Consider the following 165,210-nt stretch of genomic DNA (forward strand, 5'->3'; position numbering starts at 1 on the left):
GGAGCTGCTCGGTCGGCTTGGCGGCCGGCGGCGCGGACCGGCCGAAGACGAAATAGGCGATGACGGCGACCGCGAGAACCACGACGACGATACTGATGATCAGGCCGCGGCGCGAGCGCGGTGCCGGTTCGCCTGGCAGCGCGAGGACTTCTTCATTGCCGATCGTCCGCGTTTCATACTGCATCTGCGTCACATCCCCGACCCCTGGCCCGACCCTGGGCTCTCGTCCGCGACTGGCGACCGCTGGTCGTCAGGCGCTTTTCCGCCACTGTGTTATCGAAATAAACCACCGACCTCAAGGGTCGAATAGGTGTGGCACCATCAATGCCGAGATTCTCGCAGTCTCGCAACAACATCGCGGCCGATTCGGGGTTATCGCGATTTGAGCCGGGCGCGGCACGCAAGCCGGTCGTGCCATTTGGGTAGCAAAGCCGTTGCAATCGCTCCGACGCGTCGCGACTTTGCCGCGCGGCATGCCGGAAAAGCGGCCGCGCATCGGGAGGCGGATGGTGGATCGAACGATGGTCGGTTGGCTTCTGGTCGGGCTGGTCGCGGGCGTGCTGGGCAACATGGTCCTGCCGGGCAAAGAACCCGGCGGTTTGGTCGTCACCATCCTGATCGGCATTGCGGGCGCGGTGCTCGCGGGCTTTGTCGCACGCGCGTTCGACCTCACGTCGGTCGGCGGCTGGCAGACCTATGCTGCGGCAACCGCGGGGTCGGTGGTGCTGCTGGCGGCCTATCGCTTCGTGCTGTCGCGTCGAATCCGCTGAGCAGGATTGTTCATCGCCGGTTGGATCGGTCGCTGTCATAAGCTGCCGCTCGGGCCGATCGGCCCTCAACACCGGGAGTTTCCATCATGCGTTCGACTGCCCTTCTTCTCTCCTCCGCGCTGCTGCTCGGCGCCGCCGTGTCGCCGGTTACGGCGCAAACCCTCCCCGCACCGGTCCTGCCCGACGGAACGCTGCTCGAGGTTTCGGCCCAGGGGCAGACCGCGCGGGTTCCCGATGTCGCGACGATCCGCGCGGGGGTGGTGACGCAAGGGCAGACCGCCGCCGCGGCGCTCGCCGACAATGCGGCGCGGATGGGGCGCGTTCTCGCGGCGCTCAAGAAAGCGGGCATCGCGGCGCGCGACGTGCGCACGGCCAACGTCTCGCTCAGCCCGCAATATCGCTATACCGATGGCCAGCCGCCCGCGGTGACCGGCTATCAGGCGAGCAACAGTGTTGCGATCCGCTTCCGCGACGTGGCCAAGTCCGGCCCAATTCTCGATGCGCTGGTGGCGGAAGGCTCGAACCAGATCGACGGGCCGACGCTGTCGCTCGACAAGCCCGAGGTCGCGCTCGACGAAGCCCGCGCGGCGGCGGTCAAGATCGCGACGGCGCGGGCGCAGCTTTACGCCAAGGCCGCGGGGTTGAGCGTCGTGCGGATCGTCTCGATCACCGAAAGCGGTGCGAATGACGGTGGCGCGCAACCGCAAGTGATGTTCATGGCGCGCGCCAAGGCCGCACCGGCGACCGAAATCGCGGCCGGCGAGACCGAGGTGTCGGTGACGCTGTCAGTGCGCTTCCTGCTCAAGTGACACGCAAACGGGCCGCAGGGATGTCTCCCGGCGGCCCGCTGCTAATCGTTGCGTTGGTTTAGCGGACAGTACCGCGACGCACGAGATTGACGATCGCGAGCAAGATGATTGCGCCGATCAGAGAATAGATGAAGGTCGGGATAGTGATGACCTGATTGATGCCACCGCCAAACAGGAACGATGCAATTACCGAGCCGACGATACCGACGATGACATTCAGGATGATACCCTGCTGTCCATCGGTACGCATGACCATGCTTGCGAGCCAACCAACAACGCCACCGACGATCAGCCAAATAATGATATTCATCTTTCCCTCCATTGACCCCATGAACCGGGTGCAGACAGGAAAGACTCACGAAGCGGGAAATTTGTTCCGCAGGTGAACCGGTGATGCGATCAATACTTTTGCTGGCGCTCATACAGCGATTTGTAGTGCTGGATCCGCGTCACGCGCAGCCCGGGCATGCCCGAACGATCGATCGCGCGCTGCCATCCGGCAAACTCTTCGACCGTCAGGCCATAGCGCTCGCAGACTTCGTCAACCGAAAGCAGCCCGCCATTGACGGCCGCGACGACCTCGGCCTTGCGGCGCACGACCCAGCGCGTCGTCTCGGGCGGCGGAAGCGAGTCGAGCGTCAGCGGCTCTCCGAGCGGTCCGATCACCTTGGCTGGGCGGATCTTCTGGTTTTCGATCATTGTAAAACCTCGTGTCGGGGCGGGGGGTCCCCATCTCAGTAACGGCAATACGCCGGCGGACTTGAACGCCGGCTAAAGCGGCTCGGTAAACAGTGCCTTCATATCTGTCGCTCCGGGCGCGTTGCCGGCGCCAGCATCCGGGCGACGGCGAGATTGAAACAGCCATGGAGCGGTGCGAACCAGTCGGGTGCGCTATGCGGCGACGGCAGGCTCGCCTGCGCGATCGCGGTCGGGCTCGCCGCCTGCCGCGCGGCGATCCCCACCATCAGCACCGCCAGATCCGGCGGGAGCGCAACGACGGTGGCGTCGGCTTCAAAACGGGAAAAACTGAGGTCCACGCATACACTTCCGAATGGCGAGTCGAAGTGGCGGTGTAGCGGCAAGGTCCTAAAGGCCGGGTAAAGCCCGGACAAAACTTTTGCGTATTTTTGCATCGCACGGCGCGAGCGCCTATCTGCGCCCCGATGAACGATGGCGAATTCCAATTGGGTCCCGATCTGGCGGGCAAGCGTATCGTCGTCGCCATGTCGGGCGGGGTCGACAGCTCGGTCGTCGCCGCTCTCGCCGCGCGCACCGGCGCCGAGACGATCGGCATCACGCTCCAGCTCTACGATCATGGCGAAGCGGTCGGGCGCGCCGGCTCGTGCTGCGCCGGGCGCGATATCCGAGACGCGCGCGCCGTGTGCGACCGACTTGGCATCGCGCACTATGTGTTCGACCATGAATCGCGCTTCCGCGACCAGGTGATCGACCGCTTTGCCGATGATTACCTCGCGGGGCGCACGCCGATCCCATGCATCCAGTGCAACATGGGGCCGAAATTCACCGATCTGCTCGCCGCTGCGCGTGATCTCGGCGCGGATTGCCTCGCGACCGGGCATTATGTCCGGCGTGTCGAGGGGCCGGCGGGCGCCGAACTCCACCGCGCCGCCGATCCCGCGCGCGACCAGAGCTATTTCCTGTTCGCGACGACGCAGACGCAGCTCGATTATCTGCGCTTTCCTCTCGGTGGCCTTCCCAAGCCGCGCGTGCGTGAACTGGCGGCCGAGCTGGGTTTGGGCGTCGCGGGCAAGCCCGACAGCCAAGACATCTGCTTCGTGCCCGACGGCGACTATGCGTCGCTCGTCAAGAAACTGCGACCCTATGCCGACACCAGCGGCGAGATCGTCGACGAGACCGGTCGCGTGCTCGGCAAGCATCGCGGGCTGATCCACTTCACCGTCGGCCAGCGCCGCGGGCTCGAGATCGGCGGGACGCCCGAGCCGCTCTATGTCATCCGGCTCGATGCCGCGGCGAAGCGCGTCGTGGTGGGGCCGAAGGCCGCGCTCGGCGTGCGCGCAGCGCGGCTGAGCGGGGTCAACTGGCTTGCGGGAGACTATCGCGGGCCGATGACCGCCAAGGTGCGCTCGCTCGCCAAGCCGGTGGCGGCGCATTTCGATGGCGACCGCGTGGTGTTCGACGCGCCCGAATACGGCGTCGCGCCGGGGCAGGCAACGGTGCTCTATGCCGGCGACCGCGTGCTCGGCGGCGGCTGGATCGAGGAAACCGAGAGCGCGCTGCTGGCGGCGTGAGCGCGCCTACGGGGGCGGGAGTAGCAGGGCGGCGGTTCGATCGTTGCGCCGCGTCTGACTCCGGTTCGCCTTCAAGGCTGTAACAGCGTTCCCAAACGCCGCCGCGACCGTCAGATCGGATCGTCCCAGATGTCGGGTGCCAACCCGAACAGGCGGGTCAACGTGTCCCGACCGAGCGGAGTCACGATCACTGCGCGCGACCCTGCGATCGGGCGGAGCCATAGCGTGTCGATCGAATGCGCGAGCAGGGCTTTTCCGATCGCTCCGGCAATGTGCGGGCGACGCTCGCTCCAGTCGAGGCAAGGCCGACAAAAGGCTCGACCGCCACGCCGGCCATCGGCCCGGGGAATTTCGATGCCGAGGCTTTGCAACAGGTCCGTGCCCCGCTCGGTGACTTCGCCACCGTCTGCGCCCAACCTGATCTCGCCGCGCGTGATCATCCGGTCGGCGATCCCAACCGCCACGCGCCCGGCCAGATGATCGTAGCACGTCCTGGCCCGCCACATCATGACATCCCTCGGTCCGGTCCGGAGCGGGCGATGTCGCGCGATCGTCCCGGTCGCGGCGACCGCCATCATCGATTCGATCATCTGCGCGATCGCAGGCGTCGCAACGCGGTGGTACCGGTGGCGGCCCTGGCGCTCGACCGCAAGCAGCTCCCCCGCGACCAGCTTGGCGAGGTGACTGCTCGCCGTCTGTGGAGTCACGCCGGCGACAGCGGCAAGCTCGGTCGCGGTGAGCGCCCTCCCATCCATCAGTGCGACCAGCATGCTGGCGCGCGCCGGATCGCCGACCAGCGCGCCGATGCCTGCGAAGGCGTTGGTCGTGAGCATGCGGCACTCCCCTCGAGATAAGCCGGGGTACCACGTTCCCGACATGCATGCTTTGATCGTGCTCGAAGCGTTCAGGCCGCGCGGGACGCTAGATCGCGGTGGCCGACAGGAGACACGACGATGCTGACATGCTTCATACGATACGAAATCGACCCGTACCGCGTCGACGCCTTCGAGCATTACGCTCGTACTTGGGGCGAAGCCATCCCACGCTGCGGTGCGGATCTGATCGGGTATTTCGCGCCGGCGGAAGGGTCCGCCACCACCGCTTACGGTGTCTACTCGGTGGCCGATCTGGCGGCGTACGAAGCGTATCGCGCCCGATTGCGAGACGATCCGCTTGGTCGCGAGAATTACGCTTTCGCCAAGCGCGAGCGTTTCATCACGCGCGAGGACCGCATCTTTTTGCGACTTGCCTCAACGCCCCATGCGCCGCTGGTGACGGGATGATCGCGGTCATTTTTGAGGTCGTCCCCGCAGAAGGCCGCAAGGCGCAGTATCTCGATCTCGCTGCGGCGCTGGCAAAGGACCTCAAGGCTGTCGACGGCTTCATTTCGGTCGAGCGGTTCCAGAGTCTGGGCGATCCGCGCAAAATGCTGTCGCTTTCGTTCTTTCGGGACGAGCAGGCCGTCGCGCAATGGCGCAACACCGCGACGCACCGCGCCACCCAAGCGCAGGGGCGAACCGACGTGTTCGCCGACTATCGGCTCCGCGTCGCCGAAGTGGCGCGCGATTACGGCATGTTCGAGCGTGCCGAGGTGCCATCTGACAGCCGGCGCGTGCATCAGGCTGTACCTTAGCGTGAAGTGCCCAAGTGCGTCGCCGCTACACCGCTACGCCCCCCACCGTGCGGGCGGCACCGCTCAGCACTTGAGGCCACAATCCGTACAGCGTGCCTCGCGCGCCTCCCACGCGCGGTCGGCGTAGCGGTCCGCGCGGTTGTATCCATGGCTTTCGAGCTCGCGGCGCGTGCGGCGATCTCGCGCTTGAGCGAATAGTCGATGTCGTATTGCGGTATCATGGCAGGCCCTCGGCTCTGCATGCGTGGACATAAGCGCCCCCCTGTCACCGGGCCGCTCGCGGCATGATCGGTGATGATGCGGCCCTACAGCACGGATCGCCGCCTCAACCGAGGAAGAACGTCCCCTCCATCACGGTGACGCACGATCCGCCGAGCACGACGCGCTCGCCATCGAGCCGGCAGGTCAAATGCCCACCCCGCGCGCTCGCCTGATAGGCGGTGAAGCGATCGCGGCCGAGCCGCGCGGTCCAATAGGGCGTCATCACCGCATGCGCCGAGCCCGTCACCGGATCCTCGTCGATCCCAGCGCCGGGCGCGAAGACGCGGCTGATCACGTCGGTGTCGTCGCCGGGCGCGGTGACGATCGTCAGCACGTCGACCTCGGCATCGGCGCCGCTCGCGGGATCGGCGCCCGACGGGCGGCCGAGCAGCCGGAAATCGGGATCGAGCGCGCGGATCTGGTCGGCATGCTCGAGCACGATCAGCGCGTAGCGATGCGGGTGCCACAGCGTCTCGACTGCCGACTCTAGCCCGAGCCCGGCGACGATATGCGGCAGCGGCTTGGGCGACGGCGCCCAGGCGGGTAGCGCCAGCTCATAGCTGTCACCGGCGCGCGTCACGGTCAGGATCCCGGCTTTCCGCGTGCGGAAGGTGACCGCGTCGCGCTCGGGATCGCTCGACAGCACGAAGTGGCCGCTGGCGAGCGTGGCGTGGCCGCACAGCACGACCTCGTTGGTCGGCGTGAACCAGCGCAGTTCGAAATCGGCGTCGCCGCTCGCATCGGGCAGGATGAAGGCGGTTTCGCTGAGATTGTTCTCGGCGGCGATCGCCTGCAGCATCGCATCCTCGAGCCACGCGGCAAGCGGCATCACCGCCGCTGGATTGCCCTCGAAGGCTTCGCTTGCGAAGGCGTCGATTTGGACGATCGGCAGTCTCATGCGCGTTTCCCGAACCAGTGAGGGGTGACGTCGGCTTCTACCAAGGGATTGTCGGTGTCGACATGGCCTTCGGGGTCGAGATGGATCAGCAGTTCGACCTTCGGGAACGCCTTGCGCAAGGCGCGCTCGACGCCTTCGACCACGACATGCGCATCTGCCACGGTGATGTCGCGCGCGACTTCCATGTGGAACTGCGCGAAATCGTGCGCGCCCGAATGGCGCGTGCGGAAATCGTGGATGCCCTTGATGCCGGGCTGGCGCGCGGCGACCTCGATGAAGTCGCGGCGCATGTCCTCTGGCCATTCCTTATCCATCAGCTGGTCGATCGCGCTCGACGAAGCGCGGAACGCCCCGAACGCGAGCCACAGCGCGATGATGATGCCGAAGATCGGATCGGCCTGATGCCAGCCGAGATACTGGTCGAGGATCAGCGCGACGATCACCGAACCGTTGAGCAGCACGTCTGACTGGTAATGGACATTGTCGGCGACGATCGCGACCGATCCGGTGCGGCGGATGACGCTGCGCTGATAGGCGAGCAGCACCAGCGTCGCGACGATCGCGATCACCGACACGCCGATGCCGAATTCGGCGCCCTGCGTCGCCTCGTTGCTGCCGAGCGCAATCACCGCACGCCACGCGATCCCCGCGGCCGAGGCGGTGATCAGCATGACCTGGAACAAGGCGGCGAGCGCCTCGGCCTTGCCGTGTCCGAAGCGGTGGTCGTGATCGGCCGGCTGCGCGGCGAGGCGCACGCCGTACAGCGTCACCAGGCTCGCGAGCAGGTCGAGCCCCGAATCGGCGAGGCTGCCGAGCATCGCGACCGATCCGGTCGACCAGGCGGCATAGGTCTTGAGCGCGATCAGCCCGCACGCCATCGCCACGCTGGCAAGTGCGGCGCGGACGGTATGCGGGATGGCGCGGCGCTGGTCTTCGGTCACGGGTAGAGCAATCCTTCGGTCCAACCATCTGGCGTGCGCGTGAAAACGCGGCGCTCGTGCAAACGATGCGCGCGGTCCTGCCAGAATTCGATCACCGACGGGGTGACGCGGTATCCGCCCCAGAAGGGCGGGCGCGGCACGTCCTGACCGTCGAACTTGGCCTGCATCTCGGCGAAGCGCGCTTCGAAGGTGGCGCGATCCTCGAGCGGGCGCGACTGCTCCGAGGCCCAGGCGCCGAGCTGCGAATCGCGGCCGCGGCTGGCGAAATAGGCGTCCGATTCGGCGTCGGTCGCGCGGGCTACGGTACCCTCGATGCGGATCTGGCGGCGCTGCGATTTCCAGTGGAACAGCAGCGCGACGTGGCGGTTCGCGTCGAGCTCGCCCGCCTTGCGGCTGCCGCGGTTGGTGTAGAAGACGAAGCCGTCGGCGCCGTGGCCCTTCAGCAGCACCATGCGCGACGACGGGCGCCCCTCGGCATCGGCGGTGGCGAGCGCCATCGCGTTGGAATCGTTGATCTCGCTCGCGCGCGCTTCGGCGTACCACGTATCGAACAGCTGGAAGGGGTCATCGGCCATGGCCCGCCTTTACGATTCCGCAGGCGTGCTGTCGAGAAACGGAACGACTCCCGCGCTGAAGGATTGTTGCGCTATCGAATCGGCTTCGAAACGAAGGATCCAACTGCATGGCCGCACGCGCATATTGGCAGGGGCAGATCCGGCTCGCTCTGGTCTCGATTCCGGTCGAGATCTATTCGGCAACCAAATCGGGCGCGGCGGTGAGCTTCAAGCAGATCCACGAGCCGACCGGCAAGCCGATCCATTACGAGAAGGTCGTGACGGGAGTCGGCCCGGTCGACGTCGACGAGATCATGAAGGGCTTCGAGTTCGAGAAGGGCGAATATGTCCTGCTCGAACAGGACGAGATCGATGCGGTGAAGCTCGAATCGAAGAAGACGCTCGAGCTGACGCAGTTCGTCGACGCGAGCGAGATCGACGTGCTGTATTACGAGAAGCCCTATTTCGTCGTGCCGGCGGATGACCTGGCGGAAGAGGCGTTCATCGTGCTGCGCGAGGCGCTCAAGCGGACCAAGAAGGTGGGGCTCGGGCAGTTGGCGATGCGCGGGCGCGAATATGTCGTGAGCCTCAAGCCGTGCGGGCGTGGGATGGTGCTCGAGACGCTGCGTTATGCCGACGAGGTCCACAAGGCGCAGGGCTATTTCCGCGACATCGCCGACGCGACGCCGGATGCCGACCTGATGGATCTGGCCGAGGCGCTGATCGAGAAGAAGTCGGGCGCGTTCCATCCGCAGGATTTCCACGATCGCTATGTCGATGCGTTGAAGGATCTGGTCGAGCGCAAGCGCAAGGCGAAGGGCGGCAAGATCATCGAGGAGAAGGATGACGGCAAGCCGGTCAAGGGCTCCAACGTCGTCGATTTGATGGCGGCGCTGCGCAAGTCGATGGGGACCGCGACGCCGGCCAAGGCGGCGGAGAAGCCCGCGGCGGCGAAGAAGGCGCCGGCCAAGAAGGCGCCCGCGAAAAGCGCACCCGCCAAGAGCGCGCCGGCGAAGAAGCGTGCCTGACGCTCTTCTTCCCCCCTCCCGCTTGCGGGAGGGGTCGGGGGAGGGCACGCCCGCACCGCGTAACCACCTCTCGATCGCGCGTTCCCTCCCCCAGCTCCTCCCGCAAGCGGGAGGGGAGGAATGAGCGCCGACCCGCTCGCCAAATATAATGCCAAGCGCGATTTCGCGAAGACCGCGGAGCCCGCCGGCACGCTCGAGCCCGGCCACGGCAACCGCTTCATCGTGCAGAAGCACGACGCCTCGCGCCTCCACTGGGATTTCCGCCTCGAAGTCGATGGCGTCCTCAAGAGCTGGGCCGTCACGCGCGGGCCGAGCATCGACCCCGACCAGAAGCGCCTCTCGGTGCGGACCGAGGACCATCCGCTGTCCTATGCCGATTTCGAAGGCACCATCCCGCAGGGCGAATATGGCGGCGGCACGGTGATGCTGTGGGACAGCGGCACCTGGGCACCGATCGCGGGCAAGAGCGCGAAGGATATCGAGCATGGCCACCTCCACTTCGTGCTCGAGGGTGCGCGGATGAAGGGCGAGTGGATGCTGATCCGCCTCAAGCCGCGCGGCAAGGAAAAGGGCGAGAACTGGCTGCTGCGCAAGGTGGGTGACGCCGAGGCGGGCGGGACCGATACGCTGGTCGAGACCGGGCTGACGAGTGTGACCACCGGGCGCACGATGGCCGAGATCGCCGAGGGTAAACCTTCTAAATCCTCCCCCGCAAAGCGGGGGAGGGGGACCGCTCGCATAGCGAGTGGTGGAGGGGGCCGACCCAAGCGCGGCGCTCGTGGCGAGGCCCCCTCCGTCTCGCTGCGCTCGCCACCTCCCCCGCTGCGCGAGGGAGGATTTATGGAGCCGCAGCTGTGTACGTTGGTGGATTCCGTTCCGACCGGAAACCAGTGGCTGCATGAGGTGAAGTATGACGGCTACCGCGCGCTGATCGCGGTCGCCAAGGGAAAGGCCACCGTCTTCACCCGCTCCGGGCTCGACTGGACCGACAAATTCCAGGACATCGCCGACGCCGTCGCAAAACTCCCCGCCAAGACCGCATTGCTCGACGGCGAGATCGTCGCGTTCAAGGACGGCAAGCCCGATTTCTCGACGCTCAAGACCGCCATTTCGAGCGGTGGCGAGATGACCTTCTTCGCCTTCGACCTGCTCCAGCTCGACGGCGAGGATCTGACCGGCCTCGCCAACATCGCGCGGAAGGAACGGCTCGAGCCGCTGGTCGACGGCAAGGACGCGCGCGTCCAATATTCGCAGCATATCATCGGGCAGGGCGAGCAACTGTTCGAGACGATGTGCCGCGAGGGCTATGAAGGCGTCGTGTCGAAGCGCGCCGATGCGCCGTATCGCGGCAAGCGGACGCAGGCGTGGCTCAAGATCAAATGCACGCAGCGCCAGGAATTCGTCATCGTCGGCTGGACGACGAGCGCCAAATCGCGCGGCTTCGCGTCGCTGCTCCTCGGGCTCAACGGGCCCGGCGGGCTGGTCTATGCCGGCAAGGTCGGGACCGGGTTCAGCACCGATTTCATGATGGACTTGAGCGACCGATTGGCGAAGATCGAACGCAAGACCCCGACGGTGAAGGCGCCGCGCGCTGCCGTGCGCGGCGCGCACTGGGTCAAGCCCGAACTCGTCGCCGAAGTCGCCTATGCCGAAACCACGCCCGACGGCGTGCTGCGCCATTCGAGCTTCCTGGGTTTGCGCGAGGACAAGGTGGCGAGCGAGGTCGTCGCCGAGACGCCGGTGGCGGTCGACGCGTCCGAAATCCCTACCCCTGAGACCCACATAAAGGTCAGCAATCGCGATCGCGTGATCTTCCCCGAATCGAACGTCACCAAGGGCGAGCTCGCCGATTATTATGCGCAGGTGTCGGGCATCATGCTGCCCTTCGCCGGCAACCGCCCGATCAGCCTGGTGCGCTGTCCGCAGGGCCGCGCGAAAGCCTGCTTCTTCCAGAAGCACGACGCCGGCAGCTTTAAAGGCGATCATGTCCACAAGGTCCCGATCAAGGAGAAGGACGGGTCGAGCGAGGACTATCTCTATGTCGACGATGCCGACGGCCTCGTCGCCTGCGTCCAGATGGGGACGATCGAATTCCACGGCTGGGGCTCGTCGGTCGCCAGCCTCGAACAGCCCGACCGAATGGTGTTCGATCTCGATCCCGACGAGGAGCTCGGTTTCGACGTGGTCAAGAAGGCGGCGGCCGATCTCAAGGAGCATCTCGCCGAACTCGGCCTCGTCAGCTTCGCGATGCTGTCGGGCGGGAAGGGCGTGCACGTCGTCGTGCCGCTCACCCCGCAGGCCGAATGGCCCGCGGTCAAGGATTTCGCCGAACGGTTCGCGCGTGCGCTCGGCGAGGCCGAGCCCGATCGCTTCCTCGCGACGATGTCCAAGGCCAAGCGCAAGGGGCGGATCTTCATCGACTGGCTGCGCAACCAGCGCGGCAGCACGGCAGTGCTGCCCTACGTCGCGCGCGCGCGGGCCGGGGCGCCGGTCGCGGCGCCGGTTTCCTGGACCGAACTGCGCGATATCGACGCGGCGAGCCGCTGGAGCGTGCGCGACGCGGCCGAACTGATCGCTCGCGCCGACTCGCGCGATCTCGCCGGATGGGGTGTCGCGGACCAAGTTCTGCCTGATCTGTGATGGTAATCCGTCTTAGCCGGTTGCACCTGCGAAGCGATTGTGGCCTTGTCGACCGCGCTATTTTGGGGGTTTGAGAATTTCGATGGCTACGGTTGCCGCGCCTTCGTTGCTCGATCCCGCCACGCATGCCGCGCGCTGGATCGCCGACTATCGCGCGCGCGCGATCCAGGGCGACGTGCTCGGCGCCGATCCCGATCCGGCGTGGACCGCGATGTTCGAGGAACTCGCCGCGGTGGCGGGCGACGATCTCGGCCAGGCGCGCGAGCGGGTGCAGCGTCATGCCGAGGATATCGGCACGGGCTTTCGCATCATCGGCGAAAGCGAGGAGCGCCCGTGGCCGCTCTCGCCCGTCCCGCTGCTGATCGACGCCGAGGAATGGCGCACGATCGAGCGCGGCATCGTCCAGCGCGCCGATCTGCTCGAGAGCGTGATCGAGGATCTCTACGGCGATGCAAGCCTCGTCACGCGCGGGCTGATCCCTGCGGCGTTGGTCGGCGGATCGCCCTTCTTCCTGCGCCCGATGGCGGGGCTGGTGCCGCCGGGCGGGCACCATCTCCATTTCATCGCGGTTGATCTCGGGCGCGGGCCGACCGGCGAATGGCGCGTGCTCGCCGATCATTTGCGTGCGCCGGCCGGCGCTGGGTATGCGTTGGAAAATCGTCTGGCGATCGCGCGGACCCTGGGCGGGCTGCAATCGCGGCTCAATGTCCAGCGCCACGCGCCGTTCTTTGCGGCGTTCCGCGATGGCCTCGCCGCTGCGTGTCGCCGGGTCGAGCCGCGGATCGGGCTGCTCACCCCCGGCCGCTACAGCGCGAGCTACGCCGAGCAAGCGCATCTCGCGCGCTATCTCGGTTTTCTGCTCGTCGAGGGCGCCGATCTCGCGGCGCTCGAGGACAAGCTCTACATCCGCACGATCGACGGGATGAAGCGCGTCGATGCGCTGTGGCATCGCATCGATCCGCGGCTGCTCGATCCGCTGGCGTTCGATTCGCACTCGCATATCGGCGTCGCCGGGCTGATCGACGCGGCGGCGGCGGGGAATGTCGTGATCGCCAATGCGCCGGGCGCGGGCGTGCTTGAATCTTCAGCATTCGGGGCGTTTCTGCCCGCGCTCGCGACGCGGCTGCTCGGCGCCGATTTGATCCTGCCCAATATCGCGACCTGGTGGTGCGGGCAGGACCGCGCGCGCAGCGAGGTGATGGACGATTTCGACCGGATGTTGATCGGCCCCGCCTTCGGCGTCGCGCCGCTCGGGCTGCCCGGCGGCATCGCGATGCACGGCGCCGATATCACCGGCGCTGCGCGCGACGCCTTGCTCGACGATATGGCGCGCCGCCCGCAGGATTATGTCGGGCAGGAAATCGTCCGGCTTTCGACGATGCCGGTGGTGACCGATGCCGGGCTCGCGGCACGCCCCTTCACGCTACGCGTCTTCGCGGCGCGCGGGGCAGACGGCGGCTGGGTCGTGCTCCCCGGCGGGTTCGCGCGGATCGCCGAACACCCCGATCCGCGCGCCGCGGTGATGGGCGAGGGATGCTGGTCGGCCGATGTCGCGATCCACGGCGCCGAGACGGTCGCGCCTGTGTCGCTGCTCCCGCCCGCCGACACGATCCATGTCCGCCGCAACCCCGGCACCTTGCCGAGCCGCGTCGCCGACAATTTCTTCTGGCTCGGCCGCTATCTCGAGCGCGGCGAGGCCTTGCTCGGTATCGTCCGCGTGATGCTCGGCAATTCGATCGATGCCGATGCCGGTGCCGCGCTGTCGGCGGAGACGGTCGGGCGGCTCGTCGGGCTGGTGGTCAATGCCGGTGGTGCGCCGCATCCCGCGACGCTGCGCCGGACCGACCTCGCGGCGTTTGCGCGCACCGCGATGGAGGATGCCGGCTGGCACAGCGTGCGGACGATCAACCGGCTCGCGCGCGGGATCGGGCAGGGCTCGCGCGATCGGCTCGCGGCCGACGTCGTGCGGTTGCTCGATGCGCCGTATCCGAACAAGGGCGGGATGCTCGATCGCGCCGGTTCGCTCCAGCGGCGCTATGCCGCGCTGTCGGGGCTTTCGGCCGAGCATATGGGGCGGACCGCGGCGTGGCGTTTCCACGATCTCGGCCGCCGGCTCGAGCGTGCGCTGAGCGTGACGCGCGCGGTGCGCGCGTTCGGCATGGCGCAGGCGAGCGTCGATGATCTCTCGACGCTGCTCGACCTTGCCGACAGCCAGATTAGCTATCGCCAGCGCTATCTGACGGGGATCGCGCGCGTGCCGGTGGTCGATCTCGTCGCGCTCGATCCGGGCAATCCGCGCTCGCTCGCCTTCCAGATCTGCCGGATCTGCGAGCATCTCGCGGCGTTGCCCGTGCTCGAGGATGACGGGATGGAAGAGCCGCAGCAGATCCAGGGCAGCGTGCTCACCGCAATCGTCTCGACCGCGACCGCGGCTGCGCTCGACGCCGACATTCTCGGCGATGTCGAGCGGCGGCTGTTCCAATTGTCCGAAGCGATCGCGCGGCGCTATTTCCTGCAGGGCGCCGAGCCGCTGCGCGCGGCCGGGATGACGCTCGCATGATCTACGACATCCGCCACGTCACACGCTTCGATTACGGCGCGCGCGTCAAGTTCGCGCGCTGCAATCTGCGGCTCAAACCGATCCATTGGTCGGGCCAGACCCTGCTCGACTATCGCCTGACGATCTCGCCCTCGGGCCGCGTCGCGCCCGCCCGCGCCGAGGCGGGGCTCGCCAATGTCATGCGGATGGTGGTCGAACAGCCGGTACGCCATTTGATGATCGAGAGCGTGTCGCGGATCGAGATCGACCGACCGGTGCCGATGCCGTCGAACGGCTCGCCGCCGCTGCGCGAGATCGCTGCGGCGGCGCGCGTCAGCCGCGATCCCTCGCCGGCGGGCCCCGCCGCCTATCTCTTCCCCTCGCCGTTGATCCCGCTCGACCGCGACATTGCCGATTGGTGCGCGCAGGATCTGCATCCCGACCGGCCCGCGCTCGACGCCGCGATCGGCCTCGCGCAGCGCATCCAGAACGATTTCGCCTTCGATGCCGAGGCAACTTTGGTCGACACCACCCCGCACGAGGCGTTCCTCAAGCGCGGCGGCGTCTGCCAGGATTTCGCCCAGATCATGATTACGGGTCTGCGCGCCGCCGGGCTGCCCGCGGCCTATGCCTCGGGCTATATCCGCACGATCCCGCCGCCCGGGCAGGCGCGGCTCGTCGGCGCGGATGCGACGCACGCCTGGGTGCTGCTGTGGTGCGGGCCGGAGCTTGGCTGGGTCGGGGTCGATCCGACCAACGGCATCTGGATGGCGGGCGATCACATCGTCATGGCGATCGGCCGCGATTATGGCGAGATCGCGCCGATCGACGGCGTCGTGCTCGGTTCGGGCGCGCAGAAGATGGACGTCAGCGTCGATGTCGCGCCGGTCCTTGAGGCGGCGGCGTAACGAACGGCGTTTGCACTCGAGGCGGCGATACCCCAGATAGGCCGCACTGAACCTATTCCAGACTACCGGGGACTTTTGTGGCCGATCCATACACAACGCTGGGCGTGGCACGGACCGCGTCCGAGGCCGAGATCAAGAAAGCGTATCGCAAGCTCGCCAAGGAGCTGCATCCCGACAAGAACAAGGACAATCCCAAGGCGAGCGAGCGGTTCAGCACCGTGACGCAGGCCTACGATCTGCTCAACGACAAGGACAAGCGCGCGCGCTTCGACCGCGGCGAGATCGATGGCGACGGCAACCCCGCCGCGCCGTTCGGCTTCGGCGCGGGCAATCCCGGCGGCTTCCGCCCCGGCCCGGGCGGCGGCGGCTTCCAGGCCGACGGTCCCGATCTGAGCGACATCTTCGAAAACATGTTTTCAGGGAGCGGCGGCGGTGGTCGCGGCGGCTTTGCCGGCGGGTTCGGCGGCTTCGGTCGGCGCGAGCAGCCCAAGGGCGGCAACATCCTCTACAAGCTCGACGTGCCCTTCACTGACGCGGTCGCCGCCAAGCCGCAGCGCATCACGCTCGGCGACGGCAAAACGATCGATCTCAAGCTGCCCGCCGGGCTCGAAAGCGGCGCGCAGATGCGGCTCGCGGGCAAGGGGCAGGCGGGGCCGGGCGGCAATGGCGACGGGATCGTCACGATCACCGTGCTGCCGCATCGCTATTTCGAGCGCGTCGGTGATGACGTGCGGCTCGACCTCCCGGTCAGCCTCGCCGAAGCGGTGCTCGGGGCGAGCGTGCGCGTGCCGACCGCCGAGGGTGCGGTAATGCTCACCGTCCCCAAGGGATCGACCTCGGGCAAGACGCTGCGGCTGCGCGGTCGCGGCTTCCACCGCAAGGATGGTACACGCGGCGACCAGCTGGTGACGCTGATGGTTGACCTGCCCGCCGACGATGCCGCGCTCGTCGCCTTCGTCGAAGGGTGGAAAGACAAGGATTTGCGGAACCCGCGGGCCGGCATGGACGTCTGACCTCTTTATCGGGAGGTTACCGCTTGAGTCAGATTTCACCCGTTTCGCCGGAAGAGCGTGCCGTCCGTGGCGAGGCAGGGGTGACCCCCGAAGACGTACCACCGGCCGCGCGTCTGCCGACTCGGGCGTGGCAGGTGTTGAGGCGCGTGCTGATCGGCGTCTTCTCTGACGGCTTCATCCATGCCGGCAACCTCGCCTATCTCGCGCTGCTGACGGTGTTCCCCTTTTTCATCCTGGCAGCGGCGATCGCCTCGCTGGTCGGGCAGAGCGCCGAGACGCAGCGCACCGTCGCGTCGTTCCTCCACGTCCTGCCGCCCAACGTCAGCGAATTGCTCGAGAAGCCGATCCGCGACGTGCTGCGCGCGCGCACCGGGTCGCTGTTGTGGATCGGCGGGATCGTCGCCTTGTGGTCGGTCGGCAGTTTCGTCGAGACGATCCGCGATATCTTCCGTCGCGCGTACGGCGTGAAATCGAACAAGCCGTTCTGGCATTATCGGCTGAGCTCGATGGCGGTGATCATCGTCTCGGTCGTGCTCGCGCTGTTCTCCTTTCTGGTGCAGGGTCTGATGACCGCGGTCGAACGCTTCATCTATGCGGTCCTGCCGTTCGCGCAGGATATCGGCGTGTGGGTCGGCATTTCGCGCGTCGTGCCCGGGCTGGTGATGTTCGGCGCGCTCTACATGCTGTTCTATTCGGTCACGCCGTCCAAATATCGGCTCAGCAAGTGCCCGAAATGGCCCGGCGCGCTGTTCACCGCGGCATGGTGGGTCAGCATTACCGCGCTGCTGCCAGTGGTGCTGTCGCTGCTCGGTGGCTACGATCTGACCTATGGCAGCCTCGCCGGCGTCATCATCGCCCTGCTGTTCTTCTTCCTGGTCGGGCTCGGCATCGTCTTCGGCGCGCATTTGAACGCGGCACTGGCGGAACCGACCGAACACGGGGTAGAGAGCACGCAAGATATCAAAGAGGTGGTAACGGCGTGACGGAATTGATGGCAGGCAAGCGCGGGCTGATCATGGGCCTCGCCAACGATCGCTCGCTCGCCTGGGGCATTGCGAAGAAGCTGAGCGAAGCCGGGGCGGAGCTCGCCTTCAGCTATCAAGGCGAGGCGATGGAGAAGCGCGTGCGCCCGCTCGCCGAGCAGCTCGGCGTCGCGCGGTTGTTCAATTGCGACGTGTCCGACATGGGCGCGCTCGACACCACCTTTGCCGAACTGGCCAAGGAATGGCCGACGATCGATTTCGTCGTCCACGCGATCGGCTTCTCCGACAAGAACGAGTTGCGCGGCGGCTATGTCGACACCAGCCTCGACAATTTCCTGATGACGATGAACATCTCGGTCTATTCGTTCGTCGCAGTCGCCAAGCGCGCGGCGGCGATGATGCCGAACGGCGGCGCGCTGCTGACGCTGAGCTATTACGGCGCCGAGAAGGTGATCCCGCATTACAACGTGATGGGCGTCGCCAAGGCGGCGCTCGAGACGAGCGTGCAATATCTCGCGGTCGACCTCGGGCGCGACAATATCCGCGTCAACGCGATCTCGGCCGGGCCGATCAAGACGCTCGCCGCATCGGGCATCGGCGACTTCCGCCTGATCCTCAAGTGGAACGAGCTCAACGCGCCGCTGAAGCGCAACGTGACGATCGAGGATGTCGGCGGGTCGGCGCTCTATCTGCTGAGCGACCTTGCGAGCGGCGTGACCGGCGAGACGCATCATGTCGATGCCGGGTACCACGTGATCGGCATGAAGGCGGAGGATGCGCCGGACATCGCGCTGGCCTAATGCCCTCTCCCCCATGGGGGAGAGGGAAGGGGCCCGCCGCGAAGCGGTGGGAAGGGTGAGGGGCTGTGACGGGATCGCGCTACACCGTTGGTGACGGCAGCATCGCCCGTGCGCGTGAATTGCGCCGCGCTTCCACCCCCGCCGAGACCAAACTCTGGTCGGTGCTCCGCAGCAGCGCGCTTGACGGCCATAAATTCCGCCGCCAGCAACGCCTGGGGCCGTTCTTTGCAGACTTTGTCTGCCAGGCGGCGCGGCTCGTGGTCGAGATCGACGGCGAAACGCATGTGGGCAATGAAGAGCGCGGCGTGCGTCGTACCGCTTTTCTCGAACGAGAAGGCTATCGAGTGCTGCGGTTTTCAAATGCTGACGTGATGGGAAATGTGGAGGGCGTGGCGCAGGTGATCCGCTCCGCATTCGGACCCTCACCTTCCCACCCGGCGATGCCGGGCGGGCCCCTTCCTCTCCCCCGGGGGGAGAGGAGATCATGAGCTTCAACAGCTTCGGTCATCTCTTCCGCTTCACCACCTGGGGCGAATCGCATGGGCCCGCGATCGGCGCGGTGGTCGACGGGTGCCCGCCGGGCATCGCGCTCAGCGAGGCCGACGTGCAGCCCTTCCTCGACAAGCGGCGCCCCGGCACATCGCGCTTCACCACGCAGCGGCAGGAGCCCGACCAGGTCCGCATCCTGTCGGGCGTATTCGAAGGCCGGACCACCGGCACCCCGATCAGCCTGATGATCGAGAATGTCGACCAGCGCTCAAAGGACTATAGCGAGGTCGCCAAGGCCTATCGTCCCGGCCACGCCGATTACGCCTATGACGCCAAATATGGCTTCCGCGATTATCGCGGCGGCGGGCGATCGTCGGCGCGCGAGACCGCGTCGCGCGTCGCGGCGGGCGCAGTAGCACGGCTGGTGATCCCCGAGGTGACGATCACCGCCTGGGTCGAGGCGATCGGCGGCGACGCAATCGATCCGGCCAATTTCGACGCGAGCGAGATCGGCAACAATCCGTTCTTCTGCCCCGACCCGAAAGCTGCCGTGCGCTGGGAAGCGCTGGTCGACACCGCGCGCAAGGCCGGCTCGTCGCTCGGCGCGGTGATCGGCTGTTCGGCAACCGGCGTCCCGGCCGGCTGGGGGGCGCCGCTCTACGCCAAGCTCGACGCCGATCTGGCGTCCGCGTGCATGGGGATCAATGCGGTCAAGGGCATCGAGATTGGCGACGGCTTTGCCGCGGCCACGCTGCGCGGCGAAGACAATGCCGATGCCATGCGCCCCGGTGCCGACGGTCCCGCCTTCCTCGCCAACCATGCCGGCGGGATCGCCGGCGGCATCGCGACCGGCCAGCCGATTACGCTGCGCGTCGCCTTCAAGCCGACCAGTTCGATCCTCACCCCGGTCGAGACGATCGACCGCGACGGCACCGCGACCGAGATCATGACCAAGGGCCGGCACGATCCGTGCGTTGGTATTCGGGGTGTCCCCGTGGTCGAGGCGATGGTTGCGCTCGTGCTTGCCGACCATAAAATGCTGCACCGTGGCCAAATTGGGCGATAGGGGCAAGTCGTTGCTAAGCTGCGATAAGAGGAGCGGCTAAATGCGAGAGTGGGCGTTCTTACCTCCGACCCATTCGATGGTCATGACCCAAAAGGACTAGACCCAATGCGTATTGCAACCCTTACCGCCATTACCGCCATGACGCTGTCGACTGCTGCCTTCGCGCAGACGACCCCCGCATCGCCGAGCGCGCCGACCACGTCCAGCCCGTCGATGACGAGCCCGTCGACCACGCAGCCGTCGACCACGCCGATGACGTCCGATCCCGCGACGACGACCACCACGGCGGATCCGTCGACGACCACGCCGGCCGATTCGACGATGTCGACCCAAACGCCGAGCGACACTGCGACGCCGACGCCCGGGAAGAAGAGCAAGAAGCGTCCCCAGTAAGGGCTTCTCGAGTCACTAGGAAATGCTCGAGCCCCGGCCGCGCGCAAGCGCGGCCGGGGTTTCTCTCTGGGCGCCCGATGGCGCTCAGTTGGAGAAGGGATCGCGCACGAGGATCGTGTCCTCGCGCTCGGGGCTGGTCGAGACCAAGGCCACCGGGCAGCGGATCAATTCCTCGATCCGGCGGATATACTTGATCGCCTGTGCCGGTAGATCAGCCCAACTGCGCGCACCGGCCGTCGTTTCCTGCCAGCCGGCCATCGTCTCGTAGATCGGCTCGACGTCGGCCTGGTCGGCGGCGTGTGCCGGATAGTAATCGAGCGTCTCGCCGCGCAGGCGGTAGCCGGTGCAGATCTTCACTTCGTCGAAGCCGTCGAGCACGTCGATCTTGGTCAGCGCGATCCCGGTGATCCCGCCGACCGCGGCCGACTGGCGCACCAGCACCGAATCGAACCAGCCGCAGCGGCGCTTTCGCCCGGTGACGGTGCCGAATTCATGACCGCGCACGCCGAGCTTCTCGCCGGTCGCGTCTTCGAGTTCGGTTGGGAAGGGGCCCGAACCGACACGCGTGGTGTAGGCCTTGGCGATACCGAGCACGAAGCCGACCGCGCTCGGCCCGAGGCCCGAGCCGCCAGCCGCAGTGCCCGAGATCGTGTTCGACGAAGTGACGAACGGATAGGTGCCATGGTCGACGTCGAGCAGCACGCCCTGCGCGCCCTCGAACAGGATGCGCTTGCCCGCGGCCTTGGCGGCGTTGAGGTTGCGCCAGGTCGGCTTGGCGAAGGGCAGGACGAACGGCGCGATTTCGCGCAGCGCCTCGACCAGCGCAGCGCGATCGACCGGCGGCTCGCCGAAGCCCGCGCGCAGCGCGTCGTGATGCGCGCTGATGCGGTCGAGCTGCGCATCGAGCGCGTCGAGATGCGCGAGGTCGCAGACGCGGATCGCACGGCGACCGACCTTGTCCTCATAGGCAGGGCCGATGCCACGGCGGGTGGTGCCGATCTTGCCGGCGCCCGAGGCGTCCTCGCGCAGACCGTCGAGGTCGCGGTGGAACGGCAGGATCAGCGCGCAGGTGTCCGACACCATCAGCGTGTCGGGGGTGATGGTCACGCCCTGTCCGCGCAGCTTCTCGACCTCGGCCTTCAGCGCCCACGGATCGAGCACCACGCCGTTGCCGATTACCGACGGCGTACCGCGCACGATGCCCGATGGGAGGAGCGAGAGCTTGTAGACCGCCTCGCCGACGACGAGCGTGTGGCCGGCATTGTGCCCGCCCTGGAAGCGCACGACGACATCGGCGCGCTCGGCGAGCCAGTCGACGATCTTGCCCTTGCCCTCATCGCCCCACTGGGCGCCAATGACTGCTACATTTCCCACGAGTACAGGTCTCCACCTGCCGGGCAACTCCACGCGCCCTTCGACAGGGCTCGGCGCGCAGAGGGTTCTGAAGTGCGCGAGCGCTAGTGCCGATGTGACCCTGACGTGTCAACCCGCTGCGGTGGCGGCGGGCGGCGGGGCGTGCGCCGGACTAGACCGCGCGCGCTTCGCCGTCCGCCAGCACATGCGTGCAGAGCTGCGCCTCGGGCGTGTCGCCTGCCTCGAGCGCGGCGACGGTGACCCAGCCCGCTGCGCGCATCGCTGCTGCGACCGATGGATCGGTGCCGAGCGGGACGAACAGCCGGCGGCGGTCGACATCGGCGAGGCCGGCCGCGATGATCGCGTCGGCATAGAGCGAGAAGCCGACCGCCGTCTCTTCGGCGCCATTTTCGTGGACGATCGTGTAGGTGCCGCCGCGCCCGATCTCGCCGAGCACGCCGCCGGCGAAGATCGAGAAACCGAGCCAGCTCTGATATTCGAAGCCGTGACGTTCGGTCGGATCGAGCGTCAGCGCGACGCGGCCCTTGAGGCCTTCGGCGATCTGCCACAGGCCATCGAGCCGCGACGTCAGCGCGCCGCCGGCATCGAACGCGCAGAGCCGGTCGTGCGCGGTCTCGAACGGGCCGGCGGCCTCGACCAGCGGGAGGTAAGCGGGCGCCAGTGCGGCGACGGCGCCGGCGTCCTTGCCGTCGAGCCGGTCGCGCAGCGCGTCGATCTGGCCGGGCTCGACCGGGAAGGGGCCGGTGGCCAGCACGTCGATCAGATCGGGCAGCGTGAAGTCGATCGAGACGTTGGGCACGCCCGCCGCGGCGAGCGCTGCGACCGCGACCTCGACGATCTCGCGCGCGGCGGCGATCGTGTCGAGGCCGATCAGCTCGCAGCCGATCTGGCGCATCTCGCGATTCGGCGCGAGCTGCGAGGCGCGCAGCTTGAGCACCGGGCCGGCATAGGACAGGCGCACCGGGCGCGGGTGGTGGCCCATGCGCGTGGCGGCGATGCGGCCGATCTGCGCGGTCATGTCGGGGCGGATCGCGAGCGTCGCCTGGGAGACGGGGTCGACGAAGCGGACGGCGTCCTGCGCGCGCGCAGCCTTGAGGCGGCCGGCGAGGCCTGCCTCGAACTCGGCGAGCGCGGGGTCGGCGCGTTCGTAGCCATGCGCGTGCGCGGCGCCGAGCAGCGCTTGTTCCAGCCGCGCGGCGGCATCGGCGAAGGGCGGGAGCCGGTCGTGGAAGCCGGTCGGGAGGAGGGCGGTGGTCATGAAATGTCCTTCTCCCTCTCCCCGCTTGCGGGGAGAGGGCCGGGGAGAGGGGGGCTCGCAAGGGCGACCAGGATCGCCTCAAGAACGGCGGTCTCGTTCCCCATTACATCGGCGTTGGTAAAGCGAATCACGCGGTAGCCCTGCTGCTGCAGCCAATCCGAGCGGCGGCTGTCATAATCCCCGTCGCTGGCGTGCGTGTCGCCGTCAACCTCGATGACGAGTTTGTGCGCACGAGCGAGAAAATCGACGATGTACGGGCCGAGCGGCGCTTGGCGGAGGAATTTCACGCCGTTCAGGCGGCTGGCGCGGAGGCGGTACCAGAGGCGCGCTTCCGGGGTGGTGGGCTCGCTGCGCATGGCTTTGGCACGCTGCAGCATCGTGCCGTGCGAGCGTTTCATCTGTCCCCCTCTCCCCAGCCCTCTCCCCGCAGGCGGGGAGAGGGAGAAGAGGAAGGTACTGATTTTGCTTTAGAACGCCAAGCCCATCGCGGTCTTCACGCCCGGGAGCGCGCGGACCTGCGCCAGCAATTCCGACGTCAGCGCCTCGTCGATCGACAGCAGCAACACCGCCTCGCCACCAGCCGAACGGCGGCCAAGGTGGAAGGTGCCGATGTTGACGCCGCCCGTCCCGAGCAACGTGCCCAGGCGACCGATGAAGCCCGGCGCGTCCTCGTTGACGACATACAGCATGTGGCCCGCCAGATCGGCCTCGACCTTGATGCCGAACAGTTCGACCAGGCGCGGTGCTGCATCCCCGAACAGCGTCCCCGCGACCGACCGCTCGCCCGCATCGGTCTTGACCGAGACGCGCAGCAGCGTGTGGTAATCGCCCTCGCGCTCGGTGCGGACTTCGCGGACTTCCATGCCGCGCTCCTTGGCGAGCAACGGCGCGTTGACCATGTTGACCGTGTCGGTCTGCGTGCGCAGGAAGCCGGCGAGCACCGCCGACACCATCGGCTTCTGGTTGAGCTCGGCGGCAGCGCCCTCGCTGTGGATCGAGATTCGCCCGATCGAGCCGGTCGTGAGCTGGCCGACGAGCGACCCGAGCTTCTCGGCGAGCGCCATGTACGGCTTGAGGCGCGGCGCTTCCTCGGCGGAGAGCGACGGCACGTTGAGCGCGTTGGTGATGCCGCCCGACATCAGATAATCGGACATCTGCTCGGCGACCTGGATCGCGACATTGACCTGCGCTTCGTCGGTCGAGGCGCCGAGGTGCGGCGTCGACACGAAGTTGGGCGTGCCGAACAGCGGCGATTCCTTGGCCGGCTCGGTCACGAACACGTCGAGCGCCGCGCCGCCGATATGGCCCGAATCGAGCCCGGCCTTGAGTGCCGCCTCGTCGATCAGGCCGCCGCGCGCGCAGTTGATGATGCGCACGCCCTTCTTCGTCTTGGCAAGATTCTCCGCCGACAGGATGTTGCGCGTCTGGTCGGTCAGCGGGGTGTGCAACGTGATGAAATCGGCGCGCGTGAGCAGCTCGTCGAGCTCGACCTTCTCGACGCCGAGTTCGACGGCACGCTCGGGCGAGAGGAACGGATCGTAGGCGACGACCTTCATCCGCAGGCCGAGCGCACGGTCGGCGACGATGCCGCCGATGTTGCCGGCACCGATCAGGCCGAGCGTCTTGGCGGTCAGCTCGACGCCCATGAAGCGGTTCTTCTCCCACTTGCCGGCCTGGGTCGAGGCGTCGGCCTCGGGCAGCTGGCGAGCGAGCGCGAACATCAAGGCGATGGCGTGCTCGGCAGTGGTGATCGAGTTGCCGAATGGGGTGTTCATCACGACGACGCCCTGCGCCGAGGCGGCGGGGATATCGACATTGTCGACGCCGATGCCGGCGCGGCCGATGACCTTCAAATTGGTCGCGGCGGCGAGGATCGCCTTGGTCACCTTGGTCGAGCTGCGGATCGCGAGGCCGTCATATTGGCCGATGATCGCGATGACTTCTTCGGGGGTCTTGCCGGTGATCTCGTCGACCTCGACGCCGCGTTCGCGGAAGATCTGGGCGGCTTTGGGGTCCATTTTGTCGGAGATGAGGACTTTTGGCATGGTTTTCGTTCCTTCTGCTCCCTCTCCCCGCTTGCGGGGAGAGGGTAGGGGAGAGGGGGAATGGGAAATACAGGAGAGGGCGGTGTCGGTGACTACCCCTCTCCCCGACCCTCTCCCCGGAGGGGAGAGGGAGAAGCGGTTACGCCGCCTTGGCGGTCGCGTAGGCCCAGTCGAGCCACGGCCCGAGCGCGACGATGTCGGCGGTGTCGACCGTCGCGCCGCACCAAATGCGCAGGCCCGGGGGCGCGTCGCGATAGCCGGCGACGTCATACGCCGCGCCCTGCTTTTCGAGAAGGCCGGCGAAGGTCTTGATGAACGCCTCGTCGGCGCCCTCGACCGTCAGGCACACGCTGGTCTTCGACCGCGTCGCTGCGTCGGCAGCCAGATGGCCGAGCCACGAGCGCTCCGCCACGATCTGGTCGAGCGCCGCGGCATTGTCGTCCGAGCGAGCGATCAGCCCGTCTGCGCCGCCGACCGACTTCGCCCATTCGAGCGCGGCGATGCAATCCTCGACGGCGAGCATCGACGGCGTGTTGATCGTCTCGCCCTTGAACACGCCCTCGGTCAGCTTGCCCTTCGACACGAGGCGGAACACCTTCGGCAGCGGCCAGGCGGGGGTGTACGACTCAAGCCGCTCGACCGCGCGCGGTCCGAGGATCAGCACGCCGTGTGCGCCTTCTCCGCCGAGCACTTTCTGCCACGAGAAGGTCGCGACATCGATCTTCGCCCAGTCGATGTCGTACGCGAACACCGCGCTGGTCGCGTCGGCAAAGGACAGGCCTTCGCGGTCGGCGGGAATCCAGTCGGCATTCGGTACGCGCACGCCCGAGGTGGTGCCGTTCCAGGTGAACAATACGTCGTTCGACCAGTCGACCGCGCCCAGATCGGGCAGCTGGCCGTAATCGGCGCGCACGACAGTGGGATCGATCTTGAGCTGCTTGACCGCGTCGGTGACCCAGCCTTCGCCGAAGCTTTCCCAGGCGAGCGTCGTGACGGGCTTGGCACCCAGCATCGTCCACATCGCCATTTCGAACGCGCCAGTGTCGGAGCCGGGGACGATGCCGATGCGGTGGGTGTCGGGGAGCTTGAGCAGTTCGCGCATCAGGTCGATGCAGAGCTGCAGGCGCGTCTTGCCGATCTTCGAACGGTGCGAGCGGCCGAGCGATTCGGTAGCCAGCTTGTCGGGGGACCAGCCGGGCGGTTTCGCACACGGGCCGGAAGAAAAATACGGACGCGCCGGTTTGATCGCCGGGACGGCAGGTAAGTCAGTCATGTAGTCTCTCCTCACAGAGAGCACGCGCGGCGTTGGGACCGCGTGGCCCGTCGCCGGTCCTAGTGGCACGGGCGCGTGCGTCAAGCGCGATCGCTGGACAGTCCTCGCACAGCGGCTACAGCCTTCGCTGCCGGGGAGAACGAAAAATGCAAAATCTCGATCGTCGACAACGTCTTGCAGAAATTGCGGTGCTGATCTGGCTTGTGGCGGATTTCGCCTTGGCGAGTTCGGGCGCGTTGGTCATCGCGGGATTGGGCGGAACCGGCGAGATATGGTCGCAGCCTGCCCTGGAGGCGGTGGATCGCACCGCCACGGGCGTCGGCATCGCCTACACGCTGGCCTTCATCGCATCGGCCGTGTTCGTGTCGCGCTGGATCTATCGCGCTAGCGCCAACGCGCATACGCTGTCCGACGCGATGACGATTTCACCGGGCTGGAGCGTCGGGTTCCTGTTCGTCCCGGTCGCGTCGCTGTTCAAACCGTTTCAGGCGTTGCGCGAGACGTGGCAGGTCAGCCTTTCGCCCGAGAACCCCGACAGCGTGCCGGTTCCAGCGGTGATGCGGTGGTGGTGGGGGCTTTGGGTGCTGGCCAGTATCCTCGGCAATATCAGCTTCCGCTTCTCCCTCAACGCCAAGACGATAAGCGACCTGACCCTGAGCGCGTGGTTCGACATCGCCTTGCTTGTGATCGACGTGCCGATGGCGGTGCTGCTGATCGTCGTCATGCGGCGACTGACCGCAAATCAGCGGGCGATCGTCGATACGCGCATTTTTGAATAGCGATCGGTAGACGCTGAGGCGCTAACGCTGCGTCATGCGTCGGTCGCTTCTCTTTATCGTGTTCCTGCTCGCCGCCTGTTCGGGCGACCATGACCAGCGCGCGCCGACCCGCCCGCGCGGCAGCCGGCCGATCACGCTCGATCTGCCGACGAGTCGCGAGACGCGGGCGTGCTTTGCCGATCTGTCGCGTGCGGACGTGCGCTTCTCGCCCTTGCCCGACCGCGACTATGGCGGCGGCTGCCGGATCGTCGGCGCGCTGCAGCTGATCGACATCGGCGTCCCCGTGACCAATTTGAAGGCGATGCGCTGCGGTCTCGCGCGCAGCTTCACCGGGTGGATCGATCATGCCGTCGCACCCGCGGCGCGCCAGATGCTCGGCAGCGACATCGTGCGGATCGAGAGCATGGGCACCTATGCTTGTCGCACCGTGGTCGGATCGGCGGCCGGGGCGGGGCGGCTGTCGGGGCATGCCAGCGCCAATGCAGTCGACGTCTCGGGCTTCGTGCTCAAGAACGGGCGGCGAATCACCGTCCAGCAGGATTGGAATGGCGGCGACCCCAACACCCGTGCCTTCCTCCGCGCGATCCACGATTCGGCGTGCAAGCGCTTCGGCACCGTGCTCAGCCCGAATTACAATGCAGCGCACTACAACCATTTCCATCTCGAGGACGACCATGCGGGATTTTGCCGCTAGGCTTCAATTCGGCGCGCTTTTGGCTTAGGGGCGTCGGATGAGCGAACCATCCCATCCCAACACCCCGCACTCCACCGGTCCGGACAGCCACACGCATGTTCCCGAGCGCGTGTTTGCCCGCGCGCGGCAGGATGCCGAGACTGCCAAGGCAGCCGTCAGCACCCCGCAGACCGAGAACCCGGCCTACCGCCTAGCCTTCCAGGACATGGATTTCCTGCTGCGCGAGGATCTGCGGCCGATCCGCTTCCAGCTCGAACTGCTCAAGCCGCAATTGCTGCTCGACGAGGCCAAGATCGGCTCGACCTTCGTGATGTACGGGTCGGCGCGGATCCCCGAGCCGGCCAAGGCGCAAGCGCTGCTCGAGCTCGCGCGCTCCGCGACCGAGAACCGCGAACAAGCGGTGCGGATCGCGGAGAGCCTGGTCGAGAAATCGAAATATTACGACGTCGCCTATGAGCTCGCGCAGCTGGTCAGCGCCTTCCCGGTCGACGAGGAAGGCAAGCGCCAGTTCGTCGTCTGCTCGGGTGGCGGGCCGTCGATCATGGAAGCGGCGAACCGCGGTGCGGCCGAAGCCGGCTACGAATCGGTCGGGCTCAACATCGTGTTGCCGCACGAACAGGCGCCCAATCCGTATGTGACGCCGTCGCTGTCGATGCAGTTCCACTATTTCGCGCTGCGCAAGATGCACTTCCTGCTGCACGCGCGTGCGCTCGCGGCGTTCCCGGGCGGGTTCGGCACGTTCGACGAACTGTTCGAGCTGCTGACGCTGATCCAGACCGGCAAGATCAAGCCGATCCCGGTGCTGCTTTACGGCCGCAAATTCTGGGAGCGCGTCGTCAATTTCGAGGCGCTGGTCGAGGAAGGCGTGGTGTCGGCCAAGGATCTCGGCATCTTCACCTTCGTCGAGACCGCCGAAGAAGGCTGGGCGGTGGTGAAGGACTTCTACCGCGACAAGGACTGAGCGGCTCTTAGCCCCTCCCCTTCAGGGGAGGGGTTGGGGATGGGGCGTGCCTCGCAGAGACCTGGCCAGACGTTAGACGTCCCCACCCCACCCCCCCCCCTGAAGGAGAGGGGCTTTTTCCTGTTACTTGCCCACCGGTGCCGCGGTGTCGCGGCCGAGCGGCGAAGACGACACCTTGCCGGCGGCGGCCGGTGCCGTCTCGTTGCCGAGGCCTGCGGCGCCCGGCGACGCCTTGCCGCCGGGATCGGCGGCGCCGGCAGCCGGCGGGGTCTTGGCTTCGGTCGCAGCAGGAGCGCCGGCGGGCGGTGCCGGCAGCGGCAGGTTCGAGCCCTGCGTGTTGAGATACAGGATCACGTCGGCGCGATCCTTCGCGCTGGTCAGGCCGGCGAAGGTCATCTTGGTGCCCGAGGCATAAGCGCGCGGGCTGGTCAGCCACTTGTTGAGCTCTTCGAAATCCCACTTCTTGCCGGCGCCCGCGGTCTTGAGCGCGTCGGAGAAAGCGTAGCCGCCTTTCCCTTGCGCGATCGCCTCGCCGACGGTCGCCCACAGGTTCGGGCCGATGCCGTTGGCGCCGCCCTGCGCGACGGTGTGGCATGCCCCGCACTTCTTGAAGACGTCGGCGCCGTGCGTCGCGTCGGCGGTCGCCATCAGCTCGGCGATCGGCTTGTCGGGCGCGGCAGGGCCGCCGCCGCCGCCGGCATCGTCGGCGGGCGCCTCGATCGGATAGCCTTCCTTCTCGGACTTGATCGGTTCGACGATCATGTGGCCGGCGATACCGAGCGCGAGCGCAGCCCCGAGACTGCCCAAAACCCAGCCCGCAATCGTGTTGGTCCGGTTATCCATGCTCGTTTTTCCGCCTCTGCCGCAGGAGGGTCCCCCTGAAGGACCACGAAGTTGCCTTGACCCATAGATTCGCGAACGCGGCACCGCAAGCCAAGCTTGCCGCATCGCCGCGACGCCGTTACCGCCCGGGGCCCATGGAAAATTTCGCCGCTCCCGCCCGCGCCCTCGTCGCGCAGATGACCGAGACCGCCGCTGCCGAGCCGAGCCGCGCGGTCGCGTTCCAGGGCGCGCCCGGCGCCAATTCGCATATCGCCACGCTCGAGGCCTTCCCCGACGCCCTCCCGCTGCCCTGCTTCGATTTCGCCGACGCGATCGATGCGGTGCGCGATGGGCGTGCCGATTGCGCGCTGATCCCGATCGAGAATTCGCTCCACGGCCGCGTCGCCGACATGCATTTCCTGCTCCCCGAATCTGGGCTGGTGATCACCGGCGAGCATTTCCTCGGGATTCGCTATGCGCTGATGGGGCTGGGGCCGCTTGCCGGCGTGCGCGAGGCGATGAGCCACCCGCAGGCGCTCGGCCAGTGCCGTCACTGGCTGCGCGAGCGCGGCATTGCGCCGATCGCCTATCCCGACACCGCCGGCGCCGCAGCGGTCGTCGCCGATCGCGGCGACCCGGCGCTCGCCGCGCTCGCCCCGCCGGGGGCCGCCGCGCTCTACGGGCTCGAGACGCTCGCCAGCGACATCGCCGATGCCGATCATAACACTACGCGCTTCGTCGTGCTGGCGCGCGCCGGGCATCCGCCGATCGGCGACGGCGCGTGGATGACGACGCTGATCTTCGAGGTGAAGAACGTCCCCGCCGCGCTCTATAAGGCGATGGGTGGCTTTGCGACCAACGGCGTCAACATGACCAAGCTCGAAAGCTACCAGCGCGGCGGCAGCTTCGCCGCGACCGAATTCTACGCCGATGTCGAGGGCCGTCCCGGCCAACCCGGCCTCGACCGCGCGCTCGAGGAGTTGGGCTTCCATTCGAAATGGGTGCGCGTGCTGGGCACGTATCGCCAGGCGCGCGCGCGGGGGTGAGCGGGTGCGAGGTGACGGCGATCATATGTCGGTAGCGCCCGGTGTGAGCGCTTTAACGCGCCATTAAGCCTGGCCCGCGACAACCAGGTATGGATCGCAAAATCGCGAAGCTCGCTTTGTCACCCTTCGGCCCTGTCGTGCTGGGCATCACCTATTTCTGTTCTGCCGACCTTGCGCTGACGCTGACCAGTGGCCGTGATGGGATTGCGACCGTGTGGCCGCCGAGCGGCATTCTGCTCGCCACGCTGCTGATGGTCCCCCGGCGCATGATCTGGCGCTACGCATCGGCAGCGCTTCTCGCCAGTTTCGGCGCCAATCTCGTCGTCGGCGCGAGCGCTGCGCTCGCCGCCGGTTTTACCGCGGCAAATCTGATCGAGGCGTTGATCGCGACCGTGTTGCTACGCCAGCGCGCGGGGTGCCGGGTCTCGTTCGTCGATTTGCAGGGCGTCGGCTGTTTCGCGGTCTCGACGTTTGTCGCGGCCCTCCTGAGTGCGAGCGTGGCGCTGTCGGTCAATTCGTCGCACAACTGGCATTTCTTCGTTTCGTGGTTTGCGACCGTGTGGCTCGGCATGTTGCTGATCACCCCGCCGCTGATGGTCGTCTACGAGGCCGCCGCTTCGATCCGCAAGGTCTTCCCGGCGATCAGCGTCGCGGCGCTCGTGCAGATCGCGGTGCTTTCCGCCGTGGTGTGTGCGTTCACCTTCTTCCAATCGGTCTTCCCGCTGCTCTTCCTGCCGATGATGGTCGCGATCGCCGCTGTGGTGCACGCAGGTGCGCTTGGCGGGATCATCGTCGTCGCCGTCGCCACGGTGCTTGGATCATGGGCGCTGCCGGACGGCTACGGGCCGGTATCGCTGATCGATGCGGGGCGGCAGACGCAGGTTCTCTTTTTTCAATTTTACCTCGTCGCGCTGTTTTTCTCCGCTCTTCCGCTAGCGCGGCTTCTTGCGGGCAAGGAGCGGTTGCGGATCGATCTGGCCGAGCGGATGCGGTTGCTCGACCAGGCCGAACAGGCGGGGCATATCGGGCACTGGCGCGTCAGCCCGGCGGAACAGACCGTCTATTGGTCGCCCGAAGTCTTTCGCATTCACGGCGTCACGACCGGTTCTCCGCCGACGATGGCCGATGCGATAGGCTTCTATCACCCCGAGGATCGATCGATCGTCGAGGACGTCGTCGCGCGCGCCGTCGCCGATGGCCGTGCTTTCAATTTCAACGCCCGCATCATTCGCGGGGACGGATCGATCCGGCACGTCGTTTCGCGCGGCGAGCGCGATTTTTCGTCCAAGGACGATGCGATCGGTCTGTTCGGCATCCTTCAGGACGTAACCGACCAGGTGGAGGCGCGGGACCGCCTTGCCGCGGCACGCGATGTGGCCGAGCGATCCGCCAAGGAGGCGCTCGCATTGGCCGATACCGACCCGCTGACCGGGGTGGCGAACCGGCGTTGCCTCATCCGGGAATTGTCGGTCGCGGTCGAAGCCGGGCAGCCCGATCTCGAAATGCTGTCGGTGATCATGTTCGACGTCGATCATTTCAAATCGGTCAATGATCATTTCGGCCATGACGTCGGCGACGAGGTCTTGAAGCGCGTCGCCGCTTCCGCGGCGCACTGCTTGCGCGGCACAGACTTGATCGGTCGATACGGTGGCGAGGAGTTTTTCTTGCTCTTGCCAAACACTGGCAGCGCTGCGGCCGAGCACGTCGCCGAGCGCGTTCGCATCGCCGTAGAAGGGAGCGGCGCACCAGGATCGCCGACGGTCACCATCAGCCTCGGCGTGGCGACCTTGCGATGCGGCGAGACCGCCCAGGCGATTTTGAAGCGTGCCGATCTGGCGCTCTATGCCGCCAAGGCGGCAGGGCGAAACCGGCTCCGGCTCGCCGCCTAGCGGGACCATCGGCCGCGTCGAACCGTCACCCCTCCGCCCACGCCTTCAACAGCGTATGCGCGATCGCATACGGCGGCGGCGCGAGGAACGGGCCGTCTTCGCCGGCCAGGACCGCGCGCACGTCGGCGCGCGAGACCCAGATCGCGTCCTCGAGCTCGTTTGTATCGAGCGTGATCTTGTCGTCGGCCGCAGTGCCGACACAGCCGATCATCAGCGAGGAGGGGAAGGGCCAGGGCTGGCTGGCGACGTAGCGGACGTTCGAGACGCGCACGCCGGCTTCCTCGAAAATCTCGCGCGCGACGGCTTCCTCGATCGATTCGCCGGGTTCGAGGAAACCCGCCAGCGCCGAATAGCGGCCGGGCGGGAACGCCGGCTGGCGGCCGAGCAGGGCGCGACCGTCATGCTCGGCGATCATGATCACCACCGGGTCGACGCGCGGGAAATGCTCGGCCTTGCAATTGGGGCAATTGCGGCCCCAGCCGGCGCGGAACATCTCGGTTTGGTGCCCGCAATTGGCGCAATGCTGGTGGCGGCTGTGCCAGTCGAGCAACGAGCGCGCGGCGGCATAGGTCGCCGCCTCGCCCGCCGCGAAGCTGCCGAGCGCGCGGAACAGCCACGCCGGGCGCGCCGATGCGCGCATGCCGGGGATGTAAGCGGCGAAATGCGCGCGGCCGCTCTCGTCCAGGCCGAGCAGGACGAGCTCTGCCTCGTCGGGGGCGTCGGCGAGCGACGTCCAGACGAGCTTGCCCTCGGCGTCGAGTTCGGGCTCGAAATCGACGAGCTTGAGCAGGCGCGAGCGCCAGTCGCCCGTGGCGGCGGCGAGGCCCTCGGGATCGTGGCGCAGCGCATCGGCGCGGTCGAGCGGGCCGCCGGTAAAGCCTGGAGTCAGCACGATGGCGCGGTCACTTTCTCGCAAGGTAGGGGGACAGGTCGGCATAGACCGCCTTGGTCGATTCGGCGCGCAGCGGCCATTTGTCGCCGGGCAGATAGTTGACCATGATCGTGGCGCGGGCTTGGTTGACCGGATCGACCCAGGCGATCGTGCCGGCAGCGCCGCCCCAGCCGTAGGTGCCCTTGGCCGGGCCGCCGGGCGTGTCGTTCAGCGTGACCGAGCCGCCCGCGCCGAAGCCCTGCGGGTTGGTCGTCCCGCCCGTTGCCGAGACCGCGCCGGGGTAGATCACGCCGGTCGGCAGCAGGTTCGACATGGCGAGTTTGGCGGTGGCGGGCTTGAGGATGCGCACGCCGTCGAGGCTGCCGCCATTCTGCAGCATGTGCAGGAAGCGATCGTAATCCGCCGCCGAGGTGACGAGCCCGGCGCCGCCATAAGGGAAGCTCGGCGCCTGGAGGTAGACCGAGGTCGCGCCGGGATCGAGCGGGACGCGGCTGTTGCCGGCGATGAAATAGCCCGTTGCGAGCCGCCGTGCTTCGGAAGCCGGTACCTGGAAATAGCTCGAGTTCATCTTGAGCGGGGTGAAGATGCGGCGCTGCAGGAAGGTGTCGAACGGCATCTTGCCGGCGACCTCGATCACGCGGCCGAGGACGTCGAGGCCGATCGAATAGCTCCACTTGGTGCCGGGCTCGGCGATCAGCGGGAGCGTGGCGACCTTGTTCGCGAACGCCTCGAGCGTCGCGGGGCGCTTGAGGCGGAGTTGCGCCTCGGTCTTGGCGTCGGAGGTGAAGGGGGTGATGCCGGCGTCTTCATACGCCTTGAGCAACGGGCCCTTGGTGATGATCGTGTAGCCGAGGCCGGCGGTGTGGGTGAGCAGGTTGCGGATCGTGATCGGCCTGGTCGCGGGGCGCGTCTCGAGCGAGTCGGGGCTGATCTGGACGCGCATTGTCTTGAACGCGGGGATGAAGTCGCTGACCGGCTGGTCGAGCCCGATCTTGCCTTCCTCGACCAGGATCATCGCCGCCATCGCGGTGATTGGCTTGGTCATCGAATAGACGCGCCACAGGCTGTCCTTGTCGACGCGGGGCGCGCCGAGCTCGTCGCCGAGCTTGCCGGCGGCGATGATCGCGGTCGGTGATCGGCCCTGACCGACCGCGCCGACCACGCCGGGGATTTTGTTGCTGTTGATGTAATCGGTGAACAGCCCGAAGGTCTTCGGGAAGCGTGCCAGATCCTTGCTGCCGAGCCGTTCCGTCACGACGAAATCGTCATTCGCAGCTGCCGCTGGAGCGGGCTGCTGGGGCTGCGGTCGCGGCGACGCCTGCCCGGCGAGCGCCGCGGATCCGGCGATCGTCGCCAGCAGCGTGATCGGAATGATTGCTCGAATCATGGTCGTGCCCTTCTGATTGCGTCCGCCGCCTTGGCGAACACCGTCGGCAGGCCCGCCGAGTCGATCCCGGTCACGTCCCACCACTCGCCGTCGCCCGCATGCCCATCCACGCGCGCGATCGCAAGCGACAGTTCGAGCCGGAAGTGGGTGAAGACATGCGCGACCGTTTCGGGGAGGATCTGCCAGTCCGCGGGTAGCGGCGGATCGGCGAGTCCCGGCGGCGTGTCGGCCCACGGCCCGGTCGGCAGCGCGCGCATTCCACCGAGCAGGCCGCGTGGCGGACGGCGGACCAGCAGCACGCGGCCGCCCTGCTCCGCCCAGAAGATCGTGCCGTGGCGCTGCGGCTTGGCGAGCTTGGCCGCCTTGATCGGAAAGCCCTCGGGATTGCCGAGCCGGTAGCCCTCGCACACGCTCGAGAGCGGGCAGGCGAGGCAGCGCGGCGCGCGCGGCGTGCAGACCGACGACCCCAGGTCCATCATCGCCTGCGCGAAATCGCCCGAGCGCGTATCGGGCGTGATCCCGTCGGTCGCCGCGCGCACCTCGGGCATCCCGCCGGGCAAGGGGCGTTCGATCGCAAACAGCCGCGCGACGACGCGCGCGACATTGGCGTCGACCACCACCGCGCGCTCGCCAAAGGCAATCGCGGCGATCGCGGCGGCGGTATAGGCGCCGACGCCGGGCAGCGCGCGCAGCCCCTCTTCGGTCGTCGGGAAGTCGCCCAATGCGACGACCGCGCGGGCACAGGCGTGGAGGTTGCGCGCGCGGGCATAGTAACCGAGCCCCGCCCACGCCGCCATCAGATCGGCCTCGGGCGCGGCGGCGAGTGCCTCGACCGTGGGCCAGCGCGCGACGAACGCCTCGAATTTCGGCCGCACCGCGGCGACCGTCGTCTGCTGCAGCATGATTTCGGAGAGCCACACGCGATACGGATCTGGCGCATTGCTTCCCGGCGCGGCGCGCCACGGCAAGGCGCGGGCGTGGCTATCGTACCAGTCGAGCAGGAGTTTTGCGGGGGCGGCGGAAGGATGCTTGGCGGACACCGGCTCGCTATGGCATGGACGACGCAATGAGCAAGCGTGGCACCCCAGCACCCGTCGTCGAGCGCCCGCGCGGTGGTCGCGCGCGCTCGGTCGCCGAATTACTGCCCGATGCCGGCCGCGCCGCGTTCCGCCGCTTCGGCTTCGTCCAGAGCGCCGTGGTCAGCCGCTGGAGCGAGATCGTCGGTCCGCGCTATGCCGGCGTGTCGTCGCCCGAATCGATCAAGTTCCCACATGGCGAGCGCGTCGGCGGCACGCTCAACCTCGTCGTGCGCGGCGCGCATGCGACGATGATGCAGCATATCGCGCCCGAGATCATCGAGCGGGTCAACCGCTTCTTCGGCTATGCCGCGGTCGCCAAGGTGCAGTTCCGCCAGGGCGACGTGCCCGTGCCGCGCCCGCGCGCCGCGCCGCCGTCGTTGAAGCCGGTGCCGCTCGATCTCGGCGCGAGCCTGCGGACGATCGCCGATCCGGAATTGAAGGCGGTGCTCGAGGCGCTCGCGGCGGGTGTCGCCGCGACGCGCGGTGCGCCGGTGGTGGGTGGAGACGAATGATGCGGTTCGGGTTGGTGGTGCTGGCGATCGGTGCCGCGCTGGTTTCGAGTGCGCAGGCTGCGCCACAGAAGAAGGCGCCCGTCGCAGCGCGCGGCGCGTGGCTGCAGACGGTCGCCGCGACGCCCGAGGGTGGCGTGCGGATGGGCAATCCCGCGGCAAAGGTCAAAGTGATCGAGTTCGGCTCGCGCACCTGCCCGCTGTGCGCCAGGTTCGATGTCGAGGGCTTCCCCGCGCTCAAGGCCGGCTACATCGCGAGCGGCAAGGTCTCCTACGAGTTCCGCGATTTCCCGGTGCATGGCGCGCTCGATCTCGGGCCGATCCTGCTCGGCCAGTGCGTGCCGACGCGCGCCTTCTTCCCGATCCTCGACGCGATGATGGCCAATCAGCAGGCGCTGGTCGGGCGCAGCGACGCGATTCCCGACGCCAAGCAGAAGGAATTGCAGGCCGCGACGCCCAATGCGGTCGCCACCTATCTCGCGCAATTCTATGGCTATACCGATTTCGTGGTGAAGCGCGGCCTGCCGCTCGCCAAGGCCAATGCCTGTCTTGCCGATCGCGCCAGGGTCGACGCGCTCGTCGCGCGTGCCGACGCGGCGGCCAAGGCCTATGCGGTGTCCGGTACGCCGACGTTCGTCGTGAACGGCGCCGCGCAAGCCGATGTGCACGACTGGGCGACCCTCGAACCACTGCTGCGCACCGCGCTCGCCAAATGATCTTTCACCCTAGGAGCCTATCGATGACCCCTCGCATCCTGTTCGCCGCGGTTGCCGCGCTGTCGCTCGCATCGTGCGGTGGCAGCGGCACGAGCGCGGACGGCAACGTCGCCGCGGCCCCCGTCGCCGCCAAGCCCGCGCCGAGCGGGCAGAACTGGACCGAGATGGTGTCGAAGACGCCCGAGGGCGGCTATCGCATGGGCAATCCCGATGCCGCGATCAAGCTGGTCGAATATGGCTCGCGCACCTGCCCGACCTGCGGCGCGTTCGGCCAGACCGGCCAGAAGCCGCTGACCGACAACTATGTCTCGACCGGCAAGGTGTCGTACGAATTCCGCGACTATCTCGTCCACGGCCAGCCCGATTTCGCGCCGAGCCTGCTCGGCCGCTGCGTCGGCACCGCGACCTTCTTCCCGCTGCTCGAGGCGATGTACATGGCGCAGCCGCAGTTCGAGGCGAAGCTCGCCGACCAGAATGCGACCAACGCGCTGCAGACCAGCCTGCAGGGCAAGACCCCGAACGACGCGGCCGCGGCATGGGGCGACTATCTCGGCTATGTCGATTTCGTGAAGCAGCGCGGTATCCCCGAAGCCAAGGCGCGCGCCTGCATCGCCGACAAGGCGGCGCTCGAGGAGATCATCGGCATGATGAACAAGGGCGATGGCGCGACGGTCACGGGGACGCCGACCTTTATCCTCAACGGCACCAAGGTCGACGGCGTGAGCTGGCCCGATGTCGAGGCGGCGCTGAAGCGCGCCGGGGCGTAAGGCACCCTGCTCGTCATGCCGGGCTTGTCCCGGCATCCACCGTGCCGCATGGTCTGCGATCGTGGGCTGCTGACGACGGTGGACCCCGGGACAGGCCCGGGGTGACGGCCTTTTGTTGGAAGGAAGCCTCGCTGTTTCCACTCTAGCCGGGGGGCTCTGAATGCAGATCAAGCGGCTCCGTCTGTCGGGCTTCAAGAGCTTCGTCGACGCGGCCGATCTGCGGATCGAGCCCGGGCTGACCGGCATCGTCGGCCCCAACGGCTGCGGCAAGTCCAACCTGCTCGAGGCGCTGCGCTGGACGATGGGCGAGACCTCGGCGCGCTCGCTGCGGGGCGCCGGGATGGACGACGTCATCTTCGCTGGCACCAATACCCGCCCAGCGCGCGATTTCGCCGAAGTGTCGATGCTGATCGAGGCGCCCGGCGCCGACGGGCCTGAAGAAACCGAAGTGGTTCGCCGGATCGAGCGCGGCGCGGGCTCGGCCTACCGGATCGACGGGCGCGACGTGCGCGCCAAGGACGTCGCCTTGCTGTTCGCCGATTCGGCGACGGGCGCGCATTCGCCGGCACTCGTCAGCCAGGGCCGGATCGGCGCGATCATCGCCGCCAAGCCGCAGGAACGCCGCGCGATGCTCGAGGAAGCCGCGGGGATCGCCGGGCTTCACGTCCGCCGCAAGGATGCCGAGCAGAAACTGCGCGCGACCGAGGCCAATCTTGCGCGGCTCGACGAACTGATCGCCGACCAGGACGTTCGCGCGGGCGCGCTGCGCCGGCAGGCGCGGCAGGCCGAGCGCTATCGGTTGCTCTCGGACCAGATCCGCAGCGCCGAGGCCCGGATGATCTTCGCGCGCTGGCGCGATGCGCAGGCGGCGGCGGATGCGGCCAAGGCCGAGGCGGTGGCGTGCGAGGCGAGCGTCGCCGCGGCGGCCGAGGCGCAGCGCGCCGCCGCCGCGCATGCCCTGGCGGCGACCGAGGCGCTGGCGCAGGCGCGCGGCGCGGCGCTGGCGTTGCGCGAGGCGGCGAGCGAGGCGGGGCACCGGCTCGGCGGCCTGCGCGGCGAGCAGGCGGCGGCGGTGCGGCGGACGCAGGAACTGGCCGCGGCCCGGTTGCGGCTCGCCGACGACCGTGCGCGTGAGGGATCGCTCGCGAGCGACGCTGCCGAGGCGATCGCACGGCTCGCCGACGAGGCCAAGCGGCTGGAGGCGATGCTCGCCGAAGCGGTCGCGCGGGTGCCCGAACTCGAGACGCGGTTGAGCGAGGCAGAGCGGGCCGGCCGCGACGCCGAGGTCGCCCTCGCGCAGGCGCTCGCCGCGCAGGCGACCGAGCTGGCCGATGCGCGCGTCGCCGAAGCCGCGCTGGCGGCGGCACGCGCCCGCGCCGAGCGCAGTGCGCGCGATCTTGCCCGGGTCACCGCCGAGGCAGCGGCGCTGGGCGACGCAGCGCCGCTCGTGGCGCAGCGGAACGAGGCTGCCGCGGCCCGCGCGCAGGCGTTGCACGACGGCGAGGACGCGCGCGCCGCGCTCACCCGCGCCGATGCCGACGAGCGCGCCAGCATCGCGGGGCGCGACGGCGCGCAGGCCGCGCGCGCGACCGCGCATGCCGATCTCGCCGCGCTCGACAGCGAAGCGACCGCGCTGACCAAGGCGACGCGGCGCGACGGTCGCGACCGCTTGCTCGATCAGGTTCAGCCCGAGCCGGGCTATGAGCGCGCGCTGGCGGCGGCGCTCGGCGACGATCTCGAAGCCGGGCTCGATCCGGCGGGCGAGCGGCACTGGGCGGGCGCCGAGATCGCGCCGGGCGATCCGCCGCCGCCGGCCGCCACCGTGCCGCTCGGCCAGCATGTCGCGGCCCCGGCCGCATTGGCGCGGCGGCTCGCGCAGGTTTTCGTCGCCGACAGCGATGACGGCGTCGCGCTCGCGGTCGGGCAGCGGCTGGTGACGCTTTCCGGGGTGTTGCGGCGGTGGGACGGCTATGTCGCCAAGTCTGGCGGCGCGGCGGCGGCCGAGCGGCTCGAGCGGATCAACCGCCTGCGCGCGATCACCGCGCTGCGCCCCGTGGCGGCGGCGGCGGTCGAAGCAGCCGACGGCGTGCTCGCGCAGATCGCGACGACGATTGCCGATGCGCGCGCTGCGGCGGTAGCGGCGCGGCGCGCGCTAGAGCGCGCCGAGACGCGCGCGCGCGACGCCGCGCGGGCCGAGGATCGCGCGACCGCGGCGATCGAGCGGATCGAGGCACAGCGTGCCGATCTGGCGGCACGGCGCGCGCGGATCGTCGGCGAGCATGACGAGGCGACCTCCGAGGTCGCCCGCGCGACTGCGGTGCAAGCGGCGCTCCCCGACGGCAGTGCGACGCGCGAGCGTGTCCGCACGCTCTCGGCCGAAGCCGAGGCGCGGCGCAGCGCGATCGCCACCGCGCGCGCCGATCGCGCCGGGGTCGACCGCGATGTGGCAAGCGCGCGCGAGCGGCTCGCGGCGATGGCGGCGGAGGCGAAGGGCTGGCGCACGCGCGCTGGCGAGGCAGCGCGGCGGATCGCCGAGATGGACAAGCGCGACGGCGATCTCGCCGCCGAGGCCGCAGCGTTGGTCGGGCGGCCCGAGGCGCTGGCGGCCGAGGTGGCGGCGCTCGAGATCGCGCACGCTACGGCGCGGACCGAGGCGGATGCCGCCGCCACGACCGAACGCGCCGCCGAGGCCACGCTGCGCACCACCGAAGGCCATGCGGCGGCGGCGGCGGAGGCGCTGGCGCAAGCGCGCGAGGCGCGGGCGGGGGCGGTGGCGCGCGCAGAGAATCAGGAGCTGCGCCGGGTCGAGATGAACCGGTTGTCGGGCGAGCGCTTCCAATGCCCCTCGGTGCTGTTGCCCGAACGCGTCGGGTTCGATGGCGCCGGAGTGCGCAGTCCGGCCGAGGAATCGGCGAGCCATGAAAAGCTGATGCTCGATCGCGATCGTATCGGTCCGGTCAATCTCGTCGCCGAAACCGAGCTGGCCGAGCTCGAGGCGGCGAGCTCGGGCAATGCCGCCGAGCGCGAGGAACTGGGGCTGGCGGTCAACCGGCTGCGCGGGTCGATCGGCACGCTCAATCGCGAGGGGCGGCAGCGCCTGCTCGCCGCGTTCGAAGCGGTCGACGGACATTTCCGGCGGCTGTTCACGACGCTGTTCAACGGCGGCAGCGCGCATCTCGAACTGATCGATTCGGACGATCCGCTCGAGGCCGGGCTCGAAATCATGGCGCAGCCGCCGGGCAAGAAGCTCCAGTCGCTGACCTTGCTATCGGGTGGGGAGCAGGCGCTGACTGCGGTCGCGCTGATTTTCGGGCTGTTCCTGACCAACCCGGCGCCGATCTGCGTGCTCGACGAGGTCGATGCGCCGCTCGACGATGCCAATATCGAGCGCTTCTGCGGGCTGCTCGACGCGATGACGCGCGAGACGCAGACGCGCTATCTGATCGTCACGCACAATGCGGTGACGATGAGCCGGATGCACCGGCTGTTCGGCGTAACGATGGTCGAGCAAGGCGTGAGCCGGCTCGTGTCGGTCGATCTCGGCGGCGCGGAAACGCTCCTCGCCGCCGAGTAGAAGTCTTAGCGGCAACCGCGACGACGTGCGGTCATCGAACGATCGATCGCACGGCCACCGAGTGCACCTCCGACGCCGCCAGCCACCGTGCCGAGCACACCGCCGCCGACGGCATTGCCGAGCAACGCACCACCGACGCCGCCCGCGACGAGGCCGGTCGTGCCCGACGAGTGACGGCAGCGCGTGTAATGACGGTTAGACTTGCCATAATAGCGATGCTTCCGCGCCTCGACCTTATCGGTGGGGAGCGCCATCGACACCGGGATGACGAGCGAGGCGGCGGCAAGCGAAAGGAAGAAATGGCGCATGACAAAAGGTCCCTTTATTGATCTTTGTGAAGGCGTAACGTTCTATCGACCGGTGGGTTGCATCCGCTGCGCGAACAATCGGGATTGTTCCGGCGGCTGCGACGAGATGTTTGCAAACGGTGGCCGCGTGCCGTTGGAGTGAGGGAGCGTATATGGGGGCGATCGATCGAAGCGCCGGGCCGCAGCCGGTGGTCGGCGCTGCGGAAGTGCCGTCATCGGTGACGTCGGGCATGTGGGCGTGCGATCTGGCGACCGAGCAGTTGACGTGGAGCGACGGTGTCTACGACCTGTTCGAGGTGCCGCGCGGAACGCCGCTCGAGCGCGCGCCGACCGCCGCACGCTACACGCCCGAATCGCGGATCGCGCTCGACAGCCTGCGGCTTGTGGCGATTCGCGACAAGACCGGCTTCACGCTCGACGCCGAGATCGCCGTCGCCAGCGGTACGCGCTGGATTCGCATCGTCGCCGAGGTCGAATGCGTCGACGGCAAGGCGGCGCGGCTGGTCGGATCGAAGACCGACGTGACGCACGAAAAGCGCGCCGGGCTCCGCGGCTGGTCGTGATCGGGGCGCCGGGTTGCGTGTCGGCTGTTCAGAACATATATCGAACACATGGCTCAACTCGACGTCCAGCAAAAACTCGCGATCCTTGCCGACGCGGCAAAATATGATGCGTCCTGCGCCTCTTCGGGATCGGTAAAACGCACCTCGCGCGACGGCAAGGGCGTGGGCTCGACCGATCAGGGAATGGGCATCTGCCATGCCTATGCGCCCGACGGCCGCTGCATCTCGCTGCTCAAGATCCTGCTGACCAATAGCTGCATCTTCGACTGCCATTACTGCATCAACCGCAAGAGCTCGAACGTCCGCCGCGCGCGCTTCACCGCCGCGGAAGTGGTGCGGCTGACGCTGTCTTTCTATCGGCGCAACTATATCGAGGGGCTGTTCCTGTCGTCAGGGATCATCGGCTCGTCCAACTACACGATGGAGCAGATGGTCGAGGTCGCGCGCAGCCTGCGCGAGGATCATGATTTCCGCGGCTATATTCATTTGAAGACGATCCCCGACGCCGATCCCGCGCTTGTGCATCAGGCAGGGCTCCATGCCGATCGCCTGTCGATCAACGTCGAATTGCCGACCGTCGCCGGGCTGACGCGGCTTGCGCCCGAGAAGTCGGCGGCGCGGATCGAAGGCGCGATGGGCGACACCAAGACCGCGATCCTCGACACGAGCGATGCGAAGAAGCGCTTCAAGTCGGCGCCGCGCTTCGCGCCCGCCGGGCAGTCGACGCAGATGATCGTCGGGGCGGATGCCGCGACCGATGGCGACATCGTCACCAAGGCCTCGACGCTCTACGATCGCTTCGGCCTGCGGCGCGTCTATTATTCGGCGTTCAGCCCGATACCCGATGCGAGCGCGGTGCTCCCGCTCCAGCGCCCGCCGCTGATGCGCGAACATCGGCTGTACCAGTCGGACTGGCTGATGCGCTTCTACGACTACACGCCGGGCGACGTCGTCGCCGCTGCCGATGCGACGACGGGGATGCTGCCGCTCGACATCGACCCCAAGCTCGCCTGGGCGCTCAAGTTTCGCGGGTCGTTCCCGGTCGACGTCAACCGCGCGCCGCGCGAATCGCTGCTGCGCGTGCCGGGGCTGGGGGTGAAGGCGGTCAACGCGATCCTCGCCGCGCGGCGCTGGCGGCGGCTGCATCTCGCCGATGTCGCGCGCCTCACCGTGTCGATCGCCAAGGTCCGGCCTTTCCTCGTCGCCGAGGACTGGCGCCCGGTTGCGCTCAGCGATCGCGCCGATTTGCGCCCGGTGGTTGCACCCAAGATCCAGCAATTGGAGTTGTTCGCGGCATAAGGGGAGCCTGATGCACGCGATTACTCTTGCCGAACCCGATGATTTCGACGGCTGGCGCGATGCCGCGCGCAGCCTCGCTGCCGCCGGGGTCGCGCCCGAGGATGTCGTCTGGCAGGGGGCGGGCAGCCCGACCGACCTGTTCGCGGCGAGCGCCGACACGACGGTGCCGACCGGCCCGGCCTTCGCGGTACCGCGCGCGTTCATCGAGCTCGCCAAGAAGGTCGTGCTGCACCGCGATCCCGAACGCTTCGCCTTGCTCTACACGCTGCTCGCGCGGATCCGCGTCCAGCCCGGCGCGATCGAGGATCATGCCGATCCGCTGCTGCGCCGGCTCGAGCATCTCGCGCAGGAGGTGCGCAAGGACATTCACAAGATGCGCGCCTTCCTGCGCTTTCGCGAAGTCGACGAGGATGGCGTCGCGCGCTTCGTCGCGTGGTTCGAGCCCGAGCATCATATCGTGCGCGCCAATGCCGGCTTCTTCCTCGACCGCTTCTCGAGCATGCGCTGGTCGATCCTCACCCCCGAGCTGTCGCTGCATTGGGACGGCGAGACGCTCGCGGAAGGCCAGGGCGCCGTCAAGAGCGATGCGCCCGAAGGCGATCCGATCGAGGAGGTGTGGAAGACCTATTACGCCTCGATCTTCAACCCGGCGCGCCTCAAGATCGGCATGATGCTGAAGGAGATGCCGCGCAAATATTGGAAGAACATGCCCGAGACCGCGCTGGTCCCGGGACTGATCGCGGGCGCGCAGGCGCGCGAGAGCGGGATGATGGCAACGGCGCAGACCAAGCGCGACATCGGCGACAATATCGATGGCGCCTGGGCCGCGTTGCGCGACGAAGCGGCGGGCTGCACGCGCTGTTCGCTCTACCGCCCCGCGACGCAGACGGTGTTCGGCGAGGGGCCGGTCGATGCCAGCCTGATGTTCGTCGGCGAGCAGCCGGGCGATCAGGAGGATCTCGCGGGCAAGCCGTTCGTCGGGCCGGCGGGGCAGGTGTTCGACAAGGCTTTGGCGGCGGCGGGGATCGATCGGTCGGGTGTGTACGTCACCAACGCGGTCAAACATTTCAAGTTCGAGCAGCGCGGCAAGCGGCGCATCCACGCCAAGCCCGATGCCGGCGAGATCGACGCGTGCCGCTGGTGGGTCGAGCAGGAGCAGCTGCTGGTGCGGCCCAAGGTGACGGTAGCACTCGGCGCGACCGCGGCGCGCAGCCTGTTCGGGCGCGTCGTGACGATCGGCAAGGAACGCGGGCGCGCGCTGACGCTTCCCGGGGGCGGCGAGGCGTGGATTACGGTGCATCCGAGCTATTTGCTGCGGATCCCGGACCGTGCGGCCGCGGATGTGGAATATGCGCGGTTTGTCGAGGATCTGCAGCGGGTGGGGGAGCGGGTGGCGTAGCTCGGCTGGTTGCTGCGTTTGCCTCTCTTCCCTCCTTCTTTCCCTGCTTATTGTTCCCCGGCGAAGGCCGGGGCCCAGTCGAGAGCCGCCGGATTTCGAACGCAGCGCTTCCCACCGCCTTCGCCACAACTGGGCCCCGGCCTTCGCCGGGGGAGAGCCAGAAAAGGGAAGGAACAGAAGGTAGGAACGATCAGAAGGTAGGAAGCCCCTCCCTCACAGCGGCAACGTCGCCTGCTCGGTCGCCTCTTCCCCATCGAGGATACCCGACAGCGTCAACCCCAGCAACCGCACGCCGAGCGGCACCGGCAGCTGCGCATCGAGCAGATCGCGCCCGCCCGCCAGAAAACTCTCCCGGTCGAACGCCCCGCGACTGAGCGAGCGCGCGCGCGTGATCGTTCGGAAATCCGAGAAGCGCAGCTTGAGCGTCACGGTCCGCCCGAGCACGGCGTGCCGGTCGATCCGCACCCACGCTGCCTCGGCGACGCGCTCGAGCGCGGCATGGAGGTCGGCGGGGGACGACAGGTCGGTCTCGAAGGTGCGCTCGGCGCCGACCGACTTGGTCGCGCGGTTGCTGCGCACCGGGCGATGGTCGATCCCGCGCGCCGCGCCATAGAGATAGTCGGCATAGCTGCCGAAATGCGCGTGAAGGAAGGCGAGCGGTTGCTCGAGCAGGTCGGCGCCGGTCTCGATCCCAAGCGCCGCCATCCGCGTCGCGGTCACCGGGCCGACGCCGTGGAAGCGCTTGACCGGCAGGCTGGCGACGAACGCTGCGCCGCGCGCCGGCGGAATGACGCAGATGCCGTCGGGCTTGTTCTGGTCCGAGGCGAGCTTGGCGATGAACTTGTTGTAGCTCACGCCGGCCGAGGCAGTGAGCCCGGTCTCTGCCTTGATCCGCGCACGGATCTGCTCGGCGATGGCCTTGGCCGACCCTAGGCCGTGGCGGTCCTCGGTGACGTCGAGATACGCCTCGTCGAGTGAGAGCGGTTCGATCTGGTCGGTGTAGTCGGCGAAGATCGCGCGGATCTGCTGCGAGATCGCGCCATAGACGTCGAAGCGCGGCGGCACGAACACCAGATCGGGGCAGCGCCGGATCGCGGTGACCGACGGCATCGCCGAGCGCACCCCGAAGACCCGCGCCTCATAGCTCGCCGCCGCGACGACGCCGCGAGCACGCGAACCCCCGACTGCGACGGGGCGGCCGCGTAAGGACGGATCGTCGCGCTGTTCGACCGATGCATAGAAGGCATCCATGTCGATATGGATGATCTTGCGCTGTGGGGGAGGGGGAGGGGCGTCTTCGGAGTCGGCCATGGGATCGCTGATGATAGCCGCCGAAGAAGTAGGTGGGGAGCTTCTGTTGCTCGGTGCCCCCCGGACCGCCGGTGTCCGCTTCTGTTGCCCGGTGCGGCCCGGACCGCGCTTTTAACTTAGTAACTTAGACCGTTAGGCCTTAGTGTTACGCAGCAATCGCGAGTGCATGGTTATCGTTTGCACTTGTGGTTATGAGCCTTGAACAGGTTACTCAGCCTGAGCAAAAACGGCGCCTTTCAATACACGTCGATCCTGGTTCGACCCCGTCAGAGCCCCTCTGCGAAGAGGGGTTTTGGTGGAGTCGCCGGGTACTGCCCCCGGGTCCGCTGCATCTATTCTACGCCGCACTTTATCACCATAGCCGGGCAAGCCCGGCACGACCGATATAGGTGCGCGAAAGCCGCTTGCAAACCCCCCGCTTGCGGGCCCTTTTCGGCCCCTTCGGCCTTTCACTCGCCACAAATCGGGTGCATGGGGTATAGTATCATGTTGACGCAACGGTCCCGCTACGCGCTTCGCGCGATGATGTTTCTCGCTGAAGCTCCCGTCGGAAGCCCGCCCATCCCGATGAATCGCATCGCGGCCGAGGCGAACGTACCGCGCAAGTTCCTCGAGCTGATTCTCGCCGATCTGCGCGAGGCCGGCTTCCTTCACAGCCACCGCGGCAAGATGGGTGGCTATTGCCTGTCGCGCCCTGCCCATCTGGTGTCGCTCGGCGAGATCATCCGGGTGATCGAGGGGCCGCTCGCGTTGGTGCCGTGCGTCAGCCGCACCGCCTATCGCTCGTGCAAGGATTGCAAGGACGAGGCGACCTGCGCGATCCGCCATGCGATGATGCGCGTGCGCGACGAGACCGCGCGGATCCTCGATGGCACCAGCCTCGCCGACGCCACCGCCGAGGAACTGGTCGCGGCCTGACCCCGGGCGGTACTCCGAGGGTTACCGCCGCCGCAGCTCGTCGCGAATTTCGCGCAGCAAGGTGACGTCGGTCGGCTCGACCGGTTCGGCGACGACTTCAGGCGCCTTGGGCATCAACCGGTTCACCGCGCGGACGATCAGGAAAATGATGAAGGCCACGATCACGAAATTCACCGCCGCGGTGATGAACGCGCCATAGCCGAACAGCGGCACGCCGGCCTTCTTCAGCGCGGCATAATCGGAAGATCCGACGAGCGCCGGCGGCACTTTGCCGAGCACCACGAAGTAGCTCGAAAAGTCGAGTCCGCCGAAGATCTTGCCGATCATCGGCATGATCACGTCGTCGGTCAGCGAGGTCACGATCTTGCCGAACGCCGCGCCAATGATCACCGCGACCGCGAGATCGAGCACGTTCCCCCGCGCGATGAATGCCTTGAACTCCTTGAACATCGCGCACGCCCTTCCGATTTCGTTTCGCGCGGCCACCGTACCCGGCTATCATGGTGGCGCAAGATCTGAAGGGATCCCTACGACATGAAGTACCGCACTCCGCTCGTTCTCCTCGGCGCCGTCACCTTGGCCGGCTGCGGGCTCAACAGCGTTCCGACCGCGGAAGAGAATGCCAAGGCCAAGTGGGCCGATGTCGAGAATTACTATCAGCGCCGCGCCGACCTCATCCCCAACCTCGTCGCCACGGTGAAGGCCGCCGGCGCGCAGGAGAAGTCGATCCTGGTCGAAGTGACGCAGGCGCGTGCCTCGGCGTCGCAGGTCAAGGTGTCGGGCGCCGACCTCAACGATCCCGCCAAGGTCGCCAATTACGAGAAGGCGCAGGCCGGCGTGACGATGTCGCTGCAGCGGCTCCAGGAGGCCTATCCCGAGCTCAAGTCGCAGGGCAATTACGCCACGCTGATGACGCAGCTCGAGGGCACCGAGAACCGCATCTCGACCGCGCGCCATGATTATAACGACGCGGTGCAATCGTATAACACGACGATCCGCACCTTCCCCGACGCGATCGGCGCCAAGGTGTTCTACGGCGCCAAGCCGCTGGTGCCGTTCAAGGCGACCAGCGCGGGCGCGGAAGAAGCGCCGGCGGTGAACTTCGGCAATACCAACTAAGCACAACCGGGCCGGAGGCCCCCAAGTCTAGGTATGCCGATGCGCCTGATCCAGGCCTTGCTCGCGACGCTGGTCGCGCTGCTGCTCGGGGTTTCCCCGGCAGCGGCGCAGACCTATCCCAAGTTCACCGGGCTGGTGGTCGACGCCGCCAACGTCCTGCCGCCCGCGACCGAAGCCGATCTGACCGCCAAGCTCGAGACGCTGCAGAAGGACACCAAGCGCCAGCTGGTCGTCGCGACGGTCCCCGATCTGCAGGGGCGCGAGCTGGCGGAATATGGCGTCGGGCTGCTCCGCGCGTGGGGCGTCGGGTTGAAGGGCGTCAACAATGGCGCGATCCTGTTCATCGCGCCCAACGAGCCCAAGGGCCATCGCGGGCCGCGGCTCGAAGTGGGCTACGGCCTCGAGCCCATCCTGACCGATGCCTATGCCGGCACGATGATCCGCGAACAGATGATGCCCAAGCTGACGCAGTCGGGCGACATCCCCGGCGCGCTCGAAGCCGGCACCGACGCGATCATCGCGCAGCTGCGCGCCTCGCCCGAGGAAGCCAAGGCCAATGTCGACAAGGCTGCGGCGGCGTTCGACAAGGTCCACAAGCGCAGCACTGCCGGTGGCGGCGGCGGCGTGCCGTTCGGCGTGATCATCATCCTGTTCATCGTCGGCTTCGTCGTTCTCTCGAGCCTGCGACGTGGGCAGCGCGGCCAGCGCTATGACGGCGGCATCGCGCCGGCGATCCTGTGGGGCGCGGCGATGAGCGACTGGGGGCGTGGCTCGGGCGGCGGCGGCTTCGGTGGCTTCGGCGGCGGCGGTGGCTCTGGCGGCGGTGGCGGTTCGGACGGCAGCTGGGGCGGCGGTGGTTTCACCGGCGGCGGTGGCGGCGGTGGCGGCGGCGGCGGCGCTTCGGGGGATTGGTGATGAGTGGAACGGCACGGCTCACACCCGAGGACCACGCGCTGGTCCTTGCCGCGGTGGCGCGCGCGGAAGAAGGCACCGACGGCGAGATCGTGACGATCGTCACCGAGCGGTCGGACAGCTATCACGATGCGGCGTTGCACTATGCCGTCGCGGCGATGCTGATCGTGCTCGCGCTGGCGGCGATCGATCCGGTCGCGATCGAGCGCTGGCTCGGCAGCTTCACCAGCGAATGGGACGCGGCGCCCGACCCGCGGCTGCTGCTCGGTGCGCTGGTGGTGGTCGAGGCGATCGTCTTCCTCGTCGTGCGCTATGCGCTGGCTTACATGCCGCTGCGCATGGCGCTGGTGCCCAAGGCGACACGCGCGCGGCGCGTGAGGCGGCGTGCGATCCAATATTTCAAGGTCGGCGCCGAGCGGCGGACGACCGCGCGCGTCGGGATACTGCTCTATCTCTCGCGCGACGAGCGGATGGCCGAGATCGTCGCCGACGCGGCGATCCACAGCGCAGTCCCGGCCGAGCGCTGGGGCGATGCGATGGCGGCGCTGGTGGTCGAGACGCGCGCCGGCAAGCCCGGGGCAGGGATGGCGGCGTCGGTCGCGCGGATCGGCGCGATCCTGTCCGAGACCTTCCCTAAGACCGCTGACGACCGCAACGAGCTGCCCGACCGGCTGATCGAGCTGTGAGCGGCGAGACCGTCTGGAGCGGCAAATACATCAAGGTCATAAAGGACGGCACCTGGGAATATGTCGCGCGCGCGCGCGGCATCCAGGCGGCGGTGATCCTCGCGGTCGACGACGAGGCGGTGATCCTGGTCGAGCAATATCGCGTGCCGCTTGGCCAGCGCTGCCTCGAGCTGCCCGCGGGTCTGGTCGGCGACCTCGAGGAGGGCGAAAGCGTTTCCGTCTCGGCCGCCCGCGAATTGGAGGAAGAAACGGGCTATCGGCCCGCGCACATCGAATCGCTCGGCTTCTTCCATTCGTCGCCGGGGATGGTGTCGGAGGGTTTCACCCTGGTCCGCGCCACCGGCTTGACGCGCGTCGGCGCAGGCGGCGGTGATGCGACCGAGAATATCACCGTCCACCGCGTTCCCGTGGGCGAGCTTGCCGCCTTCGTCGCTGCGAAGCGCGCGGAGGGGGTGGCGATCGACGTGAAGATGTTGCTGTTGCTCGGGGCGGGAATGCTGGCGGGCTGAGCGTCGCGCTGGGCGTGTGACGCTCTCATTTCGGAGCCAAACGCTGTCGTCCACTTCATGCGCAGGCTTCCCCGGCGAAGGCCAGGGCCCAGGAGCGGAACAGTGGAAGCCAGGAGGCTGCGCTTCGGCGCACATTTTTTGTTTGAGCGTGATCACCCAAACCCGTTCGCGCTGAGCTTATCGAAGCCCTGCTCTGATAGGAGCCTTAAAGTCTCGTTGAGACATGCCCTTCGACAGGCTCCGGACGAACGGTGGATGGTGCGACCCGCGAAGGCACCTCTAGCCCGGCCATCGACCCGACTTCGACTTGCGCCTGGGAAGCTCGGTCTAGGGCAGCGTCGCTCAGCTCAGCGAAAATTGTCGGCGTAGCTCTGCAGCTTGAGCGTGCGCTCGGGCGCCGCGACCACGGTGAACGCTAGGCCCTCGCGCTCGGCATAAGCGATCGCCGCTTCCTGGGTCGGGAAGGTCAGGCGGAGCTGGTCGAGCGTGTCGCCAGAGCCTGCCCAGCCGGTCAACGGGTCGGCTTGCTTCGGCTCGGCAGGAGCGAAGTCCAGCATCCAGATCGAGGTGCGGGCGCGGCCCGACGACATGGCGTTCTTGGGGCGCTGATAGATTCGGGCGGTCGACATGGAGCCTCCTTATCGTGCTTCTCGGCGCCGCGCATCTGCGTTTTTCGTGCGCAGCGTCGCGGAGGCCGCGGCGGGATCGTCGGGCCAGGGGTGGCGCGGATAGCGGCCGCGCATTTCCTTGGCGACCGCCGACCAGCTGCCCGCCCAGAATCCGGGCAGGTCGCGCGTCGTCTGGATCGGCCGACCGCCCGGCGAGGTCAGGCTCAGCACCAGCGGCACGCGGCCGCCGGCGATCATCGGATGCGTCGCCAGCCCGAACAGCGTCTGCGGCCGCAACTCGACGCGCGGCCCGCCCTCGGCCTCGTAATCGATCGGATGGCTGCTGCCCGCAGGGCTGGTGAAGTGCGTCGGCGCGAGCCGGTCGATCGTCTTCAGCGCGTCCCAGCCGATCAGGGTGCGCAGCGCCTCGGTGAGCGCACCCGCCTCGATCGCGTCGAGGCGGCGCTTGCCCGCCAGCAGGGGCGCGAGCCATTCGTCGGCGCGCGCCAGCAACGCGGCGTCGTCGAGCGCGAGCTCCGCGCCGCCATGCGCTTGCGCGAAGCCGGCGCGGTGGCGCAACGCCAGCGCGGTGTCGCTCCACGGCAGGCGCGCGAGTCCGTGGACGCGCAGACCGTCGAGCAATGCGGCGGCGATCGCGGCCGGGTCGGCCTGCGGGTCGGGCCCGCTCGACAGGCGCAGCGCGCCGAGCCGCCGTTCGCGCAGCGTCTGGACACCGCCGCTTGCGGACTCGAAGCTGACGGTGCGGTGCGTCGCGATGTGGTCGCCGAACAGCGCCTCGATCGTCGCGAGATCGAGCGCTGCGGCCGACAGGATCCGCGCGCCCGATGCCATCCCCTGTGTCTCGGCGACGGCGAGCCATTCGGCGCGCGCGAGGCTGGCGGTCGGATCGAGCTTGAAGCCGCGCCCGCCGACCGACGCCCAGGTCTCGCCCGATGCGTCGCGGCGGCGGGCGATGCGATCTGGGAAGGCCAAAGCGATGGCGACTGCAGTCTCCCTCTCCCCTTCAGGGGAGAGGGTCGGGGAGAGGGGCTGTACTGCGTTACGAAGGACACCGCTCGTGGCAGACGTCCCCTCTCCCCGACCCTCTCCCCGCGAGCGGGGAGAGGGAGAGAGTGCGGCCCACCGTTTTGCCAATTTCCGCCCGGCGTCCGCGCGTTGCCCGCGTTCGCCGCGCCAGCGGCGGCGGCGGGCTTCGAGGTCGACGTCGGTGCCGCCGAGCCCGCGCTCGCCGAGCAGCACCGCCACCTCCGCCGCGACGTCGGCCAGTCCGAGTTCTCCCGCCCGCACCAGCATGTGCCCGAGCCGTGGCGCGAGCGGGAGCCGCGCGATCGCGTGGCCGTGCGGCGTCGGGCGCCCGTCGTCATCGAGCGCATCCAGCGCCAGCAGCCGCGCGCGTGCCTCCTGCACCGCGGCCTCGGGCGGCGCGTCAAGCCAGCGCAGCGCCCGCGGATCGGCGACGCCCCACAAGGCGCAATCGAGCGTCAGCGCCGACAGGTCGGCCTCCAGAATCTCAGGCGGGTCGAAGCGCGGCAGCCCGGCGGTCGCTGCTTCCTCCCACAGGCGATAGGCGGTGCCCGGCCGCTGACGCGCGGCGCGGCCAGCGCGCTGCGTCACCGCGGCCTGGCTCGCGCGCTCGGTGACGAGGCGCGTCATCCCCGCGGCACGATCATAGCGCGGGCGGCGCGCCAGCCCCGAATCGACCACGACCGAAATCCCGTCGAGCGTCAGGCTCGTCTCGGCGATCGACGTCGCCAGCACGACCTTGCGCCGGCCCGCGGCATCGGGCGCGATCGCCGCGCGCTGCGCTGCAGGATCGAGGCTGCCATGGAGGCGGTGGAGCGTGATCGCGTCCCCGAGGCCCGCGAGCCGCTCGGCGGTCCGCTCGATCTCGGCGACGCCAGGCAGGAAAGCGAGGATCCCGCCTTCTTCCTCGCGCAACGCGAGCCGCACCGCTGCGGCAACCGAATCCTCGATCCGCGCCTCCGCCGCGCGACCGAGATGGCGCAGCGTCAGCGGGTGCATGCGCCCGGCGCTCTCGATCATCGCGGCACCGTCCATCAGCCCCGAAAAGCGCGTCCCGTCGAGCGTCGCGGACATCGCCACCAGCCGCAGGTCGGGCCGCAATCCGGCCTGGGCATCGAGCGCGAGCGCCAGCCCGAAATCGCTGTCGAGGCTGCGCTCATGGACTTCGTCGAACAGCACCGCCGAGATTCCGGCCAGTTCGGGATCGGCCTGGATTCGCGCGACGAAAATCCCCTCGGTCACCACGGTCACGCGCGTCGCCGCCGAGCGCTTCGAATCCATCCGCGTGGCATAGCCGAAGGTCTTGCCGACGGGCTCGCCGGCAGTGCCCGCCATCCGTTCGGCGGCGGCGCGCGCGGCGAGGCGGCGCGGCGAGAGCAACAGGATCTCGCCGCTGCACCACGGCTCGCCGAGCAGCGCCGGCGCGACCGCGGTGGTCTTGCCCGCGCCGGGCGGGGCGACGAGCACGGCGTTGCTCGCATCGCGCAGCACCGCGAGCAGGTCCGGCAGGACGGCGAGGATCGGCAGCGTCATGCGCTTGCGAAGACGATTGGGGCGGGCACGGTAGGCAGGGCCTTGCACGATCGAAGGACGGGAAAACAGCGGAACCGCAGCGGCTCTCTGACGTCCTAGTATATCCTGCGCGCACGATGCTAGGCGGGCGTCCAGAGTTTCGGAGATCAGCGTGGCCGGCCATTCGCATCATCACGGGCATTCGCATGGGCACGGCCACGGCCACGCGCATGGGCACTCCGGCCATGACCATGGCCCCCCGGCGCAAGGGCATGATCGCGCCTTCGCGATCGGCATCACGCTCAACATGGCGTTCATCGTCGGCGAGGTGGTGTTCGGGCTGATGGCGGGATCGGTGGCGTTGCTCGCCGATGCCGGGCACAACCTGTCCGATGTGCTCGGGCTGTGCGCGGCGTGGGCGGCGATCGCGCTCGGCCGGCGGGCGGCGTCGAAGCGCTTCACCTATGGGCTCAAGGGCTCGACGATCCTCGCGGCGTTGCTCAACGCCTTGCTGCTGCTGGTCGCGCTCGGCGCAATCGTGCTCGAGGCGGTGCAGCGACTGTCGAACCCCGCGCCGGTCGACGGGCCGATGGTGGCGTGGGTCGCCGGTGCCGGCATCATCGTCAACGGGGCGACCGCCCTGCTGTTCATGCGCGGACGCGAGCACGACCTCAACATTCGCGGCGCCTATCTCCACATGGCGAGCGATGCCCTGGTGTCGGCGGGCGTCGTCGTGTCGGGGCTGGTGATCTGGCTGAGCGGGGCGACCTGGATCGACCCGATCGTCAGCATCGTCATCGCCGTGCTGATCTTCTTGCAGACCTGGGGATTGCTGCGCGAATCGACCGAGATGGCACTGGCGGCGGTGCCGCGCAGCATCGATTCGGACAAGGTGTGGACGGCGTTGCGCGCACTTCCCGGCGTGGCGCGTGTCCATCACGTCCATATCTGGCCGATGAGCACGACCGAGACGGTGCTGACCGCGCATCTGGTGATGCCGGCCGGCCACCCCGGCGATGCGTTTCTCGATGCGGCGCGGGCGATGCTGAAGGAGCAGTTCGGCATCGGCCATGCGACGCTGCAGGTGGAGCTGGCGGGCGCCGACGCCGTGCCGGCCACTGCGATCTGCTAGGATCCTTTGCGGTTGCGCATGATCCCCAAACCCGTTCGGGCTGAGCCTGTTAAAGCCCTGCGCTCGGCGCGGGGGCCGACGGTTCGTTGAGCAGTGCGCGCCGCGCTGATCAGTTGCGCAGCATTGCCGCGACGGCATCGAACAGCGTCGCGCCGGCGAGCGGCCCAACGAGCAGCATCACCAGATTGAAGCCGATGATCCAGGCGGTCACTTTCTCGGCGCGTTCGTTGCGCGGCGGTGGCGGCAGCGGCTGCGGTGGCTCGGATGGGAACCACTCGTTCTGAAAGTCGACAAACATTCGCTCGCTCCCGTTTCGCCTCTCCGAATGCTGCTCGGCCAAATCAGCATAAGAGCGGGTTCATCTGCAGGAAAGCGCCGGGGAACCGTAACGCCGACACTGCTACTCAATACGCCCGGGCGATCGCAAACTCTACGGCTTCGATCATCGAATCCTTGGCCTTGCCATTGGCGAAGATGGCGAGCGCATCGATCGCGCGCTGGCCGTAATGACGCGCGCGCGCGAGTGTGTCGTCGACCGCGCGGGTCGCGCGGACCAGTTCGATCGCGCGATCGAAATCCTCGTCGCGGTTGCGATGGCCTTCGATCGCGGCCTTCCAGAAGGCGCGATCCTCGGTGCCGCCGCGCGCATAAGCGAGGATCACCGGCAGCGTCGCCTTGCCCTCGCGGAAGTCGTCGCCGGCATCCTTGCCCATCGTGCCTGCGTCGGAGACATAGTCGATCGCATCGTCGACCAGCTGGAAGGCGATGCCGAGGTTGCGGCCATAGGCATCGAGCGCGAGCTCTTCGGTTTCGGGCCGCTCGGCGACCACCGCCGACACGCGGCAGGCGGCGGCGAACAACGCCGCGGTCTTGGCGCCGATGATGTCGAGATAGCGCTCCTCGGGCGTGTCGATTCGCCGCGCGGCGGTGAGCTGGTTGACCTCGCCCTCGGCGATGATCGCGCTTGCACCCGCCAGAATGCCGAGCACCTTGAGCGAGCCGTCCTCGACCATCAGCTCGAACGAGCGGCTGAACAGGAAGTCGCCGACCAGCACGCTCGCGGGATTGCCCCAGATGAGGTTTGCGGTGCGCTTGCCGCGGCGCAGGTCCGAGCCGTCGACGACGTCGTCGTGCAGCAGGGTCGCGGTGTGGATGAACTCGACCGCCGCGGCGAGGCGGTGATGGCGCGTGCCCGAATAGCTCAGCAGCCGTGCGCTCGCGAGCGTCAGCATCGGCCGCATCCGCTTGCCACCGCCGGCGATCAGGTGACCGGCCAGCTCGGGGATCAGCGGAATGTCCGACTGCATGCGCGACAGGATCACGGCATTGACCATGTTCATGTCGCCGGTGACGAGTTGCAGCATCGGCTCCAGCGAAGGCTGGGCGCGGCTCGGATCGAGGCGGAGAAGGGTGGCGCTCATGTTTCGTGCGATGTGGCCGCGTGCGTCGCCAAAGGCAAGCGTTTCCCGGCTTGCGCGAGGCCTTCCGTGCTCGCAATAGGGCGAGGCTATCACAAGGGGAGCAGTCGGTGGCCGACGAGACGCTGAACGGATACCGCCAGAGCATCGACAATATCGATGCCGCGCTCGTCTTCCTGCTCGCCGAGCGCTTCAAGACGACTCAGGCGGTCGGTCGCTACAAGGCGACCGCCGGCCTGCCGCCGGCCGATCCCGGCCGCGAGGAGTCGCAGATCGCGCGGCTGCGCGGGCTCGCCAAGCAGGCCGATCTCGACCCCGATTTCAGCGAGAAGTTCCTGCGCTTCATCATCGACGAGGTGATCCGCCACCACGAAAAGGTGCGCGACGCGGGGTAGGCGCGTAGCAGGCCGCGTCGAAAAAACCGCTTGCGGTTGACCCAGCGTCAAGCGGCATACCCTCGTCATGCCCGATTCGCTCCAAGCCCTCGACATCACCGACGTCGCCCGCCGCACCGGCCTGACGTCGCGCGCGCTGCGCTTCTACGAGGCGCGCGGGCTGGTGCGTCCGTTGCGGTCGGCCGCGGGCCGGCGCTTTTATGGTCCGGCCGAGCTCGAACGCGTCCATCAGATCGTGATGCTTAAGCGCGCCGGGCTGACGCTCGCGCAGATCGACCGCTTCGTGCGCGAAGGTCCGCCGTCGCTGGCGCGGATCGTCACGGCGCAACTCGCCGCGCTTGCCGAGCATGCCCAAGAGATTGCCGCAGCGCGCGCGCTGCTGCTCACCGTCCAGTCCCGCATCGAGCGAAGCGAGCCCATCGATGTCGCGACCTTTTGCTCGCTGATCCAGCACGGAGATCGACTGATGCCACACGAACATTGGGACGCGGTGACCGACCGCTATTACACCCCCGAGGAAAAGGCGCGCTTCGTCGCGACGCTGCGCGATTTGCCGATCGACCATGATCCCGCCGCTTATGCCGCACAATGGGCCGAACTCGGCGCGCGGATCAAGGCGGCGCTGCCGCTCGCGCCCGACAGCGCGGCCGCGCAGGGCTTCGTCACCGAGTGGCAAGCGCTGCTCGCACCGTTCAAGGCGGTCGCCACGCCCGAGATGATCGCGGGGGTGAAGAACGTCTACGACCATTTCGACGAATGGGAGAGCGAGACGACCAGTCCGGGCTTCGACCGAGAGGTGTTCGCCTTCATCAACGCCGCCGCGCAGCACCGCACGGCGGCGTAGCGCGACAACGGGTTCCGGCGGCACCCACCGCCGGAACCCCATTGTGTCACGCCGCCGAGCGCTGCTCGCTGGCGATCCAGGCGTCGATCTGCGTGTCGAGCAGGTCGAGCGGCACCGCGCCCTGGCCGAGCACCGCATCGTGGAAGCGGCGCACGTCGAACTTCGCGCCGAGCTTGGTCTCGGCGCGCTTGCGCAGCGCGAGGATCTTGAGCTCGCCCAGCTTGTAGGCGAGCGCCTGCCCGGGATTGGTGATGTAGCGATTGACCTCGGCGTCGATATTGGCGTCGGTCAGCGCGGTATTGGCCTTCATGAAGGCGACCGCCTGCTCCTTGGTCCAGCCTTGCGCGTGCAACCCGGTATCGACCACCAGCCGGCACGCGCGCCACATTTCGTAGGACAGCCGGCCCATATCCTTCTCGGGCGTGTCGTAAATGCCGAGCTCGATCCCGAGATGCTCCGAATAGAGCCCCCAGCCTTCGACGAAGGCGGTGAAATTGGTGTCGTATTTGCGGAACTCGGGGAGCGTCATCTCCTGCTGCAGCGCGATCTGGTTGTGATGGCCCGGCACCGCCTCATGGCTGACCAGCGCGGGCAGCTCGTACAAGGGGCGCTGGTCGAGCTTCGAGGTGTTGACGTAGAAGGTGCCCGAAATCGCCGCCTTGGGTGATCCCGGCATGTAGTACGCCGTCGGGCTGCCCTCGGCGGTCTCGCTCGGCATCGCGCGGACGCCGTAGGGCAGGCGCGGCAGCGTGCCGAACAGCTTGGGCATGTTGCCGTCATTCGCCTTGGCCTGCAGCGCCGCCGCGCTCATCAGCTCGGTCGCGGTCTTGGGATAATATTTCGGGTTGGTGCGCAGCTCCTGGATGAACGCGTCGCGGCTGGCATAGCCCGCCTTCTTGGCGAGCGTCTCCATCTCGCTTCTGATCCGCTTGACCTCGCCAAGGCCGATATCGTGGATCTGCGCCGGGGTCAGGTCGGTGGTGGTCTGCTGGCGGACCTGGAAGGCGTAATATTTGGCGCCCTCGGGCAGGGCCGATGCGCCGAAGGTCACGCGGCATTTCGGCAGATAGCCGGTGCGATAGTAATCGGCGATCTTGCGATATTCGGGGTTGAGCGTGTCGCTGATCAGCGTCCGCGCGCGCTTCTGCAGGTCGGCCCATTCGGCCTCGCTCATGCCGACCGGGCGGTTGCCCTTGAACGGCGCATAGAAGCGCGAGTCCTCGGGGCTGGCGGTGATCACGCCGGTGATCGTCGTCTCGAACCCGGTCAGCGCGACGCACGGCTGGACATAACCGCCCGCGACCGCCTGCTTGGTGATGGCGAGCTGTTCGGCATTGGCGGCGGGGAATTGGGCGAGCCGGGTGAGGTAGCTGGCATAGTCGGCGCGGGTGCGGACCGGGACCTGATCGGCGAGGCCGGCGAAATTCTGGAACCAGCTGCCGAGCGTCGAGAAGGTGATCATCCGCTCGCCGAAGCCGTTCGCCTCGATCTGTTCGGCGAGGATGCGGCGCAGGATCGCTTTGTTGGTCCGGTCCTCGGTCGACAGCTTGGCGGTCGGGATCGCGTCGAGCCGCTTGATGAACGCCGCCGCCTGCGCGGCCTGGCGGTCCTGCTCGGCGAGGCTGTAGTCGCCGATCCGGTCGTCATAGCTGTGGACGCCGAGCGCGGTCGCATAGATCGGGTTGGACTTGAGGAACCACGCCCAGTGATCGGCGATGACGTGGTGGAGATCGTCCGCCGGTGCCGCGGCGGCGGGCACGGCGACGGAGACGAGCAAGGCGGCAAGCAAAAGACGGCGCATCGGATTTCCCCCTATGTTTGCACCAGCCTAGGCGATCTTCGCAGGCGCGATAAGGGGCGGCCGGCCACGACAAAGGGGCCCGGATCGCTCCGAGCCCCTCTCTCACCTTAGCCTTGCGGCCAAGGTCTTAGTCGCGATCGCCGGTCAGGAAGGCCGGAGCGAATTCGGGCGCGGGGCCGTCCTCGTTGCCGCCAGCTGCGCGCTCAGGGCGTGCACTGCCGCCATCACGGCGGGGACCACGGCCACCGTCGCCGTCACGACGCGGGCCACGGCCTTCGCCGCCGCCACCACCGCCGCGCGGACCACGATCACCGCCGCCCGGGCCACGACCACCGTCGCCATCACGACGCGGCGGACGCGCACCACGGTCGCCGCCTTCGCGCGGCTCACGGGCAGGACGCGTATCTTCGAGCTCGGCACCGGTCTCCTGATCGACGACGCGCATCGACAGGCGAACCTTGCCGCGCGGGTCGATCTCGAGGACCTTGACCTTGACTTCCTGGCCTTCGCTCAGGACGTCCGAGACCTTCTCGACGCGCTCGTTCTTGATTTCGGACACGTGGACGAGACCGTCCTTGCCACCCATGAAGTTCACGAACGCCCCGAAGTCCACGAGGTTGACGACCTTGCCGTCATAGACCTTGCCGACTTCGGCTTCCTCGACGATGCCCTTGATCCACTTGATCGCGGCTTCGATCTGCGCGGTGTCGGACGACGACACCTTGATCACGCCCTCGTCGTCGATGTCGACCTTGGCGCCGGTCGTCGCGACGATCTCGCGAATGACCTTGCCGCCCGTGCCGATGACGTCGCGGATCTTGGTCTTGTCGATCGTGAAGGTCTCGATGCGCGGTGCGTGCGCCGAGAGTTCCTCACGGGTATGGTCGAGCGCGCGCGCCATTTCGCCGAGGATGTGCGCACGGCCTTCCTTCGCCTGCGCGAGTGCGACCTTCATGATCTCGTCGGTGATGCCGGCGATCTTGATGTCCATCTGCATCGTAGTGATGCCAGCCTCGGTGCCAGCGACCTTGAAGTCCATGTCGCCGAGGTGATCCTCGTCGCCGAGGATGTCCGAGAGAACCGCAAAGTCCTTGCCCTCGAGGATCAGGCCCATCGCGATGCCCGAGACCGGGCGCTTGAGCGGCACACCGGCATCCATCATCGACAGCGAACCGCCGCAGACCGTCGCCATCGACGACGAGCCGTTCGACTCGGTGATGTCCGAGAGCACGCGGATCGTGTACGGGAACTCGTCCTTCGACGGCAGCACCGGGTGCAGCGCGCGCCAGGCGAGCTTGCCGTGGCCGACTTCACGACGGCCCGGCGCACCGAAGCGGCCGACTTCACCGACCGAGTAGGGCGGGAAGTTGTAGTGCAGCATGAAGTTCTCGTACGACAGGCCGGTCAGGCCGTCGATCATCTGCTCTGCATCCTTGGTGCCGAGCGTGGTCGTGCAGATCGCCTGCGTTTCACCGCGGGTGAACAGCGCAGACCCGTGCGCGCGCGGCAGGAAGTGCACCATCGCCTCGATCGGACGGATCTGCGTGGTGGTACGGCCGTCGATGCGCTGGCCGTTCTTGAGGATCGCGCCGCGGACGATTTCGGCCTCGAGCTTCTTCATCAGCTTGCCGGCAGCCATCTGGTCCTGCGGCGCGGCGTCGGCGAACGCTGCCTTGCCCTTGGCGCGGGCTTCGTTGAGCAGGTTCGAGCGCTTGGACTTGTCGGTCACCTTGTAGGCGGCCGTGATGTCCTTGCCGATCAGCTTCTTGAGCTTGTCCTTGGCAGCCGAGAGATCAGCCTGTGCGGCCATTTCCCATGGATCCTTGGCGGCCTGCTCGGCCAGATCGATGATCAGGTTGGCGGCTTCGCGGCATGCCTTGTGCGCGAACTGGACCGCACCGAGCATGACTTCTTCCGAAAGCTCCTTGGCTTCGGATTCGACCATCATCACGGCCTGGCCGGTCGCGGCGACGACGAGGTCGAGCTCGCCCGCCTTGATCTGCTCCTGGGTCGGGTTGAGGATATACTCGCCGTCGATGTAACCGACGCGCGCCGCGCCGATCGGGCCCATGAAGGGCACGCCCGAGATGGTGAGCGCAGCCGACGCGGCGACCATCGCCAGCATGTCGGGCTCGTTCTCGCCGTCATACGACAGAACCTGGCAGATCACGTTGATCTCGTTGTAGAACCCTTCGGGGAACAACGGGCGGATCGGGCGATCGATCAGGCGGCTGGTCAGCGTTTCCTTTTCGGTGGCGCCACGCTCACGCTTGAAGAAGCCACCGGGGATGCGGCCGGCTGCACTGTACTTTTCCTGATAGTGGACGGTCAGCGGGAAGAAGTCCTGGCCTTCCTTCACCGACTTGGCGGCGGTCACGGCGCAAAGCACCACGGTCTCGCCGAGCGTCGCCATCACGGCGCCGTCAGCCTGGCGCGCGACGCGGCCGGTTTCCAGCGTCAGCGTCTTGCCACCCCATTGGGTGGTCACGGTCTTGGTATCGAACATATCGTTTCCTTCAACGCCGCCGGCCGGATGCCGACGGGGCCTATGTGCGGACTAGCCGGTCCGCGCGGTCTGGAGCCTTTCGTGGCTCCCATGCCGGGCTGCCGAATTGCGGCGCGGCGAAAGGGGTTAGATGTAGAAACGGCGCCCGAAGGCGCCGTTTCGTGAGTTCCCGTGTTACTTGCGCAACCCGAGCTTCGCGATGAGGGCGGTATACCGCGCCCCGTCCTTGTGGCGGAGATAGTCGAGCAGCGTGCGCCGCTTGTTGACCATCATCAGCAGCCCGCGGCGCGAATGGTTGTCCTTCTTGTGGCCCTTGAAGTGCTCGGTCAGGTTGCGAATGCGCTCGGTGAGGATCGCGACCTGGACTTCGGGGCTGCCGGTGTCGCCTTCGACGCGGCCATGTTCCTTGACGAGCGCGTCCTTGCGCTCTGCAGTGATCGTCATGTTTCTTCCTTCGACATCATTCAGAGATTGAAACCGCGGATGACGCGGACCTCGCGGTCCTGGACTTCCACCAGAGCGACGGGAATTTCTTCCGATGTCGCGAAGTAGGAGCCATCGTCTGCGGCGATCCCGATCAACACCCGCCCCTGACGGAGCAGCCCTGCCTGATCGGGGGAGAGGGATAGAGCCGGGATGTCGTCCAGCCCCGCCCTCAACGGCAGGAGTTTGTCTTCAAGGGCGCGCGCCTGCCCGAGTTCGGCCAGTTTGTCCAGCGATATCGCGTTTTCGAGGGTGAACGGGCCGGCCTTGGTGCGGCGGAGCATGGTGACGTGGCCGACCGTTCCGAGCGCCAGCGCGATGTCGCGGGCGAGGCTGCGGATGTAGGTGCCCTTCGAGACGTGCGCGGTGAGGGTGAGGTGGTCGAGAAGAAGGCCCTCATCCCGGCCTTCTCCCGCAAGGGCGGGAGAAGGAGCAGAAGCAGAAAGCCCTCTCCCGCCTTCGCGGGAGAGGGTTGGGTGAGGGCCTTCTTCTTCTGCTTCTTCTTCTACGCGGACGAGCGAATGAATCGTCACGGCCCGGCTCGCCAACACCACCGCCTCGCCAGCGCGCGCAAGATCGTAAGCCCGCTCCCCATCCACCTTCAGCGCGGAATAGATCGGCGGCACCTGCTCGATCGGCCCGGTGAAGCGTGGCAGCACCGCCTCGACCTGCGCCAGCGTCGGCCGCACCGCGCTCTCGGCGATCACCTTGCCTTCAAGGTCGAGCGTGTCGGTCTCCGCCCCGAAGGTGACGGTAAAGTCGTACACCTTGTCGCTGTCCAGCATCCGCCCGGCCAGCTTGGTCGCCTCGCCAAGCGCGATCGGCAGCACGCCGGTGGCAAGCGGATCGAGCGTACCGCCATGCCCGACCTTGATGCCACGTTTGCTCACATCATAGCCCGAGGCGCGCAGTGCGCGCTTGACCGCGGAGACGCCCTGCGTTGAGCCAAGACCCAACGGCTTGTCGAGGATCAGCCAGCCATGCACGCTCACAGGCCGTCGAGGTTGGCTATATGGCGAAAGAAATCCGCGACCGCGTTGGCGATCGGGCCGATGACGCGGCGGACGATATCGAGTTGCGGGCTGATCATCGGCAGCACGAAGAGCAGAATCAGCAGCAGGGGCATCCCGAAACGTGCAAGCTTCGCATATTGGATCGCTGCGGGGCGGGGGAGCAAACCCTGTACCACATGACCGCCATCAAATGGCGGGAGCGGGATCAGGTTGAAAACGCCAAGAAAGACGTTCGCGATCAGGAAACGATACAGTAGGTCAAACGCGAAACCGACACTGCTATGTGGCGTTTCAGGCGGGATGCCTCCCACCAGCCCGACGAACGCTGCCAGCCCCAACGCCGTCAGCGTCGCCAGCACGAAGTTGGTCGCAGGGCCTGCCAGCGCGACCAGCACCATGTCGCGCCGCGGGTTGCGCATCTGCGACGCGATCACCGGCACGGGCTTGGCCCAGCCGAAGATCGGCGCATGCGCGATCGCCAGGATCATCGGCAGCACCACGGTCCCGACCGGATCGACATGTTTGATCGGGTTGAGCGTCAACCGCCCCATCCGCTCGGCGGTATGGTCGCCGAAGATCCGCGCGACATAGCCGTGCGCAACCTCGTGGAACACGATCGCGATCACGAGCGGGATGAGCCACACCGCGATGGTGTAAGGCAGGTCGGGGTTGGTCATCGGGGTCCGTTCGGGTCAGGCGGCGGAAAGCGCTTCGCTGAAATGGCGACGGCACAGCGCAATGTACAGATCGTTCCCGCCGATCTCGGTCTGCGCCCCCGCGGCGACTGCGCGGCCGGCGGCATCGACACGCAGGTTCATCGTCGCCTTGCGCCCGCACGCGCAGACCGATTTGATCTCGATGAGCGAGTCGGCAATCGCCAGCAGCCGCGCCGAACCCTCGAACAGAGCGCCGAGGAAATCGGTGCGCAGGCCGTAGGCGAGCACCGGAATGCCGTGGACATCCGCGAGCGTGGCGAGCTGGTCGACTTGGGCCGCCGTCAGGAATTGCGCTTCGTCGACCAGCACGCAGGCCGGTGGCGCCTCGCCTTCGCGTGTCACCACCGCGATGAGATCGGTGTCGCGATCGAACGCGATCGCATCCGCCGCCAGCCCAATCCGCGAGGTGATTGTCCCCGCCGCAAAGCGATCGTCGATCGCCGCGGTCAGCAGTACGGTCCGCATCCCGCGCTCGCGATAGTTGAAATCGGCCTGCAGCAGGTTGGTCGATTTGCCCGCGTTCATCGAGGCGTAGTAGAAATAGAGCTTGGCCATCAGGAAAGCGTCTCGATCGGAACGGGCGTGTCTTGGCCGGCTGCCTTGGCAAGTCGGCGGTCGAAGGTGACGAAGGCGTCGGCCGAGCCCGACGCGGCGAGATGGAGCATATCGGCGAAGTCAGCACCGTTGGCGAAGCGCTCGATCACCCAACCGATCCCCGGCGGCGCCTCGCGCAATGTCGGCAGGTCGATGAGCACCGCCAGCGCCTCGGCGATGCGGGCGCGAGGCCACGCGTAGCTCGATCGCAGCACCCACTCGGTTTCGAGCAATACGCTCGGCAACAGGACGAAATCACCCGACAGTACGGCCTTCGCCACCGCGACCTGACGTGCATCGTCGCTGACCAGAAGACGGACGACGATGTTGGTATCGACCGCGACGGTCAGATATCGTCCTCGGAGCGTGCGGCGACCATTGCATCGACGGCGCGGTCCATCTCCGCGATCGAGACCGGCGGCCCCTCGCATTTCGGCGCGATTTCACGCAGATGTGCGAAAATCTCTTCCGCCGTCCGACCGCTTTTCTGCAATATCGGGCGAAGCAATACGCCGTTGCCGGCCTTCACCACGTCAAGCTTTTGGCCGGGAACCAGGCCAAGCGCATCCCGTACGTCTTTCGGGATGACGACTTGTCCCTTTCCCGAAAGTGTCGTTTGCGCATGCATGGCGGTAAGATGCGTCTTACCGCGGAGCCTGTCAATCCTCGGGCTCCAGATCCCGCGCCACCTTCGGGTCGCGGAGCAGTTTGTCGATGTGGCTGCCTTCGTCGAAGCTGTCGTCCGCGAGGAACTTGAGCTTGGCGGCATATTTCATGTGGACGCGCGCGGCGACCTCGCGCTGGAGGTAGGCGGTGTTGGTGCGCAACGCCTTCAGCACGGCTTCCTCGTCGCGGCCGAGCAGCGGCTTCATGAACACCGTCGCATGGCGCAGGTCGGGCGACATGCGCACTTCGGTGATCGTCACCGAATGCTTGGCGAGCACCTCGTCATGCACGTCGCCGCGCGCGAGGATATCGCTCAGCGTGTGGCGCATCTGCTCGCCGACGCGGAGCAGGCGGACGTTGCGGGATTCGGCGGTTTCGGTTGGGCGCATGGCTAAAGCCTAAAGCCCTTGCCCGCCTTCGCGGGAGAGGGTTGGGTGAGAGTCTTCTTCTTCGAGGCGCGACGAGCAGAAGGAAGAAGAAGACCCTCACCCTCCCGCTGCGCGGGCCCCTCCCTCTCCCGCGAAAGCGGGAGAGGGGAACACGATTACAAAGTGCGTTCGCGCAGTTCGACTTCGAACGTTTCGAGGAAGTCGCCCGGCTTGATGTCGACGAAGTTCGACGTGAAGGTCACGCCGCACTCCAACCCTGCGCGCACTTCGGCCACATCGTCCTTGAAGCGGCGCAGCGAGGCGATCTCGCCCTGGTAGATGATGACATCCGCCCGGGTGATACGTGCCTTGAGCGCCTTGCGGATGTTGCCCTCGGTAACGAGCAGACCCGCTGCCTTGCCGTGCTTGCCCGCCGAGAAGACCTCGCGGATTTCGGCGCGGCCGACGACCGTTTCGAACGCTTCCGGCCCGAGCTCGCCCGCCATGCCGGCGCGGATCTCGTCGGTGAGGTCGTAGATCACGTCATAATATTTGAACGCGACCTTGTGACGCTCGGCGATTTCGCGCGCCTTGGCGTTCGGGCGAACGTTGAAGCCGATGATCGGCGCGCCCGAGGCGCCCGCCAGCGTAACGTCGCTCTCGGTGATGCCACCGACGCCCGAATGCAGCACGCGCGCCTTGATGAGATCGGTCGAGATCTTGTTGATCGCGCCGACGATTGCCTCGACCGACCCTTGCGTGTCGGCCTTGACCACCAGCGGATATTCGATCGCCTGCTTTTCCTTGAGAGCCGAGAACATCGACTCGAGGCTCGCCGGACCACCGCCGGTGCGCTTCGAGGTGATGACGCTCTGGCGGTACTCGGCAACTTCACGCGCACGCGCTTCGTTCTCGACCACCGACAGCGGATCGCCCGCCCGCGGAACACCCGAGAGACCGAGGACCTCGACCGGCATCGAAGGGCCGGCTTCCTTGATCTGCTGGCCCTTGTCGTTGGTCATCGCACGGACCTTGCCGCTCTCGGCGCCGACGACGAAGATGTCGCCGACCTTGAGCGTGCCACGGTTGACGAGCACGGTCGCGACCGGACCACGTCCTTTGTCGAGCTTGGCCTCGATCACGGTGCCTTCGGCCGCGCGGTTCGGGTTGGCCTTCAGTTCGAGCAGTTCGGCCTGGAGCTGGATTTTCTCGATCAGTTCGTCGAGCCCGGTCTTCTTGAGCGCCGAGACTTCGACGTCCTGGACGTCGCCCGACATCTCCTCGACCACGACTTCATACTGCAGCAGGGCCTCGCGGACCTTCTGCGGATTGGCGTCATGCTTGTCGACCTTGTTGATCGCGACGATCATCGGGACGCCGGCAGCCTTGGTGTGGTTGATCGCCTCGACCGTCTGCGGCTTGATCGCATCGTCCGCTGCGACAACGAGCACGACGATGTCGGTCACGTTGGCGCCGCGCTGACGCATTTCGGTGAAGGCTTCGTGGCCCGGCGTATCGAGGAAGGTGACTTTCGACTTGTCCTTCAGCGTGACCTGATAGGCGCCGATATGCTGGGTGATGCCACCGGCCTCACCGCGCACCACGTCGGTACCGCGCAGCGCGTCGAGCAGCGAGGTCTTGCCGTGATCGACATGGCCCATGATCGTGACGACCGGCGGACGCGGCAGCAGCGTGTCCTCGGGATCGGCATCGGTCTCGATCGCGATGTCGATGTCCGAATCGCTGACGCGAACGATGTTGTGACCGAATTCGGTCACCAGCAGCTCGGCCGTATCCTGGTCGATCGTCTGCGTCATCGTGACGGGCGAGCCCATCTTGAACAGCATCTTGACGAGGTCGGCGCCCTTCTCGGCCATGCGGTTGGCGAGTTCCTGGACGGTGATCGCTTCCGGCACGACGACGTCGCGGACTTGCTTGGCCTGCACTTCGCGCGGGCCACCCATGCGGCGATGTTCCTTTTCGCGCGCACGCTTGAGCGCGGCGAGCGAACGGGCGCGAGCGCCGTCGCCGCCGTCGAGCGCACGGTTGACGGTCAGCTTGCCGCCGCGACGCTCGTCGCCCTTGCGGTCACGCTGGCCGGGACGCGCGGGTTCGTTCGGCGAAACCGGTGCGGCAACGCCGATCGCGGGACGCTTGGCGGCACCGGCTGCGCCTGCAGCAGGTGTGGCGGCCGTTGCAGGCGTCGGCTCGGGCGCCGGGGCAGGCGGTGCCGGACGCGGACGCTCGGGACGCGGTACGGGCGTGAACAGGCGCGGCGCAGGCATCGACGGATCGCGCTCGAGGCTCAGCGGACGCAGCGCCGGGGCGGGCGGTGCGGCTGGCGCGGGAGCGGGAGCCGGCGCAGCAGCGACGGGCGCAGGGGCTGCCGGAGCAGCGACCGGGGCGGCCGCCGCAGGGGCGGGCGCGGGTGCGGCTTCGACGGCCGGGGCCGGTGCGGCGACGGGTGCTGCAACCTCGGCGACCGGGGCTGCGGCGGGCTCGGGCGCAGGCTGCGGCACGGGATCGGGCGCGGCGGCGCTGTCGGGGGCATCACCGGCGCGGCGATTCTCCTCGGCGCGGCGACGCTCTTCGGCTTGTGCCTCGATCCGCAGACGTTCTTCGCGGCGACGCGTTTCCTCGAGCGCGTTCATCCGCGCTTCGTCGGCTTCGCGCAGCAGCTTGGCCTGAAGCTCCTGGCGCGACAGCAGCGAGTTGCCGGGCGAGACGGGCGGGGGCGGCGGCGGCGGTGGCGCAACCGGACGCGGTGCGGCGACGGGCGCGGGCGCGGCCGTCTCGACCGGTGCTGCGGCCGGCGCGCTGCCGGGGCCGAGCACGCGGCGCCGCTTCACTTCGACCTGGACGGTGTTCTGCCGTCCATGGCTGAAGCTCTGCTTGACCTGGCCGGTCTCGATCGTGCGCTTGAGCCCCAGCGGCTGACGCATTCCGAGCTTCGGCTTTTCGTTGTCGGTATCGCTCACTCAAATTCCTCGCATGTGTCGTCGTCAGCCGCAGCAGGGATGCCACTTCCCGCCGGGTTGGATATGTGCGCCGATGCGCCTTGCGACGGTGTTTCGCAAGCCACGAGGGCGGATTCGGGGCCGATGAAATGCAGCCAGCGGTTGAGCGTTTCGCCCACCCGCTTTGCCGCATCGCGTTCTGTCAGGCCGATATGTACCACATTCTGCCGACCTAGCGCCACGGCCAATATGGTGCGTGACACCGGCAGTGCCAACCCCCGCAAAGCGCTGCCTTCTTCATCGTTGCCGATTCGCCAGGCCTGGTCCAGCTTGCGGTTGCCGTCTGTGCCCGCGTCGGACGCGTGGAGCAGCATGGTAAGCTTGCCCGAGCGCGCTGCGGTCTCGATCTTGTCCGAACCGGTGAGCAGATGACCGGTGCGCGCCTCGAGCCCGAGCCGGTCGAGAACCGCGCGTTCGAGGGCGGTGGCGATCATCTGCGGCAGGTCGTCGGGAATCAGCACCGGGCCGGTCTTGAACGCACGCGCGAGCGCGCCCTTGAGCTTGCCCTTGGCGATCGCGGTCTCGAGCTCGGCGCGCGTCACGCCGATCCACGCGCCGCGGCCGGGGGCCTTGGCGCGCACGTCGGGGAGGACGTGGCCGTCGGGCGACAACGCGAGTCGCACGAGCGCTTCGCGCGGCGCGCGTTCGCCGAGCAGGATGCAACGGCGGATAGCGCCGGTGGGGTCGTCGATGCCGTCTACCACGGTCGAGTCGGTCGCGGTGGTCATGAAAGCCCCTCCCCTTCAGGGGAGGGGTTGGGGGTGGAGCCGTGGCTCGCAGAGAGCGCGGCTCCAGGCACAGCCCCACCCCAACCCCTCCCTTGAAGGGGAGGGGCCAAGGTCGCGCCCGATGCTGGCTGAAGCGCTAAGGCCTCATTGTGAGGGAACCGCATGCGCGTCCTCCCTCTTGGGAGCGTCACGGTCGGCGAGCAGAATCCCGCCCGCGCCGTAATTCTCGAGGCTCACTTCTTCGATCACGATCTGCACCGCAGCCGGGTTCTTGCCTAGCCGCTCGACGAGCGACTGGGTGACATCGGCGACGATCGCGGACTTCTGGTCCTTGGTCGCGCTGCCCGAAATGCGGATGCTGACGAACGGCATCAGGCTTCGCTCTCCTCCGGCGCGGGCGCGGCCGCCGGCTCGTCGTCGAACCAGTGCGCGCGCGCGGCCATGATGATCTCATTGCCCTGCGCTTCGCTCAGGCCATACTCACCGAGCACGCCGCCCTTGTCCTCGGGGCGCTTGTTGGCGTCGGCACCTTCGGCGCGGCGGCGCTGTTCCTGGCGCTTCTTCTGGATCAGCTCGTCGGTCGCCAGATCGGCGAGGTCGTCGAGCGTCTTGATCCCGGCCTTGCCGAGCGTGACGAGCATCGCCTCGTTGAGATGCGGCAGCTCGGCGAGTGCGTCCTCGACGCCCATCGCGCGGCGTTCCTCGCGGTTGGCGCCTTCGCGACGCTCGAGCGCCTCGGCAGCGCGGCTCTGCAGCTCGGCGGCGAGATCGTCGTCGAAGCCTTCGATCGAGGCGATTTCCTCGACCTCGACATAGGCGACTTCCTCGAGCGCGCCGAAGCCCTCGGCGACGAGCAGCTGGGCGAGCGTCTCGTCCACGTCGAGCTCGGTCTGGAACATCTCGGTGCGCTCGGCGAATTCCTTCTGGCGCTTCTCGGACGCATCCTGCTCGGTGAGGATGTCGATCGCCTTGCCGGTGAGCTGCGACGCCAAACGCACGTTCTGGCCACGACGACCGATCGCCAGCGACAGCTGATCATCGGGAACGACGACTTCGATGCGATCCTCTTCCTCGTCGATCACGACGCGCGACACGGAGGCCGGCTGCAGCGCATTGACGACGAAGGTCGCGGTGTCGGGCGACCAGGGGATGATGTCGATCTTCTCGCCCTGCATTTCCTGGACGACCGCCTGGACGCGGCTGCCCTTCATGCCGACGCACGCGCCGACCGGATCGATCGACGAATCATGGCTGATGACGCCGATCTTCGCGCGCGAACCCGGGTCGCGGGCGGCGGCCTTGATCTCGATGATGCCGTCGTAGATTTCGGGCACTTCCTGCGCGAACAGCTTCTTCATGAAATCGGGGTGCGCGCGGCTGAGAAAGATCTGCGGGCCGCGATTCTCGCGGCGGACGTTGAGGATCAGCGAGCGGATGCGGTCGTTCACGCGGACGACTTCGCGCGGGATCTGCTGGTCGCGACGGATCACGCCCTCGGCGCGGCCGAGGTCGACGACGACGTGACCGAACTCGACGCGCTTGACGACGCCGGTGATGATCTCGCCCATGCGGTCCTTGAATTCTTCATGCTGGCGCTCGCGCTCGGCGTCGCGGACCTTCTGGAAGATGACCTGCTTGGCGGCCTGCGCGGCGATGCGGCCGAACTCGATCGGGGGCAGCGGATCAACGATATAGTCGCCGACGACCGAGTCCTTCTGGAGCTTCTGCGCTTCCTTGAGGTTTACCTGCTTGAAGTAATCGTCGACCGCCTCGACCACTTCGACGACGCGCCACAAGCGCAGGTCACCGGTGTTGGGATCGAGCTTCGCACGGATGTCGTTCTCGGCGCCGTAGCGCGCCTTGGCAGCGCGCTGGATCGCGTCTTCCATCGCTTCGATGACGATCGCCTTGTCGATCATCTTCTCGGTCGCGACGGCATTCGCAATGGCGATCAGCTCGGCGCGGTTGGCGGTAACGCCGGAGGTTCCTGCGGTGGCCATCAATTATGTCCTTCGTCTTCAATGCCCTCGGGCAGCGCTTCGTCTTCGATTTCTTCTTCTTCGACACCGGCGAGCGACAGCGGCCGAGTCGCCGCGATCAGCGCGTCGGTCAGCACCAGCTTGGCGGTGCCGACCTGGTCGAACCCAATCTCCATCTCGCCATGCTTGGGCAGATAGATGGTGATGCGATCGCCCTCGACGCCCTTGAGCAGCCCGGTGAGCACCTTGCGCCCCTCGATCGGCGCGGCGAGCACGATGCGGGCCTCATGCCCGGTCCAGTCGGCGAAATCCTTGAGGCGCGTCAGCGGCCGGTCGATCCCGGGCGACGACACTTCGAGGCGATATTCGTCGGTGATCGGATCGCGTCCCTCGGCCTCGAGCGTGTCGAGTACGTCGGAGATGCGGCGCGACAGTTCGGCGCAATCCTCGATCGTCAGCTGGCGCGTGTCGGGGCGCTCGGCCATCACCTGCAGCGTCAGGTCGCCCTTGCCGCCGAACAGCTTCACGCGCACCAGATCGAAGCCGAGCGCGGCGGCTTCGGGGGCGATCAGCGGGGTCAGGTCGGGCGTTTCGGCCAATGGAAATCCTCGGGTCGGTTGGGCAAAGCTCTTCGGCGCCGGAACCGGGGGGCTCCAGCCTCTTCACCTGGCGATGTAGAGAGTGATCGCGATATAGGCCGAAGCGGGGATGCTGGCAAGCCGTTGTCGCGCACCCGTCACCCCGGACCTGTTTCGGGGTCCACGGTGCAGCGCACGCCACCGCCCGCTGTCTGCGCGGCGCCGTGGGCCCCGGAACAAGTCCGGGGTGACGGCGGTTTTCGAGACACTTACAGGAGAGTCCCATGTTGTCGTCGTCCCGCACGCCTTTCGCTGCTCTGCTGCTGGCCGCGACGGCCTGCTCCGCGCAGCCGCAGCAGTCGAATGCAGCGGCACCCGCGGCGGCGATCGCTCCGGAAGCGAAGCCGAGCCGCGCGCCGGTCACCAGCCTGCCTGACGATGCCCCCGCGGCAACCGTCGCCAATGTTCCCGCCACGACCGGCCGCGCCAACCGCGCCGCAACCAAGCCGCCGTTCGCACAGCAGACGCTCGCGACCTTCGACGAACCGTTCGCGATCGCCTTCCTTCCCGACGGCAGCGCGCTCGTCACCGAGAAAGCGGGCAAGATCAAGCTGCGCCGTCCCGACGGCTCGATCGCCGAGATCACTGGCGCGCCCAAGGTGCTCAACGACAATCAGGGCGGCCTGCTCGACATCGCGCCAGCGCCAGATTTCGCGGCGAGTAAGCGCGTTTACATCAGCTACTCCGAACCACGCCCTGGCGGCAGCAGCCTGGCGCTCGCGCGTGGGATGTTCACCGGAACCGCGTTGGCCAATCTGCAGGTGCTGTGGCGCGCCGGGTCGGACGGCGTCGGCGGGCAGTTCGGCGCCAACATCGCCTTCGCGCCCGACGGCAAGTCGCTCTTTCTCTCGTCGGGCGAGCGGCAGCGCTTCACGCCGGCGCAGGATCCCGAGCAAGCGCTCGGCAAGATCCTCCACCTGACGCTCGACGGCAAGGCGGCGCCGGGCAACCCGATGGCGGCAGCGGGCGGGGTGCGCGCGGAAACGTGGAGCAGCGGGCACCGCAATCCGTATGGCCTGGTGTTCACCCCCGATGGTCGGCTGTGGGAGGAAGAGATGGGGCCGCGCGGCGGCGACGAGCTCAACCTGATCCTTCCGGGCAAGAATTACGGCTGGCCGATCGTGTCGAACGGCGACAATTATTCGGGCAAGCCGATCCCCGATCATCCCAGTCGGCCCGATCTCGAAGCGCCCAAATTGTGGTGGAACCCGTCGATCTCGCCGGGTGGGATGATCTATTATTCGGGCGCGATGTTCCCGGCGTATCGCGGGTCGCTGCTGATCGGCGCGCTCTCGGGCGAATCGCTGATCCGCGTTGCGCTATCGGGCGATACCGCCACGGTCGCCGATCAATGGGACATGGGCGCGCGCATCCGCGACGTCGCGCAGGCGCCCGATGGGTCGATCTGGCTGCTTGAGGATAACGGCAAATTGGTGCGGCTGACGCCGAAACCATAAGCCAACCCGTCACCCCGGACTTGTTCCGGGGGCCACCGTGCGGCACCCGTTGCGGCCGATGCTCGCGCGTCCCGGTAGACCCCGGCACAAGGCCGGGGTGACGGGTTTTTGGTCGTGACGAAGGGTTGTTAGCCGCGCACGATCAGATAGTTCATCCGCGCCGCCGCGATCGGCTTGGCGGGATCATCCTGCCACGCGCTCGCTTCGACATTGGCGACTCGGCCCCCCAGCCGCGTCACCACACCGCGCGCGAAGGTCGGCTTCTCGCGCCCGCCGCGCATGTAATCGACCGTGACGTTGATCGGCTTGATCTGCCCGCCGCCATCCTCGGCCAGCGCATATTGCAGCGCGACGATCGCCGCCATTTCGAGCATCCCGCCGATCGCGCCGCCATGCAGATAGCCCGGCCGCCCGAGCAGGCTGGTCGCGCTCGGCATCGTCAGCAACGTCGGGTCGTCGCCCTCAGCGACGGTGATCCCCAGCAAAGTGGCATAAGGTGGCAACATCAGGCGGCATCCGTGAACATGAAAGTGCCCGCGACATGCGCAAGCGGATCGGCCGGATCGCCGTCATGCGCCTGTCCGCGCACGAACGAGATCGAGCGCGTGATGCGATAGCATTCACCGCGCCCGTACACCGTCTTGCCCGGCGTCGCTGGGCGCAGATAGTCGATCCGCAGGTCGAGCGTCGCATGCGGGCGGAAGCTGCCGAGCTTGGTCCACACGGCAAGGCTCGTCGCCATGTCCATCATCGTCAGGATCGGCCCCGAAGCGAGCACGCCGCTCGCCGGATCACCGATCAGATCTGTCTGATACGGCAGTTGCAGCTCGACCCAGTCGGGCCCGTGGCTGTGATAGCTCAGCTTGAGCAGGCCGCCATGCCCGCCGACGCCAAGCCTGCTGAAGCGTTGCGGGTCGAATGCGGAAGGGGTGTCGGGGGCCATGATGCCGGGCGCTGTATCGCAAAGCCGCGTGCGTGCAAGCGCCGAGCGCCGCGGCCTCGGCTTGCCGCTTGCGGCGTTCGGCACCCCGGTATAGCATCGGGTTGCAAAACAAAACGAAACGGCCCGCAAGCGGCTGTTCTGGAGGGCCTGAAATGTCGCATCCGAGCGTACATGCGCGCACCGATCCCGACAAACCCGCGCTGATCGTCGCCGAGACCGGCGAACGCGTCAGCTTCGCCGAGCTCGACGCCCGGTCGAACCGCGCAGCACATCTGTTCCGCGCGGAAGGCCTGCAGGCGGGCGATACGATCGCTTTGTGCCTCGAGAACAGCCCGGCTTTCTACGACATCGCCTGGGGCGCGCAGCGTTCCGGCCTCTTCTTCGTCTGCATCTCGACCAAGCTGACGGCGCCCGAAGTCGATTACATCCTCAAGGATTCCGGCGCGCGGCTGGTCGTCGTCTCGGCCAGCCTTGCGGGCGTGACGGCCGCGCTGGGCGAGAATCTCGCGCGGTTTTCGGTCGGCGGAGCGGTTGCGGGCTGGAGGGCGTGGGAGGATGCGGTCGCGGCGCTGCCGAGCACGCCGATCGCTGACGAACGCGCCGGGATCGACATGCTCTATTCCTCGGGTACGACCGGGCGGCCCAAGGGCGTGCGCGTCGCCTTACCCGCGGATCCCGACGTCGCCGCGGGCACCGTGCTCGAGATGCTCGCGCGCGGGCTGTACGGGCTCGGGCCCGACAGTATCTATCTCAGCCCGGCGCCGCTCTATCACGCCGCGCCGCTGCGCTGGTCGATGACGGTGCAGCGGCTCGGCGGCACCGTCGTGATGATGGAGCATTTCGACCCCGAGGCCGCGCTCGCCGCGATCGAACGCTATCACGTCAACGCCAGCCAATGGGTGCCGACGCATTTCGTGCGGATGCTCAAGCTCGACGAGGCGACGCGCGCGCGCCACGACCTGTCGAGCCTCAAGGTCGCGATCCACGCCGCCGCGCCGTGTCCGATCCCGGTCAAGCAAGCGATGATCGCATGGTGGGGCCCGGTGCTCTACGAATATTATGCCGGGTCGGAGGGCAACGGCCTGACGACGATCGCCTCGCCCGAATGGCTGGCGCACAAGGGGTCGGTCGGCAAGGCGGCGTATGGCGTGCTCCACATTTGCGGCGAGGATGGCGCAGAACTTCCGCCGGGCGAGCAGGGTCTGGTCTATTTCGAAGGCGGCACGCCGTTCGAATATCATAATGATCCGGCCAAGACGGCGGAGGCGCGCAACGCGCACGGCTGGACGACGCTCGGTGACATCGGGCGGATCGATGGCGACGGCTATCTCTACCTCACCGACCGCAAGAGCTTCATGATCATCTCGGGCGGGGTGAACATCTATCCGCAGGAGATCGAGAACCGGCTGATCACCCACCCGCGCGTCGCCGATGTCGCGGTGATCGGCGCGCCGTGCCCCGAAATGGGCGAGCGCGTCGTCGCGGTGGTCCAGCCGGTCGACATGGCAGAAGCGGGGCCGGCCTTCGCCTCCGAGCTGACCGCCTGGTGTCGTGCCGAGCTGTCGGGGGTGAAGACGCCGCGCCAGATCGATTTTGCGGCGGAACTGCCGCGCCACGCGACGGGCAAATTGTACAAGCGCCTGCTGCGCGACCACTATTGGGCCGAGACCGGCGCGCCGGTTGTGTGACGCCGATGGAGAGACAGATGAACGACCGCGTATCGACCACCATCACCGACCATATCGCCGACGTCCGGCTGACGCGCGCCGACAAGATGAACGCGATCGACCCGGCGATGTTCGAAGGCATCGGCGCCGCGATCGACGCGCTGCACCCGCGCAAGGACGTGCGCTGCGTCATACTGTCGGGCGAGGGCCGCGCCTTCTGCGCCGGGCTCGACATGACGAGCATGGCGGGCGGCGGCTCGGGCCTGTCGCGCGACGCGCGCAACGAGCAGGGCGCGATCCTGCCGCAGCACGTCACCTGGGGCTGGCGCAATCTGCCGATGCCGGTGATCGCCGCGGTGCACGGCGTGGCGTTCGGCGGCGGCTTCCAGATCATGTCGGGCGCCGACATCCGCATCGCCGCGCCCGACACGCGCTTCGCGATCCGCGAAAGCTATTGGGGGCTGGTGCCCGACATGGCGGGCTTCCTGATCTGGCGCGGGCTGGTGCGCGACGATGTGCTGCGCGAGCTCGTCTATACCTCGCGCGAGTTCGATGCGGAGGAGGCGCTCCACCACGGCTTCATCACGCGCATCGCCGAGGATCCGCATGCGGCTGCGCTGGCGCTGGCGCACGATATCGCCGCCAAGAGCCCCAACGCGATCCGCGGCGCCAAGCGGCTGTGCAGCATGGCGTTCGACGCCGACCCGCGCGCGATGCTCGAAGCCGAGACCGACGAGCAGGTCAAGGTGATCGGCCAGCCGCCGATGATGGAACAGGTCGCGGCGAACATCCAGAAGCGGCCTGCGCGGTTCGGGGATGCGGATTAAGCGGGGATAGCGTTCGCACACCTTCCGTTCGCCCCAACGCGCGATGTGGCCGATCGTTGTGGGCAAGGCTTCGACAAGCTCAGCCCGAACGGAGGGAAGGCGTGCGCGCAATGCGCAAGCTATCCAGCGACCCCACCCCTTTTGACGCCGCCCGCTTTGCGCCATAGCCACCCCGATGCAGCGTCGGCTCACCCTGTTTCTCCAATCCCGCGTCGGCGCCGCGCTCTCGATCTTCTTCACGCCCGGCCCGCGGATGATCGACGAGCTCGAATGCGTCACCTCGGTCGCGCTGGCGATCCTGCTCGCGCATGCGATCGGCGCGAAGAGCGTCGCCTGGGCGGCGTTCACTGGGTTCGTGCTGATGCGCGGCCATGTCGCGCAGACGCTGCTGCGCGGGTTGCTGCGCATCGTCGGCACCGCGGTCGGCGCGGGCGTCGCGCTGCTGATCGTCCCCTTTGCGGTGCGCTCGCTCCCCATGGCGTCGGTCGCGGCGGCAGTGATGGGGGCGATCGGTCTGTACGGGATGCTCACCGCCAAGCGTGCCTATGCGTGGCTGCTGCTCGGGCTGACCTTCGAGCTGATCCTGCTCGACACGCTCGAGAATCCCGCGCTCGATACGATGGCGTTTGCGCAGACGCGGTTGCTCGAAGTGCTCGCGGGCACGGCGGCCTGCGTCGCGGTCAGCCTGATCTCGACGCTGACAGTCCGGCGGTGCTGGCCCGCGCCGCCCGCGGTGCCGGCGCAGCGGATCGGCTGGCATCCCGACGCCGCGCGCCACGCCGCGCAGGCCGGGTTGACGCTCGCGCTGCTGCCGCCGCTCCATGCGCTGTTCGGCATCCCGCAATTGGCGCAGGCAGGCGTGACCGTGATGACGGTGATGATCGTTCCGGTGGCGCGGCTCGGGCGCAGCGGGCTGCTACCGGTTAGCAAGCGGCTGTGGCACCGCGCGCTCGGCTGCATCGGCGGTGGCGCGCTGGCCGCCGCCGTGTTGGTCGTCGCGCACGGATCGGCGCCGGTGCTGATCGCTGGGACGTGCCTCGGTGTCGCGGTCGGGCGGCATATCGAGAATGCCGGCGGGCGCGTGCCCTATCTCGGGCTGCAATTCACGCTGGCGATCCTGGTGACACTGGTGCCCGACAGCTATGCCGACGTCGCGATCCGCCCCGCGCTCGAGCGGCTGACGAGCATCTTCATCGGCATGGCGCTGATCGAGCCGGTGCTGATCATCTGGCATTTCGCGCAGCGGCGGATGCCCGCCGCCGCATCATAGCTGCAGGCGGTTGGCCTCGAGGCCGGCGCGGAATTCCTCGGGGAGTGCAGTGAGCCCGCCGCTCGCGCTCATCACCAGCACGACGTCGCACGTCGCGATGCACGCGCCGTTCTGGAAGGCCGCCGAGAGAATGCTCCAGCTGCGGTTACCGATCTCGCCGATCCCGCTGGCGATCTCGACATCGGCGGGGAAGAAGCCCTCGCCGAGATAATTGATCTCGACCCGCGCGACGAGCCAGCGATGGCCCGCCCAGCCGTCGAGCTTCATCGCCCGGTTGAAGCGCACCCGCCCGCTTTCGAACAACGCCGCCATCGCGACATTGTTGATATGGCCGAGCACGTCGAGATCCTGGAAACGCGTCTGGATCGTGACGGTGTAGGGGTAGGTCGCGGGGTCGAGACGGGATGAATCGGGACGGGGCATCAGGGGTCCTTATCCCCCTCCCGCTTGCGGGAGGGGTTAGGGGAGGGGCGTGAAACGGGTGGGCGGACGGGATCGATAAGCCCTCCCCCAGCCCCTCCCGCAAGCGGGAGGGGAGTTTAGGTCAGCGCGGCGCCATGCGGATCGCGCCGTCGAGGCGGACATCCTCGCCGTTGAAATAGCTGTTCTCGAGCATAGTCAGCGCGAGATGCGCATATTCCGCCGGAATGCCGAGCCGCTTGGGGAAGGGCACGCTCGCCGCCAGATTGTCCTTCACCGCCTGTGGCGCGCCCTGCATCAGTGGCGTCTCGAAGATGCCGGGCAGGATCGTGTTGATGCGGATGCCTTCGCCCATCAGGTCGCGCGCGATCGGCAGCGTCATGCCGACGACGCCGCCCTTCGACGCCGAATACGCCGCCTGGCCGATCTGGCCGTCCTCGGCGGCGACGCTCGCGGTCATCACCATCGCGCCGCGCTCGCCGTCGTCGCCCGGCGTCAGCGTCAGCATCCCCGCCGCCGATTTGGCGACGCAGCGGAAAGTGCCGATCAGGTTGATCTGGATGAGCCAGTCGAACGCCGCGAGCGGGAAATGCTTGATGCTGCCGTCTTCCTTAGAGCGGCTCGCGGTCTTGACCGCATTGCCCGTGCCGGCGCAGCAGACGAGCACCGCTTCCTGGCCGTGCGCGGCCCGCGCCTTGGCGAAGCCGGCGTCGACCGACTCGTCCGAGGTGACGTTCACTTCGCAGAACACGCCGCCGATCTCGGCGGCGAGCGCCTCGCCCTTCTCGGCCTGCAGATCGAAGAGCGCGACCTTCACGCCCTTGGCGGCAAGCGCGCGCGCGGTGGCGGCGCCAAGGCCCGATGCGCCGCCGGTGACGACCGCAGCGGTGGTGGAGTCGAGTTTCATGGGAAGTCCCCTAAATTCGTCGCCCCGGCGGAGGCCGGGGCCGCTCTGTTGTGTGCGGTGCCACCGTTGCGCGTCACAACGGGACGGCCCCGGCCTCCGCCGGGGCGACGGGGATCAGACCCGTTCGATGATCGTGACGTTAGCGACGCCGCCGCCTTCGCACATCGTCTGCAGGCCGTAGCGCCCGCCCGATTTCTGCAGCGCATGGACCAAAGTCGCCATCAGCTTCGTCCCCGAAGCCCCCAGCGGATGCCCGAGCGCGATCGCGCCGCCATTGACGTTGAGCTTCGCCGGATCGCCGCCGGTATGCTTCAGCCAGGCGAGCGGCACCGGCGCGAACGCCTCGTTGACCTCGTACAGGTCGATCTCTTCGATCTTCATCCCCGAGCGTTGCAGCGCGCGGTCGGTCGCGAACAGCGGCTCCTCGAGCATGATCACCGGGTCGCCGCCGGTGACGGTCAGATTGACGATCCGCGCGATCGGCGTGAGGTTGTGCGCCTTGAGCGCGGCCTCGCTGACGATCATTACCGCGGAGGCACCGTCGCAGATCTGACTGGCATTCGCCGCACTGATGCTGCCGCCTTCCTGGAGCAATTTGACCGAACCGATGCTTTCCAGCGTCGCGCCGTACCGGATGCCCTCATCGGTGCCGTGCTGGACGATCCCCTCGGGCGTCTCGATCTCGAGCGCGATGATCTCGTCGGCAAAGTCGCCGCGCTCGGTCGCCGCCTGCGCGCGGCGGTGGCTCTCGAGCGCGAAGGCGTCGAGCATCGCACGGTCGAAGCCGTGCTTCTTCACGATCATCTCGGCGCCCATGAACTGGCTGAACATGATGCCGGGATATTTCTCCTCGAGCCGCGGCGACTTATAGTTGCCGAGGCCCTCTTTCATGAACAGCGTCGCGGTGGTGCCCATCGGCACGCGCGTCATGCTTTCGACGCCCGCCGCGATCACGATGTCCTGCGTTCCCGACATCACCGCCTGCGCGGCGAATTGCAGCGCCTGCTGTGACGATCCGCACTGCCGGTCGATCGACACGGCAGGCACGCTGTCGGGAAGGTTCTTGGCGGCGAGCACGGCGTTGCGGCCAACCTGGCCGGCCTGCTGGCCACCCTGCAGGACGCAGCCCATGATCACGTCGTCGACCGCGGCGCCGTCGATCCCGGTGCGTTCGACGATCGCGTCGAGGACGGACGCGGCCATGTCGACCGGGTGCCAGCCAGCGAGTTTCCCGCCGCGCTTGCCGCCGGCGGTGCGGACGGCATCAACGATATAGGCTTCGGCCATGCTCGACTCTCCATAATCGGTTTCTGTTTGCAACCTCTATTGCCGTAATCCAGTCGCTTGGGCAAGGTGGTACGGCGTACCCGATGATCGAAAGGTGAGACCCATGGACGTGAGCGAAGCGATTGCAGCGCGCCGATCGGTACGCGGATTTCTCGGCGACCCGGTCGACCCGGCGGTGCTGCACGGCATCGTCACCAAGGCCGCGCGCGCAGCGACCGGCGGTAATCTACAGCCGTGGCATGTCGACGTGCTGACCGGCGCCCCGCTCGATCGGCTCAAGGCGGACATCGCGGTAAAGCTGTGGCGCGGGGAAAGCGAGACGCCGGCGTACGACATCTATCCTCGGGAATTGGTCGCGCCCTATCGCGACCGGCGCTTCGCGGTGGGCGAGGCGATGTATGGCGAGATCGGTATCCCGCGCGAGGACAAGGCTGCGCGGCGACTGTGGTTCGCGCGCAACTTCCAGTTTTTCGGCGCGCCCGCCGCCTTGTTCTGCAGCGTCGACCGGCGGATGGGGCCGCCGCAATGGGCCGACCTCGGCATGTACCTGCAGAATGTGATGCTGCTCGCGGTCGAGGCGGGGCTGGCGACATGCGCGCAGGAATGCTGGGCGATGTATCCCGAGACGGTCGGCGAAGCGATCGCGCTGCCGGAGGAACGCATGCTGTTCTGCGGGATGGCGATCGGCGTGGAGGATACGACAGAGCCCGCGAACCGCTTGCGCAGTTCACGGGCTCCGGAAGGGGAGTGGCTGACGTTTCAACCCTAAATCCTCCCTCGCGAAGCGGGGGAGGGGGACCATGAGCATTCAGCGAATGATGGAGGGGGCCTAGCCCCAAGCGTTACGCTCGCGGCCCGGCCCCCTCCGTCAGCCTTCGGCTGCCACCTCCCCCGGTTCCCGGGGGAGGATTAAGAAGGTTCAGCCCGCGGCGGGCGAACGACGGCCACCGCCGCCGCCGGCACCCGAGCGTCCACCGGCGCCGCCGGGACGGCCGCCACCGGGACGGCCTTGGCCACCCGGACGACCCTGTCCACCAGGACGACCGCCGCCAGCCGGACGACCGGCGCCCATCGGACGACCAGCGCCTTCGGGCCGCGCGCCCTGCGGACGCCCGGCGCCGGCCGGGCGATCCCCGGTCGGACGTGCCGAATGCGTCGCCTTGGGCGGCGCACGGTGACGGCCCGAGTCATCGCGACGCTCGAACGTGTCGGACCCGGCCGGACGCGCCGCCTTGATCCGCGCTGCCTCGGCGGTGAAGCCTTCCGGAAGCTGCATCATCTCGGGCTTGACCTTGGTCAGCTTCTCGATGTCGCGCAGGTACGTCCGCTCATCATCCGCCACGAAGCTGATCGCGGTGCCCGATGCGCCGGCGCGTGCGGTACGGCCGATGCGGTGGACATACTGCTCGGGAACGTTGGGCAGCTCGAAGTTGAAGACGTGGCTGACGCCCGAAACGTCGATCCCGCGCGCCGCGATGTCGGTCGCGACCAGAACCTTGGCCTTGCCCGACTTGAACTCGGCGAGCGCCCGCTCGCGCTGCGGCTGGCTCTTGTTGCCGTGGATCGCGTTCGAATCCATGCCGTTCGCCGCGAGCAGCTTCACGACGCGATCGGCGCCATGCTTGGTGCGCGTGAAGACGAGCGCGCGCTCGACCTTCTCGTCGCGCAGCAGGATCGTCAGCAGCGCCTGCTTCTCGCCCTGGTTGAGGAAGGTGACGAACTGGTCGACGCGCTCGGCAGTGCTCGACGTCGGCGCGACCTTGACGGTCTGCGGATCGTTGAGAAACTGGTTGGCGAGCTCGCGGATCGCATTCGGCATCGTCGCCGAGAAGAACAGCGTCTGGCGCTGCTTGGGCAGCATGCGGACGATCTTGCGCAGTGCATGGATGAAGCCGAGGTCGAGCATCTGGTCGGCTTCGTCGAGCACGAGGATCTCGAGCATCGCGAGGCTGACGAAACGCTGCTCGATCAGGTCGAGCAGGCGGCCCGGCGTGGCGACGAGGATGTCGACGCCGCGCGCCATGTCCTGGCGGTTCTTGTTGATGCTGGTGCCGCCGAACACGGTCGCGACCGACATCTTCGAGAACTTGCCATATTCACGGGCGCTCTCGGCGATCTGGCTGGCGAGTTCGCGCGTCGGCGCGAGCACGAGCATGCGGCAATGGGTCGGAAGGACGCGCTTTTCGTTGTTCACCAGATGCTGGATCGACGGCAGCACGAACGCCGCGGTCTTGCCGGTGCCGGTCTGCGCGATGCCGAGCAGATCGCTGCCCTCGAGGAGGATCGGGATCGACTGCTTCTGGATCGGGGTAGGGGTGGTATAGCCTTTGGCTTCGAGCGCGCGGACGAGCGGCTCGGCGAGGCCGAGTTGGGCGAAAGTCATGTGGATTCAGTCCATTGCAATAGCCATGGACGCACGCTTGGAAGCGCACGAATGGCGGGGGAAGGTGACACCCCGCGTGAAAAGGGAGGTCCGTTACAGTAACGACCGAGGCGGAGCTTGGGCTGCCGGTTAACGGCATGCCTAATCACGCTGCATGACGCCTCGATTGGCGCGATATAGGGGAGGGGCGGCGTTAAGTCAATGTGGCGCGAACGCCTGCTTCGCCCTCAACCTTGCACTCGCCCTCTCCCGCCTTCGCGGGAGAGGGTTGGGTGAGGGTCTTCTTCCTTTTTGCGGGCCAAGCAGAAGAAGGCCCTCACCCAACCCTCTCCCATGAAGATGGGAGAGGGCGAAGAAGGAGAAATGGAAGCGGCTTAGCGCTCGTACGCCTTGGGCAACGCCCCTTCCTGCGGCACCATATACCGCTCGCGCAGCGCGTCCTGTCGCGTGCGCAGCGGCTGCTTCACGCCGTCGATATAGACCGCCGCCACCGCGGTGCCGAGCTCGAGCGGATCGCCCTCCCAGATCACCACGTCGCCGCGGCGCCCGGTGCGGAGCGAGCCGATCTCGTCGCCGATGCCGATCGCGTCGGCGGGCACGCTGGTGATCGCGGCGAAGGCGGCGTTCCAGTCGAGCCCGGTTGCGCCGGGCACCTTGCCGAGCGCGACGAGATTGCCGGCATATTGCTTTTCGAGCCGCGCCTGGCGCGCTTCGTCGTCGTTGATCGTGCCGATGCCGACCATCACCCCCGCCGCCTTCATCCGCCCGATGTTCGATTGCGTCGCGCCGAGCTGGTCGAAGCTCGCGGGCAGATCGGTGAGTGCCGAGCCGATCACGGGGATGCGCGCCGCTGCGATCTGGCTGGCGACGAGCCAGCCTTCCGCCGCTCCGACGAAGACCATCTTCAACGCCGGATAATCGCGTTTCAAATCGATCAGCGCGAGCATGTCCGAGGCGCGCTCGACATGGATCAGCAGCGGCATCGTGCCAGTCGCGACCGGGACCAGTGCGGCGGCATCGGCGCGGGTGAGCAGCGCGTCCTTGCCCTGATCGGCATAAGCGGCAGGCGCGCGGACATAGTCCTTCACCTGCGCCAGCGCGTTGCGGAACATCGCGATCATCGCCGGGCGGCTGTTGCCGCTGCGCGACCCGCCGCCGCCATATTCCATGAACTGGAAGGCGCGGGCCTTGGTGATCGGCGCGCGATCCGCACCGAGATCGATCACCGCGCCCAGGCCGGCGAAGATCGACCCGTCATTGTCGGGCGCGACGATCGCGCGGGTGATGCCCTCGGCGCGATTGAGCGGGATCGAGGAGGTCGCCGGGTTGACCGCGGGGGCGACATCGATCGCGGCATGGAACGGGCTGCCGCGGGCGGCGGTGTCGTTGGTTTCCTCGATCCCGTCGGATTCGACGATGCCCATCCGCGTGAATCCCGCGACGATACCGGGGGTGACCCATTTGCCACCGGCATCGACGCTCGGAATCCCCGCCGGAACCGCGACCGCCTTGCCCGCGGCGACGACGCGCCCGTCGCGGACGACGACGGTGCCGCCCTCGATCGGCGCCGAACCGTCGCCGATGACGAGCCTGGCGTTGGTGATGGCAACGCTTTGCGCCGCGGCGGATGCCGCACACATGAGCGCGGCGGGCGTCGCGAGGAAGGCGACGCTCAGGAGCAGGAGACGCTTCACTTCACATCTCCCGAGCCGGGCTGGCCAAGTTCGAAATCGGACACTGGCCGCAGTTTCGGGTTGGACGAATCGTAGAGCAACGCTCCGTCGATCCACACCTTCTCGGGCCGCGTGTAGACGCTGAACGGGTTGCCGTTCCACAGCACGACGTCGGCCATCTTGCCCGCCTTGAGGCTGCCGGTCTTGTCGGCGATGCCGAGCGCCTTGGCCGGATTGTAGGTCAGCCACTCCCACGCCACCGCGTCGGAAATGTCGATCCCGGCATGCCGGCCCGAGGCGAGCGCCTTGGCGACTTCCTGATTGAGGCGCTGAATGCCGTTGGGGTCGTCGGAATGGATCATCGCGCACGCGCCATTCTTCTGCAGCAGCGCGAGATTCTCGCCGATCGCGTCGTACGACTCCATCTTGAAGCCCCACCAGTCGGACCACACCGCCGCGCAGGTGCCGTTTTCCTTGAGCAGATCGGCGACCTTATAGGCCTCGACCGCATGGTGGAACGCGCTGACGTGGTAGCCAAACTCCTTGGCCATATCCATCACGATGGCCATTTCATCGGCGCGGTAGCAATGGTTCTGGACGAGAATTTCGCCCGACAGCACGCCGGCGAGCGTATCCATCGCGATGTCGCGACCCGGCGCCTCGCCGCCGTCCTTTTCGTATTTGTCCCACTTGCGGCGATATTCGACCGCCTTCGACCAGGTCTGGCGATCGACCGCGATATTGCCCATCCGCGTCGAGGGCTCGCGCCCCTTGCTGCCATAGACGCGCTTGGGATTCTCGCCGCATGCCATCTTGAGCCCGTAGGGTGCGCCGGGGAACTTCATTCCCTGTTCGGTGCGGGCATAGACATTCTTGAGGACGACCGAGCGACCGCCCATCAGATTGGCCGAGCCCGGCAGGATCTGCAGCGTGGTGACGCCGCCATTGACGAGCGCGCGGCTGAAGCCGGGGTCCTGCGGCCAGACGCTATGTTCGGCCCAGACGTCGGCGGTGATCGGGCCGGTCGCCTCGTTGCCGTCCGAATTGGCCTGGACGCCGGGCGAGGGATAGTCGCCGAGGTGGCTGTGGATGTCGATAATGCCGGGGGTCAGCGTCTTGCCGGTGCCGTCGATCACCGTCGCGCCGGCGGGTGCCGCGACGTTCTGCCCGACGCTCACGATCTTGCCGTCGGCGAACAGCACTGAGCCGTCGTCGATCTTTCCGCCCTCGCCATCGAAGATGGTGACGTGTGTGACCAGCGTCGGCACGCCCGGATAGGCCTTGTAGGTAGAAGGGTAGGGATCATGCGCATAGCCCTTGCCGAGCCCCGGGCCCGATTTCGCCGGCTTGGCCCCCGCGGCCGAGGGGCCCCCGCTGCCATCCCCTGCGCATCCCACCAGCAGCGCAGCAAGCGCCACCGTGGCCAATCCGATATGCTTCATCAAACCCCCTTCGCGCGTTTCGCGCTGTGTTACGAAGATAATCCGGAAGGTTGGCATGGCTGTCAATCGCCGTGATGGGGCGATCGCCAAGCTGCTGCGGGTTTGTCGGCGGGGATCACTGCGCCTATGTCGCGGCGATGTCGTTCCGCCTCATCCTCATCGCCGCGGCCGCCGCTGTGCTGCTGACCGCCTGTTCGTCGCGCGACGACAAGGAGGAACGCCGCCGCGCGGCCGGCCCGTCGCCGTCTCCCGCCGCGCTGCTCCGCGTCGCCAGCGCCGACGCCGGCGAAAAGCTGTTCGGGCAATGCTACGCCTGCCATTCGATCGACGCTTCCGCCGCCGACCGCAGCGGGCCGAACCTGTTCGGCGTGATGGGCGCCGACGTCGCGCAGCGCCGGCCGCGCTTTCCCTATACGTCGGCGCTGCAGGCGTTCGGCGGACGCTGGACGCCCGAGCGGATGGATGCCTGGCTTACCAATCCCAAGCGGCTGGTGCCCGGAACCGCGATGGGCTTCGCCGGGCTGCCCGATCCGCTCGATCGCGCCGATGTGATCGCGTACCTGCAGAAACGACACTGAGCCTCGCCAGCGGCAGGTCGCGCACCCTAGGAAAACACGCTTCCTCGGCGAAGGCCGGGGAAGCGTGTTTTCCTAGGTAAGCGTGCAATGCCCTAAAGCGACCGCCCGATCAGCTCCTTCATGATCTCGTTGGTCCCGCCGAAAATCCGCGTCACCCGCGCCGCGCGCCACGCCCGCGCGATCGGATATTCGTTCATGTAGCCAGCACCGCCGTGCAACTGCAGGCACGCATCCATCACCTCCCACTGCAGATCGGTGTGCCACAGCTTGGCGGCAGCGCCTTCTTCGTTGGTCAGCTCGCCCTTCAGATGCCGCGCGATCGCCCAGTCGAGATGCGCCCAGCCGACCTGCAGCTTGGCCTTCAAGTCGGCGAGCACGAAGCGCGTGTTCTGGAAATCGAACACCATTCCGGCAAAGGCCTTGCGTGTCTTGGTGGACTCGACCGTCTCGTCGAACGCCTTCTGCGCCGAGGCCTGGACCGACACCGCGATCGACAGCCGCTCCTGCGGCAACTGGCTCATCAGATAGATGAAGCCCTTGCCCTCTTCGCCGAGGCAATTGGTCATCGGCACGCGCACGTCCTCGAAGAACAGCTCGGACGTATCCGCCGCTTCCTGCCCGATCTTGTCGAGTTTGCGGCCCTTGCTGAAGCCCGCGCGATCGCTCTCGACCAGGATGATCGACATGCCCTTCCACGCGGGCTTGGCGTCGGGATCGGTCTTGGCGACGACGAGCGTCAGGTCGGTGTTCTGCCCGTTGGTGATGTAGGTCTTCGAGCCGTTGATGACATAGTGGTTGCCATCCTTCTTCGCCGTCGTGCGGATCGCCTGGAGGTCGGAGCCGGTGCCGGGCTCGGTCATCGCGATCGCGGTGATCACTTCGCCCGACACCATCTTGGGCAGCCACTGCGCCTTCTGCTCTTCCGAGCCATAGGTCTCGATATACCCCGCGACGATGTCCGATTGCAGCGAGAAGCCCGCCGGCACGCCGTTATACGCCATTTCCTCGTCGACGATCGCATTGTAGCCGAAATCGAGCCCGAGCCCGCCATACGCCTCGGGCGCGGTCGGGCAGAGCATGCCGATCTCGCCCGCCTTCATCCAGAAGTCCTTGGGGACGAGCCGGTCTTCTTCCCATTTGGTGACGTTCGGCACGCCTTCCTTCTGCAGGAACTGGCGGACGGTCTGGCGAAACGCCTCATGATCTTCGGTATACGCAAAGCGGCCGGCAACGGTGTCGAGCGACGACATTTCAGATCTCTCCTAAGTTTCGAGCTGCAACTCTTTTCCTGTGGTGTGCGAGTCGTTTCCGCAAACGTCAAGCACGATCGCCGCCCGCTTGGGGATGACAATGCGGGCGGTGCGGCTATGCTCTGCGAAAACCTGCAGGAGAGCGTATATGAAACTGGCCAGCCTCAAATCCGGGCGCGACGGCAAGCTCGTGATCGTCTCCAACGACCTCGCCTGGTATGCCGACGCCGCGCACATCGCGCCGACGCTGCAGGCGGCGCTCGACGATTGGGACCGCCTGCTCCCCGACCTGCAGAATCTCAGCACCGATCTCGAGCATGAGATGATCCCGATGCGGCGCTTCCACGAGCATCAGGCCGCAGCACCGCTGCCGCGCGCCTATCAGTGGGCCGACGGCTCGGCCTATGTGAACCATGTCGCGCTGGTGCGGCAGGCGCGCGGTGCGGAGATGCCCGAGACGTTCTGGCACGATCCACTCATCTATCAGGGTGGATCGGACGGCTTCCTCGGCCCGCGCGACGCGATTCCGCTCGCCGACGCGGCGTGGGGCTGCGATTTCGAGGGCGAAGTCGTCGTCGTGACTGGCGACGTGCCGCAGGGCGCGAGCCGCGCGGAAGCACTGGCGGCGGTGCGGCTAGTCGGGCTGACCAACGACGTCTCACTGCGCAACCTCATCCCGGGCGAGCTCGCCAAGGGCTTCGGCTTCTTCCAGTCGAAGCCGGCCAGCGCTTTCTCGCCGGTGTTCGTCACCCCCGATTCGCTGGGGGACTGGTGGCAGGACGGCAAGCTCCACCGCACGCTGATGGTCGATCTCAACGGACAGCCGTTCGGTCGGGTCGCGGCGGGCGCGGACATGACCTTCGATTTCGGCACGCTGATCGCGCACGCCGCCAAGACGCGCGCGCTCGGCGCCGGGACGATCGTCGGTTCGGGCACCGTCTCCAACCGCGATGCCGATGGCGGCCCGGGCAAGCCGATCAGCGCGGGCGGGGTCGGCTATGCCTGCCTCGCCGAAGTCCGCACGGTCGAGACGATCCTCGACGGAGCGCCAAAGACCGCGTTCCTGAAGGCCGGCGATACGGTGCGGATCTGGGCGGAGGATGACAAGCACCACCCGATCTTCGGGGTGATTGAGCAGGTCGTCGAATAAGACGCTTTCCCCGAGCCGATCTCCACCACGCTTCCCCGGCCTTCGCCGCGGAAGCGTGTTGGAGAGGTGAGGGACGGTGAGGGAAACCGCTAGCCCAGCACCTTCAACGCTGCGGTCGCGGCCGCGCGGTCGCCGAAGGTCGGATCGGCCAGCGCTGCGCGGATCTGCACGCGCGCTTCCGCAGCGCGATCGACATCGGCATAGGCCTGCCCGAGATGCCAGCGCAGCACCGACCGGTCGGGCGCGATCGACGCGGCCTTTTCGAGCAGCTGCAGTGCCGGCTCGCTCTTGCCTTGCTGATAGAGCGCCCAGCCATAGGCATCGCTCGCCGCCGGGTTCATCGGTGCCAGCGCATAAGCGGCCTTGCCGTAGACCAGCCCGGTCGCGGCATCGCCGTCGCCGGTGTAAGCGTAGGACAGTTCGGCGAGCAGCGCCGCATCGCGATTGCCGACGCGCTGCCGCAAGCCCTCGAGCGTCTCGATCGCCGCATCCCAATCGGCACCGGCGACCTGCCAGTGCGCGGTCAGCCGCTGGCCCGCGACGTTCTGCGGGTTTTGCGAGACGAACAGCGCCAGCACATTCGCCGCCTCGGCCCGCCGGCCGGCGCGCTCGAGCGCATCGACCGCGCGCAGCATCGTCGATTCGTCGAAGCGGATGTCGACCGCGTGACGATAGGCATCGGCCGCCTCGCCAAAGCGCTGCATTGCCATCAGCGTGTCGCCGACCGCGAGATAGGCGTTGGGTGCGCCGGGCGTCATCCGCACCAGCGCCTGTGCCTTCTCGAGCGCGGCGCTCGTATTGCCGGCATCGATCAGTCCGCGGATCAAGCCGAGCTGCGCGACCGGCTCGTCGGGCGCGTCGCCTGCCGCCAGGCTCAGCGCGGCGAGACCGTCGTCGGTACCAAACGGGCTCGACCCGCTCACCAGCGGGATCGCCGAGCGGTCGAGATAGCGCGCCGCCCAGTCTCGCTCGCCCGATTGCTCGAAAGCGCGGCCGACGAGCGAGAGCGTGTAGCTGTCGGCATCGGCGCGCAATGCGACCGGGCGCAGCACGTCGAGCGCGCCGCGCGGATCGCCCGAGCGCAGCAATGCCGCCCCAAGCAGGCGGCGCGCGACGATGTTGGTCGGCTGCTGCCCGACCAGCCCGCGCCACGCCTCGATCGCCTGCTGATAGGCGCCGACGCGGTAGGCGAGCGTGCCTTTGAGCAATTGCGCACCGGGCAGATCGTCGAGCTTTCCGGCGGTGCGCTCCATCAGCTGCCGGGCGAGATCGTCCTGGCCGGCGCGGGCGGCGAGCACCGCCTGCAGATAGAGCGCCTGCGGGCTGCCGGGGCGGGCGGCGAGCGCCTTGCGGGTCGCCGCGAGCATGTCTTGATAGCGCCCGACATCGCCGAGCGTACCGGCATATTCGATCAAAGCGGGATGATAATACGCGTCGTGCGCCAGCGCGCTCTCGAACCACGGCAGCGACGCGACGAGGCCGAATTGCGCGCGCACCAGTTCACCGCGCAGCGTCAGCGCCTCGACATTGGCGGGATCGGCCGCGATCGCGCGCTGCGCCGCGGCGGTCGCGCCGACCAAATCGCCCACCTGATATTTGATCCGCCCGAGATCGGACCAGCCGAAACTGTCCTTCGGCGTGTCGGCGAGCAAAGTGCCGAGCGCGGCCTGGGCGGCGGCGGTGTCGCCGCGTGCCGCGAGCGCGCGAGCGCCAACGCGGATCGCATAGCCGGTAAAGCGCGGCCCGGCCTGCTTCGCCTCGGCCAGCGCGCGGTCGGCCTGTCCTTCTAACAGCCAGGCATGCGCGAGCAGATGATGCGACCGCGCCGGATCGAACCCGACGGCGCGTGCCCGCCCCAATTCCCCCTCGGCCGCGACGCCGTCGCCGAGCGCGAGATAGCTGCGGGCGAGCATCGCATGCGCGACGCCCCATTGCGGATCGGCCTTGATCGCGGCGAGCGCGTGATTGCGCGCCGCGCTATAATTGCCGATGCCGAGCGCCTTGACGCTCAGCGCCAGCTCGGTGCGCGCACCCGTGGCGTCAGTCCGCGCCGACGCGCTGCAACCGCCGACGAGCACTGCCGCAGCGATCGTCGCGAGGGCCGGGGAAAAAGGTTTAGGCATGGAGGTCATAGCTCTTCAGCAGGTCGTACAGGGTTGGACGGCTCACGCCTAGCAGCTTGGCAGTATTGGATATATTCCCCTCCGCGCGTGCCAGCGCCTGCGCGATCGCCGAGCGATCGGCGCCCTCGCGGGCGGCGCGCAGATTGAGCGGCGGCTCGACCACGCCCTCGGCCAGATCGAGGTCGGCGGCGGTGACGAGCTTGCCCTCGGCCATGATCACCGCGCGCTTCATCCGGTTCTCGAGCTCGCGCACATTGCCCGGCCAACTCCATCCGGCGATCGCCGCGCGGGCGTCGGGCGCGAGGCCGGTCACCGCCGACTTCATCGATGCCGCATAGCTCTTGAGGAAATGCTGCGCGAGCAGCACGGCATCGCCGCTGCGCGCGGCGAGCGCGGGGATGCGCACGACGATCTCGGCGAGGCGGTAGTAGAGATCCTCGCGGAAGGTACCCGCCGCGACCATCGCATCGACATCCTGATGCGTCGCGCAGACGATCCGCGTGTCGACCGCGATCGCCTTGCGCCCGCCGATCCGCTCGATCGTGCGCTCCTGCAGGAAGCGCAGCAGCTTGACCTGCAATTGCAGCGGCACGTCGCCGATTTCGTCGAGGAACAGCGTGCCGCCCTGCGCCTGCTCGATCTTGCCCTCGGTCATCTTGACCGCACCGGTGAACGCGCCCTTTTCGTGCCCGAACAATTCGCTCTCGAGCAGCGTCTCGGGGATCGCCGCGCAATTGATCGCGACGAACGCGCCCTTGCCGCGCGGACTGGCGTCGTGGAGCCCGCGGGCGAGCAATTCCTTGCCGGTGCCGCTCGCGCCGAGCAGCATCACCGAGACGTCGGCGCCGGCGACGCGCTCGATCGTGCGGGTGACCTTGAGCATTTCGGGGCTCGCGGTGATCATCCCGCCCAACCCTGCGCCGCTGCCGCGCGCGGCGAGCCGGCGATTCTCCGTCTCGAGCGCATGGACGTGGAAGGCGCGCGCGACGATTAGGCCGAGCGCATCGATATCGATCGGCTTGGCGTAAAAATCCCAGGCGCCATCGGCGATCGCCTGCCGCGCACTGTCGCGCGCGCCGTGGCCCGAGGCGACGATCACCTTGGTGTCGGGCTTGAGATGGAGGATCTCGGCGAGCGTGGCGAAGCCCTCGCTCGTCCCGTCGGGGTCGGGCGGCAGGCCGAGGTCGAGCGTCACCACCGCGGGCTCCTCGGCGCGGATCGCGTCGAGCGCGGTCGCGCGATCGACCGCGGTGATGACGTGATAGCCTTCATACGCCCAGCGCAACTGCCGCTGCAGGCCGAGATCGTCCTCGACGATCAGCAATTTGGGTTTGTCGGTCATGCCGCCTCATCCAGGGGAATCGCCCGCGCGGCGGCGAGCGTAACGCAGAAGGTGCTGCCTTTGCCCTCGCGGCTGTCGACGCTGACGCTGCCGCCCATCGCCTCGGCGAGTTGCCGCGCCTCGAACGCACCGATCCCGAAGCCGCCGGGCTTGGACGATGCGAACGGCTTGAACAGCTGGTCGCGCACGAACGTCGGGCTCATGCCGCAGCCATGGTCGATGACCGCGACCGCGACGCGCTGCGCGTCGGCCTGAACGCTCAGCGTCACCGGCGTGGTTGGGTCGCTCGCCTCGATCGCATTCTGCAGCAGGTGGCCGAGCACTTGCTCGAGCCGCAGCGGGTCGGCGAGCGCAAGCAGGCCCGGCGCGCCCCTTACCTCGACCGTATGCTGCGCGCGGCGCCGCGCGGCGACCTGTTCGGCGAGCGCGAGCAGGTCGACCGGGCGCAGTTCCTCGGCGCGCGCGTGATGATGCTGCGACAGGCGCGCAAGCAGGTCGTTCATGCGCCCGGCCGAATCCTGCAACGTCGCGATCATGTCGGCGCGGAACGCGGGATTGTCGGCATGACGCTCGGCATTGCGCGCGACCAGGCTCAGCTGGCTGACGAGGTTCTTGATGTCGTGGAGGATGAAGGCGAAGCGGCGGTTGAATTCGTCGAAGCGCTGCGCCTCGGCGAGCGCGGTCTGTGCGCGTTCCTCGGCGAGATAGCTCGCCACCTGCCGCCCGGCGATGCGCAACAGGTCGAAATCCTCCCAGTCGAGCGCGCGGTCGATCGGCGGACGCGCGAGCAGGATCACGCCCTGGAGACGATCGATATGCGCGAGCGGGAGGAGCACCCAGCCGTCGCCCTCGAGCATCCAGGCCGGCACGCTCGCCTGTTCGAACGGATCGGTCGCGCCGGCGCGAACCGCGTCGAGTTCGACGATCCGTCCACTTGTCGCGAGATGGGTGACGAGCCGCGGATCGGCGCCGGCGCTGGCCGCATGCCAATTCCAGCTGGCACCGACGCCCAAGCCGCTGCCGTCGGGAACGAGCAGCAGGCCGGCGGGCGAATCGGTCAGGTCGGCAACCGCCTTGACGATGCGCTCGTCGAGCGGCGCGGCATCATCGGGCTTGCCGAGCGTGTCGGTGAAGCGGATCCACTCGGCGCGATAGTCGTAGCGATGCCGGAAGAAGTGTTTCGACACCTTGACCTTGGCCCAGGCCCGAATCCACGGCGACGACAGGATCGTGACACCCGCCGCGGTCGATCCGATCACGAAGGCGGTCTGCCACAGGCGCGCGCTGTCGCCGCTGAGCGTCGCGATCGCGCTGGTCGCGACCAGCATGGCGGCGGCGTAGAGCAGGGTCACCGCAAACGACAGCGTCTGCCAGGCGACGGTGCGCGACACTTGCAGCGTCCAGTCGGCATTGCGCTGCACCGCAACCGCGAACACCGGCGCTGCCAGCGCCAGGACAAAGCCGCGCGTGACGATCAGCGCGCCCGGCCAGCTGTCGGTCGCGTAGACCGTCCCGTAGACCAGCAGGTCGATCCCCCATATCGCGGTCAGCGCGAACACGATCAGGCGGATGTTGGCGCGCGCGCGTGGCGTGGCGATGAAGTAGAGATGATTGAGCAGCAGCAGCGCACCGATTGCCGCCATGATCCGCAGCAGCGTTCGCGTCGCGGCGATCGCGGCGCTCGACTCCGGGCCGATTGCCTGGTCGGCCAGCGCCAGGACGATGCCGGACAGCACGACCAGCGCCACCACACCGTAGATGGTCGTCACCGCCAATCGCTCGACGCCGGCGCGGTCGCGTCGGAGGAGGGCATACATGAAGCCGAGCCAGGCGAGGTTGCGCAGTCCTTCGGCGACGCGGGTGATCATCTCGGCCGCGCCGATGCCGGCCACCGCGAGCGCCCACAACGCAGTCGTGCCGAGCGCGAGCACGAAGGTCTGGCGTGGCAAGCCACTCCCCGCGTCGCGCAGCCGCGACAGCGCCACGCCCGCGAACAGGAAGGCCGCGAGCGCGTGGCTCCACAGGATCAGCGTGGCCTGCCCGTCCAGCATGTCAGCGTGCGCCCTCGGGCCACAGCACGACGCGCACGGTCTGCAGCAGGATCAGCAGATCGAGGAAGGGCGAATAGTTCTTCGCATAATAGAGATCATATTCGAGCTTCTGGCGGCTGTCCTCGATCGACGCGCCATAGGGATAGTTGATCTGCGCCCAGCCGGTGATGCCGGGCTTCACCATATGGCGCTCGGCATAATAAGGCAGTTGCTGCTCGAGATCCTCGACGAATTGCGGGCGTTCCGGGCGCGGGCCGACGAAGCTCATCTCGCCCTTCAGCACCGACCAGGTCTGCGGCAGCTCGTCGATCCGGAGCTTGCGGATGATGCGGCCGACGCGGGTGATGCGCGGATCGTTCTTCTCGGCCCAGACCGCCTTGCCCGCGACCTCGGCATCGATCCGCATCGAACGCAGCTTCACGCAATCGAAGCCGACATTGTAGAGGCCGACGCGACGCTGGCGATAGAAAGCCGGACCCTTGCTCTCGAGCTTGATCGCAAGCGCGGTGAACAGGATCAGGGGGAAGGTCAGCGTGAGCAGCAGCAGGCTGGCGGTGATGTCGAACAGCCGCTTGAACAGGCTCGAGAACATCCGCCCGGACGAGAAGCCGTCGGAAAATATGAGCCAGCTCGGATTGACGCTCTGCAGGTCGATACGTCCGGTCTCGCGTTCGAGGAAGGTCGAGATCTCGTTGACGTGGACGCCGGTGGTCTTGATCCGCAGCAGATCCTTGAGCGGCATGCCGTTGCGCCGTTCCTCGAGCGCGAGGACGACTTCGCTCGCGTTGAGCAGCACGACATGGTCGGCGAGATTGTAGATCGCATCGCGCGCGATCGCCTCGGGGATGACGCGCGCGGCTTCGCTCATCGAGATATAGCCGACCACGACGAAGCCGGCGCCGGGGGTCTGTGCGAGCGCCTTCAGCCGCGCCGCCCGCGCACCCGCGCCGAGCACGACGACGCGTCGCTTGAACGCCTGCCCGCCGATCAGCTTGCCGACCAGGATCCGCAGGGCGACCAGCAATATGGCGGCGATGCCCATCGAATAGAGCAGGTTGGAGCGCCAGAAGCTTGCCGATGGCACGAGGAAGAAGACGACGCTGAGGAAAATCACGCCGAGCGAGATCGCGACCAGCAGGCGCGCGGTGGCATAGCGCAGCGATTGCAGCGCGCCGGCACCGTACACGCCGACCGCGACCATCGCCATCTCGAGGGATGCCGCGAACGTCAGCAACTGTGGAATCCGCATCTGTATCGGCAGCGCCTGGAGCGATACCTGCTGCATCCGGATCGTGTAGCCAAGCTCGCCCGCCACGACCAAAAGGACGAGATCGAACAATCCGAGCAGCAGCACGGCGTTGGGAATATAGTGCTTGAACAGCCTGATCATCGTTCGGTGGACCTCGTCCGAGCCTATGGCGGGTGTAAACAAATCCGACACCGGTAAGCCGCTGTCGCAGAAATTGACGAAGAAACCTTGAACGCCCCGGCACGGGCTCGATTTAAGGGAGTGACGGCGTGCGGAGAGTCTCGCTAGAGCGACCGCAGTTAGGAGAAATTTGATGCCGAAGACCCAACAGATCGTCCCGGTCATTCTTTCGGGCGGTTCGGGCACCCGGCTATGGCCGATGTCGACTCCCGAAATGCCCAAGCAGATGCTGTCGCTGACCGCGGACGAGACGATGCTCCAGCTGACCGCGCGGCGCGCGCAGGGCGAGCGCTTCGCAGCCCCGATCGTCGTTGCCAACGCCCGCCATGCCGAACAGGTCGCGGCGCAGCTCGCCACGATCTCGGCGACGCCGCAAGCCTTGATCCTCGAGCCGATCGCGCGCAACACCGCGCCTGCCATCGCGCTTGCCGCGATCGCCGCCGGATCGGGCGATGCGCCGCTGCTGGTGATGCCGTCGGACCATGTCATCGCCGACGTCGCCGCCTTCCACGCCGCGATCGAAACCGCGCTGCCAATGGTCGCCGACGGCTGGCTCGTCACCTTCGGGATCGACCCGCATGCGCCCGAAACCGGCTATGGCTGGATCCATATCGGCGACGCGATCGCAGAGGGCGTGCACCGCGTTGCGCGGTTCGTCGAGAAGCCGCCGCGCGACGCGGCCGAGGCGATGCTCGCCGCGCGCGACCATGTGTGGAACGGCGGCATCTTCCTGTTCCGCGCCGATGCCTATCTCGAGGCGCTGGCACTGTATGACCCGGCGGCGCGCGCTGCCAGCCAGGCGGCGATGGACGGGGCGCGCCACGAGGGCGCGCTGGTCTATCCCGACGCCGAAGCCTTTGCCGCTGCGACGTCCGAATCGGTCGATTATGCCGTGATGGAAAAGGCCGATCGCGTCGCGGTCGTGCCGGTCAGCATGGGGTGGAGCGACCTCGGCAGCTGGGATGCGCTGCACGAGATCAGCGATCGCGACGCCGACGGCAATGCGCACGCCAGCCGCGATGGCGGCACGGTGATCGCGGTCAACACCAGCAACTGCCTGGTGCGCAGCGACGGCGCGCGCGTCGCGCTCGTCGGGGTCGAGGATTTGATCGTCGTCGCCAGCGGCAACGACATCCTGATCATGCCGCGCGGCCGCAGCCAGGAAATCAAGAAGCTGATCGCGGCCATGCAAGGCTGAGCAGCAGCCTGACGCGGGGGAGGGGCACGTCGTGAGCGCACTGAAGATCCACGCCTATCGCGACGACCTCGCGCAGGCGTTCCACGACATCAACGCCGAGTGGATCGGCGCGATGTACCGGATCGAGCAGACCGATCTCGATGTGCTCCAGAACCCGTACGAGCGGATCATCGCGCCGGGTGGCGACATCCTGTTCGTCGAGGCCGAGGGCGCCGGGATCGTCGGGGCGTGCGCGCTGCAGAAGACCGGCCCCCGCCAATATGAATTGACCAAGATGGGCGTCCGCGAAGCGGCGCGCGGCCGCAAGGCGGGCGAATTCCTGCTTGCTGCGATGATCGCCCGCGCCCGGGCGCTCGGCGCGGAGCGGCTTTACCTGCTCAGCAACAGCAAGAGTGCGGCGGCGATCCACCTCTACGAGAAGGTCGGCTTCGTCCACGACGCGGCGATCATGGCGGACTTCGGCGCGCGCTACGAACGCTGCAACGTGGCGATGCTGTACCCGCTGGCGTGATCGTCTCGTAGCCGGAACAACTTCCGTGGATGCGCGTCGTACCGCTGACCAAACGGAGGACCAAAGATGCGCCGGACGATCGTGACTACGGGACTGCTCGCGCTGATCGCCACGGCCAGCACCGCACTCGCCGCCGCTGGCCCGCAGCAGGACGACAGCGTCGGTCGCGCCGTGACGCAGCCGCTGCGCGACACACGCCTGTCGCAGACCAAGATTCCGCCAGTGCTCCAGCTCGCGGTCTCGGCGCCCTATTCGACGGCGCACACGCAGAGCTGCGCGGCGATTTCGGCGGAGGTGCGCCGGCTCGACGGCGCGCTCGGCCCCGACGTTGACCTTCCCGGCAAGCCGAAGGGGGAGGGGGCTGCGCTGGCGGCGGTCGCGGCGCGGACCGCGGTGAGCACGCTGATCCCCGGGCTGGGTCTGGTGCGCGTGATAACCGGCGCCGACAAGGAGCAGCGCCGCGCCGAGGCCGCGGTCTATGCCGGGCAGACGCGCCGCGCCTATCTGAAGGGGCTCGGGCAGGCGCGCAAATGCACCGCGCCCGCCGCACCGACCCGCGCTGCGGTTGCGGAGACGCCGGCGCTCGACTGATCGGTCCGCCGGCGGCGGACGACCTGGACGACAAAGGGCCGGCGGATCGCTCCGCCGGCCCTTTGCCGTATGTCCAGCCTCGGGGGCTGGGCGCTGGTTCCGGCACCGGCAAAGCCGGCGCTGCGTCGGACGGGATCGTCGAGCAAGCTCGCCGACCCGCCGGCCGGAGCCACGCGAGTCCTGAGCTAAGCTTTCGCTTAGCTCAGGCCGCGTTGGCTCAGAAATCCATGCCGCCCATGCCGCCCATGCCGCCGCCGCCCATCGGCATTGCGGGCTTGTCTTCCGGCAGCTCGCTCACGGCCGCTTCGGTCGTGATGAGCAGGCCGGCGACCGATGCTGCGTTCTGCAGTGCGGTACGGACGACCTTGGTCGGATCGATCACGCCGGCTTCCACCAGGTTCTCGTACGTGTCGGTCGCTGCGTTGAAGCCGATCGTCGAGTCGTTGCCGTCGAGCAGCTTGCCCGAGACGACCGCGCCGTCGTGGCCGGCGTTGGTGGCGATCTGGCGCACCAGCGAGGTCAGCGACTTGCGGACGATGTCGATGCCGCGGGTCTGGTCTTCGTTGGCGCCGGTGACGCCTTCGAGCACCTTGGTCGCGTACAGCAGAGCCGTGCCGCCGCCGGGGACGATGCCTTCTTCAACGGCTGCGCGGGTTGCGTGCAGCGCGTCGTCGACGCGGTCCTTGCGCTCCTTGACTTCGACTTCCGAAGAACCGCCGACCTTGATCACGGCAACGCCGCCAGCAAGCTTGGCGAGACGCTCCTGGAGCTTCTCCTTGTCGTAGTCGCTCGTCGTGTTCTCGATCTGCTGACGGATGGCATCGGTGCGGCCCTTGATCGCGTCATGGTCACCAGCGCCATCGACGATGACGGTGTTGTCCTTGTCGATCGTGACGCGCTTGGCGGTGCCGAGCATGCCGATCGTGACGCTCTCGAGCTTGATGCCGAGGTCTTCCGAGATCATCTCGCCCTTGGTCAGGATCGCGATATCCTCGAGCATCGCCTTGCGACGATCGCCGAAGCCCGGTGCCTTGACCGCTGCGACCTTGAGGCCGCCGCGCAGCTTGTTGACGACGAGCGTGGCCAGAGCCTCACCCTCGATGTCCTCGGCGATGATCAGGAGCGGACGGCCCGACTGAACGACGGCTTCCAGGATCGGGAGCATCGCCTGCAGGTTCGACAGCTTCTTCTCGTGGATCAGGATGAAAGGATCCTGAAGCTCGACCGACATCTTCTCGGGGTTGGTGATGAAGTAGGGCGAGAGGTAGCCACGGTCGAACTGCATGCCTTCGACGACGTCGAGCTCGAACTCGAGACCCTTGGCTTCCTCGACGGTGATGACGCCTTCCTTGCCGACCTTCTCCATCGCTTCAGCGATCTTCTCGCCGACGACGGTGTCGCCGTTTGCCGAGATGATGCCGACCTGGGCGATTTCCTTGGTGCCCGAGACGGGCTTCGAACGCGCCTTGATGTCCTCGACGACCTTGACGACGGCGAGATCGATGCCGCGCTTCAGATCCATCGGGTTCATGCCGGCCGCAACCGACTTCATGCCTTCACGGACGATCGCCTGCGCCAGAACGGTCGCGGTGGTCGTGCCGTCGCCAGCGACGTCGTTGGTCTTCGAGGCGACTTCGCGCAGCATCTGCGCGCCCATGTTCTCGAACTTGTCCTTGAGCTCGATTTCCTTGGCGACGGTGACGCCGTCCTTGGTGATGCGCGGTGCACCGAAGCTCTTGTCGATCACAACGTTGCGGCCCTTCGGCCCCAGCGTGACCTTCACGGCGTCGGCGAGAATGTCCACGCCGCGCAGAATCCGCTCGCGGGCGTCACGCCCGAATTTTACGTCCTTGGATGCCATGGTGAGGCTACCCTTTCTATGTCTGTTGAGTCTGGAAAGTCACACGAAAGTCACACCATCCGCGCCTGCGCGCAGACGGGGGATAGCTCAGCCAACGATGCCGAGAATGTCCGATTCCTTCATGATCAGCAGGTCTTCACCGTCGATCTTGACCTCGGTGCCCGACCATTTGCCGAACAGGATCTTGTCGCCGGCCTTGACCTCGAGCGGGTGGATTTCGCCGGCTTCGTTGCGCGCGCCGGTGCCGACGGAGACGACTTCGCCTTCCTGCGGCTTTTCCTTGGCGGTCTCGGGAATGATGATCCCGCCGGCGGTCTTTTCTTCTGCCTCTACGCGGCGGACGAGCACGCGGTCGTGCAACGGACGAAAGGTCATGGGCGAAGTCCCTTTATAATGAACAGGTGTTAGCACTCGACGGAGGTGAGTGCCAGCAGCCGGGATATGATAGCGCGCATGCGCATCGTCAACCGCTGCAGGCGGAATTTCTGCCGTGAAAAATTACGCGTGTTGGACGTATAACACGCATTTACTCGCGCCATGCGTTGCCCTAGCGATGGGGCCTATTTCCGCCAAGCAGGGAGCGGCCAAGTGAAACTCGTACGGGGCGCATGGAAGATACTCGTCGGGATCAAGGACGCGCTCGTCCTGATCGCCATGTTGTTGTTCTTCGGCCTGTTGTTCGGCGCGCTCGCCGCCAAACCGGGCAAGAGCGCGATCGGAGACGGTGCGCTCGTCCTCAAGCTCGACGGCCCGATTGTCGAGCAGACGCAGGACTCCAGCCCGTTCGCCAGCCTGTCGGGCGGCGGTTCGCCGCGCGAATATCGCCTGCGCGACGTGGTGCGCAGCCTCGACAAGGCGGCCAAGGATGACCGCGTCAAGGTCGTCGTACTCGATCTCGACTCGTTCGGCGGTGGCTATCCCGCCGCGCTGACCGAAGTCGGCGATGCGCTGCGCCGCGTCCGCGACGGTTCCGACGGGAAAGGCGGCAAGCCGGTCCTCGCCTTCGCCACTGCCTATACCGACTCGGGCTATCGCCTGGCGGCCAATGCCAGCGAGATCTGGGAAAGCCCGATGGGCGGCACGCTGTTCATGGGCCCGGGCGGATCGCAGCTCTATTACAAGGGCCTGATCGACAAGCTCGGCGTCAATGCGCACGTCTATCGCGTCGGCAAGTACAAGTCGTTCGTCGAGCCCTACACCCGCACCGAGGCCTCGCCCGAGGCGAAGGAAGAGGTGGTCAAGCTCTACCAGGTGCTGTTCGCCAACTGGCAGGAGGTCGTCACCAAGGCGCGCCCCAAGGCCAAGTTCGCGCCGTTCCTGACCACGCCGGGCGCGGTGATCACCGCCGCGCAGGGCGACATCGCCAAGGCCAATCTCGATGCCGGGCTGGTCGACAAGCTCGGCACGCGGCTCGATTTCGGCCAGCGCGTCGCCGCGATCGCCGGGGTCGATACGGGCAAGGCGGCGGGCCTGTTCAAGACGATCAAATATGACGCCTATGTCGCGGCCAACCCGCTGCCGACCGCGGGCGGCAAGATCGGCGTGCTGACGATCGCCGGCGATATCATCGACGGCAAGTCGACCGCCGGTAGCGTCGGGTCGGACACCGTGTCGAAGCTGTTGCTCGACGCGCTCGCCAAGAAGGACCTGAAGGCGCTCGTCGTGCGCGTCGATTCGCCCGGCGGCTCGGCGCTCGCATCGGAGGACATGCGCCGCGCGATCCTCGAGGCGAAGGCGCAGAAGCTGCCGATCGTCGTGTCGATGGGCTCGGTCGCGGCCTCGGGCGGCTATTGGGTGTCGACCGCAGGCGACATCGTGTTCGCGCAGCCTACCACGATCACCGGCTCGATCGGCATCTTCGGGATCATCCCGACGTTCGAGAACACGCTCAAGAAGATCGGCCTGACCACCGACGGCGTCCGCACCACGCCGCTGTCCGGCCAGCCCGACATCTATGGCGGCACCAACCCCGAGACCGATGCGATCTTCCAGGCGGGGATCGAGAATGGCTATCGCCAGTTCATCACGCGCGTCGCGACGGCGCGCAAGCTGAGCACGACGCGCGTCGACGAGATCGGGCAGGGGCGTGTTTGGGATGGCGGGACCGCGCATCAGATCGGGCTGGTCGATCGCTTCGGCGGGCTGCAGGATGCGGTCGCCGAGGCGGCGCGGCGTGCCGGGTTGAAGGCGGACGGCTATCACGCCGAATATCTCGAGAAGAAGCCGAGCGCCTTTGCCAAGATGATCGCGCAGCTGGTCGATTCGAACAAGGATGACGACGCCTCGGCCGGCGACGCTTTCACGCGGATGGCGGCGGAGCGGCGCGCGGTGTTCGCGCGCGCGCTCGGCGACGTGACGCGTATCGGCACGGGTGCCGCGATCCAGGCGCGCTGCCTCGAGTGCGAGGGCGTCGGCGGCAACGCGCCGCGGCCGGGCGATGCGCGGCTGATGGACTTCGTGCTGGCGCGGTTCGGGCTGTGATTCCCGATCCGGCGCCGACGCGGATCGCGATCCGCCCCGCGACGCCCGACGATGCCGCGGCGATCGCGGCGATCTACAAGCCCTATGTCGAGCGCGGCACCGTCTCGTTCGAGCTCAAGGCGCCCGACGAGCGCATCTTCCGCCAGCGGATGGCGTCGTCGGGCGGGCTCTATCCGTGGCTGGTCGCGACGGGCGAGGATGGCGCGGTGCTCGGCTATGCCTATGCCTCGGCGTTCCGCGACCGGCCGGCGTATCGCTTCACCGTCGAGACGACGGTCTATCTCGCCAGCGGCACGCAGGGGCGCGGCAATGGGCGCCAGCTGTACGACGCGCTGATCGACACCGTGCGCGCGCAGGGCTTCACGCATGCGATCGGTGTGATCGCCTTGCCGAACGACCATTCGATCCGGCTGCACGAGTCGGTCGGCTTCAAGCGCGCCGGCTTCTTCCGCGAGGCGGGCTACAAGGACGGCCGTTGGATTGACGTCGGCTACTGGCACTGCGACCTCAACGACGCGACGATCCCGCCAATGGAGCCCAAGCCGTTCAGCGAGACGGGGATGGTGTGGAATTGGTGAGGCGCGGCTGAGCGCACCCGCAAAGCGGCTTCGTCTCTCCTTCTCTGCGCTATCCGCGGCTCTGCGCGCAAAAAAAGAAGATTGAGTTCGCGCGGAGAACGCTCGATGCAGCGTTGCTTCTTTTCTTCGTGGCTTCGTGTCTTTGTGTGAGAAAGAAGATGGGCTCACACAAAGACACGAAGCCACGAAGATGTCTCTGACCGCTGATGCACGATCTTCGGGATGGAAGGCTCCCCTGCGGGGAGGGCTTTATACCGCGGGACCGCTCGGCTAAGGCCGCTCTCAAATGACCGACACCCCAGACACCGCATCCGCTCCGCGCGATTATCGCGACACCGTCTTCCTGCCGAAGACCGACTTCCCGATGAAGGCCGGCCTGCCCGCCAAGGAGCCCGGGATCCTCGCGCGCTGGCAGGCGATGAACCTCTACGAGAAGACGCGCGAAGCGCGCCGCGGCCGCGAGAAGTTCATCCTGCATGATGGCCCGCCCTATGCGAACGGCGACATGCATATCGGCCATGCGCTCAACCATATCCTCAAGGATACGGTGTGCCGCACGCAGGGGTTGCTCGGCAAGGACGCGCCCTATGTGCCCGGCTGGGACTGCCACGGCCTGCCGATCGAGTGGAAGGTCGAGGAGCAGTATCGCGCCAAGAAGCGCAACAAGGACGAAGTCCCGCCGCGCGAATTTCGCGCCGAGTGCCGGGCGTACGCGCAGCATTGGGTGAACGTGCAGCGCGAGCAGCTCAAGCGGCTCGGCATCAACGGCGAGTGGGACCATCCCTATCTGACGATGGATTTCGCCGCCGAGGCGACGATCGTCACCGAGCTGATGAAGTTCGCGGAGAGCGGCCAGCTCTATCGCGGCGCCAAGCCGGTGATGTGGTCGCCCGTTGAAAAGACCGCGCTCGCCGAGGCCGAGGTCGAATATGAGGACGTCGTGTCGACGCAGATCGACGTGGCGTTCGAGATCGTGGAGGCGCCGAACGCGCCAGAGCTGGTCGGCGCGCATGCGGTGATCTGGACGACGACGCCGTGGACGATCCCGGTGAACCAGGCGCTGAGCTACGGGCCGGAGATCGAGTATCTGCTCGTCCGCTTCGACGACATGGCCGAGGGGCCGCGCACGCTGCTGATCGCGCACGATCTGCTCGAGAGCTTCGGCGCGCGGATCGGGCATCCGGTGATCCTCAAGATCGGCGACAGCGCAGGGACGGTGACCGCGCTCCAGTCTATCAAGGGCGCGCAGCTCGAAGGCGCCTCCGCGCGCCATCCGATGCACGAACTCGGCGGGTTCTTCGCGAAGCCGCGGCCGTTCCTGCCGGGCGATTTCGTGACCACCGAGGCGGGCACCGGGCTCGTCCATATGGCGCCCGATCATGGCGAAGACGATTTCCTGCTGTGCAAGCAATACGGCATCGATCCGGTCTTCGCGGTCGATGGCGCGGGGATGTATCGCGATGATTGGGCGTGGCTCGGCGGGCAGGGCTCGGTGATCAACAAGAAGTTCGTCTCCGCCGAGGGGCCGATCTGTTCGGACCTGCGCGGCGTCGGCGCGTTGCTCGCGGCGAGCGATGATTTCCCGCATTCCTATCCGCATTCGTGGCGGTCGAAGGCGAAGGTCATTTTCCGGGCTACGCCGCAGTGGTTCATTCCAATGGATCAGGCGCTTCCGGAATCCCCCTCCCGCTTGCGGGAGGGGTTAGGGGAGGGCAGTGCCGCGAGCGCTGACCTTTCCGGCACTGCCCTCCCCCAGCCCCTCCCGCAAGCGGGAGGGGAGCAAGAAGGGGAGACTTTGCGTTCCACCGCGCTGCGCGCGATCGAAGCGACCACCTGGTATCCGCCCAAGGGCCAGAACCGCATCACCGCGATGGTCGCCGGGCGCCCCGATTGGGTGATCAGCCGCCAGCGCGCCTGGGGCGTGCCGATCACGCTGTTCGTCGATCGCCTCACCGGGCAGTATCTCGTCGATCCCGCGGTCAATGCGCGGATCATCGCCGCGATCAACGCCGAGGGCGTCGATGCGTGGAGCGAGGAAGCGGCGCAGGACCTGCTCGGCCCCGACTATGACCTCGCCGATTACGAGCGCGTCACCGACATTCTCGACGTGTGGTTCGACAGCGGCTGCACGCACGCCTTCGTGCTCGAGAGCGGGCGCTGGCCCGATCTGCAATGGCCGGCCGATCTCTATCTCGAAGGCTCGGACCAGCATCGCGGCTGGTTCCAGTCGTCGCTGATGGAGGCGTGCGGCACGCGCGGGCGAGCGCCGTATAATGCGGTGCTGACGCATGGCTTCACGATGGACTCCAAGGGCATGAAGATGTCCAAGTCGCTCGGCAACACGATCAACCCGCTCGACCTGATGAAGGAATCGGGCGCGGACATCCTGCGGCTGTGGGCGCTGTCGGTCGATTTCACCGAGGACCACCGCATCGGCAAGGAGATCCTCGGCGGCGTCTCCGACCAGTATCGCAAGCTGCGCAACACCTTCCGCTATCTGCTCGGCGCGCTCGACGGGTTCGAGGAGAGCGAGCGGCTTCCGGTCGCGGAGATGCCCGAGCTCGAACGCTACGTGCTCCATCTGCTCGCCGAGCTCGACGCCAAGCTGCGCGCGGCGGTGCTGGTGTACGACTTCAACAGCTATGTCCGGCTGTTGACCGAGTTCGCGCAGGAAGATCTGTCGGCCTTCTACTTCGATATTCGCAAGGATTCGCTCTATTGCGACGCGCCGAGCGATGCCAAGCGCCGCGCCGTGCGCACCGTGTTCGACACGCTGTTCCACGCGCTCGTCCGCTATGCCGCGCCGGTGCTGTGCTTCACCGCCGAGGAGACGTGGCAGGCGCGCTTCCCGAGCGAGGATGGCTCGGTGCATCTGCTCGAATGGCCCGAGGTTCCCGCGGTCGACAGCGTCGATGCGGCGAAGTGGGATGCGGTTCGTGCCTTGCGCCAGCAAGTGACCGAGGCGATCGAGCCGCTGCGCCGCGAAAAGATCGTGCGCTCGAGCCTCGAGGCCGAAGTGGTCGTGCCCGAGGCGCCGCTGCCGGTCGCCGAGCTCGCCGAGCTGTTCATCGTCGCGCAGGTCACGCTCGGTGACACGCTCGCGGTGGCGCGGACCGACTTCCACAAATGCGGGCGCTGCTGGCGGCTGCTCCCCGAGGTCGAGGACGACGGCGATCTGTGCGATCGCTGCGAGGCGGTGGTGGCATGAGGCTCCCGCTCGCAGGCTTCGCGACCGCGATCGCGCTGTTCGTCGCCGACCAGGCCGCCAAGCTCGGCGTGACCGAGGGGCTCAAGCTCGATGCGATGACCAACGCGCATTATGTCACGTCGTTCTTCAACCTGCGCTTCGTCGCCAATCGTGGCGTGTCGCTGGGGCTGCTCCACGCCGATACCGACACGACGCGCTGGCTGCTCGTGCTGATGACCGGCGCGATCGCGATCGGCGTGCTGGTGTGGATGCTGCGCGAGCCCAAGCGCGCCGACCAGATGGCGCTCGGGCTCGTGCTCGGCGGCGCATTCGGCAACATCCTCGACCGGATCCGGCTCGGCTATGTCGTCGATTTTGCCGATCTGCATTTCGGCGACTGGCAGCCGTTTTTGGTCTTCAACATCGCCGACGCGGCGATTAGCATCGGCGTGGTCATCTTGCTCGCGCGCGCGCTTCTGATACGAGATAAGCCGACCACAGATGCGCCGTCAGATTCTGGGGCGGAACAGGGCCCAACGGAGAATATCCATGCGTAAGTTTTCGATTCTTTCGGCCGGCGTGGCGCTGCTCGCGCTCGGCGCTTGCGCGCATGGCAAGGGCGGTCGCGCCGGGCCCGACGAATTCTCGGTGGCGCGCCAGGCACCGCTGGTGATCCCGCCCGATTTCTCGCTGACCCCGCCAAAGCCCGGCGCGGCGCGCGCCAACGACGTGAGCGCGAACGCGCAGGCGCTCGACGCGCTGTTCGGCGGCACCGCGGCACGCAGCGCGGGCGAGAGCGCGACGATCTCGCAGGCCGGCGTCGATTCGGACGATCCCGGCATCCGCTCGTCGGTCGGCGATCCCGGCACGACCGTGGTCGACAAGGGCACGACGACGCGCGACGTGGTCGCAGCGCCAGAGGGCGACGGCCAGGCCGCACGGGCGACCGCGCCGAAGTGACACAAAACGAAACCCTCCCCCGCGGGTGCGGGGGAGGGTTGCGGTAGAGCGAAGGGAGCGTCCGGACAGGCGCTCCCTTTTTTCGTGTCAGAAGGCTACGCCGACATAGCCGAGCACGCTCGAGCCGCGACCGAAGGTCGAGGCATACCCCTTGCGGTAGAAACCGCCGAACTTGCTGCTGGTGATGTCGGTGTCGACATAGGTCACGCCGACCTTGAACGGACCGCCGACGGCCTCGGCCGTGACCGACCAGTCGAGATAGTTGCGATCGTTCGCGACGAGGTTGGCGAGGCCGAGCGAGCCGTCGGTATAGCCGACATGGCCCTTGAGCGTGACCGGCGTCTTGGGCACTGCGACCGCAGCCTCGCCATAGACGTAGATATTGTCGTCCTTGTTGTTCGCGGTGAAGTCGAGGCCCTTCTGACCACCCCACGCATAGTTGCCGCCGACCTTGGTCGATACCGGGCCGAGCGTGTAGCTGACCGAGGCATAAGGCTCGAAGAAATCGGTATTGGGCGCGACCGACTTGTTGTGGCTCGGATAGTAATAATAGAGCAAGCCGGCATCGACGGTCAGGCCGTTGAAGGTCTTGGTGTAGCCGCCGTACAGATCGACCTCGGCATCGCCATAGCCGTTGAGCAATGGCGTCTTGCCGCTGCCGTCGATCGTCGACGCCCAGGTGCCGATGTAGAAACCAGCCGAGCTGTTGATGTTGATCGTGCCCTGGACGGCGCCGTCGCCATTGGTCTGGGTCAGGCCGCGGAAGCGATAGTCGCTGATCAGCGTGACGCCGCCGGTGATCTTGAACGGCTTGTCGGCCGCGGCCGGTGCTGCGGCTGGTGCATCCTTGGCATCGGGGGTGGTGGTGACGGGTACGTCCTGCGCGAAGGCGGGCGTGGCGGAAGCAGCGAGCAAGAGCGCGCCGAGCGTAGATGTGGAGAAGCGCATGGTTTCCCTTTCGAAAATGCGACTGTCCCCGCCTGCTTTGCCGATGCAGCGTCTGTCAGAGACGCGAAGGTCTCCCGCGCGACTAAAGCGGCAGCCCCTCCAATGCCGAGCGACGCTGCAGCGCACAACCGAATTCGCGTCGCGCGCGCGCGGTTGCGGCGCTATTGTGGCTGATCTGCAACAGCCTTGTAACAAATCATTGCTGGCCAGCGAACCGCGCGAGCCCGGCGGCGAGGTCGGCGATCAGGTCGGCGGGATCCTCGAGCCCGATCTGCAGCCGCACCATCGGCCCGGCGTCGTTGCGCTGCGTGACGCTGCGATGGCGCAGCGGATCGACCGGCAGCGCGAGGCTTTCGAACCCGCCCCAGCTATAGCCGATCCCGAAATGCGCGAGCCCGTCGATCAGCCGCGCGCGGGCGGCCTCATCGCCGCCGTTGAGGACGAACGAGAACAGCCCCGACGCGCCCTTGAAGTCGCGGACGAAATGCGCGTGGCCGGGGCAGCTCGGCAGTGCCGGATGGAGTACGGTGGCGACCTCGGGCTGCTGCGCAAGCCACTGCGCGATCTGAAGCGCGCTTGCCTGATGCTGCTTGAGGCGCACCGCCATCGTCCGCAAGCCCCGGCTGGCGAGCCAGGCATCGTCGGGGCTGACGACCTGTCCGAGCTCGAAACTGGTGCTGCGCAACCGCGCGAAATGCCCCGGGCCGGCGGTCACCGCGCCCATCATCACGTCGCTATGGCCGACGATATATTTTGTGCAGGCGAGGATGGTGAGATCGATGCCGTGCGCGATCGCGGGGAAGAAGAGTGGCGTCGCCCAGGTATTGTCGAGCAGCGTGGTCACGCCGCGCGCCTTGGCGACGCCGACGATAGCGGGGATGTCCTGCACCTCGAAGGTGAGGCTGCCGGGGCTTTCGAGCAGGATCGCGCGGGTGCTGTCGGTGATCAGGTCGGCGATGCCCGCGCCGATCATCGGATCGTAGAAGCGCGTGGTGATGCCCATCCGCGTGAGCAGGCCGCGGCCCATCGCGCGGGTCGGATCGTACGCGCTGTCGGGGATCAGCAGATCATCGCCGGGCGAGAGCACCGAGAGCAGCGCGGCGGCGATCGCGGCGACGCCCGAGGGGTAGAGGAAGGTGCCTTCGGCGCCGGGCTCGAGCTCGGTCAGCGCATCGGCGAGGCTCCACTGCGTCGGCGTGCCCTTGCGCCCGTAGAACAAGCGGTGATGCGTGTCGCGCCCGGCGGCTTCGCGCAGATCGGCGACCGAATCGTAGAGGATCGTCGAGGCACGCCAGACCGGCGTGCTGACGATGCCCTGCGTCCATTCCTTGCGGCGTCCCGCGGTGACGACGCGGGTGGAATCGCCCTTGGGGGCATCGGTCTTCTTCATGGTGCGAATCTCTAAGCCCCTCCCCTTCAGGGGAGGGGTCGGGGGTGGGGCAGTGCTGGGTGCTACGCTCGTTACGGCCCCACCCCAACCCCTCCCCTGAAGGGGAGGGGCTTTTAGAAGCCAATTACGCCGCGCCGGTCGCCTTGGGCGTGGTGCGATCGGCACCCCATTCGGACCAGCTGCCGTCATAGACCGCGGCTTCATTGCCGAGCAGATGCGCGCCGAACGCCAGCGCCGAGGCGGTGATGCCCGAGCCGCAGGTGGTGACGAGCGGCTTGGCGAGATCGATCCCGGCGCCTTCGAACGCGGCCTTGAGCGCGTCTCCGGTCTTCCACGTCCCGTCGCCGTTGAAGAGCTCGCCGACCGGCAGGTTCTTAGAGCCCGGAATGTGGCCGGCATGCGTGGCAGGCCGCGGATCGGGTTCCTCGCCGGTGAAGCGCGCGGCCGAGCGTGCGTCGAGCACTTGCTCGGCGCCGCTGTCGACATTGGCCTTCATCTGGTCGAGCGTGCGCACGCCCTTGTCGTCGGCCCAGACGGTGAAGTGGCGATGGCGGAGCTGCTCCTTGCCGGTCGCCGTCTCGCGGCCTTCGGCCTGCCATTTGGCGAGCCCGCCGTCGAGGATCGCGACGTCGTGCGCGCCGAAGGTGCGCAGCATGAACCAGGCGCGCGCCGAGGTGTGATAGGGCGAATTGTCGTACAGCACGATGCGGCTGCCATCGCCGAGCCCGAGCGACTGCATCCGGCTGGCGAATTTCTCGGGCGCCGGGAGCATCGCGGGCAGCGTGCTGCTGGTGTCGGCGAGTTCGGCCAGATCCATGAACACCGCGCCGGGAATATGCGCCGCCTCATATTCGGCCGCCGGATCGCGATCCCCGAAGCCCGCGAAATAGGTCGCGTCGACGATCCTCAGGTCGTTTGCGCCAAGCTCGTTTGCGAGCCATTCGGTCGTCACCAGCGAATCCATCGATCGTCTCCTTGGTTTTTTGCCAGCCTAGCCACCCGTTCGCGCGCCGTCGAGACGGTTGGGATGACGCAGCCGCCACGCTGCCCTATATTGGCGCGATGACCCCTACGCATCTCGGCCAGACCAGCACGCTTCCCGCTTCCCCTGAGGAGGCGGTGCTCGATTATGTTCCCAACCCGCGCCCCGGCCGGACCTATCTTGTGCGCTTCGCGGTGCCCGAGTTCACCTCGCTCTGCCCGGTTACCGCGCAACCCGACTTCGCGCATCTCGTGATCGACTATGCGCCCTACGCGACGATCGTCGAATCGAAGTCGCTCAAGCTGTTCCTCGGGTCGTTCCGCAACCACCAGGCATTCCACGAAGATTGCACCGTCGGGATCGGCGAGCGGCTGTTCGCCGAGATGCAGCCGTTGTGGCTGCGGATCGGCGGATATTGGTATCCGCGCGGCGGGATTCCGATCGACGTGTTCTGGCAATCGGGCGCGCCGCCAGAAGGTCTTTGGCTGCCGGCGCAGGACGTGCCAGGATATCGCGGGCGCGGTTGAGCGCCCGACTCGTTCAGCTTACCGCAAGGTTGATCTCGATCACGTCGATTCCGTATGTTGCATTGCAACATTGCTGCAACCATATTGAAACTTAGCCGTTCGTGGGGGACAGCTGAAGGGTGCAAGCCCGGATTTACCCTGAGGAAATGCGAGCATGGTGCAAGTGGCGGACATCGTGGGCTCGATCGACCATCTGGCGCTGGTCGGCAACTTCCTGCCGCGTAAATGCGGCCTTGCAACATACACCACCGACACGTTTACCGCGCTGAAGGGCCGTTTCCCCGACCTGCGCATCGACGTCTATGCGATGGACGATCATCCCGGTCTCTACGATTATCCGCCCGAGGTAACTCGCAGCATCCCCGAGCAGGATCGCATGCAGTATCTGGAGGCCGCCCGCGAGATCGAGGCGAGCGGCGCGCAGGCGCTGTGGCTGCAACACGAATACGGCATCTTCGGCGGTCCGGCGGGCGAGCATATCCTCGCCTTGCTCGATCGTGTGTCGATGCCGGTGATCGTCACGCTCCACACCATTCTCGAAAAGCCCGATGCCGACCAGCGTCGCGTGATGGAAGGCCTGTTGCGCCGTGCCGCGCGCGTCGTCGTGATGGCAGAGCGCGGTCGCGAGATCCTCGAGCGCGTCTACGGCGCGAGCGGCCGCTCGATCGTGATGATCCCGCACGGCGTGCCGGATCGCGATTTCGTCGATCCCGCCACGCTCAAGGGGCGCTTCGGATGGGAAGGGCGGCAGGTCGTGCTGACCTTCGGCCTGCTCGCGCCCGGCAAGGGTATCGAGGTCATGATCGACGCGCTGCCGGCGATCGTCGAGCAGAACCCGGATGTGCTGTATGCGGTGCTCGGCGCGACGCACCCCAATCTTGTGAAGCACGAAGGCGAGAAGTATCGCGATAAGTTGAAGGCGCTCGCGCTCGATCACGGCGTCAGCCGCAACATCGAATTCATCGATGCGTTTCTCGAGCATGACGCGTTGATCGACTATCTGCAGGCTGCGGATATCTATGCGACGCCCTATCTCAACCCCGCGCAGATCACGTCGGGAACGCTGTCCTACGCCGTCGGCGTCGGCAAGGCGGTGGTATCGACGCCCTATGTGCACGCCACCGAGATCCTCGCCGATGGCCACGGCGTCCTCGTCGACTTCGGCGACTCGGCGGCTTTCGCGCGCGAGATCAACGCGCTGCTCGGCAGCGACCGCAACCGCATCAAGCTGTCCGAGCGCGCTTATGCGCGAGGCCGCACGATGATCTGGCCGCGTCTCGCCGAAGTCGCGATGCGCGAAATCGTCCAGATGGTCGCCGCCAAGCCGCGTCGGCTGCCGAGCAGCACGGCATCGCTGACGCCACTGCCGGGAGATTTCGCCGGTGTCGAGCGGATGAGCGATTCCACGGGCATGCTGCAGCATTCGATCTATTCGATCCCCGACCGTCGCCACGGCTATTGCATCGACGACAATGCCCGCGCGCTGATGCTGGTCAGCCAGATGAGCGAGATGGACGACGTCCAGCGCGACAAGTGGATGACGGTCTATGCGTCGTTCCTGCAATATGCGTGGAATCCCGAGGCGCGCCGCTTCCGCAATTTCATGAATTTCGACCGGACCTGGTGCGAGGAATTCGGCTCGGAAGATTCGAACGGCCGCACGCTGTGGGCGTTCGGCGTGACCGCGCGCGATGCGCAGCAGGCCAAGCATCGCGACTGGGCGCTGTCGATGTTCGACATGACCGCGTCGCTCGCGCTCGAGCTCGGCTCGCCGCGGGCGCACGCCTTTGCGATGCTCGGTGCCGCGGCGATCCTCGAGGCGCATCCCGGCCACACGCTGGCGCGCGAGATCCTTGCGCGCTTCGGCGATGAACTGTGCGGACTGCTCGAAGAGGCGCGTCGCCCCGAATGGGAGTGGTTCGAGATCGTCCTCGCCTATGACAATGCGCGATTGCCCGAGGCACTGCTGCGCGCCGGCATGGCGCTCGAGCGTCCCGACATGATAAAGTGCGGCCTGGCGACGCTCGACTGGATCGTCGCCAAGCAGACCTCGCCCGACGGCCGCTTCCGCGCGGTCGGCAGCGAGAGCTTCGGGCGCGTCTATGCCGAGCCGCTTCAGTTCGACCAGCAGCCGCTCGAAGCACAGGCGACGATCGATGCCTGTGGCGCCGCGTTCGACGCATCGCAGAACCTGCGCTGGGTCGAGGAAGCCAATCGCGCCTATCGCTGGTATCTCGGTCAGAACGACCTCGATCTGCCGCTGGCGACCGCGCAGGACGGTGGTTGTTTCGACGGCCTGATGCCGACCGGGCTCAACCGAAACCAGGGCGCCGAGTCGATTTTGGCGCTGCAATTGGCCGGTTGCACCATTTCCGGGCTGGCAAAGCGGTCGCAAAGCGTGGCAGGACCGGATCGCGCCGTCGCGTAGCCTCGCTCGTGACGCCGCCGAGGCGTTGCGCGAGGCTATACCGTGATTGAGTTGTTCGAACATCCGCTCCGGCTGCATGCCGATCCGTCCCGCGTGGTGGTGCGTCCGTTCCACCTCGCCTGGGGTGGCAATGGCGGCAACCGGACCGAGCGGATCGTCAACGCGGTGATGGCGCTCGATACCGCCGAGACGCGCCTTGAGCTCGAGATCGTGCTCAAGGATTTCGAGGCGCGGCACTGGCAGACCCGGCGGGTGTTCATGACGCGCTACGACGAGATCGAGCAGATGCTCGGCCTCGACGGCAGCGAGATTGGCGACGAGAAGCGCCAGCTGATCGGCGCCTATTTCTGCCACGAATATAGCTATGCCGCCGCCGCGCTCATGAACCCGAGCGCGGTGCCGCATTTCGACCAGTCGGGCATGCCCGCAGGATCGCAGCGCATCCTGATGAGCCTGCGCGCGGTGGGCGAGGGACATATCTCCTCGGTCTCGTTCCGCGAGGGCATCATCACCGACGGCAATCAGCTCAAGCTCGCGCCCGAGCCGCCGTTCGCGACCGCGACCGATGCGGTCGGGCTCGACGAGGAGACGCTGCCCGAGGGCCCGATCACCGTCTATCGCCACCGCGATTCGACGCTGTCGGGGACGGTGATCTTCCCGATCACCGCGGCGCAGTCGAAGGGGCTCGAGGATCTGCGGCTCGTCCAGTTCCATCACGACGACGGCTCGGTCGAATGGCTCGGCACCTACACCGCGTATAACGGTTCGACGATCCAGTCCGAATTGCTGCGCACGCGCGATTTCCGCGCGTTCGATCTTGTGCCGATGACCGGCTCGGCCGCGCGCAACAAGGGCATGGGGCTGTTCCCGCGCAAGGTGAACGGCCAGTATATGATGATCGGCCGGCAGGACGGCGAGAATCTGTACCTGATCAAGTCCGATACGCTGACGCATTGGGACGAGGGCGAGAAACTGCTCGGCCCGATGTATCCGTGGGAGCTGGTGCAGATCGGCAATTGCGGTCCGCCGATCGAGCTCGACGAGGGCTGGTTGCTGTTGACCCACGGCGTCGGCGCGATGCGCAAATATGCGATCGGCGCGGTGCTGCTCGACAAGACCAACCCCGCCAAGGTGATCGGCCGCACGCGCGAGCCGATCCTCGCTGCGGCGAACCAGGACCGCGAGGGCTATGTGCCCAACGTCGTCTATACCTGCGGCGCGATCCGGCATGGTGAGACGCTGTTCGTACCATATGGCGTCGCGGACAGCTCGGTCGCGTTCGCGTTCATCAATATCAAGACGCTGCTCGAGGCTATGGCCTGAAGCTCCCTCTCCCTGCGGGAGAGGGAAGGGGCCCGCTCGGCGCAGCCGAGGGGGAAGGGTGAGGGCAGCTCGGTCTTCTGCCCTCACCCGACCTCGCTGCGCTCGGCCACCCTCTCCCGATAGGAGAGGGGTTTCAGCGCGTCGCGGCAACCGCGCGGCAATACAGCAGCGCCGCTATCCCCAGGAACAGCAGCGTCCCGCCGATCAGCCCGGCGGTCTCGTGCCCCGGGCCGATCAGCCTGAGCGGCGCATCTTTGCCCGTCGCCCACACTACCAGCGCGAACAGCACGCCCCACAGGCTCTCGCCGACGATCATCCCGGTTGCGGTGAGCGTGCCCATCCGCTCGGCGACCTCGGGGTTGGCGCTGCGGCGTGCCCAGCGATCGTAGATCCAGCCGAACAGCGCGCCGAGCACGGTCGGCAGGATCACCGCCATCGGCAGATAGATGCCGAGCGCGACGCCGAGCGGCGGAAGGCGCAGCAGGCGGAGCTTGCCGAGCAGTTCGTCGAGCGCGATCAGCCCGACCCCGGCGAGCACGCCATAGCCGAGCATCGTCCAGTTCGCGTCGCCCGACAGCACGCCCTTGGCCAGCGCCGAAATCAGCCCGGCCTGCGGGGCGGCGAGCGCATTCGGCCCCGCGCCGGGGACGCCGACGAAGCCCATTCCGCTGTTGAGCACGTTGAGCACCGGCGGGATGATCAGCGAACCGAACACCACGCCGATCACCAAGGCGACTTGCTGCTTCCACGGCGTCGCGCCGACCAGCTGGCCGGTCTTGAGATCCTGCAGATTATCGTTCGAGATCGTCGCCACGCCGAACACGATGCCGGTGACGATCAGCGCATAAGCAATCAGCGCACGTGTCGTGTCGGCGCCGGGATGCTGCCCGAACAGCCCGACCAGCATCAACGACGAGCCGATGATCGCGAGGATGCCGATCCCCGAGACGGGCGAGTTGGACGCGCCGATCAACCCGGCCATATAGCCGCACACCGCCGCGATCATCAGCCCCGCGACGAGCACGAACACCAGCGCGCCAGCGATCAGCAACACCGCCGATCCGGCCAGCGCGCCGCCCGCGATCACGTCCCACAGCAGCCAGGCGATCGGCAGCAGCGTCAGCAGTGCGACGCCGGCGACCCACGCGATCGGCAGGTCGCGCTCTTCCAGCGCGAGCGTCTCGCCCTTGCCACGCGCCGCGCTCGCCGCCAGCGCCGAGCGGACGCCGCCGATCACCGGGCCGGCGATCTTGACCAGCGTCCAGATCGCCGAGATGCCGATCACGCCTGCGCCGAAGAAGCGCACGTCGCCCTTCCACATCGTGTCGACCCACGCGGCGATGTCGCCCGGCATGGGATGCGCCGCGGTTAGGAGCGGCACGAGCACGAACCAGCCGATCACCAGCCCGAGCGCCATCGCCGCGCCGACCGAGATGCCGACGAGATGGCCGACGCCGAGCAAGGCGAATGACAGGCTCCCCGAAATCCCCGTCGCGCCCGCGCCGACGCGGAAGGTGGTCGCGGCGGTGTCGGTGATGATCTTGGTCTGGGTGAAGATAGCGAAGCCCGCCGAAGCGACCGCGTTCCAGATCAGCACGAGCAGGCCCTGCTTCGCTTCCGCCTCGCCTTCGCGCGATCCGGCGCCGATGTGCAGCACCTCGGCGGCGGCGACACCCTCGGGATAGGGCAGGTCGGTGTCGACGACGAGCGCGCGCCGCAGCGGCACCGAGAACATCACGCCGAGGATGCCGCCCGTCGCGGTGATCATCGCGGTCTGGACATAGGGAAAGTCCTGCCACCAGCCGATCATCACCAGCCCGGGCAGCACGAAGATGATCGCCGCCAGCGTCCCCGCCGCGCTCGCGACGGTCTGGACGATATTGTTCTCGAGGATCGTCGATCCCTTGAACAGCTTGAGGATCGCCATCGAGATCACCGCGGCGGGGATCGAGGTCGCGAAGGTCAGGCCGACCTTCAGTCCGAGATAGACGTTGGCGGCGGTGAACAGCAGCGTGATGAGGCCGCCGAGCAGTACGCCGCGCAGCGTGAGTTCGGCGATCGGGAGGGGGCGTGGTGCGGTCATACGCTCTGGTGCCACAGGCCGAGGGGGCGGGAACAGGGGGTATGCGCATTCGTTCGCGATCGGCATGATTTTGCTGCATCGCAACAAAGGACACCCTAGCTATTCTGAGCATGCTTATTATATGAGCTGTGTGAACGATTCGATTGCCTTCGTGATCAGCGATGTGTCGCGCCTGATGCGCCGGCGCTTCGACGAGCGTGCGCGCGCGATCGGCGTGACGCGGACGCAGTGGCGCGTGCTGAAATTCCTGCAGCGCGGGGAAGGGATCAATCAGGGCGGTCTGGCCGAGTTGCTCGAGGTCGAGCCGATCACCGCGTGCCGGATGATCGATCGGCTCGAGGAGGCCGGTCTGGTCGAGCGGCGGCGCGATCCCGGTGATCGCCGCGCGTGGCGGATCTTCCTGACCGATCGCGCGCGACCGCTGCTCGACGAGCTCGGTCACCTCGCCGACGATCTGCTGGCGAGCGCGCTCACCGGAATTTCGAGCGCCGACCACGATCTCGTGATGACGACGCTACAACGTATACAGACGAACCTGTCCGACCCTCATACCGCCAAAGAGGCCGCCAATGGCTGACGCAGACCCCAAGATCGACCGTGACGCCGCCAGCGAGACGGTAATCATCGCGCCCGCGCCGGGCGTGCAGGGCGCCGCACCGGTCAAGCGGCGGAACTGGTTGCACTTGGTGCTGATGCTCAGCCTGCCGCTGCTCATCATCGCGATCGCGGCCTATTTCTGGCTCACCGCAGGACGCTTCGTGTCGACCGACAATGCCTATATCCAGCAGGACAAGGTGTCGGTGTCGGCCGACGTCGGGGGGCGGATCGTCGCGGTCAAGGTGCGCGAGAACCAGCCAGTCAAGGCCGGCGACCTGCTGTTCCAGATCGACCCCGCGCCGTATCGCATCGCGCTGGCGCAGGCCAATGCCGCGATTGCGACCGCGCGCGTGCAGGTCAGCACGCTCGCCACCGACAGCGGCGGCGCCGCGGCCGACATCGGCAGCGCGCGCGCCGACATCGCGCTCGCTCAGGCGACCTATGACCGCCAGGCGCAGCTGATGAAGCAGGGCTTCACCACCCGCGCCAGCTTCGACGCCGCCGCGCAGCAGGTCGCCGCCGCGCGTGCCAAGCTCGCGACCGCACAGGCGAGCGCCGCCAAGGCGCGTGCGCAGGTCGGCAGCGGCACCGATGGGTCGGGCGTCCCGGCCGCGGTGCAGGCGGCGATGGCGCAGCGCGACAAGGCCGCGCTCGATCTCCAGCGCACCTCGGTCTACGCGCCGGTGGCGGGGACGATCAGCCAGTCGGACCGCTTGCAGGTCGGCGCGATGATGATCACCGGGTTGCCCGCGGTCAGCGTCGTCGCGGCGCATGCGGCGTGGGTCGAGGCCAATTTCAAGGAAACCGACCTCAACAAGATGCGCGTCGGGCAACCCGCCGAGGTCGATTTCGACGCGTATAGCGGGGTCAAGCTCAAGGGCCATGTGATGTCGATAGGCGCGGGCACCGGCTCCGAATTTTCGGTGCTGCCGGCGCAGAATGCGACGGGCAACTGGGTCAAGGTGACGCAGCGCGTACCGGTGCGGATCGCGATCGACGAGGCCAGCCCGCGGCCGATGATCGCTGGCTTGAGCGTCAACGTGACGGTCGACGTTCGCGACCATGGCAACCGCTAACCCGGGCGCTGGCGGCGGGGCGGGGGACGACTCCGAGAACCTCGCCGGCATCGCCTCGACCGAGGAGGCCGCGCCGTTCGAGGAGCGCGCGGCGCTGCACACCACCAATCGCCCGCTGCTGACCTTCGGCGTGATGGCGGCGACGATCATGCAGATCCTCGATTCGACCATCGCCAACGTCGCGCTGCCGCACATGCAGGCGTCGCTCAGCGCGACCGCGGATACCATCACCTGGGTGCTGACGAGCTATATCGTCGCATCGGCGGTCGCGATTCCGCTGACCGGCTGGCTCGCCGACCGGATCGGGTCGCGCAATCTCTTCCTCGGCGCGGTGGTCGGCTTCGTCATCGCCTCGATGCTGTGCGGTCTGGCGACCAGCCTGCCAGAGATGGTCGCGTTCCGCGTGCTGCAGGGCATTGCCGCGGCGTTCATGAACCCGCTCAGCCAGACGGTTATGATGGACATCAACCCCAAGTCGAAACAGGCCGCAGCCATGTCGATCTGGGGAATGGGGATCATGGTCGGGCCGATCCTCGGGCCGATCATCGGCGGCTGGTTGACCGAGAATTACGATTGGCGCTGGTGCTTCTACGTCAACGTGCCGATCGGGATCGTGTGCTTCGCGATCCTGTGGGCGCTGCTGCCGTCGCGCCAGATCACGCGGCGCGGGTTCGACCTGTTCGGCTTCGGCGTCCTGGCGATCGCGATCAGCGTGTTCCAGCTGATGCTCGACCGCGGCCAGACACAGGACTGGTTCAGCTCGTGGGAGGTGTGGATCGAAGGGATGGTCGCGCTCGGCGCGGCGTGGATCTTCCTTGTCCATCTGTTCACCGCCAAGACGCCGCTGTTCGATCGCGCCCTGTTCATGAACCGCAATCTGCTGACCGGAGTCGGCTTCATGCTGGTGATCGGCGTGCTGATGAACGCGACGCTCGCGCTGCTGCCGCAGATGCTGCAGTCGCTGTTCGGCTATCCGGTGCTGTCGGCGGGCATCCTGCTGATGCCGCGCGGCGTCGGGATCGTCGCGTCGATGTATGTCGCCGGGCAGTTGATGAAGCGCCAGGTCGACCCGCGGCTGATGGTCGGCGGCGGCCTGCTGATCGCGGGCTGGTCGCTCTACGACATGACGAGCTGGACGCTCGAAATGGGGCAGCAGCCGTTCATCGTGACGGGGTTCATCCAGGGGGTTGGGCTCGGCCTGATCTTCATCCCGCTCAACATCATGGCGTTCGGCACGCTCGCCGCGCATTTCCGCACCGAGGCGGCGAGTTTGCTCAACCTGGCGCGCAACATCGGCGGGTCGGCGGGGATTTCGGTTGTCACCGCGATGCTGACGCGCAACATCCAGACCAGCCACGCCGATCTCGCACAGCATATCCCCGATCCGGGGCTGATATCGAACGATCCGGTGGTGGGTTCGCTCACCGGCAGTTCGACCGACGTGATCCTCTCGATGGCCGACGGGATCGTCAACGCGCAGGCGGCGATGATCGCCTATCTCGACGACTTCAAGCTTATGATGATCCTGACGCTCGCGGTCGTGCCGCTGGTGCTGCTGCTCAAGCGCCCTGCGCCGCCCAAGGCGGGCGAGGCCGAGGTGCATGTGGCGATGGACTGAACCCGGCGCTTTCGTGTTGCGCAGCCGTTACTTCGGCGCGGGTCGTGCGTTGAGCGCGCCATGCAGAAACTCTGGTTCATCACCAACGTCAAATCGGGCACCGCGAGGCCCGCCAAGGCCGATGCGATCGCGACGCTGTTCGCCGAGCGCGGCCTGACGCTGGTCGGGCGCACCGCCTTCCCCGAGGATGCGCTGCCGACGCCCGCTGAACTCGACGCGGCCGGGGTCGACACCGCTGTGCTGTTCGCCGGCGACGGGACGATCAACGCCGCGGTCAGCGCGCTGGCGGAGTGGAACGGCGCGATCCTGATCCTGCCGGGCGGGACGATGAACCTGCTCGCCAAGCTGCTCCACGGATCGACCGATCCTGCCGCGATCCTCGCCGCCGCGGTCGAGCGTGGGCGCAAGATTGCCCTGCCGGTGGTCGAGGTGGCCGGAAACCGCGCGCTGGTCGGGCTGATCCTCGGGCCAGCAGCGAATTGGGTGCGCGCCCGCGAACTGGTGCGGGCAGGGCGGATCCGCGGGCTGGCACGCGCGCTGCGGCATGCGTGGCGGCGCACTTTCGGGCGCGGCGTCCGGCTCGAGGGCGTGCCCGGGCTCAAGCACGGCGCGCAGGCGGTGCTGGTGCGCGCTGAGGCAGGCCGGCTCGATGTCGCCGCGATCGATGCGCGTGACTTCCGTGCGCTGGCGCGGCTCGGCTGGGAATGGGTGACGGGCGATTGGGTCGCGGCGTCGGAAGTGACGCAGTGCCACGCGACGCAGTTCCGCACGCGCGGCGACAAGCCCGCGCTCGCGCTGGTCGACGGCGAGCCGGTGATGCTGGAACCCGGCAGCGATGTCCGCGTAGGGATGATGCGCGAGATCTTCATCGCGACCAGGCAGGAGGCATGATGCGGCTGTTCCACGTCAGCGACGTCCATTTCGGGCGTGAGGACACGCAGGCGGTCGCGTGGTTCGACGCGCTGGTCAAGGCCGAGCGGCCCGACGCGGTGATCATGACCGGCGACCTGACGATGCGCGCGCGCCGACGCGAGTTCGCCGCCGGGCTGACCTGGCTGCAGGGGCTGGGCGTGCCCGTCACGGTCGAGGTCGGCAATCACGATCTGCCCTATTTCAACCCGATCGACCGCTTGTTCCGCCCGTATCGCCGGATGACCGCGATCGAGCGGATGGTCGAGCAGCCGCTCGACCTGCCGGGCGTGGCGATCGTCCCGCTGGTGACGACGGCGCGCGCCCAGTGGCGCTGGAACTGGTCGAAGGGCAAGGTCAGCGATCGCTCGCTCGCTCGCGCGCTCGAGCTCGTTGCGGCAGTGCCCGAGGGCAAGCTGATCTTCATCGCCTGCCACCATCCGCTGGTCGAGCCCGAGACGCGGACCTCGGCGCAGACGCACAATGGCGCCACGGCGCTAAAACGGCTGGCCGAGGCGGGGGCGAAGGCGGTGCTGACCGGGCATGTTCACGACCCGTTCGATATCGCGCACAGCATCGCCGGGCAGACGGTGCGGATGATCGGCGCGGGCACCTTGTCCGAGCGGACGCGGACGACACCGCCGTCGTTCAACGAGATCCGCGTCGCCGACGGACGCTTCGACGTGCTGCTGCGCACGATGACGAGTGCGCCCGATCAACCGCTCGAACGCGAACGCGCGGAATAGGGCCGTCGTCCGGAAGGGGTTGTAACGCGCCGGCTGCGCGATACGCTGGCGTAATGAAAGTTGCCCTCCTGCTCGCGCCGCTCCTGCTCGCCACCGCACCCGCTTTTGCGGGGCCGTCCGACATCGACGCCCGCGTCGCGCGCGTGCTCAAGCGCACGCCGCTGATTGATGGGCATAACGACTGGGCCGAGACGCTCGTCGGCCGCGCCGGCGATGCGCGCTGGACGATGGACCTGACGACGCTCGATCCGGTCAAATACGACACCGACATCACACGGCTGCGCAAGGGTGGCGTCGGCGGGCAATTCTGGTCAGTCTATGTCGATGCCAGTTTGCCGGGGCCGCAACAGGTCGAGGCGACGCTCGAGCAGATCGGGCTGATGCAGCAGATCTTCGCGCGCTATCCGACTGTGTTCCAGGCGGCGACCACCGCCGCCGATGTCCGGCGGATCCAGGCGAAGGGCCGGATCGCGTCGCTGCTCGGGGTCGAGGGCGGCGGGCAGATCGACGGCAAGTTCGCCGTGCTGCGCGCCTATCGCCAGCTCGGCGCCTCCTATCTCACGCTGACGCATTCGCGGACGATCGCCTGGGCCGATTCGGCGACCGACGATCCGAAGCATGGCGGGCTCACCAAATTCGGCGAAGTAGTGGTGCACGAGCTCAACCGGCTCGGCATGCTGGTCGATCTCAGCCACGTCAACGAAGCGACGATGCGCGCCGCCTTGCGCGTGTCTAGCGCCCCGGTGATCTTCTCGCATTCGAGCGCGCGCGCGCTGTGCGATCATCCGCGCAACGTGTCCGATGAGGTACTCACGCTGCTCGCCGCCAATGGCGGGATCGTGATGGTCAATTTCGCGCCGAGCTACGTCTCCGAACAGCGCCGGCTGTGGGAGGCGGCGCATAATGGCGAGATCGCCAGCTACAATGCGCCGCCATTCGGCGGGCTCTATATCGGGCAGCCCGACAAGGCCAAGGCGGCGCTCGCGGCGTGGGAGCAGGCGCACCCCAAGCCGGCGGTGACGCTGACGATGGTCGCCGACCATATCGACCATATCGCCAAGGTGGCGGGGATCGACCATGTCGGGATCGGATCGGATTTCGATGGCTTGAGCGAATTGCCGCAAGGGCTCGACGGCGTCGAGACCTATCCCGCCTTGCTCGCCGAACTGGCGCGCCGCGGGTGGAGCGACCGCGATCTCGCCAAGCTGGCGGGCGGCAACATCCTGCGCGTGATGGCGGGTGCCGAGCGCGCGGCGCTCGCGCTGAAGGGCGAGCCCGCGGCGACCGCGACGATCGCGCAACTCGACGGCGCATGATCGCGCGGTCGCGGGGGGCGGCCAGCGCACACGAAAAGGGCGGCCCGTTGCCGGACCGCCCCTTCGCGAACCAGAGATCCGAAAGCTTAGCGCTTCGAGAACTGGAAGCTACGACGGGCCTTCGCCTTGCCGTACTTCTTACGCTCGACCGTGCGGCTGTCGCGGGTCAGGAAGCCGGCGGCCTTGACGGGCGCGCGCAGGATCGGCTCGAACTTGGTCAGTGCCTGGCTGATGCCATGCTTGACCGCGCCGGCCTGGCCCGAAAGGCCACCACCCTTGACGGTGCAGACGACGTCATAGGCACCATCACGCTCGGTCACGCCGAACGGCTGGTTGATGACGAGACGCAGCGTCGGACGTGCGAAATACACTTCCTGGTCGCGGCCGTTGATCGTGATCTTGCCCGAGCCGGGCTTGATCCACACGCGTGCGACGGCGTCCTTACGACGGCCGGTCGCATAGGCGCGGCCATACTGGTCGAGGATCTGCTCGCGCAGCGGCATCGGCTCGTGCGTCGGCGCCGCGGGTGCAGCAACGTAATCTTCGCCGGTGGCAGGCGCGGTCGTCGCAGCGGCAGGCGCTGCAACCGGTGCCGGCGTGTTGGTCAGGCCGGCGAGATCGGCGAGGGACTGGCGGTTGTCGGACATTAGTTGCCCACCTTGTTCTTGCGGTTCATGCTGCCGATGTCGAGGACTTCGGGGTTCTGCGCTTCGTGCGGATGCTCGGTGCCGGCGAAGACGCGCAGGTTGCGCAGCTGGGCGCGACCTAGCGGGCCGCGCGGAATCATCCGCTCGATGGCCTTTTCGATGATCCGCTCGGGGAAACGACCCTCGAGGATCTTGCCGGCCGCGACGCCCTTAATGCCGCCGGCATAGCCGGTGTGGCGGTAATAGATCTTGTCCTTGAGCTTGTTGCCCGTGAACCGCACCTTGTCCGCGTTGATGATGATGACATTGTCACCGCAATCGACGTGCGGGGTGAAGCTCGGCTTATGCTTGCCGCGCAGGATGTTCGCGATGATCGACGCCATACGGCCGACGACCAGACCGTCGGCATCGACGATGATCCATTTCTTCTCCACCTCATGCGGCAATGCCGGCTTGGTGGTCTTCATCAGCGCCTTCATGGGGCTTGTGACCTTTATGCTAAAATGACAGATGCCGCCCCTTCGAGGACGGCACCGTTGGTGGCGCTATTGCTGTGTGGAGGCGGGAAAGTCAAGCAAAGTGCGGCTTTGCTGACGGGTAACGGGATACCGGAGCTGTTTTGCGCCGCGTTAGATCGCGCGGCGGCCGACGGCGTGCGCCGCTGCGGCAGTCGCGATCACGAGCAGGGCGGCATTGGCCTGATGCGCGACCGCGACGCCGATCTCGACGCCGCTCAGCAACGTCACGATGCCGAGCACGATCTGCGCGCAGACCAGGCCGATCAGCGCCAGCCCAAGGCGCGGCGCCCCGGCGCGGCGGGCGCGCGCGGCGAGCATCATCACGCCGAACGCGACCGCGAAGGCGAGCCAGCGATGGACGAACTGGACGACGATCGGATTGTCGAACAGGTTGCGCCACAGCGGATCGGTAAACGGCGTCGCCATCGGGAAGAGCGCGTCGCCCATCAACGGCCAGCTCGAAAAGGCGTAGCCGGCGCGCAGGCCAGCGGTCAGCGCGCCGAACAGGATCTGCGCGAACAGCAGCACGATCGCGATAGCCGGGATCAGCCGCAGCCGGGCAGGGCGCGCCAGCCGTGTGTCGGCGAGCGCGCGCAGATCGAGCGCGGTCCACACCATGCCGGCGAGCGTGAACAGAGCGGTGAGCAGATGCGTCGCGAGCCAGCCTGGCGCGACCTCGGTCCGTCCGCTCAGCCCAGAGCGCACCATCAGCCAGCCGAACGTGCCCTGCAGCGCGATCAGCGAAAACAAAGCGACGAGCCGCACCAGATAGCCGCGCGGGATCCGCCGCCGCACCGCGAACCAGACGAGCGGCACGAGAAAGGCGAGGCCGATCACCCGGCCGAGCATGCGGTGGAGATATTCCCAGAAGAAGATCGCCTTGAACCCGGCGAGCGTCATGCCCTGGTTGAAGGCCTCGTATTGCGGGATCGTCCGGTAATTGGCGAATTCGGCCTGCCACTGTGCGTCGGTCAGCGGCGGGATGGTGCCGCTCAACGGTTTCCACTGCGTGATCGACAGCCCCGACTCGGTCAGCCGGGTGATTCCGCCAATCACGACGATCGCGACGATCAGCGCGGCCACCACGAACAGCCAGTTGGAAAGCGTCCGCGGACGGACGGTGGAGGGAAGCGAGGACGCCTGAAGCATCGTGCGACCTTACGCCGTTGTCGGCGGCGCGTCGATTGGACAAACTGCCGCGGGGGCCCTTCATCCGGGCTGGTGTCGATAGTCCTCGAGCTGCTTTGCCTGATCCACCAGCATCGGGACGTTGGTCGCCTGGCGCAGCGCATCGGACAGCAGGTCGCGCTGATACGGCTCCTGCGTCCAGGCGTGTCCCGGGGCGCGCTGGAATTGCGTGCCATAGACTTGCGGCTGTCCGATCCGCTGAAGATAGCGGTCGAGCGTCGCTGCGGCGATCCACACCGCCTGGGGTTTGCCGCGGGCGGCCGCGATCACTGCGAGCGTATGCGCCTTGAGGAAATCCGCTGGCGTCTCGCCATGCTGGAACAGATAGGCCGCGTGATAGAAATCGTCCCCGCTGTGCAGGGCGCCCGTGTCGAGCAGCACCTGCGTCCGCGCCCGGCGGGCGCGATCCGCCGGCCACAGGATTTTCCAGTCGATCGTGGCGGGGGTGTCGCGCGCCTTCTGATCGGCGTCGAACAGCGCGGTCATCTCTGGGTTGCTGCCGGGTTGCGGCGCGGATGCGGGCCGCGTGGCGGTTTCGGCCGGGGCGGGGGAGGTTGCCGACGCGGCGGTCGCCCACAGCATGAGCCCGACGATAGCGCAGTGCATTGTCACTCCCCACCCTCATTCAGTCCAGACACCACCATGCGGTGCGCCATGGCAGCATACCAGTCCGACCGCACGCCGCTGCAAAAAATCATCAATGATATGTTGTAACCTGACGCTCGACATGCCACATGCCGAGCAGCATGACGACTCTCGCACAAACCCCCGCGCTCCGCTGGATCGAACAGCGATTCGACAATATGGCGATCGGCCTGTCGGGGCTGTGCGTGGTGCATTGCATCGCGAGTTCGGTGTTCATCGCGCTCGCCTCGACCGCGGGGGGGCTGCTGCTCAATCCGCTGTTCCACGAGATCGGGCTGACGATCGCGATCGGCTTCGGCGTGTTCGCGCTCGGGCGGGGGATCTTCACGCATGGCTATATGATGCCCGCGGTGGTCGGCTCGGCTGGCCTGGGCACGATGGCGGGGGCGATTTCGCTGCCGCATGACGGATCGGGGATGGAGACGGTGTGGACGCTGATCGGCGTGGCGACGCTCGCGCTCGGCCACGACCTCAACCGCCGCGCGGCCAACTGAGGCCGGCGAGTCGCGCCGTTGCGGCGCGGCACCGCAGCGCCTATCTCCCGTACATGGCCATGCATCAGCACACAGAACCGCAGGGCGCCGATCTCGCGCTCGCCGCCCAGGCGACGCTCGAACGATCGGGCGAGCAGTGGACCGCGATGCGCGCCAACATCTTCCGGGCGCTCGCCGGGTTCGACAAGCCGGCCTCGGCCTATGACATCGCCGAGGCGGTCTCCAAGGCCGAGGGGCGGCGCGTCGCCGCCAACAGCGTGTACCGCATCCTCGACCTGTTCGTCGGCGCCAATCTGGCGCGGCGGGTGGAAAGCTCGAACGCCTATATCGCCAACGCGCACCCCGACTGCCTCCACGATTGCATCTTCCTCGTCTGCGACACGTGTGGGCAGACGACGCATCTCGATGACGACCGGATCACAAAGGGCGTGCGCTCGGCAGCGGAAGCGGCCGGATTTTCGCCGGTGCGCCCGGTGATCGAAGTGCGCGGCAAGTGCGCCGACTGCGGCTGAGCCGCGCTCAGCCCAGATTTCTCAGCCGAGGTCCTTCCCCATCCGCACGCCCGGTACCGGCGTGCCGCGATCGGCCATGCTGGCGACGCGCTCGATCTGCCGATAGCCCGCCGCGCGGTAGAGCGGTTCGCCCGCCAGCGTCGCCATCAGCTCGACCCGCGCGAACCCGGCTGACGCCGCGGCGGCTTCGCACAGCGCCAGCACGTGCCGCCCGACGCCGCGCCGGACATGCGCCGGATCGGTGTACATCGCGCGGATCCGGCCTGGCTCGCAGGTCGGATCGAGCCGGCGCGCGTCGCGTGGTGCGGCGCCGACGCTGCCGCCATAGAGTGTCGCGCGATAGCTCCAGCCGCCGCACCCGGCGAGCCGCCCGTCCTGTTCAACCAGGAAATAGGTGCCGTCGGCGATCAATTGCGTGTCGAGTCCCATGCTCAACCGGCTCGCCGCAACCTGTTCGGGCGACAGGAAATCGTGCTGCAGCGCTGCGATCGCACGATCCATCAGCGCCGTGATCGCCGGAATGTCGGCGGTGGCGGCGAGGCGATGGGTAAGGTCGGTCATGGCGGGTCCTGCGCGAGCGTGCAGCCGATGTGATGCCGACATGCACCGCGCGTCAAGAATGTCCGTCGTGCTATCGAGGTAATCGACACGCCGTTGGCGGCGCGCTAAGCAGGCCCGATGGTCGATATTCTCCAGACGCCGCTGCTCGACACGGTGCACCTTCCCGCCGATTTGCGGACGCTCGCTCCAACCCAGCTCCGCCAGCTTGCCGACGAGCTCCGCCAGGAGACGATCGCCGCGGTCGGCGTGACCGGCGGGCATCTCGGTTCGGGGCTTGGTGTGGTCGAGCTCACCGTCGCGATTCACTATGTGTTCGATACCCCCAACGACAAGTTGGTGTGGGACGTCGGCCACCAATGCTATCCGCACAAGATCCTCACCGGTCGGCGCGACCGGATCCGGACGCTGCGGATGGGGGGAGGCCTGTCGGGCTTCACCAAGCGCTCCGAGAGCGAATATGACCCGTTCGGCGCGGCGCACAGCTCGACCTCGATCTCGGCTGCGCTCGGCTTCGGCGTCGCCAACAAGATTGCCGACAAGCCCGGCAAGGGCATTGCGGTGATCGGCGACGGCGCGATGTCGGCGGGCATGGCCTATGAGGCGATGAACAACGCAGCCCAGGCCGGCAACCGGCTGGTCGTGATCCTCAACGACAATGACATGTCGATCGCGCCGCCGGTCGGCGGGCTTTCGGCCTATCTCAGCCGCATCGTGTCGAGCCGCGAGTTCCTGGGGTTCCGCGATCTGGCGCGGAAACTCGCCAAGCGGCTGCCCAAGCCAATCGCGACGGGCATGCGCAAGACCGAGGAATTCGCCCGCGGCATGGCGATGGGCGGCACCTTGTTCGAGGAGCTCGGCTTCTATTATGTCGGCCCGATCGACGGGCATAACCTCGACCAGCTGATCCCCGTGCTCGAGAATGTCCGCGATGCCGAGGAGGGCCCGATCCTCGTTCACGTCGTGACCAAGAAGGGCAAGGGCTATGCCCCGGCCGAGGCCGCGGCGGACAAATATCACGGCGTGCAGAAGTTCGACGTCATCTCGGGCGTGCAGACCAAGGCGCCCCCGGGGCCGCCGCAGTATCAGAACGTGTTCGGCGCGCAGCTTTCGAAGGAAGCCGAGACCGATCCGCGGATCTGCGCGATCACCGCGGCGATGCCATCGGGCACCGGGCTCGACGCCTTCGCCAAGGCGCATCCCGAGCGCTTCTTCGACGTCGGTATCGCCGAGCAGCACGCCGTCACCTTCGCAGCCGGCCTCGCCGCGCAGGGGATGCGGCCGTTCTGCGCGATCTATTCGACCTTCCTGCAGCGCGCTTATGACCAGGTCGTCCACGACGTCTGCATCCAGAACCTGCCGGTGCGCTTCGCGATCGACCGTGCGGGCCTGGTCGGGGCCGACGGCGCGACGCATGCCGGGTCGTTCGACGTCGCCTATCTCGCCACGCTGCCCAACATGGTGGTGATGGCGCCGGCCGACGAAGCCGAACTGGTGCACATGACGCACACCGCGATCCTGCATGACAGCGGGCCGATCGCGGTACGCTATCCGCGCGGCAACGGCACCGGCGTGGAGCTTCCCGCGGTCGCCGAGCAGCTCGAGATCGGCAAGGGGCGGATCGTGCGGCACGGGCACAAGGTCGCGATCCTGTCGCTCGGCACGCGACTCGAAGAGGCGCTGCGCGCGGCCGAGGCGCTCGAGGCGAAGGGGTTGTCGACGACCGTCGCCGATCTGCGCTTTGCCAAGCCGCTCGACGAGGATCTGATCCGCAAGCTGCTGACGACGCACGAAGTCGCGGTGACGATCGAGGAAGGTGCCGTCGGCGGTCTCGGCGCGCACGTGCTGACCTTCGCCAGCGACTCGGGCCTGATCGACGCGGGGCTCAAGCTGCGCACGATGCGGCTGCCCGACATGTTCCAGGACCAGGACAAGCCCGAGCTGCAATATGCCCAGGCCGGGCTCGACGCCGAGGCGATCGTCGAGACGGTCCTGAAGGCGCTGCGGCACAATTCGGGCAGCGTGGTCGAGGGCGCGCGGGCGTAACGCTGCTCAGGCCCCTCCCTCGATGGGGAGGGGCCGGGGCGCCGGACGCGGAAAGTCACACGAACGTCACACCATCGCGCGGGCGTCAGGCGCCCTCGTCGCGCGGTGGCTTCGGCGAATAGTCGGCCTCGATCAGCATATCGACGTCGCCCGGCACATCGGCCAGCGCGTCGAGCGAGCCGGGGAGCAGGAAGCGCGCATCGGCCATGCGCTGCTCGACGCTCTGCTGCTCGATGCCGCGCCCGCCGAAGGTGCTCGGCAATAGATGCTGGAGCAGGAACATCATCATCTTGTCGGAGGGGACGCTCGTCTCCGACACCAGCATTCCGCCGCGCCAGATCTCGCGCGGGGTGCCGAGCACCGCACGCTCGAACGCGATCGCGGTGAGCCGGCCGGCGGCGACCATCAGCGCCTCGTCCCACGCCTTGGCGAAGCCCGCGCCCGCCGGGTGGCGCCGTAGCCGGTAGGCCGAGCGCGGGTGGATCCCCGCCGCGTCGGCGGCGACCGAGACGCACCCGGTATCGGCGAGCGCCGCGAGGAAATCGCGCTGGCGATCGGCGGTCCAGCCGTCCTTGCGGACGCGCAGGCGCGCTTCGGCCATTTCGGCGCGGATCCGGCGCTCGGCCTCGACGCGAAAATATTCGCGCGGGTACAGGTCTTCGAAATCGGACATTTCGCCACCTCCGTGTTTGGGCGGCGCTCCATTTAACCTAAGGGGTTCGTGTAGGACAGCCTCGCGGGCCCGGTGGGTCGGTCGGCCTCGGCCTGTCGCGCGGGGCGGCGCGGGTTGGCAGGCGCGATGGCGCTGGCAATCCTGGCAAATCCTCCGCATCTGGGCGCGTCACCGCGATTTCCTGAAGGTCAGCCCATGTGCTTTTCGGCCACCGCAAGTTTCTCCGCTGCGGGTTTGCTGGGCGTGGTCGGCGTGGCGACGCTGCGGCATGTCCGCGAGCCGCGCGCGCTGCTGTTCGCGTGCGTGCCGCTGCTGTTCGCGGTGCACCAGTTCTCCGAAGGGATGGTGTGGCTCGCGCTCGCGGGGCGGCTCGGGGCGGTGGCGGTCGACCACACGGTGTTCCTCTTCACGCTCTATGCGATCGGGATCCTGCCGCTGCTGATGCCCGTCGCGGTGGTGCTGATGGAGCCGCCGGGGTGGCGGCGGCGCGTGATCCTTGGCTTGTGCTGCGTGGGGGCGGTGGTGTTCGCGTGGGACATGACCGGCCTCGTCGTCGCGCCGACCTGCGCGGTGATCGAGCAGCATTCGATCACCTATACCAACCCGATCACCAGCCGGATGTGGGTGTCGTTGCTCTACATCCTCGCGACGTGCGGGGCGCTGCTGCTGTCGACGCACCGCGTGGTGCGGGGGTATGGGCTGCTAAACGTGATCGGGCTGACGATCGTGCATCTGGTCAAGGGCTATGCGTTCGCGTCGGTGTGGTGCTTCTATGCCGCGGTGCTGAGCGTGGTGCTGTATCGGCAGTTCAACCGGCAGGACATCGATGTGGCGACGCCTAATGGGACGAGTGCGCCGAGGCGGCCGTTTGTTTTGTCTTGGTTGCGGGGGTGAGGGGCCTGCAATCCTCCCCCGCCAGGGGGAGGTGGCGCGTATGCGCCGGAGGGGGAGGTAAGTGGGCGCTCTCTTGCAGAGGACACCGCTTCCGCCCCCTCCGTCGGCCTGCGGCCGCCACCTCCCCCTGGCGGGGGAGGATTGAAAGAGTCGCGCTCTGGCCTAGGCCGCCGAGCGCACCAATTCCCCAGCGGCATCGAGCCGGCGATGCAGCGCATCGGCGGACAGCTCGAAGCCATTGGGCCAGGCCGGCGCCCCGCTTTCAATGAAGGCGCGCGCGAAGAAGGCGGGGTCGGCGAGTGGGCGGGTCATCACCGTATCATGCGCGATGTAGTCGGCGGCGGTCCAGCCTGCGGCGGCTCCGTCGGAAAACGAGAGGCGATCGATGACGTCTCTGTTAGGGTCGATCGGGAAGTAGCTTCATCGGATCTATGATTTTTAAAATATGGCATAGAGTGTGATTATAATTCGCCAGCTAAGTGCGCCTTGATAACCGCGTCAAGGTAATCGACAAAGTCAGTCGTGTCGGCAAAGTAATTTCGAAATGTCACTCGCATATTATCAAACGAGTCAGCTCGAACAAGCACCACATCCGCCTCGCCGAGAAACTCCTTTTCATAGTAATTGTAGCGGTCGATCGCTCTGTAAACGTTATCAAAAGAAAGTATTGTAAGATCGCTATCATTTTCCTTTGCTGTGGCAACAAGAGGAAATATCAAAATATTGTTTTTCTTAAAATCGATCGACACCATTTTTGAGTTCACGCGACGAAATAACTCTAAAACTCGTGTATCTCTCTCCAATGCGTCGAGTTTTTTTTATCAGATCTCCCAACGACTTATCTGGATAGCAAGAGGTGGAATATTCATAAACTCTTGCTAGAATTTCACTGGCTATTGCAAAAAACTCTATGACGTCCGGACTACCTTGTCCGAATTTTGGATTGTTATGCGTTAGCAGGCCGGCTACTTCAACGGCGGTCGCCCAGGAATGCTGAAGTAAAGTGCGGTATTGTATCTCAACAAGCAATCCGTTGAAAGCCAAGCCACTGTCTGATCGGACGTTGTATTCGTAAACGTCATGAACCCCTCTGTATCCGTCCTCCTTCGGATGAATTAGATAGTTCCACCTATCGTCTTCGATGTGCTTTCGTTTATGAGCGAAGCGCGCTGAGTGAAAATCACGCCTGAATTCTATTAAATCTTCAAGGATAGGAAAGATAACCCGACAGCCGGCAATGTCATGCATGCGGCCAAGTTGCATGTCAGGAAAGCGCTTTAGCTTATTAAGAATCGTCGCGCGCCTTTTAAGGCGCGTTCCTACGATAACCTCGGTGCCGCGAGATCGACGTCGAAGATTGGCTTGGAATGTATTGATTACATAAGCATGGGCCGCCCGCCACTTTTCGAGTGCTGCTACATCTTCTGGCGTCTCCTTATTCTGGCTAATGCGAATGCCAGCTTTGGAGACTTGCTTTCTCGAAGTGGTGGGGGGCGCCCAGTTTCCCATAGCTATTCCGCCGCAACCCCCGCCCGCGAGAACATATCCCCCGCGTCGCCGGCATCCTCATTCGCCACCGGAACCCCAACACCCGCCTTCGCCTTCTGGCGCTTGTCGAAGCCGTCCCAAACCTCGTTCCAATTCCCGCGCGTCGCCGCCTTCGAATATTCGGTGGCGCGCTGTTCGAAGAAGTTGGCGTGCTCGACGCCGTTGAGCATCGGCGCGAGCCAGGGGAGGGGGTGTTCGTCGATCATGTAGATCGGCTTCATCCCCAGCTGCCCCAGGCGCCAGTCGGCGATGTAGCGGATGTACTTCTTGATCTCCTTGGGGGTCATGCCGTTGACCGGGCCCATCTCGAACGCGAGATCGATGAAATTGTCCTCGAGCCGGACAGTGTGCTGGCACATGTCGGCAATGTCGTCGCGCACCGACTTGGTCATGCAGTTGCGCTCGGCGCAGAAGGCGTGGAACAGCTTGATGATGCCCTCGCAGTGGAGGCTCTCGTCGCGGATCGACCAGGTGACGATCTGCCCCATGCCCTTCATCTTGTTGAAGCGCGGGAAGTTCATCAGCATGGCGAAGCTGGCGAAGAGCTGCAGCCCCTCGGTGAAGCCGCCGAACATCGCGAGCGTCTTGGCGATGTCCTCGTCGGTGTCGACGCCGAAGGTCTGCAGGTAATCGTGCTTGTCCTTCATCTCGCTATATTCGAGGAAGGCGCCGTACTCGCTCTCGGGCATGCCGATCGTGTCGAGCAGATGGCTGTAGGCGGCGATGTGCACCGTCTCCATGTTGCTGAACGCGGCCAGCATCATCTTGATCTCGGTCGGCTTGAAGATGCGGCCGTATTTCTCGTGATAGCAATCCTGCACCTCGACGTCCGCCTGGGTGAAGAAGCGGAAGATCTGCGTCAGCAGGTTGCGCTCATGGTCGCTGAGCTTCTGCGCCCAGTCGCGGCAATCCTCGCCCAAGGGCACTTCCTCGGGCATCCAGTGGATCTGCTGCTGGCGCTTCCAGAAATCGAACGCCCAGGGGTATTCGAACGGCTTGTACTGCTTGCGGGCTTCGGTGAGGGACATGGGTTTGGTACTCCGGGACTATGTTCTGGGGATGGGTTGAAACTGGGGGTGAAACGGGGTCAGGCGGCGACGCTCCAGCGCCACATCGCGCTCGCCGACATCAGCAGCACGATGCCGAGCGACAGCGCCATGATGCCGATCATGCGGAAGGCGTAGACCTTGCCCGGCGCACTCGGCCGCGTGAGCGACAGCAGCAGGCCGGCGCCGATCACCGTGAACAGCACGGCGACCGCGTACATGATGGCGATCGACAGGCTCATCGCCGCACCACGCGCGTGACGTAGACGGTGCGCGTGCGGTTCGCGCCGACGCCTAGGAAGACGATGCCGATGAAGAAGCCGAAATCGTACCAGCCGCCCTGGTTGGGGACGGCATAGACCGCGATATCGGGCACCAGCAGCGACAGCACCCAGGCGACCGGGAAAATGAAGCCGTGCCACACGCCGAGCAGGAAGCCGGGCGAATCGGCGCCGTGCTGCACCGCGCTCGACACCTGATGCGCGCACGCGGCGAGCAGCAGCGGGGTTGCCAGGAGGGCGTTGCGGAGGCGTAACAATCGCATCATAGTCTCTCCCGTGCATCCAATGCACCGACGGCGCGTTGGGGGCTGGCAATCATAGCACAGGAGCTACCATCATGGTCGACGCATCGCAGATCAAGGAACATGCCGAAGTCATCGGCGCAGACGGCGTCCATGTCGGCACCGTCGACCACGTCGAGGGCGGCCGCATCAAGCTGACGAAGAAGGATTCGGGCGCGCAGGTCAACGAGGGCAAGACCGCCCACGAAGGGCATCATCACTACATCTCGCTCGGCCTGGTCGCCGATATCGAGGACGGCAAGGTGCGCCTCTCGGCCAACGCCGACGTGGCGGTGACGTTCGAAGAAGAGAAATAAGCTAAAAGCCCCTCTCCCTTTGGGAGAGGGTGGCCGAGCGTAGCGAGGTCGGGTGAGGGCAGTGCGGGTCATTCCGCGCTGCCCTTTCCGTATGCGCTGTCCTCACCCTTCCCACGCGGCTGCGCCGCGCGGGCCCCTTCCCTCTCCCGGAGGGAGAGGGAGATGGACGCGATCACGCCGTCGGTATTGGCCACCACGTCGGTGTTTGAGAAGCGCAGCACGTGAAATCCTTCCGCTTCCATGATCTTGGTCCGGCCTGCATCGCGCGTCTCGCGATCGGCATGCGTGTCGCCATCGACCTCGATCACCAGCTTTTCCGAAAAGCACAGGATGTCGGCGTAGAACGGCCCTACCGGCGCCTGGTGGCGCCACTTCAGCGTCGGGAAGCTTTCGCGCAGCGCCCGCAACAGCCGGCGTTCCGGCTCTGGTGCTTCGCGACGTAATCGCCGCGCGCGCGGAACGGTGCCGACCGGCTGACGTGCATATAGCCGCATCCTGTCCTCACCCTTCCGCCGCTTCGCGGCTCCCTCCCTCTCCCGTAGGGAGAGGGAATTTAGCTCACTGGCACGCCAGGCACTCGTCGTAATCGGTCGTCTCGAACTCGTATTGCGGCTTCTCGATCGTGTTGTCGTTCTCGACCCCGCCGGCAAAGCCAGCGCGCTGGATGCTCTTCGAGCGCAGGTAATAGAGCGACTTCACGCCCAGCTCCCACGCGCGGAAGTGGAGCATCAGCAGGTCCCACTTCTCGACATCGGCCGGGATGAACAGGTTGAGCGAGGTCGACTGGTCGATGAACGGCGTACGATCGGCCTGGAGCTCGATCAGCCAGCGCTGGTCGATCTCGAACGACGTCTTGTAGCAATCCTTCTCCTCGGTGCTGAGGAAGTCGAGATGCTGGACCGAGCCGCCCTGCTCGAGGATCGAGTTCCAGATCGCGTCCGAGTTCTTCGATTTGTCGATCAGCAGCTTCTCGAGATACGGATTCTTGATCGAGAAGGAGCCCGACAGCGTCTTGTGCGTGTAGATGTTCGCCGGGATCGGCTCGATGCACGCCGAGGTGCCGCCGCAGATGATCGAGATCGACGCGGTCGGCGCGATCGCCATCTTGCAGCTGAAGCGCTCCATCACGCCCATGTCGGCGGCGTCGGGGCACGGACCGCGCTCCATCGCGAGGTGCATCGAGGCTTCGTCGACCTGGCCCTTGATGTGCTTGAACATCCGCAGGTTCCAAGACTTGGCCATCGCGCCCTCGAAGGGCAGGCCGCGCGCCTGGAGGAAGCTGTGGAAGCCCATCACGCCGAGGCCGACCGAACGCTCGCGCATCGCCGAGTAAGCGGCGCGCTCCATGCCGGGTTCGGCGCGGTCGATGAAATCCTGCAGGACGTTGTCGAGGAAGCGCATGACGTCCTCGATGAAGCCCTTTTCGTCCTTCCACTGGTCCCACGTCTCGAGGTTCAAGGACGACAGGCAGCACACCGCGGTACGGTCGTTGCCGAGATGGTCCTTGCCGGTCGGCAGCGTGATCTCGCTGCACAGGTTCGAGGTCGAGACCTTGAGCCCCAAGTCGCGGTGATGCTTGGGCATGCCCTTGTTCACATGATCGGCGAAGACGATGTACGGCTCGCCGGTGGCGAGGCGCGTTTCGACGAGCTTCTGGAAGAGCGAGCGCGCATCGACGGTCGAGCGGGCCGAGCCGTCCTTCGGGCTGGTCAGCGTCCATTCCGAACCCGCGCGCACCGCTTCCATGAAGGCGTCGGTGATCAGCACGCCGTGGTGCAGATTGAGCGCCTTGCGGTTGAAGTCGCCGCTGGGCTTCCGGATTTCGAGGAATTCCTCGATCTCGGGGTGCGACACGTCGAGATAGACCGCCGCCGAACCGCGCCGCAGCGAGCCCTGCGAGATGGCGAGCGTCAGCGAATCCATCACGCGGACGAACGGGATGATGCCGCTTGTCTTGCCGTTGAGGCCGACCGGCTCGCCGATGCCGCGGACGTTGCCCCAATAGGTGCCGATCCCGCCGCCGCGCGACGCGAGCCAGACATTCTCGTTCCACGTGTCGACGATGCCGCCGAGGCTGTCGGGCACCGAGTTGAGGAAGCACGAGATCGGCAGGCCGCGGCCCGTGCCACCGTTCGAGAGAACGGGGGTCGCCGGCATGAACCACAGCTTCGAGATGTAGCCATAGAGGCGCTGCGCATGCGCTGCGTCATCGGCATAAGCCGACGCCACCCGCACGAAGAGATCCTGGAAGGTCTCGCCCGGGAGCAGATAGCGATCCTTGAGCGTGTCCTTGCCGAAATCGGTCAGCAGCGCGTCGCGCGAATGGTCGACCTCGACAGGATAGAGCTGCGCGTGGATTTCCTTCGAATCGCCCCGCGCGGCGAGCTTGCGATCGGCCGTGCCCTTCCCATCGGTCGGTGCCGCCACGCCTGCGTCGAGCGCCTCGATTGCATCGGTAGCCATAGTCGTACTCACTTCCCCGGTATCCCGAAAATCCATGTTCCGCGTCCCTGTAAACTCATCCACTGTTCCGTCGCAGGGACCGCCTGCGTTCCCGATCCGTTCGAATCGGAGAGCGAGCTCCCAGCGTAGCATTTCGAAGGCGACCGGCGAGAACAAAAACGGACCACTGCGCGTATCAAACGCAGGATGGATCGTTACCGCAAGATAGGGATGCGGTGGATGTTCTACTAGCGCTTGGGTTCGCCCCCGAACTCTACCCCTACAGATTGTGCCGGTTCGTCCAAGGACACAATAGCGTAAATGACGCTTTAGGGACTCGGTTCGTCGCTAATTTGAATCCGTTCGTGGCCTGGCCGAAGCGGACCTATCGCGCGACGCGCGGTCAAAGCTGGCCTCGCTCAAACGCAAGGGACCGAACCGGGAACATGACGATTTTTTCACGCGTCGGCGGAACGCGCCATCGGCAGGGCGACGATCGCTTCGAGTCCGCCCGCGGCGGCGGTCGCGAGCTCGAGCGTGCCGCCATAGAGCGTCGCCAGCTCCTGCGCGATCGACAGGCCGAAGCCGTGGCCGTCGCCGCGTTCGTCGAGTCGCTGCCCGGCGGCGAGGGCCGCAGCGCGGGCGTCGGGCGCGATCCCGGCGCCGTCGTCGGCGATGGCGAGGCGGACGAAGCGCGCGTCGGGGGCGGGGGCGGCGGAGACGGTGATTCGCGCAGTCGCCCAGCGCCAGGCATTGTCGAGCAGATTGCCGATCAATTCTTCGAGATCCTGCCGATCAACCGCGACCCGCAGCGCCGGATCGATCGCGACGGTCGCCGTCACGCCGCGTTCGGCATGGATCCGCGCGAGTGCGTTGACGAGATCGGCGACGACCGGCGCGAGCGGCGTGGCGAGCCGCAGCGCGCCACCCGGCGTCGCGGCGCGCGCGCGGCCGAGATGGTGGCGCACCGCCTGGTCGATCCGTGCGACCTGCGCGCGCAGCGACCCGTCGGGGTCATGTTCGGGAAGCGCGAGCGCCAGCGTCGCGAGCGGGGTCTTGAGGCCGTGCGCGAGGTTGGCGACATGGCCGCGCGCATTGGCGAGCGCGGCGGCATTTTCGGCGAGCAGCGCGTTGATCTCGTGCGCGAGCGGGGCGAGCTCGGTCGGCTGATCCTCGGGCAGCGTCGCCGCCGTGCCCGCGCGGATCGCGGCGAGGCTCGCGCGCATCGTCGTGAGCGGGCGCAGGCCGATCCGCAGTTGCACGAGCGTGGCGACGGCGAGGGCGAGCCCGAGCAGCAGCAGCGAGCCGAGCAACGGCGCCATCGCCGCGCGCAGCGGCCGATCGACGATCGCGCGCGGCGCCGAGGCGGTGATGCGGACCGGCCCGCGCGGGGTGGCGAGCGTCAGGCTGCGCGCGTGGCGCATCCCGTCGCGCCCGCGCCAGTCGAGCGCCTGCGCGCGGTTGCCCCGGCGGTCGGCGTGATGCTTGGGGTCGCGCGGCGGCTGCGCGCCCGCTGGATCGGGGGGCGGGGCCGGCGGTGCGCGCATCGCATCGAGATCGGGTGCTGCGGGCGAGGCGATCGTCCGGCCCGGCGCATCGATCCGCCAGCCCCATCCACCGGCCGGATCGTCATAGGGCGCGGCGAGGATCAGGCGGCTGCGATCGACCGTCCCATCGGACTGCACCGCCTGCGCGAGCACCGCGATCTGCGCGTCGAGCTGGTCGTCGAGCCCGCGCGTCACGAAGCGATCGAGCACCGCGCCGATCGTCACCGCGGCAAAGGCGAGCGCGACGAGCGTGGCGACGAGCGCGGTGGCGAGCAGGCGGCCGTAGAGCGAGCGGGGGAGGAGGGTCATGGGGTTCGAGCCCGCTTACTGACTGCAAGCCCCTCCCCTTTAGGAGTGCCGGGTAAACTGCGCCCCGCGCGGTTTAGGTCAGGCTGGGAGCCTGACCGACCCGGCACTGGGTTGGGGTGGGGAAGTAACGAGCGACACGCTCGGTGAGACACGGCCCCACCCCCATCCCCTTCCCTGAAGCGGAGGGGCGCATTTAGGCTGGCAAGCGCTCCGCTGAGGAAAAGCACGCAGCTCACCCTTCCACCACGCGATAGCCGCGCCCGCGGACCGTCTCGATCCGCTCCGCGCCGATCTTCTTGCGCAGCCGCCCGACGATCACTTCGAGCGAGTTCGAATCGGGATCGGCATCGCCTTCATAGACATGATCGAGCAGGTCGAGCCGGTCGACCACCACGCCACGGCGCAGCATCAGCGTCGACAGCACGCGCCATTCTAGCGCGGTAAGCCGCAGCGGCAGGCCGTCGAGTTCGACCTGCCCGGTCTGCGCATCGAAGGCGACCGGACCGGCGACGATCCGCGCGGCGGCATGCCCTGCGGCACGGCGGACCAGCGCGCGCAGCCGCATGACGAGCTCCTCGACGCGAAACGGCTTGGTCAGATAATCGTCGGCGCCGGCGCGAAACCCCGCGACCTTTTCCGACCAGCCGTCGCGCGCGGTGAGGATCAGCACCGGCAGCACGCGCCCGGCGGCGCGCCATTCCTCGAGCACGCTGATCCCCGATTTGAGCGGCAGGCCGAGATCGAGCACGGCGACGTCATAGCTGCCGGTGTCGCCGAGATGCGCGCCATCCTCGCCATTGGCGGCGACGTCGACCGCGAAATGCTCGGCGCGCAGCGCCTTGGCGATGCCCTCGGCGAGCGCGACGTCGTCTTCGACCAGCAGGATGCGCATGTTCTTTCCGTCCTTCGGAGCGGGGCTAGGGCAGCAGGCTAAACCGAGAATGAACCGACAAGTTCAGCGCAGTGCCGGGCTGCCTGGCTAGAAAGGGGCATCACTTCACAAGGAGAAAGACGATGACCGACCAGATCGAAGGCCCGCAGGGCAGCTATGACACGATGGACGAACCCCGCGCCTCCCGCAAGCTGCCGGTGCGCACCGCGCTCGTCGCCGCCGCGTTGCTCGCGGTCGGCGTCGGCGGCGGCGCGACGATCGCGCAGATGACCGGCCCCTCGATCGAGATGGCGCCGATTAAGCCGGTCGCGATCCGCGCGCTGGCCGACGACGGCGGCGTGATCAGCGTGCGCGGCACGGTCGCCGAGCTTTACGGCCCGATGGCGGTCGTCACCGACGGCAGCGGGCGCGCGCTGGTCGATTTCGGCCGACAAGGCGACGGCACCGGGCTGATCCGCGCCGGGCAGGCGGTGACCGTGCAGGGGCAGTATCGTCACGGCATGATCCGCGCCTCGTTCCTGGTCGGCGCCGATGGCAAGGTGGTGGCGCTGCATCCGATGGGCCCGCCGCGCGGCGGTCCGGGTGGACCGGGCGGACCCGACGGACGGCCTGGCCCGCATGGCGGCGGACCGCGCGGACCCGGCGCTGGGCCGGACCGTGGACCCGATGGTGGTCCGGACGGTGGTCCGGACGGTGGTCCGGACGCCGGCAACGCGCCGCCGCCGCCGCCGCCGCCGCCGCCAGCCTCTGCGAACGCGGCGGCCCCCGTCGCCCCGCCGGCAACCGGCAACAGCGCGGGCTGACCACCGCAAGTCGCGCTCGCGCCACGGTGCGCCATGGCCGCAACGGGCGTCCTCCGCAACGGAGGGCGCCCAACGCGTTTGCGCTCAGCCCGCCTTGCGCAGGGGAAGCGACGCCGTCTCCACGGATGGCGCGAGCCGTTCGAGGTTGAAGGCTTCGGCGAATTGCAATCCGGCCTTGCCGCCGGCGGCCCAGCGCAGGGTCGCTGGAAACATCTGATCGTCGAGCAGCTCGATGAGGACCTCGATCTCGCCACAGCTGTCTTCGACGTCGATCCCCTCGATCATCGCGCCGCCGGCCGAGATGTTGCGGATCCGCACCTCGCCGCTGATGGCGCCCGCCTGGATCTGCGCGCGGCGCAGGATCGTCGTACGCGGCGGACGGCTGATGTTGTAGCCGGTGGCGATCGCCTTGCCGCCGCTCGCGGCGAGTTGAGCGTGCACTTCCGCGACGCGCGCCGGCTTGCCATAGACATAGCCCTGGATGTGGCTGCAGCCGAGATCGCGGATCAGCGCTACCTCGTCATGCGTCTCGACCCCCTCGGCGGTGGTTTCCATGCCGAGCGTGTCGGCGAGCGTGACGATCGCACGGATGATCGCGGCGTTGCGGCTGCCCGCAATCGCCGCGCCGCGCACGAAGCTCTGGTCGATCTTGATCTTGTCGAACGGCGCTTTCTTCAAATAGCCGAGCGACGAATAGCCCGTCCCGAAATCATCGAGCGCGAGGCGCACGCCGCAGCGCTTGAGCGTCCTGAACATCTGCTCGGTCTTGGCGGTCTCGTCGACGAACACGCCTTCGGTGATCTCGAGCTCGAGCCGGTCCGGCGCGATCCCCGATTTGGCCAGCGCGGCAGTGACCAGGCTGGGCAGCACGGGATTGGCGAACTGGATCGGCGACACGTTGACCGCGACTCGCACGTCGTGCGGCCAGCTCGCCGCGTCGATGCAGGCGGTGCGCAACACCCATTCGCCGATCGACTCGATCAGCCCGCAATCCTCGGCGACGGGGATGAACTCGGCGGGGCTGACCAGCCCACGCTCCGGATGCTGCCAGCGCAGCAGCGCCTCGTAGCCGACGATCCGTTCGGTGCGCGTGCTGACCACCGGCTGATAGGCGACGGAAAATTGGTTGCCGGCAAGCGCGCCGCGCAGATCGTCCTCGAGCTGCTTGCGGCTCTGCGCGCCGACGAGCAGCTCGCCGCGGAAGAAGCGGTGGATGCCGCGCCCGTCGCCTTTGGCGGCATACAGCGCGAGATCGGCGTTGCGCACCAACGTCTCGGCGTCATGCCCGTCCTCCGGCGCGATCGCGATACCGATCGAACAGCCGATGCTGATCGCCGATCCGTCGATCGAATAGGGCTGCGACAGGTCGAAGATCACGCGCTGCGCAAGGTCGGCGAGCCGCGTCCGGTCGGTCTGGTTGGGCAGGATCACCTGAAACTCGTCGCCCCCCAGCCGACCGACCAGCCCGGCATCGCCGATCGCGCGCAGCAGCCGTTGCGCGACCTGCTTGAGCAGCGCGTCGCCCATCTGATGGCCGAGCGTGTCGTTGACCGTCTTGAAGCGATCGAGGTCGAGCAGGAACAACGCGCTGGCGCGGTGCGCGTGGCTGCTCGGGCTGAGCGTCTGTTCGAGCGACAGCCGCAGCCGCTGGCGGTTGGCCAGGCCGGTCAAGCCGTCGAACAGCGCGAGGCGCGTGATCTCGGCATCGGCGCGGCGGGTCTCGGTCAGGTCGCTGCCGCTGCCGACGAAGCCGGTGAACGCGCCGGTCGAATCGGTCACCGGGCGCCCCGAAATCGACCACCAGCGCTCGAGCTTGGCGCGGCTGGCGGGGCGGACCGTATAATTGGAGAATGCGGTGCGTGCCGCGAGGTGGAAGCCGAGCGTGCGCTCGCTCTCGGACGAGACGCTGTCCATCCGGAACAGCGCGCGCAGCGGCTGGCCGAGCGCGGGCGTCTCGGGCGCATCGAGCTCGTCGGCGACCTTGGCGGACAGATAGCTGACGTGTCCCTCGGCATCGGTGCGCCAGAACCAGCCGTTCGAATGCGCCTCATATTCGTCGACCAGCAGGCGGGCGAGCCGGTCGCTCGATTCGCTGACGGCGCCCGCGACGGGCGCGCGACGCGGGCGGGACAGCAGATAGCCGCCAGCGAAGCCGGCCAGCCCCAGCAGGGCGGCCAGGATCAGCAGCGGAAGGAAAGCGACGATCATAGGTGTGGGTTTACGCGCCGATCCTTTCCAAACTCCTTGCGCGGGGCGGTTTGATGCGTGTCGGGGCCCAAGAAAGTCTTCCTTAAGCCGGCCGGATGCCGCCGTGGCTTGGCGCGACGCGGACATGGCTTTAAGGCCGCGCGCACAGGAGTAGCCCCCATGACCACCATCATCCGCGAAGCCGATCTGATCGAAAGCGTCGCCGACGCGCTGCAGTTCATCTCCTTCTATCACCCGATGGATTACATCCGCGCGCTGGGCGAAGCGTATGACGCCGAGCAGGGGCCGGCGGCCAAGGACGCGATCGCGCAGATCCTGACCAATTCGCGGATGTGCGCCGAGGGGCATCGCCCGATCTGCCAGGATACCGGCATCGTCAACGTGTTCGTCAAATGGGGCATGGAGTGCCGCTTCGACGAGACGACGCGTTCGCTGCAGGAGATCGTCGACCAGGGCGTGCGGCTCGCCTATCTCAACCCCGAGAACAAGTTGCGCGCCTCGGTGCTAGCCGACCCCGCCTTCACGCGCCGCAACACCAAGGACAATACGCCGTGCGTGCTGCACGTCGACATGGTGCCGGGCGCGAAGGTCTCGGTCGATGTCGCGGCGAAGGGGGGCGGCTCGGAGAACAAGTCGAAGTTCAAGATGATGAACCCGTCCGACTCGATCGTCGACTGGGTGCTCGAGATGCTGCCGCAGATGGGCGCGGGGTGGTGCCCGCCGGGGATGCTCGGCATCGGTATCGGTGGAACGGCCGAACATTGCGTGTTGCTGGCGAAGCAGGCGTTGATGGAGCCGATCGACATGGGGCCGTTGAAGGCGCGCGGGCCCAAGACCGACATCGAAGCACTGCGGATCGAGATCTTCGACAAGGTCAATGCGCTCGGCATCGGCGCGCAGGGGCTGGGCGGGCTGTCGACGATCCTCGACGTCAAGATCCTCGACGCGCCGTGCCACGCCGCGGGCAAGCCCGTCGCGATGATCCCAAATTGTGCGGCGACGCGGCACGCGCATTTCGTGCTCGATGGCTCTGGCCCGAGCTTCCTCGAAGCGCCCAAGCTCGACGAATGGCCCAAGGTCGACTGGCAGCCCGACAGCGCAGCGATCCGCGTCGATCTCGACACGCTGACGCCCGAGATGGTGCAGGGCTGGAAGCAGGGCGACCGGCTGCTGCTCAATGGAAAGATGCTGACCGGCCGCGATGCCGCGCACAAGCGGATCAAGGACATGCTCGATGCGGGCGAGCCGCTGCCGGTCGATTTCGCGGGCCGCGTCATTTATTACGTCGGGCCAGTCGATCCGGTCGGCGATGAAGTGGTGGGTCCGGCGGGGCCGACGACCGCGACGCGGATGGACAAGTTCACGCGCATGATGCTCGACCAGGGCCTGCTCGCGATGGTCGGCAAGGCCGAGCGCGGGCCCGATGCGACCAAGGCGATCGCCGAGGGCAAATCGGCCTATCTGATGGCGGTCGGCGGGGCGGCGTATCTCGTCGCGCGCGCGATCAAGGGATCGAAGGTCGTCGGGTTCGCCGATCTCGGGATGGAGGCGATCTACGAGTTCGAGGTCGAGGATTTCCCGGTGACGGTGGCGGTCGATTCGACCGGCGCCAACGTCCATCAGCTCGCGCCGCTGGTGTGGAAGGAGAAGATCGCGCGCGAGGGGTTGCTGGTTTCCTGAAGGTCGCCCCGGCGGAGGCCGGGGCCGCAGCGTGGTCGGGCGTGACGGGTGATCTAGGTACCGCTACAGGATCCAGCGGCCCCGGCCTGCGCCGGGGCGACGGAGCGAGGGTATGGGCGGCTTCACCCATATCATGACGAATAAGCCATTCGGCGTGCTCTATATCGGGGTCACGTCGGACATTGCGCGCATCCTCGCGCACCGCGAGGGGCGGGGCTCGGCGTTTGCGCGAAAGGGGGGGTGCGCCCGTCTCGTCCTCATCGAGCAGCATGATCGGATCGAGGATGCCATTCTGCGCGAGAAGCGGCTGAAGAACTGGAACCGCGTGTGGAAGTGCCGCCTGATCGCGGAGGCCAATCCGAACTGGGACGATCTATGGGAGACGATCAATAGTTAGCCACCATCGTCGCCCTGGCGTAGGCCGGGGCCGCTGGTTTGTCTGGCGAACCAGGTGCCCCAAGCGCAGCGGCCCCGGCCAACGCCGGGGCGACGGGGTGTGACCGCACTCTGGCTCCCCGCCGCGCTGATCGGCGGGGCGTTGCAGGCGTGGCGGACGGCGGTGCAGCGGCGCGTGTCGCGCACGCTGTCGGTCAATGCCGCGGGACTGGTGCGCTATCTCTACGGGCTGCCGGTCGCGATCCTGCTGGTGCTGGGATACGAAACCCTGTTCGCGGACACGCCCTTCCCGTCACTCGGCGCCTGGTTCCTGCCTTACTGCCTGGCGGGCGGACTCGCGCAGATCATCGCCACCAACCTGCTGCTGATGGCGTTTGGCGAGCGGAATTTCGTCGTCGGCACCGCCTATTCGAAGACCGAGGCGGTGCAGAGCGCCGTGCTGTCGGTGCTGTTGCTCGGCGATCATCTCGGCGCAGCGACCTGGATCGGTATCGGCTTCGGGGTGGCGGGGGTGATGGTGTTGTCGACCGGCGGCAAGCGGATGGCGCCGCTCGAATTCGTGCGCGCGCTCGGGCAACCGGCGGCGCGGTACGGCATCGCCTCGGGCTTCATGTTCGCGCTCACCACGATCGGGATCCGCGCCGCGACGCAGCAGGTGGGGACGCCCGACCATATTCGCGCCGCGTTAATCGTGCTGGCGGTGACGGTCGCCGCGCAGACGCTCGCGCAAGGTGCCTATCTGGCGTTGCGCGAACGCGAGCAGGTCGCGCGCGTGTTTGCCGAGTGGCGCGTCGCGGGGCAGATCGGGCTGATGTCGTCGGTCGCCTCGGCCTGCTGGTTCACCGGTTTCGCGTCGGCACCGGTCGCGCTGGTGCGGATCGTCGGGCAGGTCGAGGTCGCTTTCACGATGGCCTTCGCGCATTTCTATCTCGGCGAAAAGACCAGCCGGAGCGAGGTCGCCGGCCTCCTTCTGGTCGCGATCGGGGTGGTGCTGGCGCTGGTCGGCAGCCTGTGAGCCGTGCGCCCTTGCGCGGCACGGGTTGATCCCGCAAGACAAGGCGATGCGGTTGTTGCGTATCTTGGCTGTCGCGGTCCTGTGGATCGTCATCACCCTGTGTCTTGCGATCACGATCGTCCCGCGCTTTCTCGATGCGCGGTATTATCGCGGACCGGTGAGCGGCCATTACGACGGGCAGCGCTTTTCGAATCCCGACGGGGCCGATGACGATGTCGCGCCCCCCAAGGCCGGGCGCGGCAATTTCCTGTTTCGCTACCTGACCAACAGCGATGGCCGCCCCGCCTGGCCCGACCATGTCGCGATCCACCCCGTCGCCCCGCCGGAACGGGTAGCGGGTGAGGCGATGGTCGCGACCTGGGTCGGCCACGCCACGGTGCTGGTGCAGACGCAGGGCCTCAACATCCTGACCGATCCAGTGTGGAGCCGCACCGCCGGGCCACTCGGCGTAGGTCCCGCGCGCGTCGCGCAACCGGGGATTTCGTTCGATGCGCTGCCCAGGATCGACCTCGTGTTGATCAGTCACGATCATTACGATCATATGGACCTCGCCACGCTCAAGCGGCTGTGGGCGCGCGACCATCCGCTGATCGTCACCAGCCTCGGCAATGACAGCGTCATCGGGCAGGTCGGCGTGCCGGCAAAGGCGCTCGACTGGGGCGGGCGGATTGCGGTCAAGCCCGGCGTCGAGGTGGTGGTGACGCGCAACCATCATTGGGGCAGCCGCTGGTTCGCCGATCGCAACCGCGCCTTGTGGTCGAGCTTTGTCGTGCGGCTGCCCGGCGGCAACGTCTTCTTCGCCGGCGACACCGGGCCGGGCGACATGCAATGGGCCGACGAAGCCGCCCGCTACGGCCCGGTGCGGCTCGCCTTGCTGCCGATCGGCGCGTTCCGCTTCGTCCCCGGACAGATGCGCGCGGGCAGTCATATCGGGCCGCTCGACGCGGCCGAAGCCTATCGCCGGCTCGGCGCGACGACCGGGATCGGCGTGCATTGGGGCACCTTCCGGCTGTCCTATGAAGCCTATGACACGCCGCCGCGCCTGCTGGCCGCGGCGACCAGGGCGCTGGGCGTGACGGGGTTCGGGGTGCAGCCGCTCGGCCGGCCAACGCCGATTGCGCCCTATACGCCCAAGCCGCGCCCGCCGGCGATCGACGGTGCCACGCTGCTGCAGCGACTGCCGACGGCGGCCCGCGCGCTGCCCTAACTCGATACGATAGCGCAACGAGACTGCTTGGGCGGCGAGAGTGGCGATGCTAAGCGCGGTACCCGGCGGGAGAGACACGCATGGCGGGATCGGTGCAGGCAGGTGGGCACTATGAGGCGACGCTCGACCGGGCGGGGCTGGCGCTCGGTGCGGGCGGGGCCGTCGGCGGGCTGTTCGCGATGCTGCTGGTCGGGATCGGCAGTGAACCCGATCCGTCCGCGCTGCTCGTCGGCTTCTGCGTCGGCGCTTTGATCACCGCGATGGCGGCGGTGGCGATCGGCGGGCCGGTGTGGCTGCTCTGCCATGTGCTCGGACGACGCGGGCCGCGCAGCGCGATCACAATCGGCGCGCTGGCCGGTTTCGCGCTGTTCCTCGGCGCGCAGAGCTATGGGTTCGGTCTGGTCGAGACGCCGCCGGGCGATGCGCCGACGCTGCTCTACCGCGCGATCAGCGCGGTCGCCACCAGCCTGGTGCTGGCGGCGGTTGCGGCGCTGATCGGCTGGACGATGTGGCGCACGGCCTACCGGCGCGTGCGCTGATCGATCCGGCTCAATCGAGCGAGAGGTCCTCGCTCGCCACGTCATAATATTTCGAGACGCGGTCGGCATAGGCCTGGTCGAAGGTCGGCGCGTTGGCGGCCCAGCTCGGGCCACCCTCGAGCACGCGACGGTCGATCGTCACGACATAGGTGTCGTTGACCGGATCGAAGGCGAGCAGCGAGAAAGGGATCGGATAATAAGCGCGGCCCATGCCGAGGAAGCCGCCGATCGTCAGCACGGCGTAGACCGACCGGCCGGTGCGCTTGTTGACCATAAGCGTGAGCAGCGTACCGATCTTCTCGCCGTCGCGGCTGCGGATCGGCATCGTGTCGGCCTTGTTCGACTGGAGCAGCAACTGGGTGGGTTCGGTCTGGGCCATATCTCATCATCCTTCGTGTCGGTGGCGTAACGGCGATGACGCGCGAGGGTTCCACGACGCGCCGCTCCGGCTCGCGGATCGCACGGACCATGCCGAAATCGCACTGTGGCGGGTACGCGCGGTTGAGCGCGGCGGATGCATCGCGCATAGACCGCCGGATGTTCCGGACCCCAACCCGCTCGCTCGCGATCGCCGCGCTGCTCCTCATCGCCGGATGCGTCGGCGCGCCGCCACCGCCGCCGCCGCGCGCGGCACCGCAGCCGGCCGCGCCGCAGCGCCCGGCGCCGGTCGCGCCCGTGGCGCAGGCCGCCGACTGGCGCGACTGGGCGGTGACGCTGGGCGACTGGGTCTACCGCGTCGACGGGCGGGGATCGATCGCCTTGTTCGGCACGCGCGGCGCCGACGCGCTGCTGACGCTGCGCTGCGACCGCCAGACCAATGCGCTCTATCTCTCGCGGCAGGGGCAGGCCGCCGGCCCGCTGACGGTGCGCACCTCGAGCCTGGCGCGGGCGCTGACCGTCCAGCCGACCGGCGCCACCCCGCTCTATGTCGCCGCCGCGCTGACGCCGCGGGATCCGCTGCTCGATGCGATGGCGTTCAGCCGCGGCCGCTTCCTGGTCGAGCAATCCGGCATGCCGACGCTGGTCGTGCCCGCCTGGGCCGAGGTGGCGCGCGTGACCGAGGATTGCCGCGGCTGAGCGAAGGGAAGGGGCTGCCGGGGCGGCGCGCGACGGGCTGCGGGCAGGCGAAGGAGAATCGTCGAAACAGGCCGATTATTCAAGACTTGTTTCGCGTGTTTTTATGATTCACAAGCGAGTCGTGACCAACGCAGGTCACGCCGTTTCAACTAGCGAAAGGAGGTGATCCGATGTCTCATGGTTCAGCAATGGGGTCGGTTCAGTTCGTTCGGAGGACGCACCGCTAGGCCTTTCAGGCTGGTCCTGCGATGATGGGGCGGGGGGTATTCTCCCCTAGCAAACGCCACCGATCGTCGAGGCTCTTGCGGTTTCGCATGGTCCTCCGAGCTGGAGCTTCCGGCCGCTGACCATGTCAGGAGGCTGTCGATGTCCCGAGTCAGGGTCATCGGCAGCCTCTTTTCATATCTGGCGTAGGTGCGTCTCCGGTCGTGTTCGGCCCTTGTCGGCTGCGGGGGCGTGTCGCATGATCGGCGCCGGCGTGGCGCGGACCACGCCCGCAAAAAGGGGTGTGAGATGCGCGCGTTGGTTCTGGCGGTTTTGGTCTCGAGTGTCTGCGCGGTCTCGGCGCACGCGCAAGCCGCGCCCGCGGTCGAGGAGAAATCGATCGACCAGCTCCAGGCGATGATGGCGGCGGGGACGACGAGTGTCGCGATCACGCAGGCCTATCTCGCGCGGATCGCGGCGATGGACCGCAGCGGCCCGACGCTGCGCGCAGTGATCGCGCTCAATCCTGCCGCACTCGACCAGGCCAAGGCGAGCGACGCGCGCCGCAAGGCGGGCAGGCCGCTCGGCGCGCTCGACGGCGTGCCGGTGCTGATCAAGGACAATATCGAGAGCAAGGATCCGATCGCGACCACCGCGGGGAGCCTCGCGCTCAAGGACAACGTCACGCTGCGCGATGCGCCGCTGGTGGCGAGCCTGCGCCGGCAGGGCGCGGTGATCCTCGGCAAGACCAACCTCAGCGAATGGGCCAATATCCGCTCGACGCATTCGATGAGCGGGTGGAGCGCGGTCGGTGGGCTGGTGCGCAATCCCTATGCGCTCGACCGGACGTCATGCGGCTCGTCGAGCGGCTCGGGCGCGGCGGTGGCGGCAAGCTTCGCGGCGGCGGCGGTCGGGACCGAGACCGACGGCTCGGTGGTGTGCCCGTCGTCGATGAACGGTCTGGTCGGGCTGAAGCCGACGCTCGGGCGGATCAGCCGCAGCCGCGTCGTGCCGATCAGCCACAGCCAGGACACGCCCGGGCCGATGGGGCGCAGCGTCAAGGACGTCGCGATCCTGTTCGAAGGGCTGGTCGGCACCGACCCGACCGATCCCGCCACCACGCGGCAACCGGCCGAGCGGACGGCGCCGGGCTTCGTCGCCGGGCTCGCCGGCGCGTCGTTAAAGGGCGTGCGGATCGCGGTGCTGCGGCCGCAAATGCCCGATATCCTCAAGGCGAAGTTCGACGCGGCGCTCGCCGTGCTCAGCGCGCAGGGGGCGGTGCTGGTCGACGTCACCGCTCCGAAGCTCGACGGGATCGGCGAGGCTGAGTTGCTCGTGCTGCAGACCGAGCTCAAGGCCGATCTCAACACCTATCTCGCGACCACGCCCAAGGCGGTGACGACGCGTACGCTCGCCGACGTGATCGCGTTCGATACCGCCAATGCGGCAAACGAAATGCCCTTCTTTGCGCAGGAGACCTTCGAGGCGGCGGAGAAGACGCGCGGGCTGACCGACCCGGAATATCTCGGCGCGCGCGCGAAATCGCTGCGGCTCGCGGGCAAGGAGGGGATCGACGCGATGCTGGCGAGCGCGCAGGCGACGCTTCTGGTCGAGCCGACCTATGGCATGCCGTGGCTGTCGGACACCGTCTATGGCGACCAGTTCAGCGGGCCGAGCGCGAGCGAATTGCCGGCGATCGCGGGCTATCCGCACCTCACCGTGCCGATGGGGCTGGTACGCGGCGTTCCGGTCGGCGTGTCGTTCATCGCGACCGCGTGGGCCGATCGCGCGGTGCTCAATGCGGGCTATGTCTACGAACAGGCGGCGAAAGCGCGCGTCGCGCCGGGCTATGCGGCGACCAACGATGCCGGGCCCGGGCTGGCGGGAGCGCGGTAAAGCAGGGTGTCATAACGGGTTGGGGGGTATCGTCCCTAAACGTTAACGCTCGAGCAATTCGCTGCGGACGTGGATCGCCGAGAGCGAGATGCGCACCTCGATCAGGAAGCTGACCAGCGACGAGATCAGCAACGCCATCGCGACGATGAAGATCACCGCGACGATGGTGCCGATGTGGAGCGCGAACAGGCTCGCGACGAACAGCAGGCCGACCACCATGCAGGTCATCGCCGCGCTCGACACGGCGAGGACGAGCGCGCGGTTGATCACCGTCATGCGGCGGTCGAGCAGGCGCAGTTCCCAGACGTGACGGTCGTGCTCGGGGCCGCTCGACAGCGGGTGCCATTCCTCGACCACGCGCGCGCGATCGACGACGCGGGCGAGGCGGCCGACCAGCACGTTGAGCAACTGCCCGATCGCCGCGAGCATGAAGATCGGCGAGAGCGCCAGCTGGATCGTCTGGGCGATCGTCGAGACGGCGGGGTACGGGTTCATAGCGCGCTTTGTGGGGTGTGGCCGGCGCGGACGCAAGCGCCAGCCTCCACCGATTGGTAACGCACAGCGGCTAAAGCACGTGTATGACCAAGCCGATGCTGCTCGCCGATTTCACGCGCCTGCCGCCGCTGACGCGCGCGACCGTGCTCGACGGACTGTCGGGGGCGATCGATACGGTGGCCGATTTCGCGCCGCCGACGCACGGCTTCCTGCGCTATGCCTGGTATGCCGCCGCGCTGTCGGCCTATGGCGGCGCGGCGCGCACAATCATGGTCGAGGAAGACGATCAGCCGGTGATCGCGCTGCCGTTCGTCGCGGTCGGGCCGGCGATCGCGCGGGTCGCGAGCGTTCCGGGGAGCTATTGGCCGTTTCGCAGCTTCCCGCTGGCCGAGGGCGCCAGCCCGCGCGCGCTCGATGCGCTGCTCGATACGCTCGGGCGCACGGTGACGGCGCTGCGGATCGGGCCGGTGAGCGATGGCGATGCGGCGGTCGCGCCGTTGCTCTCGCGGGCGCGCGAAAAGGGGTGGGCGGTGCTCGATCGCTTCGTGTCGCACGGTTTCCTGCTCGATCTGCAGCAGGACGATTGGCCGCGTGGATCGACGCTGAAGAAGAACCGCTTCCACGAAAAGCATCTCGCCGAGCATGGCGCGCTCGACTGGCGCTTCCTCGGGGCGGGGGATTGGGAAGCGGGGTTCGACGCCTTCGCCGCGATCGAGGAGAAGAGCTGGATCGCCGCGCGCACCGACGGGCGCGACGCGAAGTTCACGCGCACCGGCCACGGCGCCTTCTGGCGCGAGGTGGCGCGCGATCCGGTGCTGGCGGAGCTGCTGTCGGCGGCGCTGCTGACGATCGACGGTGCGCCCGCAGCTTTCTCGTTCGATCTCGACGGCGGGACGACGCGCTATGCGATCGCCAACAGCTACGATCCGCGCTTCGCCAAGCAGTCGCCGGGCAAGCTGCTTTACTATCGCAATCTGGTGCGCGCGCGGGCGGCGGGGGTGCGGACGGTCGACTGGGGCGCGGGCGATAGCGGCTACAAGACGACGCTCGGTGCGGTCGAGGGGCCGGCGCTGCGCGATTGGCTGCTCGTGCGGCCGGGGGTGCCGGCCATGCTGGGGCGGGCGTTGAGAGGGCGGTGGACGAAGAGCGGGCAAGACGGCTAGCGGCATTCGCATGCTGCCGGGGAAGCGCGTTTTTCGGTCAGTGCTAACCCATTGCCGCACGGACGGTCGCGGCGGAGCGATGCACGCCGTCGCGCGTTTCCACGCCATGGATGAGATCGAACGCGTTCGCCTGGAAATGGAAGCCGCCGCCGCCGCGCTCGACTTCGAGCAGGCGCGGCGGCTGCGCGACCGGCTGGCGCTGCTGCGCGGCGGGGCAAGTGTCGAGGCGGCCGAGGCGGCGGAGACCGAAGGGCTGCTCCGCCAGCAGCCGGGCGCGATGGGCCTTGGCACCAGCCAGCAGCGGATGACCCCGCCGCCGGGCTGGAAGAAACCCGCCAAGCCCGACCCGATGACGCGGGGCCATTCGCGCAAGCGCTGAGCGCAGTCGCTCAGCCCTCCATGTACGCCGCAAAGGCATCGCGCCAATCGGGATGCCAGCGAGACAAGGCCGGGCGGTTCTCGGTCACGTCGCCCGCCGCCCAGGCGATCCGCTTCGCGTCCTGCGCTGGGGTCGTCTCGTTGTCGGGGCACAGGATGTAGAAATCGCCGCGCGCCAGTCGCTCGAGCAGGAACGCCGCGACCTGCTCCGACGACCAGGCGCCGGGCGGCTTTTCGGTAACGCCGGGCCGGGTCATCCCGGTGAAGGTGAAGCCCGGGATCAGCAGATGCGCCGAGACGCGCTCGCCGGTCCGTTCGCGCAGCGAATGCGCGAGCCCTTCGGTCAGCGCTTTCACGCCGGCCTTGCTGACATTGTAGGCGGTGTTGCCGGGCGGCTGGGTGATGCCCTGCTTCGATCCGGTGTTGATGACGAGCGCCGGGCCGCCCTGCTCGACCATCGCGGGGACGAAGCTCTGCACGCCGTGGAGCACGCCGAGCAGGTTGACGCCGAGTACGCTCTCCCACGCGGATGGATCGGCAAAGATGTCGCCGCCCGAGCCGACGCCGGCATTGTTCATCAACAGCGAGACGGGGCCATGATCGGCGGCGACAGCGCGGGCGAGCTCGCTCATCGCCGCGCGGTCCGATACGTCGACCGGATAGGATGCCGCCCCGTCGATCGTCGCGGCGGCGGTCGCCAGCGTCTCGGCCGAGCGATCGACCAGCACGACGCGCATCCCGGCGGCGGCGAAGGCGCGCGCACTGGCGAGACCGATCCCGCCGGCGGCACCGGTGACGACGGCGAGGTTGCCCGGTGCGATCGCGGCGAAGGCGGGCGCGCTCATTGGTCCACCGTCGCCATCGAGGCTGCGGGATAGCGCGTGCCCTCCGCGCTGCCGGGCGGCAGGACGGTGTCGATGTGGCGCAGCTCGTCTGCGCTCAGCGTCACGTCGAGCGCGCCGAGATTGTCGTCGAGATAGCGGCGGCGCTTCGTGCCCGGGATCGGCACGATGTCGTCGCCCTGTGCGAGTACCCAGGCGAGCGCGAGCTGCGCCGGGCTGCAGCCCTTGTCGGCCGCCATCGTCCGGATCGCGGCGACCAGATCGAGATTCTTCGCGAACGCCGCGCCCTGGAAGCGGGGATGCAGGCGGCGGCTGTCGCCCTCGGCCAAATCCTCGGGCGCGGTGAAGTGCCCGGTCAGGAAGCCGCGGCCGAGCGGGCTGTAGGGGACGAAGCCGATGCCGAGCTCGCGCACCGTCGGCAGCAGGTCGGCCTCGGGATCGCGGCTCCACAGCGAATATTCGGTCTGCAGCGCGCTGATCGGGTGGACGGCATGCGCGCGGCGGATCGTCTCGGGGGCGGCTTCGGACAGGCCGAGATAGCGCACCTTGCCGGCCGCGACGAGCTCGGCCATCGCGCCGACGGTATCCTCGATCGGCACGGCGGGGTCGACGCGGTGCTGGTAATAGAGGTCGATCACGTCGAGCCCGAGCCGCTGGAGGCTCGCGTCGCACGCCTGGCGGACATAGTCGGGGTGGCCGTTGATGCCGCGATGGCTGCCGTCGGGGCCACGGACATTGCCGAACTTGGTCGCGACGACGACCCATTCGCGCCGTTCGCGCACGACGCGGCCGACGAGCTCCTCATTGGCGCCGACGCCGTACATGTCGGCGGTATCGAGGAAGGTGACGCCGTGATCGAGCGCGCGGTTGATCGTCGCGACCGATTCGGCGTCGTCGCGCACGCCGTAGAAATCGGACATGCCCATGCAGCCCAGGCCGAGCGCCGAGACTTCGAGGCCCTGCTGGCCGAGTTTGCGGGTTTTCATCGTGAAGCTCCTGCGGTTGCGCGGATCAATTGGGGATGGCGGCGTCGGGGTGGAGAATATCTGCGGCGCGCAATTCCTCCCAGAAGGCGGGCGGGATTTTCGCGTGCAGCGCGGCGTGGTCGGCGAGGATGTGGTCTGGGCTCGCAGTGCCCACGATCAACGCCGAGGCGACGTCGGGGGCAAGGCTGAACTGCAGCGCGGCGGCGACGAGGTCGACGCCGTGCCGGCCGGCAACGGCGCGCAGCGTGGCGAGGCGCTCGCGCTTGTCGTCGGGGATCAGGCTGTTGTCGGGCCCGTAATTGTAGCGCGGCTCGCCGCCGAGGAAGCCGGCGTTGAGCGCCGAGCCGACGACGAAGCTGACGCCTTTCTCGCGCGCCGTGGGGAACACGCTCTCGACCGCGGTGGCGTGGTCGACCAGCGAATATTGGCTGGCAAGCAGATGCACGTCGCTGTCGGCCACCTCGAGGCAGCGCAGGATCGGCTGCGGGCAATTGACGCCCATGCCCCACGCATCGATCACCCCTTCGTCGCGCAACCGGGTCAGCGCGGGGAAGGCACCCTGTTCGGCGATCGGCCACAGCGTCTCCCAATCGTCGGGCAGGAAGGCGTTGTCGGGCGAGAGATCGTGGACGAACACGATGTCGAGCCGATCGAGCCCGAGGCGCTGCAGGCTGTCCTCGATCGAGCGCAGCACGCCGTCGGCGCTATAGTCGAAATGCGGCGTGTTGGGCGAGTTGGTGAAGGGGAAATAGTCTTTCGACCGGTTGTCGCGCGCGGCGCGCAGCAGCTTGCCGACCTTCGACGAGAGCACGAACTCCTCCCGCGGCTTGCGCGCGAGGAAGCGGCCGAAGCGCCGCTCGGCGAGCCCGAGGCCATACCACGGCGAGACGTCGAAATAGCGCACGCCCGCGTCCCACGCCGCGGAGAGCGTCGCTTCGGCCTGCTCGTCGGTGGCGAACTGGAATTCGTTGCCGATCGCGACGCCGCCGAGGCCGAAGTCGTGGGGCGGGCGGTAGCGTGCGCTAGCCATGGAGAAGCCTTTCGTCTGGAGAGAGCGCATAACGCCAGCCGCCGCGGCTTGGATCCGCCGCGACGCGCCCGGGCGTTGCCATCGGCGCGATCCTCGTTGATGGTGCGGCATGCCGACAGCCCCAGACCCGACAGCCCCAGACCCGACAGCCGCAAATATCGCCCCAGGGCCCGACCATGCGCTCGAGGCGCGGATCGCCGCCGACCCACGCTACATCGCGCTGGTCCGCGACCGGCAGCGCTTTTCCTGGATCCTCACCGCGATCACGGTGGTCGTCTACAGCAGCTTCATCTCGCTGATCGCGTTCGACAAGCCGTTGATGGCGCAGCCGGTCGGCGGCGGCACGACCAGCCTGGCGGTTGTGCTCGGCGTGGCGATGCTGATCGGCACGGTCGCGATCTGCGCGGTCTATGTCTGGCGCGCGAACGGGTCGTACGACGCGCGGCTCGCCGAACTGCTCGAAAGCGCGCGCGCGTGACGCCGAGCGTGTGGCGCAGCGCCGCCTTGCTCGTGCTGCTCGGCTGGGCGACGGGGGCGAATGCCGCGATCGGCGGGGCGATCGCGCGCCAGCCGACCAACTGGACCGCGATTCTGATGTTCGCAGGGTTCGTCGGGATCACGCTGTGGATCACCGGTGCTGCGGCGCGGCGGACGCGGACCGTGTCCGATTTCTATACCGGCGGCGGGATCACCGGCTTCCAGAACGGCCTGGCGATGGCGGGCGATTACTGCTCTGCGGCGTCGTTCCTCGGCATCACCTCGCAAATCTTCAACGACGGCTATGACGGGCTGATCTATGCGATCGGCTTCCTCGTCGGCTGGCCGATCGTGCTGTTCCTCGTCGCCGAAAAGCTCCGCAACCTCGGGCGCTTCACCTTCGCCGACGTCGCCTCGTACCGCTTTATGCAGGGGCCGGTGCGCAGCTTCTCGGCGGTCAGCACCTTGCTCGTCGTGTCCTTCTACCTGATCGCGCAGATGGTCGGCGCGGGGCAGCTGATCCAGCTGCTGTTCGGGCTGCCCTATCTCATCGCGATCATCGTCGTCGGCGGGTTGATGATGGTCTATGTCCTGTTCGGCGGCATGCGCGCGACATCGTGGGTGCAGATAATCAAGGCGGTGATGCTGCTGTGCGGCGCGACCTTCCTCGTGCTTGGCGTGATGGCGCATGTCGGCTTCTCGTTCGAGGCGCTGTTCGCGAAAGCCGTCGCGGTGAAGACCAAGCTCGCGCTCGAAAGCGGTCTGTCCGCCGGCGATGCCGCCGCCAAGGGCCGCGCGATCATGGGGCCGGGCGGGTTCATCAAGGATCCGATCTCGGCGCTGTCGTTCGGCTTCGCGCTGATGCTCGGCACGGCTGGCCTGCCGCACATCCTGATGCGCTTCTTCACCGTCCCCGATGCGCGCGAGGCGCGCAAGTCGATCCTGTGGGCGACGGTGTGGATCGGCTATTTCTACGCGCTGACCTTCGTGCTCGGCTTCGGCGCGATCGTGATGATCTCGTTCAACCCGGATTATGTCGATGCGGCGGGCGCGCTGCGCGGCGGCAACAACATGGCGGTGATGCACCTGGCGCATGCGATCGGCGGCAATCTGTTCCTCGGCTTCATCTCGGCGGTCGCCTTCGCGACGATCCTCGCGGTGGTCGCGGGGCTGACGTTGTCGGCGGCGTCGGCGATCAGCCACGACGTCTATGCCAGCGTGATCCGGAAGGGAAATGCCGATCCGGTCAAGGAATTGCGCGTCTCGCGGATCACGACGATCCTGCTCGGCATCGCCGCGATCATCCTCGGCGTGGTGTTCCAGAAGCAGAATGTCGCCTTCATGGTCAGCCTGGCGTTCGCGCTGGCGGCGTCGGGCAATTTCCCGGTGCTGGTGATGTCGCTGCTGTGGAAGGGCTGCACCACCCAGGGCGCGGCGTGGGGTGGCGCCATCGGCTTGCTCAGCGCATTCGTGCTGACGGTGCTGTCGCCGGTGATCTGGGTTGCGGTGTTCCACTTCGAGTCGGCGATCTTCCCGTACAGCTCGCCCGCGCTCTTCTCGGTGCCGGCCGGGTTCTTTGCGATCTGGCTGATCTCGACGCTCGACCGCTCGCCGCGCTCGGCGATCGACCGCGCGGCCTATCCCGAGCAGCGGTTGCGCTCGGAAACCGGGATCGGAGTGCACGCCGCAGCGGATCATTGAGGATCCGGCCAGAGCGCGCGCTTTGTTGACAGCGCTTTTGACCTCTCCCAGATGGTGACGATGGCGACCGACTCCTCGTTTCGAGAAATCCGCATCCCCGCAGAGCTTGATGGCATCATCGCCGATCGGCTCGCGACGGGTGATTATGGCGACGCCGGCGACGTCGTTGCCGCGGCCCTGACCCTGCTGCGCGACCGCGATGCGCCGGCGCGAGCGGATGCGCCCCGCGCCGCCTGGCCGCATGGCGGCGGCGAATGCGGAGCGCTCATCGGCGCGCGCGACTGGAGCGCGACGGCGCTCGGCGCGGTCGACGGCTGGTCGATCGAGTTGCGCACGACCGTTGCGAACATCCTCAACTCACCGGTCGCCAAGGTGCTGATGTGGGGGCCCGACCACATCATGCTCTACAACGACGCCTACCGCACGATTGCGGGCGATCGCCACCCGGCGGCACTGGGGAGCCCGGTCGCGACGGCATTCCCCGATGTGTGGCATTGGAACAAGCCGATCCTCGAGGCCGGGTTCCGCGGCGAGATCGCCTCGCATCGCAACCAGCCGATCGTGTTCGACCGGCCCGAGGGGCGCGAGACGCTGACGCTCGATCTGTTCTACACGCCGGTCTACGACGCGCGGGCGCAGGTCGGCGGCGTGATGTGCACGATCGTCGACAACAGTGCCCGCGTCGATGCCGAGCGGCGAGTCGCCGCCAGCGAGGCCGAGCTGCGCCGGGTGACCGATGCCGTGCCGATGCTCATCGCCTATGTTGACCGTGCGCATGTCTATCGTTTTGCCAACGGGACCTATCGCGACTGGCTTGGCGTCGATCCCGAATCGATGATCGGCAAGCCGGTCGCGATGGTGCTCGGCCAGACGCAATATGAGCAACGGCGCCCGTCGATCGAGCGTGGACTCGCGGGCGAGCGGCTGTCGTCGGAGACTATCCTGCTGCACCGCGACGGACGACCGCGCCGCAGCGAGATCCGCTACGTCCCGCACATCGAGGCCGACGGGTCGGTGCCGGGGGTGCATATCCTCGCGATCGACATCGAGGAGCGCGCCGAACGCGAGGCCGCGCTCGCCGCCAGCAACGGTCGTTTTCGCACCGCGATGGATGCGATCCACGGCGTCTTGTGGACCAACAGCCCCGACGGCCGGATGATCGGCGAACAGCCCGGCTGGGCGGCGCTGACCGGGCAATCGATCGCGGAATATCAGGGGTTCGGCTGGGCCGACGCGGTGCATCCCGACGATGCCGCGCCAACGACGCAGGCGTGGCTGAGAGCGGTCGCGACCAAGTCGATGTTCGTGTTCGAACACCGTGTGCGGCACCATTCGGGGACGTGGCGGACCTTCGCGATCCGCGGCCTGCCGCTGCTCGACGACGCCGGCGAGATCCGCGAGTGGGTCGGCGTCCACACCGACATCACGCACCAGCGCGCCGCCGAGGCATCGCTGCGCGAACAGGCCGAGCGTCTGGCGCGCGAGGCGCGGCACCGCAAGCGCGCCGAGGATCAGCTGCGGCTGCTCAACGAAGGGCTGGAAGCGCGCGTCATCGCCGAAATCGACGAACGCCGCCAGGCCGAGGCCAAGCTCGCCCAGTCCCAGAAGATGGAGACGGTCGGCAAGCTGACCGGCGGCGTCGCGCATGATTTCAACAATCTGCTCCAGGTCGTCTCGGGCAACCTGCAGCTGCTCGCCAAGGACATTGCCGGCAACGACCGCGCCGAGCGCCGCGTCGCCAATGCGATGGCGGGCGTCTCGCGCGGTGCCAAGCTCGCCGCGCAGCTGCTCGCCTTCGGGCGGCGACAGGCGCTTGAGCCCAAGGTGGTCAACGTCACGCGCTTCGTGCGCGGGATGGACGACATGCTGCGCCGCGCGATCGGCGAGGGGATCGAGGTCGAGACGATCGTCGGCGGCGGGCTGTGGAACACCTTCATCGATCCCGCGCAGATCGAGAATGCCTTGCTCAACCTCGCGATCAATGCGCGCGACGCGATGGAGGGACAGGGCAAGCTGACGATCGAGCTCGGCAACGCCGCGCTCGACGACGCCTATGCGCGCACGCATGACGAGGTGACGCCGGGGCAATATGTCATGCTCGCCGTGTCGGACACCGGCAGCGGGATGTCGCCCGAGGTGATCGACAAGGTGTTCGAACCGTTCTTCTCGACCAAGAGCGAGGGCAAGGGATCGGGGCTCGGCCTGTCGATGGTCTATGGCTTCGTCAAGCAGTCGGGCGGCCACGTGAAGATCTATTCCGAGGTCGGCGAAGGCACCACGATCAAGCTGTATCTGCCGCGCGCGATGCAGTCGGAGGATGTCGAGGTCGCGACCGACACCGGGCCGGTCGCCGGCGGAAGCGAGACGGTGCTCGTCGTAGAGGACGATGCCGAGGTGCGCGATACCGTCGTCGAGATCTTGTCGGACCTCGGCTACAGCGTGCTCAAGGCGGTCGATGCGGCGAGCGGGCTGAGCGTGATCGAGAGCGGCATCGCGATCGACCTGCTGTTCACCGACGTGGTGATGCCCGGCACGATGAAGAGCCCCGAGCTGGCGCGCAAGGCGCGCGAGCGGTTGCCCGACATCGCGGTGCTGTTCACCTCGGGCTATACCGAGAATTCGATCGTCCATGGCGGCAAGCTCGATGCCGGGGTCGAACTGCTGTCCAAGCCCTACACGCGCGAGGCGCTGGCGCGGAAATTCCAGCACGTCCTGGCCAACCAGCGGCAACGCAAGCTCGGCACGACACCGGCGGCGGGGGCGGGGGCGACGACGAGCCCGGCGCCACCCTCCGCCGCGCCCGAACCGGTGATGCAGCGCGGCACGATCCTGCTCGTCGAGGATGACGAGATGATCCGCCTCAACACCGCCGAGATGCTGCAGGAAAGCGGCTACGTCGTGATCGACGCGGCGAGCGCCGAGGAAGCGATGGCGGCGCTGCAGACCGTGCCGATCGATGCGCTCGTCACCGACGTCAACCTGCCCGGCCTGTCGGGCCCGGAGTTCGCCGACAAGGCACGCGCGTTGCGGCCGGAGGTGGGGATCGTCTTCGCGACGGGCGATACCGCAGCGGTCGACGCAGCGGTCGACGCGATCCTGCTCGCCAAGCCCTACGGCGCGCGCGAACTCGCGCTCGCGGTGGAGCGCGCGCTTGGCCAGGTTTCAGCGGATCCGCAGGTCGCCGACCAGCGGGTCAAGACGGCAGAGTAAGCGGACAGGCCGGCCGCAGGGCCGACGATCGGATCGTCGATCCGGTGCTTCTCGAGCGACAGCCCTCATGCTTCGTCGGGGAAGCATGAGGGGCCGTGCATCGTGATCTAGACCCGCACGTAACGGAAGTACCAGACCTTAATGAAATATTTCTTTTAAAGCTTTGAAATAACGTGATAAAATGGCTGTTTCGATAGCGCATTTTTGCTGAAGTAATCACCCGGTAATCACGGATCTCGATGTCTGATCGGTTCCTATCTCTCACCTTACCCAGGAATTTAGAACCTGATGGAAAGTGTAGGGTGGAACGCGGCCAGCCCGCTTTGAAGCACCGACATGGCATTTCCGGCCGTTTGGTCAGCTGCATCCTTACGGCCACGATCACGACTTTGGTTGGGGGGTGCAAATGTTGGCGGGGGTATTGCCGCTGTCGGTGAGCCTCATCCCGTGTGTCCCGCACAGATCGGCGGCAAACGCCTCAAGTCGGTCAGCGCGAGGTGAGGATCAGGCAATACTCCGTCTTCGCTAGCGCTGGAGCGGAGCCTTCATCCAAGGTGAACGCGCCGATTACCAGTGCGGTCGTTATACAGCGAGCCTTTCTGCGAACGCGACGACCGGTGGACTGAAGCCGATAGGGCCAGTCACCAACTGTAGCAGCGCCACCGCGCCCGCGCCCCACCAGTAGGCGGGATGAACCTGCCGGAGGACGATTAGGTCGAAAACGATGCCGACCATTATGTACAGCATGATCGCGGCGAACAGCGCAACGGGCGTGAAGGTGCCAAGCGGCAGCGGGCCGACCAGCCGCCCAATTCCTGGCGCGATAACCAGTACCGTCCCGCACAGCATCAGCCGCTTGTGCCATCCCGCGTGATTGCGCAGCCGAATCGCAGCAAAGGTGAGCGCGGCGAATCCGAGGATACCCAGGACGTCCATTACCAGGAAGAGGCCGAGCGGAAAGATGCCCGCGATACTGCCGCGCGCAATCGCCATCACGGTCGCCGCGATGCCAAGCGGCACCATCATCGTCGCGATCCCTGCACCCAGCCAGCCGAGCCGACGATGCAGTATGATGTTGTGGCCATCCACCACCAGCCAGTTCTGCACCACGTACAGGATGATCCAGGAGGTGAAAACGACTGCGTGGACATGCACTTGCCACGGGAAATCGGTGAACCAGACGTGGCCTACCACGATGTCGGAGCCGAAGCCCGCGACTGCGGTCGCAAACACCACAATCGACATGACAAAGAAGAACCGACGTTCCTCCGACATTCGGGTCGGTCGATGAAGTGCCGATGCCATGCCGCCTGCCCCTCGCGTCACTGGGTCAGCGACAGAATGCGCGCGGTTTTCGTGGAGAGCAATAGGAAGGGCTAGGGGGTGAAGGGCTAACGATCGGCATTCGACGATCGAAACAGCCGAAGGCCAAGTGATGCGATTAAAGGTAAATCGACGAGACGCCTCGCGCGCCGAACGATCGACGCGCTACGAGAACGAAAGTCCGGTCGTGGAAAGCTCGAAGCGAAACGTGATCCACCGGTTATGGGTCGTGTGCCGTTATATGCTCTATTCGGCCGTGATCTCGAGATGTCGCGGGCGCAGCTACCCTACACCGACCGTCGCAGCGTGATTCGCGTGATCTCGGATGGTACGCCGAGCCTGAGCGCGAAGCCCGGCCAAAGCCCGGTCCCGTTGCTGACGTAGAGCGCCATGCGGCCCACGTTGTAGAGTCCCGATACGAAACCCGCGTTGCCGCGCGCGACAAGCCGGTCGAGCCCGACAATCATGCCACCATGCGTATGTCCCGACAGCTGAAGCGCGACGCCGCGCGCCGCAGCGGCGCGCGCCTGGCGCGGCTGATGGTCGAGAAGGACGACGGGCGCCTCGGCGGGAGCGCCTTTCAAGGCGAGGCCGAGGTTGGGTGCGACCTCACCGACGCTCGGCGCGGATAGGTCGGTGACGCCGGCGATCACGAGCTGCGCGCCGCCGCGGCTTACGACAGCATGCGCGTTCGGCAGCATGCGAAAGCCCATGTCTGTCAGGTGTCGCATCCATGCACGGCAGTCGAAAAAATACTCGTGATTACCCGGAATCGCGTAGACGCCGTCCGGCGCGCGCAGGTCGCGAAGCGGTGCCACGTCGGTGCGGCGCATATCCACCGAGCCATCGATGAAGTCGCCCGTCACGGCGATCAGGTCGGCGCCGGTCGCGTTGGCACGATCGACGACGGCCCTTGCCCATGTGGCAGTGAACAGCCGGCTGATGTGCAGGTCGGTAAGCTGGACGATGCAGTATCCGTCGAAGGATGCCGGAAGGTCGTGGATCGCGACCGTCACGTCTCTGACAGGCGGAACACGCAACGCGTTGGCGACACCAATCGCGGAAACGAGCGCTGCCAGCGCCGCGGCGGCGAAGCGAAGCCCTGCGGGCTCGAGGACTATCTCTTGACGGACGAGCGTCGTCAGGAGGGTACCCAGGTCGAGGATCAGTTGGAAAACGGCGAGCAGCAGCAGCGCGCCGAATGCCCAGTTGAACAGTATGACGACTGGCCGCGGGAACTCGGGAGCGAACACCGAACCCGAGGAGATTCGGCTCCAGAGATGGAATTGCGAGGCGGCCAGCATCAGCAACCCGACCGGTAGCTTGGCCCAGAGCGGTAGCGGCAGCGGCCACAGCCAGCGGGCTAGGACGATCAGCATCGGCACAGCAAAGATCAGGTTGAAAATGATACCGACTCCAGGTTTCGAACGCGATTTCGCCTGTAAACGCGGCGTGTCGTCGAATGGCGATGAAAAAGCCGGCGGCGCCGCTGACGCCCGTTTCCATAATCACCCAGACTCCCCATCTGGATCGAATGAATGAAGACCTCAACCGTCTCGGCCTGATCGACGAGGAAGAGATCGCCCTCGATGACGCTGCCCTAACGCTGGCGCTGCTCGACCATCCCGGCACCGATCTCACGACCTATCACGACCTGCTCGACGCGATGGAGACCCGGCTGGATTTGGTCGGCGGTGACGCAGTGCCAGCCGCCGAGCGTGCCGACGCCCTGGCCGCAGTGCTCGCCGGGGAGTTCGGCTTCGCCGGCGACTCCGAGACCTATGACGATCCCGCCAATGCCGACCTCATCAGCGTCCTCGATCGTCGCCGCGGGTTGCCGGTGAGCTTGGCGATACTCTGGGTCGCGATGGCGCGTCGGCTGGGTTGGACCGCGAACGTGCTCGACCTTCCGGGCCACGTGCTCGTGCTGATCGGCGCGGAGGAGGCGCCGGTCATCGTCGATCCGTTCGCGAAGGGCGAGCGCGTGGGGGGCGAGCGGCTCGCCGCGTTAATCGCGGCGGTCGCCGGCTCCGGTCGCGCGGTGACGCACGTCGCGGCGATGCCGAACCGCGCCGTGCTTGTCCGCCTTCTCCAGAATCAGGCGTCGCGCGCCGAGCAGGCGGGCAGGGGCCGCCGTGCGCTCGAACTCTACGTTCGCATGACGACAATGGCACCGGCCTATCCGCACGCATGGTGGGAGCGCGCTCGGCTCGAGCTTGTCGACCATGAGATTGCGGCCGCGCGTGGCAGTCTCGGGGCGATGCTGGAGATCACGCGCGACCCGGCGTTGCGTCGCCGCGTGACGAAGACGCTCGACGCGCTTCCAGCGGACTGACCTGGCTGATCGCATCGGCAAGCGCTCCTAGCAGAGCTGCCGCTCCGCGTTCGACCGGAGGCGATCAGATGAGAGAGGACGCCGAGTTACGCAAGGGCTTCGAACAGCCGCGAGCCAGAAGAAGGGGTCGCCGAGCTCGGATTAACGATTGACCCGTACTGGGCCTCGGCAAACTCGTGCGGAGTGACCGATTATGGGTCAAGCGTGCGGAGGCGATCGGCTAGAGAACCGGTCACCCCGAAGTCCGCGTCAATCCATCAGCTTGCGCTGAAGGTAGGTCATCGTCAGCGCTGTCGTCCGGGCAGCCTGTTTCAGATCGGCACCTGCGCCGTGGCCGCCTTCGGTATTCTCG

159 protein-coding genes and 1 other RNA gene (1 of these 160 only partly in view) are annotated in these 165,210 nt (G+C 67.3%); 77 read left to right on the plus strand and 83 right to left on the minus strand.

Annotated features, from left to right (window positions below):
• A protein-coding gene (locus U1872_RS13795) for an efflux RND transporter periplasmic adaptor subunit (RefSeq protein ID WP_332793640.1) crosses the window boundary here: on the minus strand, positions 1–184 show its beginning. 1,001 nt of this gene lie to the left of the window's left edge; 184 of the gene's 1,185 nt are visible here — the first part of the coding sequence; it begins with the start codon at positions 182–184; its stop codon lies beyond the left edge, outside the window.
• Positions 185–521: 337 nt separating this feature from the next.
• On the opposite strand from U1872_RS13795, the gene U1872_RS13800 reads away from it, so the two are divergent.
• Positions 522–770: a GlsB/YeaQ/YmgE family stress response membrane protein gene (locus tag U1872_RS13800; RefSeq protein WP_332793463.1), complete on the plus strand. Its 249-nt coding sequence runs from the start codon at positions 522–524 to the stop codon at positions 768–770.
• An 86-nt stretch (positions 771–856) separates the two neighbouring features.
• Positions 857–1,579, plus strand: a complete 723-nt coding sequence (locus tag U1872_RS13805; RefSeq protein ID WP_332793464.1) for an SIMPL domain-containing protein — start codon at positions 857–859, stop codon at positions 1,577–1,579.
• 58 nt (positions 1,580–1,637) lie between these two features.
• On the opposite strand, the gene U1872_RS13810 is transcribed toward U1872_RS13805, so the two are convergent.
• From U1872_RS13810 to U1872_RS13820, 3 genes are all read right to left on the minus strand, one after another.
• Positions 1,638–1,889 carry a GlsB/YeaQ/YmgE family stress response membrane protein gene (locus tag U1872_RS13810; RefSeq protein ID WP_332793465.1) on the minus strand — a complete coding sequence of 84 codons (252 nt, stop codon included), beginning with the start codon at positions 1,887–1,889 and terminating at the stop codon, positions 1,638–1,640.
• An 89-nt stretch (positions 1,890–1,978) separates the two neighbouring features.
• A complete protein-coding gene (gene sciP / locus U1872_RS13815; protein ID WP_224922141.1) occupies positions 1,979–2,278 on the minus strand; it encodes a CtrA inhibitor SciP in 300 nt (99 codons plus the stop codon).
• A gap of 98 nt (positions 2,279–2,376) precedes the next feature.
• Positions 2,377–2,616: a hypothetical protein gene (locus U1872_RS13820; protein ID WP_332793466.1), complete on the minus strand. Its 240-nt coding sequence runs from the start codon at positions 2,614–2,616 to the stop codon at positions 2,377–2,379.
• Between the two features lie 126 nt (positions 2,617–2,742).
• Here U1872_RS13820 and mnmA point away from each other — a divergent pair, with 126 nt between their 5' ends.
• Entirely contained in the window at positions 2,743–3,849 is a 1,107-nt protein-coding gene (mnmA, locus tag U1872_RS13825) for a tRNA 2-thiouridine(34) synthase MnmA (RefSeq protein ID WP_332793467.1), read from the plus strand.
• Between the two features lie 110 nt (positions 3,850–3,959).
• Here the strand turns inward: mnmA and U1872_RS13830 are convergent, their stop codons facing one another.
• Positions 3,960–4,682 (minus strand): ArsR/SmtB family transcription factor, encoded by a 723-nt coding sequence (locus U1872_RS13830; protein ID WP_332793468.1) that lies wholly within the window; start codon positions 4,680–4,682, stop codon positions 3,960–3,962.
• A 120-nt stretch (positions 4,683–4,802) separates the two neighbouring features.
• Between U1872_RS13830 and U1872_RS13835 the strand changes: the two genes are divergently transcribed.
• Both U1872_RS13835 and U1872_RS13840 read left to right on the plus strand, forming a co-directional pair.
• Positions 4,803–5,132 carry an NIPSNAP family protein gene (locus U1872_RS13835; protein WP_140851986.1) on the plus strand — a complete coding sequence of 110 codons (330 nt, stop codon included), beginning with the start codon at positions 4,803–4,805 and terminating at the stop codon, positions 5,130–5,132.
• Positions 5,129–5,482, plus strand: a complete 354-nt coding sequence (locus tag U1872_RS13840) for an antibiotic biosynthesis monooxygenase family protein (RefSeq protein ID WP_332793469.1) — start codon at positions 5,129–5,131, stop codon at positions 5,480–5,482. Before U1872_RS13835 ends, U1872_RS13840 begins: the two co-directional genes overlap by 4 nt.
• A gap of 325 nt (positions 5,483–5,807) precedes the next feature.
• Here the strand turns inward: U1872_RS13840 and U1872_RS13845 are convergent, their stop codons facing one another.
• The 3 genes from U1872_RS13845 to pdxH are packed head-to-tail and all read right to left on the minus strand — an operon-like array spanning position 5,808 to position 8,157.
• A complete protein-coding gene (locus tag U1872_RS13845; RefSeq protein ID WP_332793470.1) occupies positions 5,808–6,641 on the minus strand; it encodes a PhzF family phenazine biosynthesis protein in 834 nt (277 codons plus the stop codon).
• The gene (locus U1872_RS13850) at positions 6,638–7,582 is read right to left on the minus strand and encodes a cation diffusion facilitator family transporter (protein ID WP_332793471.1); all 945 of its coding nucleotides are present in this window, start codon (positions 7,580–7,582) and stop codon (positions 6,638–6,640) included. Before U1872_RS13850 ends, U1872_RS13845 begins: the two co-directional genes overlap by 4 nt.
• Entirely contained in the window at positions 7,579–8,157 is a 579-nt protein-coding gene (pdxH, locus tag U1872_RS13855) for a pyridoxamine 5'-phosphate oxidase (protein WP_332793472.1), read from the minus strand. Before pdxH ends, U1872_RS13850 begins: the two co-directional genes overlap by 4 nt.
• 107 nt (positions 8,158–8,264) lie before the next feature.
• Here pdxH and ku point away from each other — a divergent pair, with 107 nt between their 5' ends.
• The 9 genes from ku (at position 8,265) to aroC (ending at position 19,602) form a co-directional block, all read left to right on the plus strand.
• Entirely contained in the window at positions 8,265–9,164 is a 900-nt protein-coding gene (ku, locus tag U1872_RS13860) for a non-homologous end joining protein Ku (protein WP_332793473.1), read from the plus strand.
• Between the two features lie 120 nt (positions 9,165–9,284).
• Positions 9,285–11,804 carry a DNA ligase D gene (ligD, locus tag U1872_RS13865; protein WP_332793474.1) on the plus strand — a complete coding sequence of 840 codons (2,520 nt, stop codon included), beginning with the start codon at positions 9,285–9,287 and terminating at the stop codon, positions 11,802–11,804.
• A gap of 82 nt (positions 11,805–11,886) precedes the next feature.
• Entirely contained in the window at positions 11,887–14,364 is a 2,478-nt protein-coding gene (locus U1872_RS13870) for a circularly permuted type 2 ATP-grasp protein (protein WP_332793475.1), read from the plus strand.
• Positions 14,361–15,251: a transglutaminase family protein gene (locus U1872_RS13875; RefSeq protein WP_332793476.1), complete on the plus strand. Its 891-nt coding sequence runs from the start codon at positions 14,361–14,363 to the stop codon at positions 15,249–15,251. The genes U1872_RS13870 and U1872_RS13875 overlap by 4 nt, the downstream gene beginning before the upstream one ends.
• A gap of 77 nt (positions 15,252–15,328) precedes the next feature.
• Complete coding sequence (locus tag U1872_RS13880) at positions 15,329–16,264, plus strand: DnaJ C-terminal domain-containing protein (protein WP_332793477.1); 936 nt, start codon at positions 15,329–15,331, stop codon at positions 16,262–16,264.
• Positions 16,265–16,287: 23 nt separating this feature from the next.
• Complete coding sequence (locus tag U1872_RS13885) at positions 16,288–17,247, plus strand: YihY/virulence factor BrkB family protein (protein WP_332793478.1); 960 nt, start codon at positions 16,288–16,290, stop codon at positions 17,245–17,247.
• Positions 17,244–18,047, plus strand: a complete 804-nt coding sequence (fabI, locus tag U1872_RS13890; RefSeq protein ID WP_332793479.1) for an enoyl-ACP reductase FabI — start codon at positions 17,244–17,246, stop codon at positions 18,045–18,047. The genes U1872_RS13885 and fabI overlap by 4 nt, the downstream gene beginning before the upstream one ends.
• Positions 18,048–18,112: 65 nt before the next feature.
• Entirely contained in the window at positions 18,113–18,535 is a 423-nt protein-coding gene (locus U1872_RS13895; protein WP_332793480.1) for an endonuclease domain-containing protein, read from the plus strand.
• Positions 18,532–19,602 carry a chorismate synthase gene (gene aroC / locus U1872_RS13900; protein ID WP_332793481.1) on the plus strand — a complete coding sequence of 357 codons (1,071 nt, stop codon included), beginning with the start codon at positions 18,532–18,534 and terminating at the stop codon, positions 19,600–19,602. Before U1872_RS13895 ends, aroC begins: the two co-directional genes overlap by 4 nt.
• 80 nt (positions 19,603–19,682) lie before the next feature.
• Here the strand turns inward: aroC and U1872_RS13905 are convergent, their stop codons facing one another.
• The 6 genes from U1872_RS13905 to U1872_RS13930 form a co-directional block, all read right to left on the minus strand.
• On the minus strand, positions 19,683–19,979 hold the full coding sequence (locus U1872_RS13905; RefSeq protein ID WP_332793482.1) for a hypothetical protein: 297 nt from the start codon (positions 19,977–19,979) through the stop codon (positions 19,683–19,685).
• Between the two features lie 100 nt (positions 19,980–20,079).
• The gene (locus U1872_RS13910) at positions 20,080–21,369 is read right to left on the minus strand and encodes an adenylosuccinate synthase (protein ID WP_332793483.1); all 1,290 of its coding nucleotides are present in this window, start codon (positions 21,367–21,369) and stop codon (positions 20,080–20,082) included.
• Between the two features lie 151 nt (positions 21,370–21,520).
• The gene (locus U1872_RS13915) at positions 21,521–22,627 is read right to left on the minus strand and encodes an ATP phosphoribosyltransferase regulatory subunit (RefSeq protein WP_332793484.1); all 1,107 of its coding nucleotides are present in this window, start codon (positions 22,625–22,627) and stop codon (positions 21,521–21,523) included.
• Positions 22,624–23,025 (minus strand): endonuclease domain-containing protein, encoded by a 402-nt coding sequence (locus U1872_RS13920; protein ID WP_332793485.1) that lies wholly within the window; start codon positions 23,023–23,025, stop codon positions 22,624–22,626. The genes U1872_RS13915 and U1872_RS13920 overlap by 4 nt, the downstream gene beginning before the upstream one ends.
• Positions 23,026–23,094: 69 nt before the next feature.
• Entirely contained in the window at positions 23,095–24,672 is a 1,578-nt protein-coding gene (serA, locus tag U1872_RS13925) for a phosphoglycerate dehydrogenase (RefSeq protein WP_332793486.1), read from the minus strand.
• Positions 24,673–24,811: 139 nt separating this feature from the next.
• Positions 24,812–25,945 carry a phosphoserine transaminase gene (locus tag U1872_RS13930; RefSeq protein ID WP_332793487.1) on the minus strand — a complete coding sequence of 378 codons (1,134 nt, stop codon included), beginning with the start codon at positions 25,943–25,945 and terminating at the stop codon, positions 24,812–24,814.
• Positions 25,946–26,091: 146 nt separating this feature from the next.
• On the opposite strand from U1872_RS13930, the gene U1872_RS13935 reads away from it, so the two are divergent.
• From U1872_RS13935 to U1872_RS13945, 3 genes are read left to right on the plus strand one after another with little or no spacing between them, the layout of a single operon-like run.
• Positions 26,092–26,724 (plus strand): DUF4328 domain-containing protein, encoded by a 633-nt coding sequence (locus U1872_RS13935; RefSeq protein WP_332793488.1) that lies wholly within the window; start codon positions 26,092–26,094, stop codon positions 26,722–26,724.
• Between the two features lie 34 nt (positions 26,725–26,758).
• The gene (locus U1872_RS13940; protein ID WP_332793489.1) at positions 26,759–27,418 is read left to right on the plus strand and encodes an extensin family protein; all 660 of its coding nucleotides are present in this window, start codon (positions 26,759–26,761) and stop codon (positions 27,416–27,418) included.
• A gap of 37 nt (positions 27,419–27,455) precedes the next feature.
• Positions 27,456–28,379, plus strand: a complete 924-nt coding sequence (locus U1872_RS13945; RefSeq protein WP_332793490.1) for an LOG family protein — start codon at positions 27,456–27,458, stop codon at positions 28,377–28,379.
• Between the two features lie 123 nt (positions 28,380–28,502).
• Here U1872_RS13945 and U1872_RS13950 read toward each other — a convergent pair whose 3' ends face one another.
• Entirely contained in the window at positions 28,503–29,222 is a 720-nt protein-coding gene (locus U1872_RS13950) for a c-type cytochrome (RefSeq protein WP_332793491.1), read from the minus strand.
• Between the two features lie 134 nt (positions 29,223–29,356).
• Between U1872_RS13950 and U1872_RS13955 the strand changes: the two genes are divergently transcribed.
• Complete coding sequence (locus U1872_RS13955) at positions 29,357–30,247, plus strand: prephenate dehydratase (RefSeq protein WP_332793492.1); 891 nt, start codon at positions 29,357–29,359, stop codon at positions 30,245–30,247.
• Positions 30,248–30,336: 89 nt separating this feature from the next.
• A complete protein-coding gene (locus U1872_RS13960) occupies positions 30,337–32,136 on the plus strand; it encodes a sensor domain-containing diguanylate cyclase (RefSeq protein ID WP_332793493.1) in 1,800 nt (599 codons plus the stop codon).
• 25 nt (positions 32,137–32,161) lie between these two features.
• Here the strand turns inward: U1872_RS13960 and nudC are convergent, their stop codons facing one another.
• The 3 genes from nudC to U1872_RS13975 are packed head-to-tail and all read right to left on the minus strand — an operon-like array spanning position 32,162 to position 35,455.
• Positions 32,162–33,028 carry an NAD(+) diphosphatase gene (nudC, locus tag U1872_RS13965; protein WP_332793494.1) on the minus strand — a complete coding sequence of 289 codons (867 nt, stop codon included), beginning with the start codon at positions 33,026–33,028 and terminating at the stop codon, positions 32,162–32,164.
• A 10-nt stretch (positions 33,029–33,038) separates the two neighbouring features.
• Positions 33,039–34,415 carry a serine hydrolase domain-containing protein gene (locus U1872_RS13970; RefSeq protein ID WP_332793495.1) on the minus strand — a complete coding sequence of 459 codons (1,377 nt, stop codon included), beginning with the start codon at positions 34,413–34,415 and terminating at the stop codon, positions 33,039–33,041.
• Positions 34,412–35,455 carry an A/G-specific adenine glycosylase gene (locus tag U1872_RS13975; protein WP_443025379.1) on the minus strand — a complete coding sequence of 348 codons (1,044 nt, stop codon included), beginning with the start codon at positions 35,453–35,455 and terminating at the stop codon, positions 34,412–34,414. Before U1872_RS13975 ends, U1872_RS13970 begins: the two co-directional genes overlap by 4 nt.
• A 14-nt stretch (positions 35,456–35,469) precedes the next feature.
• Here U1872_RS13975 and U1872_RS13980 point away from each other — a divergent pair, with 14 nt between their 5' ends.
• The 4 genes from U1872_RS13980 to U1872_RS13995 all read left to right on the plus strand — a co-directional run bounded on the left by U1872_RS13980 (position 35,470) and on the right by U1872_RS13995 (position 41,060).
• Positions 35,470–36,006 carry a DUF721 domain-containing protein gene (locus tag U1872_RS13980; protein WP_332793496.1) on the plus strand — a complete coding sequence of 179 codons (537 nt, stop codon included), beginning with the start codon at positions 35,470–35,472 and terminating at the stop codon, positions 36,004–36,006.
• Entirely contained in the window at positions 36,006–36,719 is a 714-nt protein-coding gene (locus tag U1872_RS13985) for a thioredoxin domain-containing protein (RefSeq protein WP_332793497.1), read from the plus strand. The genes U1872_RS13980 and U1872_RS13985 overlap by 1 nt, the downstream gene beginning before the upstream one ends.
• 23 nt (positions 36,720–36,742) lie before the next feature.
• The gene (locus tag U1872_RS13990) at positions 36,743–37,486 is read left to right on the plus strand and encodes a thioredoxin domain-containing protein (protein ID WP_332793498.1); all 744 of its coding nucleotides are present in this window, start codon (positions 36,743–36,745) and stop codon (positions 37,484–37,486) included.
• 160 nt (positions 37,487–37,646) lie between these two features.
• Positions 37,647–41,060, plus strand: a complete 3,414-nt coding sequence (locus tag U1872_RS13995; protein ID WP_332793499.1) for a chromosome segregation SMC family protein — start codon at positions 37,647–37,649, stop codon at positions 41,058–41,060.
• A 5-nt stretch (positions 41,061–41,065) separates the two neighbouring features.
• Here U1872_RS13995 and U1872_RS14000 read toward each other — a convergent pair whose 3' ends face one another.
• Positions 41,066–41,368, minus strand: coding sequence for a hypothetical protein (locus U1872_RS14000; protein ID WP_332793500.1), 303 nt, complete (start codon positions 41,366–41,368; stop codon positions 41,066–41,068).
• A gap of 152 nt (positions 41,369–41,520) precedes the next feature.
• Here U1872_RS14000 and U1872_RS14005 point away from each other — a divergent pair, with 152 nt between their 5' ends.
• From U1872_RS14005 to U1872_RS14015, 3 genes are read left to right on the plus strand one after another with little or no spacing between them, the layout of a single operon-like run.
• The gene (locus tag U1872_RS14005) at positions 41,521–41,931 is read left to right on the plus strand and encodes a hypothetical protein (protein WP_332793501.1); all 411 of its coding nucleotides are present in this window, start codon (positions 41,521–41,523) and stop codon (positions 41,929–41,931) included.
• Positions 41,932–41,979: 48 nt separating this feature from the next.
• Positions 41,980–43,230 (plus strand): putative DNA modification/repair radical SAM protein, encoded by a 1,251-nt coding sequence (locus tag U1872_RS14010; RefSeq protein WP_332793502.1) that lies wholly within the window; start codon positions 41,980–41,982, stop codon positions 43,228–43,230.
• A gap of 10 nt (positions 43,231–43,240) precedes the next feature.
• Positions 43,241–44,629 (plus strand): UdgX family uracil-DNA binding protein, encoded by a 1,389-nt coding sequence (locus U1872_RS14015; protein ID WP_332793503.1) that lies wholly within the window; start codon positions 43,241–43,243, stop codon positions 44,627–44,629.
• A gap of 213 nt (positions 44,630–44,842) precedes the next feature.
• Here U1872_RS14015 and dinB read toward each other — a convergent pair whose 3' ends face one another.
• Both dinB and ssrA read right to left on the minus strand, forming a co-directional pair.
• Positions 44,843–45,940 (minus strand): DNA polymerase IV, encoded by a 1,098-nt coding sequence (gene dinB / locus U1872_RS14020; RefSeq protein ID WP_332793504.1) that lies wholly within the window; start codon positions 45,938–45,940, stop codon positions 44,843–44,845.
• Between the two features lie 70 nt (positions 45,941–46,010).
• Positions 46,011–46,355, minus strand: a transfer-messenger RNA (tmRNA) gene (ssrA, locus tag U1872_RS14025).
• Positions 46,356–46,426: 71 nt separating this feature from the next.
• Here ssrA and U1872_RS14030 point away from each other — a divergent pair.
• Positions 46,427–46,858: an RrF2 family transcriptional regulator gene (locus U1872_RS14030; protein WP_332793505.1), complete on the plus strand. Its 432-nt coding sequence runs from the start codon at positions 46,427–46,429 to the stop codon at positions 46,856–46,858.
• A gap of 21 nt (positions 46,859–46,879) precedes the next feature.
• On the opposite strand, the gene mscL is transcribed toward U1872_RS14030, so the two are convergent.
• Entirely contained in the window at positions 46,880–47,308 is a 429-nt protein-coding gene (gene mscL, locus U1872_RS14035) for a large conductance mechanosensitive channel protein MscL (RefSeq protein ID WP_332793506.1), read from the minus strand.
• A gap of 84 nt (positions 47,309–47,392) precedes the next feature.
• On the opposite strand from mscL, the gene U1872_RS14040 reads away from it, so the two are divergent.
• The 4 genes from U1872_RS14040 to U1872_RS14055 are packed head-to-tail and all read left to right on the plus strand — an operon-like array spanning position 47,393 to position 50,084.
• Entirely contained in the window at positions 47,393–47,977 is a 585-nt protein-coding gene (locus tag U1872_RS14040) for a LemA family protein (protein WP_332793507.1), read from the plus strand.
• A 33-nt stretch (positions 47,978–48,010) separates the two neighbouring features.
• Positions 48,011–48,892 carry a TPM domain-containing protein gene (locus U1872_RS14045; RefSeq protein WP_332793508.1) on the plus strand — a complete coding sequence of 294 codons (882 nt, stop codon included), beginning with the start codon at positions 48,011–48,013 and terminating at the stop codon, positions 48,890–48,892.
• The gene (locus U1872_RS14050; RefSeq protein WP_332793509.1) at positions 48,892–49,575 is read left to right on the plus strand and encodes a TPM domain-containing protein; all 684 of its coding nucleotides are present in this window, start codon (positions 48,892–48,894) and stop codon (positions 49,573–49,575) included. The genes U1872_RS14045 and U1872_RS14050 overlap by 1 nt, the downstream gene beginning before the upstream one ends.
• Complete coding sequence (locus U1872_RS14055) at positions 49,572–50,084, plus strand: NUDIX hydrolase (protein ID WP_332793510.1); 513 nt, start codon at positions 49,572–49,574, stop codon at positions 50,082–50,084. The genes U1872_RS14050 and U1872_RS14055 overlap by 4 nt, the downstream gene beginning before the upstream one ends.
• A gap of 347 nt (positions 50,085–50,431) precedes the next feature.
• On the opposite strand, the gene U1872_RS14060 is transcribed toward U1872_RS14055, so the two are convergent.
• A complete protein-coding gene (locus U1872_RS14060) occupies positions 50,432–50,713 on the minus strand; it encodes an ETC complex I subunit (protein WP_332793511.1) in 282 nt (93 codons plus the stop codon).
• A gap of 9 nt (positions 50,714–50,722) precedes the next feature.
• Positions 50,723–53,269 (minus strand): ATP-dependent helicase HrpB, encoded by a 2,547-nt coding sequence (hrpB, locus tag U1872_RS14065; RefSeq protein WP_332793512.1) that lies wholly within the window; start codon positions 53,267–53,269, stop codon positions 50,723–50,725.
• A gap of 151 nt (positions 53,270–53,420) precedes the next feature.
• On the opposite strand from hrpB, the gene U1872_RS14070 reads away from it, so the two are divergent.
• Positions 53,421–54,380 (plus strand): cation diffusion facilitator family transporter, encoded by a 960-nt coding sequence (locus U1872_RS14070; RefSeq protein WP_332793513.1) that lies wholly within the window; start codon positions 53,421–53,423, stop codon positions 54,378–54,380.
• 109 nt (positions 54,381–54,489) lie between these two features.
• Here the strand turns inward: U1872_RS14070 and U1872_RS14075 are convergent, their stop codons facing one another.
• Both U1872_RS14075 and U1872_RS14080 read right to left on the minus strand, forming a co-directional pair.
• Positions 54,490–54,678, minus strand: coding sequence for a hypothetical protein (locus U1872_RS14075; protein WP_332793514.1), 189 nt, complete (start codon positions 54,676–54,678; stop codon positions 54,490–54,492).
• Positions 54,679–54,784: 106 nt separating this feature from the next.
• Positions 54,785–55,801 (minus strand): polyprenyl synthetase family protein, encoded by a 1,017-nt coding sequence (locus U1872_RS14080; RefSeq protein ID WP_332793515.1) that lies wholly within the window; start codon positions 55,799–55,801, stop codon positions 54,785–54,787.
• A gap of 107 nt (positions 55,802–55,908) precedes the next feature.
• Between U1872_RS14080 and U1872_RS14085 the strand changes: the two genes are divergently transcribed.
• Positions 55,909–56,193 carry a chorismate mutase gene (locus U1872_RS14085; RefSeq protein WP_332793516.1) on the plus strand — a complete coding sequence of 95 codons (285 nt, stop codon included), beginning with the start codon at positions 55,909–55,911 and terminating at the stop codon, positions 56,191–56,193.
• Between the two features lie 67 nt (positions 56,194–56,260).
• Positions 56,261–57,037 (plus strand): MerR family transcriptional regulator, encoded by a 777-nt coding sequence (locus tag U1872_RS14090; protein ID WP_332793517.1) that lies wholly within the window; start codon positions 56,261–56,263, stop codon positions 57,035–57,037.
• Positions 57,038–57,083: 46 nt separating this feature from the next.
• On the opposite strand, the gene U1872_RS14095 is transcribed toward U1872_RS14090, so the two are convergent.
• The 14 genes from U1872_RS14095 to rimP all read right to left on the minus strand — a co-directional run bounded on the left by U1872_RS14095 (position 57,084) and on the right by rimP (position 71,507).
• The gene (locus U1872_RS14095) at positions 57,084–58,838 is read right to left on the minus strand and encodes a DUF885 domain-containing protein (protein ID WP_332793518.1); all 1,755 of its coding nucleotides are present in this window, start codon (positions 58,836–58,838) and stop codon (positions 57,084–57,086) included.
• A 127-nt stretch (positions 58,839–58,965) separates the two neighbouring features.
• Positions 58,966–61,344 (minus strand): polyribonucleotide nucleotidyltransferase, encoded by a 2,379-nt coding sequence (gene pnp, locus U1872_RS14100; protein ID WP_332793519.1) that lies wholly within the window; start codon positions 61,342–61,344, stop codon positions 58,966–58,968.
• Between the two features lie 174 nt (positions 61,345–61,518).
• Positions 61,519–61,788 (minus strand): 30S ribosomal protein S15, encoded by a 270-nt coding sequence (rpsO, locus tag U1872_RS14105; RefSeq protein WP_010183700.1) that lies wholly within the window; start codon positions 61,786–61,788, stop codon positions 61,519–61,521.
• 20 nt (positions 61,789–61,808) lie between these two features.
• Positions 61,809–62,813 carry a tRNA pseudouridine(55) synthase TruB gene (gene truB, locus U1872_RS14110; protein ID WP_332793520.1) on the minus strand — a complete coding sequence of 335 codons (1,005 nt, stop codon included), beginning with the start codon at positions 62,811–62,813 and terminating at the stop codon, positions 61,809–61,811.
• A 2-nt stretch (positions 62,814–62,815) separates the two neighbouring features.
• Positions 62,816–63,517 carry a site-2 protease family protein gene (locus U1872_RS14115; protein WP_332793521.1) on the minus strand — a complete coding sequence of 234 codons (702 nt, stop codon included), beginning with the start codon at positions 63,515–63,517 and terminating at the stop codon, positions 62,816–62,818.
• Positions 63,518–63,532: 15 nt separating this feature from the next.
• A complete protein-coding gene (locus tag U1872_RS14120; protein WP_332793522.1) occupies positions 63,533–64,111 on the minus strand; it encodes a thymidine kinase in 579 nt (192 codons plus the stop codon).
• The gene (locus U1872_RS14125; RefSeq protein ID WP_332793642.1) at positions 64,111–64,500 is read right to left on the minus strand and encodes a type II toxin-antitoxin system VapC family toxin; all 390 of its coding nucleotides are present in this window, start codon (positions 64,498–64,500) and stop codon (positions 64,111–64,113) included. The genes U1872_RS14120 and U1872_RS14125 overlap by 1 nt, the downstream gene beginning before the upstream one ends.
• Positions 64,497–64,778 carry an AbrB/MazE/SpoVT family DNA-binding domain-containing protein gene (locus U1872_RS14130; protein WP_332793523.1) on the minus strand — a complete coding sequence of 94 codons (282 nt, stop codon included), beginning with the start codon at positions 64,776–64,778 and terminating at the stop codon, positions 64,497–64,499. The genes U1872_RS14125 and U1872_RS14130 overlap by 4 nt, the downstream gene beginning before the upstream one ends.
• Positions 64,779–64,809: 31 nt before the next feature.
• Positions 64,810–65,205: a 30S ribosome-binding factor RbfA gene (gene rbfA, locus U1872_RS14135; RefSeq protein WP_332793524.1), complete on the minus strand. Its 396-nt coding sequence runs from the start codon at positions 65,203–65,205 to the stop codon at positions 64,810–64,812.
• A gap of 155 nt (positions 65,206–65,360) precedes the next feature.
• Positions 65,361–68,162, minus strand: a complete 2,802-nt coding sequence (gene infB / locus U1872_RS14140) for a translation initiation factor IF-2 (RefSeq protein WP_332793525.1) — start codon at positions 68,160–68,162, stop codon at positions 65,361–65,363.
• The gene (locus U1872_RS14145) at positions 68,159–68,929 is read right to left on the minus strand and encodes a DUF448 domain-containing protein (RefSeq protein WP_332793526.1); all 771 of its coding nucleotides are present in this window, start codon (positions 68,927–68,929) and stop codon (positions 68,159–68,161) included. The genes infB and U1872_RS14145 overlap by 4 nt, the downstream gene beginning before the upstream one ends.
• A 144-nt stretch (positions 68,930–69,073) precedes the next feature.
• Complete coding sequence (locus tag U1872_RS14150; protein ID WP_133190126.1) at positions 69,074–69,301, minus strand: tautomerase family protein; 228 nt, start codon at positions 69,299–69,301, stop codon at positions 69,074–69,076.
• Positions 69,301–70,929 carry a transcription termination factor NusA gene (nusA, locus tag U1872_RS14155; RefSeq protein WP_332793527.1) on the minus strand — a complete coding sequence of 543 codons (1,629 nt, stop codon included), beginning with the start codon at positions 70,927–70,929 and terminating at the stop codon, positions 69,301–69,303. Before nusA ends, U1872_RS14150 begins: the two co-directional genes overlap by 1 nt.
• Positions 70,929–71,507, minus strand: coding sequence for a ribosome maturation protein RimP (gene rimP, locus U1872_RS14160; protein ID WP_332793528.1), 579 nt, complete (start codon positions 71,505–71,507; stop codon positions 70,929–70,931). Before rimP ends, nusA begins: the two co-directional genes overlap by 1 nt.
• Before the next feature lie 263 nt (positions 71,508–71,770).
• Here rimP and U1872_RS14165 point away from each other — a divergent pair, with 263 nt between their 5' ends.
• The gene (locus tag U1872_RS14165) at positions 71,771–73,003 is read left to right on the plus strand and encodes a PQQ-dependent sugar dehydrogenase (RefSeq protein ID WP_332793529.1); all 1,233 of its coding nucleotides are present in this window, start codon (positions 71,771–71,773) and stop codon (positions 73,001–73,003) included.
• A gap of 128 nt (positions 73,004–73,131) precedes the next feature.
• Here U1872_RS14165 and U1872_RS14170 read toward each other — a convergent pair whose 3' ends face one another.
• Together U1872_RS14170 and U1872_RS14175 are read right to left on the minus strand one after the other, a co-directional pair.
• Entirely contained in the window at positions 73,132–73,509 is a 378-nt protein-coding gene (locus U1872_RS14170; protein ID WP_332793530.1) for a PaaI family thioesterase, read from the minus strand.
• Positions 73,509–73,946, minus strand: a complete 438-nt coding sequence (locus tag U1872_RS14175; protein WP_332793531.1) for a PaaI family thioesterase — start codon at positions 73,944–73,946, stop codon at positions 73,509–73,511. Before U1872_RS14175 ends, U1872_RS14170 begins: the two co-directional genes overlap by 1 nt.
• 152 nt (positions 73,947–74,098) lie before the next feature.
• Here U1872_RS14175 and U1872_RS14180 point away from each other — a divergent pair, with 152 nt between their 5' ends.
• The 3 genes from U1872_RS14180 (at position 74,099) to U1872_RS14190 (ending at position 77,710) form a co-directional block, all read left to right on the plus strand.
• Positions 74,099–75,634, plus strand: coding sequence for an acyl-CoA synthetase (locus U1872_RS14180; RefSeq protein ID WP_332793532.1), 1,536 nt, complete (start codon positions 74,099–74,101; stop codon positions 75,632–75,634).
• Positions 75,635–75,651: 17 nt separating this feature from the next.
• On the plus strand, positions 75,652–76,440 hold the full coding sequence (locus U1872_RS14185) for a crotonase/enoyl-CoA hydratase family protein (RefSeq protein WP_332793533.1): 789 nt from the start codon (positions 75,652–75,654) through the stop codon (positions 76,438–76,440).
• 175 nt (positions 76,441–76,615) lie between these two features.
• Positions 76,616–77,710, plus strand: coding sequence for an FUSC family protein (locus U1872_RS14190; protein ID WP_332793534.1), 1,095 nt, complete (start codon positions 76,616–76,618; stop codon positions 77,708–77,710).
• On the opposite strand, the gene U1872_RS14195 is transcribed toward U1872_RS14190, so the two are convergent.
• The 3 genes from U1872_RS14195 to U1872_RS14205 form a co-directional block, all read right to left on the minus strand.
• Entirely contained in the window at positions 77,705–78,133 is a 429-nt protein-coding gene (locus U1872_RS14195; RefSeq protein WP_332793535.1) for an acyl-CoA thioesterase, read from the minus strand. The two genes, U1872_RS14190 and U1872_RS14195, sit on opposite strands and share 6 nt — an antisense overlap.
• 121 nt (positions 78,134–78,254) lie before the next feature.
• On the minus strand, positions 78,255–79,037 hold the full coding sequence (locus U1872_RS14200; RefSeq protein ID WP_332793536.1) for an SDR family NAD(P)-dependent oxidoreductase: 783 nt from the start codon (positions 79,035–79,037) through the stop codon (positions 78,255–78,257).
• Positions 79,038–79,151: 114 nt separating this feature from the next.
• The gene (locus U1872_RS14205; RefSeq protein ID WP_332793537.1) at positions 79,152–80,324 is read right to left on the minus strand and encodes an acetyl-CoA C-acetyltransferase; all 1,173 of its coding nucleotides are present in this window, start codon (positions 80,322–80,324) and stop codon (positions 79,152–79,154) included.
• A gap of 103 nt (positions 80,325–80,427) precedes the next feature.
• Here U1872_RS14205 and U1872_RS14210 point away from each other — a divergent pair, with 103 nt between their 5' ends.
• Complete coding sequence (locus tag U1872_RS14210; RefSeq protein ID WP_332793538.1) at positions 80,428–81,093, plus strand: nitroreductase; 666 nt, start codon at positions 80,428–80,430, stop codon at positions 81,091–81,093.
• A gap of 150 nt (positions 81,094–81,243) precedes the next feature.
• On the opposite strand, the gene U1872_RS14215 is transcribed toward U1872_RS14210, so the two are convergent.
• The 3 genes from U1872_RS14215 to U1872_RS14225 all read right to left on the minus strand — a co-directional run bounded on the left by U1872_RS14215 (position 81,244) and on the right by U1872_RS14225 (position 85,822).
• On the minus strand, positions 81,244–82,707 hold the full coding sequence (locus U1872_RS14215; RefSeq protein WP_332793539.1) for a DEAD/DEAH box helicase: 1,464 nt from the start codon (positions 82,705–82,707) through the stop codon (positions 81,244–81,246).
• Positions 82,708–83,081: 374 nt separating this feature from the next.
• Positions 83,082–84,401, minus strand: coding sequence for an amidohydrolase family protein (locus U1872_RS14220; protein WP_332793540.1), 1,320 nt, complete (start codon positions 84,399–84,401; stop codon positions 83,082–83,084).
• Entirely contained in the window at positions 84,398–85,822 is a 1,425-nt protein-coding gene (locus U1872_RS14225; RefSeq protein ID WP_332793541.1) for an amidohydrolase, read from the minus strand. The genes U1872_RS14220 and U1872_RS14225 overlap by 4 nt, the downstream gene beginning before the upstream one ends.
• A gap of 137 nt (positions 85,823–85,959) precedes the next feature.
• Here U1872_RS14225 and U1872_RS14230 point away from each other — a divergent pair, with 137 nt between their 5' ends.
• Positions 85,960–86,400 carry a c-type cytochrome gene (locus U1872_RS14230; RefSeq protein WP_332793542.1) on the plus strand — a complete coding sequence of 147 codons (441 nt, stop codon included), beginning with the start codon at positions 85,960–85,962 and terminating at the stop codon, positions 86,398–86,400.
• Between the two features lie 92 nt (positions 86,401–86,492).
• On the opposite strand, the gene U1872_RS14235 is transcribed toward U1872_RS14230, so the two are convergent.
• The gene (locus U1872_RS14235) at positions 86,493–87,650 is read right to left on the minus strand and encodes an acyl-CoA dehydrogenase family protein (RefSeq protein WP_332793543.1); all 1,158 of its coding nucleotides are present in this window, start codon (positions 87,648–87,650) and stop codon (positions 86,493–86,495) included.
• Between the two features lie 148 nt (positions 87,651–87,798).
• Here U1872_RS14235 and U1872_RS14240 point away from each other — a divergent pair, with 148 nt between their 5' ends.
• Positions 87,799–88,800, plus strand: coding sequence for a fumarylacetoacetate hydrolase family protein (locus tag U1872_RS14240; RefSeq protein ID WP_332793544.1), 1,002 nt, complete (start codon positions 87,799–87,801; stop codon positions 88,798–88,800).
• Between the two features lie 89 nt (positions 88,801–88,889).
• Here U1872_RS14240 and U1872_RS14245 read toward each other — a convergent pair whose 3' ends face one another.
• From U1872_RS14245 to U1872_RS14260, 4 genes are read right to left on the minus strand one after another with little or no spacing between them, the layout of a single operon-like run.
• On the minus strand, positions 88,890–90,923 hold the full coding sequence (locus tag U1872_RS14245) for a tetratricopeptide repeat protein (RefSeq protein WP_332793545.1): 2,034 nt from the start codon (positions 90,921–90,923) through the stop codon (positions 88,890–88,892).
• Entirely contained in the window at positions 90,916–92,265 is a 1,350-nt protein-coding gene (gene prsR, locus U1872_RS14250; protein WP_332793546.1) for a PEP-CTERM-box response regulator transcription factor, read from the minus strand. The genes U1872_RS14245 and prsR overlap by 8 nt, the downstream gene beginning before the upstream one ends.
• Positions 92,262–94,316 carry an XrtA/PEP-CTERM system histidine kinase PrsK gene (prsK, locus tag U1872_RS14255; protein WP_332793547.1) on the minus strand — a complete coding sequence of 685 codons (2,055 nt, stop codon included), beginning with the start codon at positions 94,314–94,316 and terminating at the stop codon, positions 92,262–92,264. Before prsK ends, prsR begins: the two co-directional genes overlap by 4 nt.
• A gap of 1 nt (position 94,317) precedes the next feature.
• Positions 94,318–95,706, minus strand: a complete 1,389-nt coding sequence (locus tag U1872_RS14260) for a TIGR03013 family XrtA/PEP-CTERM system glycosyltransferase (RefSeq protein ID WP_332793548.1) — start codon at positions 95,704–95,706, stop codon at positions 94,318–94,320.
• Between the two features lie 172 nt (positions 95,707–95,878).
• On the opposite strand from U1872_RS14260, the gene U1872_RS14265 reads away from it, so the two are divergent.
• The 3 genes from U1872_RS14265 to U1872_RS14275 all read left to right on the plus strand — a co-directional run bounded on the left by U1872_RS14265 (position 95,879) and on the right by U1872_RS14275 (position 98,045).
• Positions 95,879–96,943, plus strand: a complete 1,065-nt coding sequence (locus U1872_RS14265) for a mannose-1-phosphate guanylyltransferase/mannose-6-phosphate isomerase (protein ID WP_332793549.1) — start codon at positions 95,879–95,881, stop codon at positions 96,941–96,943.
• 31 nt (positions 96,944–96,974) lie between these two features.
• On the plus strand, positions 96,975–97,454 hold the full coding sequence (locus tag U1872_RS14270) for a GNAT family N-acetyltransferase (protein ID WP_332793550.1): 480 nt from the start codon (positions 96,975–96,977) through the stop codon (positions 97,452–97,454).
• Between the two features lie 66 nt (positions 97,455–97,520).
• Positions 97,521–98,045: a hypothetical protein gene (locus tag U1872_RS14275; RefSeq protein WP_332793551.1), complete on the plus strand. Its 525-nt coding sequence runs from the start codon at positions 97,521–97,523 to the stop codon at positions 98,043–98,045.
• Positions 98,046–98,262: 217 nt separating this feature from the next.
• Here the strand turns inward: U1872_RS14275 and groL are convergent, their stop codons facing one another.
• Positions 98,263–99,906: a chaperonin GroEL gene (groL, locus tag U1872_RS14280; RefSeq protein WP_332793552.1), complete on the minus strand. Its 1,644-nt coding sequence runs from the start codon at positions 99,904–99,906 to the stop codon at positions 98,263–98,265.
• Between the two features lie 87 nt (positions 99,907–99,993).
• Complete coding sequence (groES, locus tag U1872_RS14285) at positions 99,994–100,281, minus strand: co-chaperone GroES (RefSeq protein ID WP_010183565.1); 288 nt, start codon at positions 100,279–100,281, stop codon at positions 99,994–99,996.
• Between the two features lie 213 nt (positions 100,282–100,494).
• Between groES and sppA the strand changes: the two genes are divergently transcribed.
• From sppA to U1872_RS14310, 5 genes are all read left to right on the plus strand, one after another.
• On the plus strand, positions 100,495–102,387 hold the full coding sequence (gene sppA / locus U1872_RS14290; protein WP_332793553.1) for a signal peptide peptidase SppA: 1,893 nt from the start codon (positions 100,495–100,497) through the stop codon (positions 102,385–102,387).
• The gene (locus tag U1872_RS14295; RefSeq protein ID WP_332793554.1) at positions 102,384–102,965 is read left to right on the plus strand and encodes a GNAT family N-acetyltransferase; all 582 of its coding nucleotides are present in this window, start codon (positions 102,384–102,386) and stop codon (positions 102,963–102,965) included. Before sppA ends, U1872_RS14295 begins: the two co-directional genes overlap by 4 nt.
• Before the next feature lie 286 nt (positions 102,966–103,251).
• Entirely contained in the window at positions 103,252–106,173 is a 2,922-nt protein-coding gene (gene ileS / locus U1872_RS14300) for an isoleucine--tRNA ligase (RefSeq protein ID WP_332793555.1), read from the plus strand.
• Entirely contained in the window at positions 106,170–106,709 is a 540-nt protein-coding gene (gene lspA, locus U1872_RS14305) for a signal peptidase II (RefSeq protein WP_332793556.1), read from the plus strand. Before ileS ends, lspA begins: the two co-directional genes overlap by 4 nt.
• Positions 106,702–107,112, plus strand: coding sequence for a DUF3035 domain-containing protein (locus tag U1872_RS14310; RefSeq protein WP_332793557.1), 411 nt, complete (start codon positions 106,702–106,704; stop codon positions 107,110–107,112). The genes lspA and U1872_RS14310 overlap by 8 nt, the downstream gene beginning before the upstream one ends.
• 87 nt (positions 107,113–107,199) lie before the next feature.
• Here U1872_RS14310 and U1872_RS14315 read toward each other — a convergent pair whose 3' ends face one another.
• The 3 genes from U1872_RS14315 to sseA all read right to left on the minus strand — a co-directional run bounded on the left by U1872_RS14315 (position 107,200) and on the right by sseA (position 110,414).
• The gene (locus U1872_RS14315; protein WP_332793558.1) at positions 107,200–108,060 is read right to left on the minus strand and encodes a TorF family putative porin; all 861 of its coding nucleotides are present in this window, start codon (positions 108,058–108,060) and stop codon (positions 107,200–107,202) included.
• Between the two features lie 196 nt (positions 108,061–108,256).
• Positions 108,257–109,450: a cystathionine beta-lyase gene (gene metC, locus U1872_RS14320; RefSeq protein ID WP_332793559.1), complete on the minus strand. Its 1,194-nt coding sequence runs from the start codon at positions 109,448–109,450 to the stop codon at positions 108,257–108,259.
• 124 nt (positions 109,451–109,574) lie between these two features.
• Positions 109,575–110,414: a 3-mercaptopyruvate sulfurtransferase gene (sseA, locus tag U1872_RS14325; RefSeq protein WP_332793560.1), complete on the minus strand. Its 840-nt coding sequence runs from the start codon at positions 110,412–110,414 to the stop codon at positions 109,575–109,577.
• A gap of 98 nt (positions 110,415–110,512) precedes the next feature.
• On the opposite strand from sseA, the gene queF reads away from it, so the two are divergent.
• The 3 genes from queF to U1872_RS14340 all read left to right on the plus strand — a co-directional run bounded on the left by queF (position 110,513) and on the right by U1872_RS14340 (position 114,710).
• Positions 110,513–110,959 (plus strand): preQ(1) synthase, encoded by a 447-nt coding sequence (gene queF, locus U1872_RS14330; RefSeq protein ID WP_332793561.1) that lies wholly within the window; start codon positions 110,513–110,515, stop codon positions 110,957–110,959.
• Positions 110,960–111,113: 154 nt separating this feature from the next.
• Positions 111,114–113,387, plus strand: a complete 2,274-nt coding sequence (locus U1872_RS14335) for a glycosyltransferase family 4 protein (RefSeq protein ID WP_332793562.1) — start codon at positions 111,114–111,116, stop codon at positions 113,385–113,387.
• Between the two features lie 42 nt (positions 113,388–113,429).
• Entirely contained in the window at positions 113,430–114,710 is a 1,281-nt protein-coding gene (locus U1872_RS14340; protein WP_332793563.1) for a glycoside hydrolase family 130 protein, read from the plus strand.
• 133 nt (positions 114,711–114,843) lie between these two features.
• Here the strand turns inward: U1872_RS14340 and U1872_RS14345 are convergent, their stop codons facing one another.
• Positions 114,844–116,793 carry an OPT family oligopeptide transporter gene (locus U1872_RS14345; protein WP_332793564.1) on the minus strand — a complete coding sequence of 650 codons (1,950 nt, stop codon included), beginning with the start codon at positions 116,791–116,793 and terminating at the stop codon, positions 114,844–114,846.
• Between the two features lie 121 nt (positions 116,794–116,914).
• Between U1872_RS14345 and U1872_RS14350 the strand changes: the two genes are divergently transcribed.
• Genes U1872_RS14350 through U1872_RS14375 form a run of 6 tightly spaced genes read left to right on the plus strand, consistent with a single transcriptional unit; the run spans position 116,915 to position 123,055 of the window.
• The gene (locus tag U1872_RS14350) at positions 116,915–117,370 is read left to right on the plus strand and encodes a MarR family winged helix-turn-helix transcriptional regulator (protein ID WP_332793565.1); all 456 of its coding nucleotides are present in this window, start codon (positions 116,915–116,917) and stop codon (positions 117,368–117,370) included.
• Complete coding sequence (locus U1872_RS14355; RefSeq protein WP_332793566.1) at positions 117,363–118,466, plus strand: HlyD family secretion protein; 1,104 nt, start codon at positions 117,363–117,365, stop codon at positions 118,464–118,466. The genes U1872_RS14350 and U1872_RS14355 overlap by 8 nt, the downstream gene beginning before the upstream one ends.
• A complete protein-coding gene (locus tag U1872_RS14360) occupies positions 118,453–120,084 on the plus strand; it encodes a DHA2 family efflux MFS transporter permease subunit (RefSeq protein ID WP_332793567.1) in 1,632 nt (543 codons plus the stop codon). The genes U1872_RS14355 and U1872_RS14360 overlap by 14 nt, the downstream gene beginning before the upstream one ends.
• Before the next feature lie 60 nt (positions 120,085–120,144).
• Entirely contained in the window at positions 120,145–120,975 is an 831-nt protein-coding gene (locus tag U1872_RS14365; RefSeq protein ID WP_332793568.1) for a diacylglycerol/lipid kinase family protein, read from the plus strand.
• Complete coding sequence (locus tag U1872_RS14370) at positions 120,972–121,739, plus strand: metallophosphoesterase family protein (protein ID WP_332793569.1); 768 nt, start codon at positions 120,972–120,974, stop codon at positions 121,737–121,739. The genes U1872_RS14365 and U1872_RS14370 overlap by 4 nt, the downstream gene beginning before the upstream one ends.
• Before the next feature lie 53 nt (positions 121,740–121,792).
• Positions 121,793–123,055: a dipeptidase gene (locus U1872_RS14375; RefSeq protein WP_332793570.1), complete on the plus strand. Its 1,263-nt coding sequence runs from the start codon at positions 121,793–121,795 to the stop codon at positions 123,053–123,055.
• Positions 123,056–123,141: 86 nt separating this feature from the next.
• Here U1872_RS14375 and rpsI read toward each other — a convergent pair whose 3' ends face one another.
• The 4 genes from rpsI to U1872_RS14395 all read right to left on the minus strand — a co-directional run bounded on the left by rpsI (position 123,142) and on the right by U1872_RS14395 (position 126,014).
• On the minus strand, positions 123,142–123,702 hold the full coding sequence (rpsI, locus tag U1872_RS14380; RefSeq protein ID WP_332793571.1) for a 30S ribosomal protein S9: 561 nt from the start codon (positions 123,700–123,702) through the stop codon (positions 123,142–123,144).
• The gene (rplM, locus tag U1872_RS14385; RefSeq protein ID WP_010185350.1) at positions 123,702–124,181 is read right to left on the minus strand and encodes a 50S ribosomal protein L13; all 480 of its coding nucleotides are present in this window, start codon (positions 124,179–124,181) and stop codon (positions 123,702–123,704) included. The genes rpsI and rplM overlap by 1 nt, the downstream gene beginning before the upstream one ends.
• Before the next feature lie 150 nt (positions 124,182–124,331).
• Positions 124,332–125,369, minus strand: a complete 1,038-nt coding sequence (locus U1872_RS14390) for a COX15/CtaA family protein (protein ID WP_332793572.1) — start codon at positions 125,367–125,369, stop codon at positions 124,332–124,334.
• A 60-nt stretch (positions 125,370–125,429) separates the two neighbouring features.
• Positions 125,430–126,014 (minus strand): hypothetical protein, encoded by a 585-nt coding sequence (locus tag U1872_RS14395; RefSeq protein WP_332793573.1) that lies wholly within the window; start codon positions 126,012–126,014, stop codon positions 125,430–125,432.
• Positions 126,015–126,154: 140 nt separating this feature from the next.
• Here U1872_RS14395 and U1872_RS14400 point away from each other — a divergent pair, with 140 nt between their 5' ends.
• Both U1872_RS14400 and U1872_RS14405 read left to right on the plus strand, forming a co-directional pair.
• Entirely contained in the window at positions 126,155–126,547 is a 393-nt protein-coding gene (locus U1872_RS14400; RefSeq protein ID WP_332793574.1) for a MerC domain-containing protein, read from the plus strand.
• Positions 126,548–126,600: 53 nt separating this feature from the next.
• Positions 126,601–127,059 carry a Fur family transcriptional regulator gene (locus tag U1872_RS14405; RefSeq protein ID WP_332793575.1) on the plus strand — a complete coding sequence of 153 codons (459 nt, stop codon included), beginning with the start codon at positions 126,601–126,603 and terminating at the stop codon, positions 127,057–127,059.
• Between the two features lie 21 nt (positions 127,060–127,080).
• Here the strand turns inward: U1872_RS14405 and U1872_RS14410 are convergent, their stop codons facing one another.
• Positions 127,081–127,620: a GNAT family N-acetyltransferase gene (locus tag U1872_RS14410; protein WP_332793576.1), complete on the minus strand. Its 540-nt coding sequence runs from the start codon at positions 127,618–127,620 to the stop codon at positions 127,081–127,083.
• A gap of 117 nt (positions 127,621–127,737) precedes the next feature.
• On the opposite strand from U1872_RS14410, the gene dxs reads away from it, so the two are divergent.
• Positions 127,738–129,663 (plus strand): 1-deoxy-D-xylulose-5-phosphate synthase, encoded by a 1,926-nt coding sequence (gene dxs, locus U1872_RS14415; protein WP_332793577.1) that lies wholly within the window; start codon positions 127,738–127,740, stop codon positions 129,661–129,663.
• A gap of 85 nt (positions 129,664–129,748) precedes the next feature.
• On the opposite strand, the gene U1872_RS14420 is transcribed toward dxs, so the two are convergent.
• Positions 129,749–130,336 carry a hypothetical protein gene (locus tag U1872_RS14420; RefSeq protein WP_332793578.1) on the minus strand — a complete coding sequence of 196 codons (588 nt, stop codon included), beginning with the start codon at positions 130,334–130,336 and terminating at the stop codon, positions 129,749–129,751.
• Between the two features lie 195 nt (positions 130,337–130,531).
• Between U1872_RS14420 and U1872_RS14425 the strand changes: the two genes are divergently transcribed.
• Positions 130,532–131,230: a DUF6629 family protein gene (locus tag U1872_RS14425; protein WP_332793579.1), complete on the plus strand. Its 699-nt coding sequence runs from the start codon at positions 130,532–130,534 to the stop codon at positions 131,228–131,230.
• Positions 131,231–131,392: 162 nt separating this feature from the next.
• Here U1872_RS14425 and U1872_RS14430 read toward each other — a convergent pair whose 3' ends face one another.
• The 6 genes from U1872_RS14430 to U1872_RS14455 all read right to left on the minus strand — a co-directional run bounded on the left by U1872_RS14430 (position 131,393) and on the right by U1872_RS14455 (position 134,371).
• A complete protein-coding gene (locus U1872_RS14430; RefSeq protein ID WP_332793580.1) occupies positions 131,393–131,542 on the minus strand; it encodes a hypothetical protein in 150 nt (49 codons plus the stop codon).
• A gap of 149 nt (positions 131,543–131,691) precedes the next feature.
• Positions 131,692–131,982, minus strand: a complete 291-nt coding sequence (locus tag U1872_RS14435; protein ID WP_332793581.1) for a hypothetical protein — start codon at positions 131,980–131,982, stop codon at positions 131,692–131,694.
• Positions 131,963–132,739 carry a RelA/SpoT domain-containing protein gene (locus U1872_RS14440; RefSeq protein ID WP_332793582.1) on the minus strand — a complete coding sequence of 259 codons (777 nt, stop codon included), beginning with the start codon at positions 132,737–132,739 and terminating at the stop codon, positions 131,963–131,965. The genes U1872_RS14435 and U1872_RS14440 overlap by 20 nt, the downstream gene beginning before the upstream one ends.
• A 2-nt stretch (positions 132,740–132,741) precedes the next feature.
• Positions 132,742–133,806, minus strand: coding sequence for a ribonucleotide-diphosphate reductase subunit beta (locus U1872_RS14445; RefSeq protein WP_140851713.1), 1,065 nt, complete (start codon positions 133,804–133,806; stop codon positions 132,742–132,744).
• A 59-nt stretch (positions 133,807–133,865) separates the two neighbouring features.
• On the minus strand, positions 133,866–134,066 hold the full coding sequence (locus U1872_RS14450) for a hypothetical protein (protein ID WP_332793583.1): 201 nt from the start codon (positions 134,064–134,066) through the stop codon (positions 133,866–133,868).
• Complete coding sequence (locus U1872_RS14455) at positions 134,063–134,371, minus strand: hypothetical protein (protein WP_332793584.1); 309 nt, start codon at positions 134,369–134,371, stop codon at positions 134,063–134,065. Before U1872_RS14455 ends, U1872_RS14450 begins: the two co-directional genes overlap by 4 nt.
• Positions 134,372–134,442: 71 nt before the next feature.
• On the opposite strand from U1872_RS14455, the gene U1872_RS14460 reads away from it, so the two are divergent.
• Entirely contained in the window at positions 134,443–134,703 is a 261-nt protein-coding gene (locus tag U1872_RS14460; RefSeq protein ID WP_332793585.1) for a DUF2171 domain-containing protein, read from the plus strand.
• A gap of 68 nt (positions 134,704–134,771) precedes the next feature.
• On the opposite strand, the gene U1872_RS14465 is transcribed toward U1872_RS14460, so the two are convergent.
• The 4 genes from U1872_RS14465 to U1872_RS14480 form a co-directional block, all read right to left on the minus strand.
• Entirely contained in the window at positions 134,772–135,197 is a 426-nt protein-coding gene (locus U1872_RS14465) for an endonuclease domain-containing protein (protein WP_332793586.1), read from the minus strand.
• A 64-nt stretch (positions 135,198–135,261) separates the two neighbouring features.
• Positions 135,262–137,202 (minus strand): ribonucleoside-diphosphate reductase subunit alpha, encoded by a 1,941-nt coding sequence (locus U1872_RS14470; RefSeq protein WP_443025380.1) that lies wholly within the window; start codon positions 137,200–137,202, stop codon positions 135,262–135,264.
• 401 nt (positions 137,203–137,603) lie between these two features.
• The gene (locus U1872_RS14475; protein WP_332793588.1) at positions 137,604–139,001 is read right to left on the minus strand and encodes a sensor histidine kinase; all 1,398 of its coding nucleotides are present in this window, start codon (positions 138,999–139,001) and stop codon (positions 137,604–137,606) included.
• A 232-nt stretch (positions 139,002–139,233) separates the two neighbouring features.
• Positions 139,234–139,893: a response regulator gene (locus U1872_RS14480; RefSeq protein ID WP_332793589.1), complete on the minus strand. Its 660-nt coding sequence runs from the start codon at positions 139,891–139,893 to the stop codon at positions 139,234–139,236.
• Positions 139,894–140,015: 122 nt separating this feature from the next.
• Between U1872_RS14480 and U1872_RS14485 the strand changes: the two genes are divergently transcribed.
• A complete protein-coding gene (locus U1872_RS14485) occupies positions 140,016–140,696 on the plus strand; it encodes a hypothetical protein (protein WP_332793590.1) in 681 nt (226 codons plus the stop codon).
• A gap of 84 nt (positions 140,697–140,780) precedes the next feature.
• Here the strand turns inward: U1872_RS14485 and U1872_RS14490 are convergent, their stop codons facing one another.
• On the minus strand, positions 140,781–142,904 hold the full coding sequence (locus tag U1872_RS14490) for a putative bifunctional diguanylate cyclase/phosphodiesterase (RefSeq protein WP_332793591.1): 2,124 nt from the start codon (positions 142,902–142,904) through the stop codon (positions 140,781–140,783).
• 159 nt (positions 142,905–143,063) lie between these two features.
• Here U1872_RS14490 and U1872_RS14495 point away from each other — a divergent pair, with 159 nt between their 5' ends.
• From U1872_RS14495 to U1872_RS14515, 5 genes are all read left to right on the plus strand, one after another.
• Positions 143,064–144,584, plus strand: coding sequence for a fumarate hydratase (locus U1872_RS14495; protein ID WP_332793592.1), 1,521 nt, complete (start codon positions 143,064–143,066; stop codon positions 144,582–144,584).
• 112 nt (positions 144,585–144,696) lie between these two features.
• Positions 144,697–144,981, plus strand: a complete 285-nt coding sequence (locus tag U1872_RS14500) for a GIY-YIG nuclease family protein (protein WP_332793593.1) — start codon at positions 144,697–144,699, stop codon at positions 144,979–144,981.
• 99 nt (positions 144,982–145,080) lie between these two features.
• Positions 145,081–145,995, plus strand: coding sequence for an EamA family transporter (locus U1872_RS14505; RefSeq protein ID WP_332793594.1), 915 nt, complete (start codon positions 145,081–145,083; stop codon positions 145,993–145,995).
• 46 nt (positions 145,996–146,041) lie between these two features.
• Positions 146,042–147,202 carry an MBL fold metallo-hydrolase gene (locus U1872_RS14510; protein ID WP_332793595.1) on the plus strand — a complete coding sequence of 387 codons (1,161 nt, stop codon included), beginning with the start codon at positions 146,042–146,044 and terminating at the stop codon, positions 147,200–147,202.
• An 80-nt stretch (positions 147,203–147,282) separates the two neighbouring features.
• Positions 147,283–147,741 (plus strand): hypothetical protein, encoded by a 459-nt coding sequence (locus U1872_RS14515; protein WP_332793596.1) that lies wholly within the window; start codon positions 147,283–147,285, stop codon positions 147,739–147,741.
• Between the two features lie 10 nt (positions 147,742–147,751).
• Here U1872_RS14515 and U1872_RS14520 read toward each other — a convergent pair whose 3' ends face one another.
• Positions 147,752–148,120: a PRC-barrel domain-containing protein gene (locus U1872_RS14520; protein ID WP_332793597.1), complete on the minus strand. Its 369-nt coding sequence runs from the start codon at positions 148,118–148,120 to the stop codon at positions 147,752–147,754.
• Positions 148,121–148,278: 158 nt separating this feature from the next.
• Here U1872_RS14520 and U1872_RS14525 point away from each other — a divergent pair, with 158 nt between their 5' ends.
• Positions 148,279–148,818: a hypothetical protein gene (locus U1872_RS14525; protein WP_332793598.1), complete on the plus strand. Its 540-nt coding sequence runs from the start codon at positions 148,279–148,281 to the stop codon at positions 148,816–148,818.
• A gap of 513 nt (positions 148,819–149,331) precedes the next feature.
• Positions 149,332–150,918, plus strand: a complete 1,587-nt coding sequence (locus U1872_RS14530; protein WP_332793599.1) for an amidase — start codon at positions 149,332–149,334, stop codon at positions 150,916–150,918.
• A gap of 42 nt (positions 150,919–150,960) precedes the next feature.
• Here U1872_RS14530 and U1872_RS14535 read toward each other — a convergent pair whose 3' ends face one another.
• Positions 150,961–151,413, minus strand: a complete 453-nt coding sequence (locus tag U1872_RS14535; RefSeq protein WP_332793600.1) for a DUF2721 domain-containing protein — start codon at positions 151,411–151,413, stop codon at positions 150,961–150,963.
• Between the two features lie 83 nt (positions 151,414–151,496).
• On the opposite strand from U1872_RS14535, the gene U1872_RS14540 reads away from it, so the two are divergent.
• The gene (locus U1872_RS14540; RefSeq protein WP_332793601.1) at positions 151,497–152,576 is read left to right on the plus strand and encodes a GNAT family N-acetyltransferase; all 1,080 of its coding nucleotides are present in this window, start codon (positions 151,497–151,499) and stop codon (positions 152,574–152,576) included.
• A gap of 79 nt (positions 152,577–152,655) precedes the next feature.
• Positions 152,656–152,955 (plus strand): UvrB/UvrC motif-containing protein, encoded by a 300-nt coding sequence (locus U1872_RS14545; protein ID WP_443025381.1) that lies wholly within the window; start codon positions 152,656–152,658, stop codon positions 152,953–152,955.
• A gap of 10 nt (positions 152,956–152,965) precedes the next feature.
• On the opposite strand, the gene U1872_RS14550 is transcribed toward U1872_RS14545, so the two are convergent.
• Genes U1872_RS14550 through U1872_RS14560 form a run of 3 tightly spaced genes read right to left on the minus strand, consistent with a single transcriptional unit; the run spans position 152,966 to position 155,812 of the window.
• On the minus strand, positions 152,966–153,799 hold the full coding sequence (locus U1872_RS14550) for an SDR family NAD(P)-dependent oxidoreductase (RefSeq protein ID WP_332793602.1): 834 nt from the start codon (positions 153,797–153,799) through the stop codon (positions 152,966–152,968).
• Complete coding sequence (locus tag U1872_RS14555) at positions 153,796–154,782, minus strand: aldo/keto reductase (RefSeq protein ID WP_332793603.1); 987 nt, start codon at positions 154,780–154,782, stop codon at positions 153,796–153,798. Before U1872_RS14555 ends, U1872_RS14550 begins: the two co-directional genes overlap by 4 nt.
• Positions 154,783–154,807: 25 nt before the next feature.
• The gene (locus U1872_RS14560) at positions 154,808–155,812 is read right to left on the minus strand and encodes an aldo/keto reductase (protein WP_332793604.1); all 1,005 of its coding nucleotides are present in this window, start codon (positions 155,810–155,812) and stop codon (positions 154,808–154,810) included.
• Between the two features lie 109 nt (positions 155,813–155,921).
• Here U1872_RS14560 and U1872_RS14565 point away from each other — a divergent pair, with 109 nt between their 5' ends.
• The 3 genes from U1872_RS14565 to U1872_RS14575 are packed head-to-tail and all read left to right on the plus strand — an operon-like array spanning position 155,922 to position 161,200.
• Positions 155,922–156,290 (plus strand): DUF485 domain-containing protein, encoded by a 369-nt coding sequence (locus U1872_RS14565; protein WP_332793605.1) that lies wholly within the window; start codon positions 155,922–155,924, stop codon positions 156,288–156,290.
• Entirely contained in the window at positions 156,287–157,990 is a 1,704-nt protein-coding gene (locus tag U1872_RS14570; protein WP_443025382.1) for a cation acetate symporter, read from the plus strand. Before U1872_RS14565 ends, U1872_RS14570 begins: the two co-directional genes overlap by 4 nt.
• Before the next feature lie 60 nt (positions 157,991–158,050).
• Positions 158,051–161,200 carry a hybrid sensor histidine kinase/response regulator gene (locus U1872_RS14575; protein ID WP_332793606.1) on the plus strand — a complete coding sequence of 1,050 codons (3,150 nt, stop codon included), beginning with the start codon at positions 158,051–158,053 and terminating at the stop codon, positions 161,198–161,200.
• Between the two features lie 582 nt (positions 161,201–161,782).
• Here U1872_RS14575 and U1872_RS14580 read toward each other — a convergent pair.
• Positions 161,783–162,505, minus strand: coding sequence for a hypothetical protein (locus U1872_RS14580; protein ID WP_332793607.1), 723 nt, complete (start codon positions 162,503–162,505; stop codon positions 161,783–161,785).
• Positions 162,506–162,810: 305 nt separating this feature from the next.
• Complete coding sequence (locus U1872_RS14585; protein ID WP_332793645.1) at positions 162,811–163,902, minus strand: metallophosphoesterase; 1,092 nt, start codon at positions 163,900–163,902, stop codon at positions 162,811–162,813.
• A gap of 155 nt (positions 163,903–164,057) precedes the next feature.
• On the opposite strand from U1872_RS14585, the gene U1872_RS14590 reads away from it, so the two are divergent.
• Positions 164,058–164,858, plus strand: a complete 801-nt coding sequence (locus tag U1872_RS14590) for a SirB1 family protein (RefSeq protein ID WP_332793608.1) — start codon at positions 164,058–164,060, stop codon at positions 164,856–164,858.
• Positions 164,859–165,210 lie beyond the last annotated feature (352 nt).

It is taken from the genome of Parasphingomonas frigoris, assembly GCF_036663815.1.
Lineage (GTDB): Bacteria > Pseudomonadota > Alphaproteobacteria > Sphingomonadales > Sphingomonadaceae > Sphingomonas.

Excerpts from the sequence above, each read along its gene's own strand:
- U1872_RS13800 (WP_332793463.1), top strand. The coding sequence starts at position 522 with ATGGTCGGTTGGCTTCTGGTCGGGCTGGTCGCGGGCGTGCTGGGCAAC.
- U1872_RS13805 (WP_332793464.1), top strand. The coding sequence starts at position 857 with ATGCGTTCGACTGCCCTTCTTCTCTCCTCCGCGCTGCTGCTCGGCGCC.
- U1872_RS13810 (WP_332793465.1), bottom strand. The coding sequence starts at position 1,889 with ATGAATATCATTATTTGGCTGATCGTCGGTGGCGTTGTTGGTTGGCTC.
- sciP (WP_224922141.1), bottom strand. The coding sequence starts at position 2,278 with ATGATCGAAAACCAGAAGATCCGCCCAGCCAAGGTGATCGGACCGCTC.
- mnmA (WP_332793467.1), top strand. The coding sequence starts at position 2,743 with ATGAACGATGGCGAATTCCAATTGGGTCCCGATCTGGCGGGCAAGCGT.
- U1872_RS13830 (WP_332793468.1), bottom strand. The coding sequence starts at position 4,682 with ATGCTCACGACCAACGCCTTCGCAGGCATCGGCGCGCTGGTCGGCGAT.
- U1872_RS13835 (WP_140851986.1), top strand. The coding sequence starts at position 4,803 with ATGCTGACATGCTTCATACGATACGAAATCGACCCGTACCGCGTCGAC.
- U1872_RS13840 (WP_332793469.1), top strand. The coding sequence starts at position 5,129 with ATGATCGCGGTCATTTTTGAGGTCGTCCCCGCAGAAGGCCGCAAGGCG.
- U1872_RS13845 (WP_332793470.1), bottom strand. The coding sequence starts at position 6,641 with ATGAGACTGCCGATCGTCCAAATCGACGCCTTCGCAAGCGAAGCCTTC.
- pdxH (WP_332793472.1), bottom strand. The coding sequence starts at position 8,157 with ATGGCCGATGACCCCTTCCAGCTGTTCGATACGTGGTACGCCGAAGCG.
- ku (WP_332793473.1), top strand. The coding sequence starts at position 8,265 with ATGGCCGCACGCGCATATTGGCAGGGGCAGATCCGGCTCGCTCTGGTC.
- ligD (WP_332793474.1), top strand. The coding sequence starts at position 9,285 with ATGAGCGCCGACCCGCTCGCCAAATATAATGCCAAGCGCGATTTCGCG.
- U1872_RS13870 (WP_332793475.1), top strand. The coding sequence starts at position 11,887 with ATGGCTACGGTTGCCGCGCCTTCGTTGCTCGATCCCGCCACGCATGCC.
- U1872_RS13875 (WP_332793476.1), top strand. The coding sequence starts at position 14,361 with ATGATCTACGACATCCGCCACGTCACACGCTTCGATTACGGCGCGCGC.
- aroC (WP_332793481.1), top strand. The coding sequence starts at position 18,532 with ATGAGCTTCAACAGCTTCGGTCATCTCTTCCGCTTCACCACCTGGGGC.
- U1872_RS13915 (WP_332793484.1), bottom strand. The coding sequence starts at position 22,627 with ATGACCACCGCCCTCCTCCCGACCGGCTTCCACGACCGGCTCCCGCCC.
- U1872_RS13920 (WP_332793485.1), bottom strand. The coding sequence starts at position 23,025 with ATGAAACGCTCGCACGGCACGATGCTGCAGCGTGCCAAAGCCATGCGC.
- serA (WP_332793486.1), bottom strand. The coding sequence starts at position 24,672 with ATGCCAAAAGTCCTCATCTCCGACAAAATGGACCCCAAAGCCGCCCAG.
- U1872_RS13930 (WP_332793487.1), bottom strand. The coding sequence starts at position 25,945 with ATGACTGACTTACCTGCCGTCCCGGCGATCAAACCGGCGCGTCCGTAT.
- U1872_RS13935 (WP_332793488.1), top strand. The coding sequence starts at position 26,092 with ATGCAAAATCTCGATCGTCGACAACGTCTTGCAGAAATTGCGGTGCTG.
- U1872_RS13940 (WP_332793489.1), top strand. The coding sequence starts at position 26,759 with ATGCGTCGGTCGCTTCTCTTTATCGTGTTCCTGCTCGCCGCCTGTTCG.
- U1872_RS13945 (WP_332793490.1), top strand. The coding sequence starts at position 27,456 with ATGAGCGAACCATCCCATCCCAACACCCCGCACTCCACCGGTCCGGAC.
- U1872_RS13950 (WP_332793491.1), bottom strand. The coding sequence starts at position 29,222 with ATGGATAACCGGACCAACACGATTGCGGGCTGGGTTTTGGGCAGTCTC.
- U1872_RS13955 (WP_332793492.1), top strand. The coding sequence starts at position 29,357 with ATGGAAAATTTCGCCGCTCCCGCCCGCGCCCTCGTCGCGCAGATGACC.
- U1872_RS13960 (WP_332793493.1), top strand. The coding sequence starts at position 30,337 with ATGGATCGCAAAATCGCGAAGCTCGCTTTGTCACCCTTCGGCCCTGTC.
- U1872_RS13970 (WP_332793495.1), bottom strand. The coding sequence starts at position 34,415 with ATGATTCGAGCAATCATTCCGATCACGCTGCTGGCGACGATCGCCGGA.
- U1872_RS13980 (WP_332793496.1), top strand. The coding sequence starts at position 35,470 with ATGGACGACGCAATGAGCAAGCGTGGCACCCCAGCACCCGTCGTCGAG.
- U1872_RS13985 (WP_332793497.1), top strand. The coding sequence starts at position 36,006 with ATGCGGTTCGGGTTGGTGGTGCTGGCGATCGGTGCCGCGCTGGTTTCG.
- U1872_RS13990 (WP_332793498.1), top strand. The coding sequence starts at position 36,743 with ATGACCCCTCGCATCCTGTTCGCCGCGGTTGCCGCGCTGTCGCTCGCA.
- U1872_RS13995 (WP_332793499.1), top strand. The coding sequence starts at position 37,647 with ATGCAGATCAAGCGGCTCCGTCTGTCGGGCTTCAAGAGCTTCGTCGAC.
- U1872_RS14000 (WP_332793500.1), bottom strand. The coding sequence starts at position 41,368 with ATGCGCCATTTCTTCCTTTCGCTTGCCGCCGCCTCGCTCGTCATCCCG.
- U1872_RS14005 (WP_332793501.1), top strand. The coding sequence starts at position 41,521 with ATGGGGGCGATCGATCGAAGCGCCGGGCCGCAGCCGGTGGTCGGCGCT.
- U1872_RS14010 (WP_332793502.1), top strand. The coding sequence starts at position 41,980 with ATGGCTCAACTCGACGTCCAGCAAAAACTCGCGATCCTTGCCGACGCG.
- U1872_RS14015 (WP_332793503.1), top strand. The coding sequence starts at position 43,241 with ATGCACGCGATTACTCTTGCCGAACCCGATGATTTCGACGGCTGGCGC.
- dinB (WP_332793504.1), bottom strand. The coding sequence starts at position 45,940 with ATGGCCGACTCCGAAGACGCCCCTCCCCCTCCCCCACAGCGCAAGATC.
- U1872_RS14030 (WP_332793505.1), top strand. The coding sequence starts at position 46,427 with ATGTTGACGCAACGGTCCCGCTACGCGCTTCGCGCGATGATGTTTCTC.
- mscL (WP_332793506.1), bottom strand. The coding sequence starts at position 47,308 with ATGTTCAAGGAGTTCAAGGCATTCATCGCGCGGGGGAACGTGCTCGAT.
- U1872_RS14040 (WP_332793507.1), top strand. The coding sequence starts at position 47,393 with ATGAAGTACCGCACTCCGCTCGTTCTCCTCGGCGCCGTCACCTTGGCC.
- U1872_RS14045 (WP_332793508.1), top strand. The coding sequence starts at position 48,011 with ATGCCGATGCGCCTGATCCAGGCCTTGCTCGCGACGCTGGTCGCGCTG.
- U1872_RS14050 (WP_332793509.1), top strand. The coding sequence starts at position 48,892 with ATGAGTGGAACGGCACGGCTCACACCCGAGGACCACGCGCTGGTCCTT.
- U1872_RS14060 (WP_332793511.1), bottom strand. The coding sequence starts at position 50,713 with ATGTCGACCGCCCGAATCTATCAGCGCCCCAAGAACGCCATGTCGTCG.
- hrpB (WP_332793512.1), bottom strand. The coding sequence starts at position 53,269 with ATGACGCTGCCGATCCTCGCCGTCCTGCCGGACCTGCTCGCGGTGCTG.
- U1872_RS14075 (WP_332793514.1), bottom strand. The coding sequence starts at position 54,678 with ATGTTTGTCGACTTTCAGAACGAGTGGTTCCCATCCGAGCCACCGCAG.
- U1872_RS14080 (WP_332793515.1), bottom strand. The coding sequence starts at position 55,801 with ATGAGCGCCACCCTTCTCCGCCTCGATCCGAGCCGCGCCCAGCCTTCG.
- U1872_RS14090 (WP_332793517.1), top strand. The coding sequence starts at position 56,261 with ATGCCCGATTCGCTCCAAGCCCTCGACATCACCGACGTCGCCCGCCGC.
- U1872_RS14095 (WP_332793518.1), bottom strand. The coding sequence starts at position 58,838 with ATGCGCCGTCTTTTGCTTGCCGCCTTGCTCGTCTCCGTCGCCGTGCCC.
- pnp (WP_332793519.1), bottom strand. The coding sequence starts at position 61,344 with ATGTTCGATACCAAGACCGTGACCACCCAATGGGGTGGCAAGACGCTG.
- rpsO (WP_010183700.1), bottom strand. The coding sequence starts at position 61,788 with ATGACGATCACTGCAGAGCGCAAGGACGCGCTCGTCAAGGAACATGGC.
- U1872_RS14115 (WP_332793521.1), bottom strand. The coding sequence starts at position 63,517 with ATGACCAACCCCGACCTGCCTTACACCATCGCGGTGTGGCTCATCCCG.
- U1872_RS14120 (WP_332793522.1), bottom strand. The coding sequence starts at position 64,111 with ATGGCCAAGCTCTATTTCTACTACGCCTCGATGAACGCGGGCAAATCG.
- U1872_RS14130 (WP_332793523.1), bottom strand. The coding sequence starts at position 64,778 with ATGCATGCGCAAACGACACTTTCGGGAAAGGGACAAGTCGTCATCCCG.
- rbfA (WP_332793524.1), bottom strand. The coding sequence starts at position 65,205 with ATGCGCCCAACCGAAACCGCCGAATCCCGCAACGTCCGCCTGCTCCGC.
- U1872_RS14145 (WP_332793526.1), bottom strand. The coding sequence starts at position 68,929 with ATGACCACCGCGACCGACTCGACCGTGGTAGACGGCATCGACGACCCC.
- U1872_RS14150 (WP_133190126.1), bottom strand. The coding sequence starts at position 69,301 with ATGCCGTTCGTCAGCATCCGCATTTCGGGCAGCGCGACCAAGGACCAG.
- nusA (WP_332793527.1), bottom strand. The coding sequence starts at position 70,929 with ATGGCCACCGCAGGAACCTCCGGCGTTACCGCCAACCGCGCCGAGCTG.
- U1872_RS14165 (WP_332793529.1), top strand. The coding sequence starts at position 71,771 with ATGTTGTCGTCGTCCCGCACGCCTTTCGCTGCTCTGCTGCTGGCCGCG.
- U1872_RS14170 (WP_332793530.1), bottom strand. The coding sequence starts at position 73,509 with ATGTTGCCACCTTATGCCACTTTGCTGGGGATCACCGTCGCTGAGGGC.
- U1872_RS14175 (WP_332793531.1), bottom strand. The coding sequence starts at position 73,946 with ATGGCCCCCGACACCCCTTCCGCATTCGACCCGCAACGCTTCAGCAGG.
- U1872_RS14180 (WP_332793532.1), top strand. The coding sequence starts at position 74,099 with ATGTCGCATCCGAGCGTACATGCGCGCACCGATCCCGACAAACCCGCG.
- U1872_RS14185 (WP_332793533.1), top strand. The coding sequence starts at position 75,652 with ATGAACGACCGCGTATCGACCACCATCACCGACCATATCGCCGACGTC.
- U1872_RS14190 (WP_332793534.1), top strand. The coding sequence starts at position 76,616 with ATGCAGCGTCGGCTCACCCTGTTTCTCCAATCCCGCGTCGGCGCCGCG.
- U1872_RS14195 (WP_332793535.1), bottom strand. The coding sequence starts at position 78,133 with ATGCCCCGTCCCGATTCATCCCGTCTCGACCCCGCGACCTACCCCTAC.
- U1872_RS14200 (WP_332793536.1), bottom strand. The coding sequence starts at position 79,037 with ATGAAACTCGACTCCACCACCGCTGCGGTCGTCACCGGCGGCGCATCG.
- U1872_RS14205 (WP_332793537.1), bottom strand. The coding sequence starts at position 80,324 with ATGGCCGAAGCCTATATCGTTGATGCCGTCCGCACCGCCGGCGGCAAG.
- U1872_RS14210 (WP_332793538.1), top strand. The coding sequence starts at position 80,428 with ATGGACGTGAGCGAAGCGATTGCAGCGCGCCGATCGGTACGCGGATTT.
- U1872_RS14215 (WP_332793539.1), bottom strand. The coding sequence starts at position 82,707 with ATGACTTTCGCCCAACTCGGCCTCGCCGAGCCGCTCGTCCGCGCGCTC.
- U1872_RS14225 (WP_332793541.1), bottom strand. The coding sequence starts at position 85,822 with ATGAAGCATATCGGATTGGCCACGGTGGCGCTTGCTGCGCTGCTGGTG.
- U1872_RS14230 (WP_332793542.1), top strand. The coding sequence starts at position 85,960 with ATGTCGTTCCGCCTCATCCTCATCGCCGCGGCCGCCGCTGTGCTGCTG.
- U1872_RS14235 (WP_332793543.1), bottom strand. The coding sequence starts at position 87,650 with ATGTCGTCGCTCGACACCGTTGCCGGCCGCTTTGCGTATACCGAAGAT.
- U1872_RS14240 (WP_332793544.1), top strand. The coding sequence starts at position 87,799 with ATGAAACTGGCCAGCCTCAAATCCGGGCGCGACGGCAAGCTCGTGATC.
- U1872_RS14245 (WP_332793545.1), bottom strand. The coding sequence starts at position 90,923 with ATGCCTAAACCTTTTTCCCCGGCCCTCGCGACGATCGCTGCGGCAGTG.
- prsR (WP_332793546.1), bottom strand. The coding sequence starts at position 92,265 with ATGACCGACAAACCCAAATTGCTGATCGTCGAGGACGATCTCGGCCTG.
- prsK (WP_332793547.1), bottom strand. The coding sequence starts at position 94,316 with ATGCTGGACGGGCAGGCCACGCTGATCCTGTGGAGCCACGCGCTCGCG.
- U1872_RS14260 (WP_332793548.1), bottom strand. The coding sequence starts at position 95,706 with ATGATCAGGCTGTTCAAGCACTATATTCCCAACGCCGTGCTGCTGCTC.
- U1872_RS14265 (WP_332793549.1), top strand. The coding sequence starts at position 95,879 with ATGCCGAAGACCCAACAGATCGTCCCGGTCATTCTTTCGGGCGGTTCG.
- U1872_RS14275 (WP_332793551.1), top strand. The coding sequence starts at position 97,521 with ATGCGCCGGACGATCGTGACTACGGGACTGCTCGCGCTGATCGCCACG.
- groL (WP_332793552.1), bottom strand. The coding sequence starts at position 99,906 with ATGGCATCCAAGGACGTAAAATTCGGGCGTGACGCCCGCGAGCGGATT.
- groES (WP_010183565.1), bottom strand. The coding sequence starts at position 100,281 with ATGACCTTTCGTCCGTTGCACGACCGCGTGCTCGTCCGCCGCGTAGAG.
- ileS (WP_332793555.1), top strand. The coding sequence starts at position 103,252 with ATGACCGACACCCCAGACACCGCATCCGCTCCGCGCGATTATCGCGAC.
- lspA (WP_332793556.1), top strand. The coding sequence starts at position 106,170 with ATGAGGCTCCCGCTCGCAGGCTTCGCGACCGCGATCGCGCTGTTCGTC.
- U1872_RS14310 (WP_332793557.1), top strand. The coding sequence starts at position 106,702 with ATGCGTAAGTTTTCGATTCTTTCGGCCGGCGTGGCGCTGCTCGCGCTC.
- U1872_RS14315 (WP_332793558.1), bottom strand. The coding sequence starts at position 108,060 with ATGCGCTTCTCCACATCTACGCTCGGCGCGCTCTTGCTCGCTGCTTCC.
- metC (WP_332793559.1), bottom strand. The coding sequence starts at position 109,450 with ATGAAGAAGACCGATGCCCCCAAGGGCGATTCCACCCGCGTCGTCACC.
- sseA (WP_332793560.1), bottom strand. The coding sequence starts at position 110,414 with ATGGATTCGCTGGTGACGACCGAATGGCTCGCAAACGAGCTTGGCGCA.
- queF (WP_332793561.1), top strand. The coding sequence starts at position 110,513 with ATGACCCCTACGCATCTCGGCCAGACCAGCACGCTTCCCGCTTCCCCT.
- U1872_RS14335 (WP_332793562.1), top strand. The coding sequence starts at position 111,114 with ATGGTGCAAGTGGCGGACATCGTGGGCTCGATCGACCATCTGGCGCTG.
- U1872_RS14345 (WP_332793564.1), bottom strand. The coding sequence starts at position 116,793 with ATGACCGCACCACGCCCCCTCCCGATCGCCGAACTCACGCTGCGCGGC.
- U1872_RS14350 (WP_332793565.1), top strand. The coding sequence starts at position 116,915 with ATGAGCTGTGTGAACGATTCGATTGCCTTCGTGATCAGCGATGTGTCG.
- U1872_RS14355 (WP_332793566.1), top strand. The coding sequence starts at position 117,363 with ATGGCTGACGCAGACCCCAAGATCGACCGTGACGCCGCCAGCGAGACG.
- U1872_RS14360 (WP_332793567.1), top strand. The coding sequence starts at position 118,453 with ATGGCAACCGCTAACCCGGGCGCTGGCGGCGGGGCGGGGGACGACTCC.
- U1872_RS14365 (WP_332793568.1), top strand. The coding sequence starts at position 120,145 with ATGCAGAAACTCTGGTTCATCACCAACGTCAAATCGGGCACCGCGAGG.
- U1872_RS14370 (WP_332793569.1), top strand. The coding sequence starts at position 120,972 with ATGATGCGGCTGTTCCACGTCAGCGACGTCCATTTCGGGCGTGAGGAC.
- U1872_RS14375 (WP_332793570.1), top strand. The coding sequence starts at position 121,793 with ATGAAAGTTGCCCTCCTGCTCGCGCCGCTCCTGCTCGCCACCGCACCC.
- rpsI (WP_332793571.1), bottom strand. The coding sequence starts at position 123,702 with ATGTCCGACAACCGCCAGTCCCTCGCCGATCTCGCCGGCCTGACCAAC.
- rplM (WP_010185350.1), bottom strand. The coding sequence starts at position 124,181 with ATGAAGGCGCTGATGAAGACCACCAAGCCGGCATTGCCGCATGAGGTG.
- U1872_RS14390 (WP_332793572.1), bottom strand. The coding sequence starts at position 125,369 with ATGCTTCAGGCGTCCTCGCTTCCCTCCACCGTCCGTCCGCGGACGCTT.
- U1872_RS14395 (WP_332793573.1), bottom strand. The coding sequence starts at position 126,014 with ATGCACTGCGCTATCGTCGGGCTCATGCTGTGGGCGACCGCCGCGTCG.
- U1872_RS14400 (WP_332793574.1), top strand. The coding sequence starts at position 126,155 with ATGACGACTCTCGCACAAACCCCCGCGCTCCGCTGGATCGAACAGCGA.
- U1872_RS14405 (WP_332793575.1), top strand. The coding sequence starts at position 126,601 with ATGGCCATGCATCAGCACACAGAACCGCAGGGCGCCGATCTCGCGCTC.
- U1872_RS14410 (WP_332793576.1), bottom strand. The coding sequence starts at position 127,620 with ATGACCGACCTTACCCATCGCCTCGCCGCCACCGCCGACATTCCGGCG.
- dxs (WP_332793577.1), top strand. The coding sequence starts at position 127,738 with ATGGTCGATATTCTCCAGACGCCGCTGCTCGACACGGTGCACCTTCCC.
- U1872_RS14420 (WP_332793578.1), bottom strand. The coding sequence starts at position 130,336 with ATGTCCGATTTCGAAGACCTGTACCCGCGCGAATATTTTCGCGTCGAG.
- U1872_RS14425 (WP_332793579.1), top strand. The coding sequence starts at position 130,532 with ATGTGCTTTTCGGCCACCGCAAGTTTCTCCGCTGCGGGTTTGCTGGGC.
- U1872_RS14430 (WP_332793580.1), bottom strand. The coding sequence starts at position 131,542 with ATGACCCGCCCACTCGCCGACCCCGCCTTCTTCGCGCGCGCCTTCATT.
- U1872_RS14435 (WP_332793581.1), bottom strand. The coding sequence starts at position 131,982 with ATGGTGTCGATCGATTTTAAGAAAAACAATATTTTGATATTTCCTCTT.
- U1872_RS14440 (WP_332793582.1), bottom strand. The coding sequence starts at position 132,739 with ATGGGAAACTGGGCGCCCCCCACCACTTCGAGAAAGCAAGTCTCCAAA.
- U1872_RS14445 (WP_140851713.1), bottom strand. The coding sequence starts at position 133,806 with ATGTCCCTCACCGAAGCCCGCAAGCAGTACAAGCCGTTCGAATACCCC.
- U1872_RS14450 (WP_332793583.1), bottom strand. The coding sequence starts at position 134,066 with ATGAGCCTGTCGATCGCCATCATGTACGCGGTCGCCGTGCTGTTCACG.
- U1872_RS14455 (WP_332793584.1), bottom strand. The coding sequence starts at position 134,371 with ATGATGCGATTGTTACGCCTCCGCAACGCCCTCCTGGCAACCCCGCTG.
- U1872_RS14460 (WP_332793585.1), top strand. The coding sequence starts at position 134,443 with ATGGTCGACGCATCGCAGATCAAGGAACATGCCGAAGTCATCGGCGCA.
- U1872_RS14465 (WP_332793586.1), bottom strand. The coding sequence starts at position 135,197 with ATGCGGCTATATGCACGTCAGCCGGTCGGCACCGTTCCGCGCGCGCGG.
- U1872_RS14470 (WP_443025380.1), bottom strand. The coding sequence starts at position 137,202 with ATGGATTTTCGGGATACCGGGGAAGTGAGTACGACTATGGCTACCGAT.
- U1872_RS14475 (WP_332793588.1), bottom strand. The coding sequence starts at position 139,001 with ATGACCCTCCTCCCCCGCTCGCTCTACGGCCGCCTGCTCGCCACCGCG.
- U1872_RS14480 (WP_332793589.1), bottom strand. The coding sequence starts at position 139,893 with ATGCGCATCCTGCTGGTCGAAGACGACGTCGCGCTCGCCGAGGGCATC.
- U1872_RS14485 (WP_332793590.1), top strand. The coding sequence starts at position 140,016 with ATGACCGACCAGATCGAAGGCCCGCAGGGCAGCTATGACACGATGGAC.
- U1872_RS14490 (WP_332793591.1), bottom strand. The coding sequence starts at position 142,904 with ATGATCGTCGCTTTCCTTCCGCTGCTGATCCTGGCCGCCCTGCTGGGG.
- U1872_RS14495 (WP_332793592.1), top strand. The coding sequence starts at position 143,064 with ATGACCACCATCATCCGCGAAGCCGATCTGATCGAAAGCGTCGCCGAC.
- U1872_RS14500 (WP_332793593.1), top strand. The coding sequence starts at position 144,697 with ATGGGCGGCTTCACCCATATCATGACGAATAAGCCATTCGGCGTGCTC.
- U1872_RS14510 (WP_332793595.1), top strand. The coding sequence starts at position 146,042 with ATGCGGTTGTTGCGTATCTTGGCTGTCGCGGTCCTGTGGATCGTCATC.
- U1872_RS14515 (WP_332793596.1), top strand. The coding sequence starts at position 147,283 with ATGGCGGGATCGGTGCAGGCAGGTGGGCACTATGAGGCGACGCTCGAC.
- U1872_RS14520 (WP_332793597.1), bottom strand. The coding sequence starts at position 148,120 with ATGGCCCAGACCGAACCCACCCAGTTGCTGCTCCAGTCGAACAAGGCC.
- U1872_RS14525 (WP_332793598.1), top strand. The coding sequence starts at position 148,279 with ATGTTCCGGACCCCAACCCGCTCGCTCGCGATCGCCGCGCTGCTCCTC.
- U1872_RS14530 (WP_332793599.1), top strand. The coding sequence starts at position 149,332 with ATGCGCGCGTTGGTTCTGGCGGTTTTGGTCTCGAGTGTCTGCGCGGTC.
- U1872_RS14535 (WP_332793600.1), bottom strand. The coding sequence starts at position 151,413 with ATGAACCCGTACCCCGCCGTCTCGACGATCGCCCAGACGATCCAGCTG.
- U1872_RS14540 (WP_332793601.1), top strand. The coding sequence starts at position 151,497 with ATGACCAAGCCGATGCTGCTCGCCGATTTCACGCGCCTGCCGCCGCTG.
- U1872_RS14545 (WP_443025381.1), top strand. The coding sequence starts at position 152,656 with ATGCACGCCGTCGCGCGTTTCCACGCCATGGATGAGATCGAACGCGTT.
- U1872_RS14550 (WP_332793602.1), bottom strand. The coding sequence starts at position 153,799 with ATGAGCGCGCCCGCCTTCGCCGCGATCGCACCGGGCAACCTCGCCGTC.
- U1872_RS14555 (WP_332793603.1), bottom strand. The coding sequence starts at position 154,782 with ATGAAAACCCGCAAACTCGGCCAGCAGGGCCTCGAAGTCTCGGCGCTC.
- U1872_RS14560 (WP_332793604.1), bottom strand. The coding sequence starts at position 155,812 with ATGGCTAGCGCACGCTACCGCCCGCCCCACGACTTCGGCCTCGGCGGC.
- U1872_RS14565 (WP_332793605.1), top strand. The coding sequence starts at position 155,922 with ATGCCGACAGCCCCAGACCCGACAGCCCCAGACCCGACAGCCGCAAAT.
- U1872_RS14575 (WP_332793606.1), top strand. The coding sequence starts at position 158,051 with ATGGCGACCGACTCCTCGTTTCGAGAAATCCGCATCCCCGCAGAGCTT.
- U1872_RS14580 (WP_332793607.1), bottom strand. The coding sequence starts at position 162,505 with ATGGCATCGGCACTTCATCGACCGACCCGAATGTCGGAGGAACGTCGG.
- U1872_RS14585 (WP_332793645.1), bottom strand. The coding sequence starts at position 163,902 with ATGCTGATCGTCCTAGCCCGCTGGCTGTGGCCGCTGCCGCTACCGCTC.
- U1872_RS14590 (WP_332793608.1), top strand. The coding sequence starts at position 164,058 with ATGAATGAAGACCTCAACCGTCTCGGCCTGATCGACGAGGAAGAGATC.